Source organism: Altererythrobacter sp. BO-6, from assembly GCF_011047315.1.
In the GTDB taxonomy this organism is placed as follows: domain Bacteria; phylum Pseudomonadota; class Alphaproteobacteria; order Sphingomonadales; family Sphingomonadaceae; genus Erythrobacter.
This window is the reverse complement of record NZ_CP049259.1, coordinates 2,614,232-2,839,271: the sequence shown is the minus strand read 5'-3', so window position 1 is coordinate 2,839,271 and position 225,040 is coordinate 2,614,232. Positions and strand designations below refer to the sequence as shown.

Sequence of the window (225,040 nt, the reverse complement as noted above, 5' to 3'; positions counted from 1 at the left end):
ATGCGGCAAGCCTTGGGCTGTGGTTGTTCGCGGCGAAGTCGGTCCAGTTCTACTACCACTATTTCGTGCCGCATTTCTCCCTGCTGGGCGCGCTGGCCCTGGCGCTCGACGCAGTCTGGCAGGCCGGGCACCGACGCATCGCGCTGGCTGTGCTTGCGGCCAGTGTAGCGATCTTCGCGTGGTTCTACCCGATCCTCACCGCTGCCCCGCTGAAGGGAGCGATGAGCTTCCTCGACTACGCGTGGCTGGAGGGCTGGCGCTAATACCTGCCCCAAACAAAGCGGCTGGACAGCGCGTAATTCCAAACTGATCCTACCAGTATTCCGGCGAGCGCGGCGACGAACCAGATCAATCCCTGCATCTCCAGCAAGGTCGCCACCGCAACATTAGCGAAGCCTCCCACCGCGCAGGTGAGGCAGAAGCCGATCCAGCCCTTGAACAGGGCGCCCGCCCCTTTCAACCGCTGGTCGCGATAGGTCAGCCAGTTGTTGAGGAAGAAATTGAAGCTCATCGCGCTGAGAACGGCAGCGATTTGTCCAAGCGTAAAGGCCTCGCCGAATACAAAGAGGACGATGCTCAGCACCGCCATGTGGACCAGCACGCCCGCCGCACCCACCGTGCCGAACAAAGCAAAGCGCGTGGGGATCAGCTTGCCGAAAGTCTTGTCATAGATCCCGGCGAGAAAATCGAAGGCGATTGCCCGATCAAGCTTGCTTTCGCCTTCGCGCCGTGCAGCGAAATCGAGCGGGAATTCGCGAACCTTCAGCCTGCGATTTGAGCTGGCCAGAAGGTCGAGCAGGATCTTGAACCCGATCCCGGACAGTTTCGGCACTAGCGCCCGCGCAAGCTGAGACGAGAGCATGAAATAGCCGCTCATCGGATCGCTCAGTTCCACCCCGGTCAGCTTGCGCGCCAGGGCATTTGCTGCGCCTGACAGCTTTTCGCGCTCGGGATCCGCCCAGTTCGCGGTGCTGGCCCCTTCGGTAAATCGCGAGGCAACCGCGACGTCAGCCTCGCCCGCGCGCAAGGCGGCCAGCATCTTCGGCAGCAGCGCAGGATCGTGCTGGTGATCGGCATCCATCACCGCGACATAGGGCGCGGCGGTGGCGCAAAACCCTTCGATCGCCGCACTGGCGAGGCCGCGCCGCCCGATCCGCTGGATCACCCGCACCCGCCGATCGCTGAGCGCCAACGCGCGCGCCTCGTCAGCAGTGCCATCGGATGAATTGTCATCCACGATCAGCACTTCCCACCCGGAATTGCCGAGTGCGAACTCGATCCGCTCGATCAGCGGGGCCAGGTTGCCGCGTTCATTGAGGGTCGGCAGGATGATCGCCAGCTCCAGCGGACCATCCCCGGTCATCTTAAAGTCGCTCGCACACCGCCGAACCGATCGCCTCGCAGCCGAGCGATCCGCCCAGATCGCCGCCGCGCACCCCGTCTTTCAGCGCGCGCGCCACCGCCGTTTCGATCCGCGCGGCTTCGTCCTCCAGCCCGAAACTGTGGCGCAGCATCATCGCGGCAGACAGGATCGTCGCAATCGGATTGGCCTTGCCCTGCCCTGCTATATCCGGGGCGCTGCCATGGATCGGCTCATACAGACCAAAGGTGCCATGCGCGGTCTGCCGTTCGCCCAGCGAAGCACTGGCGAGCAGCCCGATCGAGCCGACGCACATGCTCGCCTGGTCTGACAGGATATCGCCGAACAGGTTCCCGGTCAGCACCACATCGAAAGCGCCCGGCGCCTTGACGAGCTGCATCGCGGCATTGTCGACATACATGTGCTCCAACTCAACATTGGGATATTCGGCGGCGACTTCCTCCACCACTTCGCGCCACAATCGGCTGGTTTCCAGCACATTGGCCTTGTCGATGCTGGTGACGCGATTGCCGCGCGTCTGCGCGGTGCGGAAAGCGACATGGGCGATGCGGCGCACCTCGTCTTCGGCATAGGCCATGCGGTCCCACCCCTCGCGCCGTCCGTCAGGCAGGATTTCGCGATGCTTTTCGCCGAAATAGACATCGCCGGTCAGCTCACGCACGATCACCAGGTCGATTTCGCGCGCAATTTCGGGGCGGAGCGCGCTCAGCTCTTCCAGCCCGTCAAACCCCTTGGCGGGACGCAAATTTGCAAACAGGCCCAGCTCCTTGCGCAGGCCCAGCACCGCCTGTTCGGGGCGCAGGTGCCGCTCGATATGGTCGCAGGACGGGTCGCCCACAGCACCGAACAGCACGGCATCGGCCTCGCGCGCCATCGCCAGCGTTTCCGGCGGCAGCGGGTGGCCGTGCTTGCGGTATCCGGCGGCACCGACATCGCCTTCGAACAGCGTCAGGCCGGGCAAACCGAGCGCATCGAGCACGCGCAGCGCCTCTGCACACACTTCGGGGCCGATCCCGTCGCCGGGCAGGACTGCAATCTTCACGTCAACATACGGGCAAGCCGCTCCCTCAAGAGATGTCGCGCCGACATAACATCGCCGCGCCGGTCGGCAAGCAGGTAGCGCGCAAGAGGTGCTTCGAGCCGGTCAAATGCCGCTATCAGCGCATCAATATCTTCGGGCAAATCCGGGCGCCCGCCGCCATAGCCAAGTTCGCGCAGCAGCAGTGTCTCATAGGCGATCATTGCCGGCAGCCAGCCGCGCGCCGAGGGGGCCTGGCATACCGCCGCCAGCAGCGCGTCGAGCGCGCCGAACAGCGCGGGATAGGGATTGCGTTCGGGCAGCGCGGTGGCGGTGAGCGCGCAGGCCCAGCCAATCGCTGCGGCCGGCAAGGGTTCGCTCAGCCATGGTCCGCGGCTCTGCGTCAACTCGATCTTGGCAAAGGGCAATTGCGCATCGGATTTGCTGCGCAGCTCCGCCTCGATCCGGTTGCCGGGGATCATTATCGGGCGCAGCTGGCGCCCGCGCCCCCCGCGACATAGGCGGCAACCAGGCCGAATTCCTCGGTCAGCAGCCGCGCAATGGCCGCGGTTTCGCCGTGCTGGCGGGAAGCAACGAGGATGGCGGGCGCGCGCAGGTTCATGGCGCGCAGCGGTTACTTGGCGGCGAGCTTCGCTTCCAGCGCTTCGATGCGAGCCTTCAGCGCTTCGTTTTCCTCGCGCGCTTTCTGCGCCATCAGCTTGACGGTTTCGAACTCTTCACGGCTCACGAAATCCATCCCGCCCATCGCCTCTTTCAAGCGTTCACGGGCGCTCTCACGCGCTTCGCGGGTCATGCCGGCAAAAGTGCCTGCCGCGCTGTTAGCGAGCTTCACGAAATCGGCGATCATCGGGTTCTGGCTTTGCATGAGCGCTAAATGGTCCCGCCCGGCAATGATGGCAAGTGCTTCTTACAATTCGAACCGCTGCGTGGCGCCCGATGACGTATCCTGCCGCCCCTCAGGATTGAGACGGTGGAACTCGTAATTGAGCACGGTCGCGAACAGCGCCCAGGCGAGATAGGGCAACAGCAGCAAAGCCGCCGCCCGCCTGACCCGCCAGAATGCCCAGAGCACTGCCAGCAAGGTCACATCGACCAGGCCCATCACTACCAGCCCGCCGATGATGTTCTGGTTGCCGAAAAACACCGGCGTCCAGGCGAGGTTGCACAGGAAATGCACCGCGAACAGGCCAATCGCCAGGCCCCTGCCGCGCGCGCCCCACGAACTGCACACCAACGCCAGTGACAGGCCGATCATGACGTAAAGGATCGTCCAGACGATGCCGAAGGTGGCCGGCGGGGGATAGATCGCAGGCTTCGCCAGGCTCTGGAACCAGACCGTGTTGGGTCCGCCCGCTTGCCCCGCGACAAAGCCCAGCAAGACAATCAGCGGCACGGTGAACAGCGCCCAGCGGATGAAGCTGGCACGCAATTGGCCGCGCGACGCGATGACGTTCATGCTTACCCCCGATTGATTCGCCGGTAACTCATGAATGCGCGATACACGCTGCGCAACAAGAGGCAAAATCGATGTACCACAGCGGGATGGGTCGCATTTCTCCTGCGATCAGCCGCGCCGGGCGCAAATCAGGAACTCGACATTGCCCTGCGGCCCGGTAATCGGGCTTTCGACAATGCCCTGAACCGTCCAGCCGTTCGCCTCCAGCCAGTCGCGCACTTCACCGCACACGCGCTGGTGCAGCGCCGGATCGCGGACTACCCCGCCCTTGCCCACTTCCTCGCGCCCGACTTCGAATTGCGGCTTGATCAGCGCCACCAGCGTGCAACGCGGTGCGGCGAGTTCCAATGGCCGCTCAAGCACCTTGGCCAGGCCGATGAAGCTGGCGTCGCACACCACCCAGTCGCACGGCCGGTCGATCATTTCCGGCGTCAGGATGCGCGCGCTGGTCTGCTCCAACACGGTCACTCGCGGGTCCTGCCGCAATTTCCACGCAAGCTGGTTGGTCCCGCTATCGACCGCGAACACATGCGCCGCGCCGCCTTGCAGCAGCACATCGGTGAACCCGCCGGTCGAGCTGCCGATATCCATCGCCACCGCGCCGGTCGTATCTAGCCCGAAATGCTCTATTGCATGCGCCAGTTTGATCCCGCCGCGGCTGACCCAGGGGTGGTCGCGCCCGCGCACCTCAAGCAAGGCATCCTCGGCCAGCTGTTGGCCCGGCTTGAAAATCTTCGCGTCCCCGCTGAATACCAGCCCCGCCATCACCAGCGCCTGCGCCCGGGCCCGGCTTTCCGCCAGCCCGCGCTCGACAAGCAGTTGATCGATCCGGCGTTTCGCGCTCATGGTACGGCCTTGTTCATGGACTATGAAGCCGTTAGCGCGCATTGGAGCGTCATGAAACCGATCTATTTGCAAGTCACTGCCGCCATTGCTGCCGGGCTCGGCCTCAGCGCCAGCGCCGCTTGCGCACAGCAGCCAGCAACACAGCCGCCGCAGCAAACCGCCGCGCCTGACGACATGAGCTGGAACGATGCGCCGCAAACCAAGGGCGACTGGGTCTATCGCACCGCTGGCAGCGAAAGTTTCGCCGAATTTCACTCGCCGACACGGGAAATGCTGTTCCAGATGAATTGCACGGCCGACCGGCAAATCTTCATCGCTGCAGCGAGCAGTACGCTGGCGGAAGGCGCCATAACGATCCGCACTGAGACGCAGGCACGCACACTCAGCGCCGCCGCGCGCGAAGGCTGGCGCGTGGCCGTTCTCCGCCCCTCCGATCCGCTGTTGGACGCGATGGCGATCACCAAAGGGCGTTTCGCAGTGGAAATGGCGGGTCAGCCGTCGCTTTACCTTCCGGCCTGGGCCGAAGTAACGCGGGTGATCGAGGATTGCCGGTAAAGAAAACGCGCCTCCCCGGGCGCCACGCAACAGCGCACAATTCTGACGTGGGAAAACTTTTTTTCAAGCCTTGTTTTCGCGATTCGCTTGAATCAAATTGAGCCTCGAGGAAAGCGGCGAACGCGGTTCTCGGCCCCCGGTGAAACGGTGCGGGTCTTGGCTCAAAAGCGCGAAAGGAGGTGATCCGATGTCTCATGGTTCAGCAGAGAGGTCGGCAAGTTTCCGCGCGAGGCACTATCGGTAATTACCCCTACCAATAGAGGCTTCGTGAGCGGCACTTCCCGCCGCTGACCATGAAAGGGCGATCCGCTGACGGGCTGGATCGCCCTTTTCATTTGAGCCCTTGTGGTCCGCATCGCCTCCGCGATGCGAAATCCTCGCGCCTTTGGCGCTGCGGGCGGGCAGTCGCCCTTGCGGACCTTCGGTCCGATTTGATCCTCCCATCTTCCGCTTGCTCTCCCCCCTGGCTGGCATTACCCGCGAACTATGGACTTCACACATATCCCCCACCCTGCACCCACTCCGGCCAGCCAGCGTGACGAGGCGCTGAAAGATCCCGGCTTCGGCAAGCTGTTCTCCGATCACATGGTCGTAATCGATTATGACGAGGCAAAAGGCGGTTGGCACAGCGCCACGGTCGGCCCGCGCGGCCCGCTCAGCCTCGATCCCGCAGCGGCGGTGCTCCATTACGCGCAGGAAATCTTCGAAGGGCTGAAGGCTTACAAGCAGGTTGACGGATCGACCGCGCTGTTCCGGCCGGAAGCCAATGCGCAGCGCTTCAACGCTTCGGCGGACCGGCTGGCGATGCCCAACCTGCCCGAAGAGCTGTTCCTCGAATCGATCCGCCAGCTGGTGGCGGTGGACAAGGAGTGGTTCCCCAGCGTGGAAGGCGGATCGCTCTACCTGCGCCCCTTCATGATCGCGACCGAGGCCTTCCTGGGCGTGCGCCCGGCCAAGCAGTACAAATTCATTGTGATCGCCAGCCCGGCGGGCAGCTATTTCAAGGGCGGGCCCAAGCCGGTCAGCATCTGGATTTCGGACTATACCCGCGCAGCGCCAGGCGGCACCGGTGCGGCCAAGTGCGGCGGCAATTACGCCGCCAGCCTTGTCCCCACCGGGCAAGCATTCGCGAAGGGGCATGATCAGGTGCTGTTTCTCGACGCGGTTGAACGCAAATGGGTCGAGGAACTGGGCGGCATGAACCTGTTCTTCGTGTTCGACGATGGCCGTGTGATCACCCCGCCGCTGACCGGCACGATCCTGCCCGGCATCACGCGCGACAGCCTCATCCAGTTGCTGCGCGAGGAAGGTTTGAGCGTCGAGGAAGGCATGTATTCGATCGACCAGTGGCGTGAAGACGCCGCCAGCGGCAAGCTGCTTGAGACGCTGGCCTGCGGCACCGCCGCGGTCGTCACTCCGGTCGGCAAGGTCGCCGGGCCGGATGGCGAGTTCGAAATCGGTAGCGGCGGGCCTGGGCAGATCACGATGAAAATCCGCGAGAAGCTGGTCGGCATCCAGAAGGGCGCCATTGCAGACACCCATGGCTGGGTGATGAAGCTGGACTGATTGCCATGGCGGATCATCCGTCTGTTACCGTCGCCGCGCTCTACCAGTTTACCCGGTTCGACGATCCGGCTGCACTGCGCGAACCCCTGCTCGCGCTGTGCGAGGAAGTGGGCATCAAGGGCACGCTGCTGCTCGCGCGCGAAGGCATCAACGGCACTGTCGCGGGCAGCGAGAATGCCATTGCGCAAGTGATCGCGCACATCCGCGCCCTGCCCGGCTGCGCCGGTCTTGAAGTGAAGTTTTCGCACGCCGCCGAAATGCCGTTCCACCGCATGAAGGTGCGTCTGAAGCGCGAGATCGTGACCATGGGCGAGCCCGATATCGATCCCACATTGAGCGTCGGCCATTATGTCGATGCGCAGGACTGGAACACGCTGATTTCGGACCCGGACACAATCGTGATCGACACCCGCAATGACTATGAGGTCGCTTGCGGCACATTTCGCGGCGCAATCGATCCGCACACCAGCAGTTTCCGCGAATTTCCCGAATGGTTCCGCCAGCACCGCGACGAATTGCTGGAAGGCCGCAAGAAGGTGGCCATGTTCTGCACCGGCGGGATTCGCTGCGAGAAATCGACCAGCTTCCTGCGGCAAGAGGGTGTGGAAGAGGTCTATCACCTCAAGGGTGGCATTCTTAAATACCTCGAGCAAGTCCCTGAAGAAACATCGCTTTGGGATGGCGAATGCTTCGTGTTCGACGAGCGCGTGACGGTGAAACACGGGTTGGAGGTCGGCACCCATGGCCTGTGCCGCGCCTGCCGCCGCCCGGTCAGCGAAGCCGATCGGCAATCGCCGCACTATGTCGAAGGCGTCAGTTGCCCGCACTGCATCGACGAGCGGGACGAGGAACAGCGCGCTCGCTATGCCGAACGCCAGCGGCAGGAAGAACTCGCCCGCCAGCGCGGCATGAACCATGTCGGCGCCGAGTTCCCGCACGAGGAATGACCCGGCACCCGATCCTCTATTCCTTCCGCCGTTGCCCCTATGCGATGCGCGCGCGGATGGCTCTTTGGATCGCAGGGATTACGGTGGTGCTGCGCGAGGTAAAGCTGGCCAGCAAACCGCCCGAACTCGTAGAAGCCTCGCCCAAGGCGACGGTGCCCGTACTGGTCTTGCCCGATGCAACCGTGCTTGATGAAAGCATTGAGATCATGCGCTGGGCGCTGGCGCAGAGCGACCCCGAAGGCTGGCTGGCGGGCGATGAACGCGCGCTACTCGTAACGATCGACGGACCGTTCAAGCACCATCTCGACCGCTACAAATACCCCACGCGCTATGATGATTGCGACCCGGCGCCGCACCGCGCAGCAGGGTACGAGATCCTGCGCGAGCTTGATGCGCGGCTGGCCGGCCAGTCGCAGCTGTGCGGCGAAACGCGCACCCTTGCCGATATCGCCAGCTTCCCCTTCATCCGGCAGTTCGCCAACCATGACCGCACATGGTTCGACGCGCAGCCGATCCCGCAATTGCAGCGGTGGCTGGAAGGGCACCTCGCGTCCGACCTGTTCGCGAGCGTGATGCCCAAATTCGCACCCTGGCAGGCGGGCGACGGGCCGGTGCTGTTCGGGCGCGATCAAGCGACTAGAGCGGGCTGGTAACACCCGTCTTGAAACTGTGTTCGAACAGGCCCGGCTTGCGGGTATCGAACGTCGTCTGCAAAACGCATGCCTTCTTGTTCGCCTTGCAAACCGCCTTGGCCGCGTCGCCAGCGCGCTTCGCACTGGTCTCCACGATCACCATGTCATCAGCGGTTTTCTCGCCCCGCACAGTCATCTGGAACGCTTGGATGAACCCGTTACCGGTCAGCCCGAAAGCCTCGCACTCCCGCCCCGAATTGGCCTTCTTGCAGGCCGCGATCGCCGCACTGGTTGCAGCTTCGCGCGATGGATGACCGGTGGCAAACCAGGCGCGGCGGTCATAGCCCTCGGTCCCGACAACCCATGCCCCCGCCCCGTAAAGCTTGCGCGCCGATTTCAGGTCCTTCGGCGTGATATATTTGCGGGTAAGTGCGTTGTACGTGCCAACGAGTTCGCACGGCAGCGGCTGGACGTTTGCCCTCCGATTGGTGCGGCAATTCTTGAGTGCGTCCTTGCGGGCAGCGCCCGAGCCCTGCCCCCAGCCGTAGTAGAGATCGCCATTGCCTGATTTCACGATGGCGAGATACGAATTGGAATATTCGCCGATCGAGCTGCAGCCGCCGCCGGTTTCGCGATTGCACAGCGCCAGCACCTCCGCTTCGGAGCGTCCCCTCTGCGTCCAGCCGCCGCCAAACCAGACCTCGTCATAGTCGGGATGCCAGGCGATATTGGCATAGTCGACCAAAGCCGCTTGAGGCTGCCCTTGCTGAGACGTCCCTCCCGGACACAAGGGCACGGGGACGCTGGGGTTCGAGGTATCCATCGCCACCGGCGTCTCGCCCGGACCACAAATTCGCAACTGCGCACTGGCTTTTTCCGGCAACAGCAGGCCAAGCAACAAAGCCGCGACAAGTGCAGGGAAAATTCTTGTCGGCGACCAAATCGTTTGAAAGGCCGCCATCATGACAGCGGCCATTTGAGCGAAAGGACATTGGGCTGGCGCCCCTCACCATCGTCGCTCGCGTCGATCGCCCCTTCGGTCTTGCATAGCGTGCCTCGCGGTTCGCACAGCAATTTCAACGCCAGGGACTCGCGATTGTAAAGATCGATCAGATTGCCCGATCCGCGCACCATCAATGTGAACACGCCGCGGCTGCCATCGAAACCCGAATAGGCGAAGAAGCGCGTACCAAGCCCGCGCCCGACGATCTGGCACGGCGCCTTGGCCTGGTTCTTCGCCTGGCAAGCCTGCAGCGCATAGCGATCGGCATCAGCCTGCGTTTCCATGTTCATGGCGACCCAAGCCTCCCGATCCGGACCGACTTTGCCGCCAGGTAACGCGACGGCCCCGAAATAACGCAGGTCGCTGGGCTTGTAGCGCGGGCCATAGACCCTGAGGTCACCGGCCTTGCGCGCGATCACTTTCATGCAAGGCAGGATCTGGCCTTTCGAACACTTGCCTTGCGCGTCGAGAAGGGCCGTTTCCTCTTCCGGCCCGGTGCCGAGGAACAGCTTGCCTTCGTCGTTGCGGACCCAGACCGCGAAACTGTCCCTCGCCTCGCCCGCATTCACGCAGCCGCCGCCGGTGAAGCGGTTGCACATCGCCAGCACAGCCTTTTGCGCTGTCTCCAGATCGGTGAAGCCCCCCGCTGCGAAAGGCAAGACATAGCGCGGATGGGTGGCATAGGCATCCCACTTGCCCGCAAGATCCTTCATACGGAAGGCAACCGGATCCGGGCCGCACAGCGGCACATCGCTGCCGGAAAGGCGATCGACACCAACGACCTTGTACATGGGATCGCTTGCTCCCTGCGGGCAGGCAAAGAGGCGGAACTGGGTGGGATCGCCGGCATCGCGGTGCTTGCCGTTGCGGCCCAAGCCAAAGAGCCAGGACTGGCAGCTATCCGGCGAAGGATTAGACAGATCGGCGCAATAATAGATCCGGTCGTTCAGCTCCACGCCGCGGCTGTGCTGATTGACCGCCAGGTCGAATGTCGGCTGCTCGTAAAGGCCGAACTGGCCGTTCCAGTACTGGATCAGCGAGATGAATGCGTCGCGATAGACATAGGTGTCGCTTTCGCATTTGTAATCGATGTCATAGGATTCCCAACTGCGCAGCACGCGGTCCTTGCACATCTCGGCCGCTGCAGCGCGAGCCTCAGCTTCCGTCGGGTAATTCATCGCGATCGCGTAATCATAGCGATGGCCATCGTCCGCGCGGTCTTCGTTCTCGCTGACTTTGAAGGTGACGAAACCGGTGTAGCGCGACTGCCAGCCGCGCGGCGGCGGCGGCGGTTCGTACCGGGGCGGCTCAGGCGGCGGCCCGGGATTGGCGGAAGAGGCATTGCCCTGGTTCTGGTAATACATATCCATCTGGCGATGGTGCATTTCCATTTGCGCCTGTTCCTGCGCGCGTTGGGCATTGATCTGGTTCTGGAAGGCCCAGTTGGGATCGCAGGCCGGCCCGGCGCAGCCTTGTGCCGAGGCGGGCGAAGCCATGCTTAGTGCACCAGCGAGAGTGAGGGTTACAGCGCCAAGCCAGCCAAGGCCGGTTCGCGGGCCAGCTTTATTTGCAATTCCACGCAACGTATCGGTCATCGCCATCATGCCTTGCCTTTTAACCCTTGAACTTTGGGGGACGGTTGGCGGACCCGGTATGGACCACAGAACAGTTCTTTTTCCCATGCTTTTTTTCGCATTCTTTCAATGCTTTCTTTCCGGCATCGCTCTGGCTCTTATCGGACCAGTTGCCAAACAGTTCCCCGGCCTTGGCCTTTGCCATTCCACCGAACCCGCTCTGATAGGTATAAGCCCAACAATTCGCAGTGCCGCACTGGCTCAGCGCGATCTGCTGTGCGTCGCTCCAGCGACTGGCGCTCCACGCAGCACCGCGCTTGCCGGTATCCGGGTCATAAGCGATCGAACCGAATGACCAGACCTTGCCGTTGGCGGTGCTGCTGGCGGCAACTACCGTGTAACATCGCGAACCGCGCATCGCTTCGCAGCGGAGTTCCGCATCCCTTGGGCCGCTGGTGCTGATGCCGTAGGATTGATTATCGTCAGACAGGGCGATCCAGGCAAAATCCTCACCGAAGCTGATGTAAACACATTGCGAACCGCACCGGCTGAGGACATCGTTTGCCGCAGCTTCGGGGGTCGGCTGGTTCCAACTGGCGCTGGTATTGCGCGTCACCGGGTCGATCGCTGCCGCCCCGTACACCCAGTAACACTGGTTCTGCATGACACGCCCACCGTTGGGCATCTGCCCTACCTGGACATTGTCGCAGACATAGGACGCCTTGGCCTCCTCTGGCGCGACAAGGCCGATAGTCGCCGCCATCAGTGCGGCAAGAAATGCCAGTGAAACAACAATCAAGCGGATCGACAAAGCTCTGGCCATCTCGCCCTCATTCGCCTGGCGGGTGGATGGGTACGCCCCGCATCGCCAGCAAGTCATATTCGCGGACCGCTTCGTCCTTTGTCGCATTTATTGCCAGCAATTCGCAATTTTCGCCCGCCTGGGTACATATCCGGTCGATATCGCCAATCGCTTGCTGAACGCCCAGATTAATCCGGTAACCGCCTGACGTTCCGCCAGCGTTCCGGTAGAAGACAACCACAGTCTGCCCGCTGGTGGTGGCCCAGCGGCACATGCCCGCTCCCACCGCGGCTTCGCAGGGCTCCATCGCGCGCCGCACCGCATCGTCCCAATTTGCCTGCCCCGTTGCGATCCAGGTGCGCGGATCGGCGTCGCCGTTGCCAGAAACGGCCCTGCCATCCATCGCAATCGCGGCGAATTTGCGCGGTTCGGGTTCTTGCGATTGCAACGCCAGTCGACGCGCGACGGCAAAGCTGTTTTCAACCTCGCACAGTTGCGCGAACCGCTCGATACATGCCTTGTCGAATTCGGCGCGGGCGCTTTCGGGGGTTTCGCCGATCCCGCCCATCACGCTGCCGTCAGCGCCATAGCCGATCACCGCCTCGCGCGCCGAGAAAGCGAAGGCGGGAACGCATCCACCGCCGGTTGCGATATTACATTGGGCCAGCGCGTCATCCATGGCGGATTGCTGATCCGGCAGTCCGGTGACAACCCAATAGCCAATGAACTGCGGGTGCTGCGCGACGGCGCCAGCCGGAAGCCCTTGCGGTTCGCGATCCTGGGCTTGGGCCGGGCCAGTCGCCAATGCTGCGACCAGCGCAAGTCCGACCGATCGATAGAGCGCTGTAATGTAGAGGTTATGGAATGTAATCAGATGCATTGCTGCGATAGTCTAGCGATACGTCGGCCTAGCCAGAACCCGCCAAGATGTAGCGGTACAAATTGGCTGGCGGCCCCGTCAGGCCGGGCAAAGCGCCAATTGCGCACGCAGCGCATCGATCAGCCAGCTGCTGGCTGGCCCCGGCCGGGCATCGCGCCGCCAGGTGGCACTGAGCGTATATTGCGCGCCGGGCCTTTCCGGCAGGTCCAGCTCGACTAGTCGTCCCACGGCAAGATCGTCGCGCACGGCGTGTCGCGGCATATTGCCCCAGCCAATCCCTTCCTTCAGCAGCGCATGCTTAGCGCCAAGGTCAGCCAGTCGCCATGTCAGCGGGCTGAGCACCGAGAATTCACGCCCCTGCGTCAGGCGCGAACGGTCCGACAGCACCAGCTGCAAATGCTCGCGACTTTCGCCGGGCGGGATGCCGGGCCGCGCCAACGGGTGATCGGGCGCGGCGACCGGCACCAACTCGACCTCGCCGATCGCCTGCCGTTCCAGCGCCGGGTGGTCGCCTACCACCGGCCCCGCCACCGCCAGATCGGCATCGCCATCAAGCAGGCAGGCGGCGACCGCCCCCAGCCCTTCGATATTGAGCCGCAGAGCAACGGTGGGGAACATCCGGCGAAACTCCCGCAGCACCGGCGCAATCGCCTCCCCCGGCATCATCACGTCGAGCACCAGGCTGACAGCGCTTTCGAGGCCGGCATGCAGGCTGCGCGTCTTGGCCAGCAGCGCGTCAGAAGCTTCGGTGATCGCGCGCGCCTCGGCCAGCAGGCCTCTCCCCGCTTCGGTCAGCTCCGGTTTGCGCGACCCCTCGCGCGCAAACAGCGTCACGCCCAGCTGCGCTTCCATCTGCTGCACGCCATAACTGATCGCCGAGACAGCGCGGCCCATGCGCCGCGCGGCGCCGCCGAAGCTGCCCTCCTCCTGCACGGCCAGGAAGATGCGGAGCTGGTCGAGGCTAGGCTCACCGAGCTTCATTGTTCGGATTTCCTGAACATAATGTGGGGTTTTATCGCGGTTTTCAGGACGAACGACAAGAACTATCTCGGTACCACAACGTTACTCCAGCAGGAGAATAGCCATGATCGAACTACGTCCCTTCGAAAGCCTCGGCGCCGCCAATCACGGCTGGCTCGATGCGCGCCACCATTTTTCCTTCGCCAGCTATCACGATCCCGCCCGCGTCCACTGGGGCGCGCTGCGCGTGTGGAACGATGACAGGATCGCACCCAAGAGCGGCTTTCCCACGCACCCGCACAACGACATGGAGATCATCACCTATGTCCGCACCGGCGCGATCACCCATCGCGACAGCATGGGCAACGAAGGCCGCACCGAAGCGGGCGACGTCCAGGTGATGAGCGCGGGGCGCGGCGTTGCGCATTCCGAATTCAACTTGGAAGACGAGGAAACCACGCTGTTCCAGATCTGGATCATCCCCGACGAACGCGGCGGCGATCCCGGCTGGGGCGCGCGCAAGTTCCCCAAAGGCGACCGCGCCGGGTCCTTCGTTCCGCTGGCCAGCAATGCCGCCAATGATGATGATGCAGCGCAAGGCGCACTGCCGATCCGCACCGATGCCCGCGTGCTGGGCGCGACGATCAAGGCCGGCGAAAGCGTGACTTACACGCCGCGCGATCCCTCGCGCCATCTCTACCTTGTCCCCGCAACCGGCAAGGTGAAGGTCGAGGACGTCGAGGCGAAGGCACGCGACGGCATCGCCATCACCCAGCAGGAATCGGTCACTATCACCGCGCTCGAAGACAGCGAGCTGGTGCTGGTTGATGCGGCCTAAATACTGACCCCCGCCGCTCCCCCATCCCTCCCCCTCCCTTGAAGGGGGAGCGGCACCCCTTCCGCAAGAAAAGGAACCCATCAATGTCCAAGATCCTCCACATCACCGCCAGCATCCGCGCCGATGAATCTGTCTCGCGCGACCTCAGCACGCGGCTCGTCCGGTCGCTCGCCGCGCGCGACGGCGCCGAAGTGATTACGCGCAATCTTTCGGCCAATGACCTGCCCTTCGTTTCCGCCGAGCGCTTTGGCGCAAACCTCACCCCCGCCGCCGAGCGCACCCCCGAACAGCAGCAGCTGGCCGCCATCGCCGACGAGCTGATCGCCGAACTGCAGGCCGCGGACACAATCGTGCTTGGCGTGCCGATCTACAATTTCGGCGTCCCTGCCACGGTCAAGGCCTGGGCTGACCTTGTCGCGCGTGCCGGCACCACCTTCGCCTATACCGCAGAAGGCCCCAAGGGCCTGCTGACTGGCAAGAAGGCCTATCTCGCGATCGCTTCGGGCGGCACGCCGGTCGGCAGCGATTTCGACTTCATGACGCCATGGCTGAAGTTCTTCCTCGGTTTCCTCGGCATCGAGGTCGTCGCGCATGTCGCGGCTGACGGGATCATGGGCGAAGGCGGCGAGGAAAAGATCGAAGCCGCCAAGGATGCCGCGTTCAAGCTGGCAGCTTGAGCGACAAAGCAAATTCGGAGCCGGGGCCGCATGGTCCCGGCTTCACCGTTTTAATCGATTCTCGGCTTCACCCGGTCATCATGCGGCAGCTTGGCTGCTAACGCCGCGTAATATTCGGGCCGCCGCGGGTACCGCACCGTCAGCAGCAGCAACATGCCCACCGTAGCCCCGGCTCCAACCACCAGGAATATCGAGGGTAGCCCGCCCATTCCGTCAATCCGGCTGAGCATGAAGGCCCCAAACGAGATGCCGAAATTGCTCACCGCCATGTAGATGGTGAACTGGGTCGCCGCGACTTTCGGATCGCATAGCCGCATTGAGATCGGCAGCGCTGAGACGGTCAGCAGCATGTCGAGCGAGATCCAGAGATAAACGAACACCACGAACAGCCGCACATCGCTCCATAGCGGCACCGCCATAAACATGACCGCACACATCGCGACCTGGAATGCCAGCCACCCGATCGAGGTGCGCTTGGCCCCGAACTTGTCGCCCAGCCAGCCGCCCAGCGTCAGGCAGAGGATGCCCGCGACGATGCCGGCACCGGCGGTCAAGGCAGAGATCTGGGATTCGCTCCAGCCGACATTATTCGCGCCGATCAGCGGGGTCGCACCGGTCAGGCCGCCATATAAGATCCCGCGCCCGAACAGCACCGGCAGCCATAATATGCTCGCCGCCTTGAACATCGACAGGAACGTGCTTTTCAGGATCGGCCACCAGGCTTGGGCTTGTATCTCCAGGTTGCGCGGATGCGCCGCCCCTGCATGCCACGGTAGCCTGCGCTCGCCCTCCCGCTCCGAAAAGGCCATGATGTAGAGGCACAGCGCCAGGATCAGAGTGGCAACGATCGCATAAGCGGCCGGCGCGCCATATTGCCCGATCACGGCACCGGTCAGCGCGGTGGCCGTAGCAATCCCGATCGATTGCCCGCCGAACATCATGCCGCTGCCGCGCGCGCGCTCTTCCTCTTCCATGATGTCGACCGCCAGCCCGTCCACCGCGACGTCCTGGAAGGTAGTTGCCATGTTCACGGCGAAACCGATCGCGCCCAGAACGGCGACATCGCCCACCCCGGGATTGAGAATGACCGCCACCAGCAGGCAGGCGATCATTACGCCTTGCGCGCCAAGCAGCCACACCCGCCGCCTTCCCATTGGCAGAAAAGTATAGCGGTCCATGATGAAGCCGTTGACGAATTTGAGCGACCAGGGGAGCGCGGTTAGCGCGATCACAGAGCCAACGTCTCCGGCCGGCGCGCCATTGGCCGCCATCCACGCCGGGATCGCGAACCAGAATAGCCCGATCGGCAGGCCTTGTCCGACGTAGAGAATAAACAGGGTGAACAGCCTGAGCTTTCGGCTGTTCGCCAGGATCAGCCCGCTGCTTTCCGAAACAGTCGCCATCAGCCCCTCGCCCGGCACCGAGGCCGGTCATGCAAACGACCACGGAGCGAGACTAGCGTGCCGTCGCACAAGCGCAAGCGCGCCGGCGAATATTTCTACATCCGCGCCTTCACCAGCAAGGGCTTGAAAATGTTGCGGCTTGGCCGCAGCACGATGATCGCTACGCCGACAATCGCCAGCGCGCCGCCGCCGATCAGCCGCCAGCCGATCGGGTCATTTGTGATCCATGCGCCAAATGCGATGGTGAGCAGCGGCGTCATCAGCGTCAGCGGCACCACCAGGTTCGCGTCGTTCTGTTGCAGGACGCGGTAGTAGGCGGTGTGCGCGCCCACCGACACCACGATGCTCGCGAAGAACAGCGCGGCAGCGATTTCAAGGGGAGCAGCGGCCACGGCGGCAAACTGGTCATGCTCAAGCGCAATGGACAGAGGGGCGAGCACGATGATCGAGGCGACGCCCGACCATGCCTGCATCGCCCGCGCATCGATCTCGATCCGCTTGAAGAAGACCGAACCCAGCGCGCCGATCACGGCGGCGGCAAGCAGGAAGGCGACGCCGATTCCGCCGCTCATTGCCGCTGGCGAGCCCATGGCGATGAAGACCCCGCCCAGTGTGAAAAGTATGCCCAGCCCGCGCCGCCAACGCACCCGTTCACCCAGGAAGATCATCGCGAACACCACCGTCATCGGAGCGCTCGACAGGCTGATGATGCCCGCCGCCGAGGGGGATGCGGTCTGCAGCCCGATGAACAGTAGCGCAAAGGATCCGCCGCCGATCGCCAGCCCGATCAGCAGCACCTTGCCGATGTCGCGCGGCAAAGGGCGGAGCAGATAGGCCAGCGCGAGCGCGACCAACCCCGCACGCGCGCTGGCATAGAACAACGGCGGCACCGCAAGGTCATCGACGACAATCTTGGAAACGACTACATTGAGCGCCCACACCAGATTGCAAAGCATCAGAATCAGGACGGTGCGCAGGCTCATGCCGCCTAGTCCTTCAATTGCGCAGGTCAGGCAATCCCTTGCGCAGTTCTTCCAGCCATACATCCGCCACTGCGTCGCTCGGCGCGCGCCAGTCCCCGCGCGGGGACAATGCGCCGCCCGCACTGACCTTAGGCCCGTTGGGGATCGCGCTGCGCTTGAACTGGCTGAAGGCGAAGAAGCGTTTGATGAACTTTTCGAGCCAGCCAGCAATAGTGGCCAGATCGTATTCGTTTTTCTTTGCGTCGGGGAACCCGGCCGGCCATTGCCCGGCCCGCGCATCGCGCCAGGCGTGCCAGGCGAGGAAGGCGATCTTGCTGGGGCGCTGGCCCCAGCGAATGGTGTGGTGGATGAAGAAATCGTTGAGCTCGTATGGCCCGATGATGCTTTCCGTGCTCTGGATGGCGCCGCCCTCGCCCGGTGGCACGAGCTCGGGCGAAATCTCGGTGTCCAGGATCGACAACAGCACTTCGTCGGTAGCGGGATCGAACTGCTCGGTGCTCACCGCCCAGCGGATCAGATACTGGATAAGCGTCTTGGGCACGCCCGAATTGACCGCGTAGTGGCTCATCTGGTCGCCCACGCCATAGGTGCACCAGCCGAGCGCGAGCTCGCTGAGGTCACCCGTGCCGATCACGAAGCCAGAATGATGCCCAGCCAGGCGGAACAGGTAATCGGTGCGTAGGCCCGCCTGTACATTCTCGAAGGTCACGTCATGCACCGGCTGCCCGTCCGCAAAGGGGTGCTTCATGTCTTCGAGCATGCGCGTTGCAGCGGGGCGGATGTCGATCTCTTCCGCCGTGATACCCAGCGCCTTCATCAGCTTCCAGGCGTTCGACTTGGTGTGATCCGAGGTCGCGAAGCCGGGCATGGTGTAACCGCGAATGGTGGTGCGCGGCAGGCCCAGCCGGTCACAGCATTTAGCCGCCACGATCAGCGCATGCGTGGAATCGAGCCCACCCGAAACGCCGATCACCATCGATTTCGCATGGGTCGCCTCGAGCCGCCGCATCAGGCCATCGACCTGGATGTTGAAGGCTTCGTAGCAGTCCTCATCCAGCTTGTTCTGGCGATTGGGCACGAAGGGGAAGCGGCGCACAGGTCGCACCAGCCCGCGATCGCCGCCGGTGGGCGCCAGCTTGAAAGTGACCGTGCGGAAGCTGTCTTCGGGGCGCCCGGCAGCTTCGGCCGCATCGTTGAAGGTCTGCATCCGCGCGCGTTCGGCCAGGATCCGCTCGCAGTCGATATCGGCGATGCACAGTTCGGCATCGAGGCTGAAGCGCTCGCTTTCCGCCAGCAAATCGCCCAGCTCGTAGATCATGCCCTGCCCGTCCCACGCGAGATCGGTGGTGCTTTCGCCATGGCCGCTGGCGCAATAGAGATAGGCTGCGACCGCGCGCGCGCTTTGGGCGCGAGCGAGCAGGTGCCGCTCGTCAGACTTGCCGATGGTGATGTTGCTGGCGGAAAGGTTCGCCAGCACCGTCGCTCCCGCCAGCGCACCCCGGGTCGACGGCGGCGTGGGTGACCAGTAATCCTCGCAGATTTCGACAAACAGCTTGAAGCCGGGCAGGTTCTCCGCCGCGAAGATCAGGTCCACCCCGAAGGGCACACCATGCCCCGCGACAGCGATTTCGAGCCCCTTGATCTCGCGGCCATGCGCGAACCAGCGCTTCTCGTAATATTCGCGATAATTGGGCAGGAAGCTCTTGGGGATGACCCCCAGCAGCTTCCCATGCGCCACCGCCGCCGCGCAATTGTAGACCCGGCCATTGTGCCGCAGCGGTGCGCCCACCAGCAGCACCGGATCGAATTTCGCACTTGCCGCCACAATCTCGCCCAGCCCCGCCTCGGCAGCGTCGAGCAGCGCCGATTGCAGGTGCAGATCATCGATCGCGTAGGAAGAGATGCACAGTTCGGGATAGACCACCAGGTCGACCCCAGCCTCGTGCGCGCGCTCCGCCTCGCCCAGAATGCCCGCGACGTTATAGGCGATGTCGGCGGTGCGCGTCTTGGGCGTGCTCGTGGCGGCGCGCACGAAGCCGTGGCTGCGGATGTCGAAGAAAGGATGACTGCGGGTCTCGCCCTCCAGATCATTCTTTGAGGATACGCCAACCCCGATCAAAGTATCCTCTTGTGGCGCTGGCTCGAGCCAATCCTCCGGAGCGCAAATTCCCAAATCGGCCAGTTTCTTCTGCACCGGCGCGCGCGCAATCTTGCCCTTCGCCTCCCAGCCATAGACGGTCCGACTGGGCCAGGGATCGCCAAATTTGACGCCGAATTCCTCGGCAGAAAGCGGGGGTTGCTGCGTTTCACGCCAATGGCGAATCTTGTATCCGGCTAAGTGCATGGCAATTTAGTATCCCTTTGGGATACACAATGCAAGTTCCACTTCGCGCCCGCAAAGCAATTACAATTGCTGCAACCGGCGCCGCGGCTTGCACAAGTAACCGCCATCCCCCACCTCTCGAAACATCACCAAGACTCATCCAACAGGGAACCCCGCAATGGCCGACACCTACACCCCGCCCCAGGTCTGGACTTACGACAAGGAGTCGGGTGGCCGCTTCGCCAGCATCAACCGGCCAACCGCCGGCGCGCGCGAGGAAAAGGAGCTTCCGGTCGGTGACAATCCCTTCCAGCTCTATTCGCTCGCCACGCCCAACGGGGTGAAGGTCACCATCATGCTCGAGGAATTGCTGGAGCTGGGCCACACCGGTGCGGAGTACGACGCCTGGACGATCAATATCGGCGAAGGCCAGCAGTTCGGCAGCGGCTTCGTGGCACTCAACCCCAATTCGAAGATCCCCGCGCTGGAAGACCGCAGCGGCGCGACCCCGTTCCGCATCTTCGAATCCGGCGCGATCCTGGTCCATCTGGCGGAAAAATTCGGCGAATTCCTGCCGACCGACCCGACGGCCCGTGCGGAAGTGATGAGCTGGCTGTTCTGGCAGGTCGGCACCGGCCCCTTCATTGGCGGCGGCTTCGGCCATTTCTACGCTTATGCGCCCGAAAAGTGGGAATATCCGATCAACCGCTATGCCATGGAGACCAAGCGCATCTTCGACGTTGCGGACAAGCGCCTGGCTGAAAGCCGCTTCCTGGCGGGCGACGAATACACCATCGCCGACATGGCCAATTTCCCCTGGCTTGCCCCCTTCACCACCGGCCAGATCTATAACGACGCCAAGACCTTCCTCTCGATCGACGAGTATCAGCACGTCGGCCGCTGGGTGAAGGAGATCGCCGCGCGCCCGGCGGTGCGGCGCGGGCGGATCGTCAACAAGACCTGGGGTGAGGTGAATCAGCAGCTGCGCGAACGGCACTCCGCTGCCGATTTTGAAGGCAAGGATATTTGATCCGGGATATGCGTTAGAGGCCGAAGGTCCGGCACAGGAGACATGATTGGCCACCAACGCGCCCGAACGCATCAGGTTGAAGGAAAAGCTGGGCTATGGCGTGGGTGACCTTGCCTCCGGCCTCTACCTCAATTTCTTCGGCGTTTTCCTGTTCTATTTCTTCGTCGACCTGAACGGCGTGGCGCCCGCTGCGATCGGGCTGATGCTGCTGCTGACCAAGCTGGTCGATGCGGTGACCGACCCGATGATGGGGCTGATCGCTGATCGCACGCGCACGCGCTGGGGGCGATACCGGCCCTACCTGCTGTTCGGTGCAGTCCCGTTTGGCCTGTTCGGAGTGCTGGTGTTCGCCGTGCCCGACCTTGGCCAGAGCGGAAAACTGGTGTGGGCCTATGTCACCTACACCCTCGCCATGCTGGTCTATACCGCAGTCAATGTGCCCTATGGCGGATTGCTGGGGGTCATATCGCCCAGCGCCGCACAGCGCGGCAGCGTTACGGCCTATCGCATGTTCTTCGCGGCCCTCGCAGGGATCCTGATCGGGGTGCTGGGAACCACGCTGGTGCGCGAATTTGGCCAGGGCGACGAAGCGCGCGGCATCATGCTGACCATGGCCTGCATCGCCGGCCTTTCGACCATGTGCCTGATCGCCACTTTCGCCACGACGAAAGAGCGGATTGCACCGATTCAGGAAAACGGCTCGATCGGCGGAGACGTGATGGAGCTGCTGCGGACCGGATCGTGGATCGCCGTGGCGATCGCCGCCATCCTGGGCGTTACGGCAATCGCGGCAAGGCAGGCGAGTTCGCTGTTCTTTTTCGAATATGTCGCGGGTGATGACGGCGCCCCGGTGCTGGGTTTCCTTGACCGCCCCGCCCTGTTCCTCACGGCACTGGCAATCGGCCAGGTATCGGGCGTGATCATTGCCAATTTCCTGCAACGCCGCTTTGAGAAATCGCACCTGGTGATCGCGGCAGGCCTGCTCAAAGCGAGTGCGATCATGCTGTTCTACTGGCTGCCGCTCGATGCGATGTGGCCGCAGACCTTCATCCAGTATTTCGTCGGCATCGGCTTCGGCATGCTGATGGTGCTGGCCTATGCCATGTTCACCGACATCGCCGAATTCGTCGACTGGCGCGCCAACAAGCTGATGACGGGGCTCGTCGTTTCGGCTTCGATCTTTGCGGTGAAGGCCGGCGTGGCTTTTGGCTTGGCCCTCCCCGGCTTTATCATGGGCCTGACCGGCTTTGCCCCAGGTGCCGAGCAAAGCGAGGCCGCCAAGCTGGGCATTAACCTCGCTTTCGCCATTATTCCCGCCGCGATGCTGGTTCCCGGCGGGGTTGCGATGCTGTTTTATCGCATCGATCGCAAAGTGCTGGCGCAAATCGAAGGCGAACTTGCACTAAGGCGCACAAACCCCGCGTGAAGCCTCTTCACATTGCGAACGGAGCCGCTATAGGGAGCGCCCCGCCACCGGCGCGGGCCTGCTGGGGTGTAGCCAAGCGGTAAGGCAGCGGTTTTTGGTACCGCCATGCGCAGGTTCGAATCCTGCCACCCCAGCCATTCTTGTCTCGTGAACCGGCCTTCGCCGGTTCGTCCTCCCGGCTAATCCCTCCGCTTCGCGTTGCTCCGCTATGGGGCCGGTCCGGGCGCGCGGTCGCGCTTGCGGTCGCTGCGCGACCGAACCTCGCGACAGGCTAACGGACGGGCTCTGGCTCGACACCGCAGGTGTCGCAAGGCCACGCGGCCGCCCCGCAGGTGCTCGAGCCCGCAGGGTTCGAAGCAGCACCGAGGACGCTCACCCGGATGGGTGAGCGCAAATCAAACCGTCCCCGCCACCACCAGGCATTGCCCGGTCACCCATTCGCCCGAATTGCCGACCAGGTAGAGCACGCAGGCGGCGATATCCTGCGGCGTGCCCAGCCGTCCGGCGGGCAGGTTGAGCTGCTCCAGCAGCGGCCCGAAATCCTCGTCGCGCATGTTGAGCGCCTTTTTCACCGTATCGGTCGGCACGAAGCCGGGCAGGATCGCGTTGACGCGGATCTTCTTCGGGCCAAGCTCCAGCGCCAGCGTCTTCGTCAGCATGTTCACCCCGGCTTTGGCCGCGCTGTAATGCCCGCTGCCCGGGAACGGATCACGGCCGGCCATGGACGAGGTGTTCACGATGCTGCCGCCATCCTTCATGTGCTTGGCCGCCGCGCGCACGCCCCAGAACACCGAAGTGAGGTTGACCGCCAGCGTCTTGTCCCATTCCGCCGGATCGAGCTCGGTCAAGGGCGCGGATACCAGCGAACCACCGGCATTGTTGACCCAGATATCGAGCCGCCCGAATTCATCGACCGCGCGCTGGGCGAGCGCCTCCATGTCGACTTCGCTCGAAACATCGGTGCGCTGCGCCACCGCGCGGCCGCCAAAGTTGCTGGAGTTGATGACATGGGCCGTGTGTTCGATCTGGTCGAGCGAGCGGGCCGCGCACACCACGTCAGCACCGGCATCGGCCAGCAGGGTGGCGATCCCTTCGCCAATGCCCCGTCCGGCGCCGGTCACGACGGCCACCTTGCCGGTAAGGTCGAACAGTTCCTTCATCGCCACGCTCCCTGATCTGGTTTTTCAAGGGCTAGGTCGGTGGGGAGCGAGGGTCCACTAGCCAAATCGTGGGCGAACGGCGGCGCGGGCTACCACTGCGGTTCGGGCTGGAGATCGTTCGGCACCAGGATCATCGTGTTCTGTTCGACCCGCCAAGAGGCGAGCCGCGAGAGCAGGTTCATGCCGATGACGTTGGTTTCCCCCAGCGTCGGCGCGATTACCACGTCGAGCCCGCGCGCGACGACATTGCCGAAGCGGATTTCGCTGACCGTCGCCAGTTGCGCGCCGACCGGGCCGTTGGCGGTGTTGATCGTGACGGGCAGGCCGCCGCGGCGCGGCTCCAGCGCGGCGCGATCCGCCAGCCCTTGCGACACCGCAGTCAGCGTGGCGCCGGTGTCCACGAGGAAATTGGCCTGAACGCCGTTCAATTCGGCGCGCAGCCAGAAATGCCCGTCCGGCGCCATGGGAATGCGCGTTTCGCCGCCTTCGACGACCTGTTCCGGCAGGCCGATCTGCGGCACCGCCACTTCCAGCCGCGAATCGAAGCGCGACAGCTGAAGCACCACCAGCAACAGCACGCCTGCGAGAACGACAGTGCTGCCACGCCGCACCAGCTGGCCCAGTGGCAGCTGGCGCCGCACCATCAGCGAGCCGACCATGCTGAACGCGATAGCCGCGACCACCAGCAACAGCAGGCCAGAGCGGGGCACCGCCGAAAGCGTTGTCGCCAGATAATTCCAGATGCTCTCGATCGTCATTCAGCAGATATACGAAGCGCTAGCGGAATGGTCCATTACGGCGCGCTACGCGGAATGGTCGCATCCGCCAGGATCAGCGAGAAACGCGCTTTATCGTCGAGCCAGCGCTGCACCGGGGTCCAGCCGCCCGCCAGCAGCAGCATATTGCCGGTGCGGCGGTTGAACTTGTGGCTGTTTTCGGTGTGGATGCTCTCGCCCTCAAGCATGCGGAATTGCCGGCCGGAAACGGTGAAGGCGATGTCGCTCGTCGCGACCAGATGCATCTCGATCCGCGCATAATCGTCGTTCCAGCGCGCTTCGTGGCGCAGCGCATCGAGCGGGATGTCGCCATCGAGCTCGCGGTTGATCCGCCGCGCCAGGTTGAGGTTGAATGCCGCCGTCACGCCCGCCGGATCGTCATAGGCCGCGATCAGGATTTCCGGATCCTTGATCAGATCCATCCCGATCAGCAGCTTGGAGCCCTCGCCCAGCGTCTGGCGCATGGTGCGCAACAGGTCGACCGCGGTGCGCGCGACCATGTTGCCGATGGTCGATCCCGGGAAGAACCCCAGCTTGGGCAGATCGCCGACTTCCTGAGGCAGTTCCACCCGCCGCATGAAATCCGCTTCGACCGGGTAGACCGGCAGGCCGGGAAACTTGGCGGACAGCTCAGCGGCAGATGCGCGCAGAAAATCCCCGGCAATGTCGAGCGGGACGTAAGCGGAAGGTTCGATCGCTGACAGCAGCAGCGGGGTCTTGACCGAGCTGCCCGAGCCGAATTCGACCACCGCCCGGCCCGGCCCGATCAGCTGCGCGAATTCGGCGCCGCGCGAAGCGAGGATCTCAGTTTCGGCGCGCGTGGGATAGTATTCGGGCAGGCGGGTGATGTCTTCGAACAGGCGCGATCCGGCATAGTCATAGAACCAGCGCGCAGGTATCGCCTTTTGCGCTTCGCTGAGGCCCTGCAGGACGTCCGCGCGGAAATCGCGGTCGACACCGCTCTCGTCGAGATTGACCAACGCCAGTCCCTTGCCTGTGCTCATGGGATGTCCCTCGCCAACCGCAATCCGGTGAATTGCCAGCGCTGATGCGGATAGAAGAAATTGCGATAGGACGCCCGCGAATGGCCCCGCACCGTGGCGCAGCTCGCGCCCTTGAGCACGAACTGGCCGTTCATGAACTTGCCATTGTACTCGCCCACGGCGCCCGCGGCCGGTTTGAAACGCGGATAGGGCAGATAGGCCGAGCGGGTCCACTGCCAGCCATCGCCGAACAGGCTGTCACTGCCCGATGGCTGCACCGGACCAGCCTGATCAAGCTGGTTGCCCGCCGCGGGATCGGCGCTCTGCCCGATCGCTTCCCACTCGAATTCGGTCGGCAGGCGGCACCCGGCCCAGCTGGCAAAGGCATCCGCCTCGTAATAGGAGATATGCGTTACCGGGGCGTCCGGGTCGCGCAGCTGCCAGCCTTGCAGGGTGAAATGCTCGTCCTCATGCCAATAGAGCGGCGCGCCAATGCCCTCACGCTGGACCCATGCCCAGCCATCCGACAGCCACAGCGCAGGATTGGCATAGCCGCCGTCCGCGATGAATTGGCTCCATTCGCGATTGGTGACCAGCCGCCCGGACAGCGCGTAGGGTTCCAGCAACACACGATGCTGCGGCCCTTCGTTGTCGAAGCCGAAGCCCGCGCCGTCGTGCCCGATCAGCGCGATACCGCCTGGATGCTCGATCCACTCGTCCGGCTGCGCAGCTGCACCATCCGGCGATCCGTCCCACATTGCCGGGCCGAGCGGGTTCTGGAACAGCGCGTGCTTGATATCGGTCAGCAACAATTCCTGGTGTTGCTGCTCATGCGCGATGCCCAATTCGATCAGCGGCTGCAATTCCTCGCGATCGAGCAGCGCCGCCATCGCCTCGGTCACATGCGCACGCCAGCCCAGCACCTCTGCCAGCGATGGCCGCGACAGCAGGCCCCGCGAAAAGCGCGCGATACGTGCGCCCTCTGCCTCGTAATAGGAATTGAACAGGAAGGGCCAGCGCTCGTCATGCAGGCGATAGCCGGGCAGATGATCGCGCAGCAGAAAGGTTTCCCAGAACCAGGTGGTATGCGCCAGGTGCCACTTGGCCGGCGAGGCATCTTCCATCGACTGCACGGTGGCATCTGCATCGCTGAGCGGTGCAACCAGCGCCTCGCTCAAGGCGCGGGTCGCGTGAAATCGCTCCGCCAGCAATGCGGGAGGCTGATCGACCGCGCGGACACTGGGTTCGGGCACGGAATTCTCCTGTTGCTTCCGATCCATAGTCCGGAGCATGCCCGATTGCGGTTACAATTGAAAGGCAGGCCCGTTCAGGCCGCCGCCGCCTGCTGCTCCGCCACTTGCTGGTTGAGCATCTCTGCCAGCAGGAAGGCCAGTTCGAGCGACTGCGCCGCGTTAAGGCGCGGATCGCAATGCGTGTGATAGCGATCGCCCAGCGCAGCGTCGGTGATCGCTACTGCCCCGCCAACGCATTCGGTCACGTCCTGCCCGGTCATCTCGATATGGATGCCGCCCGGATGCGTGCCCTCAGCACGGTGAACGGCGAAGAAGCCCTTCACCTCGGTCAGGATGCGGTCGAACGGGCGGGTCTTGTAACCGCTGTCGGACTTGATGACGTTGCCGTGCATCGGGTCGCAGCTCCACACCACCGGATGGCCTTCGCGCTGCACCGCGCGCACCAGCCGCGGCAGACCATCTTCCACCTTGTCATGGCCGAACCGGCTGATCAGCGTGATCCGCCCAGGCTCACGTGCGGGATTGAGTGTGTCGAGCAGCGACAGGAGCGCATCGGGCTCCAGCGACGGACCGCACTTCATGCCAAGCGGATTTCCGATGCCCCGCGCGAATTCGATATGCGCGCTGCCGGGGAAGCGGGTGCGATCGCCGATCCAAAGCATATGCGCACTGGTGGCATACCAGTCACCGGTCAATGAATCCTGCCGCGTCATGGCCTGCTCATAGGGGAGCAGCAACGCTTCATGACTGGTGTAGAAGCTGGTGCCCTTGAGCTGCGGCACAGTGGCCGGATCGATGCCGCAGGCTTCCATGAAATCGAGCGCCTCACCGATCCGGTCGGCGGTTTCCGCGAATTTCTCGGCCCAGGGGGTGCGCCCCATAAAGTCGAGCGTCCACTGGTGAACCTGGCGCAAATTGGCATAGCCCCCGCCCGCGAACGCGCGCAGCAGGTTGAGCGTGGCTGCAGCCTGCGAATAGGCCTTCACCATCCGCGCGGGATCGTTGCGCCGCGCCACCGGATCGAATTCGATGCCGTTGATATTGTCGCCAAGGTAGCTTGGCAGGGTCACATCGCCGATCGTCTCCGTCGGCGAGCTCCGCGGCTTGGCGAACTGGCCGGCCATGCGCCCCACCTTGACCACCGGCCGCTTGCTGGCGAAGGTCATTACGACCGCCATCTGCAGCAGCACGCGAAAGGTGTCGCGGATATTGTTGGGGTGGAATTCGGCAAAGCTTTCAGCGCAATCGCCGCCTTGCAGCAGGAATCCGTGACCTTGCGCAACCTGCGCCAGATCGGCCTTGAGCGCGCGCGCTTCACCCGCGAAGACCAGCGGCGGATAGGATGCCAGCGTGGTCTCGGCAGCGGCCAGCTCTGCCGCGTCTTCATAATGCGGCAAATGCCGCGCCTCATGGGCCTTCCAGCCGTCCGGTTTCCAGTTCTGCACCACAGTCATAATCTCAATTCGGTCAAACGAGCAGGCGCGGTTACACGCCCGTCCTTAGAAATGCAAAGTCCAAAGCCCGCGCATGATAACAAAATTTCACGCGCCTGCCCAAGCCTGGCTTGTCAGCGCCCCATGATGTCAGGCGCGGCAGGCTGCATCGCCGGGCGCGGATCATTGTCATTGGCGGCGCTGGCAAGCTCGCGCCCTTCGGGCAGAACCGCCAGTTCCCAGCCCGGGCGTGCCGCGAGATAGCGCCGCGCCAGGATTTGCATGATTTCAGGCGTGGTGTTGGAATAATCGCCCAGCAGGGTGCGCACCAGCTCCACCCGCTGCGGATCGGTGCTCGCGCCTTCAAGCTGCATCAGCCAGAACATGTTGCTGGTCGCCGCCCGGCTGTAAAGCTGGGCCAGCGGCTGCGTGGCCCGGGTGATCTCGTCATCGCTGGGCGGATTGCTGGCCAGATCCTGCGCGATCCGTTCGGCTTCGGCGAAGAACACCGGCACATCGTCAGGCTTGAGCTGCGCCAGCGCCAGGATCATCCCGCCTTGCGGCATGTCGCTGGGCCATTGCGAGACGGCTTGCGGCGCATAGCTCGCCCCCAGCCGTTCGCGCAGCGCGTCCATCAGGCGATTGTTGAACAGGGCCACAAGGATTTCCAGCTGGCGGGATTCGCGCAGGCGCGCGACGCCCCCGCCGGTTGGCCAGGCGATGACTGCTGCTGCCTGGTTGGCGTCACCGCGATGCGTCAGTACCTTGGGCTCGTCAGCCTGAGCCGCGGGGAAGCCAAGCGAGCGGCTCTCCACTTCAGGGCTTAGCGGCGTGCGCGGCGGCAACGCGCCAAAGGTGCGGCGCAGGGTCTCAATCACCGCCTCGCGGTCGAACTCGCCGAACACCAGCACTTCCACCGGGCCTTCTGCCAGCCGCGGCTCCCACACCTTGCGGAAACCTTCCGGCGTAACCTTGGCCATCATCGCGGGATCGGGCGTGGCAAAGCGAGGATCGGGATCGCGCAGCAGGTAATCGAGATCGCGCTCGATCACGCCGGCCGGACTGGCGGAATAGGACGCGTGGCCGATTTCCACTGCAGCCTTGGCGCGCAGTACCGGATTGGGATCCCACCGGGGCATGCCCAGCTTTGCCGCGAACAGGTAGAGCTGGTCAGCCACATCGGCCGAGCGGGTTTGCGCCGCGAAGGTGAACACCGCATCTTCGATCGCGAAGTCGAAGCCCATCTTGCGGCCGGTTGCCAGCACATCGAGGTCGTTCTCGTCGATTTCGCCGAGACCGGAGGAAACCAGCGCTAATTCGCCAAGCGCAAGGTAGGGCGCGTCGGCAGCCGAGAATGCGCGATAGCCCGCCCCGAAACGTGTCTTTACCGAAACGCGACCTGGCTCGTCGGCGTTCGACCACAGGATCGCGCGGACGCCATTGGCGAATTCCACCTGCTCGATATCGAGCAACCCGATCGGCTTGCGCTCCACAATCGTGCCAGGCTTGCCGACGGGCGGCAGCTCGTCAAACGAAATGGTCCGGTTGGCCAGCCGCACGCTGGCATCGGGCGCCACGTCGCGCGCCATCGCCAGCCGCAGCCGCGCCTGGTCTGCCTCGGCCGCATCGGGCGTGACATAGACCGCGCGGGTGACAGAACCTTCGAACAGCTTGCGGGTATGTTCGAACACTTCGCCGGGATTGAAGCGAGCCCGCATGCCGCGAAACACGCCAAGCGCGACTTCGGGCGACGCCACGGTTTCGCGGATGTCGACCGCGCGCACGAGATTGTCGGCCAGCTTGCTGCCCGCGAGAACCCTGCGCTGCTCGACCTCGCTGGCGAAGGCCGTGTCGAACTGCGCGACTTCACGATCGATTTCCTCCTGGCTGGGGGGATTGGCGAGCGCATCGGCGATCACTGCGCGAACATCGGCCAGCGCCTCTTCCCACTTGCCATCCAGCGGCGCAAAGCCGACGAAAGTGGCATCGGCCGAGCGCGAGACGTCATCCTGCTGGACCTGTGCATAAAGGAAACTGCCGCCGCCTCGGGCGCGCGATTCCAGCCGCCGGTTGATGATCGCCTGCGCTACTGCATCGAGCATCAGCCCTTCGTTATAGATGATGGTGTCGTTGACCTGGCGCCACGGGCGCATCACGGCATAGGTCATGTTGCGCGGCATATCGGGTTCGACGATCACCGCCACTTCACCCAGCGGATTGTCGCCGCTCGCCCCGGCCGGTGGCAACGGATCGCCAAAATCGGGCGCGGGGACAGCGGGGCCCCTGCCCTGCCAGTCGCCGAAATAGCGCTCGACCAGCTGCGCGAACACCAGCGGATCGGCATCGCCCGCGACCGCGATCACGGTATTTTCGGGGCGATACCAGCGATCGTGGAACGCCTTTACGCCCGCACCCTTTGCCGCGCGCAGCGCTCGGCTCGGTGCCGATCGGGCGCCGCGTCGCCAGCCGCTGCCCGGCGAAAAGCGTGCCGAGCGTCTTTTCGCTGACCCGCTGTGCCGCGCCACTTTGCTCGCGCATTTCCGCCAGCACGATCGGCACTTCGGTCGTCACATTGGCATCGTTCAGAACCGGTTCGCGGATCATGCCGGAAAGCAGCTTGAAGCTTTCCTCCAGCCCCGCAGGCGTGATCCCGGGCAGGTCGATATTATAGACCGTGTGCGTCGGGCTGGTTTCGGCATTGGTGTCATGCCCCAATGTCGCACCCAGCCGCTGCCAAGTGGGAATCGCCTCGCCCTGCCCCAGATATTTGCTTTCGCGGAACAGCAAGTGCTCCAGCAAGTGGGCATAACCCTGTTCATCATCGCGCTCGTGCAGCGAGCCGGCATCGATCCGCACCCGGATCGAGACCTGGCCCGGCGGCACGCCGTTCTGGCGCACCGCATAGCGCAGGCCATTCTTCATCTCGCCGAACAGCCACTCGTCATCAACCGGGATATTGCTGCCACGATAGAGCCACGGCACCTCGTCCCCCGTCTGCAAGGACGCAGGCGGCGTTGCTGGCACCTGCTGCGTAGCGGCGGCAGGCTCCTCCTGCGCGGCGAGCGACAGCGGGGCGGCCAGGGGTGCAATCAGCAGGGCGAGCGCGCTCAGGGCGCGGAACGGCGCAGTCATGCGACCCATATAGGGAAGCAAGAGGTGAAGGGATAGTGAATGGTGACAAAGCTTTGCTGGCTTGCCGCCGGGATGGCCTGCACCTACATGGGACAGCATGTTCATAGAAACCGAAACCACGCCCAACCCCGCCAGCCTCAAATTCCTGCCCGGGCGGCAGGTCATGGCCAGCGGAACCCGCGAATTCGCCACCCCTGAAGCAGCCGAGGCCAGCCCGCTGGCGCAGGCGATCTTCGACCTTGGCGAAGTGACCAACGTGTTTTTCGGGGCCGATTTCATCAGCGTCACTGCAGCGCCCGGCGCCAGCTGGACTGACCTGAAGCCGCAGGTGGTGGCGATCCTGCTCGACCATTTCGTGTCCGAAGCCCCGCTGTTTGCGGGTGGCGACGCGTCGGGGATCAGCGTGCCGGCTGACGCGAGTGACGAGCTGATGGTGGAGGAAGATCCGGCCGATGCAGAAATCGTCGCCCAGATCCACGAGCTGCTGGAAAGCCGCGTGCGCCCGGCCGTTGCCGGGGATGGCGGAGACATCGCCTATCGCGGTTTCAAGGACGGCGTCGTCTACCTTACATTGCAGGGCGCCTGTTCGGGCTGCCCATCAAGCACCGCCACGCTCAAGCACGGCATCGAAGGCCTGCTGAAACATTATGTGCCCGAAGTCGTTGAAGTCAGGGCAGCCTGATTTCAATCGAATTTTCAAGGACACCCATGATCAAGCAATTCCACGACCAAGTCCTGTCGGACGCGGCACTCGACCAGTTGTTCAACGAAGCGCGCAGCTATAACGGCTGGCTCGACAAACCGGTCAGCGACGAACAATTGCACGCCATCTGGGACCTGATGAAGATGGCGCCGACATCGGCCAACATGCAGCCGGTGCGGATCGTGTGGGTCAAGTCGGATGCGCAGAAGCAGGCGCTCGCCGATTGCGCGATGGAAGGCAACAAGGCTAAGATCCTGGCCGCACCGGTCACCGCGGTGATCGGCTACGATATCGATTTCCACGAGGAACTGCCCTGGCTGTTCCCGCACACCGACGCCAAGAGCTGGTTCGAAGGCGACGAGGAAGGGCGCAAGGAAGGCGCCTTCCGCAACTCATCCTTGCAAGGCGCCTATCTGATGCTGGCGGCGCGCGCGCTGGGGCTCGATTGCGGGCCGATGTCGGGCTTCGACCAGGCCAAGGTCAACGACACCTTTTTTGCCGACGAGCCACGCCACCGGGCGAATTTCATTTGCTCGATCGGTTATGGCGATCCGGAGAGCATCTTCGATCGTAGCCCGCGGCCCGAATTCGGGACCTTCAACACAATCGTCTGACTTGCAGCGCGCGGCGGCTTGAGGCATCGCGCAAGCCATGCGCACGCTCGCGATAGAAACCGCCACCGAAGCCTGTTCGATCGCGCTGTTCGAAAGCGGTGAACTGGTCGGCAGCGACCACCGCGTGCTGGGCCGTGGCCATGCCGAACAACTGGTGCCGATGATTGCCGCATTGCCTGAGAAGGGTCGCGCGGAGCGGATCCTTGTCTCGCTCGGCCCTGGCAGCTTTACCGGAGTGCGGATCGGGATCGCGACTACCCGCGCGCTGGGCCTGGCCTGGAAGGCGGATGTGCTGGGCTATCCCACACTGGCGCTGGTTGCCGCCATGGCGCAGCACAAGCATCCCGGAACCGCCGTTACGGTTTGCATGAATGGCGGCCATGGCGAATGGTTTGTGCAGGATTTTGGCCCCGGCGTTGAAGCCCAAAGCGAAGCGCGATCGCTCACGCCAGATGCTGCCAGCACAGCAGGCACCGCAAGCCTGATTGCCGGCAACCGGGCCCGGGAACTGGCGGACCGATCGGGCTGTGCACCGGTTGCGCTGGAGATTCTGCCCGATGCGCGCATGGTGCACCTGCTCTCCGATCAGCACCTTACTTCCGCGCTGACCCCGATTTACGGCCGCGGCCCCGACGCCAAGCTGCCTGATGGAAAGCAGGCGGGATGAGCGGCCCGGTCGTTTCACGTACCGATCAGGTCGATCGCATCATGGCCGTGATGGAGGGAGCCTTCGATCCGACCTGGGGCGAGGCATGGAACCGGCGGCAAGTCGGCGATGCGTTGATGTTCGCCAATACACATGCATTCGTGATCGACCCGGCAGGCGAACTGATCGAGTCGGGAACATCCTGCAATCACATCGCTGCCGGGTTTCTGCTGGCCCGCTATGCGCCCGGCGAAGTCGAACTGCTGCTGATAGCGGTCGCCCCCCAATACCGACGCGCCGGCCTGGGCGAACGCCTGATCGAGCTGCTGCGCGAGCATGCGCGCGGCGCAGGGGCAGAGAGCATCTTTCTGGAAATGCGCGAAAACAATCCTGCGGTGCAGCTCTACCGCAAGGTGGGCTTTGACCCGATCGGCAGGCGCAAGGCCTATTACTTGCTGTCTGATGGCAGCAGGATGGATGCAATTACTTACGCGCTGCCAATCTAGACAAAAGTATTACTGATTCAGGTAAATTTATCCACTTTGTCAGGTTGCAGAATCAGCAATTCGGGTCCATGCGTCTTCGTGGCGGAGGGAAAGACTCCGTGACCAAAAAATGAAAATGTGAGGAACTCATGGATACGACCGAAGTGGATATGAAAGAGACATTGATCACTCTCACGTCCGATATTGTCGCGGCGCATGTCAGCAACAATGCCGTGGCGGTTGACGACGTCCCGTCGCTGATCAGCAATGTTTTTGCAGCGCTTTCTTCGTTGGGCGGGAACGCTCCGGTGATGGAACAGCGGCCGGATCCGGCCGTGTCAGTGCGCTCATCGGTCAAGAAGGATCACATCGTCTGTCTCGACTGCGGGAAGAAGATGAAGATGCTCAAGCGTCACCTTTCGACCGAACATGGCCTGACCACCGACGAATACCGCGCTCGTTGGGACCTAGGCCCGGATTACCCGCTGGTTGCCCCAGACTATGCCGAAACCCGGCGCAAGCTGGCCAAGCAGATCGGACTGGGCAAGATCCCGGGGCAGAAGCGCGGACGGCGCAAGAAAGCCGCATAACTGCGGCTCAGTCGCTTGAGGTGAGCGCCTTGTGCCGATAGAAGTTATCGGGTTACTGGCGCTCACCAATCACAGCGGAGTGTTATTTGCCGCAGAGAATCGATCTTGAACAATTGTGTGCCGACAAGGGGCTGCGGATTACCGAGCAGCGCCGCGTGATCGCACGCGTCCTGTCGGAAAGCGAAGACCATCCCGATGTCGAGTTGCTGCATCAGCGCGCGTCGGCGATCGATCCGGGCATTTCGATCGCGACGGTATACCGCACTGTCCGTTTGTTCGAAGAAGCCGGGATCCTCGATCGCCACGATTTCGGCGATGGCCGCGCCCGTTACGAAGCCGCACCCGAAGCGCATCATGACCATTTGATCGACGTCGAAACCGGCAATGTCGTGGAATTCGTCGATCCCGAACTCGAAGCCCTGCAACGCGTGATTGCCGAGCGGCTTGGCTATCGCCTGGTTGACCACCGGATGGAATTGTATGGCGTCCGGCTCTCGCGTGACGACTGAGGCCGCGCTTCGCGCCGCTGCCGCCCGCGGCGAAATTACCCCGATCAGCCCCATGGGATGGGCGCGCCTCAGTTTTCGCGGATTGCTGCTGGTTCTCGCGCTGATCCTGCTTGTCCCGCTGCACTATCTCTACCGCACGCTGGCCTGGGGTTCGCCCTTCCCCATGTACTTCCTGCGCTTCGCCGCCTGGGTCGCCGGAGCGCGGGTCAAGGTGGTGGGCACGCCGCTGAAACGCGATGTATTCTTCATCGCCAATCACATTTCCTGGCTCGACATATTGGCACTGGCAGGCGCCAGCGGCACGGCCTTTGTCGCCAAGGCCGAGCTGGCCGATGCGCCTGTTGTGGGCTGGCTGGCCAGCCTCAATCGCACGGTTTTCGTCAAGCGCGAGAACCGCATGGGGGTCGCGGCGCAAATCAACGATCTGCGCGATGCACTGAGCGACAATTGGTCGGTCACCGTCTTCCCCGAAGGCACCGTCACCGACGGCCAATCGCTGCTGCCGTTCAAGACCAGCATGCTGCGGGTGCTCGAACCTCCGCCCGCCAATGTGCTGGTCCAGCCGGTGATGCTCTATTATGGCGCGATCGCCGAATGGATCGGCTGGGTCGGCAATGAGAGCGGCATCAACAACGCGCGGCGGGTGCTGGCGCGCAAGGGTTCCTTCCCGCTGGAACTGCATTTCCTTGAGCCGTTCAGCCCGGAAGACCACCATGGGCGCAAAGCGATTGCGTTCAAGGCGCGCGAAGAAATCGAAGCGGCGCTGGTCAACCGGCTCGGCAAGCCGCTGCGCGAATTCGAATATTCGGTCGATCCGGTGCGTTACCGCGCGCCCGAACGCGAGATGCCGATCGAATAGCGGGCGTTACAGCCCGGCGCTGACCAGCCAGTCATGGAACAGCCGCACCGGGCGGGATTCCAGCGCGGTCGGCTTGCACACGAACCAGTAGCTATACGGGCTTTCGACCTCGACACCGTAGAGATTGGTCAACCTATTGTCCGCTGCGCGCCGCAAGTGGTCATCATGCATGATCGCGATGCCCAGCCCTTGTGCCGCAGCCTCCAGCATAAGCTGGCCCGAATCGTAGTGGTCGATCGCCGCCGGATCGAAATCGGTCAGGCCCAGCGCCTGCTTCCACGCCTCGAAACTGGCCGGCAATTCGTTGTGGATCAGGAAGGTCTGCTTGGCGAGTCTGTCGGCATCGACGCCCTCGCCCAGCATCGCGGCCACCTCCTTGCTGCAGATCGCATGGACCATGTTGTGATCCAGCCGCACTGCGTGGAGGCCACGTTCCGGCCCGCGCGACAAAATGATCGCGGCGTCCAGCGTATCCCCTACCCGGTCCTCAAGGTGCGGGCCGGTATCGATGTCGATGTGCAGCAGCGGATGCCGCTTGCGAAGCTCCCCCAACTTGGGGAACAGGCGCTGGCTGCCGAACAGCGGCAAGACGCCCAGCCGCAGCCGCAAGAGCGAAATATTGTCGGACTGGCTTTCGACCGCCCGTGCCAACGCTTCCATATGCGGATTCACTGCCTCGTAAAATGCCTGTCCCTCGTCGGTCAGCTGCATTGACTGGCGCGCGCGGGTGAACAGCTTCTTGCCGACGAATTCCTCAAGGTTGCTGATCCGCCGTGACAGGGCGGACGGGCTTAGCCCGATCTCTTCAGCGGCGGCACGCGCGGAACCCAGGCGCACGGTGCGCATGAAGGCCTCCAGCGCGCGCAAGGGGGGCAATCTTCGATTCGGCATCTTTCGCATCTCCTGCCAGAGATACGCATGAGCCACCGAAAAGATGCAAAAAATCGAACCTCAGGCCCGATTTTTATTCCTCGGTTGTTGTTTCCTCATCAATTGGGGCGTGCAAGCGCAGCCGCGTGACATGGGTTTCATCGCCCGCAGTCACTTCGATCCGCCAGCCGCTGGGGTGCTCGACCACCGCGCCGACCTGCGGCACCTGCTCCGCCAGCACATAGGCGAGCCCGCCCAGCGTATCGACCGCTTCCTCGACCTCGGCCAGGCGCCGATCGCCGACCAGCTCCGCCACATCGTCCAGCTCGGCGCGGGCATCGGCATCCCACATGCCTTCGCCGATCGACACGACCATCGCCTTGGGCGCGTCATCATGCTCGTCTTCGATATCGCCGACGATTTCCTCGACAAGATCCTCGATCGTTATCAAGCCGTCAGTGCCGGAAAACTCGTCGAGCACAATTGCCAGGTGGGTGCGCCGGGAACGCATATCGGCCAGCACGTCGAGCGCGCCGCGCACCTGCGGCACATAGAGCGGCTGGCGCATCAGCGTGGTCCAGTCCTGCGGCGGTGCCTTCCGCTCCGCCAGATAGGGAAACACGTCCTTGATGTGGATCATGCCGATCACATCGTCGAGCGTGTCGCGATAGACCGGCATGCGCGAATGGCCGTGCTCGCTGAAGGCGGCGACCATCTCGTCCCAGCTGATCGTGGCTTCGACCGCGATGATCTCGCTGCGCGGCACGGCGATATCGTCGGCATCGTGCTCACTGAAATGGAGCAGATTGCGGAACATCTGCCGCTCCACCGGGGAAAGATCGCCGCTGGCGCCGTCGGGCGCGGTATCGGAACCCTGCTCGTCCTCGTGCTCGTCGATCGCTTCTTCCAGCTGCGCGCGCAGGCTGCGGTCGCCGTCACCGATCTTGAGAACCTTGCGAATGGCGGACATCAGCCCGCCGCTACTGTCCGCGTCTCCCGCGGTGGTTGGGGAATCGGGCATGGCCCTCAACTGGTTCCTTCTTGGCTGTTGTGCACCCCATATGGGTCCGCGATGCCCATTTTTGCAAGTATTGCGATCTCGAGTGCTTCCATCTTGTCCGCATCTTCGTCGCTGGTCTCGTGATCGTGGCCCGCCAGATGGAGCATTCCGTGGACGATAAGGTGCGCGGCATGGTGTTCGAGCGGGATGGATTTGTCCGCTGCCTCGCGGGCGCAGGTTTCATAGGCAAGCGCGAGATCGCCCAACATTTCGGGCGGGCCCTCCGGTGCGAGTTCGAGCAATTCCTCGCGCGTCAGCATCGGAAAGCTCAGCACATTGGTCGGCTTGTCCTTCCCCCGCCATTCGCGGTTGAGGACATGGACTTCCTCGTCCGAAGTGAACAGCAGGCTGGCGGAAAGGCGCGCGTTGGCGAGTTCGGGGGCGGCGCCTGCGCAGGCTTCAGCTGCGCGCATGGCCAGCGCCTCCCAATTGCCAGCAGGCCAGTTTTCGATCTCGATATCAAGCTGCATCAAATCACTCGACTCGTCGCATGTGGTGCACGGATGGAACACATGGAACACGGTTCAATCGAAGAAAAAGCGCTTGGTGCGGAGAGCGCGAGAAAGGCGGGACATTGCAGGCGTGGCAGGGGCTGGCTCATCCAGGCCACCTAGCGCGGATGGCAATGGTAGGAAAGGAGTGTGATCGCGGCGGGGCTATGTCCGGATATGGATGGGAAGCAGTCATTCGCTCCGGAGTTATGGCTGCCCCGTAGCTGTGTCTTGAGCTATTGCCATCAGGAATTGGCCAATCTGTTCCGCAAGCTCACCATAGGCCGGCTTCTCTAATGGCAAATGCGAACCATTGCTTAGCTCGACAAATGCCTTTGGCGCATCGATCCGCTCAAAGACTTCGAGGCTCAGTTCCGTTGGTGTCCAGAAATCTGCGCCGGGATGAACGAGCAAGAGCGGGCAATTGAGCCTGATTGAACTCGGCTTATACGCGTGGACCGTTCTGAAAAATCTCGCGGGCTTCCAGCTTTTGCCGATCATGGGATCGCTTGAGAAGTATCTCTGCATTGGCGTGTTGCTGCTCATTTCGCGAAGAGGCGTCGCAAGAGAAAGCGGTAACCAAACACGGTCGAATAACCATGGAGTCAGGGACATACCGAGCAAGCTTAGACGACCGAGCCACGGCCAACGTGCGGCCCGAACAAAATGGTCCTCATCGGAAAGATCGAGCAAAGTGGTAGCTATGACGCCCTGTATCCTGTCACACTTTTGGGCCGCGAAGACCGCAGTCATTCCGCCCATCGAGAGGCCCATCAGAACGACTGGACCTTGCTGGGCATTGGTGATCTCCGCAATGACCGCGGGCCATTCCGCATAATCCCAATCGAAGCTTACAGATGGTTTTGTGAGGCCAAAGCCGGGTAGGTCTGGCGCCAATACGCGCCATCCAAGTTCAGCTATGGGCTCGGCCAGAGGCGCAAGGATGCGTCCGTTCCCACCGCCGCCATGAACGAGAATGACGGTTCCCTTGCATACGCCGTTTGCGGGCCACTCATCCATCCGCATTAGGTGTCCTCGGACCGGAATAGCGTGCTCGACCGGATCAAACTCAAGACTGATGCCAAATTCGTCGGAAAGAACCCGACGGTAGTTTGCCCAGGAGGGTAAATCTGAGAACTTCTGCATAAGCAGATTATTGAATATTTGCTCAGATTATGAAACTCGGGTTTCGTATGGCTTCAAGATCGGCACGACCCAGACCAAGAAAGGCTGTTAGACAGGCAAGACAGGCGCGTTCGAAGAACACAGTCGAAGCCATTATCGAGGCTGCTACTCGGATTTTGGCAAATGATGGATGGGACGCTCTCAATACCAACGCGATCGCCAGAATCGCGGGTGTGTCGATTGGCTCGGTCTACGAGTATTTTCCGAACAAGGAAGCAATCGTCGATGTGATCATCGACCGACATCTCTCCAGCGGTGAAGCACGACTGGCAGAGGTCGCAGCGAACGCGCCTGATGAATTGCCGCTCGAAAAGGTAGTTAAGTTATTGGTTCGAGGCTTTGTCGACATTCATTGCGATGATCCAAAACTGCACAGGGCTCTTTCGGGAGAGGTCCCGCTTTCATCAATTCAGCGCGCCCGGGTAGATGGAATCCGAAATCAAACAATCCAGCTGGTAAAAGGGCTGATGGAAGGAAGCATTGAGAATACAGACCTCAAAGCCACGATAATGATTGATGCTGCAGACGCGCTGACCCACCGGTGGTTTGTTGACGAAATTGGGATTCCAGCTTCACCTGACGTGATGTCTCAGGAGTTAAAGCGAATGCTGCGCTCTTATCTGACGCAATCGAACTGATCCCCGAAACCGGACTTTCGACGTCACTCTTTGCTCTTAGAAAAGGCAACTAACGTCCGCACTTGGGTCGTTAGCCGACCTTTCGCCCCCCTACTCCGCTTTCCCCTCGTAAGCTTCGACGATCCGGCCCACGATCGGGTGGCGCACCACGTCTGCCGCGGTAAAGCGTGTCACCGCGATCCCTTCGACGCCTTCCAGCCGGGTGACCGCATCGGCCAGCCCGCTCATCCGGTCGCCGCCGGGAATATCGACCTGCCTGGGGTCGCCGCACACCACCATGCGGCTGTTCTGGCCGAACCGGGTGAGGAACATCTTCATCTGTTCGCGGGTGGTGTTCTGCGCTTCGTCGAGGATGATGAAGCTATCCGCCAGCGTGCGTCCGCGCATGAAGGCGATCGGCGCGATCTCGATCTCGCCCGATGCCAGCCGCCGCTCGACCTGTTCGGGCGGCATGCAATCATACAGCGCGTCATAAAGCGGGCGGAGATACGGATCGACCTTCTCCTTCATGTCGCCGGGCAGGAAGCCGAGCCGTTCGCCCGCCTCCACCGCCGGGCGGCTCAGGATCAGGCGCTGCACGCTGCCGCTGATCAGCTGCGCCACCGCCTGCGCCACCGCGAGATAGGTCTTGCCGGTGCCCGCCGGGCCGAGCGCAAAGATGATGTCATCCTTCGCCAGCTGGCGCATGTAAGGGATCTGGTTGGCGCTGCGCGGCACGATCGTCTTGCGGCGCGTGCGGATCATGATCGGCGGCGCATCGAGCTCGCCGTTGATGATCCCTTCCAGCACCGGCTCGTTCGACATGGCGATCAGCGATTCGATCGCGCCCGCGTCCAGATCCTGCCCCATTGCCAGCCGGTCATACATTGCCTGGATCGTGTCACGGGCGCGGGCCACGCTGTCTTCCGGCCCTTCGATCTGCAGTTTCTCGCCGCGTGCCGAAATGAACACACCCAGCCTGTTTTCGACCTGGACCAGGTTGGCATCGAACTGCCCGAACAGCGCGCCCAGCAGCGACTGGTCGTCAAAACTCATGTCGATCCGCGCCCGGCGCGGCTTGGCAGAGGGGAATGGCGAAACCGTAGAGCCGGTGTCGCGGGGCGAAGGATGGGCGGGTTTACGTGCCATGCGCTCCTTTGGCGTTGTAGCCGTTGGCGGTGTCGCCAGCTGCGTTGCTGAGTCGAAATTTAGGGAGGAATGCGCGGGAAGCAAGCAAGCCCCCTGCACGTGACGGTGGAAAGTAATGGACTTGAAACAGGCCGGGCAGCCCGTCATCATCCCGCCCGCTCACGCGTTTGAGGGAGAATCGCATGCACCGCCTGCTTGCCGCTTCGGCCATTGCCTTCGCCCTTTCCGCCTGTTCGCGGCCGGAAGAAGAGGCGCCGGTGACCGAAACCGCAACGGAGGTGGTGTCACCCGCACCTGCCAATGCGGAAGAGGACATTCGCCATTTCCTGCTGCAGGAATATCCCGATGCGGCTCCGTTGAAGTATGCACTGGCGTGGCACGATCTCGACGGCGATGGCGCTGACGAAGCGATCGTCCACCTGGTCACGCCCTATTTCTGCGGCTCGGGCGGCTGCAACACGCTGGTACTGACCGGCGCCGGGCCGATGTGGCGCAAGGTGGGCGAGATCAGCGTGTCGCGCACGCCGGTCAGCGTGCTGGAAACGCGCAGCAACGGCTGGAAGGACCTGACCGTGGCGATCGGCGGAGGCGGCGGCGCGTCGGGCAATGCGCTGCTGAAATTCGATGGAACCGCTTACCCGTCGAACCCAACAGTCGCACCCGCCGAGATGACTGATGCGACCGGGACAGAGCTATTGCCGGAAGAGCCCGTGCTGATCGAGCTGGCGGCAGAAGAAAAGTCAACCAGTTGAGGCGAGCGCGCGGACCTGCGGGATCCCGCGAAGCGAGTTCGGCCCGGCTTCGGCGAGTTCCACCGTCAGCAGGTCGCCGATGGCGCAATCGGCTTCGAACCAGACGCTTTGCAGCCATGGGGACTTGCCGAGCCATTGCCCCGGATGTTTGCCCTTGCGTTCGACGAGGACTTCGCACGTCTTGCCCACGCTCGCCATGTTGAAGGCGAACTGGTCGCGGCCCAGCGCGGCTTGCAGGCGCTGCAGGCGATCGTCCATCACTTCGCGCGCGATCTGGCCGTCCATCGTGGCGGCGGGGGTGCCGGGGCGCGGGCTGTATTTGAAGCTGTAGGCCTGCGCGTATTTAACCTCGTCCACCAGCGCGAGCGTGTCTTCGAATTCGGCCTCGGTCTCGCCCGGGAAACCGACGATGAAATCGCCGCTCAGCGCAATATCGGGCCGCGCCGCCCTGAACCGCTCTAGCAGCCGCAAATAGCTTTCCGCCGTGTGGCTGCGGTTCATTGCCTTGAGCACCCGGTCATTGCCGCTTTGCACCGGCAAGTGGAGATAGGGCATCAACTTGGCGACTTCGCCATGCGCGGCGATCAGTTCGTCATCCATGTCCGCGGGATGCGAGGTCGTATAGCGGATCCGCTCCAGCCCATCGATCCGGGCGAGCGCATGGATCAGGCCCGCAAGGCCCTGCTTGCGGCCCTTCTCATCCTCGCCCGACCAGGCGTTGACGTTCTGGCCCAGCAGGGTGATCTCGCGCGCGCCGGCTTCGACCAGTTTCTGCGCTTCACCCACCAGATCGCTGTAAGGGCGTGAGATTTCCGCCCCGCGCGTATAGGGCACCACGCAATAGGTGCAGAACTTGTCGCAGCCTTCCTGCACCGTCAGGAACGCCGCCGGGCCGATCTTCCTGCGTTGCGGGAGCGAATCGAACTTGGCGATCGCGGGCATGTCGGTATCGGTCGCGCGTTCGCCCGCCACTGCCTTGTCGAGCATGTCGCCCAAGCGGTGGTAGGCCTGCGGGCCGACCACCATGGAAACCGCCGGGGCACGGGCCATGATCTCCTCGCCCTCGGCCTGCGCCACGCAGCCCGCAACCGCGATCAGCGGCTTGCGACCGCGCTCCTCGCCCGCCTTCACCAGCCGGCCGATGTCCGAATAGACCTTCTCCGCCGCCTTTTCGCGGATGTGGCAGGTGTTGAGCACCACCAGATCCGCATCCTCGCCCTCAGGCGCGGGGGTGATGCCGCGCGCAGCCAGCAACTCGGCCATGCGCTCGCCATCATAGACGTTCATCTGGCAGCCGAAGCTTTTGACCCTGTAGGTCTTGGGAGTGTCAGTCGGTTTCATCGGAGGCGGCGCTTTAGCGGGAAGCTCCGCCGCTGCCAAGGACCGTGCGCTCCTGCGAAAGCGGGAGCCCGGTTGCAACTGCCCGATCTGGATTCCTGCGTTCGCAGGAAATCATTTGAGGGTTGCCGCCCGCGCGAGGTCCTTGCTCCGGCCAAACAGTTCGAGGATTGCGATCAGCTCTGCACGTGCAGGCACGAATACATCGACACCTCCGCACGGCACGCTTTCGCGCGTCTGCGGGCTCACAGCCAGCCATTGGCCGTCCTTCAGCACTTCCAGCCCGGCCATGAACTCGACCGGCATCGCTGGTGCGGGCCACAAGCCGAAGCGCTGCGAACGGAAGATCGCCTTGCCGTCATCCGGCGTGTCGGTGAGCGGCAGGCGCTGATACAAAGCGTCGAGATCGCGCAGTGACACCATCACATCGATGTCGGCAATCTTGCCGGGATCGCCCCCGTGCAGCGCGACTGCGGCGCTGCCGATGATCCACCATCGGTCCTGCGCATTCGCCATGGCCCCGGCGATTGAGGCCAGGGCCGAAGCGAGCGCCGGATCAGCCAACCGTTGCCTTCACGATCTTGCCGGGGCTGCGCGGCGGCTCGCCCTTGGGCAGCGCGTCGATATGTTCCATCCCGCTCTCGACCTGGCCCCACACGGTGTACTGCTTGTCGAGGAAGCGCGCATCGTCAAAGCAGATGAAGAATTGGCTGTTGGCGCTGTCCGGCACGGCTGTGCGCGCCATCGAGCAGGTGCCGCGCACGTGCGGCTCGGCGTTGAATTCCGCCTTGAGGTCGGGCTTGTCGCTGCCGCCCATGCCGGTGCCGGTCGGGTCGCCGCCCTGCGCCATGAAGCCGGGGATCACGCGGTGGAATACCACGCCGTCGTAAAAGCCTTCGCTCGCCAGCTCGGTGATCCGCGCGACATGGCCCGGTGCAAGGTCGGGGCGCAGCTTGATCACGACATCCTTGTGCTCGCCGTCGCCGGTGTCGAGCGTGAAAGTGAGCGTATCGGCCATTATTGAATCTCCTTCGTTTGCGGCGCCCTATAATCACTTGCGCGCCAAAGTCACCAGCAAGGTCACCCTTGCGCTTGCCTTTTCTCCCTGCCCGCCTAGACGAAGCGCATGGCCGACGATCCGCGCCTTGAAGACGACGACATCCTGCTGGCGGACGCTCCGCCAGAGGAAGGCGCGCGCCCGGATGACCGCATCGACGACGAGCGCCATGACGAGGAAAACCGGCTGAAGCCCGCCTATTTGCGCGCGGTTCGCGACGCGCTCGACCAGGGTGACAAGGGCGCGGTCTATGATCTGGTCGAGCCGCTCCACCCGGCCGACATTGCCGACCTGTTCGAACTGATCGACCGCGAGGATCGCGGGCCGCTGGCTGCCGCGATCACCGATCTGATGAGCTCCGACGTGATCGCCGAGCTCAACGATTACGTGCGCGAAGACATGATGGAAGCGCTGCCCGCCGAAGCGGTTGCGACCATCGCCGAGCAGCTGGAGACCGATGACGCGGTCCAGCTGATCGAAGACCTTGACGAGGAGGACCAGCAGGCCGTCCTCGCCGAGCTCGACGCGGAAGACCGTGCCGCGATCGAAAGCGCGCTGGCCTATCCCGAAGAGACCGCCGGCCGCCTGATGAGCCGCGACCTCGTCGCCGTGCCCGAACACATGACGGTGGGCGACGTGATCGATTACCTGCGCGGCCGGCACGATCTCGCCACCGATTTTTTCGAGATCTTCGTGGTGGATGAGCGCCACCACCCGGTCGGCACCTGCGCGCTCAGCTGGATCCTCACCACACCGCGCAATATCGCGCTGAGCGACGTGATGAAGCGCGACCAGACGCTGATCCCCGTCACCATGGACCAGGAAGAACTGGGCCTGATGTTCCAGAAATACGCGCTGGTGTCCGCCGCCGTGGTGGACGAAAGCGGGCGGCTGGTCGGCCAGATGACGGTGGACGACGTGCTCCACATCATCTCCGAAGAAGCCGGCGAAGACGTGCTGCTGCTGTCGGGCGCGGGCGAAGGCGACATCAACGAGCCGATCCGCGAAGCCTATGGCGCGCGGGTGCGCTGGCTGATCGCCAATCTCGGCACGGCGCTGGTCGGCAGCGCGATCATCGCCATGTTCGGCGCCGCGATCGAACAGCTGGTGGCGCTGGCGGTGCTGATGCCGATCGTCGCCAGCATCGGCGGCAATGCCGGTACGCAGACCATGGCAGTGGCGGTGCGCGCGATCGCCACAAATCAGCTGACCCGGGCGAACACCTGGAAGATCGTGGCGCGCGAATTGCGCGTGGCGCTGCTCAATGGCGTGACCATCGCGGTGCTGATCGGGATCGGCACTGCGGCGATCTTCACCCCGCAGCTGGGCATGGTGATCGCGCTGGCGATGGTGATCAACATCATCGTTTCGGGCATGGCGGGCGTGCTGGTGCCGGTGATTTTCGAGCGGCTGAACCAGGACCCGGCCGTGGCCTCCAGCGTGTTCGTGACGATGATCACGGATAGCATGGGCTTTTTCGCTTTCCTGGGGCTGGCAGTGGCAACCGGCTTGGCGGGATAGCCTCAAGCCCCTATGTGGCGCGCATGCCGCTCCACATGACCAAGATCGCCTATCGTTCGGGCAGCATCGACAACCTGCGCCGCTGGGTCGAAGCGGGCCCACGCGCGGAAATGACCACGCGCTATCTGCCTAAACGGCACGAGGAGATGGTCGGCGGCTCGCTCTACTGGATCATCGACCACACGATCGTGGCGCGCAGCCCGATCATGGAGTTCGAACAGCGGCCAGACGGGCGCTGGACGATCTGGCTGGAGCCGAAGCTCGTGCAGGCCCACCCGCGTCCCAAGCGCGCGCACCAGGGCTGGCGCTATCTCGCGGAGGAAGACGCGCCGCGCGACCTGGCCGAAGGCGAGGATGTGGGCGACGCCCTGCCGGGCCGGATGGCCGGGCAATTGCAGAAGCTGGGACTGATTTAGCGAATTAGTGGGAATGTCCGAGTGTGGGTGGGATGCGGACCTGCCTATTTCGTCATTCCTGCGCCTGCCGCAGCGCGTCCATCACCAGCCGCACATCGTGCTTGGCGTCCTCATCAGGCGGCAGCGCATATTCGGCATAGCTTGCGGCCAGCTCGTCCATCCGCTCGGCAATCCGCACCGTGTTGTAGCCATGGCTGACCACGAAGCGGCGCCGCGCCAGCAGCTGCGGCACGACGATCCGGGCATAGTCTTCCGCCGGCATGCCCGGCTTCATGAACTGTTCGGGGCCGATATCGGTGAACACCCAGCCGGGGATGATCGTGCCGGCGTGGACATGCGACGGCAGGTCTTCGCGCAGGCTTTCGGTCAGGCCCAGCACCGCGTGCTTGGCGGCGATATAAGCGGCCGAGCGCGGCACCGCGCAAAACAGGCTGTTCTCGCTGCCGGTGTTGTAGATCGCGCTCGGTGCCGCCTGCTCGATCAGGCGCGGCGCGAAGGCGCGGCAGCCGTGCCATACGCCCCAGAAATTCACGTCGAAATGCGCGCGGGCGGCTTCGGGACCTACTTCCCACAGTCTGCCATTGGGGCCGCCGACCCCGGCGTTGTTAAGCACCAGGTGCACTTCGCCCAGCCGCTCAAACGCGGCCTCTGCCAGCGCCTCGACCTGCGCCAGATCGCCCACGTCGCACGGCTGCGTCAGCGCGCCTTCGATCATGCCTGCCGCCCGATCGAGCCGGTCGCCCGGCAGGTCCGCCAGCATCACCGTGATGCCCTGCCCCGCCAGTTCGCGCGCAATCGCAAAGCCGATCCCGCTCGCCCCGCCGGTAATCACCGCGGTGCGAGGCGTAAATGCGCTCACGCCGCGCTTTTCTCCGCCACGCGGCGCAGCGCGTTGACATAGGTTTCGGGCGCCTGCGCGCCGGGGATCAGGAACTTGCCGTTCACGATCATCGCCGGGACGCCGGAAATGTTCATGTCCCACGCCTGCCGCTCTTCCGCGATCACCTGCGCTTCGAGCGTGTCATCCGCCAGCGCCGCCTTGGCCGCCTCGCGGTGCAGACCCACGCTGGCAGCAATATCCAGCAGCACCGCCTCGTCCGAGACATTGCGCCGCTCGTTAAAATGCGCGCGGAACAGCGCGAGCTTCAGCGCGGTCTGCACCTTCGGCCCGGCCTCTTCCAGCGCGAAGGCGAGCAGCTTATGCGCGGCGCGGGTGTTCCACATCATCGCTGGCGGCGCCTCGCCCTCGCCCTGATAGCTCAGCGATACCCCGGCGCTGTCCGCGATCGATGTCATCTGCGCGCGGATCGCGGCGCGTTCTTCGTCGCTGCGGCGGTATTTCTTGGCGAGATGGGCGTTCTGTTCCTCACCCTCTGCGGGCATGTCAGGGTTCAGCTCGAACGGGCGCCAGCGAATTTGCGCGGCGATTTCGCCGTCCAGTTCCTCCAGCGCCTTGCTCAGCTGGCCATAGCCGATCAGGCACCAGGGGCACATGACATCCGAATAGATGTCGATCGTCAGGCGATGGGGAGCGGTTTCAGTCATCGGTCGAGCCACCAGGTTACCAGATGGTGCGCAATCGCGAAACTGCGCGGAAAGATCAAATCGTCGGTGCCGCGCTCGCCCGCCGCGCGCGCCGCCTCCAGCTCCTCGCGGGTGAACCAGCGGGCATCGTCCAGCTCGGTGGTGTCGATCGTCAGTTCGGGATCGTCGGTTACCGAATAGCAGCCGATCATCAGCTGGCTGGGAAACGGCCAGGGCTGGCTGGCGACATATTGCACATCGCGCGCACGCACCCCGGCCTCTTCCCAGATCTCGCGCGCGACCGCCTCTTCGATCGTCTCGCCCGGTTCGACAAAGCCCGCCAGCGCCGAATACATGCGCGGCGGGAAACGCGGCTGGCGCCCCAGCAGCAGGCGCCCTTCGTGTTCGACCAGCATGATGGTGACCGGATCGGTGCGCGGGAAATGCTGCGCCTGGCATGCGGGGCAATTTCGCTGCCAGCCGCCCTTGGCGATCACTGTCTTGGCGCCGCAGCGCGCGCAGAATTTATGCCGCGCGTGCCAGTCAACCAGGCTGCGCGCCCCGCCATAAGTCGCAAGCTCGCCCGGCTGGAGCGCCTGCATCGCGGCCCAGATCTGCGGATTGGCATAGGCCGGGCCGGTCGCGCCCTGATCGGGCACCATGGCAAAGCAGGCCTTGCCGTCGAGCAGGCCCAGGAAGCACAGCTCGGCATCCTCTGCCACATCGGCCAGCGTGCCCCATTCGAGCGCACCGGCATCGTCGAACACCGGGTTGAGCCCGTCGAGCTTGAGCACTCGCGCGCGCCAATTCATTTGCGCGGCCAACGCCTGCTCGTCGACGCGGATCTGGTCAGCCCGCTCGATCGGCGAACCGGAAAAGGCGATCGGATGCATGGCGCGCATTTACGCTGCCGCCCGCCGCATTCCCGAGAGGTCCTTTTCCAGCGCGGAGAGGAATTCGTCGCGCACCTTGTAGGCTTCGGACGGCATGTATTGCGTGAACAGCGCGGCGCGCAGACCCAGCCCGAAATCGACCGCGCCAATCGTCCCGGCGGCCCCGCTCCAGCCATATTGCTGCCCTTTCGAGCGCCCGCCCGCGCCAAAGCCCTCTCCCGCAAGCCAGGTGCCCTTGGTGCTGACGCTTTCCGGCAAGATATTGGACGTGCCCTGCTTCACCGCCGCCTCGGTTATCACGCGTTTGCCGTCGATCACGCCATAGCCGAGCAGCATCTTGAGGAAGCGGTCGTAATCGCGCGGGCTGCACACGAGGCCCGAACCGCCCCAGATCAGCGGCGGCTTGTCGAGATAGATCGACGCGCCTGCCGGATCCATTGGCAGCGGCATGCCAGCCAGGATGCCGTAATTGTCGGTCAGCCGCTTGGTCTCACTGGCTGGGACCTGCCAATAGGTGCTGGTCATGCCACAGGGATCGAACATGCGTTGCTGCAGGAATTCCGCGAAACCCTGGCCAGAGGCGACTTCGATCACTCGGCCGAGCAAGTCGATGCTGGCCGAATAGCTCCAGCGAGTGGCCGGTTGATAGGCCAGCGGCAGCTTCGCCAGCCGGTCCGCGAAGGCTTTCAACCCCGGCGCAGATGCAACTTGTGGCAGTCCCGGGATCGGCAGGCGGCTGACCTGCCCCGACGTGATGCCGGCGCCGCGATAAGCCTCAAGCAGTGGCCCCTTGCTGGTGATATCATAGCCGAGCCCGGCCGTGTGAGTCAGCAGCTGGCGGATGGTGATCGGCCGTTCTGCGGGCACGGTATCGTCAAGCGGGCCATCGGGCCGCTTGAGCACGCGCATCTCGGCAAAGGCAGGCAGTATCTCTGCCAAAGGCTGGTCAAGCCGCAGCTTGCCGTCTTCGATCAGCATCATCACCGCCATGCCGGTGATCGGCTTGGTCATCGAGTAGATGCGATAGAGCGAATCGAGCCCAGCCTCCGCCTTGTTGTTGAAGGACAGGGTGCCGCGGCTGACCGTATGCGGATCCTGTGCCTTCCAGCCGAAGCTGACCAACATATTGGCCACCTTGCCGCTTTCGACATAGCTGCCAATCGTGCTCGCCACGTTGGGCCAGCTTTCGCTGACATCGTGCGCCAGCAACGCGCGGCCGAACGGCATGGTGGCCAGCGCACTGCCAGCGGCGAGGTATCCGCCTGCGCGAAACAGCTCGCGGCGGGACAGCTGGGGGGAATCGAAGGTGCGGAATGCCATCGATGGGTCCTTTATCGAAATGGATTGCGGGGGTTCTTGGGGGATTGGACCGCAGGGGTCAATCGGGTCTTGAAATCGGCGGGTGTTTTATACATATAAGACACATGCTCAACCTGCTTTCCTTCATCATCGGGATCGTATCGCTGGTGATCGTCATACCGGCGCAGATCCCATTCCTTGGCGCGCTCAACTGGATCGCATTGCCCGTCGTGGCGATCGGAATCGTCGTCGGGCAGCTGTCATCCAGCAACAGCGGGCGCAATTTCTGCCTGGTGGTATTGCTGATCGCAGCTGTACGGCTGATGATCGGCGGCGGAATTTTCTAGCCGCGCTGGGCCAGCGCCAGCCGCGCGGCCTTGGCATAGAGCGTGGGCAGGCCGGCCTCATCGATCCGTTCGATCGGCCACCATTCCCCCTCGCCAGCGGGCATGCCCTCAAGCCGGACGAGTTCGAGCGTGAGCGAGGCATGGGTAAACACATGCCGCACCGCGCCCAGCGGCTCGCCCTTGCCCGGCAGTGGTGCGTCGCCCGAACCGTCCGCCTGCGCGCTCCAGCCGTCATCCGGCAGCGCGCGCATCCCGCCTAGCATGCCGTTGCCAGGCCTGGTGACGAGCCACACCTGCGCATCGCGTTCGATCCAGTACGCTCGCCCATTGCGCTCGGGCTTGGGCTTTTTTGCCGCCTTGATGGGCAATCGCGCCGGATCGCCTGCCGCCCGCGCTTCGCACATGTCCGCCAGCGGGCACAGCAGGCATTTGGGATCGCGCGTGGTGCAGATCGACGAGCCGAGGTCCATCATCGCTTGTGCGAAGTCCCCCGCCCGCTCTCGCGGAGTGATCGCCTCCGCCCGTTCGCGGATCGGTTTGCGTGCACCGGGCAGCGGTTCCTCGATCGCGAACAGTCGCGCCACGACCCGTTCGACATTGGCATCGACCACCACCGCCCGTGCGCCAAAGGCAATCGCGGCGATCGCCGCCGCCGTGTAGGGCCCCAGCCCCGGCAGTTCGCGCAGTTCCGCCTCGGTTTGCGGGAAGCCGCCGCGCGCCGCCACCGCCCGGGCGCATTTCACCAGATTGCGCGCGCGCGAGTAATAGCCCAGCCCGGCCCAGGCGCTCATCACATCGGCGTCGTCTGCCATTGCGAGCGCCTCGACCGTGGGCCAGGTAGCGAGGAATCTGGCGAAATAGGGCTTCACCGCCGCTACAGTGGTCTGTTGCAGCATCACTTCGGACAGCCACACGCGAAAGGGCCAGGCCGGATCGGATGGGCGCGGAGCGCCGGGCGGATTGCGCCACGGCAGGTCGCGGGCATGCCGGTCATACCAGTGGAGCAGTGCGGCAGAGACAGGTTTGGCGCTGGCAGTCACGGCGCGGCTATGGCATTGGCGGCAGCGCAATGGAACGGGACAAGCCCTCGAAATCCGCAAAAGCGGGCAAAGCCAAGCCCTGGCAGCGCCCCCGTGGCGGCGCACCGCGCTCGATCGGCGAGTTGATGCCGCAGATCGGGCGAACCGCCTTTCGCCGTTTCGGATTCGTGCAGAGTTCGGTCGTAACCCGCTGGCCCGAAATTGTCGGTCCGGTCCACGCCCGCGTGTGCATGCCCGAAGCGATCCGTTTCCCCCGGGCGAGAAGTCCGACGGCATCTTGCAGCTGGTGGTGGTCCCCGCGCACGCTCCGCTTATCCAGCAGGTGATTCCGGAGATTATCGAGCGGGTGAACCGCTTCTTCGGCTATAAGGCCGTGGCACGGGTCAAGTTGCGGCAAGGTGAGGTTAAGCCGACGCGTGCTGAAGAGCCGGCCAAACCGCCGCCGTCGCTTAAGCCGATCCCGATGGAACTGGGTGACAGCTTGCGCGATATCGGCGATCCGGAATTGCGGGCGGTGCTGGAATCGCTGGCCCGCAGCATGGGTTACAAAGGGGAACAACCGAAGTGAAGCTATTGAAAGCAGGCTTGCTGGCGAGCGCATTGGTGCTGACCGGCGGTTTCGCCCCGAACTGGATGATCACGGTCACCAAGACCGATGCCGGGCATTTGATCGGCAATCCCAAGGCCGCGACCAAGGTGGCCGAATATATCAGCTATACCTGCGGGCATTGTGCGGACTTCGCGCGCAATGGCGATCCGGCGCTGAAGATCGCCTATGTAAAGACCGGCAAGGTCTCGGTGGAAGTCCGCCACCTGCTGCGTGATCCGATCGACCTGACCGCAGCGATGCTGACCCATTGCGGCGATCCGCAGAAATTCGCGCTCAATCACGCCGCCATCATGCTCAGCCAGGACAAGTGGCTGCCGATTGCCGCGAAATCCACGCCAGAGCAGCGGCTCCGCTGGTCCAACCCGGATCGGGCCGCGGCGCGCCGGGCGATTGCGGCTGACCTCGATTTCTACCAGCTGATGGAAGGGCGCGGATACCGCACCGTCGATCTGGACAAATGCATGGCTGACACGGCCATGGAAACCCGGCTGGTCCAGGCCTCGCGCGCCGATGCGGAGCGGCTTGGCCTGCGCGGTACGCCCAGCTTCACGATCAACGACAAACTGCTCGACGGCGTGCATGCCTGGCCCGACCTGCAAAAGGCACTTGATGCGCAGCTGACCGCCACCGCAGCCAAATAGTGCCAACACAGGACATTGGGGAAGGACTTGTGGAAAGCTGCCCCGTGCGCTTCACCCCCTTGCCCGCTTAGTATAGCCTCTTCTTCCCTCGTAAGGATTCATGACTGATGACGATTTCGCGCCGTTTCCTCGCTTCTTCGATCGCCGCCGGACTTGCGCTGGCACTGGCTGCCTGCAACGGCACCGAAGAAGGCACCGATACGCTGGCGGGCGAGCCGATCGCTGCGATCCCTGCCCCTGACGGCCAGCAGTGGACCGATATGGTCACCGTTACCCCGGAAGATGGCTATCTGATCGGCAATCCGGACGCACCGCTCAAGCTGGTCGAATACGCCAGCCATACATGCGGCGCCTGTGCCCATTTCTCGGCCAATGGCGCGCCCGCACTGAAGAAGGACTATGTTTCGACCGGTGTGGTCAGTCTGGAACTGCGCAACCTCGTGCGCGATCCGATCGACCTGACAATCGCCACGCTGGTGCGTTGCGGCCAGCCGGAGAACCATGCAGCCGCTGTCCGACCAGGCATGGGCATCGCTTGAAGCGATTTTCGAAACGGTGAACCAGAATGGCGCCGCTTTCGAAGCTGCATCCAGCCTGCCGCCCGAACAGCGCTTTGTCGCGATCGGCCAGGCCGCAGGCCTGATCGATTTCTTCGCCGCCCGCGGGCTCAGCAGCGATCAGGCCCGCACTTGCCTTGCCGATGGCGCGAAGATTCAGGCGCTTGCAGAACGCTCGCAAAAGCAAGGGCAGGAATTAGGCGTGACGGGCACTCCGACTTTCTTCCTCAATGGCAAGAAGCTGGAAGTGAACCAGTGGGAAGCGCTGGAACCGATCCTGCAACAGGCCGGCGCGCGGTAAGCCACGGATGACGGGGGGGCATTCACGCGTAATGGAGATTCACCGGCTCAAGCTCAGCGGTTTCAAGAGCTTTGTCGAGCCGGCCGAATTGCGCGTGGAGCCCGGGCTGACCGGCGTGGTCGGCCCGAATGGCTGCGGCAAGTCCAACCTGCTTGAAGCGATCCGCTGGGTCATGGGCGAAAACTCGCCCAAATCGATGCGTTCTGGCGGGATGGAAGATGTGATCTTCGCCGGGACCCAGGCCCGCCCGCCGCGCGACTTTGCCGAAGTTGTGCTGCAAGGGCGTGATGACGAAGGCGAAGAGCTTGAAGTCACCCGCCGGATCGAACGCGGCGCGGGCAGCGCCTATCGCGTCAACGGGCGTGACGTGCGCGCGAAAGACGTAGCGCTGACCTTCGCCGATGCCGCCACCGGTGCGCATTCGCCCGCGCTCGTCAGCCAGGGCAAGATCGCGCAGGTGATCGCCGCCAAGCCGACCGAACGACGCGCGATGCTGGAAGAAGCTGCGGGGATCGCGGGCCTGCATGTCCGGCGCAAGGATGCCGAGGGCAAGCTGCGCCAGACCGAAGCGAACCTGGCCCGGCTGGAAGACTTGATGGCCGGGCTCGACGCGCAGATTTCCTCGCTGCGGCGGCAGGCCAAGCAGGCCGAACGCTACACCAAGCTGTCCGCCGAGATCAAAGTGGCTGAGGCGCGGCTGCTGTTCGCCCGCTGGCGCGATGCCGCGCGCATGGCCGAGGAAGCCCGCGCCGCAGCGCAACAGGCGGATCGCAATGTCGAAGCCGCCAAGCAGGCCGCCGACCAAGCGCAGAAGGCGCAGGCTCTGGCCGCTGCCGCCGTCGCCGAGGCGCGCGACGAGCTGGCTGACCGGCGCGACGATGCCAGCGCGCATGGCCACCGCATGGCCGCGCTCACCAGCCAGCTCGAAGCCGCCGAACAGCGGCTGGCCGATCTCGACCGGCAGAAGACGCGGCTGGAAGAAGATCGCGGCGATGCCGGGCGGGTGACCCGCGACGCGGCCGAGGCCCTGGCGCGGCTCGACCGCGAGATCGAAGCTCTCGCCAAGGCGCTGGCGGAAGACGAAGCCCGCCGCCCCGAGATTTCCCGCCGCGCGGAAGAGGCCGAACGCGCCGCCCGCGCCGCCGAACTGGCGCTGGCCAATGCCACCGCCGACCATGCCGGGGTCGAAGCCGAATGGCGCGTTGCCGAGGCTGAGATTGCGCAGGCGCAATCGCGGCTTGAGCGGTTGCGCGGCGAACAGGCCCGCCAGCAACGCCAGCTCGACGAGCTTTCTGCCAGCGGCGATCCAGCGGCTGCGGTAGAGGCGGCGCGCCAAGACGCAGAGGCTGCCGCCAAGGCACTGGCCGAACTGCGGGCTGCGCTGGAAGCGGGCCAAGCGCGCAAGGCCGAATTGCAGGCGCAGCGCGACGAAAGCGGCGCCGCAACTGCCTCGGCGCGGGCCGAACTCGCCGGAGTCGAACGCGAATACCAGGCGCTGGTGCGCGATCGCGACGCGCGTGAGCGGCAGTCGCAAAATCGTGCCGGCCTGCCTGCCGCGCTCGACAAGGTTGCGGTCGCGCCGGGTTATGAACGCGCGCTCGCAGCCGTACTGGGCCGCGACGGCAAATCTCCGCTGGGCAAACCTGCGGGCGACAGCGAAGGACGGTTCTGGACCGGCGGCAGCGCCCCTGCCCCGCTGGCCGAAAGCCTGCTGGCGCATGTCACCGCTTGCCCCGAAGAGCTGAAACCGCGCCTGGCGCTGGTTCATGTCGCGGACAAGGACGACGGGCGTGCGCTCAAGCCGGGCGAGTGGCTGGTCACGCGCGCGGGGCACTTGCGGCGCTGGGACGGGTTCATCGCGCGCGGTGAAGGCGCAGCAGAAGCGGCGCGGCTCGAAGCGGCCAACCGGCTGGCTGAACTGGAACAGCAATTGCCCGCACTGCGCACCGCGCTGGCTGCGGCGGAACAGGCCGAAGCGGCAGTGCGCGACGAACTCTCCGCGCTGCAGACGGATCTCGTGGCACGCGAACGGGCGCTAGCCCAGGCAGCGGATGCAGAGCGGCAAGCACTGCGCGCGCTTGACCAGGCCGAGGCGGCACGCGAACGCCACGCGGTGCGTTCGAGGGAGCTCGACGAAGGGCTGGCACAGATTTCCGGCGAGATCGAACAGGCCGCCAGCGAAGTGGAAGCGGCCGAGGCCAAACGCAGCGCCCTGCCCTCGCCTGACAGCGGGCGAGCGAAACTGGAAGCCGCACAGGCGCGCAACGAAGCCGCGCGCACCACGGTGCAGGCCAGCGCGGCCGAGCTCGCCGCGCATGACCAGGCGCTGGCGGTTGCGCGTGAGCGGCTGGCGGCGCAGCGCAGCGAAAAGGGCAATTGGGAAGCGCGCTCGGGCGAAGCGGCGCGGCGCATGGCTGAAGTCGCCCGGCGGCTAGAGGAAATCGACGAAGAACGCACGGTCGTCGCCGCCAAGCCCGCCGGGCTGATGGCCGAGATCGAACAGGGCGATACCATGCGCGAGCGGCTGGGCAAGGAACTGGCCGAAGCGGAGCGCGTCGTCGCTGAAGCTCAGGCTGCGCTTGATACCGCCGAACGCGCCTTTGCCGAGGCCAATGAGACGCTCGCAACCCAGCGCGAAGCGCGCGCTGGCCTGACCGCGCGAGCCGAGAATGAAGAGGCGCGGCGCGGGGAGATGGCGCGTATTTCAGGCGAGCGCTTCCAGTGCCCGCCGCCGCTGCTGGCTGATCGTTTCGAGTTCGATCCGGACGCGATCACCGATGCGAGCGCGCAATCCGAAGAAATGGACCGGCTGGTCGCGAGCCGCGAGCGGATCGGGCCGGTCAACCTCGTAGCTGCCGAGGAGCTCAAGCGGATCGAGGAAGAGCATGGCGCCAGCGCCAGCGAACAGGCCGAACTGGCCGAAGCGGTCAACCGGCTGCGCGGCTCGATCGGCAATCTCAACCGCGAAGGTCGCGAGCGGCTGCGCGCCGCGTTCGAACAGGTCGATGGCCATTTCCGCACACTGTTCACGCGCCTGTTCGAAGGCGGGCAGGCGCATCTGGCGCTGGTCGACAGCGACGACCCGCTCGAGGCAGGCCTCGAAATCTACGCCCAGCCGCCGGGCAAGCGGTTGCAAAGCCTCAGCCTGCTGTCAGGCGGCGAGCAGGCACTGACCGCAACCGCGCTGATCTTTGCGCTGTTCCTGACCAATCCGGCGCCGATCTGCGTGCTCGACGAAGTCGATGCGCCGCTCGACGACGCCAATATCGAGCGCTTCTGCGATTTGCTCGATGCGATGGTGCGCGACACGGCCACGCGCTACCTGATCGTCACGCATAATGCCGTGACGATGAGCCGCATGCATCGCCTGTTCGGCGTCACCATGGCGGAAAAGGGCGTGTCACGCCTGGTCAGCGTCGACCTGAGCCAGGCCGAACTGATGGCGGCGGAATAGCTACGCGTTACGCGTCCAGCGCTGCTGCCAGCCGCGCCCGGATACCCCTCAGCTGCGCCAGCACATCATCGCCTGCAGCGCCCTGTGCCAGCGCGATCGCCACGCCGGGCGTTTCAGCCAGCGGCGGACGAGCCGCCCCTGACTTGCCTTCGCGGATCGCCGCTTTCGCGCCTTTGAGCGTGTAGCCCTCACGATTGACCAGCCGGTCGATCGCCTCGACCATTTCGACATCGCCCGGCCGGTAATAGCGGCGCCCACCGCTGCGCTTTAGCGGCTTGAGCATCGGGAATTGCTGTTCCCAATAGCGCAGCACATGCTGCTTGATGCCAAGCGCGTCGCTCACTTCACCGATCGTGCGCAGGGCCCCCTCGTCCTTGCCATCTTCAAAGGGCGCGGACACCGGATCAGCTGCCCTTGGCGATCCGCTCCTTCAGGAGCTGGCTGGCCCGGAACGTCAGCACCCGGCGCGGTGTGATCGGCACTTCGATGCCGGTTTTGGGATTGCGGCCGATCCGTTCGCGCTTGTCGCGCAGCACGAAAGTGCCGAAGCCCGAAATCTTGACGTTTTCGCCGGTTTCGAGCGCTGAGGACATTTTTTCGAGAATGGCCTCGACCATGTCGAGCGATTCAGCTCGCGAAAAACCCATCTTGCGATTGATGGTCTCTGCGAGATCCGAGCGTGTAAGCGTACCCACCGAACGCATCATGCGGCGTCTCCCTTTTCAGTCGTGCGACCCGAGTCCCTGCACGCACTGTATGGATTCGAACTATGCTTGGCAAATCACGTACTTGGACGACACGGAATTGTTCACATCCGCGCGAGACAGGCACCCCAGGTAAAGCCACCGCCCATGGCCTCGAACATCACCAGGTCGCCCGGCTTGATGCGCCCGTCCTTGCGCGCGACATCGAAGGCCAGCGGCACCGAAGCGGCCGAGGTATTGGCGTGGCGATCGACGGTCACGATCACCTTTTCCTCGGCGATGCCCAGCTTTCTTGCAGTGGCATCGAGGATCCGCTTGTTGGCCTGATGCGGCACCACCCAGTCAATATCTGCGGAGGAAAGACCAGTATCTTCAAGCACTTCGGCAAGCACATCGGCGAGATTGACGACCGCGTGGCGGAACACTTCGCGTCCCTTCATCCGCACATGGCCAACCGTTTGCGTGGTCGAAGGACCGCCATCGACATAGAGCAGATCGTGCTGCGCGCCATCGGCATGAAGCCGGGTGGAGATGATGCCGGGTGCATCGTCCGAGGCCGCTTCCTGTGCTTCCAGCACCACCGCGCCGGCGCCATCGCCGAACAGCACGCAGGTGGTGCGATCTTCCCAGTCGAGGATCCGGCTGAAGGTTTCCGCGCCGATCACCAGCGCGCGACTCGCCAGGCCCGTGCGCAGCATCGAATCGGCGGTCGCCAACGCATAGAGGAAGCCTGAGCACACCGCGGCAACATCGAAGGCAATCCCCCCATTGCAGCCGAGCGCGTCCTGCACCTTGGTGGCAGTGGCGGGAAAGGTGTTGTCGGGAGTCGCGGTCGCCACAATGATCAGGTCGATCCGGGCTGCATCGATCCCGGCATCGGCCAGCGCGGCACGGGCCGCAGCAGTGGCAAGGGTTCCCGTGGTTTCGCCCTCGCCCGCGATATGGCGCTGGCGGATGCCTGACCGCTCGACGATCCATTCGTCACTTGTATCGACACGCTCGGCCAGCTGCGCATTGGTGACCACCTGGGCCGGCAGCGCGGAGCCGCTGCCGCGGATCACGCTGCGGATCACTTGCTCGCCTCGCCGGGCTCGCCGCCATTGACCGGCGGGGGCGTGCGCAGACTGTCTTCACCCAGTTCGGCCAGGTCCTGCGCAATCCGCTCGGTCAGCCGGTTTTCCAGCAGCCGCGCTGCCACCGCAACGGCATTGGCCACGCCGCCCGATGTGGCGCTGCCATGGCTCTTCACCACCACGCCATTGAGGCCGAGGAAAACCGCGCCATTGTGATTGTTGGGGTCAAGATGATGCTTGAGCAGTTCGGTCGCCGGGCGCGACACCAGGAAACCGACCTTGGAGCGCAGCGAGCTGGTGAAGGCGGCGCGCAGTAGGTCGGTCACGAAACGGGCCGTGCCTTCGATCGCCTTGAGCGCGATATTGCCGGAAAAGCCGTCAGTCACCACCACGTCGACCTGGCCGCGGTTGATCTTGTCGCTTTCGACGAAGCCGTCGAACTGCATCGCAAGGCCGGTCGCCGCCTGCAGCTTTGCAGCGGCATCGCGCAGCGCCTCGGTGCCCTTGATTTCCTCGGTCCCGATGTTGAGCAGGCGCACCCGCGGCGCCTCGCGCCCAGTGATGATGCGCGAATAGGCGGCGCCCATGATCGCGAACTGCACCAGATTGCGCGCATCCGCCTCGGTATTGGCGCCAAGGTCCAGCATGACCACGTCAGGAATCTTCAAGCGTGGGCATGATTGCGGCGAGCGCCGGCCGGTCGATCCCCGGCATGGTGCGCAGCGCCAGCTTGCTCATAGCCATCAGCGCGCCGGTGTTGCCCGCGCTAACCGCGGCGCCAGCCTCGCCTTGCTTCACGGCATTGACGGCAAGCCCCATCGAGGTGGTCTTGGCGCGGCGCAACGCGCGGCTGGGCAGCTCGTCGCCACCCACCACATCATCGCAATGCAGGATTTCGGAGGCCCCGCGCATATTGGGGTGGTCTTCCAGCGCGGCCTTGATCCGCGCTTCGTCACCCACCAGCAGGAAGCGGAACTGGTCATGGCGGCGGCGCGCAAGGGCTGCACCCTCGATCATCACGCGAACACCTTCATCGCCGCCCATCGCATCAATGGCGATACGCGGCAGACTCATTTCCCGTTCTCCAATTCAGCGGTGCTTACAGGCCGACCGCGACAACCTCGCGACCATTGTAATAGCCGCAATGCGGGCACAGGTTGTGCGGCCGCTTAAGCTCGCCACAGTTCGAGCATTCGTGGAATGCCTCAACCTTCAGCGAATCATGCGCGCGGCGGTTACCACGGCGATGGGGCGATACTTTTCTCTTAGGGACAGCCATGGCGGCACCTGTTCCTCAATCAAATCGGTCAAATACGTGTGTTCGGGGCCGCCCTTACGGCAAGGACCGCGGGCGCACAAGTCACTCGTGCGCTACGTGGTACCCGGCCATGGCGGGAAGCCGCGCGCTATAGCGGAATTTTCTTGCGTTGCAACCCACCTGCCATCTGGGTAGCAAAACACAACCAAACCTGGAGGGGGAACCTTACATGAGCCTTATCTTGCCCGTTACACTTTCAGCCGCCGCTGCGGCAGCGATTATCAATATCTGGCTCAGCATCCGCGTGGGCCAGATGCGCGGACAGACCAAGGTGGTCCATGGCGATGACGCAGGCGGGCCCTTGACCCGCCGTATGAGGGCGCAGCTCAATTTCGTCGAGAACACCCCCTTCGTGCTGATCCTGATTGCGGCCATCGAGCTGAGCGGGCGCGGCCAGCCGTGGCTGGCCTATGTCGCGGGGCTCTATATGCTCGGCCGGATCGCGCATGGCATCGGCATGGACGGCGAGGGTTTCACGAAACCGCGCGGGATCGGCACGCTGATCACCATGCTGACGCTGCTAGGCCTGTCGATCGTGGCGGTGCTGATCCTGATGGGGGTGATGTAATTTCTCACCGTTAGGTGAGGAAATCGGCGAGCGACTAGCGAGCCGCAAGCCCGACCGGGCGCCCGCAGCGACGCGACCGTCAGGTCGTGTGAGCGAGGAAATCGCACGACGGATGTCGTGCGGAACTACGAAAGCGCGTAGTCGCTCACGAAGGCGTTGGTCTTGCGTTCCTGGCCGAAGGTGCTGACCGGGCCGTGGCCGGGGATGAACATCACGTCCTCGCCCAACGGCCACAAGCGCTGCGTGATCGAATCGATCAGGTCCTGATGGTTGCCGCGCGGGAAGTCCGTGCGCCCGATGCTGCCCTGGAACAGCACGTCGCCAACGATCGCGAAGCGGCTGGGCGCGTGGAAGAACACCACGTGGCCCGGCGTGTGGCCGGGGCAGTGGATCACGTCGAGCGTTAACTCGCCAACCGTCACCGTATCGCCATGCTTGAGCCAGCGGGTTGGCTCGAAACTCTGGGCGACCATGCCCCAGCGTGGGCCATCCTCGTCCAATTGCTCGATCCAGAACCGGTCATCCTCGTGCGGGCCTTCGATCGGCAGGCCCAGCTCGTCCGCCAGCATGCCGGTCTGGCCGCAATGGTCCAAATGGCCGTGCGTGACGAGCAGCTTTTCCAGCGTAACGCCTGCCTTGGCGACGCCCGCCTTGAGCTTGTCGAGATCGCCGCCCGGATCGACCAGCGCCCCGCGCATCGTCTTGGTGCACCAGATCAGCGAGCAGTTCTGCTGCAGCGGCGTGACGGGCAGGATCGCGGCCTTCATCGGCGGCGTAGCTTTGGGCGTCTCGTTCATGCGGGTGGAGATGGCCAAGCCGGTGCCGCATTGCAAGGCGGATAATGGCTAGAACCTGAGCGGCGCGAGATCGGGCGCTACCCAGCCACGCCGGGCATCGACGCTGAACAACAAATCCTTAGACCAGTGGCTGAGAATCCAGTCGGGCCGGCCAAATGGTCCGGCCAGCAGCGCGGCAAGTACAGCATGGAGCGCCGTGCCATGATGTTCGGCATGCACCGCGCGCGCCGCCGCGAGCGAGGCGACGGTGATCGTGTGATGATAGCCGGAACTGTCGGTGTTGGCCGTGCCATGTGCGTCGTTAAGTCGCAGGATCACGCCGCGAAAGCCCTCAGGCGTGGCAAGTTCGGGCCGGTGGCGGATGCACCACAGCGCCATCGCGAAATGCGCGGCATGGCTCCAATCGGCGTGCGGCAGGGTACAATCGAGCACGCGCGTAGCGAGATGCGCGATGGTATCGTCGGTCGGGAATTCGGTCGTTGAGGAACTCCCTCCGCGATCCGCACTCATACTCTCCCCCCTTCCAGACGACACGGCCGATAATCTCGACCTCTTCCGCGCTCACTTCGACCGGGGGATAGGCCAGGTTCTGGCTGAGCAGCGCAAGCCGCCCGCTTCCGGCGCTGGCAACCCGCTTGACCATCAGCGTATCGCCCAGCCGCACGACATGCACCCCGTCGCGAAACGGGCGCGGCGACCGGTCGACCAGGATCTCATCGCCATCGCGCAGCAGCGGCTCCATGCTGTCCCCTTCCACCGTGATCGCGGAAAGCTGCGCGCCCTCGAGCCCCTGTTCGGTGAGCCAGCGGCGCGAGAAGCGGAAGGCGTCGAACGGCACCTCCGCATCCGGCAGCGTGCCCGGCCCGGCGGAGGCACCGATATCGAGCCGCGGCACCTCCACCCAGCCGGTGAGTTTCGCGGCAGGAACGTAGGATTTTTCCCGCATATGCGTGTCAGGCGCGCCCAGTTGCGCCTCGTCTACCCCGAAGAAAGTCGCCAGCACGCGCCGGTCCTGCTCCTCCAGCTTGCGCGGCGAACCCTTGCGGATGAATTGCTGCAAGTAACTGGGATTGCGACCGATCATGTCGGACAGCGAAGCCAGGCTCACCCCACTCGCCTGCGCCAGTTCGAGCAGCCGCTCCCGCTCATTCGTGCCTAAAGCCATGCCATTTTCCTCAACTTGTATGAAAATTCCTATAGCATAGGATTTTTCCTAGACAAGTAGGATTTCACATGGAACGAATCAGGAACATTAATTCCGATTCGCCCGCTGTTGCGGGCCAGAGAGGGGACGCAACCATGCTGATACGATCCGTCGAGAAATTCCTGCGCGAGCACGATATGGCCGCCACCAAATTTGGGCGACTGGCCGCGCATGACCCGCGCTTCGTGCTGGATTTGCGCATGGGGCGCATGCCGCGCGCCGGCACCGAAGCGCGCGTGCGCCGCTGGATGGCGGAATACACGCCGCAGCGCATCCCCGCCGCCTTCGCCGACCGCGCGATCGAGACGAAGGGATTCGCCCATGCGCGCTGAATTCATCGAAACGAAGAGCCGCCCGCTTCGCCCGCGCCGAACCGTGGCCGATCGCGTGCGCGACGCGCTGCAGCACCTGGCCGCGTACCAGTCCAATTTGCTCGGCCACACCGAGACCCCCTGGGCCAGCATCACCTTTGCCGGATCGCGCCACGAGCTGCGCCTCGAATTTTGCGGTATCACGGCGTGCAAGGCGGGCGAGGAATTCATCGCCGCCCTGCCCGATCACGAGTTCGCCATCCCCGGACAGCTGGTGGCAGACGCCACGATCAGCGCGGTCGAGTCCTGCTACACGCCAGAGCCGCGCATGGTGGTAACGGCCACGCTGCTCTTGCTGGAGGATGCCTGACTAATAACCTTTGCGGGGATCGAACACCGGCGAAACCGGCTCCCCCTTGAGGTAATGGTCGAGGTTTGCGAGGAAGCGGTCGGCCGAACGCTGGAACATCTTGTCCTGCGCGCGGCCTGACAGGTGCATGGTGATATGCGCGTTGTCGAGCGTCCAGAGCTCGTGCTCGGGCGGCAGCGGCTCGGGCGTGGTCACGTCAAGGAACGCCCCGCCGATCGTCTTGCTCTTGAGCGCTTCGACCAGCGCGGGCTGGTCGATCACCGCGCCGCGCGCGATGTTGACGATCACCGCATCGCTTTTCATCGCCGCGAGTTCATCCGCGCCGATCATCCCGTCAGTTTCGGGCGTGGCGGGCACGGCCAGGATCACCCAGTCGAACCCGCCGAGCTTGTCGCGCCATTCGTCAGGCGCCAGCACGCCGTCTTCTCCCTTGGCCCCGCCGCTGCGGCGCACCACGGTCACTTCGACATCGAAGGCTTCCAGCCGCGGCTTGATGAGCTGGCCGATCGCGCCATAGCCCAGCAGCAGTGCCTTCGATCCGGCCAGCTCGCGCTTGCCGGGTGAATCGACCAGCCATTCGCGCCGGTCTTGCGCGCGAACGACATCGCGATAGCCCTTGGCGGTCGTCAGCATGCCCATCACGACATATTCGGCGATCGTCAGCGCGTTGATCCCCGCGCCATTAGTGACGGTAATTCCGCGTTCGATCAGCACGTCCATCGGCATGAAGTCGAGCCCGGCGTAGATCGAATTGAGCCATTTGAGCTTGGTCGCAGCGCGCAGGGTCTCGGCCATGGCCTGCTGGTCGTACATGTCGAACCAGCCGATCTCGGCCTCGGGCACCGCCTCCAGCGCTTCTTCCTTGGTCATGAACCAGCGCACGTCGAGCCCTTGCGGAAGGCGCGGTTCAAGCAGCGGGCGGATCAGGGCGGAAAGCGCGAGTACGGTCATTGGCAATCCTTATCCGTTCGCTTCGAGCGAAGTCGAGAGGTATTGCGAGGCGTCTCGACTTGGCTCGACGCGAACGGGAACCGGTTCAAAGTTTCCACTCCCAGCCGAGCGGGTCGCCGTCCATCACTTCGACGCCCTTGGCCGCGAGTTCGTCACGGATCGCGTCGGAGGTGGCGAAGTCCTTCTCGGCGCGGGCAGCCTTGCGGCGGGCCAGCGCGTCTTCGATTTCGGCCTCGTTGATCTGCGCGGATTTGGGACGGATGCGGAGGCCTTCGCGGGTCAGGTCGAACAGGCCGAGGCCCAAAACCGCGTCCATATGCGCGATCACCGCACGCTTGCTGCCATCATCGACCTTCTTGGTCGCGAGCGCATCCTCGAGCGCGGTCAGCGCGATTGCTGTGTTGAGATCGTCGCTGACCGCCGCATCGAACTTCTCCAGCGCTGGGGCGAACTTGGGATGATCGACTGCGCCGCCGCTTGGCGCATTGCGCAACCGCTCCACCGCCATCACCATCCGCTTCAGCCGCGTCAGCGCCGCCTGCAGCCCTTCCCAGCTGAATTCCAGTTCGCTGCGGTAATGCGCCTGCAGGCACATCAGCCGATAGGCGAGCGGGTGATAGCCCTTGTCGATCAGCAGCTGCAGCCGCAGGAATTCGCCCGCGCTCTTGCTCATCTTGCCCGATCGTTCGACCAGGAAGTTGTTGTGCATCCAGATGCGGGCGCCGGAATTCTCCGCCACGTCGAGCCCATTGGTGCAGCAGAACGCCTGGTTCTGCGCGATCTCGTTGGGGTGGTGGATCTCGCGGTGATCGATCCCGCCGGTGTGGATGTCAAACGGGAAGCCGAGCAGCTTTCCGCCCATCACCGAGCATTCGAGGTGCCAGCCCGGCGCGCCCTTGCCCCACGGGCTGTCCCATTCCATCTGCCGCGTCTCGCCCGGCGGCGTGGTGCGCCAGATTGCGAAATCCTGCGGGTGGCGCTTGCCCTCAACCTCGTCAATCCGGGCTTCGCCGTCTTCGGTAACCGCACGCGCCAGCCGCCCGTAATCGGCGACGGTCGAGACATCGAAGTAGAGCCCGCTGGCGAGCCGATAGCAATGCTTCGCCTCGATCGATTTGGCGAATGCGATCATCTCGTCGATGTAATCGGTGGCGATCGACCACTTCGCCGGCTGTCGGATGTTCAGCGCCTTCACATCGGCCCAGTATGCCTCAGTGTAATGTCGCGCGATGTCCCAGATCGATTGCGCCTTTTCAGCCGCCATCTTCTCCATCTTGTCCTCGCCCGCATCGGCATCATCGGTCAGGTGGCCGACATCGGTGATGTTGATGATGTGGGTGAGTTTGTAGCCCTTGTAGCTGAGCGTCCGCCCTAGCACGTCGGCGAAGACATAGGCGCGCATATTGCCGATATGCGGGTAATTGTAGACCGTGGGGCCGCAGGTGTAGACGCGCGCTTCGCCCGGGTGGACGGGCTGGAAGGTTTCCAGCTGGCGGGTAAGGCTGTTGAACAGCTTGAGGGGAACGGCGTCGGTCATGATGCGCGCGCTTTGCGGCGGCGCGCCCGCAAAATCAATCCCACCCTTCCCAGCGGATCGATTCCTCGATTCTCGCGCGCGGCACCGCGAACGTGTTCACCGGTGCATCCGCATCGCGATAGCCGATGGCGACGCCGCAGAAGAAGATGTGATCCTCGGGAATGCTCACCACTTCGCGGATCTGCGGGGAATAGACCGCCCAGGCCTCCTGGAAGCAGCAGTCGAGCCCTTCCTCGCGCAGCAGCAGGCCGATCGTCTGCAGCCACATGCCGATGTCCGACCATTGCGGCGGGCCCATGTATTTCGGCGTGTGCACCAGCATGAGGACGGGAGCCCCGAAGGCGCGGAAGTTTTCGGCGAACCACATCAGCCGCTTGCCCTTTTCCTCGCGGGAAATGTCGAGCGCGGCATAAAGCGCCTCGCCCACGCCGAAGCGGCGGGCCTCATATTCGCCGTCAAGCTCGGGCGGATAGATATGGTATTCGGGCTTGTGCGCCTCGCGCCCCTTGGGGAATTGCTCGGCCACCTTGGTGAACAGCGCCTGCATCGGCTCGCCCGTCAGCACTACTGCGTTCCACGGCTGGGTATTGCCGCCCGAGGGCGCGCGCTGCGCCTTTTCGAGCACGCGGGTGAGCGTGGCGCGATGAACCTTCTGATCGGTGAACTTGCGGACGGAGCGACGGCTGGCGACAGCTTCGGAGACGTTCATCTGCGCCCCCTCTCATCCTCGAACAGCTCTGCCAGCTGCTCGATGATCGTCCCGCCGAGCTGCTCGACATCCATGATCGTCACTGCGCGGCGATAATAGCGCGTCACGTCGTGGCCGATGCCGATCGCCACCAGCTGCACCGGCGAGCGCGTTTCGATCCATTCGATCACCTTGCGCAAGTGGCTCTCCAGGTATCCCGCGCTGTTGACGCTGAGCGTTGAGTCATCGACCGGCGCGCCGTCCGAAATCACCATCAATATGCGGCGATCCTCGCGCCGCGAGATCAACCGGTTATGCGCCCAGAGCAGCGCCTCGCCGTCGATATTCTCTTTCAGCAAGCCTTCGCGCATCATCAGGCCAAGGTTGCGGCGCGCACGGCGCCATGGCTCATCGGCCTGCTTGTAGACGATGTGCCTGAGATCGTTGAGGCGGCCCGGACCCGCCGGTTTGCCGTCTGCCAGCCATTGCTCGCGGCTTTGCCCGCCCTTCCACGCGCGGGTGGTGAAGCCGAGAATCTCGGTCTTGACCCCGCACCGCTCCAGCGTGCGCGCGAGGATATCGGCGCTGATCGCGGCGATGCTGATCGGGCGTCCGCGCATCGAACCCGAATTGTCGATCAGCAGCGTGACGATCGTGGTCCTTGAACTCGATGTCGCGCTCGGTCTTGTAGGTCAGCAGCGTGCCCGGGGTGATGATCACGCGGGCCAGCCGCGCGGGATCGAGCAGCCCTTCCTCCTGGTCGAAATCCCAGCTGCGGTTCTGCTGCGCCATCAGCCGGCGCTGCAGCCGGTTGGCGAGCCGCGTGACGATCCCCTGCAGGCCGGTCAGCTGGCTGTCGAGATAGGCGCGCAGCCGGTCAAGCTCTTCCGCGTCGCACAGTTCCGACGCGGGCACTTCCTCGTCAAACTGCGTGGTATAGGCGCGGTAGTCGAAGGAATCGGGGATGTCCCCCATCGGCCGGTTGGGGCGCACCGGCATCTTGCCTTCCTCGCCCTCGTCGCCCGGTTCGCCCTCGGACATTTCCTGGTCCGCGGACATCTCGCTCTGGCTTTCGCCGTCAGACTCGCCTTCGCTGGTGTCACCGGCCATTTCAGCACTCTGCTGGTCGCCCTGGCCCTCGTCCTGCTCGCCCTCGTCCTGTTCGTCCTGGCCGTCTTCGTCTTCCCCGTCCTCATTGTCGCCTTCATCGGGCGCATCGGTGGGATGGGTCAGGTCGAGATGTTCGAGCAGGTCCAGGCTCAGCGCCTGGAACGCCTTCTGGTCATCGAGCGAAGCGGCCAGCGCATCGAGATCGCCGCCGACGCGTTCCTCGATATAGCTGCGCACCAGTTCCACCCCGGCGCGGGCGCGCTCGGGCACGGGCTCGCCGGTCAGCTTCTCGCGCAGGAGCAACGACAGCGCGGTCTGCAACGGCACATCGTCGCGGCTTTGCGCGCGCGCAATCGGATCGGAGGCGACGCGCATTTCCGTTGCGCTGTCGAGGTTGGAGCGGACCCCGCCGAAGCGGTTGGCGCCCAATGCCTCATAGCGGGTACGCTCGATGGCGTCATAGCAGGCGCGCGCGGTCGGCTCGGGCGGCGCGTTGCGGGTGTGCAGGTCCGCATTGTGATGGCGCAGCTTCAGCGCGAAACTGTCGGCAAAGCCGCGCGCCTCGGCAACCTGCTCGGGCGGAAGATTGCGGCCAGGCAGCGGCACACGGAAGTTCTTGCCCGATGATGAAGGTGCGTCCGCGCTCCACGCCACTTCCACCTCGGCCTCGCGCGCGATCGCGCGGCTGGCACCGGTCAGCGCGTGCTTGAAGCGATCGAGAGGGGTTTCTTCGGCCAAGGCGTGGTCTTCGCGAATGTTTAGCGGATAATCGACTGGCCCGTCTTTGCCCAATCGGCAAGGAAACCTTCAATCCCCTTATCTGTCAGGACATGCTTGAACAGCGCCTTGATCACGGCGGGCGGCGCGGTCATCACGTCGGCGCCGATCTTCGCGGCCTCGAGCACGTGGGTGACGTGGCGCACGCTGGCGACGAGGATTTCAGTTTCGAAGGCGTAATTGTCATAGATCAGGCGGATATCTTCGATCAGTTCCATACCGTCGAAGCCGTTGTCATCATGCCGCCCGACGAAGGGCGAAATGAAAGTCGCCCCGGCCTTGGCCGCCAGCAGCGCCTGGTTGGCCGAGAAGCACAGCGTGACATTGACCATGGTGCCGTCACCGGTCAGCGCCTTGCAGGTCTTGAGGCCGTCAATGGTCAGCGGCACCTTGATGCAGACATTGTCCGCCAGCTTGCGCAGCACTTCCGCCTCTTTCATCATCGTCTCGTGGTCGAGCGCGACCACTTCGGCGGACACCGGCCCATCGACGATGGCGCAGATTTCCTTGGTCACTTCCATGAAATCGCGGCCTGACTTGGCGATCAGCGAGGGATTGGTGGTGACGCCATCGAGCAGGCCGGTCGCGGCCAGTTCCCTGATGTCGTCAATCTCGGCAGTGTCGGCAAAGAATTTCATGGATCGCTCCGGTGTCGGCTGTTCGAGATCGTGCAGGTTCCCTACCGCATAGCAGTGTTTTCGGGCGAGGCCATGCGCGCGGCTTTCCGCATCTGCATCGGCGGGCCGTTTATGGTTAACGCAATCTTAGCATTGGCTAGGTAGTTTCCCCGATAAAGCCAGAATAGCACGTTGAGGAAATGCATTATGAACCGCACCGGATATCGGCCCGCGCTGCTTGCCGTCCTGCTGCTGGGCACCCCCGGCGCTGCTTATGCCAGCGACGATGCGTTCGAGCTGTGGCTCAACCCCTCGGTCGATTTCGCGCTCGATCGCGACAACACGATCGAACTGGAAACCGCGCAGCGATTCCGCAGTGCTGGCGACGGCCGGTCAGACACCTATTTCGCGCGCCTTTGGCTGCACCACAAGATCGCCGATAACGCGACCTTGTCCGGAGCGTTCGAGCAGCGCGAAAACGATGGCGGGCTCGACGAAGTGCGCACCATGCAGCAGATCTCGACCAGCCACGGATATTTGCGCACGCGATTGCGGCTGGAACAGCGCTGGGTGGAAGACCAGAGCCGTATGGGCCTGCGCCTGCGCCCGCGGCTGGGCGTGAAAGTGCCGTTCGACGGAGCCGGGAAATTGGCGTTCAAGGCCGACACCGAACTGTTCATTACTCTGCGCAGTTCACGCGTCGGCCCGGCAGATGACAGCGGCTTGACCGGTGTGCGTTCGCAATTGGGCCTGTCCTATGCCGCATCGGACAAGCTCGAACTGAGCCTGACCTATTTGCGCCAGCAGGATATTCGCGACAATGCGCCTGACCGGGTCGGCCATGCCCCTTTGATCGGGATCGCCTACAGCTTCTGACTTCGGCCTAGTATCGCGCGCCCGCACCGAACACGCCGATCAGCACTGGATCGCGGGTCGCAAGCGGATCGGCCCGGATCGCAGATTCCTCATTGCCGATCTCGCTCCAGATCGCATCGTCGACCTTGCCCGCCAGCCGCCGTGCCACGCCGCTGACATTCACGCCGGTCATCGCGTCGATCAGCTGACCGACCAGCGGGTCGGAGGAAATCTCGATCGCCCGACCCAGCTCTGGCACCATCGCCTCAATCAACTGCCCACCCATTTCGCCGCGCAGGAAATCGGTCGCCGCGCGCGGGCCGCCGCGCACCAAGTCATTGGCGTTGCTCCAGCCGATCACCCGCACGGCATCGACCACCAGCGGGGCGGCGCGTTCGCTGCCCTCGATCGCGATATCGGCAAAGGCATCCTGCAGCCGGTCCTTGAACAATGCGGAAGTGAGGATCCGGCTCAGCACGTCACCGCGCGTGCCCAGCAGCTCGCCCAGCCCCACGCGGGCCACTTGCGCATCCCAGAACCCGCCCGGCTCGACCAGCCGCGCGAAGGCGCGCTCGCTCGACAGCAGCAGCAGGCGCCGCACCGCCTCGGTCACGCTGAAGCGCGGCATGCTGTTGCAGCCCGGCAGCACGAGCAGGGTCGCACCGGCGGCGGCCCCGCCCAGAAAGGCGCGGCGGCCCAGCGTGTTTTCCAGCGAAACGTTCATATCCCTATCCCTCGTGCTTGTGGCAGGCATGGTTGAGCGCCCATATTGCCGCGGCCAAGATGAACCGTATCCGACTCCTTGTCTTCAACGCCGCACTGGGCGCGCTCGATTATCGCGTGCCCGATGGCGTGCACGTGGAGCCGGGCTCGGTTGTGCTCGCACCGCTGGGGCCGCGCCAGATCACCGGCATCGTGTGGGAGGCAGAGCGGCTGCCAGCCAAGGAAGTGCCCGCGGAAAAGCTCCGCCCGATCCTGGAGGTACTGCCAGTGCCGCCGCTCAGCGCGCCGCTGCGCCGGCTGATCGAATGGACCGCGGAATATTATTGCGCGCCGATGAGTGCAGTGGCGCGGATGGTGATTTCCTCGGGCGGTGCGCTCAACGGCCCGGCGACGATGACCGAATATCGCCTGTCGGGCGGGATGCCAGAGCGGATGACGCCGCAGCGCGAAGCCGCGATCGAGGCTTTGGAAGGCGAACAGGCGACGATCCGCGAACTGGCGGGCATCGCCGGAGTTTCCGAAGGCGTGCTGCGCGGGCTGGTGGACCAGGGCGTGATCGAGCCGGTGACGGTGGCGATAGACCGGCCCTTCCCCTCCGCCGATCCCGATTTCGACGTGCCGGACTTGTCGGCCGACCAGCGCGAAGTCGCAGACGTTTTGGTGAACGCCGTGCGTGCAAAGAGCTTCGCCCCCTTCCTGCTCGACGGCGTGACCGGATCGGGCAAGACCGAAACCTATTTCGAACCCATTGCTGAAGCGATCCGGATGGGGCGGCAAGTGCTGGTGCTGCTGCCCGAAATCGCGCTGACGGAGAATTTCCTCAAGCGATTCGAGCAGCGCTTCGGCGCGGAGCCGGTGCTGTGGCATTCCTCGCTCAAGTCGACCGAGCGCCGGCGGGCCTGGCGCGCAATATCGGAAGGCACGGCGCAGGTGGTCGTCGGCGCACGCTCCGCCCTGTTCCTGCCCTATCGCAATCTTGGGCTGGTGGTGGTCGATGAAGCGCATGAGGTGAGCTTCAAGCAGGATGACGGGGTGCGCTACAACGCCCGTGACGTGGCGGTGATGCGCGCCCATTTCGAAGGCTTCCCCGTGGTGCTGGCGAGCGCCACTCCCGCGCTCGAAAGCCTTCATATGGCCGAAACCGGCACTTACACACGGCTCGACCTGCCGAGCCGCTTCGGCGGGGCCGAACTGCCGCATATCGACACCATCGACCTGACCGAGGAACCGCCCGAGCGGCAGCGCTGGCTCGCCCCGCGCCTCGTCGCCGCGCTGGAAGACCGGCTGGCGAAGCATGAGCAATCGCTGCTGTTCCTCAACCGGCGCGGCTATGCCCCGCTCACCCTGTGCCGCAATTGCGGCTTCCGCTTCCAATGCCCCAATTGCAGCGCCTGGCTGGTCGAGCACCGGCTGTCGGCGCGCCTCGCTTGCCACCACTGCGGGCATGAAGAGCAGCCGCCTGCGACCTGCCCGGAATGCGGCGAGCCCGATTGCCTGGTCGCCTGCGGCCCGGGGGTCGAACGGATCGCTGACGAAGTGGCCGAGCTGTTCCCCGAGGCGCGGGTGGCGGTGGCAACGTCAGACACGCTCAACTCACCCGAGCGCGCGGCGCAGTTCATCCACGAGGCGGAAAGCGGCGCGATCGACATCATAATCGGCACGCAGCTGGTGACCAAGGGCTTCCACTTCCCCGAGCTAACGCTGGTAGGAGTGATCGATGCCGACCTTGGCCTCGAAGGCGGGGATTTGCGCGCGGCCGAGCGCACTTACCAGCAGGTGGCGCAGGTCGCCGGGCGCGCGGGGCGCGGGGCCAAGCCGGGCGAAGTGCTGATCCAGACGCGCCACCCGACCGCGCCAGTGATTGCCGCTCTGGCCGAGGGCAATCGCGACGCCTTCTACGAAGCCGAGACCGAGGCGCGCCGTCACGCGGGCGCCCCGCCGTTCGGCCGCTGGGCCGCGATCATCATCTCGTCGGAGGACGATGCCGAAGCGCGCGAGGCCGCCAACCGGCTGGGTGCCACCCGCCCGCAGCTTGACGGGCTGATGGTGCTCGGCCCCGCCCCTGCCCCACTGTCGCTGCTGCGCGGGCGTTATCGCCATCGCTTCCTGGTCAACGCGCGGCGCACCGCGAATTTGCAGGCGATCCTGACCGACTGGCTGGCGACACAGGACTTTGCGCCGGGCGTGCGGGTGAGCGTGGATATCGACCCCTACAGCTTCGTGTGAGGCACCATTCACGGGCTCAGTCATTTGGACTGCATGCAAAGCCCCATCCTCGTCCCCATCCTCGGCGACCAGCTGAGCCGCAATCTCGCATCGCTACGCGGACGCGCGAAGGACGACACCGTAATCCTGATGATGGAGGTGTGGGACGAGGCGACCTATGTGAAGCATCACAAGCAGAAGATCGTGCTGATCTTCTCTGCGATGCGTCACTTTGCCGCGGAACTGCGCGATGCGGGGTGGACGGTCGATTATGTGAAGCTGACCGATCGGGACAATTCAGGCAGTTTCACCGGCGAAGTCGCCCGCGCCATTGAGCGGCACGATCCGCGCGCCGTACATGTCGTCGAAGCCAGCGAATGGCGCGTGCAGCAGGCGATCGAGGAATGGCCCGGCAAGTTTGCCTGCGAGGTCGAAATCCTGCCCGATGACCGCTTCCTTTGCAGCCACGCCGAATTCGAGGAGTGGGCGGAGGGTCGCAAGCACCTGACGATGGAGTATTTCTATCGCGAGATGCGCAAGAAGACGGGATTGCTGATGCGCGGCGACGGCAAACCGGTTGGCGGCGAATGGAATTATGACAGCGAAAACCGCGAGCCGCCGAAGGAAGAGCTGAAAGCCCCGCCACGCCCGAAATTCGCGCCTGACGAGATCACTTGCGAGGTGATCGATCTCGTCGAAGAGAAATTCGCCGATCATTTCGGCTCGCTCGATCGGTTCGAATGGCCCGTCACTCGCAACGAAGCCGAGCAAGCCGCCGACGCCTTCTTCGCCGAGCGGCTGGAGAACTTTGGTCCCTACCAGGACGCAATGGTGCACGGGCAGGACGACCTTTATCATTCGATGCTGTCGACCAGCATCAACCTCGGCCTGCTCGACCCGCTTGACCTGTGTCGCCACGCCCAGCAAGCCTATGAGGAGGACCGCGCCCCGCTCAATTCGGTCGAGGGCTTCATCCGCCAGATCATCGGCTGGCGCGAATATGTGCGCGGGTTTTACTGGCACTTCATGCCGCAGCTTGAGCGCGCGAACGAGCTTGGCGCGGACCGCCCGCTGCCCGAATTCTACTGGACGGGCGAAACCGATATGCGCTGCATGGCGGATTGCATTCGTTCAACCCGCGACAATGCCCATGCGCACCACATCCAGCGGCTGATGGTGCTGGGCAATTTCGCGCTGCTCGCAGGGATCGAGCCGCGCGCGGTGCAGGACTGGTACCTGGCGGTCTATGCCGATGCCTATGACTGGGTGGAGATGCCCAATGTGGTGGGCATGATCCTCTATGCCGACGGCGGGAAACTTGCGACCAAACCCTATGCCGCGAGCGGCAATTACATCAACAAGATGTCAGACTACTGCAAAGGGTGCCGCTACAAGGTCAGCCAGAAGACTGGTGACGGCGCCTGCCCGTTCAACCCGCTCTACTGGCACTTCATGAACCGGCACCGCGACCGGCTGGAATCTAACCACCGGATCGGGCGGATCTATGCGACGTGGGACCGGATGGGCGAGACGAAACAGCGCGAATATCTGACAAGCGCAGAGAATTTCCTCGACACGCTTGTGCCAGCGCGCGAAGACTGGGCGCGATACCAATAGGGAGAGCCGCCGCCATGCTGACCGTCCACCACCTGCGCCTGTCGCAATCCGAACGCATAGTCTGGCTGTGCGAGGAGCTGGGCATCGATTACGACTTGAAGCTCTACAACCGGCGCACGGACAACAACCTGGCGCCTGACGAATACAAGGCGCTGCACCCGATGGGCATCGCCCCGGTCATCACCGATGACGGTTTCGTGCTGGGCGAAAGCGGTGCGATCATCGACTGGATCGTCGCCAAATATGGCGACCGCGGGCTGGTGCCGGACAAGAACCATCCCGATTTTGCCGATCACCTGTTCTTCTACCACTGGGCCAACGCCACTTTCATGACCAACGGGATGATGGCGCTGGTCGCCACCCGCATGATGGGCGCGGACCAAATGCCGCCCTTCGTCGCGGACCGCATGGCCAAGAGCTGGGCGATCGTCGAGAAGCGGCTGGGCGAGGCCGACTATTTCGGCGGAGGGCAGCTGACCACGGCAGACATCATGATGGGCTTCCAGCTCACCACTAGTCGCGCGATGAGCGGGATGAGCATCGAAGGAATGCCTAACCTGCAGGCTTACCTGAAACGCATCGGCACCCGCGAGGCGTACCAGCGCGCGATGGCGAAATGCGAACCGGGAATGCCGCCCAAGCTGGATTGAGCAAGCGGCTGATCGCCAATCGTTACAGCGCCCGTCCGTACAGCCTGAGGAGTTCGGCCCAGGCGCGCTCCGCTTCGGCTTCGGCATAGGCGGGGCTGTCAGGAACGCACCAGCCATGGTCGCCTGCGAACACCTCAACCATTGCCGTACGACCCGCCGCTGCTGCAGCCTCGCGCAGCACAGTCTTTTCGCCCGGAGCCTCGGCATCGTCATCCTGTGCGATCGCGATCAGCAGCGCGGCGTCCATCTTGCCGAACAGCTTGTGCGGGCTCATGGCATAATCTTCGCGCACCAGCCCGCCGCCATGGAAGCTGGCTGCTGCCTTGACCCGTGAAGGCACCGCAGCGGCAGTCCACATTGTGAATGGCCCGCCCATGCAATAGCCCTGCGTGCCGATGCCACGCTTGCGGTCGACCTCCGGCCGGCTATCGAGAAACGCGACAGCTGCCTCGGCATCGCGCATGATCGCCGCGGCATCGAGCTTGGCACGCATCTCACGCGCACGCGGCCAGCCGCCATTCCCGGCGAAATCGGCGAAGTCCTGCCAGATCGGTGCGGGCGTATCGCGATAGTACTGGTTTACCACCAAAGCGGTGAAGCCGCGATCGGCCAGCCGCCGCGCCATCGCCTTCTTGCTGTCGCGCAGGCCCGCGATATCGGGCCAGATGATCACAGCGGGCGCCGGGCCTGAAGTGGTGGCAGCCAGCCAGCCATCCATCGTGCCGTCTGCGGTCGCAAAGCTCACCGCCTGTTCAGTGAAACTGGGGAAGCCGGGTGAGGTGACGGTTTCAGGCTCGCCGCTCATGGCACCGCTGGTCGGTGCGCAAGCGGTGACCGCCGCCGCCGCGCCCAGCACGCCGAACTGGCGGCGGGTCAGCCCTTCGCGGGCCCAACGGGTGATCTTGTCTTCATCGCACATCCATCTGCTCCCTTCGCCTGTCGCTGCCCATATCTAGCGAGGAAACGGACGAATGCAGCAAATGGTTTCAATCCCTATCAGCTCTTCCGCTCGCGCTTCAGCAGTTCGGCCTTGATCTCAAGCCCATAGGCATAGCCACCCAGCGTACCGTCCGCCGCGATCACACGGTGGCAGGGGATAAGCACAGCAATATTGTTCGCGCCATTCGCGCTGCCGACCGCACGGCTGGCCTTGGCGTTGCCGAGCATCGCCGCCTGTTCGCCATAGCTGCGCGTTTCGCCCGCCGGGATCTCGCACAGCGCCTGCCAGCAGCGTTGCTGGAACGCCGTGCCTTTGACGTCGAGCGGGATGTGCGAATTGTCGAGCGCCGGATGCTCGACCGCTTGCACAACACGGTCAAACAGCGCGCGAAATTCGCCGCTGCCCGCGACCAGTTCGGCCTTGGGGAAGCGCGCCCGCAATTCCCGCTTCGCCTTCGTTGAAGCTGAGGCAGCACACGCCCTTGTCGGTCGCCGCGACCAGCATCGGCGCGATCGTGGGTCTCGACTACGGCCCAATGGATCACGCGCCCGGCCCCGCCATTCTTCCAGTCGCTCGGCTGCATGCCCATCCTGCCCTTCACTCCTTCGTAGAAGCGGCTCGGCGCTTCATAGCCTGCATCATAAATCGCATCGGTGACCCGCCCGGCGCCGCGCAGCGCCTTGCGCGCGCGTTCCTCCTTCAAGGCGCGGGCATAGGCCGCAGGCGAGAGCCCGGTGGCGCGGGTGAACACCCGCTGGAAATGCGCCGGTGAATAGCCGGTGATTGAGGCGAGTTCGTCAAGCTTGCTGCCTTCGCCCGATTTGATCGCTTCGATCGCGGCGAGCACCGCCGCTTCGTCACGCCCCACCTCGTCCGGGCGGCAGCGCTTGCAGGCACGCAGGCCCGCCGCGCGCGCTTCTGCACTGGTGGCGAAGAAGCGCACGTTCTTGCGATCGGGATGTCGTGCAGCACAGCTTGGGCGGCAATAGATGCCGGTGGTGAGCACGCCGGTGACGAAGCGCCCGTCGTACGCACGGTCGCGCCGCTTCACGGCGGCCCAGGCGGTGTCTGCGGGGATGGTTTCCTCAGTCATGCCGCCTTTCTAGGTTAATGCTCCGGTCACTGCATCCCGAAGCTTGCGATCAAAGCAAATGCGGGTCAAACAGAAGCACTATGGGTCGCTTCCTCACGCTTTTCGCATTGCTGCTTGCGCTTGTGCTGCCCCGTCCGGCCAACGCCGATCCGGCGGACATCGACGCTGCAGCCCGCGGCGTGGTGCGCGTGGTGATCGTGGGGACGGACGGGCGCGAAATCTTCCCGGTCAGCCATGGTTCGGGCTTTGCCATTTCGCCGACACAGATCGTCACCAATGCGCATGTCATCCGCGAAGCCTTGCAGGACGACACATTGCGGATCGGCATCGTCCCGTCAGAAGGCAGCGCCGCAGCCTATGCCCGGCCGGTTTCCGTCAGCCCGCGCAACGATCTGGCACTGCTGGAGATAACCGAGGGCAATCTGCGCCTGCCCCCGCTGACACTGGCCGGCAGCCTTGCCGGGGACATGGGCGAGGTATCGGCAGTCGGTTACCCGATGAACGTCGACCAGGCGCAAGGGCTGGAAATCAGCGACATCTTCCGCGCCCAGCCGCCGGTGAAGAGCCGCGGTTTCCTGTCAGGCGCGCGCCCCAGCCGCCAGTTCGACACGATCCTGCACACAGCGCCGATCGCGCGCGGCAATTCGGGCGGGCCGCTGCTCGACGGTTGCGGGCGGGTGCTGGGCGTCAACAGCTTTGGCGCGGATTCCGGCGGATCGGACGCCGAGTTCTATTTCGCGGTTTCGATCCGCGAATTGTTGCCTTTCCTGCGCAGCAACGAGGTTGAGCCGAGCGTCAACAACCTGCCTTGCCGCAGCATCGACGAGCTGGAGGCGTCGGAACGCACGCGGCTTGAGCAGCAACGGGCCGAGGCCCGGCAGCGACTGGAGGCGCGGGCCAACGAATTGCGCGAGCGCCGCGCGCGGGCTCAGCTCGAAGCGCAGCTGGCGGTCCAGAACGAGCGCGAAAATGCCATGGCGCTGGCGCTGTTGCTGCTGCTGGTAGCAGTAGGTGCAGGCTATGTCGCGGAGCAGGCGCGCAAGCAGGAGGGCGGCGAACGGCGCGTCATGGTGGCAGCCGGGGTAGCGCTGGTTGCGCTGGCAGGTGCGGGCATCCTGTGGGTTTCGCGCCCCGGGATCGACGAGATCGACCGCCGGGTCGAAGCCGCGCTTCGCGAGCAAGAAGGCAATCGCCCGGACGAGGCGGTGTCTGCGGCGCGCGAAGGCACCATGCTGTGTACACTGGTTCCCGAACGCAGCCGCATCACTGGCGCGCGAACCGACGATGTCGAGTTCGACTGGGCGGCGGATGGTTGCGTCAACACCCGCACGCAATACGGCCTCAACGGCGGCGAATGGACCCGGGTGATGGTGCCCGATGACGAGCAGGCGGTATCGATCAACCGCTATGATCCGGAAACGCGCACCTTCCTGACCGAACGCTACCTGCTGGGCAGTGACGCGATGGCGCAGGCACGCGAGGCGCGCGCCGCCTACGAGACGCCGCAATGCCGCACCACCGATGCCGCGCAAACGCTGGGCGAACAGCAGCAAAGCGTGATTGCGCTGTTGCCGCCGCGCCCCAATGAACGGCTGGTCTATAGCTGCGAGCCGCGCGCGGCTCGCACTGCACCGCTAGCGGCGACCGGCGGAGATTAGCCAGGCCGATAAACTAGGCCGCCAAGGCTTCCCCGCTTAGCGTGATGCGATGCATCTCGCGGCGATGCCCCTGATAATCATTCAGCGCATTGTGCCAGGTGGTCCGGTTGTCCCAGATCGCAATCGTGCCCGGCTGCCACTGCAGGCGGCACTGGTTGTCACCGGTCAGCGCGGCATCATAGAGACGCTGGAGTAGCGGCAGGCTTTGCTCGCGGGTCTGGCCAACGAAATGGATCGTGAAGGCCTTGTTGACATAGAGCAGCTTGCGCCCCGTATGCGGGTGGCGGATCACCACCGGATGCACCGCGCCGGTCTTGAGATCCTGTCCGCGCAGGTTCTTGCCCATATCGGTCTGCGCGTACAGGCCATCGGCCTTGTAGATATGGTCGGCGGTGTGGAACGCCTCCAGCCCCTCGATCTCGGCTTTCACCTCGGCGGGCAGCGCATCATAGGCAGCCCCCATATGCGCCCACATGGTATCGCCCCCGCTGGGCGGCAATTCGCGCGCCACCAGGACCGATCCCATCGCCGGAATCTGGTCATACGAATGGTCAGTGTGCCAGTCCCCGCCGATATTGGTCTGCTGGTCGGCTTCTTTCTTGACCACCGCGATCTCGTGAAAGTCCTTCTGCAGCGGGAAATAGTTGTTGATGTCGATCCCGCCCCAGCGCTTGCCGAAGCGAATGTGCTCCTCGGGCGAGAACTCCTGGTCGCGGAACACCGCCACTCCGTGATTGTAGATCGCCTGTTTGATCGAATCCATTTCGGCATCGCTGCAATTCGCCAGCGACACGCCCGATATCTCCACCCCGCATTTGGGGGCCATCGGCGTCAGTTCCATCGTTCCTCTCCCAGCCTTGCTATTTGGCCTCAATCGCCGGCGTTCGCGTCCGCTCACTTGGCTATCCTCGCTCACGCGACCTGACGGTCGCATCGCTGCGGGCGGCCGGTCGGCCTTGCGGTCCGCTTGGCTGGCTGGCGATGTTACGGGCTGTGCAAGCAGCCCGCAAGCGCGACCGCGCGCCCGGAGGAGCGAAGCGACGGAGGTAGCCAAGCGGCCCGGACGGGCCGCGCCCGGCGTTTGAGGGCAAATCAAACAGACTCCGGGTTGCACTTGCGAAGAGGCGATGCTAGGCGCGCGCCAGCTTTGCCGGGGCTCCCCCTGTGTGCCCGGAACGGTTGAAGCGATGCATCGTTATTTTCGCAGATCCTAAAGGACCTCAAACGCGTGGATATTTCCGCCGGTATTCAGGCTAGCCTAGCTGGGCGTTACGCCGTGGCCTTGTTCGAGCTCGCATCCGAGGGCGGCATCGTGACCGCTGTCGAATCGGATCTCGAAACGCTGGGCGCCGCACTTGCCGAATCGGCCGAGCTGCGCAGCGTCACCACCAACCCCGAATTGAGCCGCAAGGCGCAGGCTGAAGCGATCGCCGCTGTCGCCGCGCATCTGGGGCTGTCGGACCTTACCAGGAATTTCCTCGGTGTGCTGGCCGGCAACCGCCGCCTCTCGTCGCTCGGCGACATGATCCGCGCTTTCCAGACCATCGCCGCGGCACAGCGCGGCGAGGTCACCGCCGAAGTCACCAGCGCGCACGCGCTCAGCGATGAGCAGCTGGCGCAGCTGAAGGACAAGCTCACCGCCCGCCAGGGGCGCACCGTCAAGCTCAAGCCGAGCGTCGACCCGGACTTGCTGGGCGGCCTCGTCGTCACCATCGGATCGCAGCGCATTGATGGCTCGATCCGCACCCGTTTGAATTCACTTGCGCAGGCAATGAAGGCCTAAAGGACTAAAGACATGGAAATCCGCGCCGCAGAAATCTCCAAGGTCATCAAGGACCAGATCGCCAATTTCGGCACTGAAGCCGAAGTCAGCGAAGTCGGTTCCGTGCTGTCGGTGGGTGACGGGATCGCCCGCATCCACGGCCTCGACAAGGTCCAGGCCGGTGAAATGGTCGAATTCGCCAATGGCATCCAGGGCATGGCCCTGAACCTCGAAGCCGACAATGTCGGCGTCGTGATCTTCGGCTCTGACGCCGAAATCAAGGAAGGCGACAGCGTCAAGCGTACCGGCACCATCGTGGACGTGCCGGTCGGCAAGGGCCTGCTGGGCCGCGTGGTCGATGCCCTTGGCAACCCGATTGACGGCAAGGGCCCGATCGAAGCGACCGAGCGCCGCCGCGTCGAAGTAAAGGCGCCGGGCATCATCCCGCGTGAATCCGTGTCGGAGCCGGTGCAGTCGGGCCTCAAGGCGATCGACGCGCTCGTCCCCGTGGGCCGCGGCCAGCGCGAGCTGATCATCGGTGACCGCCAGACCGGCAAGACCGCCGTCGCGATCGACACCTTCATCAACCAGAAGGGCGTCAACGCGTCGAACGACGAATCGAAGAAGCTCTATTGCATCTATGTCGCCGTCGGCCAGAAGCGCTCGACCGTGGCGCAGATCGTCCGCCAGCTCGAAGAAAACGGCGCGATGGAATACTCGATCGTCGTCGCCGCAACCGCTTCGGAGCCTGCTCCACTGCAGTATCTCGCACCCTACACCGGCTGCGCGATGGGCGAATTCTTCCGCGACAACGGCATGCACGCCGTGATCGTGTATGACGACCTTTCGAAGCAGGCCGTGGCTTACCGCCAGATGTCGCTGCTGCTGCGCCGCCCGCCGGGCCGCGAAGCTTATCCGGGCGACGTGTTCTACCTCCACAGCCGCCTGCTTGAGCGTGCGGCGAAGATGAGCAAGGCCAATGGCGGCGGCTCGCTGACCGCGCTGCCGATCATCGAAACGCAGGCAGGCGACGTGTCGGCCTATATTCCGACCAACGTGATTTCGATCACCGACGGCCAGATCTTCCTTGAAACCGGCCTGTTCTACCAGGGCATCCGTCCGGCGATCAACGTCGGCCTGTCGGTCAGCCGCGTCGGTGGCGCTGCCCAGACCAAGGCGATGAAGAAGGTGTCGGGCTCGATCAAGCTGGAGCTGGCGCAGTACCGCGAAATGGCGGCCTTCGCGCAGTTCGGTTCGGACCTCGACGCTGCGACGCAGAAGCTGCTCAACCGCGGTGCGCGCCTGACCGAGCTGCTCAAGCAGCCGCAGTTCTCGCCGCTGCCGTTCGAAGAGCAGACCGTGTCGATCTATGCCGGCACCAACGGCTATCTCGACAGCATCCCGGTTGACCGCGTGACCGAATATGAGGAACAGATGCTGGCGTTCATGCGCGCCGAGCATGCCGACGTCCTCAAGGAAATCCGCGAGACGACCAAGTTCGAAGGTGAAACCGCCGACAAGACGAAAGCTGCGCTCGACGCCTTCGCCAAGCAGTTCGCCTGAGCCTGAGAGACACGATTAGGGAGCCGACATGGCCTCGCTGAAGGAACTCAAAGGCCGGATCAACTCGGTCAAATCGACCCAGAAGATCACCAAGGCCAAGCAAATGGTCGCGGCGGCCAAGCTGCGCCGTGCGCAGGCTGCGGCTGAATCCGCACGCCCCTATGCCGAACGGCTGGCGGCGGTGATGGCGTCGCTCGCGGCCAAAGTGGGCAAGAGCGATTCCGCGCCCAAGCTGCTTGCCGGCACCGGCAGCAACCAGCGCCACCTGCTGGTGGTGGTCAACACCGACAAGGGCCTGTGCGGCGGTCTCAACGCGAATATCGTGAAAGAGGCCAAGAAACAGGCGAGGCAGCTGATCGCGGAAGGTAAGGACGTGAAGTTCTACCTGGTTGGCAAGAAAGGCCGCGCCCCGATCAAGCGCGACTTTGAAAGCCGCATCGCCAAGCTGTTCGACACGGCCAATGTAAAGACCCCGGGGTTCGAAGAAGCCGATGCGATCGCAGCCGAACTGATCGGCATGTTCGAAGCGGGCGAATTCGACGTCGCGCACCTGGTCTACCCGACCTTCAAGAGCGCGCTGGCGCAAGACCCGACCACGATCCAGCTGATCCCGGTCCCGTCCAATAACTCTGGGCCCGAGGATGCCGCGGGCGGCGATGCCGCGGGCGGCGATGCCGTGGTCGAATACGAGCCGGGCGAAGAGGAAATCCTCGAAGAACTGCTGCCGCGCTACGTCAAGACGCAGATCTTCGGCGCGCTGCTCGAACGCGAAGCGAGCGAACAGGGCGCATCGATGACTGCGATGGACAACGCCACGCGCAACGCAGGCGACCTGATCAACAAGCTGACGATCCAGTACAACCGCAGCCGCCAGGCCGCGATCACCACCGAACTGATCGAAATCATTGCCGGCGCGGAAGCGTTGTAAGCGAAGGTGACCATGATGAACCGCACCATCCTGATGCTGTTGCCGCTTGCGGCCCTCGCTGCTTGCGGCGAACAGACGCCTGCGCCCGTGCCTGAGGAAACACCCTCGGTTGAGGAGCAGATTGCCGCCATGGAAACGATCGCTGCACCCGACCAGAAGCTGTTCGCCGAAACGCTGGCAGCCGCTTGCCCGAATGCGAAGCCTGTCAACACCGCTGTGTGCAAGCGCGCCGGGCTCGGTTCGGAAGACGTCGTATGCGAATACGGCCTCGGCGATGACGAATATCTCCGCAACAAGGCGACCATGACCGTAGTCGATGACGCATGGGCAATCGCCGATCCAGAAACAGTTTGCGCCCAGGGCGCGTAAGATACCGACAAGAGCAGGACATCAAAATGGCCACCGCACCCGCATTGAACCAGACCACCAACGGCACCATCAGCCAGGTCATCGGCGCTGTCGTCGACGTACAGTTTCCGGGCGAACTGCCCGCGATCCTGACCGCGCTGGAAACCAAGAACGGCGACAACACGCTGGTTCTCGAAGTTGCCCAGCACCTTGGTGAGAACACCGTGCGCACCATCGCGATGGACGCCACCGAAGGCCTCACCCGCGGCAGCGAAGTTATCAACACCGGCAAGCAGATCTCGGTGCCGGTCGGCCCCAAGACGCTCGGCCGGATCATGAACGTCGTCGGCGAGCCGATCGACGAGCGCGGCCCGATCGGTGCGGAAATGACCGCCCCGATCCACGCCGAGGCGCCCCTGTTTGTTGACCAGTCGACCGAAGCCGCCATCCTCGTCACCGGCATCAAGGTGATCGACCTGCTCGCGCCTTACGCAAAGGGCGGCAAGATCGGCCTGTTCGGCGGCGCTGGCGTGGGCAAGACCGTGCTGATCCAGGAACTGATCAACAACATCGCCAAGGGTCACGGCGGCGTGTCGGTGTTTGCCGGCGTGGGTGAGCGTACCCGCGAAGGTAACGACCTCTATCACGAATTCCTCGACGCCGGCGTTATCGCCAAGGACGCCGATGGCAACGCCACCAGCGAAGGTTCGAAGGTGGCGCTGGTGTTCGGCCAGATGAACGAGCCTCCGGGTGCCCGCGCCCGCGTCGCTCTTTCGGGCCTGACCATGGCGGAATACTTCCGTGACCAGGAAGGCCAGGACGTGCTGTTCTTCGTCGACAACATCTTCCGCTTCACCCAGGCGGGTTCGGAAGTGTCGGCGCTGCTCGGCCGTATTCCTTCGGCGGTGGGCTACCAGCCGACCCTCGCCACTGACATGGGTAACCTCCAGGAACGCATTACCTCGACCACCAAGGGCTCGATCACCTCGGTGCAGGCAATTTACGTTCCGGCCGACGACTTGACCGACCCGGCGCCGGCGACCTCGTTCGCTCACTTGGACGCGACGACCACGCTGAGCCGCGCGATTTCGGAACTGGGCATCTACCCTGCGGTTGACCCGCTTGACTCGACCAGCCGTGTTCTCGAACCGCGCGTTGTCGGCACCGAGCACTATGAAACCGCGCGTAAGGTTCAAGAAACGCTCCAGAAGTACAAGAGCCTGCAGGACATCATCGCCATCCTCGGGATGGACGAGCTGTCCGAAGAGGACAAGCTGACCGTCGCCCGCGCGCGCAAGATCCAGCGCTTCCTGTCGCAGCCGTTCCACGTCGCCGAGGTGTTCACCAACATTCCGGGCGTGTTCGTGCAGCTAGAAGACACGATAAAGTCGTTCAAGGCGGTGGTCGAAGGCGAATATGACCACCTGCCCGAAGCGGCCTTCTACATGGTTGGCGGCATCGACCAGGCGGTCGAAAAGGCCAAGAAGCTGGCCGAGGACGCGTAAGCATCATGCCCCTTCACTTCGAACTCGTCACGCCGGAAAAGCTGGTCAGGTCCGAGGACGTCCACATGGTGGTCGTCCCCGGCACCGAGGGCGAATTCGGCGTGCTTGAAGGGCACGCGCCCTTCATGTCGACGATCCGTGACGGCGCGGTGCAGGTCTACAAGACCGACGGGGCGCAGCCCGAACTGATCGAAGTGCGCGGCGGCTTTGCCGAAGTCGGCGAAAACGGCCTGACCGTACTGGCGGAGCACGTCGAGGGCTGATTTGCTTCGACCTTTGCGAACACGAATGGGGCGGTCCGCAGGGGCCGCCCTTTTTCGTTCGACAAACCGCATCTCTGATCGGGCAAACAGCCTTGCGCGGGGCGCCCTGATTGGCAATGGTTGGGAATTCTATTGAGAAGGGTCGCTCAATCCATGAAACTTGTATCCACCGCCGCTCTCGGCGCAGCATTGGCACTTTCCATGACAACACAAGCAATTGCCCAGGACGGCGAGCCCGGCCCTGAACAGGATCCCTATATCTGGCTTGAGGAAGCGCGCAGCGACGAAGCGCTGGCTTGGGTAACCCAGGAAAACCAGCGCACCTTGGCCCATCTGGAAGCCGATCCGCGGTTCGAGCAGCTCAAGAACGAAGCGCTCGCCATCCTCGATAGCGAAGACCGCGTCCCCTATGTCAGCTTCCGGCCCGACGGGCTCTACAATTTCTGGCAGGACAAGGCGAACCCCAAGGGGCTGCTGCGCCGCACCACGCTCGAAAGCTATCGCAGCGACAGCCCGGAGTGGGAAACCATTCTTGATGTCGATGCGCTGGCTGCAGCCGAGGGCAAGGAATGGGTCTATCAAGGCTCGACCTGCCTGCCCCCGGCGCTGAACAAATGCATGATCGCGCTATCCGACGGCGGCGAGGACGCAACTGTCCTGCGCGAATTCGATACGGCGACCAAGAGCTTTGTCGAAGGCGGCTTCGTACTCGACCGGAAGAGCCAGGGCGGCATCCAGTGGATCGACGAAGACACGCTGCTGGTCGGCCGCGACTTTGGCGAAGGCACGCTGACGGAAAGCGAATATCCCTTGAGCTCGCGCGTGTGGAAGCGCGGCACGTCGATCGACGATGCGCCCGAAATTTTCCGCGGCGAGAAAAGCGATGTCTGGGCCGGCGCCACATTGCTGCGCGACAACAAGGCGGTGATCCATGCCCGCATGGCGTTCCGCGCTGTCAGCTTTCACGAGACCGAATATTATGTCGAGAAGGACGGCGAATGGCTGCGGCTCGACATCCCGCTCAAGGCCTCGCCCTATGCGATCGTGGACGGCCATTTGCTCTACTCAACCGATGTCGACTGGACCGTGGACGGGCAGACATTCCCGGCAGACAGCCTGATCGCGGTCGATCTTGAGGCGTGGAAAGCGGATCCCAACGGTGCAAAGAAGACACTGGTATGGGCCCCCGGCGAACGCCAGACCAAGCAGGGCTCCGCCACCACCGGCAGCTCGCTGTTCGTCAGCATGCTCGACAACGTCGTCGGCAAGGTCGTGAAGTTCGATTTCGTCGCCAATGAAAACGGCGGCGCATGGCAGCAAAGCCCGGTGGAACTGCCCGGCAATGCCACGATCGGCATCACGACCTCGTCTGACGAAACCGACCAGATCATGTTCACGGTCACCGATTTCCTCAATCCCACTACGCTCTACTACGCCGATGGTGGCACACCAGAGGTGATCAAGCGGGAAACCAGCCGTTTCGACAAGGCCGGGCTTGAAGTCCGGCAGCTGGAAGCGACGAGCGCCGACGGCACGAAGATTCCCTATTTCATCGTCCGCCGCGCCGGCGCGGCGATGGACGGCAGCATGGCCACGCTGATGACCGGTTACGGCGGGTTCCAGGTGCCGCGCCTGCCCAGCTACATGGGCGTAACCGGCAAGCTGTGGTTGGAAAAGGGCGGCGCATTCGTGCTCGCAAACCTGCGCGGCGGCGGCGAATTCGGGCCGATGTGGCACCAGACCGCCATCCGCGAGAACAAGCAGCGGACGTGGGACGATTTCATCGCCGTGGGCCAGGACCTGGTCGATCGCGGTTTCACCTCGCCCGAACACCTCGGGATCATGGGCGGCTCGCAAGGCGGCTTGCTGGTCGGCACCGCATTTACCCAGCGGCCCGACCTGTTCAACGCGGCAATCGTGCAGATCCCGCTGTTCGACATGCTGCGCTTCCACGTGATCGGACGCGGCGCTTCCTGGATCGGCGAATATGGCGATCCGCGCATCCCAGAGCAGCGCGCCTGGATCGAAGGCTATTCGCCCTATCAGAAGATCGTGGCGGGCGTGGATTATCCCACGCCGTTCCTGTGGGCTTCGACTGCGGATGACCGCACCCATCCCACCCACGCCCGCAAAGGCGCTGCGAAGCTCAAGGAACTGGGCCAGCCCTATTACTATTTCGAGGACATGACCGGCGGCCATTCCGGCGGCGTCGACAATGAACAGCGCGCCAAGCTGCAGGCGTTGCAATATGTCTATCTGATGCAGCAACTGATGGACCCAGTTGCCGATAAATAATCCGGCACCGATCGGAAGAATAGCAGGGGCGACTCTTCTTGGGGTCGCCCTTGTTTGTTTTGAGATGATACTTCCGCGTCGATTGAAGCCGGCCTGGCGCCAAAAATGGATCAACTCGTCCTGCAAATCCAACGGATCGGGTGCTTAACCCAATCGAAAGCATGGCTCGAAAGGCCAAATTAACTCTCGAAACCCAGAATTTTCAATCAAGGGGGGCCAAAATGCTTGGAGATGAACTATGCCCTATGCCCCGAACGAAACGGTAGCCGACGCGATCAAGCGTGCCGGATTGCCTGAATCGCATGACATCAACTGGACCGAAGCCCGCAAGGAAGAAGTGGTCCGCGCGGTCCGCGACAAGCTGATCAGCTTTGACGAGGCCCGCTGGCGTTACCTGCTCAGCCGTAGCGAGTTCCGCCAATGGGAAGAAAAGGTGGACCAGCGCCATGCGCGCAAGGTCGAACCGAAACAGCCGCTCGAACTGCGCAGGCACAAGGTACCCGTCGCCTACGAAGAGGCCTAATGGCCTGACTGAATGCAAGCCGCCCGGTTTCGCTCACCTTTTCCTGGTTGGTGCGTGAAAATCGGGCGGCTTCGTGCTGACCCATTGCACGAATTTCGCAACATCGGGATGCGCCCGGATCGCCCCAATGTCCGCGCCCATCCGTGCCAGCTGGGCATTGGTGAAATTGGCGTGGATCGCCTTGTGGCAGATTGGATGGACCGGAACGGTCTCACGCCCCTTCTTCGCCTTGGGCACAGGGTGATGCCACTGGAGCAAAGTCTCGAAGGGCCGTTCACACAGCCAGCAGGCTTCGGCGATTACCTCGCCCATTCGGGATCGCCCCTGATCGTTTCTTCGGTGAAGAGCCGATAGTTACCGGCGAACACTCGCTTGGCCGCATTGATCTTCACCGGCATCTCGGCCTGGCCGCCTTCGCATGGCCGGATTGCGACAAATTTCCCGTCGCGCAGGATCACCACGCCATCGCTGATTGCAGGGTTGTTGGGCTCGCCTTCGGTGAAATTCGTTCGCACCATGCGGCTGTAGACTATGTACTGGGTGCCCGCGTTGGCAAACCGGATCTGCGCCTCGCCGCCGCCAGAATAGGGAACATTGGCCAATACACCGCCGGTCAGGACAATTTCCGGCTCGGCACCGCCGAAGCGGTATTCAGCCTCGCCCATTTGCGGCGCACAGACCGCCAGGCGCTTGCCACCAGGCATCTCGCAAGAGAAGATCGTCTCCTCCTGCGAGGTGCACGCGACCGGATTGGCCCGGGCTGCGCGATCAACCGGCTCGGCACCGACGGCGCGATCGACCGCATCTGCAGCAGGCCCCGTGGTCGAACTTGCCCCGACGCTTGCTACAGCAGCAGGCTCGGCGGCTTGTTGCCTCTCAGGTTGCGGTTCACCGCATGCAGTCAGTGCGGCGAGTGCGCCAAGGGTTGCGAAACGCCTCATCCCTTCTTCGCTGCGGCCTTTTTCTTCTTCATCGCGTCATGGAAACGATCGGCCCAGCCGGGCTTCACGATCTGCTCGCCGCGTACCATGCGCAGGTCGCCATCGCCGACATCACGGCTGACCGCGCTGCCGGCGGCGACGATCGCATCCGCGCCGATCCGAACCGGGGCGATCAGCGCGCTGTTCGATCCGATGAAGGCCCGCGGCCCGATTTCGGTGCGGTATTTGAAATAGCCGTCGTAATTGCAGGTAATCGTACCCGCGCCGATATTGGCATGCTCGCCGATCGTGGCATCGCCGAGGTAGGTCAGGTGATTGGCCTTGGCCCCTTCGCCCAGCACCGCGTTCTTCATCTCGACGAAATTGCCGATCTTGCTGCCCTTCTCCAGCACCGCGCCAGGGCGCAGGCGCGCAAACGGGCCGACCGAACAGCCCTCGCCCACGCTGGCGCCCTCAAGGTGGCAGAAAGCGTGGATCGTCGCGCCATCGGCCACGCGCACCCCGGGGCCGAACACGACATTGGGCTCGACCGTCACATCGCGGCCCAGCTGCGTGTCGTGCGAAAAGAACACCGTTTCCGGCGCGATCAGCGTGGCGCCATCGGCCATCGCGGCTTCGCGCCGTGCAGCCTGCCAGCGGGCTTCAACTGTCGCCAGCTCTGCGCGGCTGTTGATCCCCGCTACCTCGTCCGCAGCGGTTTCGATCACAACTACGCGGTCACCCCGGGCAATCGCCCCGGTGGCGACATCGGGCAGGTAGTATTCGCCCTGTGCATTGTTATTGCCGACCGCCTCGAGCAGCGGCCACATGTCATCCGAATGCGCGGCGATCAGCCCGGGATTGCACAGGTTTACCGCGCGCTCTTGCTCGCTCGCGTCCTTGAATTCGACCATCTTGCGGACGGTGCCGTCTGCATCGGCGATGATCCGGCCGTAAGCGAGCGGATCTTCGGGCCTGAACCCCAGCACTGCCACTTTCGCGCCGCCTTCCAGCGCGCCCAGCAAGCGGCGCACGGTGGCTGCCTGCACCATCGGGCAATCGCCGAAGCACACCAGGACAAGGCCTGAGAAGCCCTTCAGCGCGTCTTTCGCCTGCAGCGCGGCATGGGCCGTACCCAGCTGAGGTTCCTGCAGCGCAACCGAGACATTGCGCCCGCCCAGCGCATCGCGCAGCTGCTCATGACGATCCCCCGCCACCACGACGGTATGCGCCGGTGACAGTTCCTCGAAACTGTCGAGCAGGTGGAACAGCATGGGCTTGCCCGCGATCGGGTGGAGCACCTTGTGCAGGTCGCTTTTCATGCGGGTGCCCTTGCCCGCGGCAAGGATGATGGCGGCGAAATCACTCATATGCGCCACATGGCACCAAACGCTTGCGGTTTGAAGCACCATCCGCCACCGCAAGCGTCATGACGGATTTTCGCTTTGACGGCATTGGCTTCGATCTCGACGGTACGTTGCTCGACACGTTCCGCGATCTCGGCACGGCGGTGAACCATGCGCTGGAGCTGGGGGGCATGAAACCGGTCTCGGTGGAAAGCTCGAAAGACTTGATCGGCGGCGGCGCAAAAATCATGCTGGCCCGCGCGGTCGAGGCACAGGGCGGCCTGCCCGATGAAGAGTTCCGTGCGCTCTACAAGGCGATGCTGGCATATTACGCCGAGCATAACGCCGTCTACACCCGCCCATATCCGCATACATTGGAGTTACTGGAAGAGCTGGGCGCGCGCGGGGTGAAGCTGGCGGTCGTCACCAACAAGTTCGAAGGATTTGCCACGAAAATCCTCACCGAAATCGGCCTGGCGCGGCATTTCGTGGCGATCATCGGCGGGGATTCGATGGGGCGCGGCCCCGATGGCTCGTTCCTCGCCAAGCCCGCACCCGAGCCCGTCATCGAAGCGCAAAAGCGCTGCAAGGCGCGGCGCTTCGCATTTGTCGGCGACTCGACCTATGATGTAAGAGCGGCAAAGGCTGCGGGCGTCCCGGTGATCGGCGCCGCCTATGGCTATTGCGACCGCGCACCGCACGAGCTGGGCGCGGATGCCGTAATCGATTCGCTGGCAGAGCTGATTCCGGCGCTGGAGCGGCTCTAGCCCGCCCGCCTGCCCCTACGGCATGGCGGGTGTCAAAAGCGACTGTTGCAACGCAGCAAGGAAAGTGCCACCCAGCGCGCGCATTTGACGTTTACGGGCACGTAAAGCCCGTTGAATTGAAGCAGGAGAGAACCCCCATGAGCATCGACTTCAAGGACAAGGTAGCCATCGTTACGGGCGCAGGCGGTGGCCTGGGCCGCGAATACGCGCTCGAACTCGCTCGTCGCGGTGCGAAGGTCGTCGTCAACGACCTTGGTGGATCGCGCGACGGCACCGGCCATTCGGACATGGCGCTGAAGGTGGTCGAGGAAATCGAGGCCATGGGCGGTGAAGCCATGTCCAATGGCGGCTCGGTCACCGAGTACGAGCAGATGGAAAAGATGGTCGCTGACGCCAAGCAGAAGTGGGGCGGCGTGCACGTGCTGATCAACAATGCCGGCGTGCTGCGCGACAAGACCTTCGCCAAGATGGAACCGGCCGATTTCGAATTCGTGCTGAAAGTGCACCTGACCGGTTCGGCCTTTGTTACCAAGGCATGCTGGGAAACCATGCGCGAGCAGGCCTATGGCCGCATCATGATGACCGCCAGCAGCACCGGCCTGTTCGGCAATTTCGGCCAGGCCAATTATGGCGCGGCCAAACTGGGCCTTGCGGGCCTGACGAAGACGCTGGCGCTCGAAGGCGCGAAGTACAACATCAAGGTCAACACGCTCAGCCCCGTAGCGGGCACGCGCATGACCGAAGACCTGTTTCCCGAAGAAGCCTTCAAGCTGTTCGATCCGGTAAACGTAGTTCCGGCCGCGCTTTTCCTCGTCAGCGAAGATGCGCCGACCAACGCCATCGTGGGCGCGGGTGCCGGTGGCTATCACAGCGCCTGGACGGTCATGAACGACGCTGTCTGGCTGCGTGAGGAAGACCGCACGGTCGAAGGCTTTGCCGCCAACTGGGACAAGATCTCGTCCTTCACCAACCTTACCGCACCGCAGAGCGGCAGCGAGCAGAGCGGCAATATCCTGAAGGCCATGCAGAAGGTGCTTGGCGCCGACGCCGCACCTTCCAGCGCACGCGGCTGATATATCAAAGCGATTTAAGAGAGTGGGCTCCCGCGCAGCGATGCGAGGGGGCCCATTCTTTTGGCCGACTGCCTGGCCATGTCATTTAGTGTATTGACACTGTAACACACTAAATTTAGTGCTTCTCAGATCATCGGGCGATGGAGTGAGAGGCACTGCCAATGACGACGCTTACCACCCGGCCCGAACCTGCGCCGCATCTGATCCAGCGCTTGATCATACTCGCGCTGGCAGGCCTGTTCATTTTTTACCACGTCACGATGTTGACCGATTTCGCGCACGGGCAGATGCTGTCCAACAGCGTCTTCTATGACGGCTTGCAGTCTGTCCTTCGTGGGGCGATCATTGCCAGCCTCATCCTTGTTGTCCTCGGTAAACGCTTTGCGCTCTGGACTATGTGGCTGAGCATCGGCAGCTTGATAGCGACCCATTACTGGGCTCATTTCGGCATGGTGGAGGCAGACTTCATAATCGGTCGCCACCCTTTATCTTACCTCAAGGGCCTGATTATGCCCTCGATCGTCACCATGGCATTCTTGTATCGTCGGCGCTGAATCGGTTTTTGCAGTCTAATCCTCCACCGCCTTGACCAGCCGCCGCTCCATCGGCGCCAGCACACCTGCCAGCTCGTGCCCGCGCTTCAGCACCTGGCCATGCTCGCCATAGAGCGTCCACATGCCTTGCCGGTTGCGCAGCGCAGGACGCTTCTCGATGCGGGCCTGGGGATTTTCGGCGGTGCGCCGGAATGCGGCGAAAACCGCAGCATCGCGCGTGAAATCCATCGCGTAGTCGCGCCATTCGCCGGCCGCGACCATCCGTCCGTAAAGATCGAGAATGCGCTGCAATTCCTCGCGGTCGAAGCCGACCTGCCCCGCCACGCGCGCGGGAAATGCTACGACCGATCCGGGCTGGCCGGGGCGCATGCCCGAATTCATCAATCGTCAGTCCCGCTGCGCTTTGCCAGCTCGGCTGGCATGGTTGCGCGTTTGAGCGCTTCGATCTCCGCCTTCAGCCCGGCGATCTCGCTCTCCAGCTTTTCGACGCAGTCACGCCCAAGTGCGCCATTTTCCCCGCAGGGATCATCGCACGGAGTACCATAGGGGATGAATTCGCGCACCCATTCCTCGGCCGGGACCAGCGTGGAACGTGCCTTCAGCCCGATCATCGTTGCGCCTTCGGGCACATCGTCGGTCACCACCGCGTTGGCGCCGACACGGGCCCGTTCACCAACTGTAATCGGTCCAATGATCTGCGCGCCGGAGCCGATGATCACATTGTCGCGTATGGTCGGATGGCGCTTGCCGCCCTTCCCATTGGTCGGATTGGTGCCCCCCAGCGTGACGCATTGATAAATAGTCACATTGTCCCCGATCTCGGCGGTTTCACCAATCACGGTAAAGCCGTGGTCGATGAAGAAATTCCGCCCGATCGTGGCGCCCGGGTGGATGTCAATCGCGGTCAGGAAGCGCGAAAAATGGTTCACCAGACGCGCGAGGAAGAACAGCTTGGCTTCGAACAGCCAGTGCGCAATCCGGTGAAAGAACAGCGCCCAAACACCTGGATATAATAGGATTTCCCAGCGCGACCGCGGCGCCGGATCACGCGCCCGGACAGAGTCCAGATAGGCTTTGAGCCGGTCGAACATAGCCAATTACTCCCACCAAACGCCGATCAAAGCAAGCGCGCCTGCTCCGGACCGCGGATGGATTCCAATGCATCTCGCCATAGCGACATGGTGGCTGGCACCTTGCGTTCAAGGCTCAAGCGGTCAATCGCGATCACCAGCCGCTCGATATCGGCAAAGCTGCGCTCCGCGCGCGGCACAAGATATTCGAGCGCACCATCGGCCAGCACGAGGCCGCGTTGCTGGGCGATCGCTTCGATCATCTGCGCGATCATCGCATCGTCAGGGGCGCCGATTTCGAGCTGGAGCGATCCCCCCAGCCGCGACCGCAGGTCCGGCAGGGCGATCTCCCACGGCTGGCTGCCAGATATCAGCAACAATGGCCTGCCGCTTTCCTGCGCACGGTTCCAGCGATGGAACAATTCGGCATCGTCGTGCCGGTCCGCATCATCGACCACATCGATGCCTTGCGCTGCCGCCCACAAGCCCAGCAGCGACTTGCCGGAGCGCGGCGGGCCGGTAAGGACGGCTGTATTGAATGGCCACCCTTGCGGATTGGCCAAGGCGTCATAGGCGGCCTGGTTGGCATTGCCGATCACAATGCGGGTCGGCTGGCCGCTACCGGGCGGAGCAAGCGGAAGCGCGATTTGCGAAGGCATGCCTGCCCCCTCGTCAGCGGCTGATGAGGAGCGCGTCAGAGCCCTGCTGCACGTTCAAACCGCGCGCGCGCAAGGCACCGGCCAGCTGGCTCAGCGTGCCAGCATAACTCACCGTCATCACCGATGTCCCGCCAAAGGCGAGGCTGGTGGTGGCGGCGCCGCGCACGCCCGGGACGCTGCGCACCATGGCGAGCGTGGCATCAATCGAGGCGGCATCGGGGCTGGCGAATTGCACGACATAGGAACTGACGACAGCGGTCGGCGCCTCGATCGGTCCGGCGTCCGGCCCCTGCTCGGCTGCGCCAGCCGCAATAGCCGCCTCGCGCGCTTCGATCGCTCGGCCAATCTGGATCAGGCGCGCGATCGCCGGGTCCATCAACGACGCGCCGTCTTCGCTCAAGGTCGGATCAGGGCGCAACTTGCCATCGGCCAGCGCCGTCTGGAAAATCGTATCCACCCGCCGCACCGCCTGATCGAGCATTTCGGGCAGAGCATCGGGGCTGTCTGCGGTCATGGTGAAACTGTCGAGGTAGCGATTGTCGGGGCCGTAACGCGCCGTAAAAACACCCTTCACCGGCCCGCCGGGATAGGAATATTCGAGCCTGGCGACCGGCACGAGCACATCGGCCGCACCAAACTGGTCAAGGATCACGCGCCACCAGGCGCGGCTGCGGCGCATCGTCTGCCCGTGGTTGAGCAGCACCGATTCGCCACCAGCGCCGGACGGCCGCACATAATTCACCCGGCTGGTCCCGGGATTGAATTCGGCCCAGGCGCGCTGCCACGGGTTGCGCACCTCATACATGGTGAAGGTGCCGGCGCTGGCGGTGACCGGCAGCAGCAGCATCGGCGCCGATGGCGGGCCGCGCTCGCCGCTGCCCAGGTACTGCGCAGCCCGGCTGCGATCGAACACCACGCCCAGCGTCGCGCGGTAGCGTTTGGGCCCGATCAGCTCGCGCTCGATCACAACCGCCGAAACCATGGATTCAATCGTCGATTGCGGCAGGTCCGGCCCGTTGATCTTTTTCCACGCCAGCGTCTGCGCTTCGCTCCAGCCCTTTTCGCGCGCGTCTTCGGCATCGTCACCGCGCACATCGACTTCAACCCCGCCAACGTCGATATCGCTGGTCGAAGCCACCGGGGCGATGCCGCGGTCTCCGGCGATTTGCGCAGCCAGCATTGCGAACCCGAACGCCAGTGCGACGAACATGGCAATCCCCAGCGCGAACCGCGCGATCGGGCGGCTGGGCAGCGTGGGCAACGGGCGCAAGGTGGGAAAGGATGCGGTCATCGGGGAAAAGCTGACGCCTTTTGCCCAAAGGCGAGTGGAATTCCAAGCGCGAATGGCTAAAGCCGTGAACATTATGGCCAGCAACAATCCGCCGCCCGAAAGTTACACCTATGAAGATGCCGGGGTCTCGATCGACGCCGGCAATGCACTGGTCCGCGCGATCGGCCCTTTGGTGAGGGCCACGCGCCGCCCGGGCGCCGATGGCGAGATCGGTGGTTTTGGCGGTTTCTTCGATCCGCGGGCTGCCGGATACAAGGATCCGCTGCTGGTTGCTGGCAATGACGGGGTGGGCACCAAGCTCAAGCTGGCGATCGACCATGACCGGCATGACACCGTCGGGATCGACCTGGTGGCGATGTGCGTCAACGATTTGATCGTACAGGGCGCGGAACCGCTGTTCTTCCTTGACTATTTCGCCACCGGAAAACTCGAAAACGGCGTGGCCGAGCGGGTGATCGCGGGGATCGCAGACGGCTGCAAACTGGCGGGCTGCGCGCTGATTGGCGGCGAAACGGCGGAAATGCCCGGCATGTATGCGCCCGGCGACTATGACCTGGCTGGCTTTTGCGTAGGCGCGGTCGAGCGCGGCGAGCAGCTGACCGGCGAGAAGGTTGCACCGGGTCACGTGCTGATCGGCCTGGCATCCTCGGGCGTGCATTCGAACGGCTATTCGCTGGTCCGCCGCCTTGCCGCTGACAAGGGCTGGAAGCTCGATCGCCCCGCCCTGTTCGATGCCGAGCAGTTGCTGATCGACGCGCTGATCGAGCCGACGCGGATCTATGTCGCCTCGCTGCTGCCGCTGATCCGCAGCGGTTTGATCGACGGGTTGGCGCATATCACCGGTGGCGGACTGCTGGAAAACATTCCACGCGTCCTGCCCGCTGGTGCGCATGCCATGGTCGATGCCAACAGCTGGGAGCAGCCGCGGCTAATGGCTTTCCTGCAGGCGCAAGGCAACATCGAGCCAGCTGAAATGGCGCGTACCTTCAATTGCGGCACCGGCATGGTGCTGGCGGTGGCGCCGGACAAGGTCGAGGCGGTGCTCGAAGGGCTGGCGGCGGCAGGCGAAACCGCCTTCCGCATCGGCGAGATCGTGGCGGGCGAGCGCGGCTGCACCGTGCGCGGCAGCCAGGGCACCTGGAGCGCCAAGGCCGACTGGGAGGCAACGCATCTTGCCTGATGCAGCCGCGGCAAAGGCAAGAATTGCCATTTTCATTTCTGGCGGCGGGACCAATATGGCCGCGCTGCTCTATGCCAGCCGCTTGTCAGACTGCCCCTATGAGATCGCACTCGTCGCCAGCAACAGGCCCGATGCCGCTGGGCTGACGCTGGCCGAAGCTGAGGGGATCGCGACCTTTTCACATCCGCATCTGGGCATGGAGCGTGCCGACCATGATGCCGTGATGGAGCACGCCGCGCGCGATGCCGGGGCGGAGTATATCGTGCTCGCCGGCTATATGCGGATCCTGTCAGAGGAATTCGTCACCCGCTGGGCCGGCCGGATAGTCAATATTCATCCCTCGCTGCTGCCCAAGTACAAGGGCCTCGATACCCATGCGCGCGCGATCGCGGCAGGGGATAGCCACGGCGGGGCAACGGTTCACCTCGTCACGCCCGAACTCGATTCAGGAGCGATCCTGCAGCAATTGAAGGTCGCGATCCTGCCGGGCGACACTGCTCACGCACTGGCCGAGCGGGTCAAACTGGCCGAACACCAGCTCTACCCCCGTGCCTTGGCCTCCTATCTGTCGCGTGGCAGCGATCCGGAATGGCTGCTCGAACAGGTGCGCCGCCGCGCCATGGCCCTGCCCGAAGTGGAGGAGCGCCCCAGTCACGGGGCACCCGGCTGGCGGGTCGGCGGGAAAAGCGGCAAATATTTCGCCTATTTCAGCGACCGCCACCATGGCGAGGAAGCAATCGCCCTGCTGGTGAAGACCAGCGGCGTCGACGAAATGACCTCGCTGGTAGAAAGCGATCCGGCCAGTTTCTATCGCCCGGCCTTCTACGGCGCGAGCGGCTGGGTCGGGCTAGTGCTCAACCGGCGGGAACTTGACTGGGCGCAAGTGGATTATTGGTTGGAACGCAGTTGGCGCGCGGTGGCGCCCAAGCGATTGACCCGACTGATCGACGTGGCGAAGGAATTTTAGCTAGACATGCCGCCGCGCACACACCCGCTCGAACGGTCTCCCCGTGTCGACCGCCTGAATGACTGGCTCACAACAGCGTGGGACAAGGGGCTGTCGTCCTATCCCTCGCTCGATCCGCAAGAGCTGCTCGCGAAGGGCTCGAGCGACTACAAGCCGAATGACCTCGCCAGTGGCCGCAGGGAGGAAGACGCAGCAGATTTCGTGCTGCGGCTTGAGCGGCTGTGCGCGGCGCTGGTCAACGAAGCCGATCTCAACCCGCTGGGCCGCACGATCGCCCACGGTCAGCTGGCCCGGGTAATCCGCCAGCGCCATGGCCTTGGCGCACTGTGGGCGCGACGGCCCGAACTGCTCGAAACCGAGCTCGCACCGCCGATCATCGTCGTGGGCCAGATGCGCGCGGGCACAACCCGGATCCATCGCTTGCTGGCAGCCGATCCGCGCCATGCCGCCACGCGCTTTTGCGACAGCTGGCATCCGGTGCCCGAAAAGCTCGACATGCGGCCGATCTGGAGCGGCATTGCACTCGCCATGGGCCGCACGATCAACCCCTGGCTCGACACGATCCACCCTTTTAGCGCCGCACATCCGGATGAAGAACTCGGCTGGCTTGCTGCCGCGCTCAACCATGCCGCCTATGAAGCGCAATGGCGGGTGCGCGGTTACAGCATGTGGAGCGAAGCGCGAGATCCAGCACCGGTTTATCATGAGTACGCGCGCATCCTGCGCACCGATGCCGCACATGCCGGCAACGCTGACCGGGTGCGGGTGATGAAAGTGCCACAGTTTTCCGAAGACCTGCCCGCCTTGCTTGCCCAGTTCCCGGATGCGCGGCTGGTGGTCGCCCGCCGCTGCAACGAAGAAGTGTGGCGCAGCGCGGTGTCGCTGGTGGCGAACCAGATGGCGATCCAGTCAGACGCGGCCGACCTTGAATGGATCGAGCAGGAATGGCGCCGCAAGCTGGCCTTGCGCGATGAGCGGCTGGACCAGGCGCTGGCCGGATTTTCCGGTCCGGTTGCAGAACTCGATTTCGATGTACTCAATGCTGATTGGGAGGGCGCGGTTGAGGCCGCCTATGCCGCGCTGGGCATTGAGCTGACCTCCGCCGCCCGCGCCGCCATGACGGCGCAGATGCGCGGCAGCGCGGATGGCGCGCATTCTGCGCACTCTGCCCAGCTCAAGGCTTTCCGCGCCGCTGCGACCGGCTGAGAGGGCTCAGGCCTTCTTGCCGATACCCGGGATAAAGGCCCCTACTCTCTTACGATAATCGGCATATTGTTCGCCGAAGACGTCGAGCAGGTCGCGCTCCTCATAGGCAATCCCGATAATGATATAGATCGTGAATCCGGCTGCCATGAAGGCATGGCTGTAGGTCATGTCGGGCGTCGCCCACAGGCCGAGGAAGAACCCGGTATAGAGCGGGTGGCGCACCAGCTTGTAAAACAGCGGCGTGCGCATCTTCGGCGGCGCAGCTTCCTTGCCCGTCAGATTGAACCATGCCTGCTGCAAGCCGAACAGCTCGAAATGGTTGAGCAGGAAGGTCGACAGCAAAAGAATGCCCCAACCGGCCCAGAATACCGTCCAGATAGCCAGGCGCGCCGCTTCGTTCTGGACCGACCAGATCGTCCCTTCGATCGGGTGCCAGAAGTGGAACAGCGCACCAAGAACCACGACAGTCGCGAGCAAGTAGAAGCTGCGTTCCACCGGTGCCGGGACGATCTTCGTCCAACCTTCCTTGAAACCAGGCCGGGCCATCATGGAATGCTGGATGCCAAACAAGGCAATCAGGCCGGAATTGACCAGCAAGGCGGTTATCAAGGGGCCGTCGCGTCCCTGGTCTACGGTTAGCGGCATGAAATCGAAGGCACCGACCCAGCCGATAAAGAAAAGAAGAGCCGCGACAGCAGCGGAGTAAAAGGTCGCTGAAACCAGCATCAGCAGCAATCTGCCCATGATTCCCTCCCCCAGAACCATCAGGCGACCCGCAAGCACAATAGCTGATTGTTGCCCCGATAGCGAATCCACGGGGCAAGCCCTTGAATCGGAAAGGCCCCGCTGCATCTCTGCAGCGAGGCCTTCAGACAAGCCGCTTGATGCGGAGTTAGCCGACGATTTCTTCGGGCTTGAAGAAGAAGTCGATCTCGATCTTCGCATTCTCGTCGCTGTCCGAGCCGTGCACGGTGTTTTCACCGATCGACAGCGCCAGCTCCTTGCGGATCGTGCCAGGAGCGGCATCGGCCGGGTTGGTCGCGCCCATGATCTCGCGGTTGCGGGCGACGGCATCTTCGCCTTCGAGCACCTGCACCACTACCGGCTCGCTCATCATGAAGTCGACGAGTTCGCCGAAGAAAGGGCGTTCCTTGTGGACCGCATAGAAGCCTTCGGCCTGTTCGCGGGTCATGCGGATGCGCTTCGAAGCGACGACGCGCAGGCCGGCTTCTTCCAGCATCTTGGTAACCGCGCCGGTGAGGTTGCGCTTGGTGGCATCGGGCTTGATGATCGAAAAGGTGCGGGTAACCGCCATTGTTCTGTTCCTTGCGAAATGGGGGTGTTTTGGAGTTGCGCGCGCCCCTAGCGCCGAGTGGCAGCAACTGCAAGCCTTTGCGGCGTCAGGCCCCTGCGCGCCAGCGGCCGCTTTCGTCCTGCTTGTGGATCTCGCGGGTTACCCCCTCCGCCCCGTCAAGCTCGCGCCACAGGGCCCGTGCCGCATCGGTTTCGGCTGCACCGAACAGCAGCAGTGCGCGTTCGAACTGCATGGCCTCAGGCCGCCACTTCCCATCCGCCAGCAACACCATGCCCGCTCCATTGGGAGCCTCGGCCTTGTCCGAGAGCAGGATCGGCTGGCTTGCTGAATGGGCGCCATCCGCCTCGCCATTGGCCAGGAAATCCTCCGGGCTGCCGCCGCGCCACAGCTCGCGCCCGATCACCGCGCGCTGCCCCGGGTCCTCGCTAACCACCAGCAGCCGCTGGCCTGCCTGCAACACCTTGCGCGCGAGCATCACTGCAACGCGCTCAACCGGATCACGGCTGAGCTGGTAGAAGTCGACGCGGGTGGTCATCTCTTCTGGCCTACCGCTTCGCTACATGAGGCCATCTCGGCGCTCCCCCTTCGACCGGCGGCATCGTTCCGAACAATAGCGGACATTATCCCAGTCGCGTTCCCACTTCTTGCGCCAGGTGAACGGCAGGCCGCAATGCGCGCAAGTCTTGGTCGGAAGATCAGACTTGCGGCGCATGCGTGGCATGAACCGGCCCCTAGCCGCCCAGAGTGTTGCGAATGAAACGGTCGAGCAGGCGCACGCCATAGCCGGTCGCGCCTTTGTCCCACGTGCGACCGGGCTTGTCGGCCCAGACCATCCCGGCAATGTCGAGGTGCGCCCAGGGCGTGTCATTCTCAATGAAGCGTTTGAGGAATTGCGCCGCGGTGATCGATCCGGCTTCGCGCGGACCGATATTCTTCATGTCCGAAATCGGCGAATCGATCAGCTTGTCATAGGCTGCGCCCAGCGGCATCCGCCACAGCTTGTCGCCCACGCTTGCGCCCGCTTCGGCCAGATCGTTGGCGAGATCGTCGTCATTGGCGAACATGCCGCCGTGCTCATGGCCGAGCGAGATGATCATCGCGCCCGTCAGCGTCGCCAGATCGACGATCAGCGAGGGCGAGAACTCGCGCTGGGTCCAGGTCAGCGCGTCACAGAGCACCAGCCGCCCTTCGGCGTCGGTGTTGAGCACTTCGATCGTCTGCCCGCTCATCGAGGTCACGATATCGCCCGGGCGCTGTGCCTTGCCATCGGGCATGTTTTCGACCAGCCCGACGACACCGATAATGTTGGCCTTGGCCTTGCGCTTGACCAACGCCAGCATCGCTCCGGCCACTGCGCCCGCGCCTCCCATGTCCCATTTCATGTCCCACATGCCGGGTCCTGGCTTCAATGAGATACCGCCCGTGTCGAAAGTCACGCCTTTGCCGACGAAGGCCACCGGCGCATCACCGGCATTGCCGCCCATCCACTTGATCGCCAGCAGGCGCGAGGGCTGCTCGCTGCCCTGCCCCACGCCCAGCAGCGCGCCCATGCCGAGCATTTCCATCGCCGGCTCGTCAAGCACGACCAGTTCCGCGCCGGTACCCTCGAAGCGCTGCTGGCAACGCTCGACGAAGCTGACCGGATAGATCTTGTTGGCCGGCTCGGCGACGAGTTCACGGGTGAATTCAACCCCTTCTGCCACGGCGGCAGCATCGGCCCAGGCCGCTTCGGCGCCCGAAGGTGAGTTGATGACCGTGACGTTGCCGAGCGTCTTCTTCTGCTCGTCTTTCATCCGCGTGCGATAGGCGTCATGCCGCCAGGCACGCAGGCGCAGGCCCAGCAGGACTGCGGCGGCTCCCTTTGCATCCACCCCGCTGCCTGAAAGATCGAGCACCAGGTCGGTCTCGCCCGAGGTGAGATATTTCGCCGCCAGCGCCGCGCCGGCCTTCTCAAGGCCTTCGGCGCGATTGTCCCCCGTCGCATCGCCATCGCCAGCCCCTGCCAGCGCGATCCGCACCACCTGCCCGTCACGCTCCACGAAACCTTCGAACAGCTGCCCGGGATTGCCCTTGAAGCGCGCCGCTGCTGCACCGTCGACAAGCGAGCGCTCAAGCCGCGGCGGCAAGTCATCCTTGTTCGCCAAATGGGCGATAAGGCGGGCGTAGGCGGGTGCGGGGTCAGTGAAAGTGATCTGCATGGTAACTCCGAAAGGGATCAATGCGCGCAGTTTCAGGACGAGCTGATCCGCGCGCGGCAAGCTCTGGCTAATGGCGATTGCGATTAGGCGCGAGCGGTGCGATAGGCAAGGCCATGTCCCCGCCGCCGCAGCTGTGCCTGCAAGCTTCACCCTATCGCTTGCCTGTGATCGCGACCGCCTGTGCGGCGCTCACTTTGGCTGGCGCACAGCCGGCACTGGCACAAGAGTCGGCGGCGATGACACCCGATGCGGTCAAGCCAGCCGAAGAGGTGGTCCACCTGTTGCAGCAGGAGGAGCAAGCACCCCGGAGTGATCGGGCAATCCGCTTCGAAGCGCGCAATCTCGATTACGATGACGAAGCTGACGTCATCACTGCCAGCGGCGATGTGTTGCTTTCCAGTGAGGATCAGTCCGTCCGCGCCGATAATGTGCGGTGGGACCGTCGCAGCGGCACGATCTACGCCAATGGCCATGTGCGGCTGGTCGATGAAAGCGGCAACCAGCTTTACACCGAATCGGTCGAACTGACCGAAACGTTCGAAACCGGGGCGATGGCCGAATTGCTGGTGGCCCTGCGTGCTGGTGGACGTCTTGCCGCGCAAGCCGGAGAGCGCGGCGATGGCGGCGATGTTGTGCTGCGCGATGCGGCCTACACCGCCTGCCCGGTCACCACCGCCGACGGCTGCGACAAGACGCCCAGCTGGCGCATCACGGCAAGACGGATCGTATTCGATCCAGCCGAAAACCGGGTCAGCTTCGATGGGGCGATGCTGGAATTGTTCGGCGCCCGCATCCTGCCGATGCCGGGACTCGCCTTTCGCACCGACGGGCGGGCGATCTCCGGCTTCCTGGTGCCCGATTTGCGCGTGTCTGAATCCAACGGCGTCGAAGTCAGCGGCAGTTATTACTGGCGTCTGGCCGACAACAAGGACCTGACAGCAGGCACATATCTCTACACCAAGGCCGCACCGATGTTCTCGGCCGAATGGCGCCACCTGACCGACAAAGGCGCCTACCAGATCACCGGCTACGGGACCCACAGCCGCCGCATCGCCACCTTTACCGACGCACCGACGACCGAGCGCGACCTGCGCGGCTATCTCTTTGCCAATGGCCGGTTCCAGCTAAGCCCTGAATGGAGCATCACGGGATCGGTCAGGCTGGCGAGCGACCGGACCTTCCTGCGCCGCTATGACATCAGCCGCGATGACCGTTTGCGCTCTACCTTCAACCTCGAGCGGATCGACGACCAGTCCTATTTCAGCCTTGCGGGATGGGCCACGCAGACGCTGCGGCTCGAGGCGCCGCAGGGGCAAGTACCGATGGCCTTGCCGGTCATCGATTACCGGCACCGGCTGGCCGATCCGCTGATTGGCGGCACGGTGGAGCTGCAAGCCAATACGCTCAGCCTGACACGGCAGGACGGCCAGGACACGCAGCGTGCCTTCGCATCCGCGCGCTGGGACCTGCGCCGGCTGACCGGGCTTGGGCAAGTGGTCACGCTGACTGGCCTGGCGCGCGGCGATGTCTACCACAGCGACGAGAACGGCTTTACCGCGACAGAGATCTACCGCGGCAATTCGGGCTGGCAGAGCCGCGCGATTGCCGTTGGTGCGATCGACGTGGAATGGCCTTTCGTGGGTGAGGCATTTGGCGGCACGCAGGTTTTCAAGCCGCGCGTCCAGCTGGTCGCCAGCCCTTCGATCCGTAATCTGCAGGTCCCCAACGAGGACGCCCGAGCGATCGACCTTGAGGATTCGAACCTGTTCGCGCTCAACCGTTTCCCGGGTTATGACCGGATCGAAGACGGCGTTCGCCTGACCTATGGCCTCGATTGGGAGCTGCAGCGCCCCGGCTGGCGGGTGAAGAGCACAATCGGTCAATCCTATCGCTTTGACACGGCGCGCACGATCCTGCCCGATGGCACGGGCCTTTCCGAACGGGTGTCGGACTTTGTCGGCCGCACCGAAATGCGCTTCCGCGACACGGTGAAGCTGACCCACCGCTTTCGCCTGGACAAGGACAATTTCCAGATCCGCCGCAATGAATTCGATGCGACGGTGGGCAATGAACGCACCTATGTCGAAGTTGGATATCTTCGGCTCAATCGCGACATCGCCAATATCGAGGATTTGCAGGACCGCGAGGAATTGCGCGCGTCGCTGCGCGTCGCTTTCGCGCGCTATTGGTCGGTGTTCGGTTCGGGCGTGGTCAATTTGACCGACCGTAACGAGGACCCGACCTTTTCCAGCGACGGTTTCGAGCCGATCCGCACGCGGTTGGGCGTCGCCTATCGCGACGAGTGCCTGGAATTCGGGCTGACCTGGCGGCGCGACTATGTGAACGCGGGCGACGCCGCCCGGGGAAACACGTTCCAGCTGACCTTTGCGCTGCGCAATCTCGGCCTGCGCTGACGGGTTAATGCGCGAAAATGACTTGCGGGGATTGCCCCAAGTTCAAGCGTTGGCAGGCACGCGCAAACCGGTTATCTGGGCGGCGACTAACCGGTGCGGGACCGGCTCAGCTATCGTTCAGCCGGGTCTTGCCAGGATTTACGGGAAACGGGCGCCTTTGCGCGCTGCAATTGGATTGATCGCGTGACACGCAAAAGCCTGAACAAAATGCTTCTTCCCCTGGCCGCAGCAGCCGGGATGATCGCTGCGCCTGCCGCGATCCTGAGCGCGCAAACCGCGCCGGCGGCGGACGATCCGCTGCGGATTCCATCCGATTTCTCGTTGCTGGGTGAACCCAACCCGAACGTTCGCACCGCCACCGCGATCGTCAACGGCCATGTGATCACCGGCACCGACGTTGACCAGCGCGTGGCGCTGGTGACCTCCGCATCGCGCAACCAGCTGGGGCCGGAAGAGCTGCAGCGACTGAGGATGCAGGTGCTGCGCAATTTGATCGACGAAACGCTCCAGATTCAGGCGGCAGAAGCCCAGGAAATAACGGTCGAGCAGTCGTCGATCGATTCGACCTATAACAATGTCGCTGCGGAAAACTTCGGCCAGGACACCAAGGCCATGGACGAGTACCTGCGTTCGATCGGATCCTCCCCCGCCTCTTTGAAGCGGCAGATCCAGGGCGAACTGGCGTGGCAGCGACTGCTCAGCCGCAATGTCTCGCCCTTCGTCAATGTGTCCGAGGAAGAGGTCAACGAACTGCTCAAGCGGCTTGAGGCCTCGCGCGGGACCGACGAGTACCGGCTTGGCGAAATCTTCCTGTCGGCAACACCGGAAAATCGTGCAACCGTGCTCCAGACCGGCCAGCAGATCATGGAACAGCTGCAACAGGGCGGCAGCTTCGTTGCCTATGCCCGGCAGTTTTCCGAAGCGTCGACAGCCGCAGTCGGGGGTGACCTCGGCTTTGTCAGGCTGGCCCAGCTTCCGGCCGAACTAGCGACGGTAGCTACTGAAATGCAGCCCGGCCAGCTGGTTGGCCCGATCGAAATTCCCGGCGGTTTCTCGATCCTCTACCTGATCGACAAGCGCCAGGTGCTGATGGCCGATCCGCGCGACGCCTTGCTGAGCCTCAAGCAGATTTCGATCGATTTCGCACCGGACACCACACAGGAAGCGGCAACGGCACGCGTTGAAGCTTTCGCTGCCGGCGTTCGTTCCATGCGCGGATGCGGGGACGCCGATACGGTAGCGGCGTCGCTGGGTGCCAATGTCGTTACAAACGACCAGATCCGCGCGCGCTCGCTGCCGGAACAGCTCCAGAATATCGTGCTGAACCTCCAGCTTGGGCAATCGACGCCTCCGTTCGGCTCGATTGCGGAAGGGGTGCGGGTACTCATGCTGTGCGGCCGCGACGATCCCAAGGTCGAAGGCGGGCCGAGCTTCGATCAGCTGCTGAACCAGCTGGAAGACGAGCGCATCAACAAGCGCGCACAGCGCTATCTGCGCGACCTGCGTAACGACGCATACATCGAGTACAATTGAGCGTTGCCCTGCCTGCGCCGATAGCCGTTTCGCTGGGCGATCCGGCGGGAATCGGGCCGGAAATCATCGCTGAGGCCTGGGCTAGGCGCGATAGCGCGCAGGTGCCTCCGTTCTTCGCAGTCGGCGGCGCGGCAATACTGCAAGCTGCAGCGCAAGGCCGTGGCCTGACGGTTCCGCTGATCGCGATAACCACGCCGGCTGAGGCGGCTTCGGCTTTCGCTACCGCTCTGCCGGTGCTGGGCGGCAAGGACGCTGCCTTCAGCCCCGGCAAGCCCGATGAAGCCGGTGCGCGGCTTGCGCTGCATTCGCTCGAGCAGGCCGCACGGCTCGTGACGGGCGGGAATGCCAGCGCGATCGTGGACCGCGCCCATTGCCAAGTCGGAACTGGCAAAGGTCGGCTTCGGCTATCCCGGACAAACCGAATTCCTAGCTCATGCCTGCGGCTTGCCAGAGCGTGATGCGGTAATGATGCTGGCCGGGCCGACTTTGCGCACAGTGCCGCTGACGGTCCATTGCGCCCTGGCCGATGTTCCCGCCCTGCTGAGCCATGACCTGATCTGCCACAAGGCACGCATCACCGCGCATGCGCTGGAGCGCGACTTCGGCATTGCCCATCCGCGGCTGGCCGTCGCGGGGCTCAACCCGCATGCAGGCGAAGGCGGCAAGTTCGGCGATGAGGAAGCGCGCATCATCGCCCCGGCCATCGCAGCATTGCAGGCGGAAGGGATCGACGCGACCGGTCCGCATCCGGCCGATGCCCTGTTCACCCCGCGTGCCCGCAGCCAGTATCATGCCGCTCTGTGCATGTACCATGACCAGGCGCTGGTGCCGCTCAAGGCGCTCGAATTCGACGAAGGGGTCAATGTGACATTGGGCCTGCCGATCGTGCGGACCTCGCCCGATCACGGCACCGCCTTCGACATCGCGGGCAAAGGCATTGCCGATCCCGGCGCGATGATTGCGGCGATCCGCATGGCAGGGGAAATGGCGCTTCGGCGGGCGAGCCATGCCTGACCTGCCTCCCCTGCGAGAGGTTATCGCGAAACACGGGCTCAGCGCATCCAAGGCGCTGGGCCAGAACTTCCTGTTCGATGCGCAATTGCTTGACCGGATTGCTGCGATCCCGGGCAATCTGTCAGGCCAAGCAGTGCTGGAAATCGGCCCTGGCCCCGGCGGGCTGACGCGCGCGCTGCTCAAGGCCGGTGCCCGTGTGACCGCGATAGAAATGGACAAGCGCTGCCTGCCCGCGCTGGCCGAGCTCGCCGAAGCCTACCCCGGCCAGCTGCGTGTGATCGAAGGCGACGCTTTGAAACTGGACCACGGCGAGCTGATGGGGGGCGAACCCTTCGCCATTGTCGCGAACCTGCCCTACAATGTCGGCACCGCGCTGTTCACCCGCTGGCTGGGCGGCGAGCAATGGCCGCCGCAATGGACCTCGCTGACACTGATGTTCCAGCTGGAGGTGGCGCAGCGCATCGTCGCCGAGCCGGGCAGCGGTGCATATGGCAGGCTGGCGGTGCTGGCGCAGTGGCGCAGCGCAGCGAAGCTGGCAATGAAGGTGCACCGCAGTGCCTTTACTCCGCCGCCCAAGGTCATGAGCGCCATCGTCCATGTGACGCCTGCGGCGATGCCCGAAGGGGTTTCCGCGCGGGTTCTGGAGCGACTGACGGAGGCCGCTTTCGGCCAGCGCCGCAAGATGCTGCGCCAAAGCCTGAAGGGCGTTCCCGGAGCGCTGGAAGCACTAGGAAAGCTCGGGATCGACGAAACGCGCCGCGCCGAAACTTTGGGCGTTGACGATTTCGTCGCTGTGGCGCGGGTTTTGTCCTAGCTGCCCTTTTTCACCCGCCGCCAATGATGCAGCAGTGGCTCGGTGTAGCCGCTCGGTTGCTCGACGCCCTTGAACACCAGGTCGCAAGCCGCGCGGAAAGCTTCGCCATCCTCATTACCCACCAGCGGAGTGTAAAGCGGATCGCCCGCGTTCTGCGCGTCGACCTTGGCGGCCATGCGGCGCAGGCTGTCCATCACCTGTTCCCTGTTCACCACGCCGTGGAGCAGCCAGTTGGCCATGTGCTGGCTGGAGATGCGCAGCGTCGCGCGGTCTTCCATCAGGCCCACGTCGTTGATGTCGGGCACCTTGGAGCAGCCGACGCCCTGGTCGATCCAGCGCACGACATAGCCGAGCAACCCCTGCGCATTGTTGTCGAGCTCTTCGCGCAGTTCGTCTTCCGACCAGTTGACGCCTTCAGCCAGCGGGATGCTCAGCAAATCGTCGAGCGGCGGGATCTCGCCCAGCCCCTTCTGCTCGGCAAAGACGTCGCACTGGTGATAATGCAGCGCGTGCAGCGTCGCGGCGGTGGGTGACGGGACCCAGGCGGTGTTCGCCCCGGCCTTCAGATGGCCGATCTTCTCGACCATCATCTGCTTCATCAGATCGGGCGCGGCCCACATGCCCTTGCCGATCTGCGCCCGGCCAGAAAGGCCATGCTTGAGGCCGATCGCGACATTGCGCTTCTCATAGGCGGTGAGCCATGTGCTGGTCTTCATCGCCCCCTTGCGGAGCATCGGCCCCGCCTGCATCGAGGTGTGGATCTCGTCCCCGGTGCGATCAAGGAAGCCGGTGTTGATGAACACGACGCGGTCCTTCACCGCGTGGATGCAGGCGGCAAGGTTCGCCGAGGTGCGACGCTCTTCGTCCATCACGCCGACCTTGATCGTCTGGCGCGGCAGGCCGAGCAGGTCTTCCACGGCATCGAACAGATCATTGGTGAAAGCGCATTCTTCCGGCCCGTGCATCTTGGGCTTCACAATGTAGATGCTGCCGGTCTTCGAATTACGGTAACGGCCATGGCCTTCGACATCGAGCGCGCCGATCGCGCTGGTGAACACAGCGTCCATGATGCCTTCGGGCACTTCACCCCCGTCCGCCAGCCGGATCGCCGGGTTGGTCATCAGGTGTCCGACATTGCGCACGAACAGCAGGCTACGCCCAGGCAGACTGTGCTCGCTGCCATCGCGATCGGTGTAGGCCTTGTCACCTGCCAGCGCGCGGGTGAGCGTGCGACCGCCCTTCTCGAAGCTTTCCTGCAGGTCGCCGCGGATCACGCCCAGCCAGTTGGAATAGGCGAGCAGCTTGTCTTCGGCATCGACCGCCGCGACCGAATCCTCGCAGTCGCAGATGGTCGTCAGCGCGGATCTGCAGATGATGTCAGCGATCCCGGCCTTGTCGGTCTTGCCCACCGGATGCGCGCGGTCGAACACAACTTCGATGTGCAAGCCGTTGTTTACGAACAGCAAACCCTTGTCGGTCTTGCCGACATACTGGCTCTCATCCTGCAGTTTGCCGTCGTGCTCGTCCTTCAGGTCAGCCCAGCTCTGATCCACCAGAGGAAGCGCCTGATCCAGGAATTCGCGCCCGCGCGCGATCACCGCTGCGCCGCGATCCTCGTCATAGCCGCCGGGCCGTGCAGGCGGCGCATCGAGCGCGTCGGTACCGTAGAATGCATCGTACAGGCTGCCCCAGCGCGCATTGGCGGCGTTGAGCAGGAAACGCGCATTCAGCACCGGCACCACCAGCTGCGGGCCGGCCATGGTGGCGATTTCAGGATCGACGTTCTGCGTGCCGATGGTGAAGTCGCCGGGCTCTGGCACGAGATAGCCGATTTCGGTCAGGAACGCCTTGTAGGCCGCCGCATCGTGTGGTCTCCCAGCGCGCTCGACATGCCACGCGTCGATCTGTGCCTGCAGTTCGTCACGCTTGGCCAGCAGCGCGCGATTACGCGGCGCAAAATCAGCCAGCAGCTCCGCAAATCCGCGCCAGAAAGCATCGACATCACGGCCCAGTGGCCCCAGCACTTCGCTTTCCAGGAAGGTCGCCAGACGCGGATCGATCCCGATCCCGGCACGATTTGCAAATTCGCTCACAGATTCCTCGCACAGCTAGGCCTGCCGACACCTGGCAAGCGGTTCGTCGATGTGTTCCTGGGGAGGAGAGGAGCGGGCTATGGCCAATGCAAAAGCCAATTGCAACCGCACTTTGGGATGAGTTGCGCAGACGGCTTGGCCTGACGCTACGGCGCGGCTAGAGCGGTTGCACATGCAACAATCGCAAGCCCTTCATACAGCGCTGATCGAGCGGATTGATGCGCCCGCCATGCTCGAACAGGTGCAGGTGTGGAGCGCGATCAACACAGGTACAGCGAATCTTTCCGGGCTGGCGACGCAGGCGGATGCGCTGGCCGAGGCCTTTGCCGCGCTGCCGGGCGAGATCGAACTGGTCGATCCGGCGCCCGTGACAGCGATCGACGCGAATGGCCGCGAGTACGAGAAGCCGCACGGCCGGCATCTTGTGCTGCGGGTGCGCCCGCAAGCGAACCGCCGGATCCTGCTGACCGGGCACATGGACACGGTGTTCCCGGCCGATCATACCTTCCAGAACCAGCAGTGGCTCGATGAGGAGACGCTCAACGGGCCGGGTGTCGCCGACATGAAGGGCGGCATCGCAGTGATGCTCCATGCGCTCGTGGCGGCGGAGGAAAGCGGCGCACTGGGCACGCTCGGCTATGACGTGATGATCAATTCGGACGAGGAAACCGGGTCGCTTGCGTCCGCGACGCTGATCGCCGAGCTGGCGCAGGGCAAGCTTGCCGCGCTGACCTATGAACCTGCCGCCCTGCCCGATGGCACGCTGGCGCATGCACGCGGCGGCACCGGCAATTACTCGATCACCTTCACCGGCAAGAGCGCGCACGCCGGGCGAAATCCGCACGAAGGGCGCAACGCGATCGTCGCAGCAGCCGATTTGATCCTGCGCCTCAAAAGCATGGAGCGCGAGGACCTGACCATCAATCCGGCCAAGCTGGAAGGCGGCGCCGCGAACAATGTCGTGCCCGACCACGCAGTGTTGCGCTTCAACATCCGGCCCAAGTCGACCGAAGCGATGGAAGGATTCGATAACGACCTCGCTGATGTGCTCGCCGCGATCGAGCGCGAGCACGAAGTCGGCGTGCATCGCCATGGCGGCGTCACCCGCCCACCCAAGCCGGTGGATGCCCGCGCGCAGGCGCTGTTCGACCTCGTCAAGGCTTGCGGCGAAGAGCTCGGCCAGCCAATCCGCTGGCAATCGAGCGGCGGCGTGTGTGATGGCAACAATATCGCCGCCTGCGGCGTCCCGGTGGTGGACACCATGGGCGTGCGCGGCGGCGCGATCCACAGCCCGCAAGAATTCCTGATCGTGCCCAGCCTGGCCGAACGCGCCGCGCTGTCAGCGCTTGTCATAACCCGCATTGCCAACGGAGAATTCCATTGACCTTCCGCCTGCGCGCCGCGCGCGCCGACGACCTTGAGCCGCTGTACGAAATGGCCAAGCTTACCGGCGGCGGCTTCACCAATCTGCCGCCTGATCGCAAGGCGCTGGGAGCCAAGCTCGAGCGGGCCAGCACCGCATTCGCCAATGACGGCGACGAGCTGGCCGATGAGCAATTCGTGCTGGTGCTTGAGAACGCCGAAACTGGCGCGATCCGCGGCACCTGCCAGCTGATGAGCAAAGTGGGACAGCGTTGGCCGTTCTATTCGTATCGCTTGAATACGCTGACGCAATATTCGCAGGAGCTTGACCGCACGGTGCGCGCCGAACTGCTCAGCCTGGTCACCGACCTCGAAGGATCGAGCGAAGTCGGCGGGTTGTTCCTCCACCCCAATGAACGTGCCGGAGGCCTTGGCTTGTTGCTGGCGCGCAGCCGCTATCTCTTCATCAAGATGCATCGCAGCCGCTTTGCCGACCGCGTTTTGGCCGAGTTGCGCGGAATCATCGACGAGCGCGGCGGATCGCCCTTCTGGAACGGCGTGGCGGGCCGCTTTTTCGGGATGAACTTCCAGGAAGCGGACTATTTCAACGCGATCAACGGCAACCAGTTTATCGCCGATTTGATGCCCAAGCACCCGGTCTATGTCGCGATGCTGGACGATGAAGCCCGCAGCGTGATCGGCGTGCCCCACCCAACCGGTCGCGCGGCGATGCGGATGCTGGAGAACGAGGGCTTCCATTACGAAGGCTATGTAGACATCTTCGATGGCGGGCCGACGATGACGGCACGCACCGACGAGGTGAAAAGCGTGGCTGAGGCAGAAGCGCGGAAGATCTCCGCGATCGATTTGAAGGAAGGCGAACGCGCGATCATCACGGCGGGCAGGCTCGCCAGCTTCCGCGCCTGCTTCGGCGCGCGCATGGTGAATGAGGATGGCACCATTGCGATCGATTCCGTCGCTGCCGATGTGCTGGATGTGAAGCCTGGTGACACGGTCTGGAGCGTGGCGCGATGAGCCTGAGGGAAATCAATTTCGACGGGATCGTCGGCCCTTCGCACAATTATGCCGGCCTCAGCCTCGGCAATATCGCCAGCGCCATGCACCAGGGTGACCCTTCCTATCCGCGCGCAGCGGCGCTGCAGGGGGTTACCAAGATGCGCGGCAATCTCGCGCGGCTTGGGGTGCAGGGCTTTTTCCTTCCACTCCCCCGCCCCAACATAGGCCTGCTGGAGCGGCTCGGCCCTGGCGCAGAGCACAACCCCGCGCTGCTCGCGGCAGCATGGTCGGCCAGCAGTATGTGGACCGCCAACGCCGCGACCGTCAGCCCCGCTCCCGACACCGCCGACGGCAAGTGCCACCTGACCCCCGCCAACCTTGTGACCATGCTGCATCGCGGGCAGGAATGGCCCGATACGCAAGCCCAGCTGAAGATCGCCTTCGGAAATAGCGAGCACTTCACCGTGCATGACGCCGTCCCACCCAGCTTCGGCGACGAAGGCGCGGCCAACCACATGCGACTGTGTGCCGGGCACGGCGAAGCAGGAGTCGAGGTGTTTGTCTATGGCCGCCCAGGTGGCAAATTTCCCGCGCGCCAACATGTCGAAGCGTGCCGCGCTGTCGCCCGTCTGCACGGGCTTGCTCCCGAACGCACCGTTTTCATCGAGCAAAACCCGGTCGCGATCGAAGCAGGCGCGTTCCACAACGATGTCGTCGCGGTCGCCAATGAAGATGTGGTGTTCGCGCACGAGCTCGCCTTTGCCGACCGGCAAGGCGCGTACGACGCGATGCGCAAGGCCTTCCCCGCGCTGCAGGTGGTTGAAGTGCCCGATAGCGCGGTGAGCCTGGCCGAAGCGATCAAGACCTACCTGTTCAATGCGCAGCTGCTGACCCTGCCCGAAGGCGGGATGGCGCTGATCGTGCCTGAGGAATGCCGCGAGAGCAAAGCGGTGTGGAACTGGTGCGAGCAAATGATGGCGTCAAACGGCCCGATCCGGCAGGTGATCCCGGTCGATGTGCGCCAGTCGATGGCCAATGGCGGCGGCCCGGCCTGCCTGCGGCTTCGCGTCGTGGCCGATCCAGCGACGGTCGACCCGCGCTTCCTGCTGGACGATGCGAAAGCCGACCTTATCGAGTCGGTCATCGCCGCCAACTGGCCCGAACAGATCGATCCCGCCGATCTCGGCAAGGAAGCGCTCAAAAACAGTGTCACAACGGCACGTTATGCCCTGCTCGAGGCCTTGGACCTCACCGAACTAGGTTAACGCGCTGGACAACCCGCGCTCGATCCATACGATAACCTTTCATTAACCAGCCGCGCGCCGCGCGGCGGAAAAGGGAAGGCTCCGCATGTTGCGCAAGATCGGCCGGCTGTTCGTGATCAAGACGCGCTTCGAAGCCTATCTGATCATCTACGCCCTGGCGCTCGGCGCGATGACCCGCGGCGTCCATTACACCGAACAATTCCCGGGTGTTGGCGGATATCTGCTGTGGGCAGCCACCGCTGGCGCAGTGTTCCTGGGCGGCGCGAAAATCCTCGACGCGATCCGCTATGAGCAGGAAGCCAAAGCGCGCGCGGCGGCGGAAGAAGCGCCCAAGGTCTGAATTTCGCTGGATATGAGGTGGGGGTTTCTGTTGCTACGTACCCCCGGACGCCCGGTTTCCGATTCTGTTACCCGGTTCGGTCCGAACCGTGCTCTAGGCTTTGTAAATTCAGGCCGTTAGGCCGTCACATTACGCAGCGAGAGCAAGTGCTTCGTTGTCGTTGGCACTTGTAGGTTTTGAGCCTTGAACGGGTTACTCAGCCCGGGCGAAAACAACGTCTTTCAACACACGTCGATCCTGGTTCGGCCCCGTCATAAACCCCGGATTTCGCCGGGCTTTGTGGTGGAGCCGCCGGGTACTGCCCCCGGGTCCGTTGCGCCTATTGCACGCCGCAGTTTATCGCCATAGCCCGCAAAAACGGGCAGGACCTATATAGGCCCCGCCCGCTTAATGTGAAGTGTATGCGTGCCAGGCGCCGTGTGACGCCGCGCGCGCCCTACTTTTTCAACGCGTCGCGAATCTCGGTCAGCAGGTCGATTTCGCTCGGGCCGGCGGTTGCTGCTGCCTCTTCTTCCTTCTTGAATTGCGCGGTCACCTTGTTGGCATAGCGCACCAGCATGAAGATGATGAACGCCAGGATCACGAAATTGATGATCGTGGTGATCAGCGCGCCGTAACCGATCATGGCCGCGCCCGCTTCCTTGAGCGCAGCGTAATCGGTGGTCGAGCCTTCATAGCCTTCTGGAGTGCTGAGCAGGATGAAATAGCTCGAGAAATCGGCGCCGCCGAACACGAAACCGACGATCGGCATGATCACGTCCTCTGTCAAAGACGTGACGATCGTGCCGAATGCGCCCGCGATGATCACAGCCACCGCCAGTTCCATCACATTGCCCTTGGCAATGAATTCCTTGAATTCCGTAAGCATGCAGACCTCCTCAACTCCCCGGAAGAAGCCGTAATCTTGCATTATGACAGGCACTTGCCAAGCCCGCAGCTCACTTGAATTTCCACAGCGGTGACCTATACTCGTAATACAGATGGCCGCGCAGGCGCGCGGTGACTTGCCGGAAGGGAATTTCGATGAATTTCGTTGCTGCTGTTCGCCGCTTTGCACTGGTCGCCGGGCTTGCCTTCGGCTTGTCCGCCTGCGGGATCAATTCGGTCCCCGCGGCCGAAGAAAACGCCAAGGCCAAATGGGCCGATGTCGAGGCGCAGTTCCAGCGCCGCGCAAACCTGATCCCCAATCTCGCTGAAGTGACGCAGGGTGCGGCCGAGAGCGAGCGTGCGATCCTGACCGAAGTGACCGAAGCGCGCGCCCGCGCAACCAGCGTCAACATCAGCGCGGATGACCTGAACGATCCAGCGAAGATGGCTGAATTCCAGGCCGCGCAGGCCCAGCTTGGCCAGGGCCTTGGCCGCTTGCTCGCGAGCTTCGAGGCCTATCCGCAGATCCAGTCGAACCAGAATTTCCTGGCGCTGCAAAGCCAGCTGGAAGGGACCGAAAACCGCATTGCCGTGGCCATCCGCGATTATAACGAAGCGGTGCGTCAGTATAACACCACGATCCGCACCTTCCCAGACACCATCGGCGCGAACATCATTCATGGTGCGGAACCGATGGTGCCCTATGAAGCGGTCAGCGCCGGTGCCGAAGTCGCTCCCGAACTCGACATGACTTCGGGCAACTGAGCCAGCCAGTGCGCGCACTGGCGCTGATCTTCGCTGCATTCGCGGCGCTGCTGGCTGCGCCTGTTGCGGCGCAGCCGGACTTTCCGGAGCTGACCGGGCGCGTGGTCGATGCGGCGGATATCATCCCCGCCGATGTCGAAGCCGAGCTGACCCAGAAGCTTGAAGCGCTGGAAACGCAATCGCAGCGCCAGCTGGTCGTGGCCACGGTGCCGGACCTGCAGGGCTATGACATCGCCGATTACGGTTATCAGCTCGGCCGCAATTGGGGCATCGGTGATGCAGAGCGCAATGACGGCGCACTGCTAATTGTCGCACCCAATGACCGCAAGGTACGGATCGAGGTGGGCTATGGCCTTGAAGGCTATCTCACCGATGCGCTGTCAGCCCTGATCATCCAGAACGCGATCCTGCCGCGCTTTCGCGATGGCGACATGCCCGGCGGGATTGTCGCGGGAACTGACGCAATCATTTCCCAGCTGGTCCTGCCTGAAGACGAAGCCCGGCAGGTCGCCGCGCAGGCCAGCGAAGCGCGCGAGCGCGACAGCGGCTTCCCGGTCGGTTTTTTCGTCTGGGGCGCGATCATTTTCTTCTTTTTCATATTGCCAATGCTGCGCGGGCGGCGGCGCAAGCGGCGCTACAGGGGCAAGGGCCGCGAATTCGGCGACACCGTGACTGACATCATCCTGTGGGAAGTGGGCAGCGCGATCGTGCGCGGCGCGCTCTCCGGTGGTGACGACTGGGGCGGCGGCGGAGGGGGTGGCTTCGGTGGCGGCGGCTTTTCCGGTGGCGGCGGCAGTTTCGGGGGCGGCGGCGCCTCCGGGGGGTGGTAAATGGGACGCTATCTGACGCCTGACCAACACAAGATCGTCAGCGATGCTGTTGCTGCGGCGGAACAGCATACTAGCGGCGAGATCGTAACCGTGCTGGCTGACCGGTCAGACGGGTATGGCGATGTCGCGCTGTTGTGGGCGGCTATAGCGGCATTCACTGCCATGAGCTTGTTCGCGCTGTTTCCGCAGCCCTTCATGGGTTTGTGGGACAGCTTGGTAGGCGGGTGGTTGCACGAATGGACCACCGGTGAACTTGCCAGCATGGTGATCGGCCTGGGATTGGCGGCTTTCGCGCTGATGTGGCTGATCCAGCTATGGGATCCGCTGAAATTCGCGCTTATCCCTGCTCCGCTCAAGCATGCCCGCGCACACGATGCCGCCATCAAGCATTTCAAGGTCGGCGCCGAGCGGCGCACCCACGGACGCACCGGGGTGCTGCTCTATCTCTCGATGAAGGAACACCGGGCCGAGATCGTCGCGGACCTCCCGATCGCCGAAAAGGTCCCTGCCGAAGTGTGGGGCGAGGCCATGGCCGACATGCTTGAACATATCCGGCGCGGCTCTATCGCCGAAGGCCTGGCAGCAGGGGTGCGCGACGTGGGCGAAGTGCTGGCCGAACATTTCCCGCGCGACGCCGATGACCAGAACGAGTTGCCCGACCGCTTGATCGAAGTCTAAGCGGCAACGCATGAGTTCTTCCGATTCCGCTCCACCGAGCGACCCCGATGCAAACCAGCCTGAAACCATCGAGTGGGAAGGCAAGTTCATCGCCGCCAAGACCCGCGGCCGGTGGGAATATGTCGGCCGCGCGCGTGGCATCAAGGCTGCGGCGATCATCGCTATTGACGACGAAGGTTACGTCATCCTCGTCGAGCAGTATCGCGTTCCGCTGGGCAAGGTTTGCCTGGAGATCCCGGCCGGCCTGATCGGCGATGACGAAGGCAAGGCAGGCGAAGCGGCAGAAGAGGCCGCGATGCGCGAGCTTGAGGAAGAGACCGGCTATCGCGCCGCGCGGATGGAAGACCTGGGCGAATTCTATTCCAGCCCGGGCATGGTCAGCGAGAGTTTCAGCCTGATGCGCGCGCGCGGCCTGACGAAGGTCAGCGAAGGCGGCGGAACCGGCAGCGAGGATATCAGGGTGCACCGGGTGAAGCTGGGCGACCTGCCGCAATTCGTTGCAGATTGGCGCGCGAAAGGCCACGGAGTGGATGTGCGCATTGCCATGCTGATGGCAGCGGGATTTATCGGAGAGGATTGAACTGATGGCAGGAAGATGTGCGGGCAAGCTGGCGCTGGTTACCGGCGCGGCGCAAGGCCTGGGCGCGGCGCATTCGCGGCGGCTGGCGGAAGAAGGCGCGCGGGTGCTGTGTACCGATATCAACGGTGCAGGCGCCGAAGCGACCGCAGCGGCGATCAATGCCGATCTGGGCGCAGGCACCGCTTTCGGGGTGCAGCACGATGTGACCGATCCTGCTGCATGGGAAGCCGCGGTCGATGCCGCGCGCGAGCATCTGGGCGGGCTCAACGTGCTGGTCAACAATGCCGGAATCGGTGTTGGTGGCAATATCGAGACCTGCACCTTCGATGACTGGAAGCGCTGCTTCTCCGTCAATGTCGATTCGATTTTTCACGGCTGCCAGAAGGCCTTGCCGCTGATGCGCGAACATGCGCCGGGTTCGATCATCAACATCAGTTCGATTGCAGGGTTGATCGCTAGCGACACCATGCCGGCCTATAACGCCTCCAAGGCGGCGGTGTGGATGCTCTCGAAGTCGATCGCGCTGCACTGCGCTAAGAACAATATGCAGATCCGTTGTAATTCGGTGCATCCGACCTTTGTCGATACGCCGATCCTCGACGGGACGGCGCGGCACCACAATCTCGACAAGCAAGTGCTGCTGGATAAGCTGGCACGGCAGATCCCGCTCAAATTCGTGGGTGAGCCCAATGATATCGCCAATGCGGTGGTCTACCTCGCCAGCGACGAAAGCCGTTTCATGACCGGAGCGGAAATCAAGCTCGACGGCGGCATCTCGGCGATGTGAAGGGGTTGAGAGGGCGGAGATCCCCCGCCCTCTCTCATTTCGCGATCAGCGCGATCGCGAGGTAGATCAGGATGAAGCTGCCGAAGCCGATCAACGTGCCGAGCACGAAGCCGAGGCGAACGATCAGCGGATCGATCCCGAAGTAATTGCCGATCCCGGCGCAGACGCCGAAAATCTTGCCATCAGCCTTGTCGAGGCGGAAGTTGCCGCTGGAACTGTTGGCGACGGGCTTGTGGTCAAACTCGCTCATGCGACGAGGCCTGTAACCGGGGTGGCGTAATCGACCACGGTGGCGAGAATGACGCCGGTGACCGCAAACGAGAAGACAGCGGCGAACAGACGGCTGCCGATATCCGAACGGTTGAACATTATACTACTCCTTGATTGAAGGTTTGGCTGATCTGCGATCAGGCAAAAAGGTTGGGGCTGGCAGGCACGATCGTGGCGGCCATCACAGCGGCCGAAAGGACCAGCGAAGCAACTGCGGCGAAGAGCTTGTTCGAAGCATCAGAATTGAAGAACATGGGGTCATACTCCTGTTTAACATTTCCCAGCGAACCATTTCGCCGGACAAAACACCCTTTGCATAGGGCGTGCCAATTTCGGAAAATGGCAGAATTCTGGGGTTTTTCGGATCCGTCTTCCTGAATGCACCGTTCATCAAACCGAAATGTTGGGATTTTTCACCAACATTCAGGATCGGTGATTTTGATCCGTCCGGAGATGGCCAATCTGCCTCGAAATGCTAAGCGCTCATGCTACCTATGGCGCTTGATCGCATTGCCCTTTCGCATTTCCGCAACCATCGCCAGACCGAGCTGGCGGGGACGCGCCAGCTCAACCTGCTGGTGGGCGAGAATGGCGCGGGCAAGACCAATATCTTGGAAGCGCTGTCGCTGCTTGCGCCAGGCCGCGGATTGCGCCGCGCCGCGCTGCCTGAACTTCCCGGGCCGCATGGCGGGGGCGGGTTCCAGATCGGCGCCAGCCTGATCGAGCAGGGGCATGAAAGCGCGCGGATCGGCACTTTCGTCGAACCCGAGCGCCCGGGCCGTCGACTGGTGCGGGTCAATGGGGCAGAAGCGAGCGCACAATCCTTGAGCGAATGGCTCGCGATCGGCTGGCTAACTCCGGCGATGGACGGGCTGTTCATGGACAGCGCAGGCGCACGGCGGCGCTACATGGACCGGCTCGCGCTGGCGATCGATCCCGCCCATGCGCGCCATGTCTCGCGCTTTGAAGCGGCGCTGCGCGAACGCAACAAATTGCTGGAGGACAGCCGCGACGCAACATGGCTCGATGCGATCGAAGCGCAAGTGGCCGAACACGGTGCGGCGGTTGCCGAAGGCCGCATGGCACTGGTCACGGCGCTGGCGGACGAGCTGACCGCCCTGCCCGACCAGCCTTTTGCCAAGCCGATCCTGACCTATTTGCCGGGCGGTCCAACCACACGGGAGGAACTGCGCTTAGAACTGGCCCGCCAACGCGGCCGTGACCGTGCAGCCGGTCGCTCGCTTACCGGACCGCAGCGCGACGAGCTGGATGTGGTGATGGCGGGAAGCGGGCAATCCGCCGCATCCTGCTCCACCGGCGAACAGAAGGCGATGCTCATCGCCCTGACGCTGGCCCATGCGGTGCTCGCTGCCGAGGGGCGCCCCGGCGTGATGCTGCTTGACGAGGTCGCCGCGCATCTCGATCCCGTGCGCCGCGCCGCGCTGTTCGAGCGCCTGCGCACTGGCCGTGCACAAGTGTGGCTGACGGGCACAGAACCTGCGCCCTTCGAGGACATCCTGGGCGAAGCGGCCGTCTGGCGGGTCAGCGCCGGGACGGTCGAGCGGCTCTAATTGCCCTCTGCCGGCAGCGCTCCGGCCACTTGCTCCACCGTTGCCGCGACGAGTTCTTCGATCCCCTCTTCGGTCGGATGGATCCGGTCGGACTGGAACAGCGTGGGGTCCTGATAGATCGATTCCAGCCAGAACGGGATCAGTGCGGCGCCATATTGCTTCGCCAGATCGGCATAGAGCGCATCGAACTGCGCCTGGTATTCCGGCCCGTAATTGGGCGGCGCACGCATCCCCATGATAAGCGCCGGTATGCCGCGGGCCTTCAATTCGTCGAGCATGGCGGCAAGATTGGCCTTGGTCTGCTCAGGCGAAATCCCGCGCAGCAGATCATTGCCGCCCAGCTCCAGGATGAACAGGTCAGGCTTCTCGTCCTGCGCGTCGAGCGTGAATTTGAGCCGCTGCAAACCCGCTGCGCTGGTATCGCCCGAAATCCCTGCGTTTGCGACCTGTGCATTCAAGCCGCGCGCACGCAGCGCGGCCTGCAATTTGGCCGGATAGCTGTCACTCTTGTCCACGCCATAACCCGCGAACAGGCTGTTGCCGAAGGCGAGAATATTGCGCTCTGGCCCCATCACGGGAACCGTCGCCATGTCTGCGGCATTGGTATCCGAACCGGTTTCCGCCGCCTGATCGGCGGGCACCTCAGCGCCACAGGCCGCGAGCAACAGTGCGGGAATGATCGACCAAACGCCTTTTGCCATCTGCAAGTCTCCTTGTGCGGCCCCCAGCCCTATGCGAATGCGAACCAGTGACAAGCCCCTCTCTTGCAATTTCCGCCCGTAACCTGACCCTTACGCTTGGTAGTGACGCCGCCCCGGTAGAGATTCTGCGCGGGATCGACCTCGATGTTACCAAGGGCGAGGTGGTAGCCCTGCTCGGCGCTTCGGGTTCGGGCAAGAGCTCGCTGATGGCGGTGCTGTCCGGCCTTGAACGCGCCAGCAGCGGCGCGCTGATGGTGGCCGGCGAAGACTTTACCGCGATGGACGAGGATGCGCTGGCGCAGGCCCGGCGCGGGCGGATCGGCATCGTCCTGCAGGCTTTCCACCTGCTGCCGACCATGACCGCTGCGGAAAACGTCGCCACACCGATGGAGCTGGCGGGCCGGGAAGGCGCGCAGCAACGGGCCGAGGCGGAACTCAAGGCGGTGGGTCTGGGCCACCGGCTGCACCATTATCCCACCCAGCTTTCGGGCGGCGAGCAGCAGCGCGTGGCGATTGCCCGCGCGATTGCGCCCCGCCCCGACCTGATCTTTGCCGATGAGCCGACCGGCAATCTCGATGCGACCACCGGACAGGAAATCATCGAACTGCTGTTCGCCCGGCGCAAGGAAACCGGCGCCACCCTGCTGATGATCACGCATGACCGGGCTCTGGCCGAACGCTGCGAGCGGATCGTGACCATGGCCGATGGCGTGATCGTGTCCGACACAGCCTCTGCCAGCGCCGCCGCATGAGCGCGAACCTTAACTGGAGCACCGCCTGGCGCATCGCCCGGCGCGATCTCAACGCGCGCTTCAAGGGGCTGCGCCTGCTGCTGGTGTGCATCTTCCTCGGCACCGCCGCACTCGCCGCCATCGGCACGCTGACTGCGGCGATCGAACGCGAACTGGCGGGCCGCGGGCAGGAACTGCTTGGTGGCGATCTGGAAATCGAAGTCTGGCAACGCGACCTCAGCACTCAGGAAAAGGACGCGCTCAGCGCATATGGTGCGATCTCCGGCGGCACGCGGATGCAGGCGATGGCCAGCACGCCCGATTCCGCCGCGCCGGTGGAACTGAAGGCGGTCGACGCGAAATGGCCGCTCTACGGCACACTGACGCTGAAGGACGGACGCAGCGTGGGCGCCCCTGTAGCGGGCGAGGCCTGGCTGGGTCAGGGCGCGCTCGACCGGCTGGGCATTGGGGTCGGCGACACATTTCGCGTCGGTACAGTTGACCTGAAAGCCGCAGGCGTGATCGCCAACGAGCCTGATCGCCTGTCGGAAGGCTTCCAGCTCGGCCCCACAGTCATCGTGGCGCAGGAATTGCCCTTTGAAGCCGGCCTGATCGCACCCGGAACGCTTTACGAAAGCAAGTACCGGGTCGCTTTCGATGGCGGGCAGGATCCCGAAGACGTGCAGGCGGCGCTGGAACAGCGTTTCCCCAATGCCGGGTTCGACTTCCGCACGCGCGACCGCGCCTCGCCGGGAGCAGACCGCTTCGTCGGCAATATGAGCGATTTCCTGACGCTGGTCGGCCTGGCCGCCCTGGTAATCGCCGGGATTGGTATCGGCGGCGGAGTGGCAAGCTATCTCGACGCGCGGCGCAATTCGATCGCCACGCTCAAGGTGCTGGGCGCATCGAGCATGGATATCGTACGGATTTACGCCCTGCAGATCGGCTCTGCGGCGCTAATCGGCAGTATCGCGGGGATCGTCACCGGCGTGCTGGTAACCCCGCTGTTGGGGCTGGCGCTGAAAGACCTTTTGCCGGTCGAAAGCGGCTTCGTGATAGAGCCTGCCCCGCTTGCGCTGGGCGCCGCCTATGGCTTGCTGGTCGCTTTCGCCTTTGCAGCAACGCCGCTGCTGCGGGCGCGCGCATTCCCGGCGATGGCGCTGATGCGTGCGCGGGTGTCGCCGCTGGCACGCGACTGGCGGGCGCTGGGCTGGACCGCGCTGGGCATCGCCGCGATCTGCGCCCTTGCCCTGCTCACGACTGCGCAACCGATGCTTTCGGGCGGCTTCCTGGTCGGTGCTGGTGGCGCGTTGATCGCGCTTGCGTTGATCGGCTTAGGCATCCGCCTGCTCGCCAAGCGCGCGCCGCGCACGTCCAACCCGCTGCTGCGCGCGGCGATCGCCAATCTCCACCGCCCCGGTGCGCCGACCGGCGCGCTGGTCACCGCACTCGGCTTTGGCCTTGCTGCCTTTGTCTTGCTGGCCGCGATCCAGAGCGCGATCGACGGCAATATCCAGCAGCGCGTGCCGCGCCAGGCGCCGGACTATTTCGTGCTCGACATTCCGCGCGATGGTGAAACGGATTTTCGTGCGCTGGTAAGCGAACTCGACCCGAAGGCCGAGATCCGCACCGTGCCCACGCTGCGCGGCGCGGTGCTGGCCTATGGCCCGAAAGACCGCATGACCCGTGTCGCCGACCTTGAGGAAATCCCCGAGGGCGCCTGGGCCCTGCGCGGCGAGCGCGGGCTGACCTATGCCGACACGCTGCCACCCGGCAATTCGCTGGTCGAAGGGGAATGGTGGAGCGAAGGTTATGATGGCGAGCCGCTGGTCTCCGTCGATGCCGATTTCGCGCGCGCGATCGACCTCAAGATCGGCGATTACCTGACCATCGGCGTGCTGGGGATCGAACGGCAAGTGCGCGTGGCGAATTTGCGTGTGATCGACTGGGAGAGCATGGGGTTCAACTATGCGCTGGTCTTCTCCAGCAACGCCATTGCCGACGCGCCGCATAACCTCGCTGCCACGATCGAGCTGACCGACGAGAGCCGCTCGGGCGAACTGCTGCGCCAGATGGTCGCGCGCTTCCCGTCAAGCAGTGTGATCGAGATCGGACAGGTGCTGGTTGAGGCCCGCACGATCCTGGAACAGGTCGGCGCGGCCACGCTGGCCGCCGCGTCCGTGGCGGTGCTGGCGGGCCTGGCGGTGCTGATGGGTGCGATTGCCGCTGCGCGCGCCTCGCGTACCTATGACACGGTGGTGCTGCGCGTGCTGGGCGCCAGCCGGCGACAAGTGCTGGGCTTGCAACTGGCCGAGTATGGCGTGCTCGCCGCGCTGCTGGCGCTGGTCGCTCTCGCGCTCGGCTCTACCCTCGCGTGGTTCGTGATCACCCAGCTGTTCGAATTCGACTGGCTGCCCGACTGGACCGAAGTGCTGAGCGTGCTTGGTATCGGGCTGGTGCTGGTGCTGGCCTTCGCACTGGGCGGCTCGCTTCCGCTGCTGAAAGCGAAGCCCGCCCAGGCGCTAAGGGAGCTTTAGAAGCTCAGTCGAATACGCGCGCGTCGACCATGCCCTCGCCGGGATTGGCCTTCTGCACCAGCGTTCCGGCGATCATGTCGTGCAGGCCTTGCTTGCGCTCGGTGAAGCCGATCATGATAAAGCCGATGAACAGGATGATCGTGGACAAGATCTTCGCGAAATAGCGTCCAACCGCGCGCATCGGACTGATCCGGCCACCGTCAAGATCGGTGACAATTAGGCCCAGGGCGCGCTTGCCAGGGGTGCCCTGCATCGTGGACGATCTCGAAGGCGACGAAATAGGCTATGCCGACAACGAAGTTGACCAGATCGGCAATTCCGAAGTCCGTTTGTGCAGCTTGATCGAACAGCGAGACCCCGGTCCCAAATGAAACGACAAGCGCCACTACCATCAATATCACGAAATCGATCAGATAGGCCGCAACCCTGATCCAGAAACCGGCGTAATTACCCATAAACCCCTCCCCTTTGGACGTTACAGCGTCAGGATTGAGGTAAATTCTTAAAAGATCAACAAAAAGGGGCCGGTTTTCACCGACCCCTTCGAATTTCATTCCGATTGGTAAGGATCAGAACTTGTAGCGCACTACGCCGCCATAGGTGCGCGGTGCGCTCGGATAACCGGACACTGTGCCTGCCTGCGCAACGCCGTCAAACACCGTGATGATATACTGGTCATCCAGCAGGTTGCGGGCCCAGGCACCGATTTCGAAGCCATTCTCAAGTGCCAATGTGATCGAGGCATTCACCAGGTTCACCTCGCGGCGGAAGATCTTGGTGTTACCGAGCGATGCATTGAACGTCGGCAAACCGTTGTTGATATCGGTGTTGCTTTCGTGGCTGTAATCGAGACGGCTGATCAGACGTGTGCCGCTGGCGCCGAATTCATGCGTGTAAGTCGCCGAAGTAGCGAGGGACCACGCCGGAATGCCACCCGGCCGCCTGCCTGAAAGGTCACCCACCGGGCTTTCGGTGAAGCTGTCGTAAATCGGATCAAGGTGGGTCGCCGCGAAGGTCAGTACCAAGCCGTCCGTCGGCTGGATCCGCGTATCGATTTCAAAACCCTTGACCGACTGCTGACCGGCATTGTTGAGCTGGAAGCCCGTGCCAGTGAACAGGAAGCTCTGGAAGCCCTTGATCGTCTGATCGAACAGCGCGAGGTTGACGCTCAAACCGTCCCACTGTCCCTTGATGCCGAATTCATAGACTTCGGCTTCTTCCGGACCGGCAAAGCGCGACCCGGTACCAAGGTTGGTGACTGCGATCCCGGCATTGGTGATCGGTGACGGCGGGGCGAGAATAATGGACCGGCTCGGCCCCGGAATATAGTCACCAAATGAGGGGCGCGAATCGCGCGACAGATTGACCGAGCTCGCCTTGAAACCTGTCGCGTAGCTGGCGTAGATATTGATTTCGTTCGAAATCTGGTACGATGCACGCAGCAGGTAGGTGAACTTGTCATCCGAGGTCTTGCCATCCTCGACCGCGTTCGGGATGGTCAGGAACGGCGGCTGGAACTGGAACGGCGAAAGCCCAACCAATGGAAGCAAAGGGTTGCAGGCGGGCGGTGGAGCGCTTGCCGAACACTGCGTAAAGGCCAAGGTTCTGAGCACAGTCTGATTGACCGCAGGCAACGCATTGAACTGCGCTGCATTGGTCACCGCTCCGCTGGTTGCCAAGGTTATGAAAGCATCGATCGCATTGATATTGGCCAGTTCATCGAACGCTTGCCCTTCAAGCGCGAAATCCTTGCTGTCATCGGTGTAGTTGAATCCGGCAGTCAGGACCAACCCATCAACCGGCTCGAAATCGACCGTTCCGAAAACCGAGTACGACTGGTTGTCCATGGCATAGTTTTCGCTAGTGAGCGGCCCGGCAGAGAAAATGCTGTTTTGTGGCAAACCCAGCCCGCCTTCGACCGCGTTGAAGCTGAAGGTCGGGTCAAGCGTGGCAGCGCGGGCTAGCAGGGTGAAGAAGTTACGCGCTGCAGTTCCAGTTGTCAGGAAGCTGTCCTGGGAAATGCTTTCGTCGAAATAGTAACCACCAAGCAGGAAGTTGATCGGACCGTCAAAGTCGGAACTGATACGCAATTCCTGCGTGAAGGTATCGACCTTCTGGTCTCGCGTTTCAGTCACGATGTCTGCGCTGGTGAAGTCGACGTCCTGATTGAGGAAATTCTTCAGCTCGCGGTATGCCGTGATCGAAGTTACTGAAAGCGGGCCGGTTTGCCAGTCAATCTGTAACGAGCCGCCATAGTTGTCGACCTTGTTGAACGGTTGCTGGTTGAGGAAGGTTTCATAACTGAAAAAGTCGGTCGTAAGTGCGCCGCCGACGCCAACAATGGCCGCCGCAGTCGGTCCCGCAATCAGAGTGCTGACCTGGCAGCACACTTCATCGATCTTCGAATAATCGGCGATCGCACGGATTTTCAGGTCTGGTGTCGGTTCAAACAGCAATTGGCCGCGGGTTGCCCAACGGTTGCGGTTCGACAGTTCCTTGTCGAGGTTGACGATATGCGCGTAGCCGTCACGCTTGTTATAGCTACCGTCGAGCGAGAAGGCGATGTTTTCGCTCAGTGGGCCAGTAACGTCTCCCTTGACGACGATCGCATTGTAATTGCCATAACTGAGTTCGGCACTGCCGCCGAATTCGAATTGCGGTTCCCGCGTAACGACCGAGATAACCCCGGCCGAGGCATTCTTGCCGAACAGGGTCGACTGCGGGCCATTTAGCACTTCGATGCGCTGAACATTGGGCAGATCGCTCAGCGCTGCGGCAGAACGCGAACGGAACACGCCATCGATGAACACGCCCACCGAAGGCTCGATCCCGAAGTTGTTGTCACCATTGCCAAAGCCGCGAATGATGAAAGTGGAGGCAGAGGCGCTCTGCAGCTGGCTGACGCGCAACGAAGGGGTGACGGTCTGCAAGTCAAGCACGTCGCGGATTTGCGCCTGCTCCAGCGTTTCGCCAGTTGTAACTGAAACCGAAATCGGGGTTTCCTGCAGCGTCTGCTCACGCTTCGTTGCGGTAACGACGATCACATTGCTGTTGAAGTCCTCTTCTTCGGCCTGGTCGGCATCTTGTGCCGAAGCGACCGAGGGAACGGACAGGGCAATGGCCGCGGCACCTGCAAACAGTGCGACGCGTGGCGAGCCGGCGCGAATGCCGGACGAAATGGAACGCATGAAATCTCCTCTCACAAACAACCGGAGTGGAGAAACGACCCCCACGGGCTCCCAACCCCGGCTCCCGCAATCACTCTAGGGTAGAGGTGGAATCAGTACAAGAATCATCGAGGTAATAGGACATCGCGTTATCCCCATGTTGCCACAGCGACACACCTTCCGTTACGTCCGCTTGCGTCTCGCGCTTGTGATGTCGGCGCGCTTCGGCTAGGGGCGCGGCCAATTGTGCGGCGCAACATGCCGCCCCCCTTTATTCTCGGAAGTTTCCTATGGCCCGTCCGCTTCGCAATATCGCGATCATCGCCCACGTTGACCACGGCAAGACCACGCTGGTCGACCAGCTGTTCCGCCAGTCCGGTACATTCCGCGAAAACCAGCGGATTGAAGAGCGTGCGATGGATTCGGGCGACCTGGAAAAGGAACGCGGGATCACCATCCTGGCCAAATGCACCAGCGTGGAATGGGAACACGCGGGCCAGAATATCCGCATCAATATCGTCGACACGCCGGGCCACGCCGACTTCGGCGCCGAAGTGGAGCGCATCCTTAGCATGGTCGACGGGGTTATCCTGCTGGTCGACGCGGCCGAAGGCGCGATGCCGCAGACCAAGTTCGTCACCGGCAAGGCGCTGGCGCTGGGCCTGCGCCCGATCGTGATCGTTAACAAGATCGACCGTCCCGATGGCCGCCCGCAGGAAGTGCTCGACGAAGTGTTCGACCTGTTCGTCAGCCTCGACGCCAATGACGAGCAGCTCGACTTCCCCGTGCTCTATGCTTCCGGCCGCGATGGCTATGCCAGCGAGGACCAGGAGGCGCGCTCAGGGTCCCTCGCCCCGCTGTTCGACAAGATCGTGGAACATGTGTCCGCGCCGCAGCTGGACGAAAATGGCCCGTTCAGCTTCCTGGCGACGCTGCTTGATCGTGACAACTTCATGGGCCGCGTGCTGACCGGCCGGGTCCAGTCGGGCAAGCTCAAGGTCAACGATCCGATCCATGCCATCGACATGGACGGCAAGGTGGTCGAAGTTGGCCGGGCGACCAAGCTGCTGAGCTTCCGCGGGCTGGAACGGGTTCCGGTGGACGAAGCGCAGGCGGGTGACATCATCGCCCTTGCCGGCCTCGAAAAGGCGACCGTTGCCAACACCATCGCCGATCCTTCGGTGAAAGAGCCGATCGCCGCGCAGCCGATCGATCCGCCGACGCTGGCGATGCGCTTTGCCGTCAACGACAGCCCGCTCGCCGGGCGCGAGGGCGACAAGGTTACGAGCCGCATGATCCGCGACCGCTTGCTGCGCGAAGCGGAAACCAATGTCGCGATCCGCGTCACTGAAAGCGCCGACAAGGACAGCTTCGAAGTTGCCGGCCGCGGCGAACTGCAGCTGGGCGTGCTGATCGAAACCATGCGCCGCGAAGGCTTCGAGCTTGGCATCTCGCGCCCCAAGGTGCTGTTCCGCGAAGAGAACGGCCAGCGCATGGAGCCCTATGAAACCGTGGTGATCGACGTCGATGACGAGCACTCGGGCACAGTCGTCGAGAAGATGCAGCGCCGCAAGGCGGACCTCACCGAAATGCGCCCCTCAGGCGTGGGCAAGACCCGCATCACCTTCTCCGCCCCGTCACGCGGGCTGATCGGCTATCACGGCGAATTCCTGTCCGATACGCGCGGCACCGGCATCATGAACCGCCTGTTCGAGAAATACGGCCCCTACAAGGGCCCGATCGAAGGCCGCATCAACGGCGTGCTTATTTCCAATGGGGACGGCGAGGCGGTGGCCTATGCCCTCAATTCGCTGGAAGAGCGCGGCGAGCTGTTCATTGCTCCGCAGGCGCGCGTGTATGAAGGCATGGTGATCGGCGAGAACGCCAAGCCGGACGACCTTGAAGTGAACCCGCTCAAGTCGAAGCAGCTCACCAACATCCGCTCAAGCGGCAAGGATGATGCGATCCGCCTCACCCCGCCGCGGCGGATGAGCCTGGAACAGGCGATCGCCTATATCGACGATGACGAGATGGTCGAAGTGACGCCGAAGTCGATCCGCCTGCGCAAGACCCTGCTGTGCCCGCACGAGCGCAAGAAGGCGAAGCGACAGAAGGACGCGGCGTAAGCGAGGCGGTAGCCATCGCGCGCGCGGCCTGATACCCGCTGGCACATGCACAGCGGCACACTCGTCACCCTCGCGCTCTATTTCATCCTCATGCTCGGCATCGGGCTGTTTGCCTGGAAGCGATCGACCGACACATCCGAAGGCTACCTGCTTGCCGGGCGCAACTTGCCGCCGGCGGTTGCCGCGCTCAGCGCGGGCGCCTCGGACATGTCGGGCTGGCTGCTGCTCGGCCTGCCCGGCGCGCTCTATGCCAGCGGACTGGTGGAGGCATGGATCGGGATCGGGCTATTCGTGGGTGCGGCCGTCAACTGGGTCGTCGTGGCCCCGCGCCTGCGTGCCCAGACCGAGGCGCTCGGCAATGCGCTGACCATCCCCGAATTCCTCGCCAACCGATTTCCCAGGCGGGCGGTTGCGCTACGGGTGGTCTCCGCCATCATCATCGTTGCCTTCTTCACCGTTTACACCGCCGCCGGCCTTGTTGGCGGGGGCAAGCTGTTCGAAACCGCCTTTGCCGGATTGCTGCCCAATGCCGGGATGAGCGATTACATGCTCGGCATCTGGATTACAGCAGGCGTGGTGCTGGCCTATACCATGGTCGGCGGATTCCTGGCTGTCAGCCTTACCGATTTCGTGCAGGGCTGCATCATGGTGGTGGCGCTGGTGCTGATGCCGCTGGTGGTGATGTTCGGTGAAGGCGGCAGTGGCGGCGGATCGATTGCGGCGATCCCGCAGGAAGGCTTCCTCAGCCTGACCCACGGCCTGACCTTCATCGGCTTTCTCAGCGCGGTGACCTGGGGCCTGGGTTATTTCGGCCAGCCGCATATCATCGTGCGCTTCATGGCGGTGCGCAGCGTCGAAGACATGCCAACCGCGCGCAACATCGGCCTAGCATGGATGGCGGTCTCGCTGATCGGCGCAATCGGCGTCGGGATTGCGGGCCGCGCCTATGCGCAGCGCAACGGGATGGTGCTGGACGATCCGGAAACGATTTTCATCGTCCTGTCGGACCTGTTGTTCCACCCGCTGATAACAGGCTTCCTGTTCGCCGCGCTGCTGGCGGCAATCATGAGCACAATCAGCTCGCAGCTGTTGGTCTCCTCAAGCTCGCTGACCGAGGATTTCTACCGCCTGTTCCTGCGCAAGCAGGCCAGCGAACGCGAGGCGGTGAATGTGGGCCGGATCTGCGTGGCGCTGGTCGCGCTCGCAGCAATTGCCACTGCCGCCGATCCCGAAAGCGAGGTGCTGGGACTCGTCTCCAACGCCTGGGCCGGTTTCGGCGCAGCGTTCGGGCCGCTGATCGTCCTCGCGCTGACCTGGGACAGGATGACCGCAAATGGCGCGCTGGCCGGGCTGGTGACTGGGGCCGTGGTCGTTATGGGATGGATCTATCTTGGCTGGAACGGCAGCTTCCTGGGCGGACCGGGTGTGTACGAGATCATACCCGGCTTCGTCGCCGCGTGGCTGGCGATCATCATCGTCAGCAGGCTGGAAGGAACTGCGGCGCCTGCGCAGGGTTGATCGGCAAAAGGACTGGAGCGCCAGATATGAAAACCCTCAAGATTGCCCTTGCAACCGCCGCATCGCTGGCCATCGCGGCGCCGCTCGCCGCTGAGGCGCCCGTTACCAGGCCAGTGGATGAGCAGATCGGCGCCGGCGGGCGCCCGGTCGGCGCGCCATGGTCGCGCAGTCCGGTCCACGCGCAACACGGCATGGCGGCGACCGCGCATCCGCTGGCAACACAGGTTGCGCTCGACATCCTGAAAAGCGGCGGCAACGCGGTTGACGCGGCGATCGCGGCCAACGCCGCGCTGGGCCTGATGGAGCCGACCGGCAATGGCATTGGCGGCGACATCTTCGTGATCGTCTACGATCCTGCGACGGACAAGCTCTATGGTCTCAACGGTTCGGGCCGCTCGCCCAGGGGCCAGACGCTCGAACAGCTAAAGGAGAAGCTCGGCGACGCAGACAGCCTGCCAGCGCTTGGCCACCTGTCCGTCACCATCCCCGGCACGGTCGATGGCTGGTTCGAACTGCACAACCGCTTTGGCCAATTGCCGATAGCCGATGTTCTGGCACCGACGATCCAATACGCCCGAGAAGGGCATCCGGTCGCACCGGTGATCGGCATGTACTTCGATCGGGCATTGCGTTCGTTCGAGCGCCGCTCTGACCAGTTCGATTTTACCAATGCCCGCGCCACATGGTTCGCCAATGGCGCGCCCAAGGCTGGCGAGATATTCAAGAACCCCGATCTTGCTGACACGCTGCAGCGGATCGCGCAGAATGGGCGCGACGAATTCTACAAGGGCCAAAGCGCGCAGGTGATGGTCGACTATCTCCAGCGCCAGGGCAGCGCCTTCACGCTGGAGGATTTCGCCGCGCATCGCAGCGAATGGGTGGAACCGGCCTGCGTCCACTATCGCAAGGGCTATGAGCTGTGCGAACTGCCGCCCAATTCGCAGGGCTTCGCCGCGCTGCAGATGGTCAACATTCTCAAGTACGTCGATCTTTCACAGTGGGAGCGCGGCAGCGCCGAAGTGATCCACTATATCACCGAAGCCAAGCGATTGGCCTATGCCGATGTGGCAAAATTCTATGCCGATCCTGATTTCGCGCCCTTCCCGCAGGAATTGCTCTCCGATGCTTACGGCTATGCTCGCTTCCAGCTGATCGATCCCGCTCGTGCCACCCCGGGATTCGCGCCAGGCGACCCCTTGCCCGAGCCCAAGCTCGAGGGGCCAGGCGATACGACCTATATGACCGTGGTCGATGGCGAGGGGCTGATGGTCAGCCTGATCCAGTCGAACTATCGCGGCATGGGCAGCGGGCTGACGCCCGACGGCCTTGGCTTCATGTTCCAGGACCGCGGCGAGCTTTACAGCCTGGATCCGGCGCATGCCAATGCCTACGCGCCGGGTAAGCGCCCGTTCCAGACCATCATTCCGGCCTTCGTGAAGAAGGACGGCAAACCCTATATGACGCTGGGGCTGATGGGCGGCGGAATGCAGCCGCAAGGCCATGTCCAGGTGCTGATCAACCTCGTCGATTACGGCATGAACCTGCAGGAAGCGGGCGATGCCGCGCGCATCAACCACGAGGGCGGACGCGAGCCGACCGAGCCCGCCAGCGGCCCCGCAAAGGACCCGCTCGGCACGCTGTTCGTCGAACCGGGCATCCCCGCCGAAACAGTCGATGCGTTGAAAGCCATGGGCCACAAGGTCGAAGTGGTCAGCAACGGCATCATGTTCGGCGGTTATCAGGCGATCGCGCGCGATCCGGAAACCGGCGTTCTGACCGGCGCCACCGAAATGCGCAAAGACGGACAGGCGCAGGGCTACTGACGCCGCGATTTCCTACTTGTCCGCATTCGCGCTAGAATGCGCGCATGGAACGCCTCGGTCCCTGCCAAAGCTCCGCGCCTGCAACACCTTCGCGCAAGGGCGCTTTTCTTCGCTTGGACTGTGTTCCATGTGTTCCATCGGGCAGGCTATGCGGGAGGGCAATATGGCCAGAGTGACCGGATTGGGCGGCGTGTTTTATGTCGTGAAAGACCCCGAAGCGACGCGCGCATGGTATCGCGAGAAGCTCGGCATTGACGGCCCCTATGGCCCGCAGCTTGCCTGGGCGGAGGAGCCCAAGGCCAACCCCTATTCGCTGATCAGCCATTTCAAGGACGATACCTATGTGAAGCCCGGCAAGGGCGGCTTCATGATCAACCTGCGCGTGGACGATCTCGACGGCTTCGTGAAACTCATCAAGAAGCGCGGGGTGAAAGTGCTCGACAGTGTCGACGAAAGCTATGGCAAGTTTGCCTGGCTGCTCGACCCCGACGGGGTGAAAATCGAGCTGTGGGAGCAGGTGGCCGACGAACTGCCGGAATGATGCGTTGAAGCCCACGGTTGCACCGCGGCGTTTACGCTTGGTTAACCATAGTTTTGCAGACTTGCGGCCATGTTCCCACGTGCGCCGACCCTTATCCTGCTTTCTGCTGCCCTCGGCGCTTGCGGCGCAGTGCCCGAACGCGCATCGCACACGCCGCAATCGGCCCCGCGCCCGGTCGCGATGAGCCAGCAAGCGCAAATGTGCCTTGCCGGACTGAACGAAACTGGCAGCCGTTTCTCGCCGCTGCCTGACCGGATCGACGGCCCCGGCTGCGCTTTCAGCGGCGCGGTGCAATTGTCCGCCGTGCGCAGCGACGAAGCCCAGCTGGGCGTGACCAATATTGGCCCACTCGCTTGCCCCACGGCGCAGATTTTCGCCGGCTGGGCGCGCTTCGGCGTCGACCGCGCAGCGCGGCAGATCCTCGGCAGCCCGCTGGCCCGGATCGAGACCATGGGCAGCTATTCCTGCCGCAATGTTGCCGGGACCAGCCGCCGCTCGGCCCATGCCAGCGCCGAAGCGATCGATGTGGCAGCCTTCGTGCTTGCGGACGGTCGCAGGATCAGCGTGCTGGACGATTGGTCAGGCGGAAGCAGCAAGGAACGCGAGTTCCTGCGCGTTGTGCATCAAAGCGCCTGCAAGCGCTTCGGTACGGTGCTGGGCCCGGAATACAACGCGGCGCACCGCGACCACTTGCATGTGGAGCTTGGCGGCGGAGGTTTCTGCCGCTGAGGCATAAAGGCTAAAGCCGCGCCTCCAGCTTCAGCCGGACCGCATCTGCTGCATGGCTTGCCCCTAGCTTTGCCATCATGTTGGCACGGTGGATTTCGACCGTGCGCGGGCTGATGTCGAGCTCACGCGCTATCGCCTTGTTGCTGCTGCCGCGCGTCAGCCAATCGAGCACTTCACGCTCACGGCCCGAAAGGCATTCGATCTTTGCGCGCGCGTCCAACATTCGTTTGCGGGCGGCCACATAGCTCTCCGCTTCCGCAGCGATCCGGTCGATCGAAGCGGCAAGGCCAGCCGGATCAAGTGGCAGCGAAAGGTAATCAAGTACGCCTGCCTTGACCGCCGCGACAATGCGACTGGCCGAAGGTTCCTGTGCCACTGCCAAAACTGGCAGGAGGATGTTCGATTTGCTCAATTGATCGAATACCACCGAAATGGTCTGCTCAGTGCCCAAATCATTCAGCACGATTATTCCGTCGCGCGGGCAGTGCGCTGTAAGTTCGGAAACGTCGCCATACACTTCCGTGTGATGGCCCAAGGCGAAACAGAGGCGGGCGAACTCGGCGCGCGCCCGGCTCGATGGATCGACAAAGTGCAAGGTCGGTTTGCTGGACATGGCATCGTCCTGCCGCGCAGCACCGCTCTCTGCACGCCAGACTGCTTCCGTAATGGAGCGAAGCCGCTGCGCTTGGCGGCGGGAATGCAGGAAAACCGCGCAATTATTTGCTTCGATCTGGATCGGGATTACGCGCTTCTCGCGTCAGGATTGGTGCCTAAGCGAGAATACCTGCCAAGCCTTGGCGTCAATGCCATTCAATTTGCCGGACGTTCAAGCTCCGCAAGAACTGTCAGGATCGCTTCATCGGTATAGGAAAAACCCATGTGCCGGCACCGCAGGGCAATCGCCCGGTCGCGTTCGCCCGGTTTCCCGCGGGCGCTGCGCGGTGCGACAATCCCGTCGCGCGGGCTCCACAGAGCCACGGTTTCAACCGGGGGCTTCATTGCTACCGGGCGATCAACCGGCGGGTTATCGACAGCATGACCGGTCACAAACTGATAGAGGCGCCAGGCGTTGTTGGCGCGCGGATCGCCGGAAAAGGGCGATCCCATGGTGATCACCTTGGCAACCAGCTCTGGCCGGCGATGCGCCAGCTCGCGTGCGAACAGCCCGCCAAGGCTCCAGCCCAGCATGACGACCGGTTGCCCATAGCGCGCATGGATTTCTTCCAGCCGCCGCTCAAGCACATCGATGTTGTTTTCCGTGGGGCCGAGATTGAAGCCCAAACCCCAGCGCTTGGTCTTGTGCCCGGCCCGCTCAAGCTGCCGCGCGAGATAGCGCATGCGCGAGGGATGCGTGGCAAAGCCCGGCAGGATCATCACAATGCGCGGCTGGCTGGCCGGCTTGACCTTCAGCCGCCGGAACGGGCGCAGCAGCGGCTCGATAAGATAGATCGTTTCGCCCAGCAGGTGCCGTTTGCGCGGCGGCTGGATCTGTGCCGCAGCAGGTTGGCGCGCCAAGGCGACGCGCCGCGCGAATTCGCTATCCGCCCATGCCGCAAGCGGCTGGCCCAGCAGGGATGCCTTGGTTGCCATAAAATTGTAACATGGCCAAAACCGCTGAATGACTGATTAAGCAATCGAAATTCAGGCCTGTCAGATCACAGTCAGACTATTGGCAATCGCCGATCCGCTCGTGATTGACCTTCATCCGGATGGTGGATTCCTGAGGACCTGCGAAATTCCCCTTCATGGTCATGTCCATTTCCGAGCCGGTCGAACTCCCGGTACCCACCATGGTCATGGTCATCTTTCCCTGTCCCGGCATTGTGCAGGCCATGCGCGCGTCAATCTTGCCGCCGGCTGCATCGAATTTCTCGACCTGGCAGTCGCTGCTTTCCTGCGACTGCCGCGCCATTTCCTCAAAGCCGCGCTCGGATTCCTCCTGCGTCAGGCAGTATTCGTTGGTCTGCGAACCCATTTGCGAGCGCATCATCTCCGCCATCTGCTCAGGCGCACCAGGAATATCGAGCTCCAGAATTTCAACCGTGCTGCGATACCGGCCCGGCTGAGGCTTGATATCGGCTGCGTCGACCCGTTCGGCAATTTCCGCGGGGCTTACGCTGTCACCACTTGCAGCTTCATCGGCCGGGTCACTGCCACAGGCTGCGAGCAGCAGTACGGCAGAAATCGCGAGAACTGGTTGATAGTGCATGGTTTCCTCCGGAAATTGGTGACGCGATGTGATAACAAGCATCGCCGCAAAGCACCACTTTGCATTTCAGGTCAGCATTCGCCCAGCCGCACCCCTTCCTGCGTTGCCAGCACGCGGATCACATGCCGTCCCGGCTGGCCGGGCAAGGTCGCGTCGCCTTTCATTTCCAGTTTCATCCGGTATTGCTCTGCCGACTGCGTGATGTCGACCGTAAAGCGCGGATTGAAGCCTGCCTCTGGCGCCACATTCGCGCAGATGCCGCTGCCGGTCACACGGGTTGGCGTCACGTCATATTGCTCGATGGTGCAATCACCGCGCACGCGCCGGTTGATATCTTCCTGCTGCCATTCGCGGTTGATGAACATCGGCTCGCCGCAGCGCTTCTCGCTGGCAGAGAGCGCCTTGAGTTCGGGTGGGACCATTTCAGGCGGGACCAGCCGCCCGTCGATATAGAGGCTGCCAAGCGTGGTGATCATCTCCCAGTCGCCGTACAGCGGCACGTTGTCGGGATTGTCGCCAGCGCATGATCCCAGCAGCGCCGCGGCCGCGATCACACCCGAATATCGAACCAGTTGCATTGGCCCCTCCAAATCTTGCCACGACAGTTCTACCAAGCTCTTCCTAAGATTGCATTTCCCGGCACGCGCGATTGCGAATCCGGTTAATGTGCTCCATATGTTCCGCTATGGCAGAACTGGTAATTCGCAGGGGCCTCGACGAGCCCGAGACAGGCGCGGAATTCGTCCCGCACCGGCCCGCCCGCCCTGAAAAGGCCGATGGCGGGAAGCGTTTCGAACTGGTCAGCGACTATGAGCCTTCGGGTGACCAGCCGACCGCGATTGCGGAGCTTGTTGGTGCGGCAAGGGAGGGCGAACAAACTCAAGTGCTGCTGGGGGTAACCGGCTCCGGCAAGACCTTCACCATGGCCAAGGTGATCGAGACGCTGCAGCGCCCTGCCCTGGTGCTCGCCCCCAACAAGATCCTCGCCGCGCAGCTCTATGGCGAGTTCAAAAGCTTCTTCCCGAACAACGCGGTCGAGTATTTCGTCAGCTATTACGACTACTATCAGCCCGAAGCCTACGTTCCGCGCTCCGACACCTATATCGAGAAGGAGTCGAGCGTGAACGAGGCGATCGACCGGATGCGCCATTCGGCCACGCGCGCGCTGCTGGAACGCGATGACGTGATCATCGTCGCCTCGGTCTCGTGCCTTTACGGCATCGGTTCGGTCGAAACCTATTCGGCGATGGTGTTCGACATCAAGGCTGGCGAGAGCGTCGACCAGCGCGAGCTCATTCGCAAGCTCGTGGCGCTGCAATACAAGCGCAACGACACGGCGTTTGCGCGGGGCAGCTTCCGCGTTCGCGGTGACAATCTCGAGCTGTTCCCCAGCCACTATGAGGACATGGCCTGGCGGTTCAGCTTCTTCGGGGACGAGATCGAAGAGATAAGCGAGTTCGACCCGCTGACCGGCAAGAAAGGTGCAAGCCTCGACAAGGTGCGGGTTTACGCGAATTCGCACTATGTCACCCCCGGCCCAACGATGAAGCAGGCGGCAGAGGCGATCAAATTCGAGTTGCAGGAGCGGCTCAAGGAATTGCACGAAGAGGGCCGCCTGCTCGAAGCGCAACGGCTGGAGCAGCGGACCAACTTCGATCTCGAGATGATCGCCGCAACGGGCTCATGCGCGGGGATCGAGAACTATTCGCGATTCCTGACCGGGCGCCTGCCCGGCGAACCGCCGCCGACCCTGTTCGAATACCTCCCGGAAAACGCACTGCTCTTCGTCGACGAAAGCCACCAGACCGTGCCGCAGATCGGCGCGATGGCGCGCGGCGACCACCGCCGCAAGCTGACGCTCGCCGAATATGGCTTCCGCCTGCCCAGTTGTATCGATAACCGCCCGCTGCGCTTCAACGAATGGGACGCGATGCGCCCGCAGACCTTCTGCGTCTCGGCTACTCCCGGCGGTTGGGAGATGGAACAAACCGGCGGCGTCTTTGCCGAACAGGTGATCCGCCCCACCGGTCTGATCGACCCCCCGGTCGAGATCCGCCCGGTCGAGGACCAGGTCCAGGACTGCATCGAGGAATGCAAGAAAACCGCGCAGCTCGGCTATCGCACGCTTGTTACCACGCTGACCAAGCGCATGGCGGAGGATTTGACCGAGTTCATGCACGAGGCGGGCGTGCGCGTGCGCTACATGCACAGTGACGTCGAGACGCTGGAGCGCATCGAGCTGATCCGCGACTTGCGCCTTGGCGTCTATGACGTGCTGGTCGGGATCAACCTGCTGCGCGAGGGCCTGGATATTCCCGAATGCGGGCTGGTGTGCATCCTCGACGCCGACAAGGAAGGCTTCCTGCGCAGTGAAACCTCGCTGATCCAGACTATCGGCCGCGCCGCGCGCAATGTCGATGGCAGGGTGATCCTCTATGCCGACCGCGTCACCGGCAGCATGGAGCGCGCCCTCGCCGAGACCGACCGTCGCCGCACCAAGCAGCAGGCCTATAACGAAGAGCACGGCATCACCCCGCAGACCATCAAGCGCAACATCCACGATATTGTCGCGCATACGGCGTCGCAGGACAGTGTGACGGTCGAGACAGGCGATGAGGAACGCAACAACCTCGTCGGGCACAATTTGCGCGCTTACATCGAGGATCTGGAGAAGCGCATGCGCGCCGCTGCCGCCGATCTGGAGTTCGAGGAAGCCGGGCGCCTGCGCGACGAAATCCGCCGACTCGAGAACGAGGAGCTGGGGCTATCGGACGGCGAGAAATTCGCACCGGTCAAAGGCAAGTCGACCGAAGGCCGCCCGGGGACGCGCAAAATGCGTTATGGCAAAACGCAGCGGAAGATGCGGTAAGTGGCGATCCCGACAACCTACTGAAAGGAAATGAATTCTCAATGGGCCACATGAAATGGGGCATGATCGGTTGCGGCAGCGTGACCGAGCGAAAAAGCGCCCCCGCCTATTCGGTTGTCGAAGATTTCTCACTCAAAGGTGTGTTTGGCAGGAATCGTAGCAAAGCCGCGGACTATGCCCGACGCCATAATGTCGCGCTGGTGTTCGACAGCGTAATGGAACTGGTGCACTCCGACGAAATCGACGCGGTCTACATCGCCACTCCGCCGGACAGCCACGAGGAATTGGCGCTTGCGGTGGCGGAAGCCCGCAAGCCATGCTGCATCGAAAAGCCCATGGCGCCGAGGTCACAGCGCGTGCGAACGCATCCTTGAGGCATTCGAGAGCCGTAACCTACCGCTGTTCGTCGCCTATTACCGTCGCTCGTTGCCGCGGTTCCGCCGCCTGCGCGAGCTGTTGGACGGCAGGACTATAGGCGATGTGCGCCATGTCCACTGGACCTTGCACCGCGCCAGCCGCCCGGCGGACCATAGCTTCGCGAACGACTGGAGGGTCGATCCCGCAGTCGCCCCCGGAGGTTATTTTGACGATCTGGCCAGTCATGGCCTCGACCTGTTCCACTGGCTGTTCGGTGAAGTGGCCGAGGCTTGTGGCACCGCCACCAACCAGCAGGGCCGATATGCCGCAGCCGATGCGGTTGCTGGTTGCTGGTTGCTGGCAGCACAAGTCCGGCGTGCTCGGTTCGGGAACCTGGAATTTTGCAGCCAGCAGCAGGCTGGATCGGGTGGAGATTACCGGAAGCGAAGGCTGGATAACCTGCTCGATCTTCGAGGAAGAACCCTTGCAAATCGATAGCGGCGGAGCAGTCTGGGAGGAATTTGTCGAAAACCCTGCGATTATCCAGCTCAACCATGTCGCTGCAATGCGCAACGCTCTGATCAGCGGTTCACCGCACCCATCGACCGGCAAGAGCGCCAGTCACACAGCCTGGATCATGGATCGCATCCGTCCTCTGGACTTCGTGGTACCTTAAGCGAGTCAGGTTCCTACCTGTTGACGAACTAATCATGCCGGGGATAGTCGCTAGCCATGAAGCATCTTCTTTGCGCCGCCGCGCTTATCGCCCTTCCCCTAGCCGCGCCTGTCCTTGCCGATGCGCCCGCCGAAAAGGCTTCGGCACCCGCCGCAAAGATCGAGCCGCAGGTCAGAACCCGCGACCTGGTAGGCACCTTCGGCGGCCAGCGGATCAATTATCGCGCGACCATCGGCGAAACGATACTGACCGGCGAAGGCGACAAGCAGGAAGCGGTGATCGTCACCACCAGCTATGTGAAGCAGCCGCGCGATCCCTCGCGTCCGGTGTTCTTCATGTACAATGGCGGGCCGGGTTCAGGCTCGGTGTGGCTGCAGATGGGCGTCTTCGGGCCCAAGCGGGTTGCGATCCCTTCCGATGCGCGCGATGACGGTGCGCCGCCCTATCCGATCCTCGACAATCCTGACAGCCTGCTGGACGTGGCGGACCTGGTGTTCATCGATCCGCCGGGTACCGGCTTCAGCTATCTGACCGAGGGCACTGACCCGAAGAAATACTACGGGCTGGAAGAAGACGCTAAAGCGGTGGCGCAGGTGATCCGCCGCTGGATCAATGATAACGGCCGCTGGAACAGCCCGAAATACCTGGGCGGGGAAAGCTATGGCACCACCCGCACCGCCATGGTGGCGCGTGAACTCGAAGGGCGGACCTTCAACGATGTCGGGCTAAATGGGCTGATCCTGATTTCGACCATACTCGATTTCGCGATGCGCGAGCCCACGCCGGGCAACGAGCTAGCCTATGTCGTGACTCTGCCCAATATGGCAGCCGCAGCATATTATCATGGCAAAGTCCAAGCGCCCTCAGTCGAAGCGATCGCGGAAGAAGCGCGGCAGTTCGCGATCGGTCCCTTCGCCAGTGCGCTGCTCAAGGGACAGGCTTTGCCCGCTGCCGAGCGCTCCGCAGTGCGCGCAGAGCTCTCCCGCCTCACCGGCCTTTCGGAAGAGTACCTGGAACAGGCCAATCTGCGCGTCACCGACCAGCGCTTTTACAAGGAGCTGCTGCGCGACCGGGGCCTCACAATCGGGCGGCTCGATGCGCGCTACACCGGCACCGATTACGACAATGCCGGGGAAACCCCTGATAATGATCCCAGCTTCTATGGCATCGATGCGGGTTACACCGCTGCGATCAACAGCTGGGCACGCGAGAGCCTGGGCTTCCAGACTGACCGTGAGTACCAGTCGATCAGCGGCATCGGCGGGCAATGGAACTGGTCGCTCGGCAGCGGCTGGGGCCGCAATGCCTATCTCAACGTGGCGCCTTTTATTGGCCAGGCGATGCGCCAAAATTCCCAGCTGCGCGTCTTCAATGCACAGGGCTGGTATGACTTCGCCACGCCTTTCTTCGGCGCGGAATATTCACTCAACCGCATGGGCATTCCGCAGGACCGGGTGACGCTGAAATATTACGATGCGGGCCACATGATGTATGTCCGCGACGAGGATCGGACCAAGCTGTCGCAGGATATCCGCGCTTTCATCCGCGCGCGATGAGCCACAGCGTGCTGCGCGCCCTGCCCTTCGCCGCTGTGCTGGCGCTTGCCGGGTGCAAGCCGCCACCGACTGACGCCGACATCGCCGGCGGCGAACCGGCTGCGCTGGAAGGCCCGTCAGAGCCGATCATGTCGCCAGACACCGAAGGCGCGATCTGGGCGCAAAGCCGCACGCCAGGGCGGTTGATCTATGGCATTCCCGGAGAGCCTTCGTTGCTCGCCATAGCCTGTGTCCTGGGCGACGGCGCTCCGGCGATCCGTCTCACCCGCTATGCCGAGGCAGATGCAGAGGCCCAGGCATTTGTCGCGCTGATCGGCAATGGCCATGTCGCGCGCATCCCGATCGACGCGACTGAGAGCGACGGCGCATGGCTATGGGAAACGACCGCACCGGCGGATTCGCCCGATTGGGAAGTGCTGACCGGCAGGCGCGACGTTGCGGTGACTATCCCGGGCGCGGGCCGTCTGGTGCTAAATCCCTCACCCCTCCCTGGCGAATTGATCGAGACCTGTCGCGCCAATGCACCCGACGCTGTAACTAGCGCGGACGCTGTGCCCGCTCCGTAAGCATATCGGCGGTGAGCACCTGCGGCAGTTGCTCGCCCTCCCCGCCCGGCTCGTACCACAGGTAAAGCGGCACGCCCGCCGCACCTTGCTGGTTGAGGAAGGTGCTGATTTCGGCGTCGCGCCGCGTCCAGTCACCCACCATGGCGATCACGCCGGCCTGGTCGAACGCGGCCCGGGTTGCCTCGCGTTCGATCGCCACGCCTTCATTGACCTTGCAGGTTACGCACCAGTCAGCCGTGAACCATACGAACACCGGCTTGCCACTGGCGCGCGCTTCGGCGAGCGCGGCTTCGCTGAAGGCTTGCGGCTTGAGCAGCGATTGCGAAGTATCCGTAACCTGCTCGGCATAGCTGGCGGGTAACGCGAAAAAGCCGAAGATCAGGAAGGGTGCAGCAATCAGCCCAAACGCAGGCCAGGCCATCTTGCCGCGCTGCTGCAAACGGCCCACCACCATCAGCGCAATGATCACGCCTGCGGTCATTACCAGCGCGAACATGGCAAAGCCCTGCCCGCCAATCCGCGCTGTCAGCCACACGAGTGCGAGTGCTGTCAGCCCCATCGGGATCGCCATCACGCGCCGGAAGGTGTTCATCCACGTACCGGGCTTGGGCAGCATGCGCCGCAGCGCAGGTACGAGGCCGATCAACAGGAACGGCAGCGCCAGCCCCAGTCCCAGCGTGGCGAACAGCACCAATGCCTGCACCGGCGGCAGCAACAGCGCTGCACCCAGCGCCACCGCCATGAACGGGCCGGTGCACGGCGTCGCTACAAACGCTGCGAGCAATCCGGTGGCAAAGGCACTGGCCGGCTCGCCGCTGCGCGTGAATGACAGAGAGGGCAGTTCGAACAACCCAGCGAAATTGGCGGTAATCGCCGCCGCCAGCAGCAACAGGAACACGACAACGCCCGGCTCCTGCAGCTGGAAGGCCCAGCCAACCTGCTCGCCAGCGGCACGTAGCGCCAGCATGACCGCACCTAGCGCGACGCAGGCCAGCACGACCCCGGCGGTGTAGGCCAGCCCTTCCTTGCGCGCTTGCGCCTCGCTTTCGCCTGCGCGCGCAAGGCTGATCGCCTTGAGGCTCAGGATCGGGAAGACGCAGGGCATGATGTTGAGCAGCAACCCGCCTGCCAGCGCACCCAAGAGCAGCAACCAGATCGGCGGTGTCTCAGTGGCGGCCTCTCCCGCGATGAGTTCACCGCCGGTCGGCACTGCGCCGGGCTCCGCTTCAAAGCGAATGCCGTTGCCGCCGCCCAGCGACAGAATGCCTTCGATCCGGTCAGGCTCTGCCCCGCCCTTCAACGGGATTTCGACCACAAGCGTGTCGCCATCACGGCGAAACATCTGCGGCGCAGCGTAGTCTGCAACGCGTTCGGTCCGCACGAACAGGTGCGGCTGATTGAGTGCCATCGATGCTGGGATCGGGATCGCCACCCGCAGCTTGCCCGCGCTGAATTCGAACTGGCCCGTACGATCGAGCGGCGGCGCAATCGCAGCACGCCATGCCGGGAAACGCTGATCTGAAACAAACGCTGCCGGGTCACTGACCAGAGTTGCGCTCATCCGGCCCTGTTCGGGCACGCAAATCGCATCGGTACAGGCGAGCCATTGGCCCTCAACCGCTATTGGGACAGGGCCTGACGCCGTGAAGCCGGCCGGCACCGTGATCGGCACCAGCACGCTATAAGGCCCCTTGTAGACATGGTTCATCAGCCCGCTGATCCGCAGCGTCTGCGGCACGGGATAAAGCGGCTCGCCCGCCTGCCAGCCATCCGGCAAGTCCCAGCTCAGCTGCATGCCCAGCCCTGCATCGCCGGGATTCGACCAGTAGCCGTGCCATTCGTCGGAGACCGGCTCAAAATGGATCGCCAATGTCAGTTCTTCACCGGGCACTACAGGTCCGGCAGCATGCAGGCTGGCAACAAGATTGTTGTCTTGCGCGCGCGCGACACCGGCGAGTGCAGCAAGGCTGAGCAACGCCAGCAGGGCCCAAATCGCCCGGAAACGGTTGAACATGCTTGCTTGGGTCACAAATCAGCCTCTAGGGATCACAGATGCAGTTCGCAAACCAATGCTGAAGGTTACAGTTCCCCATGCCTGACTCAACACCTGACAAGCGCGATCTCCTGATCATCGGCGGCGGCCTGGTTGGTATGACGCTGGCGCTGGCGGCGGCGCGCAAGGGCTTTTCCAGCCATGTGGTGGATCGCGCCGATCCCGCCGAACTGACTGCTGAGGGGTTTGACGGGCGCGCCTCGGCCATTTCAACCGCCAGCTGGAACCTGTTCACCAATATCGGCATCGCTGAAGCGCTTGAGCCCTATGGTTGCCCGATCGATTCTATCGCCGTGACCGACCAGATGAAACCTGGCCGGATCGATTTCACGCCCGCACCGCATGACGGCACGCTGGGCCGCATGTTCGCCAACCGCCAGCTGCGCCTTGCGCTGTTCGAAGCCGCCAAAGACGAGCCGCTGATTGCCTGGCACGCACCGGTCGATGTCACCGCGCGCACCCGCGGGGAATTCGGCGTTTCCGCCACGCTGGGCGATGGCACAGTGCTCGAAGCCGCGCTGATGATCGGCGCCGAAGGTCGCTTTTCGCCGAGCCGCGAGGAAGAAGGGCTCAAGATGGCGAAGTGGGACTATCACCACCGCGCCATCATCGTCGGCCTGACCCACGCCAAGCCGCATGACAATGTCGCATGGGAGATCTTCTATCCCGATGGCCCCTTCGCGCTACTTCCGATGCTCGACGGACCGGACGGCACGCATCACAGTTCGCTGGTCTGGACCGTTGACGAGAAGGACGCAGCAGGCGTGCTGAAATTGTCCGACCGGGCGTTCCTGGCCGAAGTGGTCAAGCGGATGGGCGATATTCTGGGAGAGGTGCAGCTCAACAGCCAGCGTTCGTCCTATCCGCTCAGCCTGCAGCACACCGCGCGCATTACCGGCGAGCGGCTGGTTCTGGTCGGCGATTCCGCGCACGGCATGCACCCGATCGCGGGCCAGGGGCTCAATCTGGGATTGCGCGATGTCGGCGCGCTGGTGGAAGTGCTGGAGGAAGCGCGGCGGCTTGGGATGGACCTGGGCGATGCGCAGGCGCTCAAGCGTTACGAGAATTGGCGCGCGCTCGATTCGATCATGGTGATGGGGGCAACCGACGGGCTGACCCGCCTGTTTGGCCTGCGCGGCAAGGCCGCTTCAGCGGTGCGACGCCTGGGCATGGCGGGTGTCCAGCGCATGCCCATGCTAAAGCACTGGTTCATGGACGAAGCCCGCGGAGTCTCTGGCGACGCGCCCGCCCTGCTCCGCGGTTGAACCCGGTTACTGGCCCGGTGCGCCGACCGGGCTGCGCTGCTCAACCGGATTGCCCGCCCCGTCGCGCAAGCGGCCTGGATCAAGCACTGCGGCAGTCTCGATCGTTTCCAGCGCTTCCATCGCCGCGCCATAACGTTGCGCATCGGCGATCCAGGTTTCGGCCTTTTCCGCGCCGGGCAGGTTCTGCACTTCTGCGATGGCCGCATCGACCCGCCCGCTTTCAAGAAACTGCCGCGCGCGCTCCAGCCGCCGCTCGGGCTGCGGTGACGGCGTACTTTCGCGCCGGATCACGAACAGCTGGCCCAGCTCGCGGCGGAAATCGGCCCAGGAATTGATGCCGTCATTCTCGCGCAATTCAGGCGCCAGCCCTTCGAGGCGTGCCAGCAGGACGTCGAGCGTGATCGGATCGCGCGAGAAAGTGATGATGGTCCGCACAGCATTGGGCCAGCTGTCGCCAAACCGCAGGCGCAGCTGATCGGCGAGATAGCCTAGCTCCGCGCCGCGTTCGATCGCACGCCTGGTGGCAAAGGCGATCAGCAGGCCTTCCGCCCGGGCCGCATTGCCGGCCGCCGCTTGCGCCTGCAAGTCAAGCCGTGCCAGCCGTTGTTCTGCCGCAGCCAGGCGCTGGTCGAGCCCACCTTGTTGCTCGGCCACGCGTTCGACCGCTTGTGCAGCGCCGGCGGCCACTTCAGCGGCCTGCGTTTCGGATGCGGACGGCGTGGGCGAGGGAGAAGCAGCCGGATCAACGGCGGGACCGGTACCTTCAAGCGGTGCCGCCACATCGCTTGCCAACTGTGCCGGGGCGTCACTCTCCCCACCAATCGGCCAGAGGAAGTATGCCACCGCAGCCGCGCCCAGCACAAAGGATGCCGCTGCCGCACCCAGGATCGGCCGCAGCGAAGCGCGCTTGCGGCGACTGCCAAACCGTGATTCCATAGCTGTCTGTACCAAAGCCTCTATCCAGCTCCCGACCCGTTTTGCCGCATCATTGGCACATGTCCCGCGCCAAGGCCAGCAGTGCGGGCTCAGCGGGTGTAGAGGCAGACCGCGCGTCAAGCCAGCCCTCGCCGACCGGCTCGAGTATCCGCGGGCCCAGCGCGGCCAACGCAATCGAGCCTCGATCAAGCCCCAGCCGGTCGCATTCCTGGGCAAAATGCTGCGCCGCTCCTGCAGAATGCAGCAGGATCAGCGCCCCTTTTCGCAATTCATTCTCGAATTCGGGTGATATTTCCGTGTCTTGCACCCGATAGACGACACGAAGTATCAGCTCGGTACCGGGTGGCAGCTGCAACGGGACATGATCCTCTCCCGCCAGGCGCAGCAGGCACCGGGGCCCCGGTTCGAGTGTATCGAGCAATGCTTGAAGTCCGCCCGTGCCGCTGGCCGCGACCCTGAATCCGGCCTTCTCTGCCGCTGCCGCAGTCGTCTTGCCGACCGCCAGAACCGGCAAATGATGCAGAGCCTCCAGCTTGTCCCCTCCGTGACGAAAAGCATTGGCGCTGCCGACCAGCAGGGCATCGATCCCGCCGAGTTCAGGCAGCGTCCAGCCGCACGGCGCAATGCGCGACAGCGGGAAACCGGTGATCGGCAGACCGTGTGCGGCTCCGACCGCTATGGTGGAAGACAGCCCCGGCTCGGGCCGGATCGCGAAAACCCGCATCAGGCGGGCGTTGCCCCGAAATGCGGCACCATGCCGGGGGTCAGCTGCGCCAGCAGGTCATGGCCCAGTTGGGTGACCCAGTTGTGATCGCTTGAGGAACCGCTGGCGCTGGCTTCGATCCGCTCGCTGCCGTCAGGGCTGAACAGCGCGCAGCGCAGTGTCAGGCTTTCATCCTTAGCAGTGGTCAGCACCGCAATCGGGCTGTGACAATTGCCGCCCAATGTCTTGAGCAAGGCCCGTTCTGCCATCACTGCCGCGTGGCTGGGAGCGTGGTCGATCACCGCCAAGGCAGCCGCAGTCACGCTATCGTCGGCGCGACGTTCGATACCGATCGCCCCTTGGGCCGGGGCCGGTAGCCAGACCTGCGGATCGAGCCGCGCGCCGATTGCATCCTCGCCCAGCCGGTCAAGCCCGGCAGAGGCCAGCAGCGTGCAATCAGCTTCCCCCCGCTCAAGCTTGGCGAGCCGGGTCGCGACATTGCCGCGGAACGAGACAACCTTGCAATCAGGCCGCGCATGAAGCAGCTGCGCGGGCGCGGCGCGGCGCGCTGGTCCCCACGGTCGCGCCTGCGGGGATATCGGCAATGCTGGCGGCACCGACCAAGCGGTCTGCCGTATCCGCTCGCGGAAGCACCGCGGCAATCCGGAGCGTATCCGGCCGCAAGGTCTCGACATCTTTCATCGAATGGACCGAAGCGTCGATCCGCCCTTCGTGGAGCCAGTGATCGAGCTCTTTCGTCCACAACGCCTTGCCGCCGATTTCCGCCAGCGGCCGGTCGAGCACCTTGTCACCACTGGCCAGCACCGGCACCAGTTCGACCTCGTCCTCAGCCCAGCCATGTGCCTCGCACAGGCGCCTGCGCGTTTCATAGGCCTGCGCCATGGCGAGCGGAGAATTGCGCGTGCCGAGCCGGATCTTGGGTGTCGTTTCAGTCATTGCTGCGCTTGCTCTAACCCCGCAAACCTCTAAGGGAAAGTGCCATGAGCACAAAGCCGCGGATCGTTTTGGGCATTGAATCCAGTTGCGACGAAACCGCCGTGGCATTGGTGGCGAGCGATCGGACAATACTGGCCCAGCAGGTCGCCTCGCAAGTGGCCGAACACGCACCCTATGGCGGGGTCGTGCCGGAAATCGCGGCGCGCGCGCATGCCGAAAAGCTCGCGCCGATGCTCGGCAGCGTGATGCGCGAGGCTGGCCTGACGCTGGCCGATTGCGACGCGATTGCGGCGACCGCCGGGCCGGGCCTGATCGGCGGGGTGATGGTCGGGCTGGTCACAGCTAAGGCGCTGGCGATGGCTTCGGATACGCCGTTAATGGCGATCAACCACCTCGAAGGACACGCTCTGAGCCCGCGGCTGGCCGATCCCGCGCTCGAATTTCCCTATTTGCTGCTGCTGGTTTCAGGCGGGCACTGCCAGATCCTGTTGGTCGAAGGCGTGGGCGATTATCGCCGCCTCGCCACCACCATCGACGACGCGCTGGGCGAAGCCTTTGACAAAAGCGCTAAAATTCTCGGCCTTGGCTATCCCGGCGGTCCGGCGCTGGAACGGCTCGCCAAACAGGGTGATCCGCAAGCGGTGCCCCTGCCGCGCCCGCTGGCGGGCTCAAGCGAGCCGCATTTCTCATTCGCCGGGCTAAAAAGCGCCGTTTTGCGCGCGAAAGAGAGCGGCAGGCACGCCGATGCCGATATCGCCGCAAGTTTCCAGCAGGCCGCGATCGATTGCCTGACCGACCGGCTGGAGCATGCGCTGGACCGGATTGATCCGCCGCCGCACCTGGTTGTCGCAGGCGGTGTTGCAGCAAACCAGTCTGTGCGGACCGCGCTTGAAGGGCTTGCTTCGCGCCGCGCCATGGGCTTCACCGCTCCGCCAATGGCGCTGTGTACCGATAATGCCGCGATGATCGCTTGGGCCGGCTGCGAGCGGCTGCCGCTGGGGCAGTTCGACAGGCTCGATGTGGCCGCGCGGCCGCGCTGGCCGCTCGACCCCGCAGCCGAGCCGGCGCGCGGGGCGGGGGTCAAGGCATGAGCCGCCCTGCCCCCGTAGGCGTGCTGGGCGCCGGTGCCTGGGGCACGGCGCTGGCGCAAATGCTCGCGAGCGACGGGCGCGAAGTGCTGATCTGGGCGCTTGAGCCCGAGGTCGTGAACGAGATCAACCGCGACCATCGCAACACGCCTTATCTGCCGTCAGCCACGCTCAACCCCACCATCCGGGCAACCGGCAGACTCGCCGATTTCGCTGGTATCGACATTGTGCTGGCGGTCACCCCCGCGCAACACCTTGGCAACGTGCTGGGCCAGATGACCACGGCACCGCGCGACCTGGTGCTGTGCAGCAAGGGAATCGAAGCGGGCAGCGGACGTCTGATGAACGATGTCGCTCAGGAAGCCGCGTCTTCAAGCGAAGTGGCGGTGCTTTCCGGCCCGACCTTTGCGCATGAAGTCGCCGCAGGCCTGCCGACCGCCGTGACGCTGGCATGCAGCGGCGGCGAAGCCCAGTGGGACCGGCTCGCCCCGGCGATCGCCCGCCCCACGTTCCGCCCGTATTACAGCGAAGACGTGACAGGCGCGGAGATTGGCGGATCTATCAAGAATGTGCTGGCGATTGCCTGCGGCGTGGTTGAAGGGTTAGGCCTGGGCCAGAACGCGCGCGCGGCACTGATCGCGCGCGGCTATGCAGAGATGCTGCGGTTCGGCGAGGCATTGGGCGCAGAGCGCGACACACTGGCCGGCCTGTGCGGGCTTGGGGATCTGGTGCTCACTTGCAGCAGCACGTCCAGCCGCAACTTCTCGCTCGGCAAGGCGCTGGGTGAAGGCGGCGATGCCGGGGCGCTGATGGCCGATCGGCGAACCGTGGCCGAGGGGGCCTACACAGCGCCGGTGCTGATGCAACTGGCGCAGCAACGCGACATAGCCATGCCGATCGTCGCGGCGGTCAATGCCCTGCTTGGCGGCGCCGCACCTGGACGGGTTGTGCAGGAGCTTCTGTCCCGCCCGCTTACCACTGAACGCGGCGAACCGGCGTGACTGCTCCCGCATCGCCCGGCAGCACCGCGCCCGATCACGGCGACGACATGGCAACGCTCGCCAAGGGCGGCCGCACCAACACGCTGGGTTTCCTGATCCGCCTGATCGGCGGCATCCCGTTCCTGTTCATCGGCTACCGGCTCTACGGGGTCGAGGACATGGGGCGCTTTGCCGCCGCCTTCGTGGTGATCGAAATCTTCGCGCTGATTTGCGCACTTGGCGAAAAGCGCGGGCTGGCCCAGCGCCTGACTGAAGGGGCGGACGAAGCAGGTGAAGCCAAGGTCAATTTGGTGTTCGACGGGATGCTGGCGTCGCTGGTCGTCTCAGCGCTGGTTGCAAGCATGCTCCTGATGTTTCCGGCAATCATGTTCCCGAATGGCATGAGCGGCCCGGCGGATATCTGGATGGTCGCGGCAATCCCCGCTTTCGCGTTGACTGAAATCCTGCTCGCGGCGCAAGCCTACAAATACGATATCGCCACAACCGTGCGCGCGCGCGCCGTAGTGGAGCCGTGGACAAAGTCGATCGCGGTGATCGCCTTTTTCTACATTCCAGGGATGCGCGAAAGCGGCCTTGCGCTGGCTTTTCTCGCTGCGATCTATGCCGCGATGCTGACCGCGCTGTGGTCGTTCGTACGGACATATGGCTTGCCCAAGGCATGGCGCCCGCGCCCGCGCTATCTTGGTAACATGGCACTGCGCGCGCTGCCGCTGGTGGGTGCAGACGTGATCGAACGCGGCACCCGCCTGCTCGACGTGTTCCTGCTCGGGCAGTTCACCTCCGAGAGAGCGGTGGGCATCTACTTCTTCGCCAAGGAAGTGGCGAGCCTGCCGCAGAAGCTGAAAACGAGTTTCGAGCCGATCCTCTCTCCGGTGGTCACGAAAAACCTCAAGATCGGCAATTATTCCGCCATAGCCGCGCAGGTGCGCCAAGTGGGCTTCTGGATTATCGCGGTACAGGTGGCGATTGCGCTGGCGCTGGCGATACCGGGAGAAGCGGTGATGGGCCTGGGCGGCCCCGCCATCGTCGGCGGCACCGGGGCGCTGGCCTTGCTGCTCGCAGCGGAAGTTGTCGCATCGATGGCGGTCGTATCGGAAAGCGTGCTGGTCTACATGGCGCGCAAGCGCAATCTGGCGATCTCGATCGGGATCATCGCGCTGCAAGGCGCCCTGACGGTAGGCCTGATTTTGGCCACCGAAGCGCTGATGCTGAGCGAAGGGTTCAAGGCTGCAGGCGCTGCCATGGCGCTGTTCCTGGCGCTGGGCGTGTCCAGCCTGATCAAGGCCTTGCTGCTCAAGCGGCTTCTCAAGGCGCCGGTCGGCAACTGGCGCTGGGGCTTGGTGTGGGCTACGGGACCGGCAGTCGTTGTCGGCTTCCTCGCCACCCTGCTGCCCGAATGGGCCGAGTTGGTATTTGGCATTCCGGCAATCCTGCTGACCTATGGCTATGTCATCTGGCATCGCGGGTTTGGCCCGGAAGACCGCGTGCTGTTCCGCCGCAATATCGGCGGCGATGCCGCTTGAGGGTAAGCGGCTTGGCAGACAAACGCCCGCGCTGCTAAGCGATCCGATTATTGCAGATGGAGATGACCAGCGTGACAGCCGCAGAATTCATCGACGCCTATTGGCCATATATCGCGATCGCCGTGGTCGCGGTGCTGATCGTGTTGTGGCTTGCCAACCGCAAGACTTCGGTCATCCGCGAAGGCTTGGCGAAGGACGTGCTCGACGAAGGGGCGGAACGCGCGCGGCGCAACCAGGCGCTGATCGACGCCGCTCCGGCAGAACCCCCGCCGCAGCCGGCCGCAGCTGCAGTTCGAGTCGATGGCGACGATCTGACCCGGATCAAGGGTCTTGGCCCCAAGATCGCCACCATTTTGAACGAAATGGGCATCACGCGCTTTGCGCAGATCGCCGATTGGGACGAGGCCGACATCGACCGGATCGACGCGCAACTGGGACGCTTCGAGGGCCGTATCCGGCGTGACAGCTGGGTGGAGCAGGCTAAGTTCCTCAGCCAGGGCGATGAATCCGGCTTTTCTGCCAAATTCGGCCAGAACGGATGATTCTATAGGCGCATTGACGCTAAACTGTGTTAGCCTTGCTTGACACTCACGAGTCGAGGAGGATTGACATGGCTCAGCCGTGCGTCCTGGTGGCCGAAGACGAATGGATTATCGCAGCCGATCTCTGCGCCACTGTGGCAGAGGCGGGTTTTCATGTCGAAGGCCCGCATCGTGACATTTCCTCCGCCATGCTCGCTTTCCAGAAGCACAAGCCTGACGTGGCAATTCTCGACGTTAGGCTCGATGATGGCACGGTCTTCGCGCTTGCCCGAAAACTTGCGGATGAAGACGTGCCGATCATTTTCCATTCGGGCTATTCAAGCGAGGCAGAAGTCGCTGAACTTTTCCCGGGCGCCACGACCTTGCGCAAGCCCTGCCCGCCAGCGAAAATGATCGCTGCAGTTAACGGAATGCTGGGATCAGCCTAAACCGCGGCTTTCTTGACATGCGCAGTTTCTGTATCTCCCATGGGAACAGTGGGAGAAAATGATGATCAAACGTCTATTCGTGACCGCCGCTGCTTGCACTGCAGCCGCTCTATCCGTGCCAGCCATCGCCTCATCGGAGCCGCATCTCGGCGAAATCGCCACCTTTGGCTTTGACTTTTGCCCGCGCGGATGGGCCGAAACCAATGGAGCGGTCCTGAAAATTAGCGATCACATCGCGTTGTTCTCACTTCTCGGCACACGCTTCGGCGGCGATGGTCGAACAACCTTCGCCCTACCGAAAATCAGCAGTCCGGATGTAAAGCATTGCATAGCGATGGAAGGCATTTTCCCCGCCCGCGGTTGAACCAAGCACACTTGCAGTCATTCGCCTGACCTGCGAAAGGCGACACAAATTTAGTTTCAGGAGAAACCAATTGGCCGGAATGGTTCCCTTCAACTGGGAAGACCCCTTCGATCTTGAAAGCCAGCTGACCGAAGACGAGCGGATGATCCGCGACGCAGCGCATGGCTTTGCCCAAAGCGAGTTGCAGCCGCGCGTGATCAAGGCTTTCGCCGACGAGATCGATGCACCAGAGCTCTTCCCGCTCTTCGGCCAGGCGGGCCTGCTGGGTGCGACCATACCTGAGGAATATGGCGGCGCAGGCGCAAGCTATGTCGCCTATGGCCTGATCGCGCGCGAGATCGAGCGGGTCGACAGCGGCTATCGCTCGATGGCTTCGGTCCAGTCCTCCCTCGTGATGTTCCCGATCTACGAATACGGATCGGAGGAACAGCGCCGCAAGTACCTGCCCGGCTTGGCCTCCGGCCAGCTGATCGGCTGCTTTGGCCTGACCGAGCCCGACGCCGGCTCTGACCCCGCAGGCATGAAGACCGTCGCCCGCAAGGATGGCGACGGTTACGTGCTCAACGGCTCGAAGACCTGGATCTCCAACGCGCCCTTCGCCGATGTCTTCGTCGTCTGGGCGAAAAGCGAGGAACACGGCGGCGGCATTCGCGGCTTCGTGTTGGAAAAGGGCATGAACGGGCTTTCCGCGCCCAAGATCGAAGGCAAGATCTCGCTCCGCGCCTCAACCACCGGCATGATCGTGATGGACGATGTGAAGGTCGGTGCCGATGCGCTGCTGCCCAACGTGCAAGGCCTGAAAGGGCCGTTCGGTTGCCTCAACCGCGCGCGTTACGGCATCAGCTGGGGCGCAATGGGCGCCGCCGAATTCTGCATGCACGCCGCGCGGCAATACGGGCTCGACCGCAAACAGTTCGGCCGGCCGCTCGCCGGCACGCAGCTGTTCCAGAAGAAGCTCGCCGACATGCTGACCGATATTGCGCTTGGCCTGCAAGGTTCATTGCGCGTCGGGCGCCTGATGGACGAAGGCCGTTTTGCGCCGGACATGATCAGCGTGGTGAAGCGCAACAATGTCGGCAAGGCGCTCGATATCGCACGAATGGCGCGCGACATGCACGGCGGCAATGGGATCAGCGAAGAATACCAGGTGATCCGCCACATGGTGAACCTGGAAACGGTCAATACCTACGAAGGCACGCATGATGTCCACGCGCTGATCCTGGGCCGCGGGATCACCGGGCTGGCAGCGTTCTGATGAAGCTCTTCGGATATTTCCGCAGTTCCACCACCTACCGGCTGCGCATCGCGCTGGAGCTGAAAGGGATCGACTACGAATATATTCCGGTAAACCTGCTCACCAGCGAGCAGAAGGGTGAAGCCTTCACCAGCCGCAACCCGTTTGGCAGCGTGCCGATGCTGGAGGCGGACGGACGCGACCGGGCGCAGTCGATGGCGCAGCTCGAATGGCTGGATGAGGCATATCCGGAAAAGCCGCTGCTGCCTGCCGACTTGGAAGATCGCTACACCGCACGCGAGCTGGCCTATGCCATCGCCACTGAAACCCACGCGGTGAACAATCTGCCGGTCCTGAAGTACCTCAAGGACCCGCTAGGTCATTCGCAGGAAGAGATCGAGATCTGGTACCGCCATTGGCTGCAGCGCACCTTTGCGCCGCTGGAAGCGCGGCTGGCGCAGCTGGGCGCAGGAGATTTCCTGTTCGATGCACCGGGGCTGTTCGAAGTCGTGCTGCTGCCGCAGTTCTACAATGCCGAACGCTTCCAGTTCGATTTCAGTGACAAGCCACACATCATGCGCATCGCCCGGGCCTGCCTTGCCCTGCCCGCATTCCAGCGCGCGCACCCTGACAACCAGATCGATAATCCAGAAAGAAGCTCATGAAACTTGCCAGCATCAAAGACGGCACTCGCGACGGCAAACTGGTCGTCGTCTCGAAAGACCTCACCCGTTATTGCGCGGCAGACAATATTGCCCCGACCTTGCAGGCCGCGCTCGACAATTGGGCAGAGGTCGCGCCGCAGCTGGAAGTGCTGGCAATGGATGTCGAGCATGAAGCGGTGCCGTGCGAGCGCTTCCACGAGCGCGAGGCGCTCTCGCCTTTGCCCCGCGCCTATCAGTGGGCGGATGGTTCGGCCTATATCAATCACGTCGAGCTGGTGCGAAAGGCGCGGAACTCGGAAGTTCCGGAAAGCTTTTACCACGACCCGCTGATGTACCAGGGCGGCAGCGACAGCTTCCTCAGCCCCCGCGAGGACATTCCCGCTGGGCGATGTGGCCTGGGGCTGCGACATGGAGGGCGAAGTCGCCGTCATTACGGACGATGTGCCGATGGGTGTCTCTGCCGAGGATGCCGCAGGCCACATCAAGCTCTTGATGTTGGTCAACGACGTGAGCTTGCGCGGCCTGATCCCGGGCGAGCTGGCCAAGGGGTTCGGCTTCTTCCAGTCCAAGCCCGCGAGCGCCTTCTCACCCGTGGCGGTGACGCCGGACGAGCTGGGGGATGCGTGGAAGGATTCGCTGATACACTTGCCCTTGATGGTTGATTACAATGGCGACGCCTTTGGCCGGGCAGAGGCCGGCGTCGATGCCACGTTCAACCTTGCGCAACTGGTTGCGCACGCCGCGAGGACGCGCAAGCTGTGTGCGGGCACCATCATTGGTTCGGGTACTGTCAGCAACAAGGGCGCGGATGGCGGCCCTGGCAAGCCGGTGAGCGAAGGCGGGCTCGGCTACAGCTGCATCGCAGAAATCCGCATGATCGAAACGATCTATGACGGCGCACCCAAGACCCGCTTCATGCAACCGGGCGACACCGTGCGGATCGAAATGCGCGATGCGCACAATCACTCGATCTTCGGCGCGATCGAGCAGAAGGTCGTGGCGGTCTAAAGCTCGCGCATCCAGAATTGCAGCGACTTGGGGCTTTCGGCCGCTTCGCCGTGATCGCGCCAGGCGATGTGGCAAGTGAGGCCGTTGACTTTGGCATAGCCCCGTCCAAGCCAAAAACTGTCGAGTGGGCGATAGCTTTCCGGTCGCGCGGGATGATCGTCGGGCCGGATGACTGAGGCAAACGCGGCGTAACGGGCGCCGCACGCGCGGGCGTGCGCCTCGCGCTGGTCGAAAAAGGCATGGCCGATCCCCTGCCCGCGACAATCGGGCAGCAGCACGCTCTCGCCAAAGTAGAAGACTTCGGACGTATCGAAGCCAAATGCTTCGACCGGTTCGCGAATTTCGCGCTCTTGCGCCGCCATAGGTGATCCTGTCGAGGCGCCGACGATCCGTTCGCCATCGCGCGCCAGCACCAGCACAGCATCTTCAGATGCGGCAAAGGCGCGCAAATAATCCTCTTCGTAGGCCACGTCGCCATCATAGAGATAGGGCCACTCGGCAAACACGCGGATGCGCAGCTCCGCCAGCGCCGGGATGGCGGGAAGGATCGCCGAGCCGGTCAGAGCTTCGATCTTCATGACCCGTCCTGGTGCGGGACCGCGGCTATAACCGGCTCATGACCCCAGTGCTCGAGCGCGCGCAGGATATCGGCGCCCGCAAGTCCGAACGTCCCCGTATTGCGCAGCGGGTGGACATTGACCCGCTCGGCCGCCGCCAGCCCGGCGTCGATCACCACCGTGACGCTGCCCGGTGCCGCATTGATCATCGCCAGTGGCGTGACCGAACCGGGAGATATCCCGATCAGCCGCTCCATGTCATCCGCCTTGCCGAAGCTCACCCGCTTGCACCCGATCACCTTTGGCAACGCCTTCAGGTCGACCCGCGCTTCGGCAGGCACGGTTACCAGCCAGAACACCCCGCCAGCGTCTTTCAGGAACAGGTTCTTCGTGTGCGCGCCGGGAATTTCGGCGTCTACCTGCCGGCTTTCCTCGACCGTGAACACGGCGATATGCTCATGCGCGGCGTATTCGATGCCAAGCGCGGCAAGGTCTGCATAGAGCCGCTCCTCGCTCGTCATGCGCGGATCAATACACCACCACGCTGCGGATGCTTTCACCGGCGTGCATCAGGTCAAAGCCCTTGTTGATCTCCTCTAGGCTGAGGACGTGGGTGATCATCGGATCGATCTGGATCTTGCCGTCCATGTACCAGTCGACGATCTTGGGCACATCGGTCCGGCCCTTGGCCCCGCCGAACGCGGTGCCACGCCAGTTGCGTCCCGTCACCAGCTGGAACGGGCGGGTGGCGATTTCCTTGCCCGCTTCGGCAACACCGATGATCACCGAAGTGCCCCAGCCGCGGTGGCAGCATTCGAGCGCGGTGCGCATTACCTCGGTATTGCCGGTGCAATCGAAGCTGTAATCGGCGCCGCCATCAGTCATGGCGACCACCTTGGCAACCACATCGTCGCGGCTCATGCCGCGCGTGTTGAGGAAATCGGTCATGCCGAACTTGCGGCCCCATTCCTCGCGCGCCGGGTTGATGTCGATGCCGATAATCCGGTTCGCGCCGGCCAGCTTCGCGCCCTGGATCACGTTGAGGCCGATTCCGCCAAGGCCAAACACAACGACATTGTCACCCACCTGCACCTTGGCCGTGTTGACTACCGCGCCGACTCCCGTGGTGACCCCGCAGCCAATGTAGCAGCTGGCTTGGAATGGCGCGTCTTCGCGGATCTTGGCGACGGCGATTTCAGGAAGCACGGTGAAGTTCGAGAAGGTCGAACAGCCCATGTAGTGGAAAATCGTCTGCCCCTTGTAGCTGAACCGCGATGTGCCATCCGGCATCAGCCCCTTGCCCTGGGTGGCGCGGATCGCGGTGCACAGGTTTGTCTTGCCGCTGAGGCAGCTCTTACACTGGCGGCATTCGGGCGTATAGAGCGGGATAACATGGTCGCCCGGCTTGACCGAGGTCACACCCGCGCCGACGTCGCGCACGATCCCCGCCCCTTCATGGCCGAGCACGCTGGGGAAGATGCCTTCGCTATCGAACCCGTCGAGCGTATAAGCATCGGTGTGGCAGATGCCCGTCGCCATGATCTCGACCAGCACTTCGCCCGCCTTCGGGCCTTCGAGATCGAGCTCGACAATCTCAAGCGGCTGCTTGGCTTCAAAGGCAACGGCGGCGCGGGTTTTCATCGGCGATTCTCCTGTTCCTCACCGGATTGGTACGAGTCCGCACGCGAAGCAAGTAGTACGCATTTCCTGTGGCGCGCACGGCGACTTGCGCATATTCCGATGCCGATGAACTACCTCCGCTTCCCGCGATCGATCCTCGCAGCGCTACTCGCGACACTTGGAGGCACCGCAGCCAATGCCGAGCCTGCCAAGGTAGACATTTCGCAAGACCCGAACGTGCTGCAATTCCGAGCCTGGCAAGAGGCAAACAGCCTACCGGCCGTCGCGCTGGTCGCCGATGGGGAAGCGCCGCGCACCGCGGGGGGCAGCCGAATTGGCGGGTACGTTTGGCTGCCTGATGGCGAGACATGGCCGCTGGACCGCGAAGGCAAGCCGATGGTGTTTCTGGCGCAGGTCGATTTTGGAGAGTTGCCGCCGTTGCCGGACTATCCCACTTCGGGTGCACTGCAATTCTTCATCAGCCGCACGGGCGATCTCTACGGGATGGATTTTGAAAAGCCCGAAAATGGTGATTTTCGGGTGATCTATCGCGAGTCACTGAGCGGGCAAGGACGGCTCGAAGTCGGCAGCACCAAGGGGGTCCAGAAGTTTGACGACTATACGCCGATTTTCCCGGAAACAATTGCCAAGGGCGTGCGGCTTGTTCCGTTTGCTACCAGCCACAAGCCCTCGACCGACTCATGGCTGATGGAACGCGACGTCGAGCATTTGCCGCCTTCGAACGAGCGAGAGGCATGGGACAGGATCTATGCCTATGCAGGCGAGGTTTCGTTAGAAGACGGCTTCGGGCAGAGCCGCGTGGGCGGCCACCCTGAATTTACCCAGTCCGACTGGCGCATCCGCCCTGAGTATCAGGACGTCGACCGCGTGCTCCTGCAACTCTGGACTGATGACCGGAACATGATGTGGGGAGACAGCGGTCAGGGTCAGTTCCTGATCCGGCGCGAAGACTTGCTGAAGCGCGACTTCAGCAAGGTCTTCTATCAATGGGATTGCTACTAGGCGCTTTCGTGCACGGTCTTGGTGACAAGGCACGCGGCGACGCCTTCCGCGCCATCTTCCAGCCCATAGCCTGACCATTTGACCCCGCCGAAGGGTGCATCGACGGCACTTACCGAACCGCCGTTGATCGCCACCATGCCAGCCTCAAGCTCGCTGGCTAGCCGCATCCGGCGCTTCGCGTCCTGCGTCCAGGCATAGGCGGCGAGGCCATAGGGCAGGCGGTTCGCCTCTTCCACCATGGCTTCATAGCCCTTCATCGGGTTGATCAGCGCGACCGGGCCGAACGGCTCTTCATTCATGATCGTCGCATCCAGCGGTACTTCGCTGAGCACGGTCGGCTCGTGGAAGAAGCCCTGGTTGCCGATCCGGTTGCCCCCCGCATCCAGCTTCGCGCCCTTTTCGAGCGCGTCCGCAAGCTTGGCCTGGATCCCGTCGGGGCCGCGCTGGCTTGCCATCGGGCCCATCTGGGTGTCCGCCTCCATCCCGTTGCCGACTTTGACCGCCTTGGCCCGCTCGACAAAGCCGTCACGGAAGCGCTCAAACACGTCTTCCTCGACCAGGAAACGCGTCGGGCTGACGCAGACCTGCCCGGCGTTGCGATATTTGTTGCCCGCCATCGTATCGAGCGCCTTGTCGATATCGGCATCCTTGAAAATGAGCACCGGCCCGTGCCCGCCAAGCTCCATTGTGGCGCGTTGCATATTCTCCGCTGCAAGCTTCGCCAGATGCTTGCCCACCGCGGTCGAGCCAGTGAAGGTGACCTTGCGGATCACCGGGCTCGCCAGCAGGTGTTCGCTGATGTCCGAAGGCACGCCGAACACGCATTGCAATACGTTGGCCGGTACGCCTGCATCGCGCAACGCCCGGACGATGCCGAGACCGCCCGCCGGGGTTTCCTCCGAAGGCTTGACGATTACCGAGCAGCCCGCTGCCAGCGGGCCGCCAACCTTGCGCATCACATTGAGCGCGGGGAAATTCCAGGCCGAAAAACCCGCCACCGGCCCGACCGGTTCGTGCCGCACTTCGACGCGCTGCCCATCGGGGCGCACCAGCGTCTTGCCGTAGAGCCGTTTGCATTCACCCGCGTAGAATTCGAGCAGCATGGCGCAATAGATCGTCTCGCCAATCGCTTCCTTCAGCGGCTTGCCCTGCTCGCGGGTGATCGCCGCGCCGATATCCTTTGCCCGCTCGCGGATCAGCGCCGCGCCCTTGCGCAGCACCGCTTCGCGTTCGTCGGCCGAGGTGGAGCGCCAGCGCTTGAAGCCGTCCGCAGCCGCATTAAGCGCGGCGTCGAGATCGGCGCTCGTGGCTTTCGGCAATGCGGCGATCGTTTCGCCGGTCGCGGGATCGAGCACGTCGATCGTGTCGCGCGCGGATGAACCAATCTTCTCGTCGCCAATGAGCAGCTGAAGCGGGGGGTATTCAGTCACAAGGCCTCCTTTGCGTTATCGCGCCGTCCTTAGCACCGCCTTGGGCGAGGTCTATGTCAAAGCAATCAGCGGTTCTGTCGCCCCTCGACCAGGCTGTCGACGACGCCCGGATCTGCCAATGTCGAAGTGTCGCCCAGCGAGCCAAAGTCATTCTCGGCGATCTTGCGGAGGATGCGCCGCATGATCTTGCCGCTGCGCGTCTTCGGCAGCGCGGGCGTGAAATGGAGATGGTCGGGCGTTGCGATCGGGCCGATTTCCTTGCGCACCCATTGGCGCAATTCTGCGGCTAGTTCGTCGCTTTCCGCTTCACCTTCCATCAGCGTGACATAGCAATAGATGCCCTGCCCCTTGATATCGTGCGGATAGCCGACCACCGCCGCTTCGCTGACCTTGGGATGCAGCACCAGCGCGCTCTCCACCTCGGCAGTGCCCATGCGGTGGCCGGAGACATTGATCACGTCATCGACCCGGCCGGTGATCCAGTAGTATCCGTCTTCGTCGCGCCGGCAGCCATCGCCGGTAAAATACTTGCCTTTGTAAGTGCTGAAATAGGTCTGCACGAAACGCTCGTGATCGCCGTAAACGGTGCGCGCCTGCCCCGGCCAGCTGTGCGTGAGGCACAAGTTCCCGCTGGTTGCGCCTTCAAGCACGGCGCCCTCATTATCGACCAGTTGCGGGCGAACGCCGAAGAACGGCTTGCCTGCACTGCCCGGCTTCATGTCATGCGCCGCCGGCAGGGTCGTGATCATGCAGCCGCCGGTTTCGGTCTGCCACCAGGTGTCGACGATCGGGCAACGACCGTCACCCACCACATCGTGATACCAGCGCCAGGCCTCCGGATTGATCGGCTCACCCACCGTGCCGAGCAAGCGCAGCGAGGCGCGGCTGCGGCGCGTCACATGGTCATCGCCCTCGCGCATCAATGCGCGGATCGCCGTCGGCGCGGTGTAGATGATGTTGACCTTGTGCTTGTCGACAACGTCCCAGAACCGCCCGTGATCGGGATAGTTCGGCACGCCTTCGAACACGACTTCAGTGGCGCCGTTGATCAGCGGGCCGTAGACGACATAGCTGTGGCCGGTGACCCAGCCGATATCGGCGGTGCACCAGAACACTTCGCCCGGCTGGTAATCGAACACATAGTGGAAGGTTGTGGTCGCCCACACGCCATAGCCGCCGGTGGTGTGGAGCACGCCCTTGGGCTTGCCCGTCGAGCCCGAGGTATAGAGAATGAACAGCGGATCTTCCGCATGCATCGGCTCACAGGGGCAATCGGCATCGGAGGCGAGCTCGCCAAACCAGTGGTCGCGCCCATCCTTCATGGCGATATCGGCGCCTGTGTGCCTCACCACCAGCACGCCATCCACCTCGACCCCATTTAGCGCCAGGGCGGCGTCGACATTGGCCTTGAGCGGCACGGACTTGCCGCCACGCAGTCCGCTGTCGGCAGTCACCACGAAGCGACTGCCGCAATCGGTGATCCGCCCTGCCAGCGCTTCGGGCGAAAATCCTCCGAACACGACCGAGTGGATCGCGCCGATCCGCGCGCAGGCGAGCATGGCGGTCACGCCTTCGACCACCATCGGCATGTAGATCGTAACCCGGTCACCCTTGCGCACGCCCAGTGCCTTGAGCGCATTGGCCATCCTCACGACCTCTGCGTGCAGTTCGCGATAGGTCAGGCTGCGGCCGGGGCTTGCCGGATCGTCAGGCTCGAAAATCAGCGCGGTTGCATCGCCGCGCTCTGCCAGGTGGCGGTCAACCGCATTGTGGCACAGGTTCAGCGTGCCATCCGCAAACCATTTGATCTCGACCGGGTCATACGACCATTCGCCACCCTTGCTTGGCGCTTTCATCCAGTCGAGCCGCTGCGCCTGTTCCAGCCAGAATGTGTCCGGCTCCTCAATCGAACGGCGGTACATCGCATCATATTGTTCCGCGGTGCAGTGGGTATCGCGCACCTGCTGCGGACGGCTCACGAATTCGCTGTTCGATGCTGGCATGCTTTGCTCCTGCGCTCATGTGCTGCCCCGGAGTAAGAGCAGCGAAGCCCGGCGTCCAGATTGGAAGAGCATCTTTCTTCGCGCGAAAATCCCGGCCCGCAGAACCGTCTTTTAACGGAAATCGGTAGGCTTCAGATTGTAGCGGGCAAGCTTGTCATAAAGCGTCTTGCGCGGCGTTTGCAGCATTGCCTGAAGCCGGGCGACATTGCCGCTGCAACGGCGCAAGGCATCTTCAAGCAGCGACCGCTCGAAATCGGCCAGGGTCTCTTGCAATGAACGCTCGCCTGCAATCAGCTCCGGCTGCACGTCGAACGATGACAGCCCGAGCACGAAGGCGCGCGCGTAGCCGCTCAGTTCGCGCAGGTTTCCGGGCCAGTCGTGCGTCTGGATATGACGCCATTCGGCTGGCCCTATATCGCGCGCTTCAAGTCGCAATTCGCGTTCATGCAGGCGCACGAAGTGGCGAAAGATTTCGGCCACATCGGAACGTCGCTCGGCCAGTGACGGCATGGTAATCCGCACCGCTCCGAGACGCTGCTCAAGTGGGACGCGCTGGGGCGCAGCCTCGGTCTGCGCGGCGGGATTGCGGGCGAGGATGACCCTGACATTGATCTTGCGTGCCCGATCAGCCCCGATCGGCAAGACGGACCTGCTGTCGAGCACCGCGAGCAGGCGCGAATGGATGTGATCGGAATGGAAAAGGAGTTCGTCAAGGAACAGCGTCCCACCATTGGCACGTTCCAGCAAGCCGGTGCGCGACAGGCCGGCCGAAGGCTCGCGACCGAACAACAAGATTTCGGCGTCCTCATGCGCGATGATACCTGCATCGAGGGTCACGAATGGCCTGCCGGAACGAGGACTGAGATCGTGGATCAGCCGGGCGGCATAGCTCTTGCCGGAGCCAACCGGCCCTTCAACGATCACGTCAATCTCGGAACGCGCGACAGCATCGACCACGTTGCGCAGCTTGAGCGCTGCGTCAGACGAACCCAGGGTGCCGACTTCGCTCCTTTGGCTCAATTCACCGCGCAAGCGCCGGTTTTCGAGCACCAGCGCCCGCTTTTCAGCTGCCAGCCTGATAGAGCGCATCAGCTCGACCGAGGAATAGGGCTTGGCCAGGAAATCGGCCGCGCCCGCCTTCATTGCCTCGACCGCCATTTCGACGTCGCCATGTCCGGTCGTCAGGATGACCGGCAATTCGGCGTCCATTTCGCGCAGGCGGGCGAAGAATTGCAGGCCGTCCATGCCTGGCATGCGAATGTCGCTGACGACCACCCCTGCAAACTCGCTGGATAAGGATTTGAGCGCGGTTTCGGCATCCTCGAACGCGCGCGCCTCGACGCCTTCCAGCTTAAGCGCCTGCAATGTCGCTTCGCTCAGCGACCGGTCATCTTCAACCAGGATGACTTCGATGGGCGATGCCTCATTCATGCGCGCGGGATCGCCATGGTGAAACGGGCGCCGTCAGGGCCGCTCTCGGCAATCAGGTCGCCGCCAAGGCTGCGCATGATGTCGAGCGAGATTACCAGGCCGAGGCCAAGCCCCTCCTCCTTGGTCGTGGTAAAAGGCTGGAACAGCGTCGCCTGAACCGCAGGATCGATCCCGCCTCCGTTATCGGCAACCGTCAGGAAGCAGCGATCCGCATCAAGCGCGATGTCGATTGCGATTGCGCCGCCCGGTGCGGTGGCGTCGAGCGCATTCTGGAGCAGGTTCACCAAGACCTGTTCCAACCGCACGTGCTCAGCGCGAACCATGGTTTGCGCCAGCTGGGGATCGGGCCGGACCACTGCGGCGCCATGCCGTTCGATCCGGTCACGCAACAGCAGCAAGGCTCCGTCTATCACTCGCGCCAGCGGTATTTCGCGCGGCTCGCGCGCGCCGCGTCGGCTGAACCGGAGCAGCTCCTCGGTGATCTGTCCGATTTTGGCAGTTAGCGCTACGATCTTCGCAAAATTCTCTGAAGCTGCGGAGCTTTCGCCTTTGGCCAGCAGCCGCTCGCCATTCTCCGCGAAGACCCGCATGGCCGCCACCGGCTGCCTGATCTCATGTCCGATCCCGGCGGTAACCTGTCCCAGCGTGGCCAGCCGGTTGGCTTGCAGCAGCTGATCGCGCAGCATCGATGTCTGCTCAGCCAAAAGCAATTCCGATTGCACTTCGCGCCGTCTGAGCCACCAGATCAGGCCGCCCAGCAAGAGCGCCGCCAGGATCAGGCCGGACAACACCATCAACCGGCCACTGGCCACAGCTGCCGCCATCCGCGGCTCTGGGTTGACGAGCAGATGCAATTCCCATCCTTCAGGCGAAATGGGCTGGATCTTCTCAATCAGGGCATCGGCGGCAGGTGCCTTTCCATCCGATCCCTGGAACAGCGTGGGGAGCGAGGTCCTGCCAAATCGCAAGCCGTCCTGCGCCGGATCGCGAGCCTCTGCGCTATCCGGGCGCGTTGTATGGAAGCGCCATTCGGGATTGCTGGTGATCAGCACCACACCGTCCGCATCCGTCACGAACACCCCTTCCTGGGCCTCGCGCCAGCTTTCTTCGATAGCATCGAATTCAACCTTGAGCGCAATCACGCCAAGCGTGGTTGTTCCCGACTGGACCCGCTGCGCGATGTAGAGACCCGGTCGGCGGCTGACCGTACCAAGGGCAAATTCGCTGGATGATCCGCGCGCCACGGCTTCTGAGAAATAGCTCCGGAAGCCGTAATTCGAGCCAACAAATGTGGTGGGCAAGTTCCAGTTGCTGGCTGCCAGCGTGAGACCGCTGCTATCCATCAGATAGATGGCCGAAGCTCCGGTTTGCGCAGCAAGATCGGCCAGCCGCCGATTCAGCACAGGCTGTTGCCGGGCTTCACCTTGCAACAGCGCCCGCACTTCCGGGTCTGCAGCCAGAACCCTTGGCACAAGGCTGAACTTGTCGAGCTCGCTCTCAAGCCCTGCCGCCAGGATCGCCAGGTCACCCGCCGCGGTTGTCTGCACCTCATCCAGGGCGGCAGCACGCGTGGCGCGATCGACGGCCAACATCGCCAGCAAGCCGATCAATAGCATTGCCAGGCCGGCAATTCCCGGCAGGTACCAATTTCCCATGCGGTTGCCCAAAGCCGCCCTCCTTCGAATCGACCTTGTGCGGATTTTCGCAAATTGATCAAGAAATCTGTGCGATTATCCGGACAAGTTGCACCGTCACAATTATCAAACTACTGATTCAAAGTGAGTAATTAGATTTCAGTGCATTCCTTGCCCTGACCGAACTTGCGCCTAATCTGAGGTCAGAAGGCAGTTGAAACTGCAGCACAGGGGAAGAGGGTAATGGGGCGGCAAGAGGGAATGGCGCAAGCGCCTGGAGCGTCCGCGCAGGAACAGCCGCAGAAGAACCCGTTGTACCGCCAGCTTTATGTGCAGGTGCTGACCGCAATCGTCCTTGGCGCGATTGTCGGCCATCTTTTCCCTGAATTCGGTGCTTCGCTGAAGCCCCTTGGCGACGGCTTCATCAAGCTGGTCAAGATGATCATCGCCCCGGTGATCTTCTTGACCGTTGCCACCGGCATCGCCGGGATGAGCGACATGAGCAAGGTCGGCAGCGTCGCCGGCAAAGCCTTCGCCTATTTCCTGTTCTTTTCGACCCTGGCGCTGATCATTGGCCTGATCGTCGGCAATGTGGTGCGCCCAGGCGCTGGCCTGAACATCGATCCGGCATCGCTCGATGCGGCAGCTGTCGCTAATTATACCCAGACGGCCCATGAGCAAAGCATCGCCGGCTTCCTGCTCGATATAATTCCCGAGACCCTTTTCAGCGCCATGACGGAAGGAAAAATCCTCCAGGTGCTGCTGGTCGCAATACTGGCGGGCGTGGCCATGGCAATGACCCGCCCGCACAGTGATCTTGTGCTGGATGTCATGGGCTCGCTCAGCGAGATCGTGTTCAAGCTGGTCCATATGCTGATGAAACTTGCGCCGATCGGTGCCTTCGGCGCGATCGCTTTCACCATCGGCGAGTTTGGCATTGGATCACTGGCCAATCTCGCTGCATTGATTGCCACCTTCTACCTCACCTCGCTGCTATTCGTGCTCGTTGTGCTCGGGCTAGTGGGTTATTTCGCCGGCTTCTCGATCTTCTCGCTGATCCGCTATCTGCGCGAAGAACTGCTGCTGGTGCTCGGCACATCATCTTCCGAGGCGGCACTACCCAGCCTGATGGAGAAGATGGAGATCGCTGGTTGTCGCAAGACCGTGGTCGGGCTGGTGGTGCCGACCGGCTATTCGTTCAATCTCGACGGCACGAATATCTACATGACGCTGGCCGCGCTGTTCATCGCGCAGGCGGTCGGGATTGATCTGAGCTGGGGCGAGCAGTTCGCATTGGTGCTGGTCGCCATGATCAGTTCCAAGGGTGCGGCGGGAGTCACCGGCGCGGGATTCGTGATCCTTGCGGCCACGCTCTCGGTCGTACCATCCGTGCCGGTTGCGGGCATGGCGCTGATCCTGGGGATCGACCGCTTCATGAGCGAATGCCGCGCGCTCACCAATTTCATCGGCAATGCGGTGGCCACCATCGTGGTGGCGCGCTGGGAAGGCGCGCTCGACCACTCACGGCTTGCAGCCGCCATGGCTGGCAATCCGCTGCCGCTGCCCGAAATAGACATCGAGCACCACGAGCGCACCGGCCCGCACAGTGAAGCGCTGGCGGCAGAATTGGCGGGACATTCCACGTGATTGCACGTCGCTCCCTGCTCTCGACCGCGACCTTGCTCGGCGCTTGCGCTGGGCTAGGAGCATGGGCGCCGCTGGCTGCCGCCGAGCATGAGGAAATCCTGCTCTGGCCCGGCCGGGCTCCGGGCCAGGGCGGCCCTACCGGATCGGAGAAGATCGGCGGGCCCGGGTCAGGGTATGGCGCCGTATCCAACATTTCCACGCCGCGCATGCGCGTTTACCGCCCCGCACAGCCGAATGGGGCAGCAGTGATAGTGTGTGGCGGCGGTGGCTATTTCAGGATCCAGCTGTGGAAGGAAAGCACGCCCGCAGCACGCTGGCTGCAGGAACGCGGCTTTACCGTGTTCGAGCTGATCTATCGGCTGCCGAATGATGGGTGGGATGCCGGGGCGCCGTTCGCTGATGCCCAGCGCGCCATGAAGATCGTGCGCACGCGCGCCAGCGAATTCGGCCTGCGCACCGACCGGATCGGGATCATGGGCTTCTCGGCTGGCGGTCACCTCGCCGGGTTTACCGCGCTCCAGCCCAGGCGAGCTCTTTACGAGGGTCGCGACCGCTATGAGGGGGCGAGCGCCCGGCCCGATTTCTCAGTCCTGCTTTTCCCGGTGGTGACGCTGCGCAAGCCCTATGACACCACGCGCACCCGCCGCGAGATCATCGGCACGGATCCCAGCCTTGCCGCGCAAGAGGAATGGTCGCTAGATACCCACGCCAGCGCAGATGCGCCGCCGACGATCATCTTTTCCGCAGCTGACGACCAGATCACACCGCCGGCACACGGCATCACCCTGTTCCAGGCATTGCGGGCGAAGGGCGCTTCTGCTGAACTGCACATTTTCAACGAGGGTGGCCATGGCTGGGGCCTGGGCGAGCCAGGCCAGGTGATCAGCCAATGGCCTGCAATTTTCGCCAAATGGTTCGATACGATTTTCAAAGAAAGCATTCGGGAGGAATGACAATGCAACAGGGAACGATTCGCAAGTTGATACTGCTGTCGGGCACAAGCCTGGCCGCGACCGCGACGGCTGCAACCGCTCAGGACGTCCAGGGTCCGCCGCCACCGCCGCAGGAACGGGAGATCGTCGTCATCGGCACCCAGATCCAGGGTGCGCAAATCAATGACGTTTTGCCGGTAACTGTGCTGGATGAGGAAGCGATCGAGAATACCGGCGCTGCGTCGGGCGACGAATTGTTCCGCGCGATTCCGCAAGCGGGCACGGTGGCTTTCAACGAACAGAACGCGACAACTCAGAACAGCGCGCGCGGCGATGTCGGCTCGATCAACCTGCGCGACCTCGGCACCGGCAATACGCTGCTGCTGATCAACGGCAGGCGGATGACGTTGCACCCCGGTTTCCAGACTGAATTGCTGGTACCTGTGGTTAGCTCTGACACCAATGAAATCGCCCCCGGCAGTATTCGCCGGATCGAAGTCCTGCGCGATGGCGCGTCGGCAATCTATGGCGCCGACGCGGTCGCTGGCGTGATCAACACCGTGCTCAGGGGCAATCGCAAGGGCGGATTCCTTGAAGCCGACTGGCGCGCCTCTGACGGAACCAGCCTGTACAGCTACAACATCAGCGGCGGCTATGGCTTCGATTTTGCGGGCGGGCGCGGCAATTTGACCGTCTACGGCGGTTATTTCCATGAGAACGGCCTGCCCACTTCGGAACGGCGCTATGCGGCTGACGAAAACCGCCTGCCGCTGGTAGAAGGTACCGATTTCGAAGGTGATGCTTCGTTCAACAACCGCAACACCTTTGGCCCGTTTGGCCAGTTCGATATCCAGGCACCATCAAGCCGCACGCCAATCGGTGACGACGACTTCTACCTTCAGCCGAGCACGTTTCCGGGCTGTGCTCCGCTCAATTTCGGCGGCGGGATCTGTGCCCGTGCCGGAACGACCCCGACTACGGCAGTGCGCTACAACCAGAACTTTGATGGCACGCTGATCAGCGAAAAGAGCCGTTACAATGCAATGGCTTTGCTGAGCTATGAATTGAGCAACAGTCTCGAATTCTACTTTGAAGGCAGCTTCTATCGCTCCGAAAGCCGCCGTAACAACGAGGCTTCAGCCATTCTGGGCGCAACGCCGATCGGCATTTCGCGCAATGCCTATTGGAATCCGTTCGGACCGACTGGCAGCCCGAACCGGCTCCCCGGAACCACGATCGCTGCCGGTGGCGCTGATGTGATCATGGAGCGTTATCGCTTCGTCGATGTCGGCAGCCGCGATGTGAGCGTAGACAAGGACACTTACCGGCTGGTTGGCGGCCTGCGCGGCAATTTCGGCAACTGGGACTTCGATACCGGTTTCCTCTATTCCGAAGCGAAGCTGACCGACCTTGCGCGCAACCGCGTCTCCATGACGCTGGCACAGGAAGCCATCAACCGGACAACCCCGGATGCGTACAACCCGTTCAACGGGGGCTGCCTGAACGATCCGGGCGAAGGCGACTGCACACCCAATCCCGAAGCCGTGCTGGATTCGATGCGGATCGATGTGTTCCGCAAGGGCGGGACCAGCCTCGCTCTGGCCGATTTCAAGGTCAGCCGGGACGATCTGATCTCATTGCCCGGCGGAAACCTGGGCATCGCCGCCGGTGTCGAATGGCGTCGCGAAACCTTCTTCGATGATCGCGATCCCCGGCTCGATGGGACGATTACGTTCACTGACAGCATCACCGGCGAATTTGTCGGCAGTGACGTTGTCGGCACCAGCCCAACGCCTGATACAAGCGGCAATCGCGAGGTTTACTCGGCGCACGCAGAAGTTTTCGTTCCGCTTGTAAGCCCGGACATGAACATCCCACTGGTCGAGGAATTCAATGTCCAGCTGGCCGGCCGGATCGAACGCTTCAATGATATCAAGGAAACCGCCATGGTGCCGCGCGTGGCTGCGTCGTGGACCACAATCCCGGGCGTAACCTTCCGCGGCGCATGGTCCGAAGGTTTCCGCGCACCGAACCTTGTGCAAGTGAACGACCAGGGCACGACACGGGTTAACACCCGGGATGACTTCGTCGTCTGCCAGGCACGGGTCGAAAAGGGCACGCTGGCAAATCTTGGCGCGTGCCCCGGTGAGAGTACGGTCAGCTTCCGTTCGGGGAGCGAAAATCTCAAGCCTGAGGATAGCGAGAGCATCAATCTGGGTGTCGTGCTTGAACCGACCTTTATCCCTGGCCTGACGCTGACGGCAGACTATTGGCGCGTCAAGCAGACCGGACTGGTCGGCACCTTCGGGGATGACAATGCGATTGCATTGGACCTGCTGCGTCGGCTCAACGGCAGCAGCAATCCTAACGTAATCCGCGCCGATCCCGATGCCGATGCCATCGCCCTGTTTACCGGCACCAGCCTGTCGCCTGCGGGTGAGATCATTCGCGTGATCGATCCATATCTCAACCTCGATAGCCGCGTATCCAAGGGTTGGGACTTCGGCCTGTTCTATCGCGTGCCCGATTTCGGCGCAGGCGATTTCCGCCTTCGCTTCAATGCGGCCCGTCTTAAGAGCTTCGTCCAGTCCGCCGGCCCTGACAGCCAGGAACTGCTCGAAGGGATCGCCGACGGTCTTCTACCGGCTGATGTGACGGTCGGCGGCCTTGGCGAGCTGCTCGAGATCGAGGGGCGTCCGAAATGGCGCTTTAGCGGCTCGGTAAACTGGGAAAGCGGCCCGGTCGAAGTCGGCATGTTCGGACAGTATGTCGGCAAGGTCTGGGATACCAGTGTGACGCGGGACGTGCTGATCGATACGGATGATCCAAACGGAAACTTCTATCGCGTCGACGATATGTTCACAGTGAACTTCTCGATCGCCTATTCGATCGAGAACGACACACCGCTGGATGGCACCCGGCTACGCTTCGCTATCAACAACCTGTTCGACAAGGATCCTCCGCTGGCGGACGAGCAGTTCGGCTACTTCAGCGATTTGCACTCGGCTCGCGGACGTGTCTTCCATATCGAATTGCGCAAGGAGTTCTGATGCGCAAGAAGTCAGGGGATGAATAAGGGACATCTCCTGATCGGACTGGCATTGGCCACGGGGGCATGCTCATCGAGCATGCCCCCCTCGCCGATTTCGAGCACCGCAGCGGTCGAAACTGCCTGCTCGACAACGGCCGCAAGGATCAGTTTCGATTTCGAGGCCGCCTCTTCTTCTCGATGCGTCATCGAAGGCGAGCGCGAGTTCAGCATTCTGGTAACGCCCGAACACCAGCCGCCGATCAATCCCAGCCCCTGGTATGCTTTTCGCTATAAGGCTGATGGTCCGGACGATCTGACCGTAAATCTGCGTTACCTCGGCGCACGCCACCGTTACGCGCCCAAATGGCATGACGGTACAACCAGCGCTGAGCTGTCAGCAGAGGTAAACGAAGACCGATCGGTTGCGACACTGCGCCTGCCGCCTGGCGAGGCCATAGTCAGCGCGCAGGAAGTGTTCGACACGGGGGACCATGATGAGGCATTGACCCGCTGGGCCAGTATCCCCCGTGCGCAGCGTGTTACACTCGGCCACTCGCATTCCGACAGGCCAATTGAAGCACTCCGCCTCGGGCAGCCCGACGCAGCCAGGCTGGTAGTGCTGATTGGACGCCAGCATCCACCCGAAGTGACGGGCGCCATCGCGATGGAGGCCTTTGTCGATCGCATTGCCGAATTGGCCGCGACCGACCCAGCACTGGACCAGCGCTACCAGTTCCTTGTCATTCCGCTGCTCAATCCCGACGGGGTGGCACATGGCAACTGGCGCGCAAATCTTGGCGGCAAGGACCTCAACCGTGACTGGGGCGAATTCTCGCAGCCTGAGACACAAGCGGTCAAGCGCTGGCTCGATGCATTGGCTCCCGACATCCGGCCTGTCCTGATGCTGGATTTCCATTCGACCTACGCAAACCTGTTTTACGTGCAGGGCGATGAGGCGACACCACGCCAGGTGGAATTCCTCAATGCGTGGCTGACGGCAAAGGAGAACGCGTTTGCGGATTACCCGTTTACGGTCGAACGCCGCAACGCCAACCCCGGCAGCGGGACGACCAAGAACTGGTTCCACGAAACCTATGGCATTCCCGCCTACACCTATGAGGTGGCAGATAGCGCCGATCGGGAAGCCTTGCGCGCGGCTGCCGCGGAATTGGCCGGCTCGCTACCGGCGGCTCTGGAACTGCTCGAACCATAGCTGGCGAGGTCGGACAACCCGCAAAGCGTTAGAATAGCGTCTGGAGCAAAGGGTTTGGGAACTTTCGCTCCACGGTTACCCCGTAAAAGCTTTCGACGAACCCCGGCAATTCCGCGCATTCGACCAGTTCGCCGCTTGCCAGCTCGTCGCGCACCACAATCGGCGGGATCGCGGCAAGGCCCACACCCTCACGGGCAAGCAGGCGCATCATCGCCATATCGTCCACTTCCGCAGCGATCTGGGGCCTTAGGCCCAGCCTGTCTGCCATGGCATCGAAGCCCATGCGCAGCGCCGATCCGGGAGTGGCGAGAATCATCGGCGTTTCCGCAATCAACTGCGCGATCGGCCGGGCGCCCGCCAACAACGCGGGTGTGGCGATCAAACTTACACCCTGTTCGTCCAGGCGACGCACGATGAAACTGTTCAGCGTGTCCGGCGGTGGAGGCTGGTTGGTCAGCACCACGTCAAGGTGCAAGTCGGCCAGAGCGTTAAACAATTCGCCCGCGCTGCCGGAACGCAGGATGACCTCGACATCGCTTCGCCCCAGCAGCGGCCGCAGGAACTGCAGCTGGAAGTTGCGCGAAAGTGTCGCGAGCGAGCCGACTCTGAGGGCCTGGCGCTGATGCCCGCTGGCTTGCAAGGTCGCGACGAGTTCGTCGCCGCTGGCAAAGATCGAATTGGCATAATCGAGCGCAATCCTGCCAGCCTCGGTCAACAGCAATGCACGGCCGCGGCGCTCGAACAACTGCTGGCCAAGCCGGTCTTCAAGCAAGCGAATCTGTGTCGAGACCGCGGATTGCGAAACATTGAGGATTTCGGCCGCGCGGGTCAGATTGCCTTCGATCGCGACAGCCTGGAAATAGCGCAAATGGTGATAGTTGAGTTCCATGTAGGTTCTTTTAAACAGAATGACATGGAGCAAACAGTAGGTTCTATTGATTTATCGATGCAAATACCTTGCCGCAGGATCGCTCATATCACGGTAACGGAGCCGCGGCGGCTATCCCCTTGCCAAGACTTGCCGCCTGCCGCTGCCGGTTAAGGTGGATCCCTACGGGAATACAGATGGCAACAAGGCCCAACATCAACAATCCGCTGACTGGTTCCGAGTAAACGAAGCTGCCGACCAACGCACAATTGATTATCAGGATCAACGCCGGCAGGACCGGATGGCCGCGCGCGCAGAACGGCCGCGCTAGGTCGGGCTGGCGTATACGCAGCGCGAAATAGGACAGGACATAGAGGCAAGCAGCCAGCAACGTCAGTGCCCCCATCAAGCGGAAAACAAACACATATCCACCCGAAAAAACCAGCGGGATCGAGATAAGCGTGCCGGCAGCCAGGGCCAACGTTGGCGTACCCCCGCGATTGACCCGCAGAGCAGCTTTGAGGAAGAGGCCGTCTTGTGCCATGCCGTAGAGTATGCGCGGCGTCGCCATAACCGAGCCATTCAAGGTAACGAGCGCCATGAGCGTTGCCAGCAGCGCCACGAAAACATTCCCCCACTGCCCCGATGCCGCCTCGATCACAGGTGCCATGGGAAGTGTTGACGAACGCAGCACGTCAAAATCCAGCGCGCGTATCAGGCTGTAGTTTACTGCCAGATAGATGACAGTCACGATGATGGCCGAACGGAACAGCGATCTCGGGATGTTGCGGCCAGGATCCCTGTCCTCCTCGGCAAAATAGATTGTGCTGTACCACCCGTCATAGACGGCAACGATAAACTGCAGGCCCAGCAGGATGGAAAGAATACCAATGGGCTCAGGCATTGCGGACGCAGCATCGGTTGGCGCCACCGCTGCGGCAGAACCTGCAGGCATTGCCAGCGCGACTGCCACCACGGCAATGAGAAGGCCGATCTTTATCGCCGTTCCCACGATCTGCACCCAGCGACCTTCTTCCACGCCGGGCCAGTTAAGCGCAGTGACAGCGAGGAGGATCAACATTGCCGAAAGCGACACGTTTTCGCCGATCCACGGTATGATCGATCCCAGAAAGTCCGCTGCAGCAATCGCTATCGCGGCGTTCACCGCCACAAAGGCGACCCACATCGTCCAGCCGACCAGCAATCCCATGGCATCGCCAAGCCCTTCTCGTACGGGGACGTAATGACCGCCGGCCTTGGGCAGCGCAGACGAAATCTCCGCCGCGACATTGCATGATAAGAGCACGTACACCCCGCCTGCCAGCCACAATAGCATCACGATCACCGGATCCGGCACCATCTGAGCGATCTCTCCGGGAGCCCGCATTATGCCGGTGCCGATGACAGTGCCCACGCAGACGGCGATGGCAAACGGCATTCCCAGCCGCTTTTGCAGATGTCCGGGGGTAGCGTTTTCGCTCATACCGCCGCTGCCCCGCCTTTCTTGCCGATTTTCGCCAGCAGGCAAAGCGCGAGGCCAATCAGTGTCACCGCGGCAACGGCGTAATAGGTCAGCGCATATCCGCCATTTTCTGCCAGCCAGCCGGAATAGCCCGAGAAGATCGAGCGCGAAAAGTTCGGCACGGCCATGAACAACGCAAACTGGCTTGCGGCCACGGCAGGATTGCAGACCCGCATAGCCCAAACGATCAGCAGGATGTTGAGGAGCAACCCTGCACCATATTGGAGGCTGTACAAGGCGAGGAAGATCCGGTCATTCTGCCAGGTCGGGAAAGTCACCCCACCGATCACGGCCAGTGCCGCGATCAAGACGAACAGACCGGCAATGGCATTTCTCAGCCCGACCAGGCGTACCACCAGCGGCGTCAATATCGCTGCGGCAATGGCGCTAAGCAGACTGGCCATGGCGGAAAAGCTGGAGAACTGGTCGCTCCCCCAGCCGAGCTCCTGCACCGCCAGAGGCGGACTCACGGCGTCAATGAACGACCAGCTGCCCTGTGAGAAAGCCACTCCCAACAGGTACAGGAGGATCAGGGGCGAAGCGAGGGACTGGAACACCCCTTTGATGATCGGCCACCACGCCCCCTGCTGGCGCTCCTCGCATTCCTGCGACGCGCGCCCCTCGCTCCAGGGCAGCAATCGCTCGCCCGGGCGTTCCCTAAAAATCGCCACGAATGTCGAAACAACAGCGACGAAGCCGGCAAGCACCAGCGCCATGGTTGCTATGTTACCTGTCACCAGCAACTGACCGGCGACGAAACTCGTCGCCGAAACCCCGAGTGCCTGTGACGCGAACATGAAGCCATTCACGGTAGTGCGCTCTTCATCGGGCACAAGGTCCACGGCCATCCCGTCAACCGCCACATCGTTAAAGGTCGCACAAATGTTGAGAGTGAAGCAGAACCAAGCGAGCAGCCCGACTTGCGCTGCAGACGGCGCGGCAACCGCCAAGGCAACCAAGGTCGTCGCCATCATCGCTTGAGCGACGAGGATCCAGGCCCTGCGGCGGCCCATCGGTTTGAAGGTAAACCGATCCATCAACAGCCCGTTGATCAGTTTCAGCGACCAGGGCAACATCGCTGTGCCAACGAATACGCCGATCGCTGTGGGTGAAGCGCCGCTCGCTGCCAGCCAGGCCGGTATGGCAACCAGCGTCAGACCCAAAGGCACGCCCTGCATGAAATAGAGGATCACGATGGCGGAAAAGCGCGCCAATTTGTGCTCAGCGAGCGAAGGAAGAACTGGTTGTGCAACAGCCGGTACAGTCAGTGTGGAAGACGATGATTGCACGGCGCAACTCCTGCTCTACGGTTCGCGCGCCCAGGTATTTTTCCAATGACCGTCCCTACGCTTGCTGCTGACGCGCAAACGGGACCGTCTTGGAACATTCTGAGTTGGAAATCCGGCGGATGGCCGGGTCGCAGAAGCCATCCGCCGGAATCAGACCCTGGCCTATTTCAGGACCAGCTCCTGATATTGTGTCGAGCCCGTCGGCTCGCGCATTCCTTCATCCTTCGCCTCGGCATCGCTGCACCGCTCGACGCAGACGCAGACGCATGCTGCAAAAAATCCTTCTCAACTCGCCAAGGCATCGACCGGCATGACTTCGTCCGGGCTCCACCCATCCAAGATGATGTGCCAGCTACCGCCCTCCCCTTGCCGGTAGATCGCAACGCCCTTGCCATGCTCGGTAATCACTTCTCCGTCTTCCCGGCCGACAAAGCGCGCCGAATAGACATATCGGTCTATCGCCAGCATGCCGGATTTCTCGAAAGCGAGCTGCGCCTTCTCGTAATGGGCATCGAAAGCCTCGAAGAAGCTCGCGCCCCACTCCCTGACGGCTGACTTTCCGATCAGCTCAGGCTCGCCGGCAACCTGAAAAACGACGTCATCCGACAGGAGCGCCATGACCTGATCGATATCGTTCGAATTGATCGCATCGACATAGTCGGCGTGAAGCTCTGGGCCTTGTTTCGAAAAGTTGTCCATGTCCCAGCCCTCCGCATTCCTGTCAGGCAAAGCTTCGCCGTAAGTGGCAGAGCCGAACTCTACCTTTGAGCAAATACCTGAATTGTCGTGCGAACCCCGGCCGCAGTTTATGCCCACGCCGATGCTGGCGGGTCAACTGGGCGAGCCGTCAAAAAAGCGTCAATTCTTGCGCGGATCCGCCGGCAACAAATCCGGCCAGCCGTGCCGGTTCCAGGCCTCGACCAGTCCGATGTCCTCGGCGAACTGCATGAAGTCGGGATGCAGACGGGTCTGGCGAATGGGATCGACGTCTGCCCACAGGCTCATCAGGCCGAACATATTGGCCGGATGGATGCGCTCGCGGTAAATTTTCATGGCCAGCGTTGAATGGCCCATCCATATTGCAGGAAAGGCGATTGTGGGATCGTAGGGGTCGGGCATGGTCGCATGGAGCCCGGCCAGCATTTGGCAATAGAGCGCGCGATCTTCTTCCTTGCCGCCGCAAATACCCTTTGCCGCGAGCCGCCAATAGGCATCGCGCGCTTCATCGCTCATCGGCGCTGTGCCGGCCGGTGGCAGGATCACGGAGTTCATCAACAGCCGGGTGCGATAATAGGTCTCGACTGCTTTTTCGTGTTCACCGATTGCCGACTGGACGACTGCAAGCCACATTCCCGGCATGCCCAGGTCGACCATGCGCTGCCCGGCCGCAAGCGCAGCATCCATATTGCCCTGGTTGAAGTGCGCGGTGCACAACAGCACATAGTTGCGGCCATAGACCGGATCCAGCTCGACAGCCGCTTCGATAAACGGCAAGGCTTCACGGGTCCGCCCAAGATAGAGCAGGAACGATCCAAGGCGCACCGTTACATCGGCATTGTTCGGTTCGAGCCGATAGGCTTCCAGTGCAAAATCGAGCGCCTTGGCGGGATTGCCGAGCGTCCATTCGTGGATGCCGCGCATCGCCAGCGCGTGGCCCTGACCGGGATCGAGTGAAATCGCCCGATCGGCGCAGGCCGCCGCCTGCCCCGAACGTTCAACCCGCTCAAGGCATGGTGTGTAAACCGCCGTATGCACATGTGCTTCCGCCATCGCTGTCCAGCATTCGGCAAATTCGGGGTCAATCGCCAGGCTTCTTTCGAGGAGCTCAATCGCGGTAGCGACCGCGCCCTCGGTCATTGACCTTTGCACCAGCGAGCGGCCTTGCAGGTACAGCGCATAGGCTTCGCGGTTCGCAGTCATCCGGCGATGCGGCGCCGCTGCTCCCTCCACTCCCAGGGCTTTGCACAGGCCGGCAATCAACTGGCTGCCGATAACCTTTCGCGCCCCGACAAAGCCATCAACCGTGTCCTGCCAGCGTTCCGACCAGATTTCCCTGCCACTTTTGCCGTCGATCAGGCGGATCGTCAGGCTGGTCAGGTCAGGACTTCTTAGCACGGTGCCTTCGACGAGGTGCGACACACCCAGCTTGGCCGCAATCTCTGGCAGCGTGCCACCATGCGCCGTCATGGCATTTACGGAAGTCCGCCCGGCAAGCGAAAGCTCGGCAATTGCCCCCAGCCGCGATTGCAACTCGTCGACGACGCCTTCAGCAAGGAACAATCCCCCGCCCAGTTCGTCATGTTGTTCAAACGGCAGCACGGCAACGCCGATCCTTCTGCGGCGCCCGTGCATTGCTTCGCGCCCTGCCCATGCCGCAGCAAGGCGGTCATGGGCCTCGACCCGGGATGTCTCCTTGAGCACATCCAGCAGGCGCTGCACTGCCAACCGAAGCTGGCTTTCGACATGCAGCCTTTTGGCGGCCAGCCATTCGGCAAATTGTTGGCCGAAATCGATATGTTCGATCAGGGGGCGACCGGCGATCTCGGCAAGGATGCGAGTCGCCTCCGTGTCATCGCCACTGGCCAGCGCGGCCTCAAGATCATGCAGATCGGAGCGCATCGACAATGGATCGATCGCAATGCGAGAACTGCCAGCTTCAAGAATATCGCAGCCAGCAGCCTGCAGCTGCCGGTTCAGGTCATGCAGGCATTGGCGAAGGCTTGCGCGCGCCTGTGCCCTGAACCGTCCGGGCCACAAGAGCTTGCTGAGTTGTTCGCGCTCGATTGCTTCTCCGGGAGCGATACAAAGCATGGCCAGGATCGCCCGGGCCCGGCGATTGGAAATGCCGATCTCCCGGCCGTCAGCAGCAAATAGCTTGAATTCGCCAAACAGCACGGCACGCACTCGTGCGTGCTCTCTTGGCGCTTCGATCAGCGCCATGCCATGCCCCATTTGCCCCACAATGGAGAAGACTATAGCCCGAAGCCACGTAAAGCAAATATTCGCTTCCTAAGCGGCCCGTTCCCTCATCAGCAATATGACCGACGAATTGAGCGAATGGAGCGGAAAAGCGGCACCGGAGCGGGCGCCCCGGTGCCTGCCTCCCCTCCCCCTTAGAACTTCGCTTCGGCGAGGATCGTGAATGAACGCCCGCGCGGGTCGGCGACGCGCGGCTCCCACGAGCTCCCCGCGCCGGTGTTGCTGTCATAGGTAATCGCAAACGGCGGATCGGTGTTGAACAGGTTTTTCACCCCTGCCGTGATGCGGAACCGCTCTTCGATATCGACCGAAGCCGAAAGGTTGTAGATCACATAGGCCTTAACCCGCGGATTGAAATCCGGCCGGGTGATTGTCCCGCTGGCGATGCCGGGTAAGGCCTGATTTTCGTATCCGTTGCGATAAATCTGCGAGAAGTTGATCGAGACGTTATCCTTGCGGAAATTGACCCAGGCATTGTGCTTCCATTTCAGGCCCAGGTCGCCAGCGTAGGTGAACACGCCACGCTGGTCGACATAAGCCGCCGTTGGCGCCTGCTTTTCCTCTTTCTTCAGCAGGTAGCTGCCATCCATACCCAGATTGAGCTCGCCGCCGAAAGCATCAAGGCCGCCCCGCAACGATACTTCGAGGCCCTCGGTCCTACGCGATCCGATATTGTCTGCGCGCAAGTCAATAAGAGTCAGAATACCGTTGGTTCGCTGGAAGCGGTCTGGATCGAGGAACTGGATATTCTGCAATGCCTCGCGAAGCGAAAGGGCCCCGATCACATCGTCAACCGCGATCGACCAGAAATCGACCGAAGCGCTCCAGCGCGGAGCGGGCCGCAAGACCACACCAACAGAAAATTGCTCGGACGTTTCAGGTCCGAGGTTGAGATTGCCCCCGGTCAAAGTGTCGGGCGTGATCGCCGCACAGCCCGGCAAGGAACTGACTGCACCGGTCGGGCAGGTCGTCGGATCGACCAGCGTAATACCCGGATTGGGAGACTGGGTGACGCCGTTGAAAATCTGGTTGAAAGTGGGCACCCGGAATCCGGTGTTGTAGGAGCCGCGGAACATCAGCCATTCGGCAGGCTGGAACTTGGCGCTGAACTTCGGATTGAAAGTAGTCCCAAACCCGCTGTAATCGTCAAGACGCGCTGCTGCGGTGACTTCGAGCATGTCGAACACCGGCAGCAAGACTTCGCCATAGACAGCCTTCACGGTGCGCTTCTTGCCATCGAGAGCATTGGCGTTATCAAAGGCGACGTTGAAGATTTCCGGCCTGTTCAGTTCAGCCTCGGGCGAACCGTTGAAGCTATAACCCTCACGCCGATAGTCTACGCCCACCGCCATCTGCACGGCGCCGCCCGGCAGATCGAACAGCGAGCCTGAGATCGACGCGTCGAACTGCCATACGTCATATTTGCCGCCGTAGAGCAGAACACCTTCGGCCGAGACTGCCTCAAGCGCAGCCAGCGCTTCAGGCGTCTGCTCGATCGAGAACGGGTTGATGATGCCGCTGTTCAGCAGGCCAATAATGCCCGGTGCGGTTGCCCCCGGCGCGATTGGCGCGCGGGTATCGAGCCCGCCCCTTACTGCACCCGGGATGCCCGATTGTAGCGCCCTATCTGTCGAGGAGAAAATGCCGCGATAGGCATATCCTGTTCCCAAGACTGATACCGCCTCACTCTGCGCGTAGGAACCGCCCGCCTGGTAATCCCAGCCGCCGCCCAACGGGCCGTCGATGAACAGCCCGGCGCGGAAGGTCTTGGTATTGGTTTCATATTCGCGCGGGCCGCAAACCACACAGCGCCAGCGATAAGCGATCGGTTTGCCATAATTGCCTGTGGCATCGACCGTTCGGTCACCCACGGCGCCAATGGCCGGGAATGCTGCGGCAAGCTGGTCGTAAATACTGTTGTAGGTGCTCGCCGTCAGGGCATTGAGCGGATAATAAAGCGGCGTGGTGCTGGTGTTGCCGGCATACTGGTTCGATGAGAACTGCTTGGAGGAATCTGCTTCCGAACCGGTGACTTCAGCAGAAATCTTGTGATCGCCGAGCGCCAGTGTAGCACGCCCGTAATAGGTCAGCGTATCGATCGGTTGCTGCAGGATTGCCGCGCGGCCAGTGTCCCACGCGCAAGCATAAAAAGCCGGATTGTTGGCCCACAACGCGTGGTCATAAGCCATACCTCCATCGAAGGTTTCGCATCCTGCCCCACCGGGCAAATCGAGCACGTTGATACCACCTGTCGCCTGGAAGGTCTGGCCAGGAACAGGCAGCGCCACGCCGCTGATCAAGCTGCCATTCGGAGCGAACAACGCGTTGGTACCATTGGGAAAAATGGTCGCAATCGGCGTGCCGCGTGTGTCGATCGACAGGCCGCGTTCGGGCTGGTTGCCGTTCACGAAGTCGCGATCCGAACCGCGCAGGATTGAGTGCCAGCTCTTGCTGACCGAGGCCATGATATTGAAGCCCTGTTCATCAAGGTCGCCGTATCCAACGGTTCCCGACAGGCGGTAGATGGGGCTGTCGCCTTCCTGCGTGATGTCAGTGAAACCGGAGACCGCTACGCCCTGGAAATCGGTCTTGGTGATGAAGTTGATCACACCGCCGATGGCGTCGGTGCCATAGATAGCCGATGCGCCGTCCTTGAGCACTTCGACCCGCTCGATCGCCGCGATCGGGATCTGGTTTACGTCAACCGCCGAGCCGGTAAGGCCGTGCGCGGCAACGCGCCGCCCGTTGAGCAGTACCAGCGTGGCTGCCGAACCCTGCCCGCGCAGGTTGGCGGCGGATAGCCCGTTTGTGCCGCGCTGCGCGCCGCTGGTCACGTCGCTGTTCGATGCCAGATTGTCGGCGCCATTGCCGTTGGTCGAAAGATAGGAGATCAATTGTTCAGGACTGTTGATCCCCTCGCGCTGCAGTACCTCGGTGGTGATAACCTCCAGCGGCAAGGCGCTCTGCGTGGGATCACGCTTGATGCGCGAGCCGGTAACAAGGATGGCATTCGCATCGGCTTCCACATTGCTAGCCCCATCGTCTGCGATCTGTGCGCCTGACTGGAGAGCAATATCCGCGGTCGACTGCGCATGCGCCGCCCCCGACGCGCCCAATGCCAAAGCCGCAAACGCGCTTGTGCTCACCAGACCGATCCGAATTGAAGGAATTGTACGCATAGATACCCCCTGAAAGCCCTGAAATTGCTGTGTGCATCAATTAACCGCATTTTTGCAAGCGGATATGAGTTTGTTCAAATGTGGAAAAGAGCGACCGGGAATTCTTACTACGCGGCAAGCGAAATTTGCGAACGGCCAATGCCTGTGCCAATCGTCAGGCGAAATCGGCTCGGCTCAAGCAATAAGGGATGCGAAATGCGCGGACGCATAAGCCAGGTTGCCTTACTCTCCATGCTGCTTGCCACACCGATGAATATTGCCTTGGCTGAGGAACCGGCAGCACCCGAACGGCAAGCCCCGTTGGCACAAGTCAGGGTACAATTCACGGCATCCGAGATCGCCCAGGTCGAGGCAGCCGGCATTGCCGACCTGCAATCGGGGCGCGCCGTCACTGCCGATGATCCCGTGCGGGTCGCGTCAATCTCGAAGCTCGTGGTCGCCATCGCGGTCATGCGACTGGTAGAAGAAGGCAAGCTGGCGCTTGATGACGATGTGTCCGCAAAGCTGGGTTGGCAGTTACGAAATCCGGCTTTCCCGGATGTGCCGATTACGCTGCGCATGTTGCTTTCCCACCAGTCGAGCCTGACCGACAATATCGACTATGTGCTGCCGCTTGATGCAGACATGGCGCAGGTGCTGGCCGATGCCCGCGCGTGGGACGGGCAACACGCGCCAGGGACTTTCTTCCGTTACACCAATTTCAACTTCCCGGTGATCGCGGCGGTAATGGAAAAAACAACCGGCGAGCGGTTTGACCGGTTGGTTGGTGATATTGTGCTGGAGCCCCTGCAAATTGAGGCCTGTTTTAACTGGGCCGATTGCGACGAAGACCATGCCGCCCGCGCGGTGGCACTCTATCGCGAGCGGAAGCCGGTAAAGGACGAGCATCGCGGTGGGATGCCCGATTGCCCGGTCACCCCCCGCCCGCGACGGGTCGTGCGATATTGCCGCACACTGGGTGCCGGGCCAAAACGGCGCGATCTTTTCACCCCAGGGCGGATTGCGCATTTCGATGGTCGGTCTCGCCAAAATCGGCCAACTCCTGCTGGGCCAGGGCGAGGTCGACGGGGTCCGATTGCTCGAATCCGAATCCGTCAGGACCCTGCTGACCCCTTTATGGGCCTTCAATGGCCAAAATGGCGAGACAGACGAAGATGACGGCAACGGCCACAGCCAGTCGGGCTTCATGTGCCAATATGGCCTTGCCAGCCAGACACTCGCGACCGGCACTGACGGTTGTCATGACGATCCGTTCGGTGACGGGCGCCCGCGCGTTGGCCATGCCGGAAGCGCCTATGGGCTGAAATCGGGCCTGTGGATCGACCTGCAGCGCGGCGAAGGGGTGGCCTATTTCGCCACCGATGTGCTCGATGCTGACACGGGCAGCCATTCGGCATTCACCCGCATCGAAGAACAGCTCGCGAGCGGCGCGCCGCTGACTGCGGCGACTGCAGCCGCCAACTAGTTGAGCCGGCGGGCAGACTAGCGGGCGATGGCTTCCTCTATCGCCGCCAGCGCATCCTCGCTATCCCAGTGATATCCTCCAGCAACGCGGAAAAGTTCTTGGCCCTCTGCATCGTAGAGCACTGTCAGTGGCATCACCCCGCCCCCGCCATATGCCGCCGCGAGGTCGTTTGCCGGATCAAGCCACGGTTCGAGCCGCGCAAACTTGCGATCGGCAAAGAACGGCACAACCGCCTCCGCGCCGCGCATGTCCTGGCTCACGGTAACCACCCGTAGCTCGCCGTCCTTCACCGCCGCAAGTTCGTCGAGCATCGGCATCTCGACCACGCAGGGTGCGCACCAGGTCGCCCACAGATTCAGCAGCACCGGCTGGCCTTTCAGAGCGGCGAGGTTCAGCTCCTTCCCGTCCGGGTCTTTGACCGTGATCGCGGGCATCAGCTCGCCAGCAAAGCTGCGATCGATCTCGCCAGTCAATTCTGGCTTGGCCTTGCCCAATTGCTCCTGCTGTTGCGCGTCGCCCTCCGCGCCACTATCGCAGGCGGCCAGAAACAGCGCCGAGGCGAGGACAGTGAGCGATAGCCGTAAGGACATGTCGGGCTCCAATCAGATGTGGGGCGGAAGGTTCGCTGAAGGACCTAGCGCGATCATGCGCGAAATCAACGCCTCGATTCCTTTCGACAAGGCGCTGTGGCGGCAGGATATCGCTGCGTCGAAGGCGCATGTTGCGATGCTGGGCGCGCAGGGGATCGTTTCCGCCGAAGATGCCCGGGCGATTTCAGATGGCCTTGATAAGGTCGCAGCCGAGTATGAGCGTGACGGGGTGCCTGAGAACTGGGACCTTGAAGACATCCATATGACCACCGAAGCGCGGCTCGGCGAACTGATCGGGCCAGTTGCCGGACGCCTCCACACCGCGCGCAGCCGCAACGACCAGGTTGCGACCGATTTCAAACTGTGGGTGCGTGACGCGATCGACGAGACCGATGCCGCGCTGGGCCGCTTGCAGCTCGCCCTGCTGGACCAGGCAGAGGCCCACGCGGCCAGCATCATGCCCGGCTTCACCCATTTGCAGACTGCGCAGCCAGTGACGCTGGGCCATCACCTGATGGCCTATTTCGAGATGATCGAGCGCGACCGCGACCGCTTCAATGACGCGCGCACGCGGCTGTCGATGTGCCCGCTGGGCAGCGCGGCGCTGGCCGGCACGGGCTTTCCGATCGACCGCCAGATGACTGCCAAAGCACTGGGATTTGCCGCGCCGACGCGCAACAGCCTGGATGCGGTGTCCGATCGCGACTTTGCGCTCGATTTCCTGATGGCGGCGAGCCAGTGCGCGCTGCACCTGTCGCGCTTGGCAGAGGAGTTCATCATCTGGGCCAGCCAGCCGTTCGGCTTTGTGCGGCTGCCCGACGCGCTCAGCACCGGCAGCTCGATCATGCCGCAAAAGAAAAACCCCGACGCCGCCGAGCTTGTGCGTGGCCATGCCGGGCGGATCATCGGCTGTGCAACATCGCTGATGATCACCATGAAGGGCCTGCCGCTCGCCTATTCGAAGGACATGCAGGATGACAAGCCGCCGGTGTTCGAAGCTGCAGGGCTGCTTGCACTCAGCATCGCTGCAATGACCGGCATGGTGGCAGACAGCACGTTCAACACCGCGCGCATGCGGCAGGCGGCAGAGCTGGGTTATGCCACGGCGACCGACCTTGCCGATTGGCTTGTGCGCGAGGCGGACGTGCCTTTCCGCGAGGCGCACCACATCACCGGCGCGGCTGTGAAGCGGGCCGAAGCCGATGGCGTCGCGCTTGACCAGCTGCCGCTTGACGTATTGCAGGGCATCGACCCGCGTATCGACGAGCGGGTCTACGAGGCGCTTTCGGTCGATGCTTCGGTCGCCTCGCGCGCCTCCTATGGCGGCACCGCGCCCGATCAGGTAAGGCACCAGATCGAACTGGCCAAAGCGCGGATGGGATTGACAAGATGAGACTATGGCACCTTGCTACGCCCGCACTGCTGGGCCTTGCCGCGCTAGCTGCCGCATGCGGACAGCGCTCGGACATCGAGCCTCTGGCGAACCAGGCCTTGCCGCCCGCACCCTATGGTAGCGAGACGCAGCCGAGTGCCGAAGAGCTGCTGGAGATGGAAACTCTCGCTGCTCCCCAGCGTAGTGTGGAATTGCGGCGCCGTTCGGAAGAGCGGGCGGACGATCCCTTCGACCTGCCGCCAGAATAGACCGAAACCAGGGAAAAGATGGACCATTTCGCTTTTAAGAATGGCGTGCTCTACGCCGAAGATGTGCCGCTGCCGCGCATTGCCGAGGAAGTCGGCACACCCGTTTACGTCTATTCGCGGGCCACGCTGGAACGGCATGCGCGCGTCATGCGCGAGGGGCTCGACGGTGTGCCGAACAAGCTGATTGCCTTTGCGGTCAAGGCCAACCCCAACCTCGCCGTGCTGAAGGTCCTGCAAAAGCAGGGCTTCGGCGCAGATGTGGTCTCCAGCGGCGAGCTCGTCCGTGCCCTCGCAGCCGGAATGTCGCCGGAGATGATTGTGTTCTCGGGCGTGGGCAAGACCCGCGCCGAGCTGGAGCTGGGGCTCGACAAGGGCATCGGCCAGTTCAACATCGAATCCCGCGAAGAAGGCCGCGAACTGGCAGAACTGGCTGCGGCGCGCGGCGAGCGGGCCCCCGCCTGCCTGCGCATCAACCCCGATGTCGACGCCAAAACGCATGAGAAGATCTCTACGGGCAAGGCCGAGAACAAGTTCGGTATCCCGCTGATGCATGCCCGCGAAGTGTTTGCGGAACTGGCTGCGCTGGATGGGTTGAACCTGCGCGGCGTGGCGGTGCATATCGGCAGCCAGCTGCTCGATCTGGAGCCGCTTGAAACTGCTTTCGGCAAGGTCGCTGAACTTGTGGCAGACCTGCGCGCGGCGGGTCACACGATCACCCATGTCGATCTGGGCGGTGGGCTTGGCGTGCGCTATCGGGCTGGCGAAAACCCGCCCACCCCGGCCGATTATGGCGCAATGGTCGCACGTGTGACGAAAGACTGGGGAGTACACCTGACCTTCGAGCCGGGTCGCGTGATCGCAGGCAATGCCGGCGTCCTCTTGACTCGCGTGATCCGGGTAAAGCGGGGCGGCAACGGCCCACCCTTCGTGATCGTCGATGCCGCGATGAATGACCTCGCTCGCCCTTCACTCTATGGCGCATGGCACGATTTCGATGCAGTCCAGCCCAGCGGCGAACGCATGACCGCCAATATCGTCGGCCCGATCTGCGAAACCGGCGATACCTTTGCGCGCGATCGCGAATGCGACGCACTGGTGGCGGGTGACCTTGCAGTGTTCCGCACTGCCGGCGCCTATGGCGCTACCATGGCCAGTTCCTACAACTCGCGCGGCTTCGTGCCGGAAGTGCTGGTTGACGGGGATCGCTATGCGGTGGTGGCGGACCGCCTGCACCCGGCGGCCATCATGGATGCTGAGCGCGTCCCCGATTGGCTTTAGGCCCGACAGGTTGGCATGATCAACTCGCTGCCGCTGTTCCATCGCATCCAGGGCCAGAAAGTCCTGGTGCTGGGCGATGGCGACGCGGCAGAGCCGAAGAAGCGGCTGGTCGAACGCGCCGGAGGTGTAATCGAATACGATATGCAACGCGCGATCGACGAGGGCGTGCGGCTCGCCTTCGTCGCTTATGACGATCCGCGCGCCTGCGAAAACGCAGCCATAAACCTGCGCTGCGCAGGGATGCTGGTGAACGTGGTCGACATGCCCGATCTGTGCGATTTCACCACGCCCAGCATTCTGGAGCGCGAACCGTTGCTGATCGCGATCGGAACCGGTGGTGCCTCGGCCGGCCTTGCCAAGCATGTCCGGCTGCGGCTCGAGCGGTTGCTGCCGCAATCACTGGGCGAACTTGCGCAGGCGCTGTTCGCCGGGCGCGACGCGTTGCGGCGCAAATTTCCCGATGGCGCTGACCGCCGCCGCGCGCTGGACGATAGTTTACGCGAAGGCGGGGCACTCGATCCGTTCGATCCGGTTGCGCATGCGCGCGTTGCGCAATGGCTCGCGGACGCGGACCGGCCAGAACCTGCGCGGATCGAGACTATCGCACTAAGCTCGTTGGACCCCGAAGACCTAACCTTGCGGCAAGCCCGCTTGCTCGGAGAAGCGGATACGCTGCTGCTCGATGGCGAAATTCCTGCCGCGATTTTGGCCCGCGCGCGCGCGGATGCGGCGCGGGAACAACTGGATGGAACCGCGCCGAACGCAGCGCCGGGACTGACAGTGGTGCTCAAAGCCCCCGATCAGGCCGCATAGGCGGCGGCGCCGGCCTCGATCTCCGCGAAATAGCGCGCCATCGCGTCGCAAGCCTTTTCGCTTAGCGAGATAAACACCCGGCGCTTGTCAGACGAATCCGCCACTCGCTCGAACAGGCCGTCGTCGGTCATCTGCTGGATCCAGCGCAGCGCAGTGGTGGCCGGCACGCCGGCAGCAAGGCATAGCGAGGTTACCGACACGCGCCGGTGTTCGGCATGTGCCGCGGTGAGATCGAGCAGCATGTCCCAGGCCGGATCGGCAAACAGCGCAGCCTCGAAATATTTTGTGCGCGCGTGCCGCTGGCGGATGATCCGGCGCACCAGTCGCGGATCGGGGAGGCTGCGCCGCACCAGTGGCTCGTCCCGGTCAGCTTCGCCAAACCCGCGAAACACGGGCCGATTGTCGCGCAGACCGGATTCCGCGCCCGCCGTTTCGTCAACACCCGCTTGCTGCGCGAAATTCTCGAGCCGCCGCGATATTGCTTCGACCTGCTCGGTCAGGTTGAGCAATACGGCGCGATCCTGGGCAGAAAGTTCGCGAACATGCCCCCGGTTGGTGCCCGCAAGGCTGCGCCCGACAGCAAGCAAACGCTCAGGCGGAGAGGGATCAACCAGGATTTCCGGCTGCGACTGATCGAAGCACGCAAAGACATCGTCCAGCGCCGCGATCGAAGTCGAAACCACCAAGCGCGCACCTGACGCGGCGATGCGCATATCGAGCAGGCACAGCGCTGCCATTGCGGAGGCATCCACGCAGGGCACATCAAGCAGCACGGCATCGCCAAGCAAGGCGATGCTACCGTCAAGAAGCTGGTCAACGGGTCCCTGGTAAAGAATGCTGAAGTCAGCCCCGGCCAGTTCATCCGCCGCCTGATGCCGCCAGAAAGCCCGATCTGAAAATATCGCGACACTCCCGCGTTGATACGGAGAGTCGTCAGCTGCGCGATATTCAATCTCGCTCGACTGTTTCATGCCGATTCTTCCCCATTCGCACCCAATTAAGAACAGGGTAAGAACAAAAAAGGATCAGGTCAAGAATTGATGCGAAAAATCAATCAAGGAATGGATCGCGCACCAGGATCGTATCGTCGCGTTCGGGGCTGGTCGAAACCAGCGCCACCGGCGTTTCGATCAATTCCTGCACGCGCTGGATATACTTGATCGCATTGGCGGGCAGGTCAGCCCAGCTGCGCGCACCGGCGGTTGATTCCTGCCAGCCTTCGAGCTCTTCATAAATCGGCTCGACCGCCGCCTGGTCAGCCGCGTGGCTGGGATAGTAGTCGAGGATCTTGCCCTTCAGGCGATAGCCGGTGCAAATCTTCACCTTCTCCAGCCCGTCGAGTACGTCGACCTTGGTCAGCGCGATGCCGGTTACACCGCTGATCGCGCAGCTTTGCCGCACCAGCACTGCATCGAACCAGCCGCAGCGCCGCTGCCGCCCGGTGACGGTGCCGAATTCGTGCCCGCGCTCGCCAAGGCGCTGGCCGACTTCGTCCTGCAATTCAGTGGGGAACGGCCCGCTGCCAACTCGGGTCGTGTAGGCCTTGACGATCCCCAGTACGAAACCGGTGGCGTTGGGGCCCAGCCCGCTGCCGCTGGCCGCGGTACCGCTGACGGTATTGGAACTAGTGACGAAGGGATAGGTGCCGTGGTCGATATCAAGCAGCACGCCCTGCGCACCTTCAAACAGGATGCGCGCGCCCGCCTTGCGCACCTTCTTAAGACGCTTCCACACAGGCTGGGCATATTGCAGCACGAAAGGCGCGATCTCTCGCAAGTCAGCCAGCAGCCGCTCACGGTCAACTGGCGGCTGGTCGAACCCGGCGCGCAGTGCATCGTGGTGCGCACACAGCCGATCGAGTTGCGGCTCCAGGTCGTCGAGATGCGCGAGGTCGCACACACGGATCGCGCGGCGACCGACCTTGTCCTCATAGGCCGGGCCGATCCCGCGCCCGGTTGTGCCGATCTTGCCGCTGCCGGCGGCCGTTTCGCGCAAGCCATCAAGATCGCGGTGGATCGGCAGGATCAGCGGGCAATTGTCAGCGATGGCGAAATTGTCATCGGTGATGCTGACGCCCTGGCTTTCCAGTTTTTCGATCTCTGTCTTGAGGTGCCACGGATCGAGCACCACGCCATTGCCGATGATGCTGAGGGTGCCGGTCACGATGCCGGAGGGCAGCAGCGAAAGCTTGTAAGTGGTGCCGCCCACCACCAGCGTGTGCCCGGCATTGTGCCCGCCCTGGAAGCGGACGACAGCATCGGCGCGGCTGGCCAGCCAGTCGACAATCTTGCCCTTGCCCTCATCGCCCCATTGGGCGCCGATCACGGTAACATTGGCCATGCGGAAACTCTCATCTGGCAGACAAACCGCGCGGGCCTAGGCGTTGGCGTGGCCGAGGGCAAGCACCAAGGCGCGATTGTCCAGACCTGCCATGGGAGGCATGAACTCATGCATAGCACTAATCGCGAAATTCGCGACCAGTCGTTGCAATTGCTCGCTGGCCGGAACGGTTATCCCTTCGCCAACGACAGCCCGCTGGGATAGTTAATTTCAAGCTAAGTCTGAGCGGTAAGAACTCGCGCAAGACATTCAGCTATGGGGGCTTTTGCAGGTCAGCGCCAATGGGAGGCGATGACCGGGACAGGAAGCAGGAGCCGGGTCGCTTGAGGGAAGATGTGCTTGAAGCGGCCGAGCCTGCCGCGCCAACCGACAACTCCACAACCCGGAGCGAACGTGGTGTACAAGCTCGTAGCGCAGCAATAGCCGGCCTGGCCTTGGCCACCGCGGCTTGCGGCGGTGGCGGTGGTTCAGGCGGCGGGGCAATCGGCGGAGGCAGTTCCGGCCCTACAGTCGTCAAACCGCAGACCGACGCGGAGGCCGCGCGGTTTATCCTTCATGCTTCGCTTGCCGCTTCAACGGCTTCAATCGCAGATGTGCGCGCAAACGGATATGAGCCCTGGCTTGATGCGCAGATGTCGCTCGCCAACGACCAAACCGCCGAGCAATTCTTCTCCTCGCGTGGTTACGACAATATCGACAGCAACCAGTATTACTTCAACTCCGGTATCGCCGACCGGATGATCTGGAGCGAGCTGATGGCTGGCAACAGCGGGGTGCGCAAACGTGCGGCGCTGGCACTGTCCGAATTCTTCGTCGTCTCGCTCAACTCGGTCGATATCACCTGGCGCAGCCAGGCGATGGGCTATTACTGGGACACGCTGAACCGTCACGCCTTCGGCAATTTCCGCGATCTGCTGGAAGCGATCACGCTCAACCCCGCATTGGGCGTGTTCCTGAACACCCTGGGCAACCGCAAGGCAGACCCGAACACCGGCCGCGTACCTGACGAGAATTTCGGGCGCGAGGTGATGCAGCTGTTCTCGATCGGGCTCTACGAACTCAATCTCGACGGAACGCCGAAGACAAACGCCAGCGGCAATCCGATCGAGACCTATGACAATGACGATGTGACGGAGATCGCCAAGGCGTTCACCGGATATGATTACGACTATACCGGCGTTACCTTCACACCCGCCTCGCCCGGTTCGACCACCCAGATCCAGAACCCGCTCTACGTCCGCCAGCCGATGACGGCCGATCCGGCCAAATGGCGCAGGCCGCGCACGACCGGCTATCACTCGGACGAAGCCAAGAGCTTCCTCGGGACTACTATCCCCGCCGGAACGGGCGCGGTCGAAACGCTGCGACAAACGCTCGACGCGCTGTTCAATCATCCCAATGTCGGGCCATTCTTCGCTCAGCAGATGATCCAGCGGCTGGTGACCAGCAACCCCTCGCCCGCTTACGTCCAACGGGTTGCAGGCGTGTTCAACAACAATGGCAGCGGGCGGCGCGGTGACATGCGCGCCGTGTTCAAGGCGATACTGCTCGATGACGAAGCGCTCTCATCCGCAGGCCTCACCAACCCGCAGTACGGCAAGCTGCGCGAACCGATGGTGCGCTTTTCCCAATGGGGCCGCACTTTCGGGGCACAATCCGCATCAGGCAATTGGGCGATCCCGGACCTGAGCGACAGCGCCAGCCGGCTCGGCCAGTCGCCGCTGCGTTCCCCCTCGGTATTCAACTATTTCCGGCCCGGCTTCGTACCGCTCAATTCGCAGGCCGCGACCCGCAACATGGTGGCGCCCGAATTCCAGATCGTCAACGAGAACACCGTCGCCTCCTATGTCAATTTCATGGAGCGATCGGTCGACGGCTCGGGCGGCTGGGTCTCCGACGTCAAGGCCACCTACACGGAGGAACTGGCAATCGCGCATGACGCACCCGCCCTGCTCGAACGGCTCGATCTGCTGCTGACCGGCAAGCAGCTGTCGCAATCGACCCGCGACACGATCCTGACCGCGATGCAGGCGGAAACGGTCACGCAAACCTCCGATGACGCGACCAAGCGGCGGCGCATCCACATCGCCGTTCTGCTGGTGATGGTTTCCAACGACTACCTGGTCCAGCGGTAAGGGAGCGCAGACGATGTTCATCGGCAAAGATACCGAGATTTCGCGCCGCGCTTTCATGCAGCGCACAGGGCAATTGGCCGTCGCCGGATCAGCTGCGAGCTATGCGCTGGGCCTCGCCGGTATCGGCGAAGCCGCGGCGTTCAGTTCGGGCGGGGGGTACAAGGCGCTGGTTTGCGTCTTCCTCTATGGCGGTAATGACTATGGCAACACGCTGATCCCGTTCGACCAGCCCAATTATGACCGTTACGCAGCGATCCGTGGCGGCGGCGGCACTGGCGGTATCGCGCTTTCACAAGCAAGCCTTGCCAACACGGTCTTGACCCAGCCGACATCGCAAGTGCTGACCGACGATATCCGCTATGCGCTGGCGCCGACCATGCCCCGGCTCAAGGCGCTGTTCGACCAAGGAGCAATGGCACCCTTGCTCAATGTCGGGCCGCTGATCGTGCCGCTGACCAAGGCACAATACGAAAGCCAGAATAACGTCAGCTTTCCCAAGCCGCCGAAGCTGTTTTCGCACAATGACCAGCAATCGACCTGGCAAAGTTCTGCCCCGGAAGGTTCGGTCACCGGCTGGGGCGGGCGGATGGGCGATCTGGCGCTTTCGTCAAACACCAATTCGATGTTCACCGCGATCAATGCGACCGGCAACGCCGTTTTCCTGTCAGGTCAGAACGCCCTGCCCTATCAGGTTTCGAGCAGCGGCGCGGTAACGATCGGCGGACTCGGCCGGAGGGTCTATTCATCCAACGCCGCCCGCGATGCACTGACTGCATTGCTCCGCACGCACAACGGCCATGTGCTCGAAGCCGACTACGCGCAGACCATGGCGCGATCGATCGAATATGGCGGTTTCGTCAACAACGCGCTCGCGACCAGTTCGCTGACGACCGACTTCGGCACCGGCAACCGGCTCGCCGCGCAATTGTCGGTGGTGGCACGGCTGATTGCCGCACGCGCCAGCCTGGGAGTCGCGCGCCAGGTGTTCCTGGTCAGCATCGGCGGGTTCGACCACCACGATGGCCTGCTGGGATCGCACGATGCATTGCTGGGGCAGGTCGATTTCGCATTGGACGCCTTTTACCGTGCTACCGTGGAAATGGGCGTTGCCAACCAGGTGACCACCTTCACCGCGTCCGATTTCGGCCGCACGCTTACTTCGAACGGGGACGGCAGCGATCACGGCTGGGGTGGACATCATTTCATCCTCGGCGGCGCGGTCAACGGAGGCCGCTTCTACGGCACAGCCCCGCAAGTCTCGGTCGATTCAGACGACCAGGTTGGCCGGGGCCGCTTGCTGCCCAGTACATCGGTGGACGAATATTCGGCCACGCTCGCCAAATGGTTTGGTGTGTCGGCCAGCGAGCTGCCCAGCATCGCGCCCAATATCGGCCGGTTTGCGCGCCCCGATCTGGGCTTCATGCAACCGTAAAGGGTTGCGACAGCTTGCGACAATCCGCGACTGGAGTTCCCGCACGTAGCGCGTAACATCTCCGCGATTACAGGGAGATATGTAATGCGTGCTGCCCACTGGATCATCGCCGGCCTCGCTGCCTCCGTCACCTTCACCGCCTTTGCGCAGGACCGCGCGCGCCTGCCCGCACAATGCCGCCAGGAGATCGTGCAGTTGTGCGGCTCGGACCGGTCACAAATCCGCAGCTGCATGGCGGAAAAGCGCGGCCAATTGAGCGAAACTTGCCAACAGAGCCTGCGCGAACGGATGCAGGCGCGGCGCGGCGAAACCGGCACGGCACCACGCACCGCGGGCGGCAGCGCGGCAAGCGAACTCACCTATGGCACCGATCAGCTTCAGAAGCTCGATTTCTATCCGGCGACAGTCTCAAAACCCGCCCCGCTGGTGATCTTCGTCCATGGCGGTGGGTGGAAGCGCGGCGACAAGGGCAATGCCACCGGCCAGTTCAAGGCCCCGCATTACAACGAGCAAGGATACCACTTTGCCTCGATCAATTACCGGCTGGTGCCCGATGCCGCGGTCGAACAGCAGGCGGCCGATGTTGCCAGCGCGGTCGCCAAATTGCTGGCCGAGGCAGAGCGGCTCAAGATCGACCGCCGCAAGGTGGTGTTGATGGGCCATAGCGCGGGCGCGCACCTGGTCGCGCTGGTCGGCACAGATCCGCAATATCTCCGCGCTGCGGGCCTTTCCTATGCCGATATCAAGGGTGTGATCCCGCTCGATGGGGCGGCTTACAACGTACCCGAGCAGATGGACGAGAACGCCCTGTTGATGGGGGACACTTATAAGCAGGCATTCGGCACCGATCCCGAGCGGCAAAAGGCGCTATCGCCGACGCTGCACGCGGCTGCCCCCAACGCCCCATCCTTCCTCATCCTGCACGTCCAGCGGCGCGACGGTACCGCGCAGAGCAACGGCCTAGGCGAAGCGCTGCGCCGCGCAGGTACCGATGCGAAGGTGCAGGGGTTCGAAGGGCGCGGCCTCAAGGGCCATGCGGAAATCAACCGCTTGCTGGGCGATCCCGATTACCCGGCAACGCCAGTGGTCGATGCGTTCCTAAAGCGGGTGTTCGGCTAGGCGCGGGATTGTGCAGGCCGAAGCATAGCCCAGCCCCCGCTTGATGGCAGGGAACAGGCGGCCACTCGCCGCCGCCAGCGTCAGTTCGGTGCGTATCTTGCGGTCATGGAGCGCCTCGATCCGGTCACCCAATACTGCGGCAACTGGCGCATCCCCGCTGGCGATGGCAGCGCCGAATTCATAGGCTAGCGCATCGCTATCGCTTTCGGGCTTTCCGACCAGTGCGTTTTGCAGGCGCGCGGCATCCATCCCGTCCGCGAGCGCAATCCCCCGCACGATCTCGACGCAGGGGCCGCAATCCTCCGCCCTGGTCGATCCCAGCCGCGCCATGTGGATCAAGTCCTTCGGCGCGTGGAAATAATGGCCTGAGAGCACCATGGCGTGCTGGAATTTCTCGACCGCGAAACCGCCCGCCTTGGACAGGTCCCCGTAATAGGGCTCCGCATCGCCCACCATGCACTGCATCACGCTGACGAATAGCGGCTTGGGCAAGGGCACCGGCGAGACGCGCTTGCGCGCCAGCTGGATGCCGATCGCGCTCCACACGGCAATTGCCGGCCCAAGGACGCCGGGCGCATCGCGCCAGAAGATGTCCGGGCTGCAAATGCCCACCAGGACTTCATAAATATGTAGGACCCCGTGCAAAGTCGGGAACAGGTTGCCCACCACCGCGCTGCCCCAGCGCAGCGCCGGATTGAGCGCGGCATAGACCAGCAGCAGGCCGGAAATCGCAAAGGCGATCCCGATGTCGCGGATAAAGTGCGCGTTGGGCGGCCCGGATGCTTTGACGGTGCCGACGAAGTCATACCAGCCGAAGGGGTCGATCAGCATGAAAGCGCCATTCGCAAGCGCCATCAGCGCGGCCAATCCGATCAATGCTTGCGCCAACCGATCGAGACCATCAAACTTGCCGTACATTATGCGACTCCCCTATATTCGGATATCACATATCCATATTAATCGGAGCGAACAAGAGGCTTTGGGCTGATGCGGATCAACAAGGGTGTCGAATGGGCTGCGCATGCCTGCGCCGTGCTGGCCCCGCTGTGGCCGGAACGCGGACTGTCGCTGGCGGCGCTGGCCGAATTCCATGACGTGCCCGAACCCTATATGGCCAAGCAGATGCAGGCACTTTCGCGGGCCGGCCTGGTCGATGGCGGGCGCGGACGCAGCGGATTTTATCGCCTGGCCAAGGCCCCGGCAGAGATCACGCTGCTCGACATCTTACTGGCGGTGGATGGCGACGAGCCGATGTTCCGGTGCACGGAGATTCGCCAGCAGGGCCCATGCGGCTCAAGGCCCGAGGATTGCATCGTCCCTTGCAACATCGCGGCCGGCTTTGCGCGGGCCGAGCAGGCCTATCGTGCCAGCCTCGCCCAGATCGATCTGGTCACCCTCAGCCGCAGCGTGGCAGCGCAGATCGGCATGGAAAAGGTCATGCTCGCGGGCCAATGGATCGGAGAGCGCGTGCGAACGCGCGGGTAAGACAGCCTAAATCGTCGCGATCACGTCGATTTCGACCATCAATTCGGGAAGCGCTAGCGAGCGCACCTCGACGATGGTATCGGCCGGATAGGGCGGCGTGAAATACTGGCGCCGCGCGTCCACGATCTTCGGAAAATTGCCCATGTCGGTGAGATAGATCGTGACCTTCACGATCCTGGACAGGTCGCTGCCCGCCGCCGCCAGGACGGATTCGATGTTGGCGAATGTCTGCGCCAGCTGGGCGTCAAAGTCATCGGCCCCCACAATCGCGCCTTCGGGCGAAATTGCCGCCTGCCCTGACAGGAAAATGAGGTCGCCGACCTTCCAGCCCGGGCAGATCGCATAGGGTGCCAGCGGATCGGGATCGATTTTGATCGGTATCGCCTTGTCCGCCATGACTTACCTCCTTGCTACAGTCTGACTGGCCCGGAGGCTTCCAGCCGGTATGTGCAGCCCAGCGCGACCGGGTCTTCCCCCTCGTCGATCTGCGCCACAGTACGCCAACCCTCGCCGCGCAAGCGCTCCGCCGCATGAGCATCGTGACCAAGCGGCAGATACAGCGTGTCGCGCACGGCGGGCTCGGCCAAGGCGCCCAGCAACTGGTCGATATAGAGCGAAAAGCCGGTGGCTGCTTCGTCGCTGCCCTTGATGAGGTACGTACCTCCGCGGCCCAGCGCGCCGCGCACGCCCTCGGCATAGAGTGTGAAGCCGAACCAGCTCTGGTATTCGAAGCCATGCCGTTCGGTCGGGTCGAGCGTGATCCGTGCGCTGTCACCCACACGTGCCGCGATTTCCATGAGCCCGGCAATCCGGCTGGCCAGGGCACCACCTGCGTCAATCGCACGAAGTTGTTCAACGGCGTCGGCAAATGGCCCGGTCGCGTAAAGCAGCGGCAGATAGGCTTCGCCGCCTGCCGCCTTCAGCCCGCCAGCATCCTTGGCATCGAGCTCGCGCCGCACGGCATCGCGCGCTTCAGGCGGCAGCGGCATGGCCTGCTCAGCCAGTGTATCGACAAGGTCTGGCAGGGTGAAATCCACCGAGATTCCGGTCAGCCCCGCCGCACTGAGCGCCTCGACCGCAAGCGCAACGATCTCGCTCGCCGCTGCAACCGTATCCGCCCCGATCAGTTCGGCCCCCAATTGCAGGCGCTCGCGCGCAGGATCGAGCTGGTCGGCCTTGATCACCGCCGTCTCACCGCAATAGGCGAGCCGCAATGGGCGCGGTGCAGCGGCCAGGCTGGTCGCCGCGATCCGGCCAATCTGCGGGGTGATGTCGCTGCGCAGGGCAAGCGTGCGGAGGCTAGCCGGATCGACGAAGCGGAACATCCGGCGCGGCTGAACACCGTCCATCCGCCCGGCGAGCGACTTCTCGAATTCCACCAATGGCGGGCGCACCCGGTCATAGCCATGCGCATCAAGCACATCGAGCGCGGCGCGCATCGCCCGGGTGATCGCCGCCGCTTCGCGCGGCAGGCGATCTTCGAGCCCCTCAGGCAGCAGGTCGTCAGCTTCCATCATTGCAAGCGAGCGCTTGCCCGATCCCGCATCAGAATTCCAGCGCCTTGACCATCTTCACGCCTTCAACCGCGCAGGCCTGCTTGATGATGTCGGCGCCGATCGGTTGGTCAACGCTCAGCAGCAGCACCGCTTCTCCACCCGCTTCACGGCGGCCAAGGTGGAAGGTGCCGATGTTGATCCCGGCCTGGCCAAGCAAGGTGCCGATCCGGCCGATGAAGCCAGGAGCGTCTGCATTGACGATATAGAGCATGTGGCCCGCCAGTTCAGCCTCGATGCCGATACCGAAGATGTCCACCAGCCGCGGATTCTCGTTGCCGAACAGGGTGCCGGCAACCGAACGATCGCCTGCCGCCGTACCAACCGTAACGCGCAGGAGCGTGTTGTACGCCCCTTCGCGCTCGTGGCGGACCGAACGCACGTCGAGCCCGCGTTCCTTGGCGAGGAACGGCGCGTTGACCATGTTCACTGTGTCCGAATAGCACTTCATGAAGCCGGCGAGCACGGCAGCCTCGATCGGCTTGCCCGACAGTTCGGCTGCGGCGCCTTCGCGCTCGATGCTGATCTTGGTGAGGTTGTCATGCGCCAGCTGGCCGACCAGGCTGCCCAGGCTTTCCGCCAGCGCCATATAGGGGCGCAGCTTGGGGGCTTCTTCGGCGCTGAGCGAAGGCACGTTGAGCGCATTAGTCACCCCGCCATTGACCAAGTAATCGCTCAACTGCTCAGCCACCTGCAGCGCCACATTGACCTGTGCCTCGGTGGTCGAGGCGCCCAGGTGCGGAGTGCAGATGAAATTCGGCGCGCCGAACAGCGGATGATCCTTGGCCGGAGGTTCGGTCTCGAACACATCGAAGGCAGCGCCCGCTACCTGGCCGCTTTCGAGCATGTCCTTGAGCGCAACCTCGTCGATCAGGCCACCACGCGCACAATTGACGATTCGGATGCCGGGCTTCGCATTTTCAAGCCGTTCACGGCTGAGGATGTTGCGGGTCTGGTCGGTCAACGGGGTGTGCAGGCTGACGAAATCGGCCCGGCTCAGCAGCGTGTCGAGATCGACCTTTTCTACGCCCAGTTCGATCGCGCGCTCCTCGGTCAGGAAGGGATCGTAGGAGATCACCTTCATCTTCAGGCCCAGCGCGCGACTGGCAACGATCGAACCGATATTGCCGGCGCCGATCAGGCCCAGTGTCTTGCCGGTCACTTCGATGCCCATGAAGTCGTTCTTGGGCCATTCGCCGGCCTGCGTGCGGCGATCGGCCGCCGGGATCTGGCGAGCCAGTGCCATGATCATCGCGATCGCGTGTTCGGCTGTGGTTATGGAATTGCCGAAGGGGGTGTTCATCACCACCACGCCCTTCGAGCTGGCATAGGGGATATCGACATTGTCGACGCCGATCCCGGCGCGACCGATAACCTTGAGGTTAGTCGCGGCGTCGAGGATTTCCCTGGTCACCTTGGTGGCCGAACGGATCGCCAGGCCATCGTACTGGCCGATGATCGCTTTCAGTTCTTCGGGCGTCTTGCCAGTGATGACGTCGACGTCACAGCCGCGCTCTTCAAAGATGCGTGCGGCATTGGGGTCCATCTTGTCGGAAATAAGGACTTTGGGTTTGGTCATGAGTCTCAACCTCTTAAACAGAGAACCGTTCGGGCTGAGCCTGTCGAAGCCCTGCACTTGCCTTGAATCTGCCGGTCCTGAAGAAAAACAGCCCTTCGACATGCTCAGGGCGAACGGGAAATTTCTAGGCCGTCAGCGATGCCCAGGCCCAGTCGAGCCAGGGGCCAAGCGCTTCGATATCGGCGGTCTCGACAGTTGCTCCGCACCAGATGCGCAGGCCCGCAGGGGCGTCGCGATAACCGGCGATGTCATAGGCGGCATCTTCCGCTTCGAGCAGTCCGGCGAATTTCTTGATGAAATCCGCATCGGCGCCCTCGACCGTAAGGCAGACGCTGGTGTTGGAGCGGCTGGCCGGATCGGACGCGAGATGGCCGAGCCAGTCCCGCTCCTGGACGATCTTGTCGAGCGAAGCGGCATTGGCATTGGCGCGGGCCTTCATGCCCTCAAGCCCGCCGACCGATTTCGCCCATTCAAGCGCGAAGATCGCATCCTCGACGGCCAGCATCGACGGTGTGTTGATCGTTTCGCCCTTGAAGATTCCTTCGGCGAGCGCGCCTTTGCTCATCAGGCGGAACACCTTGGGCAGCGGCCATGCGGGGGTGTAGGTTTCGAGCCGCTCGACCGCGCGGGGACCAAGGATCAGCACACCATGTGCGCCTTCGCCGCCCAGCACTTTCTGCCAGCTGAAGGTCAGCACATCGATCTTGTCCCATGGGATATCCTGCGCGAACACCGCACTGGTGGCGTCGGCAATGCACAGGCCCTCGCGGTCGGCAGCGATCCAGTCGCCATTCGGCACGCGCACGCCCGAAGTGGTGCCGTTCCAGGTAAAGATGACGTCATTCGACCAGTCGACCTGGCTCAGGTCGGGCAACTGGCCATAATCGGCGCGGATAACGGTCGGGTCGATCTTCAACTGCTTGACCGCGTCGGTCACCCAGCCCTCGCCGAAGCTCTCCCACGCCAGCGTGGTGACCGGGCGCGCGCCCAGCATGGTCCACATCGCCATTTCCACTGCGCCGGTGTCAGACCCGGGCACGATGCCGATGCGGTGCGTGTCAGGCACCTGCAGCACTTCGCGCATCAGGTCGATGGCAAGCCCAAGGCGCGCCTTGCCGATCTTCGCGCGATGCGAGCGGCCGAGCGATTCGAGGCTGAGTTTTTCGGGGGACCAGCCCGGCGGCTTCGCGCAGGGACCGGAAGAAAAGAAAGGACGCGCAGGTTTACGCGCGGGTACTTGGTGTTCAGTCATTTAAGACTCTCCTTGCAGAGAGCTCGCGCGGCGTTGGGACCGCGTGGCCCGCTGGCCGCAATAGTGGCGCGCGGGCCCAAGTCAACTCGGAAAGTGGATTCCCCGACAGTCGACCCTCGTGGCGCGCAAAAAGGCAAACGCTCTCGCCAATCGCGAGAGGCTTCTTTATGGCAAGGCCGATTATGCAAACCAGCGACCTTCGCATTGCCCTGTTCAGCGGCAATTACAATTATACGCGCGACGGGGCGAACCAGGCCCTGAACCGACTGGTGGAGTACCTGCTGCGCCAGGGGTCGGCAGTGCGCATCTATGCCCCAAAGGTTGCCAATCCCGACTTTCCGCCGACCGGCGACCTGGTGGGAGTGCCCAATGTCCGCATGCCGGTAAAGGGGCGTGGCGAATATCGCCTGCCAACCGGGCTCGACCGCAAGGTGAAGCAGGACTTGCTGCGCTTCGAGCCCAACATCGTCCATATCTCCTCGCCCGATCCTGCGGGGCACGCCGCACTACGCTGGGCGCAGGATTATGACCTGCCGGTGCTGGCATCCGTGCATACAAGGTTCGAAACCTACCCCCGTTATTACGGGCTAGGTTTCATGGAACCCGCGATCGAATGGATCCTGCGGCGGCTTTACAATCGCTGCGATGCATTGGTTGCGCCGTCCCAGAGCATGGTCGATACCCTGCTCGAGCAGGACATGCATGACGACATCACGATCTGGTCGCGCGGGGTCGACCGGACGATCTTCTCGCCCGCCAAGCGCGACCTGGAATGGCGCCGCGCACACGGGCTGGATGATGACGATGTTGCTGTGGTTTTCCTTGGTCGGCTGGTAATGGAAAAGGGCCTCGACATCTTCGCTGATACAATCATCGAACTGCGCAAGCGGCAAGTGCCGCACAAGGTGCTGGTGATCGGCGACGGCCCCGCCCGCGGCTGGTTCGAGCAGGCGCTGCCGGGCGGTATTTTCGCCGGCTTCAAGACCGGCGCCGACCTGGGCCTGGCACTCGCGAGCGGCGACGTGTTCTTCAACCCGTCGATCACCGAGACCTTCGGCAACGTAACACTTGAGGCGATGGCCAGCGGGCTGCCGGTCGTGGCGGCAGGCGCGACCGGAGCATCTTCGCTGGTCGATCCGGGTGAGACCGGCCAGCTGGTGCCGCCGGGCGATGCCGCCGCCTATGCCGAGGCGATCGCGCCCTATTGCACCGACCATGCATTACGGCGCGCGCATGGCGAAGCGGGCGAGCGCAAGGCCAGCGGCTATAGCTGGGACGCGATCAACCAGGTCGTTGCGGACACCTATATCCGGCTGGTCGAGCAGCGCGAGGCAGAGCGCGCGGCCGATGAAGCCAGGATCAAGACTGCGCTTGAATCAGCGTAGCACCCCGGTTCCCGCCATCCGGCGCGCATAGAGCAGCAAGGCGATCGCAATGCCGATGATGACCAGGCTCATGATCGTCGCGACCGATGATTGCATGATTTCCGGCGGCTCGCTGATGAACGGATAGAGATTGGACAGGATCGCGCCGGCCAGCGAAAGCGCGAAGGCAATTACGGCAAAGCGGCTGCGCAGCAGCAGCAGGATCGAGCCTGCTACCGCACCCCAGACTCCAAAGGCCCATGCGACATCGGCCCAGATCGGGAAGCTGTCGATATAGGCTAGAGCTTCGTCGGTGAAACCCATGCTGCCGAGATAATCCATATTGCGCGTGCGCGTCTGAAAGTAATCGTTCGCGCCCACCGCGTTCCACAGCAGGCTGACAACGCCGATCACCCACAGGTGCCACGGCGCCTTGCTAGCTTCGTTCATAGCTTGTCTCCCCTCCCCGCCGGCCAATGTCCGGCGCTGAAGGGGAGAGGTTAAGCCTTCAGGTTTGCCAGTGCAAACCGATTGGGGATCACAGCCGTTCAATCCGCTTGGCGACTTCGTCGATAATGTCGACGATCTGGTCGATCGTCGCCTGGTCGAGTTTCCCCGCTTTCGCCCGGTTCTTGAGCACGCTGGCGAGGTTGCCCATCGCGCGGAACAGGTCCGGCGATTTCTCGCGCACCTTCTCGGCACGTTCACCGTGAGCGCCAAGGCGCTCCATCAGCTCGTCGACCTCATCAGCGCGATCCTCAAGCTCTGCGGCACCCGACTTGGTTGCTTCAAACGGCTTCTTGCCGCTTTCATCACCATCCTTGTCCTTGCTCTTGGCCGGTTTGATCTGGCCTTCTTCTTCGAGCATCTGCAGCGTCGGATAGACTGCGCCCGGGCTGGGCGCATAGGCACCACCGGTCATTTCCTCGATCGCCTTGATCAGCTCATAGCCGTGCCGCGGCTCTTCGTTGATCAGGGCTAGCAAGGCCAAACGCAACTCGCCCGAGCCGAACATCCGCCCGCGGCGGGTCCGGCGGCGAGCGCCTTCTTGCCATTCGCGACGTTTGCGGCGGCGGGCCTCGCCGAATTCTTCGTCCCAGTCGCTAGCCGCCGAAGCCGCCATCATTGCGATCATCGGGCCGAGGTTGTTCCAACCGCGCCCATATCTGTTCCATGTCATTGCGAAGTTCACTCCTGACTATCTTCGATAGCTCTAAGATATATCTTGGATACAGCTTCGCAAGAGCCGTATGGATTCAAGCGACGAACGGCCTATGAAGATCGACCAATGGCCGACTTGTTTGCTGACGATCCCGCTTCAACCGATTGTGCACCGGAAGCGCCGAGCGCTGACGCGCCGTTGGCAGACCGCTTGCGCCCGCGAAATTTGGCAGAAGTCATCGGCCAGGAACACCTGACCGGGCCGGAGGGCGCGATCGGGCGGATGGTCGCGGCGGGCCGTCTATCCAGCATGATCCTGTGGGGCCCACCTGGTACCGGCAAGACCAGCATCGCCCGTCTGCTGGCCGATGCCGTTGGTATCCGTTTCGTGGCCGTGAGCGCTGTATTCTCAGGCGTGGCCGACCTCAAGAAGGCGTTCGCCGAAGCTGATAAATTCGCCGCTGCCGGCCAGAAGACATTGCTGTTCGTGGACGAGATCCACCGCTTCAACCGCGCGCAGCAGGACGGCTTCCTCCCCTTCGTGGAGCGCGGCACGGTGACGCTGGTCGGTGCAACGACAGAGAACCCCAGCTTCGAACTCAACGCCGCACTGCTCTCCAGAGCACAAGTGCTGATCCTCCACCGGCTGGACAGCGAAGCGCTGGGCAAACTGCTTGATCGCGCCGAAGAGCTCGAAGGCCCGCTGCCGCTGACGCCCGAGGCGCGCGAAGCGCTGGTCGCCAGCGCGGATGGCGACGGACGTTTCCTGCTCAACCAGGCCGAAACGCTCTACAACGCCAAGATCGAAACTCCGCTCGATCCAGCCGCACTGGGCAAGTTCCTGCAGCGCCGCGTCGCGGTTTACGACAAGGACCGCGAAGGGCACTATAACCTCATCAGCGCGCTGCATAAGAGCCTACGCGGTTCAGATCCGCAGGCTGCACTCTATTACCTCGCGCGAATGCTGGTGGCTGGCGAAGAGCCGCTCTATGTGCTGCGGCGCCTGGTGCGGTTCGCCAGCGAGGATATCGGGCTCGCCGATCCGCAAGCACTGGTCCAGTGCCTTGCCGCGAAGGACGCGTATGACTTCCTCGGCAGCCCGGAAGGCGAATTGGCGATCGTGCAGGCCTGCCTCTATTGCGCCACCGCGCCGAAATCGAATGCGGCCTATGCCGCGCAAAAGGCGGCGTGGAAAAGCGCGAAGGAAACGGGCAGCCTGATGCCACCGCAAAATATCCTCAACGCGCCCACCAAACTGATGAAGGACATCGGCTATGGTGCCAGCTACGCCTATGACCATGATGCGGAAGGCGGCTTTTCCGGCGCGGACTACTGGCCGGAAGGAATGCAGCCGCAGGCCTATTATGCCCCGGTCGAACGCGGTTTCGAGCGAGAGATCGCCAAGCGGCTCGACTATTGGGACAAGCTGCGGCGGGAGCGGCGCAATCCGTAGCTTCACACATTTCCTGGCGATCGACTGGTCCGGCGCCAAAGGCGAACGGCACAAAGGCATAGCACTTGCGCTCGCCGATGCCTCTGGGGGCCCGCCCGTACTCGTCAGCCCACCGGCGCGCGGCTGGGCGCGCGAGGATGTGCTGGCGCTGCTGCGCGAAGACTTGCCGCATGACACGCTGGTGGGCATGGACCTGGGCATTTCGCTGCCCTTTGCCGATGCGGAGTCGTTCTTTCCGGGCTGGAGTGCAAGTCCATCGGATGCGAGGGAACTGTGGGCACTGATTGACGATATCTGCCGCGGCGATCCGCATCTCGAATGCGGGAGCTTTGTCGCCCACCCCGAAGCCTCGCGCTATTTCCGTCATGCAAAGGATCACGTGGGTGACCGGTTTCACTTGCCCGATGCTGCAACCCGCGAAGGGCGCTTCCGCGTGGCCGAGCAGGCCCAGCGCGCACAAGGTGTGCGCCCGGTCAGCAATTTCAACCTGGTCGGCGCGGCGCAGGTCGGCAAAAGCTCGCTCACCGGCATGCGGATGCTACACAGGTTACAGGGCCACGTCTCGGTCTGGCCGATAGATGCACTACCGCAAGAAGGACCGGTTGTAGTCGAAATGTACACCAGCATAGCGGCGCGTGGCGGCGGTGTGGGCGGCGCGAAAACCAAGCTGCGAACCTATGAAGATTTGAATGCGGCACTGAGCCAGCTCGATTCACCAGGCGTGCGAGGCGAAGGTCCGATAGACGATCATTCATCCGATGCGCTGGTCACCGCCGCCTGGCTGCGCAAGATCGGCCATGAACCGGCCTATTGGCGCCCGGAAGACCTTTCACCAGACATTGCACGCACAGAAGGCTGGACTTTCGGCGCGGTTTAGGGCTAGCGGGCGCTCGCGCTTCAGGCTTCAAAGCGGTAGGTCGAAAAGAAAGTGCCGGTTTAGCTCAGTTGGTAGAGCAGTTGATTTGTAATCATCAGGCCAGGGGTTCGAATCCTCTAACCGGCACCATCGCTTCTGCAGGATCTCACACCACCGCCATGAGGCTGGCGTTGCCGCCCGCAGCGGTTGTGTCGACCGACACGGCGAGTTCTTCGAACATCCAGTCGGTGCGATAAGGGCGCGCGTCGCCGCCGAGCTGCACGATCGGGATCGGGCCGTCCTTCGCCGCAATTGCCTGCAGGACGGTGCAGATATCCTGGCCGCCCTCTTCGATCAGCACATGTGCGTAGGGCGGCTCGGTGATCCAGTCTGTCACCCACTCGACCGCAACGGCAGGGCCAAGTCCTTCGTAAAGCGCCCGCGCCGCTTCCGGCAAGACGGCGCTGTTCCCGGTCGCCGCGACCGCTTGCAGCTGTGCCTGCAACCCCTGCTCCGAGGTAGGGAGCAGCAGGACCCGCCCGCGCGGATGGACGCTATAGAGATTGCGTTCGCCCACGGGGCCGGGCAGCCCGGTCATGTGGCCGAGCATCGGCGTGCCCGCCTCGTCGCGCAGCACAGCAGCGCTGGGCTCGGCACGCTTGACCAGCCGCGAAAGATAGAGCGGCCCGCCCGCTTTGGGTCCGGTGCCCGACAGGCCCTTGCCGCCGAAGGGCTGCACCCCCACGATCGCGCCGATGACATTGCGATTGACGTAGATATTGCCGACCTCAACCTGGCCGATGATTTCAGCGATGGTCTCGTCGATACGGCTGTGCACCCCAAATGTGAGGCCATAGCCGGTCGCGCGGATCTGGCGCAGCACTTCGGCCAGGTCGCGCCGACGATAGCGCAGCACGTGGAGCACGGGGCCGAAAACTTCGCGGCTGAGCTGACCGATATCGTCGATTTCGATAATTGTCGGCGCCACAAAGGTGCCGCGCGCGGCTCCGGCGTCCAGCTCGAGTTGCTCGACCCGCTGCCCGGCGACACGCATCCGCGCGATATGCGCATTGATCGTGCCCTGCGCTTCGGCGGTGATCACCGGCCCAACGTCGACACTCAGTCGATCCGTTGATCCGACGCGCAATTCCTTCAGCGCACCGCGCAGCATCTCCATCAACTCGTCGGCAATATCCTGCTGCACGCACAGGATCCGCAGAGCCGAACAGCGCTGGCCCGCGCTGTCAAAGGCGCTGGCGATCACGTCGCGCACCACCTGTTCTGGCAGTGCCGAACTGTCGACCACCATCGCGTTCTGCCCGCCGGTCTCCGCGATCAGCGGGATCGGCGCGCCATCGGGCAACGTGCGCTTGGCCAGCTGCCGCTGGATCAGCTTGGCCACCTCGGTCGAACCGGTGAAGATCACCCCGCAGGTCTCAGGCGCAGCAACCAGAGCGCCGCCGATCTCGCCCGCGCCCGGCACCAGCTGCACCACATCGTGCGGCACGCCCGCTTCATGCAGGATGGCCACCGCCTGCGCCGCGATCAGCGGAGTTTCCTCGGCCGGCTTGGCCAGCACCGTGTTGCCCGCAATCAGTGCGGCGGCGACCTGCCCGGTGAAGATTGCCAGCGGGAAGTTCCACGGGCTGATGCACACCATCGGGCCGATCGCTTCCGCGCCCTGTAGCCCATCGCGCGCCTGCTGCGCATAATAACGCAGGAAGTCGACTGCCTCTCGCACTTCCGCGATGACGTTGGGTGCGGACTTACCCGCCTCGCGCATGATCAGGCCGAGCAGCGGCTCCATCCGCGCGTCGAGCAAATCGGCCGCGCGTTCGAGCGAGGCCGCGCGTTCAGCAACCGGCGTGGCCGCCCAACCGGGGAAAGCCGCTGCAGCGCGCTGTGCGGCATTTGCCGCGCCTTCTGCGCAGGCCCAGATCGCTTCGCCCACAACGTCTGCATGATCGGCCGGGTTGGTGACGGGCCGAGCGTGAGCCTCTGCATCGTCGGCAAAACTCGGTTCGGCGCGCCATTCCTGTGCCACGCTGGCCGTCAGCGCGTCCGAAAGCTGCGCCAGCACCCCTTCGTCGCTCAGGTCCAGCCCGCGCGAATTGGCACGATCGGGATAGAGCTCTGACGGCAGCTTGATTACCGGATGCGGCGAGCCAACCGGTTCGATCGCTTCCGCTTCGGTCACGGGATCGGCGGCGAGCTCCTCGACCGAGACATTTTCGTCCCAGATACGGTTGACGAATGACGAGTTTGCGCCGTTTTCCAGCAAGCGCCGGACGAGATAGGCGAGCAGCGTCTCATGCGTGCCGACCGGCGCATAGATGCGACATGGCCGGTCGAGCTTACCCTTGCCGACCACCTCCTCATACAGCGCCTCGCCCATGCCGTGGAGGCACTGGAACTCGTAATCGCCGATGCTGAAGTCGTCACCCGCGAGGTGATAGATCGCGGCCAGCGTCTGGGCATTGTGCGTCGCGAATTGGGGAAAGACATCTGTGCGCGCCGCAAGCAGCTTCCTGGCGCAGGCAAGATAGCTGACGTCGGTATGCACCTTGCGGGTGAACACCGGAAAGTCAGGCAAGCCATCGACCTGAGCGCGCTTGACCTCACTGTCCCAATAGGCGCCCTTGACCAGCCGCACCATGATCCGGTGGCCCGAGCGCTGGGCCAGGTCGATAATCAAGTCGATCACGAAGGGGCAGCGCTTGCCATAGGCCTGGACTACGAAGCCGAGCCCGTCCCAGCCCACGAGCTCCGGATCGAGCGCCAGCGCCTCAAGGATATCGAGCGACAATTCGAGCCGGTCGGCCTCTTCGGCATCGATGTTGAGACCGATATCATAGCTCTTGGCCATTAGCGCCAGCGTGCGCACACGCGGCAACAGTTCGCCCATCACGCGATCGACTTGCGAGCGCTGGTAACGCGGATGCAGCGCCGACAGCTTGATCGAGATGCCGGGCCCGGAATAGACACCGCGCCCCGCCGCCGCCTTGCCAATGGCGTGGATCGCGCGCTCGTAATCCGCGTAGTATCGATCCGCGTCGCGCATGGTCATCGCCGCTTCGCCCAGCATGTCATAGCTATAGGTAAAGCCGATCTCTTCCTGCTTGCGCGCGCGCTTGAGCGCTTCGCCGATGGTTTCGCCGGTGACGAACTGTTCGCCCATCATCTCCATCGCCAGGTTCACCCCGCCGCGGATCACCGGCTCCCCCGCGCGCTTGATCAGGCCGGTCAATGCCGAGGACAGCCCGCCTTCCTGTACCGGGCTGACCAGCTTGCCTGAAACCACCAGCCCCCAGGTCGCCGCGTTGACGAAGATCGAGCGGCCATCGCCCAGATGCGCGCGCCAGTTGCCGGCCGCGATCTTGTCACGGATCAGTGCGTCGCGCGTGGCACTATCGGGCACGCGCAAGAGCGCTTCGGCGAGGCACATCAGCGCTACGCCTTCCTGTGTCGACAGCGAGTATTCCTTGACCAGCCCTTCAACTCCGCCACGCTGGCCCTTTTCACGCAGCCGCGTGACCAGCCCCCGGGCGACGGTCGCAATCGCTTCGCTTTGCTCAGGCGATACCCGGGCCGCTTCGATCAGCCGCGCAACCGCTTCAGGCTCAGACAAGCGATAGGCAGCGGTGATTGCGCGCCGCAGCGGTGTGGGCTCGCTGATCGGCGGGGCGAAACGGGCAAAGCGCGCAGCGTCGGGGGAAGCAACCACGGCGATTCCTTTGGATGTGATGGCGGCGCCATTAGCGCCAAATGTTCGCGCGATCTATCGGATCGCGTGCTGCGCCTGCTCAGCCGCGGCCGCGATAGCTCGCCACGCCCTGATCCGGCACCCACAGTCCTTGCGGGGCGGGGCCGGTCTGCCAGAAGACGTCGATCGGGATCCCGCCGCGCGGATACCAGTAGCCGCCGATCCGCAACCATTGTGGCTTCATTTCAGCGGCGAGGCGCTGGCCGATGCCGACCGTCACATCCTCGTGAAAGCCGCTGTGATTACGAAAGCTGCCCAGGAACAGCTTCAGGCTCTTCGATTCGACGATCGTCTTGCCCGGCGCATAATCGATCACGAGATGCGCGAAATCGGGCTGACCCGTCACCGGGCACAGCGAAGTGAATTCAGGCGCGGCAAAACGCACCAGATACAGCGCGCCTTCACGCGGATTGGGCACGTAATCGAGCTGTGCCTGCTCAGGCGAAGCGGGCAATTCGCTCTGCTTGCCGAGGAATTGGGGGGGTGGGTGTGTCGCTCATGCAGCGCTGTTGCCGCGAAGTGACGCGCAGCGCAAGAGATTGGCTGGCACTGCGCGGGTTAAGTGCCTATTCAGCGCGCCTCCCGCTTGACCCTGCTACGCAGCCATGATGATCCGCCCTGCCCCCTATCCGACTGCAATTGCACTTGCCCTGATGGCCGCGCCATTGGCGGCCCAACAGCAGCGCGCGCAGGACTTCACTCTGCCGCCCGGCCCCACGCCGACGCCGACAGTGGAAGGCCCGGTGGACGACACCGGCCCGGTGCCAGTGCGCCCGCGCGTCATTCCGACGTCTACACCCACTCCAACGCCCGTTCCGACAACCCCGCCGGAAGTGACGCCCACGCCCGCACCCTCGCCGAGTGCGGAATCAACCAGACCACAAGCAGCACAGCGCCAAGCGCCTGCCGCTTCGCCCAATCAGTCGGCAGCACAGCCACCAGCACCCGTTCCATCGCCCTCACCCAGCCCGTCCGCGCTTGAGGAGCTGCCCAGTTTTACACCTGAGCCGATCGCTCCGGCGAGCCCGGAAGTTCCGGAAGTGGGCCTGCCATCGACTGAAGCATCCGCCACTCTCCCGCAATGGTGGCCGTGGGCAGCGGGCCTGCTGGGTGCCCTGCTGGCCGGGCTAGCCGGCGGCTGGTGGATCGCGCGGCGGCGCGCACCAGTGCAAGCGCCGACTATCGAACGACCGGTGGTTGCGTCTCCACCTGCGCATTCTCCGGATGCCGTTGCACCAGCGCGGATCGCCGCAACGCTCGAAGTCGAGCAGCTTACCCGCAGCTTCATGGCGCTGACGCTGAAATACCGGCTTACCCTTGCCAACCGATCCGACCGGACCTTGCGCGATCTTGCCGTTTCAGCCGATCTTGCCAGCGCCCGGCGCAACCTGCCGGTGGAGCAACAAATTGCCACCGCTGAGACAAACCTGCCGACAAACGCTGCGCTCGATCGGCTCGGGCCGCATCAGAGTGCAACCGTAAGCGGCGAATTGCGCTTGCCGATCAGCGCAGTGGAACTGTTCCAGCAGGGGCAAGTGCCGCTGTGCGTGCCGATGGCCCGCCTGCGGATCGAAGGCGAAGGAATGGAACCCCACCTCGCCACCTATCTCGTCGGGATTGGATCAGGCGTAGCGGGTGGCAGGGTGCATCCGCTGCCTCTGAACGGCCCGCCGGGCAGCTACGACGGGGTGCAAGTTCGCCCGCTCGACTGAAACGGGTGCGCCAACCCTCTCGACGCGGCGCCTATGCAGCGCTAGTCCCGAGGGCGATGGATAGTCTCGTTTCCACGGGATGGCTTGCCGAGCGGCTGGGCGACGCCGATCTGGTTGTGCTCGATGCATCGCGTCACCTGCCCGCCGCCGGGCGCGACGCGAAGGCCGAATATGCCACCGCCCATATTCCAGGCGCGCGTTTCTTCGACCTGGCAACTCTGGTCGATGACACTTCCGACGTGCCACAGGCGCTGCCCCGCCCCGAGCAGTTGGCGATGGAGCTGACGAAATGCGGTGCCAGCCCCGCCAGCCGGATCGTGTTCTATGACGATTCCGCGGTGAAGACGGCGGCACGCGCCTGGTTCCTGTGCCGCGCGCATGGCCTGGCAAATGTCGCAATCCTCGATGGCGGTCTCGCCAAGTGGAAGGCAGAGGGTCGCCCGCTCGACAGCGACGAGCCGACAGTTGCGCGGGCATCTTCGTTCTCGCTCCCGGCGCCCGCGCGCATCCGCTTCAAGGCGGATATGCTCGCCAATCTCGACAGCTGCGCGGAGCAGGTGCTCGACGCGCGCGACAAGGGGCGTTTCAGCGGCACAACCGTGGACACCGTACACGGCCAACCGACCGGGCATATTCCCGGTTCGTGCAACCTCCCCTTCGGCCAGCTCTACCGGGACGATGGCACCTTCAAATCCCCGGCCGAATTGCGCAAGGCCTTTTCCGACGCCGGGATCGACCTCGGCCAGCCGGTGGTGACCACTTGCGGCAGCGGCGTAACCGCCTGCGTCTTGCTGTTTGCCATGCACCTCGCCGGCCATGACGACACCGCGCTATATGACGGCAGCTGGCTCGACTGGGGCAGCGATCCGCGCACGCCCAAGGCCACGGTCTCGCTGTGAGCAAGGATCGCAAGGAGCACGGACCGGCTACGAAGCTGGTCGAAGCCGGGCGCAAGCGGGAATGGACCGGGCCGGTCGTCAATCCACCGGTGTGGCGCGCCAGCACGCATCTTTATGCCAGCGAGGCTGACCGCAAGGCGGCCGTGGGCGGCAACGAAGACGGCACTTTCTATTACGGGCGGCGCGGCGCCCCAACGCAATGGGCGCTGGCCGAAGCACTGACCGAGCTGGAGCCGGGCGCCCAAGGCACGGTGCTCTATCCCAGCGGGGTCGCCGCCATCGCCGGTGCGCTGATGGCGGTGCTGCGGCCGGGCGACGTGCTGCTGTTGAGCGACAATTCCTATGAACCGAGCCGCCTGATGGCGCAGGGCCTGCTCAAGAAGTGGGGAGTCGAACATCGCTTCTTCGATCCGCTGAACATCGATGCCTACCGCGCAGCCTTTTGCGACCGCACCCGCGCAGTGTGGCTCGAATGCCCGGGCAGCCTGACCATGGAGGTGTCCGATGTGCCTGCTATGGCGGCAATCGCCCGCGCACATGGTGCGATAAGCCTGATCGACAACACTTGGGCTACGCCGCTCGGTTTCCCTGCACTGCAACATGGCTGCGACATCAGCGTGATGAGCCTGACCAAGCACGTCGGCGGCCACTCTGACCTGATGATGGGTTCGGCCAGTGCCGGCGAGCGCTGGTACCGCGCCCTGCGCATCACGAGCCAGCAGCTTGGCCAGGTGGTTTCGCCCGACGATGCGGCGCTGGCGCTGCGCGGCCTGCGTACCATGGGCGTGCGGCTCCAGAAATCGACCGCGAGTGCGGTCGAAATCGCCTCCTGGCTCGCACAGCGGCCCGAAGTCGCGCATGTTTTATGCCCGATGCTACCTGCGGACGCAGGCTGTCAGCTGTGGAACCGCGATTTCAGCGGCGGCTGCGGGCTGTTCAGCTTCGTGCTGAAGGGTAGCGATGAAGCGGCGCGCGCGCGGCTGGTCGACGCGCTCGAACTGTTCGGTATCGGCTACAGCTGGGGCGGCTTCGAGAGCTTGGCCCTCCCGTTTGATCCGGCATCGATCCGAACCGCGAGCAATTGGCCCCGCACTGGATGGGACCCGCAAGACCGGTTAGGCGTTGAGACTCTCGATAGGTTTGGAAGACCCGCAGGATCTGATCGCAGATCTCGCGCAAGGCTTCGCTGCAATGAAAGCATAATGACAACAACTGCCCCGCCCACCCCCGCCGCAACCGAAACTCCGCCCCCGCCGGGCCAGGCATGGAGTGTCGCAGAGACCGCCCCACCCGAAGCGCAGGACGCCGTCGTCGCTTCGCAAGGATTGAAGGAAGCGGTTGCGTCCAAGAGCGAGACGGCCGGCAGCGTTCTGGAGTCGCTCGATTCCTGGGCATTGACCTTGGGCGATACGCGGATCTCCGTTTTGGACGCGCTGGTTGTGATCAGCGTGATCGCGCTGGTGATCATCGGGGCATGGTTGCTAACTCGGATCAGTGGCCGAATTGTCCGCCGCGCAACCCGCCTTGATGATACCCAGCGACTGCTGGCGCAGAAAATCTCCACTATCGTCATCTGGGCCGCCGCATTCTTCGTCGGTATCGACATGCTGGGGATCGACCTGACCGCGCTGGCGGTGTTTTCCGGCGCTTTCGGCCTCGCGATCGGTTTCGGTCTGCAGAAGACTTTCGGCAACCTTATCGCGGGGATCATCCTGCTGATGGACAAGTCGATCAAGCCTGGTGACGTGATCGCCGTGGCCGATACCGCAGGTAACGAAACTTTCGGCCAGATCCGCCGGATCGGCATTCGCGCGGTTTCCATCGTTACGCGGGACCAGAAGGAATATCTGATCCCGAACGAGAACCTGATGATCAACCAGGTCGAAAACTGGTCCTATTCCTCGCGCAATGTGCGAGTGCAGGTACCGGTCGGTGTCGGTTATGCCTGCGATCTGGACCTGGCGGAGAAGCTGATGCTCGAGGCTGCCAAGCAAAGCAGCCGCGTGCTCAAGTCCCCGGCACCAACCGCGTGGCTGCGCAACTATGGCGAGAGCTCGGTCGATTTCATCATCCAGATCTGGATTAATGACCCGGAAGAAGGCGTGGGCAATATCCGCTCCGAAGTGCTGAAAAACCTGTGGCGGCTGTTCAAAGAGAACAATGTCGAGATCCCCTTTCCGCAGCGCGACATCAACCTGCGCAATAACGAGCAGTTCGAACGGCTGATCGATGCACTGGCGAAGCGCGAGGAATCGCGTTCCAAATCATAAATTTAAGCCCGGTTACAATTGACCTGCATAGCTTTGCTACGCGTCCCGAAATCCATTCTCGCTGGCGGCGAAGCGGCCAATCGCTCATTTCGCCGCCATGGCACAAACCGGAACTATCTATCTTGTCGGCGCAGGGCCGGGCGATCCCGACCTGCTGACCTTGCGCGCCGCGCGGCTGATCAACCGCGCCGAGCTCATCGTTCATGACGGGCTGGTAGAGCCCGCGATCCTGGCGCTGGCCGGTCGCAATGCGCGCTTTGTGAACGTAGCAAAGCGCCGCTCGCACCACACCCTGCCGCAGGAAGAGATCAATGCGCTGCTGGTACGCGAAGCACTCGCCGGGCGCGATGTCGTGCGGCTGAAGGGCGGCGATCCACTGATTTTCGGGCGCGGCGGCGAGGAAGCCGAAGCCGCCCGTGCGGCTGGCGTTCGGGTCGAAATCGTGCCGGGCGTAAGCGCTGCCAATGGCGCGGCAGCCGCAGCGCAAATCGCGCTGACCCATCGCGAAGCTTCCAGCATCGTCAGCTTCGTCGCTGGCCAGTGCAAAGGGCTGAGCGAGCAGGATTGGAGCGGGCTGGCCGGCAAGGGCCGCACGCTGGTGATATATATGGGGGTCAAGACCGCTCCGCAGATCGCCGAGAAACTGATGGCTGACGGCCTTGCGCCCGACATGCCGGTCGCCGTGATCGAGAATGCCGCCCGTCCGCAGATGCGGGTATTGCGCGGCTTGCTGGCTGGCCTGCCGGACCTGGTCACGCTCCACCGCGTCAAGAGCCCCGCCCTGATCGTGATCGGGGAAGTGACCGCGCGTGAAGATGCCACGCTTGCGGCACTGGCTCAGGAGGCTGCGCAATGAAGATCCTGACCGGGAATGACCTGAAATCGGGCGCGGTGGTGTGGTGGGACGGCACCGGCTGGTCGTTGCATGTCGACCACGCGGTCGATGTCGGCGATCGGGCCGATGAGATCCTCGCGCGCGAGCAATCCGCCCGGCGCGTCAATGCGGCCTATGCGATTGACGCAAGCCGCGATGAAAGTGGCGTGCGCCCTGCGCACATCAAGGAGCGCGTCCGCGCCCTGGGCCCCACCGTGCGCCCCGACCTGACCCTTAAACCCGCCGATCCCGATATCGGCAATTGGGTGATCTGACATGTACCGTTACGATTCTTACGACCAGGCCATGGTCGATACCCGTGTCGAGGAATTCCGCGACCAGACGCGCCGCCGCCTGGAAGGCAAGCTGAGCGAAGACCAGTTCAAGCCGCTGCGCCTGATGAACGGCCTCTACCTGCAATTGCATGCCTATATGCTGCGCGTCGCGATCCCTTATGGCACGCTGAGCTCGGCACAGATGCATGCGCTGGCCGACATCGCCGAGAAATATGACCGCGGCTATGGGCATTTCACCACGCGGCAGAACATCCAGTACAACTGGATCAAGTTGGAGGAAGCGCCCGACCTGCTGGCAGACCTTGCCAAGGTCGAAATGCACGCGATCCAGACCAGTGGCAATTGCATCCGCAACATCAGTTCGGATCATTTCGCCGGTGCAGCGGCTGATGAGCTGGTCGACCCGCGCCCCTATGCCGAGCTGCTGCGGCAATGGTCGAGCTTCCACCCTGAATTCAGTTTCCTGCCGCGCAAGTTCAAGATCGCGGTGATAGCCAGCGATACCGATCGCGCGGCGATGAAGCTGCACGATATCGGCATCCAGATCGTCGAGCAGAACGGCGAACTGGGCGCGGCATTCTATGTCGGTGGCGGCATGGGGCGCACTCCGATGATCGCGCCCTGCATCCGCGAATTCGTGCCGCTTGACCAGCTGGTGACCTATGCCGAGGCCTGCCTGCGCGTCTACAACCGCTATGGCCGGCGCGACAACAAGTACAAGGCGCGCATCAAGATCCTGGTTCACGAGCTGGGCAAGGACGAATACGCGCGGCAGGTTGAAGAGGAATTCGCGCACCTGTTGGCGCAGGGGATCGAACCGCCACTCGCAGAGCTGGAGCGGATCAAGCCCTATTTCGCAGACCCGGCTTTCGAAACCGGCCTGCCGACCGAGATCGACCGTTCGGACCCGGACTTTGCGCTTTGGGTCGATCGCAACACCCATCCGCACAAGGCGCCGGGCTATGTCAGCGCAGTCATCAGCCTGAAGCCCGTGGGCGGGATTCCCGGCGATGCCTCGACCGCGCAGATGCATCTGATGGCGGAGCTTTCGAAGGAATTCAGTTTCGATGAAAGCCGCGTCACGCACACGCAGAACATCGTGTTGCCGCATGTGAAAATCGCAGACCTGCGCGCTGTGTGGACCAGGCTTGATGCTGCGGGGCTGGCCAATCCAAACCTCGACACGATCGAGGACATCATTGCCTGCCCAGGCCTCGATTACTGCAGCCTGGCCAATGCGCGTTCAATCCCGATCGCCCAGAAGATTTCGGAACGATTTGCGGCGAAGGGCCGGACCGGCGAACTGGGTGAGCTCAAGCTCAAGATCTCGGGCTGTATCAATGCCTGCGGGCATCACCATGCCGGGCACATCGGTATCCTCGGCGTCGACAAGAAGGGTGTCGAGAACTACCAACTGCTGCTCGGCGGCAGCGAGGCGCAGGATACGTCGCTCGCCAAGATCACCGGCCCCGGCTTTGACGAAGCCGGCATCGTCGATGCGGTCGAAACCGCGACCGAAGTCTACTTGTCCCACCGCATCGAAGGCGAGCGGTTTCTCGATACCTATCGTCGCATCGGCATGGAGCCGTTCAAGGAGGCGCTTTATGGCTAAGCTTGGCCTCAGGACCGCTGCGCGCGCAGCGACGCCAGTTCCTTTCGACAATGCGATTGCGGGCGGCGATGCCCTAAACGGAGGCCTGGATGGCTGATACTCTCGGCACGTCACCTGACGAAGTGCAATTCCGCTTCCGCGACGATGAAGTGGTCGATCACGGCACCGTCACCGTCGACAGCTTCCTCGACCAGTCCAACGCATCGGCGGTGCGGATCGAGCCAGGTGATGACGCACGCGCGCTGATCCCGCATCTTGACCGGATTGCGCTGGTTGAAGTCAATTTCCCGGTGTTCGGCGATGGCCGTGGCTATTCCTCGGCACGGGTCCTGCGCGAGGCCGGATACACCGGCGAGCTGCGCGCGGTGGGCGACGTGCTGATCGACCAGCTGGCCTATATGCGGCGCTGCGGGTTTGATGCCTTTGCCCCCGATGTGCCGCTCGATCCTGTCGATGCCGAGGCGGCTTTCGCCCGGTGGGACAATGTATACCAGCACGCCGCCGATCGGCGCAGCCCGATCCCGGACCTGCGCCATGGCTGATTCAACAACAGGCGCGCGTGCAGTCGACCGGATCGACACTGGCCCTCGTTTTACGGAGGACCAGGCCTATCGCCTCAACCGAATGTTCCGCGGTTCATCGACCGAGGAAATGCTCGAGGCCGTGATCAAGGACGGCCTGGCGGGCGATGTCGCTGCGGTTTCCAGCTTCGGCGCGGAAAGCGCTGTGCTGCTGCACCTGATCGCCAGCATCGATCGCAACGTGCCCGTGCTGTTTCTTGAAACCGGCAAGCATTTCCCGGAAACGCTGTCCTATCGCGATATGCTGGTCGAGCGGCTGGGCCTGACCAATCTGATCAACCTCTACCCCGATCTCGACGAGTTGCAGGCGAAGGACGAAACCGGGCTGCGCTGGTCATACGATCCGGATGGCTGCTGCGAAATCCGCAAGGTGAAGCCGCTGGCCAAGGCGCTCAGTGAATTCGACGCCAGCTTTACCGGGCGCAAAGCCTTCCAGTCCTCCACCCGGGCGAATTTGCCACGCTTCGAAATCGATAGCTCCGATGCGCAGGGACGGCTCAAGATCAATCCGCTGATCGATTGGGATGCAAGCCACATCGCCGCCTATTTCGTGATGCACGATCTACCGCCGAACCCGCTGGTGGCGCAGGGCTTCCCTTCGATCGGCTGTAGCCCCTGCACGCACAAGGTCGCGCCGGGTGAAGACCCGCGCTCGGGCCGGTGGAAGGGTTGGGACAAGACCGAATGCGGCATTCACACCCCGCTGACCGAGGATGGCGAGCTGCCGCCGGGCTACGAACCGTTCCTCTAATGCGAAAAAGGAAGGGCACCGCATCGGCCATCTTGCCGGCGGTGCCCTTCGCTAGATTTGGGACTGATCAGGCCGCTGGGCGGGTGATCGTTGCGGTTTCACCTGTTTCCCGGTTGGTCGACAGATAGACCCCGTCTTCCATCCGCTCGTCAAAGCAGCGTTCGGTCGCACCTTCGGCGTCAGGTGTTTCGCACCAGACAGCTTGCGACTCCTGCCTCCAAGTACCTGTTTCGACGACGTTGCCATCGGCATCGGTGGTTGCGTAGGTGCCGTCTTCCTTGGCTTCAAAGGTAATCGTGCTCCCGTCGGCGAGGGTTACATTGTAGACGCCGACCGAAGGCAGGCCGTCTGCGGCGAGGCTGACTTCGGCCGCCGCTTCTTCAGTGGCTTCAGGTTCTGGAGCAGGTGCCGGTTGCGAGCACGCGACAACGGTAGCCAGAGCGGCTACGGCAATGATCTTTTTCATGAATTTTCCCTCTTCGTGACTTGTCTATCGACCGTTGCCGATAACACGACTCGCGACCCCGAGCGGAACTTAGGCCTGCCCAGTCACAATCGCCAAATGCTATCTGTTACAACCAGCCTTCGCGCTTGTACCAGGCAGCGGTGGCCTTAAGGCCAACGTCGCCAGGGATACGCGGCTGCCAGATCGTTTCAGGCACCTTGCGGTCTGATCGCGACACCCAGTTGGGATGGCACATATAGCCCACACGGTCCTGCGTCAGCCGAGCCTTGGGCCCGCGCAGCAGCCGGTCAATCCCTGCCGCCCCTTGCAGCACCGCGCGCGGCAAGTGCGGCGCAAACACACGCCGCCCCACCGCCTCGCCGATTGCGTCAGCCAATTCCTTGTGGCTCCAGCCGCCTTCGCGGGCGTCGTCCGGCTCGAACATGCGCTTGCTCACCAGCGCCGGCTGGGCATCGACCAGGTCGACCAGCAGGCGGGCCAGATCATGGACATGGATGATCGAACTTGCCCCGCCTGGCGGCAGCGGCACAAAGCCGAGCTTCGCAGTGCGGAACATTTCGAAATAGTCGACATCGCGCGGGCCATAGACACCCGGTGGGCGCACGATGGTCCAGTCCAGTCCGCTCTGTTCGACCAGCTTCTCTGCCTCGGCCTTGGATGCTCCATAGGCGGACAACTGCGGCTCGCGCGCCGATAGCGAGGAAACGAACACAAAGCGCTTCACCCCGGCCTGCCGTGCAGCCGACAGGACATTGGCAGTGCCAGCGACATTGGCCTCGGCAAAATCACGCGGGTCGGGGGTATTGGTGAGGCCGGCGATATGGATCACCGCGCGGGTGCCAGCGACAAGGTGGCCCAATGCACGCGTATCATGCAAGTCGCCCATGACCCATTCGACCCGCGCATGCTGATGATCGGTCGCGCGCCGCACCAGCGCTTCGGCTGGCAGATTGCGCTCAGCCAGGATGTCGAGCACCGCCTGGCCCACGAAACCGGACCCGCCGGTAAGGGCCAGCGGCATTTCGCCGCTCAAAGCAGCACCATGTGATCGCGATGAACCACCGCCGCACGCGGCGCATAGCCGAGCCGGTCATGCTGGTCCTCAGCGCGCTTGCCGGCAATCGCCTGCACTTCATGCGCGTCGTACTCGGCGAGCCCCTGTGCCAGCTCTTCGCCGCGAATGGTCACGATCTTGACGAGGTCTCCGCGGCGGAAATTGCCCGAAACCCCAACCACGCCTGGGGCAAGCAGGCTGGCCCCCTTGCGCAGCGCATCGGCGCAGCCGCCATCGACCCGCAGGGTGCCTGCCGGGGCCAGCCGCCCGCCCAGCCATGCCTTGCGCGCGGTGTCGGCGCGCTGCGGGACGAAGATCGTGCCGCGCCCTGCGCCAGCAGCCTTTGTTATCGGTGCGTCATGCGTGCCGTTGATGATCGCCAGCACGATCCCCGCCCGCTCGGCGATCTGTGCGGCCTGCAGCTTTGAGGTCATCCCGCCCGAACCCATGCCCGAGGAGGATGCGCTGCTGGCCATGGCCAGGACTTGCGGCGTAATGCCTTCCACCCGCGCGATCAGTTGTGCCTCGGCTGCACGTGGATCGCGGTCATAGAGGCCATCGACATCGCTCAGCAGCAACACCGCATCCGCGCCCGCCGCCTGCGCCACCCGGGCGGCCAGCCGGTCATTGTCGCCAAAGCGGATTTCCTCGGTCGCGACGCTGTCATTCTCGTTGATCACCGGCACCGCCCCAGCCTCAAGCAGGCGCGCGAGTGTAGCCGAAGCATTGAGATAGCGTCGCCGATCCTCGAGATCGCCCAAGGAGAGCAGGATCTGCGCGGCGGTGAGGCCATGCGCGCCCAGCTTTTCAGCCCAGAGCCCGGCGAGCGCAATTTGGCCGACCGAGGCTGATGCCTGGGCATCGGCCAGGCTGCCCCGGCCCCCGCCTGCCAGCCCCAGCCGCGCCGCGCCCAGCGCGATCGCGCCCGAGCTGACTACGATCACTTCCGTGCCGCGCTGGCGCAGCCCTGCCAGATCGCCGGCCAGCGCCGCCAGCCAGTCAGCCCGCGGCTCGCCCGCCTTGACCAGCAGCGCGCTGCCCACCTTCACCACCACTCGGCGGCAAGCAGCCAGATCGCCGATCGACGCAAAGTTCATCGGATCAGATTGGCGACCATTCGTCGCCCTCCTCTCCGTCGACCTCCTCGACTTCCTGCCCCTTGGTCTCGGTCGCGGTCCGGTCAGGCAGGTAGCCCAGCACGGCGTCCATCAGCGCGTCGATCCCCTCACCGGTCGCGCCCGACACGGCAAACACATCGTCCGCCCCGGCGGCCTTCAGTTCCTTGACGAATTCTGCCGCCAGTTCGGCATCGGCGAGATCGATCTTGTTAAGCGCCACCAGGCGCGGCTTGTCATCCAAACCTCCGCCATAAGCGGCGAGCTCTTCCTCGACGATCCGCATCGCTTCAACCGGGTCCTGGTCACCGGCGCCGGTGATATCGATCAGGTGAATCAGCACGCGGCAGCGTTCGATATGGCCCAGGAAGCGGTCGCCAATCCCGGCCCCGTCCGCTGCCCCCTCTATCAGGCCCGGAATGTCCGCCAGCACGAATTCGCGGCCCCGGTGACGGACAACGCCCAGCTTGGGCACCAGCGTGGTGAAGGCGTAATCGCCAACCTTGGCTTTGGCGTTCGACACAGCATTGATGAAGGTCGACTTGCCGGCATTGGGCAGGCCGACCAATCCGACATCGGCCAGCAGCTTCAAACGCAGCCACACCCACATCTCTTCACCCGGCATGCCCGGCTGGTGCTGGCGCGGGGCGCGGTTGGTGGCAGTCTTGTAACTGGCATTGCCGCGCCCGCCGATCCCGCCATGCAGGAACACCTCGCGCTGACCGACCTCGGTAAAGTCAGCCAGCACCTCTTCGCGGTCTTCGGAAAGGATTTGCGTGCCGACCGGCACCTTGATCACCAGATCGAGCGCAGAGGCGCCGGTGCGGTCCTTGCCCATGCCATGGGCACCGCGCGATGCCTTGAAGTGCTGGGTGTAGCGGAAATCGATCAGCGTATTGAGGCCAGCCACAGCTTCGAACACGATGTCTCCGCCCTTGCCGCCATTGCCGCCATCGGGGCCACCGTATTCGATATATTTCTCGCGCCGGAAACTGACGGCGCCGGGGCCGCCGGCACCCGATTTGAGATAGATCTTGGCCTGGTCAAGGAAATGCATGGGCCTCCCCTATGCATTTCCACGCCAGAATGCGAGCGATTTGGCGTCTAACTAAAGCGTGATCCGCAAACCGGCGATTGCCGTGCGGCCCGGACTGACAAAGCTGAACACCTGCTCGTAAGTCTCGTCAAACAGGTTCTCGACCCGGCCGAAGGCGCTGATCCGGTCAGTAAGCTTCGCTTCGGCGGCGAAATTGACCAGAGTATAGCCCCCCAAACGCTCGATCACCGGAATGAAGCTGGGATCGGTGAAGGCCACATCGTCCGTCGCGCCATTATGCCGCACGATCAGCGTGGCCGAACCAGTGTCACCGGGCGCGCGCCAGGTCAGTACAGCTGAGGCAATATTGCCGGGGCGGCGCACTTCCTCCACGCCGTTTTCCTTGGCGTCAAGGTAGGTGTAGGCCGCGTCCAATGTGACTTGCGGGCCAAGTTGCGCGCTGGCGCTCAGTTCGACGCCTTTTTGCTTCGACAGCGTGTCGCGATTGGCCGGGGTGGCGATGAAATCGGGCGCCGGGAAAGTGGTGAAGATCTCGTCTTTCAAGCGGCTGTCGAAATAGGTGGCGGAAAGCTTGAGCGCGCCGCCGGCCAGCGACTGGTCGATTCCCACCTCCCAGCTTTCGGACTTCTCCGGCGAAAGGTCTTCATTGCCGATAAAACGCCCGTCGAAAAAGCCGAACAGCTCGAAAAAGCCGGGGTTCTTGATGCCGGTGCCGTAGAATGCGCGCAGACGGGTGCTTCCCCCACATCATAGCCTGCGCCAAGGCGGAAGGTCGTCGCATCGGCGAAACGGTCATTGATATCGCGGCGGATCGCCGCCGAGAGATCGACACCGGGACCGGAATAGCGATACTCGGCGGACAGCCCGACATTCTCGATCGTTCGGCGCCCGGTGAACGCGAAATCGAACGGATCGTCATTGCGGGATCGTTCGCGCTCCCAATCGGCTGCGAAGGTGAGGTAGTGAAGCTCTTCCAGCTTCGCCGCGCTGACATAGGACGCCTTGAGCCGGTCGCCATCGCTGCCGGATGTGCGGCCGAACGGACCGAAAGTGTCGCGGGCAATATCGGCGATTTGGCCGGAGAGATCGTGCGTCCAGGAACCATTAAGGGTTGCAAGGCGCGCACCGACCAGGGCGTAGATGGCATCGTTCGTGAATCGTGTGTCCGGGCTATCGATGACGAAGCCGAACGTTGGTCTGGTCGGATCAAAATCACTATCGTTGAAATCGCCCTCGGTCCTCACAAAGCGCCCGACGGCACGCAATTCAAAATCCGGGGCGACCTCCGCCGAGCCTTTGCCTGACAGCGTGTAGCTGTCGCGCCCGATATCGCGCGATCCGCCCCGCGCATTGGGTTCGCCATCGGTGCTGACGACCACGCCGGAGAGCGAAGCCTGCCAGCCCTCGCCACTTGTCCCGAGCCGCGCTGCGGCGTTGATGGTATCGTTTGTGCCGCCCTCCAGCCGTGTGGAAAATCCATCAATGCACCTGCTGTCATAAGCGATCATGCCGCCGATCGCGTCCGAGCCATAGAGCGCGGATTGCGGCCCGCGCAGCACTTCGATCCGCGATCCGATTTCGGCCTGCAGCGTGCCGATGTCGAATTCGCCCGCGAAGGGATCGGACACTTCGATCCCGTCGACTAGCACCAGGACATGATTGGCTTCGCTGCCACGCAGGCGCAGCTGCGTTTGCCCTGCAACACTGCTGACCGCCACACCCGGCACATCGCGCAGCACATCGGCAACGTCGCGTACCTGGCGAGCGTCCATGTCATCATCGGTGATGATTGAAAGCGATACGGCGTAATCGTCGAGTCTGACCCACTCGCCCCGGCTGGCCGACACGATGATCGGCGAAATGCGCATCCCCACCAGCACAACCTGGTCCTCGATGTACTCCTCTTCGCTGGCGTCCTGCGCCATCACTGGCGCGCTCCAAGCCACAGCGGCAACCGCTGCGCCGCAAATCCAACTTCGCATATTCACAATAACTCCCGTCCAAAGCGACACAGCCCCACGGAAAACATCCGCAAGGCCCAACCCTGTCGCTCAAAACGAAAGTTTTTTCCGCGCCGGGCCAATCCCTGAGCCAGGCAAAGAGCGACGCGCCCCGGTCGGTCTCCTGGCTCGCGGGTCAGCGCGGCTTGTTCCCCCTTCCCAGGCCGACCCGGCCCAGTGGGCGCACCTTTCGACAGGCGCATGAGCAAGCTGCTCGCCGCTTACAGTTGCAGGGACAGCCGCGGGATTGGAGGAACATCCCCCGCACCGCGTTCCCGTTACCGAAACGCAGATCCCATTTACGCAGCAGCGCCTGAATGATCAAGGAGTTGGATAGGGATACCTGGTGGAGCCGAGCGGGATCGAACCGCTGACCTCGTCATTGCGAACGACGCGCTCTCCCAACTGAGCTACGGCCCCGTTCAGGTTTGTGCAGCGAAAACGGGCTTCGCTGAGGGCGCGCAAATAGCGAATGCGCGCGGCGGCTGTAAAGCAAAACCATGCGCTCACCTCCAACGCAAAACAGGCGGCATCCCCGAAGGAATACCGCCTGCCTGC

At 63.3% G+C, this 225,040-nt stretch carries 211 protein-coding genes, 3 tRNA genes, 1 other RNA gene, 11 pseudogenes and 1 riboswitch (1 of these 227 only partly in view); of the genes and pseudogenes, 113 read left to right on the top strand and 113 right to left on the bottom strand.

Features of this window, described 5'->3' with window-relative positions; translation table 11 throughout:
* Nucleotides 1–263, top strand: the end of a protein-coding gene (locus G6N82_RS13860; RefSeq protein WP_165197416.1) for a phospholipid carrier-dependent glycosyltransferase. Its footprint begins 1,012 nt before the window's first position; 263 of the gene's 1,275 nt are visible here — the last part of the coding sequence; the start codon falls outside the window, past its left edge; the stop codon is at nucleotides 261–263.
* Here G6N82_RS13860 and G6N82_RS13855 read toward each other — a convergent pair.
* From G6N82_RS13855 to G6N82_RS13830, 6 genes and pseudogenes are all read right to left on the bottom strand, one after another.
* Nucleotides 260–1,363 carry a glycosyltransferase family 2 protein gene (locus tag G6N82_RS13855; protein ID WP_165197406.1) on the bottom strand — a complete coding sequence of 368 codons (1,104 nt, stop codon included), beginning with the start codon at nucleotides 1,361–1,363 and terminating at the stop codon, nucleotides 260–262. The genes G6N82_RS13860 and G6N82_RS13855 overlap by 4 nt on opposite strands.
* Nucleotide 1,364: 1 nt before the next feature.
* Entirely contained in the window at nucleotides 1,365–2,423 is a 1,059-nt protein-coding gene (gene leuB, locus G6N82_RS13850; RefSeq protein WP_165197404.1) for a 3-isopropylmalate dehydrogenase, read from the bottom strand.
* Nucleotides 2,420–3,021, bottom strand: a pseudogene (locus G6N82_RS13845) (recombination protein O N-terminal domain-containing protein). Before G6N82_RS13845 ends, leuB begins: the two are co-directional and overlap by 4 nt.
* Before the next feature lie 12 nt (nucleotides 3,022–3,033).
* Entirely contained in the window at nucleotides 3,034–3,285 is a 252-nt protein-coding gene (locus G6N82_RS13840; RefSeq protein WP_165197402.1) for an accessory factor UbiK family protein, read from the bottom strand.
* Between the two features lie 42 nt (nucleotides 3,286–3,327).
* A complete protein-coding gene (locus tag G6N82_RS13835) occupies nucleotides 3,328–3,876 on the bottom strand; it encodes a TspO/MBR family protein (RefSeq protein WP_165197400.1) in 549 nt (182 codons plus the stop codon).
* 108 nt (nucleotides 3,877–3,984) lie between these two features.
* The gene (locus G6N82_RS13830) at nucleotides 3,985–4,722 is read right to left on the bottom strand and encodes a TlyA family RNA methyltransferase (protein ID WP_241255117.1); all 738 of its coding nucleotides are present in this window, start codon (nucleotides 4,720–4,722) and stop codon (nucleotides 3,985–3,987) included.
* A 51-nt stretch (nucleotides 4,723–4,773) separates the two neighbouring features.
* Here G6N82_RS13830 and G6N82_RS13825 point away from each other — a divergent pair, with 51 nt between their 5' ends.
* The 4 genes from G6N82_RS13825 (at nucleotide 4,774) to G6N82_RS13810 (ending at nucleotide 8,443) form a co-directional block, all read left to right on the top strand.
* Nucleotides 4,774–5,277, top strand: coding sequence for a hypothetical protein (locus G6N82_RS13825; protein ID WP_165197396.1), 504 nt, complete (start codon nucleotides 4,774–4,776; stop codon nucleotides 5,275–5,277).
* A 486-nt stretch (nucleotides 5,278–5,763) separates the two neighbouring features.
* Nucleotides 5,764–6,843, top strand: a complete 1,080-nt coding sequence (locus tag G6N82_RS13820; RefSeq protein ID WP_165197394.1) for a branched-chain amino acid aminotransferase — start codon at nucleotides 5,764–5,766, stop codon at nucleotides 6,841–6,843.
* Between the two features lie 5 nt (nucleotides 6,844–6,848).
* Nucleotides 6,849–7,790: a rhodanese-related sulfurtransferase gene (locus tag G6N82_RS13815; protein ID WP_165197392.1), complete on the top strand. Its 942-nt coding sequence runs from the start codon at nucleotides 6,849–6,851 to the stop codon at nucleotides 7,788–7,790.
* Nucleotides 7,787–8,443: a glutathione S-transferase gene (locus G6N82_RS13810; RefSeq protein ID WP_165197390.1), complete on the top strand. Its 657-nt coding sequence runs from the start codon at nucleotides 7,787–7,789 to the stop codon at nucleotides 8,441–8,443. The genes G6N82_RS13815 and G6N82_RS13810 overlap by 4 nt, the downstream gene beginning before the upstream one ends.
* On the opposite strand, the gene G6N82_RS13805 is transcribed toward G6N82_RS13810, so the two are convergent.
* From G6N82_RS13805 to G6N82_RS13785, 5 genes are all read right to left on the bottom strand, one after another.
* Nucleotides 8,427–9,245, bottom strand: a complete 819-nt coding sequence (locus G6N82_RS13805; RefSeq protein WP_165197388.1) for a DUF4189 domain-containing protein — start codon at nucleotides 9,243–9,245, stop codon at nucleotides 8,427–8,429. The genes G6N82_RS13810 and G6N82_RS13805 overlap by 17 nt on opposite strands.
* 137 nt (nucleotides 9,246–9,382) lie before the next feature.
* A complete protein-coding gene (locus G6N82_RS13800; RefSeq protein WP_165197386.1) occupies nucleotides 9,383–10,921 on the bottom strand; it encodes a hypothetical protein in 1,539 nt (512 codons plus the stop codon).
* Between the two features lie 118 nt (nucleotides 10,922–11,039).
* Nucleotides 11,040–11,822 (bottom strand): DUF4189 domain-containing protein, encoded by a 783-nt coding sequence (locus G6N82_RS13795; protein WP_165197384.1) that lies wholly within the window; start codon nucleotides 11,820–11,822, stop codon nucleotides 11,040–11,042.
* Nucleotides 11,823–11,829: 7 nt separating this feature from the next.
* Nucleotides 11,830–12,681, bottom strand: a complete 852-nt coding sequence (locus G6N82_RS13790) for a DUF4189 domain-containing protein (RefSeq protein ID WP_165197382.1) — start codon at nucleotides 12,679–12,681, stop codon at nucleotides 11,830–11,832.
* 78 nt (nucleotides 12,682–12,759) lie between these two features.
* A complete protein-coding gene (locus G6N82_RS13785) occupies nucleotides 12,760–13,662 on the bottom strand; it encodes a LysR family transcriptional regulator (RefSeq protein ID WP_165197380.1) in 903 nt (300 codons plus the stop codon).
* A 103-nt stretch (nucleotides 13,663–13,765) separates the two neighbouring features.
* Here G6N82_RS13785 and G6N82_RS13780 point away from each other — a divergent pair, with 103 nt between their 5' ends.
* Nucleotides 13,766–14,479 (top strand): pirin family protein, encoded by a 714-nt coding sequence (locus tag G6N82_RS13780; protein ID WP_165197378.1) that lies wholly within the window; start codon nucleotides 13,766–13,768, stop codon nucleotides 14,477–14,479.
* A gap of 83 nt (nucleotides 14,480–14,562) precedes the next feature.
* Nucleotides 14,563–15,156 (top strand): NAD(P)H-dependent oxidoreductase, encoded by a 594-nt coding sequence (locus G6N82_RS13775; protein ID WP_165197376.1) that lies wholly within the window; start codon nucleotides 14,563–14,565, stop codon nucleotides 15,154–15,156.
* Between the two features lie 50 nt (nucleotides 15,157–15,206).
* Here the strand turns inward: G6N82_RS13775 and G6N82_RS13770 are convergent, their stop codons facing one another.
* The 3 genes from G6N82_RS13770 to G6N82_RS13760 form a co-directional block, all read right to left on the bottom strand.
* Nucleotides 15,207–16,559 carry an MFS transporter gene (locus tag G6N82_RS13770; protein WP_165197374.1) on the bottom strand — a complete coding sequence of 451 codons (1,353 nt, stop codon included), beginning with the start codon at nucleotides 16,557–16,559 and terminating at the stop codon, nucleotides 15,207–15,209.
* A gap of 95 nt (nucleotides 16,560–16,654) precedes the next feature.
* Nucleotides 16,655–17,542 carry a DMT family transporter gene (locus G6N82_RS13765; RefSeq protein ID WP_165197372.1) on the bottom strand — a complete coding sequence of 296 codons (888 nt, stop codon included), beginning with the start codon at nucleotides 17,540–17,542 and terminating at the stop codon, nucleotides 16,655–16,657.
* Nucleotides 17,543–17,555: 13 nt separating this feature from the next.
* The gene (locus tag G6N82_RS13760; protein WP_165197370.1) at nucleotides 17,556–19,886 is read right to left on the bottom strand and encodes an NAD(+) synthase; all 2,331 of its coding nucleotides are present in this window, start codon (nucleotides 19,884–19,886) and stop codon (nucleotides 17,556–17,558) included.
* A 157-nt stretch (nucleotides 19,887–20,043) separates the two neighbouring features.
* Between G6N82_RS13760 and yghU the strand changes: the two genes are divergently transcribed.
* The 3 genes from yghU to G6N82_RS13745 all read left to right on the top strand — a co-directional run bounded on the left by yghU (nucleotide 20,044) and on the right by G6N82_RS13745 (nucleotide 22,458).
* A complete protein-coding gene (yghU, locus tag G6N82_RS13755; protein ID WP_165197368.1) occupies nucleotides 20,044–20,895 on the top strand; it encodes a glutathione-dependent disulfide-bond oxidoreductase in 852 nt (283 codons plus the stop codon).
* Between the two features lie 46 nt (nucleotides 20,896–20,941).
* Nucleotides 20,942–22,321, top strand: coding sequence for a glycoside-pentoside-hexuronide (GPH):cation symporter (locus G6N82_RS13750; protein ID WP_165197366.1), 1,380 nt, complete (start codon nucleotides 20,942–20,944; stop codon nucleotides 22,319–22,321).
* A 62-nt stretch (nucleotides 22,322–22,383) separates the two neighbouring features.
* Nucleotides 22,384–22,458 (top strand) — tRNA-Gln (locus G6N82_RS13745).
* Nucleotides 22,459–22,716: 258 nt separating this feature from the next.
* Here G6N82_RS13745 and G6N82_RS13740 read toward each other — a convergent pair.
* From G6N82_RS13740 to G6N82_RS15330, 7 genes and pseudogenes are all read right to left on the bottom strand, one after another.
* Nucleotides 22,717–23,481: an SDR family oxidoreductase gene (locus tag G6N82_RS13740; RefSeq protein WP_165197364.1), complete on the bottom strand. Its 765-nt coding sequence runs from the start codon at nucleotides 23,479–23,481 to the stop codon at nucleotides 22,717–22,719.
* An 89-nt stretch (nucleotides 23,482–23,570) separates the two neighbouring features.
* A complete protein-coding gene (locus tag G6N82_RS13735) occupies nucleotides 23,571–24,239 on the bottom strand; it encodes a TIGR02281 family clan AA aspartic protease (RefSeq protein ID WP_165197362.1) in 669 nt (222 codons plus the stop codon).
* 35 nt (nucleotides 24,240–24,274) lie between these two features.
* A complete protein-coding gene (gene egtD, locus G6N82_RS13730) occupies nucleotides 24,275–25,261 on the bottom strand; it encodes an L-histidine N(alpha)-methyltransferase (RefSeq protein ID WP_165197360.1) in 987 nt (328 codons plus the stop codon).
* The gene (gene egtB / locus G6N82_RS13725) at nucleotides 25,258–26,451 is read right to left on the bottom strand and encodes an ergothioneine biosynthesis protein EgtB (RefSeq protein WP_241255273.1); all 1,194 of its coding nucleotides are present in this window, start codon (nucleotides 26,449–26,451) and stop codon (nucleotides 25,258–25,260) included. The genes egtD and egtB overlap by 4 nt, the downstream gene beginning before the upstream one ends.
* 116 nt (nucleotides 26,452–26,567) lie before the next feature.
* Entirely contained in the window at nucleotides 26,568–27,941 is a 1,374-nt protein-coding gene (locus tag G6N82_RS13720; RefSeq protein WP_165198281.1) for a 3-deoxy-7-phosphoheptulonate synthase class II, read from the bottom strand.
* A 119-nt stretch (nucleotides 27,942–28,060) separates the two neighbouring features.
* Nucleotides 28,061–30,289 carry an insulinase family protein gene (locus G6N82_RS13715; protein ID WP_346773738.1) on the bottom strand — a complete coding sequence of 743 codons (2,229 nt, stop codon included), beginning with the start codon at nucleotides 30,287–30,289 and terminating at the stop codon, nucleotides 28,061–28,063.
* A gap of 169 nt (nucleotides 30,290–30,458) precedes the next feature.
* A pseudogene (locus G6N82_RS15330) lies at nucleotides 30,459–30,848 on the bottom strand (insulinase family protein); the annotation flags it as partial.
* A 307-nt stretch (nucleotides 30,849–31,155) separates the two neighbouring features.
* Between G6N82_RS15330 and G6N82_RS13710 the strand changes: the two are divergent.
* The 7 genes from G6N82_RS13710 to G6N82_RS13680 all read left to right on the top strand — a co-directional run bounded on the left by G6N82_RS13710 (nucleotide 31,156) and on the right by G6N82_RS13680 (nucleotide 35,464).
* On the top strand, nucleotides 31,156–31,740 hold the full coding sequence (locus tag G6N82_RS13710; RefSeq protein WP_165197356.1) for a NifU family protein: 585 nt from the start codon (nucleotides 31,156–31,158) through the stop codon (nucleotides 31,738–31,740).
* A 26-nt stretch (nucleotides 31,741–31,766) separates the two neighbouring features.
* Nucleotides 31,767–32,375 carry a malonic semialdehyde reductase gene (locus G6N82_RS13705; protein WP_165197354.1) on the top strand — a complete coding sequence of 203 codons (609 nt, stop codon included), beginning with the start codon at nucleotides 31,767–31,769 and terminating at the stop codon, nucleotides 32,373–32,375.
* A 37-nt stretch (nucleotides 32,376–32,412) separates the two neighbouring features.
* Complete coding sequence (tsaB, locus tag G6N82_RS13700) at nucleotides 32,413–33,042, top strand: tRNA (adenosine(37)-N6)-threonylcarbamoyltransferase complex dimerization subunit type 1 TsaB (RefSeq protein WP_165197352.1); 630 nt, start codon at nucleotides 32,413–32,415, stop codon at nucleotides 33,040–33,042.
* Nucleotides 33,039–33,527, top strand: a complete 489-nt coding sequence (locus tag G6N82_RS13695; RefSeq protein WP_241255116.1) for a GNAT family N-acetyltransferase — start codon at nucleotides 33,039–33,041, stop codon at nucleotides 33,525–33,527. The genes tsaB and G6N82_RS13695 overlap by 4 nt, the downstream gene beginning before the upstream one ends.
* A 128-nt stretch (nucleotides 33,528–33,655) precedes the next feature.
* Nucleotides 33,656–34,096, top strand: coding sequence for a MucR family transcriptional regulator (locus G6N82_RS13690; RefSeq protein WP_165197342.1), 441 nt, complete (start codon nucleotides 33,656–33,658; stop codon nucleotides 34,094–34,096).
* Nucleotides 34,097–34,182: 86 nt separating this feature from the next.
* The gene (locus tag G6N82_RS13685; RefSeq protein ID WP_165197340.1) at nucleotides 34,183–34,605 is read left to right on the top strand and encodes a Fur family transcriptional regulator; all 423 of its coding nucleotides are present in this window, start codon (nucleotides 34,183–34,185) and stop codon (nucleotides 34,603–34,605) included.
* Nucleotides 34,577–35,464 (top strand): lysophospholipid acyltransferase family protein, encoded by an 888-nt coding sequence (locus tag G6N82_RS13680; protein WP_165197338.1) that lies wholly within the window; start codon nucleotides 34,577–34,579, stop codon nucleotides 35,462–35,464. Before G6N82_RS13685 ends, G6N82_RS13680 begins: the two co-directional genes overlap by 29 nt.
* Nucleotides 35,465–35,470: 6 nt before the next feature.
* Here G6N82_RS13680 and G6N82_RS13675 read toward each other — a convergent pair whose 3' ends face one another.
* From G6N82_RS13675 to G6N82_RS13660, 4 genes are all read right to left on the bottom strand, one after another.
* The gene (locus G6N82_RS13675) at nucleotides 35,471–36,355 is read right to left on the bottom strand and encodes a LysR substrate-binding domain-containing protein (RefSeq protein WP_165197336.1); all 885 of its coding nucleotides are present in this window, start codon (nucleotides 36,353–36,355) and stop codon (nucleotides 35,471–35,473) included.
* 73 nt (nucleotides 36,356–36,428) lie between these two features.
* Nucleotides 36,429–37,355: a hemolysin family protein gene (locus G6N82_RS13670; protein WP_241255114.1), complete on the bottom strand. Its 927-nt coding sequence runs from the start codon at nucleotides 37,353–37,355 to the stop codon at nucleotides 36,429–36,431.
* Between the two features lie 5 nt (nucleotides 37,356–37,360).
* Entirely contained in the window at nucleotides 37,361–37,864 is a 504-nt protein-coding gene (gene ybeY / locus G6N82_RS13665; protein ID WP_165197334.1) for an rRNA maturation RNase YbeY, read from the bottom strand.
* Between the two features lie 228 nt (nucleotides 37,865–38,092).
* On the bottom strand, nucleotides 38,093–39,031 hold the full coding sequence (locus tag G6N82_RS13660) for an alpha/beta hydrolase (RefSeq protein ID WP_165197325.1): 939 nt from the start codon (nucleotides 39,029–39,031) through the stop codon (nucleotides 38,093–38,095).
* A 29-nt stretch (nucleotides 39,032–39,060) separates the two neighbouring features.
* Between G6N82_RS13660 and G6N82_RS13655 the strand changes: the two genes are divergently transcribed.
* Entirely contained in the window at nucleotides 39,061–39,708 is a 648-nt protein-coding gene (locus tag G6N82_RS13655) for a TetR/AcrR family transcriptional regulator (RefSeq protein ID WP_165197323.1), read from the top strand.
* A gap of 90 nt (nucleotides 39,709–39,798) precedes the next feature.
* Here the strand turns inward: G6N82_RS13655 and G6N82_RS13650 are convergent, their stop codons facing one another.
* The gene (locus G6N82_RS13650) at nucleotides 39,799–40,743 is read right to left on the bottom strand and encodes a PhoH family protein (protein WP_241255272.1); all 945 of its coding nucleotides are present in this window, start codon (nucleotides 40,741–40,743) and stop codon (nucleotides 39,799–39,801) included.
* A gap of 275 nt (nucleotides 40,744–41,018) precedes the next feature.
* Between G6N82_RS13650 and G6N82_RS13645 the strand changes: the two genes are divergently transcribed.
* Nucleotides 41,019–41,588 (top strand): hypothetical protein, encoded by a 570-nt coding sequence (locus G6N82_RS13645; RefSeq protein ID WP_165197319.1) that lies wholly within the window; start codon nucleotides 41,019–41,021, stop codon nucleotides 41,586–41,588.
* On the opposite strand, the gene miaB is transcribed toward G6N82_RS13645, so the two are convergent.
* The 3 genes from miaB to G6N82_RS13630 form a co-directional block, all read right to left on the bottom strand.
* Nucleotides 41,577–42,929, bottom strand: coding sequence for a tRNA (N6-isopentenyl adenosine(37)-C2)-methylthiotransferase MiaB (gene miaB, locus G6N82_RS13640; RefSeq protein WP_165197317.1), 1,353 nt, complete (start codon nucleotides 42,927–42,929; stop codon nucleotides 41,577–41,579). The genes G6N82_RS13645 and miaB overlap by 12 nt on opposite strands.
* A 111-nt stretch (nucleotides 42,930–43,040) precedes the next feature.
* Nucleotides 43,041–43,490, bottom strand: coding sequence for a hypothetical protein (locus G6N82_RS13635; protein WP_206520228.1), 450 nt, complete (start codon nucleotides 43,488–43,490; stop codon nucleotides 43,041–43,043).
* Nucleotides 43,483–43,944, bottom strand: coding sequence for a peptidylprolyl isomerase (locus G6N82_RS13630; RefSeq protein ID WP_165197313.1), 462 nt, complete (start codon nucleotides 43,942–43,944; stop codon nucleotides 43,483–43,485). The genes G6N82_RS13635 and G6N82_RS13630 overlap by 8 nt, the downstream gene beginning before the upstream one ends.
* A 108-nt stretch (nucleotides 43,945–44,052) precedes the next feature.
* Between G6N82_RS13630 and mgtE the strand changes: the two genes are divergently transcribed.
* A complete protein-coding gene (gene mgtE / locus G6N82_RS13625; protein WP_165197311.1) occupies nucleotides 44,053–45,504 on the top strand; it encodes a magnesium transporter in 1,452 nt (483 codons plus the stop codon).
* Nucleotides 45,505–45,527: 23 nt separating this feature from the next.
* Nucleotides 45,528–45,920 carry a DUF1489 domain-containing protein gene (locus G6N82_RS13620; protein WP_165197309.1) on the top strand — a complete coding sequence of 131 codons (393 nt, stop codon included), beginning with the start codon at nucleotides 45,528–45,530 and terminating at the stop codon, nucleotides 45,918–45,920.
* Between the two features lie 52 nt (nucleotides 45,921–45,972).
* On the opposite strand, the gene G6N82_RS13615 is transcribed toward G6N82_RS13620, so the two are convergent.
* Genes G6N82_RS13615 through G6N82_RS13600 form a run of 4 tightly spaced genes read right to left on the bottom strand, consistent with a single transcriptional unit; the run spans nucleotide 45,973 to nucleotide 49,657 of the window.
* On the bottom strand, nucleotides 45,973–46,779 hold the full coding sequence (locus tag G6N82_RS13615) for an SDR family NAD(P)-dependent oxidoreductase (RefSeq protein WP_165197307.1): 807 nt from the start codon (nucleotides 46,777–46,779) through the stop codon (nucleotides 45,973–45,975).
* A complete protein-coding gene (locus G6N82_RS13610) occupies nucleotides 46,776–47,465 on the bottom strand; it encodes a DsbA family oxidoreductase (RefSeq protein WP_206520226.1) in 690 nt (229 codons plus the stop codon). Before G6N82_RS13610 ends, G6N82_RS13615 begins: the two co-directional genes overlap by 4 nt.
* Nucleotides 47,462–48,346: an NAD(+) diphosphatase gene (gene nudC, locus G6N82_RS13605; RefSeq protein WP_165197303.1), complete on the bottom strand. Its 885-nt coding sequence runs from the start codon at nucleotides 48,344–48,346 to the stop codon at nucleotides 47,462–47,464. Before nudC ends, G6N82_RS13610 begins: the two co-directional genes overlap by 4 nt.
* Entirely contained in the window at nucleotides 48,347–49,657 is a 1,311-nt protein-coding gene (locus G6N82_RS13600) for a serine hydrolase domain-containing protein (protein WP_165197301.1), read from the bottom strand. It abuts the gene before it with no gap.
* 104 nt (nucleotides 49,658–49,761) lie between these two features.
* Between G6N82_RS13600 and G6N82_RS13595 the strand changes: the two genes are divergently transcribed.
* On the top strand, nucleotides 49,762–49,983 hold the full coding sequence (locus tag G6N82_RS13595; protein WP_165197291.1) for a hypothetical protein: 222 nt from the start codon (nucleotides 49,762–49,764) through the stop codon (nucleotides 49,981–49,983).
* Here G6N82_RS13595 and G6N82_RS13590 read toward each other — a convergent pair.
* Nucleotides 49,980–51,023, bottom strand: a complete 1,044-nt coding sequence (locus G6N82_RS13590) for an A/G-specific adenine glycosylase (protein ID WP_165197289.1) — start codon at nucleotides 51,021–51,023, stop codon at nucleotides 49,980–49,982. The genes G6N82_RS13595 and G6N82_RS13590 overlap by 4 nt on opposite strands.
* Nucleotides 51,024–51,052: 29 nt before the next feature.
* Here G6N82_RS13590 and G6N82_RS13585 point away from each other — a divergent pair.
* The 5 genes and pseudogenes from G6N82_RS13585 to G6N82_RS13570 all read left to right on the top strand — a co-directional run bounded on the left by G6N82_RS13585 (nucleotide 51,053) and on the right by G6N82_RS13570 (nucleotide 56,586).
* Nucleotides 51,053–51,591: pseudogene (locus G6N82_RS13585) on the top strand (DUF721 domain-containing protein).
* Complete coding sequence (locus G6N82_RS13580) at nucleotides 51,588–52,274, top strand: thioredoxin domain-containing protein (protein WP_165197287.1); 687 nt, start codon at nucleotides 51,588–51,590, stop codon at nucleotides 52,272–52,274. Before G6N82_RS13585 ends, G6N82_RS13580 begins: the two are co-directional and overlap by 4 nt.
* A 107-nt stretch (nucleotides 52,275–52,381) precedes the next feature.
* A complete protein-coding gene (locus G6N82_RS15100) occupies nucleotides 52,382–52,813 on the top strand; it encodes a thioredoxin domain-containing protein (protein ID WP_241255113.1) in 432 nt (143 codons plus the stop codon).
* Nucleotides 52,776–53,132 (top strand): DsbA family protein, encoded by a 357-nt coding sequence (locus tag G6N82_RS15095; protein ID WP_241255112.1) that lies wholly within the window; start codon nucleotides 52,776–52,778, stop codon nucleotides 53,130–53,132. The genes G6N82_RS15100 and G6N82_RS15095 overlap by 38 nt, the downstream gene beginning before the upstream one ends.
* A 31-nt stretch (nucleotides 53,133–53,163) precedes the next feature.
* Nucleotides 53,164–56,586: an AAA family ATPase gene (locus G6N82_RS13570; protein ID WP_165197285.1), complete on the top strand. Its 3,423-nt coding sequence runs from the start codon at nucleotides 53,164–53,166 to the stop codon at nucleotides 56,584–56,586.
* A 7-nt stretch (nucleotides 56,587–56,593) separates the two neighbouring features.
* On the opposite strand, the gene G6N82_RS13565 is transcribed toward G6N82_RS13570, so the two are convergent.
* The 5 genes and pseudogenes from G6N82_RS13565 to rpmF form a co-directional block, all read right to left on the bottom strand.
* Complete coding sequence (locus tag G6N82_RS13565) at nucleotides 56,594–56,986, bottom strand: MerR family transcriptional regulator (RefSeq protein ID WP_165197283.1); 393 nt, start codon at nucleotides 56,984–56,986, stop codon at nucleotides 56,594–56,596.
* Between the two features lie 4 nt (nucleotides 56,987–56,990).
* Complete coding sequence (locus G6N82_RS13560) at nucleotides 56,991–57,293, bottom strand: integration host factor subunit alpha (protein ID WP_206520225.1); 303 nt, start codon at nucleotides 57,291–57,293, stop codon at nucleotides 56,991–56,993.
* A gap of 101 nt (nucleotides 57,294–57,394) precedes the next feature.
* Complete coding sequence (locus G6N82_RS13555) at nucleotides 57,395–58,363, bottom strand: beta-ketoacyl-ACP synthase III (protein ID WP_277601947.1); 969 nt, start codon at nucleotides 58,361–58,363, stop codon at nucleotides 57,395–57,397.
* A pseudogene (gene plsX / locus G6N82_RS13550) lies at nucleotides 58,360–59,437 on the bottom strand (phosphate acyltransferase PlsX). The gene G6N82_RS13555 and the pseudogene plsX overlap by 4 nt, the downstream one beginning before the upstream one ends.
* A gap of 25 nt (nucleotides 59,438–59,462) precedes the next feature.
* Nucleotides 59,463–59,642 (bottom strand): 50S ribosomal protein L32, encoded by a 180-nt coding sequence (gene rpmF, locus G6N82_RS13545; RefSeq protein ID WP_165197281.1) that lies wholly within the window; start codon nucleotides 59,640–59,642, stop codon nucleotides 59,463–59,465.
* Nucleotides 59,643–59,850: 208 nt separating this feature from the next.
* Between rpmF and G6N82_RS13540 the strand changes: the two genes are divergently transcribed.
* Entirely contained in the window at nucleotides 59,851–60,249 is a 399-nt protein-coding gene (locus tag G6N82_RS13540; protein WP_165197278.1) for an MAPEG family protein, read from the top strand.
* Nucleotides 60,250–60,374: 125 nt separating this feature from the next.
* Here the strand turns inward: G6N82_RS13540 and G6N82_RS13535 are convergent, their stop codons facing one another.
* From G6N82_RS13535 to G6N82_RS13525, 3 genes are all read right to left on the bottom strand, one after another.
* Nucleotides 60,375–61,016, bottom strand: coding sequence for an MBL fold metallo-hydrolase (locus tag G6N82_RS13535; protein WP_165198271.1), 642 nt, complete (start codon nucleotides 61,014–61,016; stop codon nucleotides 60,375–60,377).
* A 78-nt stretch (nucleotides 61,017–61,094) separates the two neighbouring features.
* A complete protein-coding gene (locus G6N82_RS13530; protein WP_241255111.1) occupies nucleotides 61,095–61,424 on the bottom strand; it encodes a hypothetical protein in 330 nt (109 codons plus the stop codon).
* Nucleotides 61,378–62,211: a S24 family peptidase gene (locus G6N82_RS13525; RefSeq protein WP_346773737.1), complete on the bottom strand. Its 834-nt coding sequence runs from the start codon at nucleotides 62,209–62,211 to the stop codon at nucleotides 61,378–61,380. The genes G6N82_RS13530 and G6N82_RS13525 overlap by 47 nt, the downstream gene beginning before the upstream one ends.
* A 134-nt stretch (nucleotides 62,212–62,345) precedes the next feature.
* Here G6N82_RS13525 and G6N82_RS13520 point away from each other — a divergent pair, with 134 nt between their 5' ends.
* Nucleotides 62,346–62,582, top strand: a complete 237-nt coding sequence (locus tag G6N82_RS13520) for a hypothetical protein (protein ID WP_165192554.1) — start codon at nucleotides 62,346–62,348, stop codon at nucleotides 62,580–62,582.
* A complete protein-coding gene (locus G6N82_RS13515; RefSeq protein ID WP_165197276.1) occupies nucleotides 62,572–62,931 on the top strand; it encodes a hypothetical protein in 360 nt (119 codons plus the stop codon). Before G6N82_RS13520 ends, G6N82_RS13515 begins: the two co-directional genes overlap by 11 nt.
* Here G6N82_RS13515 and G6N82_RS13510 read toward each other — a convergent pair whose 3' ends face one another.
* From G6N82_RS13510 to fsa, 5 genes and pseudogenes are all read right to left on the bottom strand, one after another.
* The gene (locus G6N82_RS13510) at nucleotides 62,932–63,882 is read right to left on the bottom strand and encodes a D-2-hydroxyacid dehydrogenase (RefSeq protein ID WP_165197274.1); all 951 of its coding nucleotides are present in this window, start codon (nucleotides 63,880–63,882) and stop codon (nucleotides 62,932–62,934) included.
* An 85-nt stretch (nucleotides 63,883–63,967) separates the two neighbouring features.
* Nucleotides 63,968–65,419, bottom strand: a complete 1,452-nt coding sequence (gene cysS, locus G6N82_RS13505) for a cysteine--tRNA ligase (protein ID WP_165197272.1) — start codon at nucleotides 65,417–65,419, stop codon at nucleotides 63,968–63,970.
* Between the two features lie 34 nt (nucleotides 65,420–65,453).
* Complete coding sequence (locus G6N82_RS13500) at nucleotides 65,454–66,128, bottom strand: nitroreductase (RefSeq protein WP_165197270.1); 675 nt, start codon at nucleotides 66,126–66,128, stop codon at nucleotides 65,454–65,456.
* Nucleotides 66,125–67,955 (bottom strand): annotated as a pseudogene (cobT, locus tag G6N82_RS13495) (cobaltochelatase subunit CobT). Before cobT ends, G6N82_RS13500 begins: the two are co-directional and overlap by 4 nt.
* 20 nt (nucleotides 67,956–67,975) lie before the next feature.
* Nucleotides 67,976–68,632: a fructose-6-phosphate aldolase gene (fsa, locus tag G6N82_RS13490; RefSeq protein WP_165197268.1), complete on the bottom strand. Its 657-nt coding sequence runs from the start codon at nucleotides 68,630–68,632 to the stop codon at nucleotides 67,976–67,978.
* 186 nt (nucleotides 68,633–68,818) lie between these two features.
* On the opposite strand from fsa, the gene G6N82_RS13485 reads away from it, so the two are divergent.
* Nucleotides 68,819–69,487 carry a DUF2490 domain-containing protein gene (locus tag G6N82_RS13485; RefSeq protein WP_165197266.1) on the top strand — a complete coding sequence of 223 codons (669 nt, stop codon included), beginning with the start codon at nucleotides 68,819–68,821 and terminating at the stop codon, nucleotides 69,485–69,487.
* A 7-nt stretch (nucleotides 69,488–69,494) separates the two neighbouring features.
* On the opposite strand, the gene G6N82_RS13480 is transcribed toward G6N82_RS13485, so the two are convergent.
* Nucleotides 69,495–70,190, bottom strand: a complete 696-nt coding sequence (locus G6N82_RS13480) for a DUF4197 domain-containing protein (protein ID WP_165197264.1) — start codon at nucleotides 70,188–70,190, stop codon at nucleotides 69,495–69,497.
* A 59-nt stretch (nucleotides 70,191–70,249) separates the two neighbouring features.
* Here G6N82_RS13480 and G6N82_RS13475 point away from each other — a divergent pair, with 59 nt between their 5' ends.
* The 3 genes from G6N82_RS13475 to G6N82_RS13465 are packed head-to-tail and all read left to right on the top strand — an operon-like array spanning nucleotide 70,250 to nucleotide 74,661.
* On the top strand, nucleotides 70,250–72,415 hold the full coding sequence (locus G6N82_RS13475; protein WP_165197262.1) for a primosomal protein N': 2,166 nt from the start codon (nucleotides 70,250–70,252) through the stop codon (nucleotides 72,413–72,415).
* A gap of 33 nt (nucleotides 72,416–72,448) precedes the next feature.
* The gene (locus G6N82_RS13470; protein WP_165197260.1) at nucleotides 72,449–74,011 is read left to right on the top strand and encodes a cryptochrome/photolyase family protein; all 1,563 of its coding nucleotides are present in this window, start codon (nucleotides 72,449–72,451) and stop codon (nucleotides 74,009–74,011) included.
* Between the two features lie 14 nt (nucleotides 74,012–74,025).
* A complete protein-coding gene (locus G6N82_RS13465) occupies nucleotides 74,026–74,661 on the top strand; it encodes a glutathione S-transferase (protein ID WP_165197258.1) in 636 nt (211 codons plus the stop codon).
* A 22-nt stretch (nucleotides 74,662–74,683) separates the two neighbouring features.
* Here the strand turns inward: G6N82_RS13465 and G6N82_RS13460 are convergent, their stop codons facing one another.
* Both G6N82_RS13460 and G6N82_RS13455 read right to left on the bottom strand, forming a co-directional pair.
* On the bottom strand, nucleotides 74,684–75,580 hold the full coding sequence (locus G6N82_RS13460) for a dienelactone hydrolase family protein (protein ID WP_165197256.1): 897 nt from the start codon (nucleotides 75,578–75,580) through the stop codon (nucleotides 74,684–74,686).
* Nucleotides 75,581–75,657: 77 nt separating this feature from the next.
* Nucleotides 75,658–76,694: pseudogene (locus G6N82_RS13455) on the bottom strand (methylated-DNA--[protein]-cysteine S-methyltransferase).
* Nucleotides 76,695–76,774: 80 nt separating this feature from the next.
* Between G6N82_RS13455 and G6N82_RS13450 the strand changes: the two are divergent.
* Entirely contained in the window at nucleotides 76,775–78,352 is a 1,578-nt protein-coding gene (locus tag G6N82_RS13450) for a serine protease (RefSeq protein ID WP_165197254.1), read from the top strand.
* Nucleotides 78,353–78,365: 13 nt separating this feature from the next.
* Here G6N82_RS13450 and G6N82_RS13445 read toward each other — a convergent pair whose 3' ends face one another.
* On the bottom strand, nucleotides 78,366–79,193 hold the full coding sequence (locus G6N82_RS13445; protein ID WP_165197252.1) for a TauD/TfdA family dioxygenase: 828 nt from the start codon (nucleotides 79,191–79,193) through the stop codon (nucleotides 78,366–78,368).
* 387 nt (nucleotides 79,194–79,580) lie between these two features.
* On the opposite strand from G6N82_RS13445, the gene G6N82_RS13440 reads away from it, so the two are divergent.
* The 8 genes from G6N82_RS13440 to G6N82_RS13405 all read left to right on the top strand — a co-directional run bounded on the left by G6N82_RS13440 (nucleotide 79,581) and on the right by G6N82_RS13405 (nucleotide 87,539).
* The gene (locus tag G6N82_RS13440) at nucleotides 79,581–80,135 is read left to right on the top strand and encodes a F0F1 ATP synthase subunit delta (protein WP_165197250.1); all 555 of its coding nucleotides are present in this window, start codon (nucleotides 79,581–79,583) and stop codon (nucleotides 80,133–80,135) included.
* Between the two features lie 12 nt (nucleotides 80,136–80,147).
* A complete protein-coding gene (gene atpA, locus G6N82_RS13435; protein WP_165197248.1) occupies nucleotides 80,148–81,677 on the top strand; it encodes a F0F1 ATP synthase subunit alpha in 1,530 nt (509 codons plus the stop codon).
* 28 nt (nucleotides 81,678–81,705) lie between these two features.
* Nucleotides 81,706–82,605, top strand: coding sequence for a F0F1 ATP synthase subunit gamma (locus tag G6N82_RS13430; RefSeq protein ID WP_165197246.1), 900 nt, complete (start codon nucleotides 81,706–81,708; stop codon nucleotides 82,603–82,605).
* 12 nt (nucleotides 82,606–82,617) lie between these two features.
* Nucleotides 82,618–82,974 carry a hypothetical protein gene (locus tag G6N82_RS13425; protein WP_165197244.1) on the top strand — a complete coding sequence of 119 codons (357 nt, stop codon included), beginning with the start codon at nucleotides 82,618–82,620 and terminating at the stop codon, nucleotides 82,972–82,974.
* A gap of 26 nt (nucleotides 82,975–83,000) precedes the next feature.
* Nucleotides 83,001–84,458 carry a F0F1 ATP synthase subunit beta gene (gene atpD, locus G6N82_RS13420; RefSeq protein WP_165197242.1) on the top strand — a complete coding sequence of 486 codons (1,458 nt, stop codon included), beginning with the start codon at nucleotides 83,001–83,003 and terminating at the stop codon, nucleotides 84,456–84,458.
* A 5-nt stretch (nucleotides 84,459–84,463) separates the two neighbouring features.
* On the top strand, nucleotides 84,464–84,721 hold the full coding sequence (locus G6N82_RS13415; protein WP_165197240.1) for an ATP synthase F1 subunit epsilon: 258 nt from the start codon (nucleotides 84,464–84,466) through the stop codon (nucleotides 84,719–84,721).
* Nucleotides 84,722–84,922: 201 nt separating this feature from the next.
* The gene (locus G6N82_RS13410) at nucleotides 84,923–87,016 is read left to right on the top strand and encodes a prolyl oligopeptidase family serine peptidase (protein WP_346773736.1); all 2,094 of its coding nucleotides are present in this window, start codon (nucleotides 84,923–84,925) and stop codon (nucleotides 87,014–87,016) included.
* A gap of 238 nt (nucleotides 87,017–87,254) precedes the next feature.
* Nucleotides 87,255–87,539, top strand: coding sequence for a DUF1153 domain-containing protein (locus G6N82_RS13405; RefSeq protein WP_165197236.1), 285 nt, complete (start codon nucleotides 87,255–87,257; stop codon nucleotides 87,537–87,539).
* A 33-nt stretch (nucleotides 87,540–87,572) separates the two neighbouring features.
* On the opposite strand, the gene G6N82_RS13400 is transcribed toward G6N82_RS13405, so the two are convergent.
* The 3 genes from G6N82_RS13400 to glmU are packed head-to-tail and all read right to left on the bottom strand — an operon-like array spanning nucleotide 87,573 to nucleotide 89,829.
* Nucleotides 87,573–87,851: an HNH endonuclease gene (locus G6N82_RS13400; protein WP_165197234.1), complete on the bottom strand. Its 279-nt coding sequence runs from the start codon at nucleotides 87,849–87,851 to the stop codon at nucleotides 87,573–87,575.
* Nucleotides 87,839–88,480, bottom strand: coding sequence for a hypothetical protein (locus G6N82_RS13395; RefSeq protein WP_165197232.1), 642 nt, complete (start codon nucleotides 88,478–88,480; stop codon nucleotides 87,839–87,841). Before G6N82_RS13395 ends, G6N82_RS13400 begins: the two co-directional genes overlap by 13 nt.
* Nucleotides 88,477–89,829: a bifunctional UDP-N-acetylglucosamine diphosphorylase/glucosamine-1-phosphate N-acetyltransferase GlmU gene (gene glmU, locus G6N82_RS13390; RefSeq protein WP_165197230.1), complete on the bottom strand. Its 1,353-nt coding sequence runs from the start codon at nucleotides 89,827–89,829 to the stop codon at nucleotides 88,477–88,479. Before glmU ends, G6N82_RS13395 begins: the two co-directional genes overlap by 4 nt.
* A 59-nt stretch (nucleotides 89,830–89,888) precedes the next feature.
* Between glmU and G6N82_RS13385 the strand changes: the two genes are divergently transcribed.
* The 3 genes from G6N82_RS13385 (at nucleotide 89,889) to G6N82_RS13375 (ending at nucleotide 92,199) form a co-directional block, all read left to right on the top strand.
* Nucleotides 89,889–90,572, top strand: a complete 684-nt coding sequence (locus G6N82_RS13385; RefSeq protein WP_165197228.1) for an HAD-IA family hydrolase — start codon at nucleotides 89,889–89,891, stop codon at nucleotides 90,570–90,572.
* Nucleotides 90,573–90,709: 137 nt separating this feature from the next.
* Nucleotides 90,710–91,645: an SDR family NAD(P)-dependent oxidoreductase gene (locus G6N82_RS13380; protein ID WP_165197226.1), complete on the top strand. Its 936-nt coding sequence runs from the start codon at nucleotides 90,710–90,712 to the stop codon at nucleotides 91,643–91,645.
* A 161-nt stretch (nucleotides 91,646–91,806) separates the two neighbouring features.
* Nucleotides 91,807–92,199: a hypothetical protein gene (locus G6N82_RS13375; RefSeq protein WP_165197224.1), complete on the top strand. Its 393-nt coding sequence runs from the start codon at nucleotides 91,807–91,809 to the stop codon at nucleotides 92,197–92,199.
* A 15-nt stretch (nucleotides 92,200–92,214) separates the two neighbouring features.
* Here the strand turns inward: G6N82_RS13375 and G6N82_RS13370 are convergent, their stop codons facing one another.
* The 4 genes from G6N82_RS13370 to G6N82_RS13355 are packed head-to-tail and all read right to left on the bottom strand — an operon-like array spanning nucleotide 92,215 to nucleotide 95,219.
* A complete protein-coding gene (locus tag G6N82_RS13370; RefSeq protein WP_165197222.1) occupies nucleotides 92,215–92,580 on the bottom strand; it encodes a DUF2794 domain-containing protein in 366 nt (121 codons plus the stop codon).
* Complete coding sequence (gene epsC, locus G6N82_RS13365) at nucleotides 92,580–93,290, bottom strand: serine O-acetyltransferase EpsC (protein WP_165197220.1); 711 nt, start codon at nucleotides 93,288–93,290, stop codon at nucleotides 92,580–92,582. The genes G6N82_RS13370 and epsC overlap by 1 nt, the downstream gene beginning before the upstream one ends.
* Nucleotides 93,291–93,316: 26 nt before the next feature.
* Nucleotides 93,317–93,928 (bottom strand): DnaA/Hda family protein, encoded by a 612-nt coding sequence (locus G6N82_RS13360; protein WP_165197218.1) that lies wholly within the window; start codon nucleotides 93,926–93,928, stop codon nucleotides 93,317–93,319.
* A 13-nt stretch (nucleotides 93,929–93,941) separates the two neighbouring features.
* Nucleotides 93,942–95,219, bottom strand: a complete 1,278-nt coding sequence (locus G6N82_RS13355) for a heavy-metal-associated domain-containing protein (protein ID WP_165197199.1) — start codon at nucleotides 95,217–95,219, stop codon at nucleotides 93,942–93,944.
* 73 nt (nucleotides 95,220–95,292) lie between these two features.
* Between G6N82_RS13355 and purM the strand changes: the two genes are divergently transcribed.
* From purM to G6N82_RS13340, 3 genes are read left to right on the top strand one after another with little or no spacing between them, the layout of a single operon-like run.
* Complete coding sequence (gene purM / locus G6N82_RS13350; RefSeq protein ID WP_165198265.1) at nucleotides 95,293–96,399, top strand: phosphoribosylformylglycinamidine cyclo-ligase; 1,107 nt, start codon at nucleotides 95,293–95,295, stop codon at nucleotides 96,397–96,399.
* Complete coding sequence (gene purN / locus G6N82_RS13345) at nucleotides 96,389–97,366, top strand: phosphoribosylglycinamide formyltransferase (protein WP_165198267.1); 978 nt, start codon at nucleotides 96,389–96,391, stop codon at nucleotides 97,364–97,366. Before purM ends, purN begins: the two co-directional genes overlap by 11 nt.
* Nucleotides 97,367–97,372: 6 nt before the next feature.
* Nucleotides 97,373–98,572 (top strand): sulfotransferase, encoded by a 1,200-nt coding sequence (locus G6N82_RS13340; protein ID WP_165197197.1) that lies wholly within the window; start codon nucleotides 97,373–97,375, stop codon nucleotides 98,570–98,572.
* A gap of 6 nt (nucleotides 98,573–98,578) precedes the next feature.
* On the opposite strand, the gene mddA is transcribed toward G6N82_RS13340, so the two are convergent.
* From mddA to G6N82_RS13315, 5 genes are all read right to left on the bottom strand, one after another.
* On the bottom strand, nucleotides 98,579–99,316 hold the full coding sequence (gene mddA / locus G6N82_RS13335; RefSeq protein ID WP_206520222.1) for a methanethiol S-methyltransferase: 738 nt from the start codon (nucleotides 99,314–99,316) through the stop codon (nucleotides 98,579–98,581).
* A 148-nt stretch (nucleotides 99,317–99,464) separates the two neighbouring features.
* Complete coding sequence (gene ndk, locus G6N82_RS13330; protein WP_165197195.1) at nucleotides 99,465–99,887, bottom strand: nucleoside-diphosphate kinase; 423 nt, start codon at nucleotides 99,885–99,887, stop codon at nucleotides 99,465–99,467.
* A gap of 85 nt (nucleotides 99,888–99,972) precedes the next feature.
* Nucleotides 99,973–100,422: a DNA polymerase III subunit chi gene (locus G6N82_RS13325; RefSeq protein WP_165197193.1), complete on the bottom strand. Its 450-nt coding sequence runs from the start codon at nucleotides 100,420–100,422 to the stop codon at nucleotides 99,973–99,975.
* Nucleotides 100,423–100,443: 21 nt separating this feature from the next.
* Nucleotides 100,444–100,608, bottom strand: a complete 165-nt coding sequence (locus G6N82_RS13320) for a DUF2256 domain-containing protein (RefSeq protein WP_165197191.1) — start codon at nucleotides 100,606–100,608, stop codon at nucleotides 100,444–100,446.
* A 10-nt stretch (nucleotides 100,609–100,618) separates the two neighbouring features.
* On the bottom strand, nucleotides 100,619–102,085 hold the full coding sequence (locus G6N82_RS13315; RefSeq protein WP_165197189.1) for a leucyl aminopeptidase: 1,467 nt from the start codon (nucleotides 102,083–102,085) through the stop codon (nucleotides 100,619–100,621).
* Between the two features lie 113 nt (nucleotides 102,086–102,198).
* On the opposite strand from G6N82_RS13315, the gene lptD reads away from it, so the two are divergent.
* From lptD to rsmA, 4 genes and pseudogenes are all read left to right on the top strand, one after another.
* Nucleotides 102,199–104,499: an LPS assembly protein LptD gene (lptD, locus tag G6N82_RS13310; RefSeq protein ID WP_165197187.1), complete on the top strand. Its 2,301-nt coding sequence runs from the start codon at nucleotides 102,199–102,201 to the stop codon at nucleotides 104,497–104,499.
* A gap of 207 nt (nucleotides 104,500–104,706) precedes the next feature.
* Complete coding sequence (locus G6N82_RS13305; RefSeq protein ID WP_165197185.1) at nucleotides 104,707–106,032, top strand: peptidylprolyl isomerase; 1,326 nt, start codon at nucleotides 104,707–104,709, stop codon at nucleotides 106,030–106,032.
* Between the two features lie 8 nt (nucleotides 106,033–106,040).
* Nucleotides 106,041–107,046 (top strand): annotated as a pseudogene (gene pdxA, locus G6N82_RS13300) (4-hydroxythreonine-4-phosphate dehydrogenase PdxA).
* Nucleotides 107,039–107,860 (top strand): 16S rRNA (adenine(1518)-N(6)/adenine(1519)-N(6))-dimethyltransferase RsmA, encoded by an 822-nt coding sequence (gene rsmA / locus G6N82_RS13295; RefSeq protein WP_165197183.1) that lies wholly within the window; start codon nucleotides 107,039–107,041, stop codon nucleotides 107,858–107,860. Before pdxA ends, rsmA begins: the two are co-directional and overlap by 8 nt.
* Here the strand turns inward: rsmA and G6N82_RS13290 are convergent.
* Nucleotides 107,857–109,953 (bottom strand): malate synthase G, encoded by a 2,097-nt coding sequence (locus G6N82_RS13290; RefSeq protein ID WP_165197181.1) that lies wholly within the window; start codon nucleotides 109,951–109,953, stop codon nucleotides 107,857–107,859. The two genes, rsmA and G6N82_RS13290, sit on opposite strands and share 4 nt — an antisense overlap.
* Before the next feature lie 172 nt (nucleotides 109,954–110,125).
* On the opposite strand from G6N82_RS13290, the gene G6N82_RS13285 reads away from it, so the two are divergent.
* The 4 genes from G6N82_RS13285 (at nucleotide 110,126) to G6N82_RS13270 (ending at nucleotide 113,937) form a co-directional block, all read left to right on the top strand.
* A complete protein-coding gene (locus G6N82_RS13285; protein WP_165197179.1) occupies nucleotides 110,126–111,337 on the top strand; it encodes a hydrolase in 1,212 nt (403 codons plus the stop codon).
* Complete coding sequence (locus tag G6N82_RS13280; protein WP_165197177.1) at nucleotides 111,334–112,350, top strand: arginine N-succinyltransferase; 1,017 nt, start codon at nucleotides 111,334–111,336, stop codon at nucleotides 112,348–112,350. The genes G6N82_RS13285 and G6N82_RS13280 overlap by 4 nt, the downstream gene beginning before the upstream one ends.
* Nucleotides 112,347–113,597, top strand: a complete 1,251-nt coding sequence (locus G6N82_RS13275) for an N-succinylarginine dihydrolase (protein WP_165197175.1) — start codon at nucleotides 112,347–112,349, stop codon at nucleotides 113,595–113,597. Before G6N82_RS13280 ends, G6N82_RS13275 begins: the two co-directional genes overlap by 4 nt.
* 85 nt (nucleotides 113,598–113,682) lie before the next feature.
* The gene (locus G6N82_RS13270; RefSeq protein WP_165197173.1) at nucleotides 113,683–113,937 is read left to right on the top strand and encodes a hypothetical protein; all 255 of its coding nucleotides are present in this window, start codon (nucleotides 113,683–113,685) and stop codon (nucleotides 113,935–113,937) included.
* A gap of 53 nt (nucleotides 113,938–113,990) precedes the next feature.
* Here G6N82_RS13270 and ssrA read toward each other — a convergent pair.
* Nucleotides 113,991–114,338, bottom strand: a transfer-messenger RNA (tmRNA) gene (gene ssrA, locus G6N82_RS13265).
* A 35-nt stretch (nucleotides 114,339–114,373) separates the two neighbouring features.
* Nucleotides 114,374–114,805, bottom strand: coding sequence for a large conductance mechanosensitive channel protein MscL (mscL, locus tag G6N82_RS13260; RefSeq protein ID WP_165197171.1), 432 nt, complete (start codon nucleotides 114,803–114,805; stop codon nucleotides 114,374–114,376).
* 155 nt (nucleotides 114,806–114,960) lie between these two features.
* Here mscL and G6N82_RS13255 point away from each other — a divergent pair, with 155 nt between their 5' ends.
* From G6N82_RS13255 to G6N82_RS13235, 5 genes are read left to right on the top strand one after another with little or no spacing between them, the layout of a single operon-like run.
* Entirely contained in the window at nucleotides 114,961–115,569 is a 609-nt protein-coding gene (locus tag G6N82_RS13255) for a LemA family protein (RefSeq protein ID WP_165197169.1), read from the top strand.
* Nucleotides 115,570–115,592: 23 nt separating this feature from the next.
* Nucleotides 115,593–116,399: a TPM domain-containing protein gene (locus G6N82_RS13250; RefSeq protein WP_241255269.1), complete on the top strand. Its 807-nt coding sequence runs from the start codon at nucleotides 115,593–115,595 to the stop codon at nucleotides 116,397–116,399.
* Nucleotides 116,400–117,077: a hypothetical protein gene (locus G6N82_RS13245; RefSeq protein ID WP_165197167.1), complete on the top strand. Its 678-nt coding sequence runs from the start codon at nucleotides 116,400–116,402 to the stop codon at nucleotides 117,075–117,077. It begins immediately after the preceding gene.
* 10 nt (nucleotides 117,078–117,087) lie between these two features.
* Nucleotides 117,088–117,657 carry an NUDIX hydrolase gene (locus G6N82_RS13240; RefSeq protein ID WP_165197165.1) on the top strand — a complete coding sequence of 190 codons (570 nt, stop codon included), beginning with the start codon at nucleotides 117,088–117,090 and terminating at the stop codon, nucleotides 117,655–117,657.
* 4 nt (nucleotides 117,658–117,661) lie between these two features.
* Nucleotides 117,662–118,444 (top strand): SDR family oxidoreductase, encoded by a 783-nt coding sequence (locus G6N82_RS13235; RefSeq protein WP_165197163.1) that lies wholly within the window; start codon nucleotides 117,662–117,664, stop codon nucleotides 118,442–118,444.
* A 34-nt stretch (nucleotides 118,445–118,478) separates the two neighbouring features.
* Here the strand turns inward: G6N82_RS13235 and G6N82_RS13230 are convergent, their stop codons facing one another.
* The 3 genes from G6N82_RS13230 to G6N82_RS13225 are packed head-to-tail and all read right to left on the bottom strand — an operon-like array spanning nucleotide 118,479 to nucleotide 118,968.
* A complete protein-coding gene (locus G6N82_RS13230) occupies nucleotides 118,479–118,694 on the bottom strand; it encodes a PspC domain-containing protein (protein WP_165197161.1) in 216 nt (71 codons plus the stop codon).
* Nucleotides 118,691–118,813: a hypothetical protein gene (locus G6N82_RS15230; protein ID WP_277601946.1), complete on the bottom strand. Its 123-nt coding sequence runs from the start codon at nucleotides 118,811–118,813 to the stop codon at nucleotides 118,691–118,693. The genes G6N82_RS13230 and G6N82_RS15230 overlap by 4 nt, the downstream gene beginning before the upstream one ends.
* A gap of 38 nt (nucleotides 118,814–118,851) precedes the next feature.
* A complete protein-coding gene (locus G6N82_RS13225) occupies nucleotides 118,852–118,968 on the bottom strand; it encodes an enoyl-CoA hydratase (RefSeq protein WP_165197159.1) in 117 nt (38 codons plus the stop codon).
* A 240-nt stretch (nucleotides 118,969–119,208) separates the two neighbouring features.
* Here G6N82_RS13225 and recF point away from each other — a divergent pair, with 240 nt between their 5' ends.
* Nucleotides 119,209–120,285, top strand: a complete 1,077-nt coding sequence (recF, locus tag G6N82_RS13220; RefSeq protein WP_165197157.1) for a DNA replication/repair protein RecF — start codon at nucleotides 119,209–119,211, stop codon at nucleotides 120,283–120,285.
* On the opposite strand, the gene G6N82_RS13215 is transcribed toward recF, so the two are convergent.
* Complete coding sequence (locus G6N82_RS13215) at nucleotides 120,282–120,986, bottom strand: arylesterase (RefSeq protein WP_165197155.1); 705 nt, start codon at nucleotides 120,984–120,986, stop codon at nucleotides 120,282–120,284. The two genes, recF and G6N82_RS13215, sit on opposite strands and share 4 nt — an antisense overlap.
* 47 nt (nucleotides 120,987–121,033) lie before the next feature.
* Between G6N82_RS13215 and G6N82_RS13210 the strand changes: the two genes are divergently transcribed.
* Nucleotides 121,034–121,738: an ABC transporter ATP-binding protein gene (locus tag G6N82_RS13210; protein ID WP_165197153.1), complete on the top strand. Its 705-nt coding sequence runs from the start codon at nucleotides 121,034–121,036 to the stop codon at nucleotides 121,736–121,738.
* Nucleotides 121,735–124,254: an FtsX-like permease family protein gene (locus G6N82_RS13205; protein WP_165197151.1), complete on the top strand. Its 2,520-nt coding sequence runs from the start codon at nucleotides 121,735–121,737 to the stop codon at nucleotides 124,252–124,254. The genes G6N82_RS13210 and G6N82_RS13205 overlap by 4 nt, the downstream gene beginning before the upstream one ends.
* A 4-nt stretch (nucleotides 124,255–124,258) precedes the next feature.
* On the opposite strand, the gene G6N82_RS15225 is transcribed toward G6N82_RS13205, so the two are convergent.
* Genes G6N82_RS15225 through G6N82_RS13190 form a run of 3 tightly spaced genes read right to left on the bottom strand, consistent with a single transcriptional unit; the run spans nucleotide 124,259 to nucleotide 127,442 of the window.
* The gene (locus G6N82_RS15225; RefSeq protein WP_165197149.1) at nucleotides 124,259–124,507 is read right to left on the bottom strand and encodes an RDD family protein; all 249 of its coding nucleotides are present in this window, start codon (nucleotides 124,505–124,507) and stop codon (nucleotides 124,259–124,261) included.
* Complete coding sequence (locus G6N82_RS15220) at nucleotides 124,455–124,808, bottom strand: RDD family protein (protein ID WP_165197147.1); 354 nt, start codon at nucleotides 124,806–124,808, stop codon at nucleotides 124,455–124,457. The genes G6N82_RS15225 and G6N82_RS15220 overlap by 53 nt, the downstream gene beginning before the upstream one ends.
* A 15-nt stretch (nucleotides 124,809–124,823) precedes the next feature.
* On the bottom strand, nucleotides 124,824–127,442 hold the full coding sequence (locus G6N82_RS13190; RefSeq protein WP_165197145.1) for a TonB-dependent receptor: 2,619 nt from the start codon (nucleotides 127,440–127,442) through the stop codon (nucleotides 124,824–124,826).
* A gap of 269 nt (nucleotides 127,443–127,711) precedes the next feature.
* Between G6N82_RS13190 and typA the strand changes: the two genes are divergently transcribed.
* From typA to G6N82_RS13165, 5 genes are all read left to right on the top strand, one after another.
* Nucleotides 127,712–129,547, top strand: coding sequence for a translational GTPase TypA (gene typA / locus G6N82_RS13185; protein ID WP_165197143.1), 1,836 nt, complete (start codon nucleotides 127,712–127,714; stop codon nucleotides 129,545–129,547).
* 45 nt (nucleotides 129,548–129,592) lie between these two features.
* Entirely contained in the window at nucleotides 129,593–131,065 is a 1,473-nt protein-coding gene (gene putP / locus G6N82_RS13180; protein WP_165197141.1) for a sodium/proline symporter PutP, read from the top strand.
* A gap of 26 nt (nucleotides 131,066–131,091) precedes the next feature.
* On the top strand, nucleotides 131,092–132,888 hold the full coding sequence (ggt, locus tag G6N82_RS13175; RefSeq protein ID WP_165197139.1) for a gamma-glutamyltransferase: 1,797 nt from the start codon (nucleotides 131,092–131,094) through the stop codon (nucleotides 132,886–132,888).
* Nucleotides 132,889–133,051: 163 nt separating this feature from the next.
* Nucleotides 133,052–133,429, top strand: coding sequence for a VOC family protein (locus G6N82_RS13170; protein ID WP_165197137.1), 378 nt, complete (start codon nucleotides 133,052–133,054; stop codon nucleotides 133,427–133,429).
* A 180-nt stretch (nucleotides 133,430–133,609) separates the two neighbouring features.
* Nucleotides 133,610–134,158 (top strand): extensin family protein, encoded by a 549-nt coding sequence (locus tag G6N82_RS13165; RefSeq protein ID WP_241255268.1) that lies wholly within the window; start codon nucleotides 133,610–133,612, stop codon nucleotides 134,156–134,158.
* Between the two features lie 10 nt (nucleotides 134,159–134,168).
* On the opposite strand, the gene G6N82_RS13160 is transcribed toward G6N82_RS13165, so the two are convergent.
* From G6N82_RS13160 to G6N82_RS13145, 4 genes are all read right to left on the bottom strand, one after another.
* Nucleotides 134,169–134,771: a LuxR C-terminal-related transcriptional regulator gene (locus tag G6N82_RS13160; protein ID WP_165197133.1), complete on the bottom strand. Its 603-nt coding sequence runs from the start codon at nucleotides 134,769–134,771 to the stop codon at nucleotides 134,169–134,171.
* Nucleotides 134,772–134,968: 197 nt separating this feature from the next.
* Nucleotides 134,969–135,748 (bottom strand): alpha/beta fold hydrolase, encoded by a 780-nt coding sequence (locus G6N82_RS13155; protein WP_165197131.1) that lies wholly within the window; start codon nucleotides 135,746–135,748, stop codon nucleotides 134,969–134,971.
* Between the two features lie 76 nt (nucleotides 135,749–135,824).
* Complete coding sequence (locus G6N82_RS13150) at nucleotides 135,825–136,367, bottom strand: DUF3617 domain-containing protein (RefSeq protein ID WP_165197129.1); 543 nt, start codon at nucleotides 136,365–136,367, stop codon at nucleotides 135,825–135,827.
* A gap of 71 nt (nucleotides 136,368–136,438) precedes the next feature.
* Entirely contained in the window at nucleotides 136,439–136,945 is a 507-nt protein-coding gene (locus G6N82_RS13145; protein WP_165197127.1) for a DUF3617 family protein, read from the bottom strand.
* A 107-nt stretch (nucleotides 136,946–137,052) separates the two neighbouring features.
* Here G6N82_RS13145 and uvrB point away from each other — a divergent pair, with 107 nt between their 5' ends.
* The 5 genes from uvrB to G6N82_RS13125 all read left to right on the top strand — a co-directional run bounded on the left by uvrB (nucleotide 137,053) and on the right by G6N82_RS13125 (nucleotide 142,391).
* A complete protein-coding gene (gene uvrB / locus G6N82_RS13140) occupies nucleotides 137,053–139,236 on the top strand; it encodes an excinuclease ABC subunit UvrB (RefSeq protein ID WP_165197125.1) in 2,184 nt (727 codons plus the stop codon).
* Nucleotides 139,237–139,277: 41 nt separating this feature from the next.
* Nucleotides 139,278–139,610, top strand: a complete 333-nt coding sequence (locus G6N82_RS14895) for a Gfo/Idh/MocA family oxidoreductase (protein WP_206520220.1) — start codon at nucleotides 139,278–139,280, stop codon at nucleotides 139,608–139,610.
* Nucleotides 139,611–139,915: 305 nt separating this feature from the next.
* Nucleotides 139,916–140,269 carry a hypothetical protein gene (locus G6N82_RS15085; RefSeq protein ID WP_241255110.1) on the top strand — a complete coding sequence of 118 codons (354 nt, stop codon included), beginning with the start codon at nucleotides 139,916–139,918 and terminating at the stop codon, nucleotides 140,267–140,269.
* A 56-nt stretch (nucleotides 140,270–140,325) separates the two neighbouring features.
* The gene (locus G6N82_RS13130; protein WP_165197123.1) at nucleotides 140,326–141,825 is read left to right on the top strand and encodes a peptidase S10; all 1,500 of its coding nucleotides are present in this window, start codon (nucleotides 140,326–140,328) and stop codon (nucleotides 141,823–141,825) included.
* Complete coding sequence (locus G6N82_RS13125; protein WP_165197121.1) at nucleotides 141,822–142,391, top strand: hypothetical protein; 570 nt, start codon at nucleotides 141,822–141,824, stop codon at nucleotides 142,389–142,391. Before G6N82_RS13130 ends, G6N82_RS13125 begins: the two co-directional genes overlap by 4 nt.
* Here G6N82_RS13125 and G6N82_RS13120 read toward each other — a convergent pair.
* Nucleotides 142,363–144,420, bottom strand: a complete 2,058-nt coding sequence (locus tag G6N82_RS13120) for a thioredoxin family protein (RefSeq protein ID WP_346773735.1) — start codon at nucleotides 144,418–144,420, stop codon at nucleotides 142,363–142,365. The two genes, G6N82_RS13125 and G6N82_RS13120, sit on opposite strands and share 29 nt — an antisense overlap.
* 62 nt (nucleotides 144,421–144,482) lie before the next feature.
* On the opposite strand from G6N82_RS13120, the gene G6N82_RS13115 reads away from it, so the two are divergent.
* A complete protein-coding gene (locus tag G6N82_RS13115; RefSeq protein WP_165197119.1) occupies nucleotides 144,483–145,709 on the top strand; it encodes a UbiH/UbiF/VisC/COQ6 family ubiquinone biosynthesis hydroxylase in 1,227 nt (408 codons plus the stop codon).
* 6 nt (nucleotides 145,710–145,715) lie between these two features.
* Here G6N82_RS13115 and G6N82_RS13110 read toward each other — a convergent pair whose 3' ends face one another.
* From G6N82_RS13110 to hemC, 3 genes and pseudogenes are all read right to left on the bottom strand, one after another.
* On the bottom strand, nucleotides 145,716–146,645 hold the full coding sequence (locus G6N82_RS13110; RefSeq protein WP_165197117.1) for a hypothetical protein: 930 nt from the start codon (nucleotides 146,643–146,645) through the stop codon (nucleotides 145,716–145,718).
* Between the two features lie 49 nt (nucleotides 146,646–146,694).
* On the bottom strand, nucleotides 146,695–147,369 hold the full coding sequence (locus tag G6N82_RS13105) for a uroporphyrinogen-III synthase (RefSeq protein WP_165197115.1): 675 nt from the start codon (nucleotides 147,367–147,369) through the stop codon (nucleotides 146,695–146,697).
* Nucleotides 147,369–148,251: pseudogene (gene hemC, locus G6N82_RS13100) on the bottom strand (hydroxymethylbilane synthase). The gene G6N82_RS13105 and the pseudogene hemC overlap by 1 nt, the downstream one beginning before the upstream one ends.
* Before the next feature lie 98 nt (nucleotides 148,252–148,349).
* On the opposite strand from hemC, the gene tsaD reads away from it, so the two are divergent.
* From tsaD to G6N82_RS13055, 9 genes and pseudogenes are all read left to right on the top strand, one after another.
* Nucleotides 148,350–149,396 (top strand): tRNA (adenosine(37)-N6)-threonylcarbamoyltransferase complex transferase subunit TsaD, encoded by a 1,047-nt coding sequence (gene tsaD / locus G6N82_RS13095; RefSeq protein WP_165197113.1) that lies wholly within the window; start codon nucleotides 148,350–148,352, stop codon nucleotides 149,394–149,396.
* Nucleotides 149,393–150,394 (top strand): NAD(P)H-dependent glycerol-3-phosphate dehydrogenase, encoded by a 1,002-nt coding sequence (locus tag G6N82_RS13090; protein WP_165197111.1) that lies wholly within the window; start codon nucleotides 149,393–149,395, stop codon nucleotides 150,392–150,394. Before tsaD ends, G6N82_RS13090 begins: the two co-directional genes overlap by 4 nt.
* 47 nt (nucleotides 150,395–150,441) lie before the next feature.
* Nucleotides 150,442–151,917, top strand: a complete 1,476-nt coding sequence (locus tag G6N82_RS13085; RefSeq protein ID WP_165198257.1) for a lipopolysaccharide biosynthesis protein — start codon at nucleotides 150,442–150,444, stop codon at nucleotides 151,915–151,917.
* Nucleotides 151,918–151,979: 62 nt separating this feature from the next.
* On the top strand, nucleotides 151,980–152,459 hold the full coding sequence (locus G6N82_RS13080; protein ID WP_165197109.1) for a hypothetical protein: 480 nt from the start codon (nucleotides 151,980–151,982) through the stop codon (nucleotides 152,457–152,459).
* A gap of 68 nt (nucleotides 152,460–152,527) precedes the next feature.
* Nucleotides 152,528–152,887 carry a response regulator gene (locus G6N82_RS13075; protein WP_165197107.1) on the top strand — a complete coding sequence of 120 codons (360 nt, stop codon included), beginning with the start codon at nucleotides 152,528–152,530 and terminating at the stop codon, nucleotides 152,885–152,887.
* Between the two features lie 58 nt (nucleotides 152,888–152,945).
* Nucleotides 152,946–153,251, top strand: coding sequence for a phage tail protein (locus G6N82_RS13070; RefSeq protein ID WP_206520215.1), 306 nt, complete (start codon nucleotides 152,946–152,948; stop codon nucleotides 153,249–153,251).
* A 79-nt stretch (nucleotides 153,252–153,330) separates the two neighbouring features.
* A complete protein-coding gene (locus G6N82_RS13065) occupies nucleotides 153,331–154,506 on the top strand; it encodes an acyl-CoA dehydrogenase (protein WP_165198255.1) in 1,176 nt (391 codons plus the stop codon).
* Complete coding sequence (maiA, locus tag G6N82_RS13060) at nucleotides 154,506–155,150, top strand: maleylacetoacetate isomerase (protein WP_165197103.1); 645 nt, start codon at nucleotides 154,506–154,508, stop codon at nucleotides 155,148–155,150. Before G6N82_RS13065 ends, maiA begins: the two co-directional genes overlap by 1 nt.
* Nucleotides 155,147–156,158, top strand: a pseudogene (locus tag G6N82_RS13055) (fumarylacetoacetate hydrolase family protein). Before maiA ends, G6N82_RS13055 begins: the two are co-directional and overlap by 4 nt.
* Here the strand turns inward: G6N82_RS13055 and G6N82_RS13050 are convergent.
* Genes G6N82_RS13050 through G6N82_RS13040 form a run of 3 tightly spaced genes read right to left on the bottom strand, consistent with a single transcriptional unit; the run spans nucleotide 156,155 to nucleotide 158,356 of the window.
* Nucleotides 156,155–156,736, bottom strand: coding sequence for a GNAT family N-acetyltransferase (locus G6N82_RS13050; RefSeq protein WP_165197101.1), 582 nt, complete (start codon nucleotides 156,734–156,736; stop codon nucleotides 156,155–156,157). The pseudogene G6N82_RS13055 and the gene G6N82_RS13050 overlap by 4 nt on opposite strands.
* Nucleotides 156,733–157,236: a prolyl-tRNA synthetase associated domain-containing protein gene (locus G6N82_RS13045; RefSeq protein ID WP_165197099.1), complete on the bottom strand. Its 504-nt coding sequence runs from the start codon at nucleotides 157,234–157,236 to the stop codon at nucleotides 156,733–156,735. Before G6N82_RS13045 ends, G6N82_RS13050 begins: the two co-directional genes overlap by 4 nt.
* Before the next feature lie 7 nt (nucleotides 157,237–157,243).
* Entirely contained in the window at nucleotides 157,244–158,356 is a 1,113-nt protein-coding gene (locus G6N82_RS13040; RefSeq protein WP_165197097.1) for an S-(hydroxymethyl)glutathione dehydrogenase/class III alcohol dehydrogenase, read from the bottom strand.
* Between the two features lie 105 nt (nucleotides 158,357–158,461).
* Here G6N82_RS13040 and G6N82_RS13035 point away from each other — a divergent pair, with 105 nt between their 5' ends.
* On the top strand, nucleotides 158,462–159,358 hold the full coding sequence (locus tag G6N82_RS13035; RefSeq protein WP_165197095.1) for a DUF1963 domain-containing protein: 897 nt from the start codon (nucleotides 158,462–158,464) through the stop codon (nucleotides 159,356–159,358).
* Here the strand turns inward: G6N82_RS13035 and G6N82_RS13030 are convergent.
* The 4 genes from G6N82_RS13030 to G6N82_RS13015 form a co-directional block, all read right to left on the bottom strand.
* Nucleotides 159,355–160,788 (bottom strand): NAD-dependent succinate-semialdehyde dehydrogenase, encoded by a 1,434-nt coding sequence (locus tag G6N82_RS13030; RefSeq protein ID WP_165197093.1) that lies wholly within the window; start codon nucleotides 160,786–160,788, stop codon nucleotides 159,355–159,357. The genes G6N82_RS13035 and G6N82_RS13030 overlap by 4 nt on opposite strands.
* 65 nt (nucleotides 160,789–160,853) lie before the next feature.
* Nucleotides 160,854–162,791 carry an acetate--CoA ligase gene (gene acs, locus G6N82_RS13025; RefSeq protein WP_165197091.1) on the bottom strand — a complete coding sequence of 646 codons (1,938 nt, stop codon included), beginning with the start codon at nucleotides 162,789–162,791 and terminating at the stop codon, nucleotides 160,854–160,856.
* 111 nt (nucleotides 162,792–162,902) lie between these two features.
* Complete coding sequence (locus tag G6N82_RS13020) at nucleotides 162,903–164,222, bottom strand: sigma-54 dependent transcriptional regulator (RefSeq protein WP_165197089.1); 1,320 nt, start codon at nucleotides 164,220–164,222, stop codon at nucleotides 162,903–162,905.
* Entirely contained in the window at nucleotides 164,219–165,877 is a 1,659-nt protein-coding gene (locus G6N82_RS13015) for an ATP-binding protein (protein ID WP_206520208.1), read from the bottom strand. The genes G6N82_RS13020 and G6N82_RS13015 overlap by 4 nt, the downstream gene beginning before the upstream one ends.
* 240 nt (nucleotides 165,878–166,117) lie before the next feature.
* Between G6N82_RS13015 and G6N82_RS13010 the strand changes: the two genes are divergently transcribed.
* Genes G6N82_RS13010 through G6N82_RS12995 form a run of 4 tightly spaced genes read left to right on the top strand, consistent with a single transcriptional unit; the run spans nucleotide 166,118 to nucleotide 172,679 of the window.
* A complete protein-coding gene (locus G6N82_RS13010) occupies nucleotides 166,118–167,503 on the top strand; it encodes a dicarboxylate/amino acid:cation symporter (RefSeq protein WP_165197085.1) in 1,386 nt (461 codons plus the stop codon).
* Nucleotides 167,500–168,456 (top strand): alpha/beta hydrolase, encoded by a 957-nt coding sequence (locus tag G6N82_RS13005; RefSeq protein ID WP_165197083.1) that lies wholly within the window; start codon nucleotides 167,500–167,502, stop codon nucleotides 168,454–168,456. The genes G6N82_RS13010 and G6N82_RS13005 overlap by 4 nt, the downstream gene beginning before the upstream one ends.
* Nucleotides 168,453–171,485, top strand: coding sequence for a TonB-dependent receptor (locus G6N82_RS13000; protein WP_241255109.1), 3,033 nt, complete (start codon nucleotides 168,453–168,455; stop codon nucleotides 171,483–171,485). The genes G6N82_RS13005 and G6N82_RS13000 overlap by 4 nt, the downstream gene beginning before the upstream one ends.
* A gap of 18 nt (nucleotides 171,486–171,503) precedes the next feature.
* Complete coding sequence (locus G6N82_RS12995; protein ID WP_165197079.1) at nucleotides 171,504–172,679, top strand: M14 family metallopeptidase; 1,176 nt, start codon at nucleotides 171,504–171,506, stop codon at nucleotides 172,677–172,679.
* 28 nt (nucleotides 172,680–172,707) lie between these two features.
* Here the strand turns inward: G6N82_RS12995 and G6N82_RS12990 are convergent, their stop codons facing one another.
* From G6N82_RS12990 to G6N82_RS12965, 6 genes are all read right to left on the bottom strand, one after another.
* Entirely contained in the window at nucleotides 172,708–173,568 is an 861-nt protein-coding gene (locus G6N82_RS12990) for a LysR family transcriptional regulator (protein ID WP_165197077.1), read from the bottom strand.
* An 88-nt stretch (nucleotides 173,569–173,656) separates the two neighbouring features.
* Nucleotides 173,657–174,985, bottom strand: a complete 1,329-nt coding sequence (locus tag G6N82_RS12985; RefSeq protein ID WP_165197075.1) for an APC family permease — start codon at nucleotides 174,983–174,985, stop codon at nucleotides 173,657–173,659.
* Between the two features lie 41 nt (nucleotides 174,986–175,026).
* Nucleotides 175,027–176,283, bottom strand: coding sequence for an MFS transporter (locus G6N82_RS12980; protein WP_165197073.1), 1,257 nt, complete (start codon nucleotides 176,281–176,283; stop codon nucleotides 175,027–175,029).
* Between the two features lie 360 nt (nucleotides 176,284–176,643).
* A complete protein-coding gene (locus tag G6N82_RS12975; protein ID WP_165197071.1) occupies nucleotides 176,644–177,057 on the bottom strand; it encodes a nuclear transport factor 2 family protein in 414 nt (137 codons plus the stop codon).
* A 159-nt stretch (nucleotides 177,058–177,216) separates the two neighbouring features.
* Nucleotides 177,217–179,298 carry a tetratricopeptide repeat protein gene (locus G6N82_RS12970; protein WP_165197069.1) on the bottom strand — a complete coding sequence of 694 codons (2,082 nt, stop codon included), beginning with the start codon at nucleotides 179,296–179,298 and terminating at the stop codon, nucleotides 177,217–177,219.
* A gap of 173 nt (nucleotides 179,299–179,471) precedes the next feature.
* On the bottom strand, nucleotides 179,472–182,483 hold the full coding sequence (locus G6N82_RS12965) for a TonB-dependent receptor (protein WP_165197067.1): 3,012 nt from the start codon (nucleotides 182,481–182,483) through the stop codon (nucleotides 179,472–179,474).
* A 57-nt stretch (nucleotides 182,484–182,540) separates the two neighbouring features.
* Between G6N82_RS12965 and G6N82_RS12960 the strand changes: the two genes are divergently transcribed.
* Together G6N82_RS12960 and G6N82_RS12955 are read left to right on the top strand one after the other, a co-directional pair.
* On the top strand, nucleotides 182,541–183,674 hold the full coding sequence (locus G6N82_RS12960; RefSeq protein WP_165197065.1) for a serine hydrolase: 1,134 nt from the start codon (nucleotides 182,541–182,543) through the stop codon (nucleotides 183,672–183,674).
* Nucleotides 183,675–183,702: 28 nt separating this feature from the next.
* The gene (locus G6N82_RS12955) at nucleotides 183,703–183,981 is read left to right on the top strand and encodes a hypothetical protein (RefSeq protein ID WP_165197063.1); all 279 of its coding nucleotides are present in this window, start codon (nucleotides 183,703–183,705) and stop codon (nucleotides 183,979–183,981) included.
* Between the two features lie 17 nt (nucleotides 183,982–183,998).
* On the opposite strand, the gene G6N82_RS12950 is transcribed toward G6N82_RS12955, so the two are convergent.
* Nucleotides 183,999–184,571 carry a TlpA disulfide reductase family protein gene (locus G6N82_RS12950; protein WP_165197061.1) on the bottom strand — a complete coding sequence of 191 codons (573 nt, stop codon included), beginning with the start codon at nucleotides 184,569–184,571 and terminating at the stop codon, nucleotides 183,999–184,001.
* A 16-nt stretch (nucleotides 184,572–184,587) separates the two neighbouring features.
* Between G6N82_RS12950 and argH the strand changes: the two genes are divergently transcribed.
* Genes argH through G6N82_RS12930 form a run of 4 tightly spaced genes read left to right on the top strand, consistent with a single transcriptional unit; the run spans nucleotide 184,588 to nucleotide 188,303 of the window.
* Entirely contained in the window at nucleotides 184,588–185,964 is a 1,377-nt protein-coding gene (gene argH, locus G6N82_RS12945; protein ID WP_165198253.1) for an argininosuccinate lyase, read from the top strand.
* Entirely contained in the window at nucleotides 185,961–186,212 is a 252-nt protein-coding gene (locus tag G6N82_RS12940; protein ID WP_165197059.1) for a hypothetical protein, read from the top strand. Before argH ends, G6N82_RS12940 begins: the two co-directional genes overlap by 4 nt.
* An 18-nt stretch (nucleotides 186,213–186,230) precedes the next feature.
* Nucleotides 186,231–187,490: a diaminopimelate decarboxylase gene (lysA, locus tag G6N82_RS12935; RefSeq protein ID WP_165197057.1), complete on the top strand. Its 1,260-nt coding sequence runs from the start codon at nucleotides 186,231–186,233 to the stop codon at nucleotides 187,488–187,490.
* A gap of 15 nt (nucleotides 187,491–187,505) precedes the next feature.
* On the top strand, nucleotides 187,506–188,303 hold the full coding sequence (locus G6N82_RS12930) for a bifunctional precorrin-2 dehydrogenase/sirohydrochlorin ferrochelatase (protein ID WP_165197055.1): 798 nt from the start codon (nucleotides 187,506–187,508) through the stop codon (nucleotides 188,301–188,303).
* Here G6N82_RS12930 and G6N82_RS12925 read toward each other — a convergent pair.
* Together G6N82_RS12925 and G6N82_RS12920 are read right to left on the bottom strand one after the other, a co-directional pair.
* A complete protein-coding gene (locus tag G6N82_RS12925; RefSeq protein WP_165197053.1) occupies nucleotides 188,291–189,274 on the bottom strand; it encodes a winged helix DNA-binding protein in 984 nt (327 codons plus the stop codon). The two genes, G6N82_RS12930 and G6N82_RS12925, sit on opposite strands and share 13 nt — an antisense overlap.
* Before the next feature lie 79 nt (nucleotides 189,275–189,353).
* Nucleotides 189,354–190,643, bottom strand: coding sequence for an adenylosuccinate synthase (locus G6N82_RS12920; protein WP_165197051.1), 1,290 nt, complete (start codon nucleotides 190,641–190,643; stop codon nucleotides 189,354–189,356).
* A 434-nt stretch (nucleotides 190,644–191,077) separates the two neighbouring features.
* Between G6N82_RS12920 and G6N82_RS12915 the strand changes: the two genes are divergently transcribed.
* From G6N82_RS12915 to G6N82_RS12905, 3 genes are all read left to right on the top strand, one after another.
* Nucleotides 191,078–192,778, top strand: a complete 1,701-nt coding sequence (locus tag G6N82_RS12915) for a DUF1800 family protein (protein ID WP_241255108.1) — start codon at nucleotides 191,078–191,080, stop codon at nucleotides 192,776–192,778.
* A gap of 13 nt (nucleotides 192,779–192,791) precedes the next feature.
* Nucleotides 192,792–194,210 (top strand): DUF1501 domain-containing protein, encoded by a 1,419-nt coding sequence (locus tag G6N82_RS12910; protein ID WP_165197047.1) that lies wholly within the window; start codon nucleotides 192,792–192,794, stop codon nucleotides 194,208–194,210.
* 84 nt (nucleotides 194,211–194,294) lie between these two features.
* Nucleotides 194,295–195,329, top strand: coding sequence for an alpha/beta hydrolase (locus tag G6N82_RS12905; protein ID WP_241255107.1), 1,035 nt, complete (start codon nucleotides 194,295–194,297; stop codon nucleotides 195,327–195,329).
* On the opposite strand, the gene G6N82_RS12900 is transcribed toward G6N82_RS12905, so the two are convergent.
* Entirely contained in the window at nucleotides 195,309–196,247 is a 939-nt protein-coding gene (locus G6N82_RS12900) for a hypothetical protein (RefSeq protein WP_165197045.1), read from the bottom strand. The two genes, G6N82_RS12905 and G6N82_RS12900, sit on opposite strands and share 21 nt — an antisense overlap.
* A gap of 69 nt (nucleotides 196,248–196,316) precedes the next feature.
* Between G6N82_RS12900 and G6N82_RS12895 the strand changes: the two genes are divergently transcribed.
* The gene (locus tag G6N82_RS12895; protein ID WP_165197043.1) at nucleotides 196,317–196,814 is read left to right on the top strand and encodes an Rrf2 family transcriptional regulator; all 498 of its coding nucleotides are present in this window, start codon (nucleotides 196,317–196,319) and stop codon (nucleotides 196,812–196,814) included.
* A 6-nt stretch (nucleotides 196,815–196,820) separates the two neighbouring features.
* Here the strand turns inward: G6N82_RS12895 and G6N82_RS12890 are convergent, their stop codons facing one another.
* From G6N82_RS12890 to G6N82_RS12875, 4 genes are all read right to left on the bottom strand, one after another.
* Nucleotides 196,821–197,210 carry a RidA family protein gene (locus tag G6N82_RS12890; RefSeq protein ID WP_165197041.1) on the bottom strand — a complete coding sequence of 130 codons (390 nt, stop codon included), beginning with the start codon at nucleotides 197,208–197,210 and terminating at the stop codon, nucleotides 196,821–196,823.
* Nucleotides 197,211–197,224: 14 nt separating this feature from the next.
* The gene (locus G6N82_RS12885; RefSeq protein WP_165197039.1) at nucleotides 197,225–198,331 is read right to left on the bottom strand and encodes an ATP phosphoribosyltransferase regulatory subunit; all 1,107 of its coding nucleotides are present in this window, start codon (nucleotides 198,329–198,331) and stop codon (nucleotides 197,225–197,227) included.
* 28 nt (nucleotides 198,332–198,359) lie between these two features.
* Entirely contained in the window at nucleotides 198,360–199,946 is a 1,587-nt protein-coding gene (gene serA / locus G6N82_RS12880; protein ID WP_165197037.1) for a phosphoglycerate dehydrogenase, read from the bottom strand.
* Nucleotides 199,947–200,070: 124 nt separating this feature from the next.
* Complete coding sequence (locus G6N82_RS12875; RefSeq protein ID WP_165197035.1) at nucleotides 200,071–201,198, bottom strand: phosphoserine transaminase; 1,128 nt, start codon at nucleotides 201,196–201,198, stop codon at nucleotides 200,071–200,073.
* Nucleotides 201,199–201,380: 182 nt separating this feature from the next.
* On the opposite strand from G6N82_RS12875, the gene G6N82_RS12870 reads away from it, so the two are divergent.
* Nucleotides 201,381–202,583: a glycosyltransferase family 1 protein gene (locus tag G6N82_RS12870; RefSeq protein WP_165198249.1), complete on the top strand. Its 1,203-nt coding sequence runs from the start codon at nucleotides 201,381–201,383 to the stop codon at nucleotides 202,581–202,583.
* Here the strand turns inward: G6N82_RS12870 and G6N82_RS12865 are convergent.
* Together G6N82_RS12865 and G6N82_RS12860 are read right to left on the bottom strand one after the other, a co-directional pair.
* On the bottom strand, nucleotides 202,575–203,012 hold the full coding sequence (locus tag G6N82_RS12865; RefSeq protein WP_165197033.1) for a hypothetical protein: 438 nt from the start codon (nucleotides 203,010–203,012) through the stop codon (nucleotides 202,575–202,577). The two genes, G6N82_RS12870 and G6N82_RS12865, sit on opposite strands and share 9 nt — an antisense overlap.
* An 88-nt stretch (nucleotides 203,013–203,100) precedes the next feature.
* Complete coding sequence (locus tag G6N82_RS12860; RefSeq protein WP_241255106.1) at nucleotides 203,101–203,742, bottom strand: PadR family transcriptional regulator; 642 nt, start codon at nucleotides 203,740–203,742, stop codon at nucleotides 203,101–203,103.
* 108 nt (nucleotides 203,743–203,850) lie between these two features.
* Here G6N82_RS12860 and G6N82_RS12855 point away from each other — a divergent pair, with 108 nt between their 5' ends.
* From G6N82_RS12855 to G6N82_RS12845, 3 genes are all read left to right on the top strand, one after another.
* Entirely contained in the window at nucleotides 203,851–205,176 is a 1,326-nt protein-coding gene (locus G6N82_RS12855; RefSeq protein ID WP_165197031.1) for a replication-associated recombination protein A, read from the top strand.
* Nucleotides 205,169–206,053, top strand: a complete 885-nt coding sequence (locus G6N82_RS12850; RefSeq protein WP_165198245.1) for a hypothetical protein — start codon at nucleotides 205,169–205,171, stop codon at nucleotides 206,051–206,053. Before G6N82_RS12855 ends, G6N82_RS12850 begins: the two co-directional genes overlap by 8 nt.
* Before the next feature lie 53 nt (nucleotides 206,054–206,106).
* A tRNA-Thr gene (locus tag G6N82_RS12845) sits at nucleotides 206,107–206,182 on the top strand.
* 16 nt (nucleotides 206,183–206,198) lie between these two features.
* Here the strand turns inward: G6N82_RS12845 and putA are convergent.
* A complete protein-coding gene (gene putA, locus G6N82_RS12840; RefSeq protein WP_206520206.1) occupies nucleotides 206,199–209,756 on the bottom strand; it encodes a bifunctional proline dehydrogenase/L-glutamate gamma-semialdehyde dehydrogenase PutA in 3,558 nt (1,185 codons plus the stop codon).
* A gap of 79 nt (nucleotides 209,757–209,835) precedes the next feature.
* Nucleotides 209,836–210,249 (bottom strand): preQ(1) synthase, encoded by a 414-nt coding sequence (queF, locus tag G6N82_RS12835; RefSeq protein ID WP_165197029.1) that lies wholly within the window; start codon nucleotides 210,247–210,249, stop codon nucleotides 209,836–209,838.
* A 199-nt stretch (nucleotides 210,250–210,448) separates the two neighbouring features.
* On the opposite strand from queF, the gene G6N82_RS12830 reads away from it, so the two are divergent.
* The 9 genes and pseudogenes from G6N82_RS12830 to G6N82_RS12790 all read left to right on the top strand — a co-directional run bounded on the left by G6N82_RS12830 (nucleotide 210,449) and on the right by G6N82_RS12790 (nucleotide 218,790).
* A complete protein-coding gene (locus G6N82_RS12830) occupies nucleotides 210,449–211,507 on the top strand; it encodes a hypothetical protein (protein WP_206520205.1) in 1,059 nt (352 codons plus the stop codon).
* Nucleotides 211,508–211,563: 56 nt separating this feature from the next.
* Nucleotides 211,564–212,406, top strand: coding sequence for a sulfurtransferase (locus G6N82_RS12825; protein ID WP_165197025.1), 843 nt, complete (start codon nucleotides 211,564–211,566; stop codon nucleotides 212,404–212,406).
* Nucleotides 212,403–213,609, top strand: a pseudogene (gene metC, locus G6N82_RS12820) (cystathionine beta-lyase). The gene G6N82_RS12825 and the pseudogene metC overlap by 4 nt, the downstream one beginning before the upstream one ends.
* Nucleotides 213,609–214,676: a mechanosensitive ion channel domain-containing protein gene (locus G6N82_RS12815; RefSeq protein WP_165197023.1), complete on the top strand. Its 1,068-nt coding sequence runs from the start codon at nucleotides 213,609–213,611 to the stop codon at nucleotides 214,674–214,676. The pseudogene metC and the gene G6N82_RS12815 overlap by 1 nt, the downstream one beginning before the upstream one ends.
* A 97-nt stretch (nucleotides 214,677–214,773) precedes the next feature.
* The gene (gene cobA, locus G6N82_RS12810; protein ID WP_165197021.1) at nucleotides 214,774–215,532 is read left to right on the top strand and encodes a uroporphyrinogen-III C-methyltransferase; all 759 of its coding nucleotides are present in this window, start codon (nucleotides 214,774–214,776) and stop codon (nucleotides 215,530–215,532) included.
* Nucleotides 215,529–215,825: a DUF2849 domain-containing protein gene (locus G6N82_RS12805; protein WP_165197019.1), complete on the top strand. Its 297-nt coding sequence runs from the start codon at nucleotides 215,529–215,531 to the stop codon at nucleotides 215,823–215,825. Before cobA ends, G6N82_RS12805 begins: the two co-directional genes overlap by 4 nt.
* A 1-nt stretch (nucleotide 215,826) precedes the next feature.
* Nucleotides 215,827–217,458, top strand: coding sequence for a nitrite/sulfite reductase (locus G6N82_RS12800; protein ID WP_165197017.1), 1,632 nt, complete (start codon nucleotides 215,827–215,829; stop codon nucleotides 217,456–217,458).
* Nucleotides 217,459–217,547: 89 nt separating this feature from the next.
* Nucleotides 217,548–218,000: a DUF934 domain-containing protein gene (locus tag G6N82_RS12795; RefSeq protein ID WP_165197015.1), complete on the top strand. Its 453-nt coding sequence runs from the start codon at nucleotides 217,548–217,550 to the stop codon at nucleotides 217,998–218,000.
* Nucleotides 217,993–218,790: a phosphoadenylyl-sulfate reductase gene (locus G6N82_RS12790; RefSeq protein WP_165197013.1), complete on the top strand. Its 798-nt coding sequence runs from the start codon at nucleotides 217,993–217,995 to the stop codon at nucleotides 218,788–218,790. The genes G6N82_RS12795 and G6N82_RS12790 overlap by 8 nt, the downstream gene beginning before the upstream one ends.
* Nucleotides 218,791–218,857: 67 nt before the next feature.
* Here G6N82_RS12790 and G6N82_RS12785 read toward each other — a convergent pair whose 3' ends face one another.
* The 7 genes and pseudogenes from G6N82_RS12785 to G6N82_RS12760 form a co-directional block, all read right to left on the bottom strand.
* On the bottom strand, nucleotides 218,858–219,256 hold the full coding sequence (locus G6N82_RS12785) for an NADP-dependent isocitrate dehydrogenase (RefSeq protein WP_165197011.1): 399 nt from the start codon (nucleotides 219,254–219,256) through the stop codon (nucleotides 218,858–218,860).
* A 106-nt stretch (nucleotides 219,257–219,362) separates the two neighbouring features.
* Nucleotides 219,363–220,277, bottom strand: coding sequence for an NAD(P)H-binding protein (locus G6N82_RS12780; protein WP_165198241.1), 915 nt, complete (start codon nucleotides 220,275–220,277; stop codon nucleotides 219,363–219,365).
* Nucleotides 220,278–220,285: 8 nt separating this feature from the next.
* Nucleotides 220,286–221,407: a glutamate 5-kinase gene (proB, locus tag G6N82_RS12775; protein ID WP_165197009.1), complete on the bottom strand. Its 1,122-nt coding sequence runs from the start codon at nucleotides 221,405–221,407 to the stop codon at nucleotides 220,286–220,288.
* Nucleotides 221,408–221,411: 4 nt separating this feature from the next.
* Nucleotides 221,412–222,482 carry an Obg family GTPase CgtA gene (cgtA, locus tag G6N82_RS12770; protein WP_165197007.1) on the bottom strand — a complete coding sequence of 357 codons (1,071 nt, stop codon included), beginning with the start codon at nucleotides 222,480–222,482 and terminating at the stop codon, nucleotides 221,412–221,414.
* Nucleotides 222,483–222,533: 51 nt separating this feature from the next.
* Nucleotides 222,534–223,163 (bottom strand): TonB-dependent receptor, encoded by a 630-nt coding sequence (locus G6N82_RS15080; protein WP_241255267.1) that lies wholly within the window; start codon nucleotides 223,161–223,163, stop codon nucleotides 222,534–222,536.
* Between the two features lie 887 nt (nucleotides 223,164–224,050).
* Nucleotides 224,051–224,254, bottom strand: a pseudogene (locus G6N82_RS15075) (TonB-dependent receptor plug domain-containing protein); the annotation flags it as partial.
* 324 nt (nucleotides 224,255–224,578) lie between these two features.
* A riboswitch (cobalamin riboswitch) is annotated at nucleotides 224,579–224,814 on the bottom strand.
* 12 nt (nucleotides 224,815–224,826) lie between these two features.
* A tRNA-Ala gene (locus G6N82_RS12760) sits at nucleotides 224,827–224,902 on the bottom strand.
* Between the last annotated feature and the right edge of the window lie 138 nt (nucleotides 224,903–225,040).

Bases quoted from the DNA above. Each gene is read 5' to 3' on its own strand.
- G6N82_RS13855 (WP_165197406.1), bottom strand. From the start codon at position 1,363: ATGACCGGGGATGGTCCGCTGGAGCTGGCGATCATCCTGCCGACCCTC.
- G6N82_RS13840 (WP_165197402.1), bottom strand. From the start codon at position 3,285: ATGCAAAGCCAGAACCCGATGATCGCCGATTTCGTGAAGCTCGCTAAC.
- G6N82_RS13835 (WP_165197400.1), bottom strand. From the start codon at position 3,876: ATGAACGTCATCGCGTCGCGCGGCCAATTGCGTGCCAGCTTCATCCGC.
- G6N82_RS13830 (WP_241255117.1), bottom strand. From the start codon at position 4,722: ATGAGCGCGAAACGCCGGATCGATCAACTGCTTGTCGAGCGCGGGCTG.
- G6N82_RS13825 (WP_165197396.1), top strand. From the start codon at position 4,774: ATGAAACCGATCTATTTGCAAGTCACTGCCGCCATTGCTGCCGGGCTC.
- G6N82_RS13820 (WP_165197394.1), top strand. From the start codon at position 5,764: ATGGACTTCACACATATCCCCCACCCTGCACCCACTCCGGCCAGCCAG.
- G6N82_RS13815 (WP_165197392.1), top strand. From the start codon at position 6,849: ATGGCGGATCATCCGTCTGTTACCGTCGCCGCGCTCTACCAGTTTACC.
- G6N82_RS13810 (WP_165197390.1), top strand. From the start codon at position 7,787: ATGACCCGGCACCCGATCCTCTATTCCTTCCGCCGTTGCCCCTATGCG.
- G6N82_RS13805 (WP_165197388.1), bottom strand. From the start codon at position 9,245: ATGGATACCTCGAACCCCAGCGTCCCCGTGCCCTTGTGTCCGGGAGGG.
- G6N82_RS13800 (WP_165197386.1), bottom strand. From the start codon at position 10,921: ATGGCTTCGCCCGCCTCGGCACAAGGCTGCGCCGGGCCGGCCTGCGAT.
- G6N82_RS13795 (WP_165197384.1), bottom strand. From the start codon at position 11,822: ATGGCCAGAGCTTTGTCGATCCGCTTGATTGTTGTTTCACTGGCATTT.
- G6N82_RS13790 (WP_165197382.1), bottom strand. From the start codon at position 12,681: ATGCATCTGATTACATTCCATAACCTCTACATTACAGCGCTCTATCGA.
- G6N82_RS13785 (WP_165197380.1), bottom strand. From the start codon at position 13,662: ATGAAGCTCGGTGAGCCTAGCCTCGACCAGCTCCGCATCTTCCTGGCC.
- G6N82_RS13780 (WP_165197378.1), top strand. From the start codon at position 13,766: ATGATCGAACTACGTCCCTTCGAAAGCCTCGGCGCCGCCAATCACGGC.
- G6N82_RS13775 (WP_165197376.1), top strand. From the start codon at position 14,563: ATGTCCAAGATCCTCCACATCACCGCCAGCATCCGCGCCGATGAATCT.
- G6N82_RS13770 (WP_165197374.1), bottom strand. From the start codon at position 16,559: ATGGCGACTGTTTCGGAAAGCAGCGGGCTGATCCTGGCGAACAGCCGA.
- G6N82_RS13765 (WP_165197372.1), bottom strand. From the start codon at position 17,542: ATGAGCCTGCGCACCGTCCTGATTCTGATGCTTTGCAATCTGGTGTGG.
- G6N82_RS13760 (WP_165197370.1), bottom strand. From the start codon at position 19,886: ATGCACTTAGCCGGATACAAGATTCGCCATTGGCGTGAAACGCAGCAA.
- yghU (WP_165197368.1), top strand. From the start codon at position 20,044: ATGGCCGACACCTACACCCCGCCCCAGGTCTGGACTTACGACAAGGAG.
- G6N82_RS13740 (WP_165197364.1), bottom strand. From the start codon at position 23,481: ATGAAGGAACTGTTCGACCTTACCGGCAAGGTGGCCGTCGTGACCGGC.
- G6N82_RS13735 (WP_165197362.1), bottom strand. From the start codon at position 24,239: ATGACGATCGAGAGCATCTGGAATTATCTGGCGACAACGCTTTCGGCG.
- egtD (WP_165197360.1), bottom strand. From the start codon at position 25,261: ATGAGCACAGGCAAGGGACTGGCGTTGGTCAATCTCGACGAGAGCGGT.
- G6N82_RS13710 (WP_165197356.1), top strand. From the start codon at position 31,156: ATGTTCATAGAAACCGAAACCACGCCCAACCCCGCCAGCCTCAAATTC.
- G6N82_RS13705 (WP_165197354.1), top strand. From the start codon at position 31,767: ATGATCAAGCAATTCCACGACCAAGTCCTGTCGGACGCGGCACTCGAC.
- tsaB (WP_165197352.1), top strand. From the start codon at position 32,413: ATGCGCACGCTCGCGATAGAAACCGCCACCGAAGCCTGTTCGATCGCG.
- G6N82_RS13695 (WP_241255116.1), top strand. From the start codon at position 33,039: ATGAGCGGCCCGGTCGTTTCACGTACCGATCAGGTCGATCGCATCATG.
- G6N82_RS13690 (WP_165197342.1), top strand. From the start codon at position 33,656: ATGGATACGACCGAAGTGGATATGAAAGAGACATTGATCACTCTCACG.
- G6N82_RS13680 (WP_165197338.1), top strand. From the start codon at position 34,577: ATGGCGTCCGGCTCTCGCGTGACGACTGAGGCCGCGCTTCGCGCCGCT.
- G6N82_RS13675 (WP_165197336.1), bottom strand. From the start codon at position 36,355: ATGCCGAATCGAAGATTGCCCCCCTTGCGCGCGCTGGAGGCCTTCATG.
- G6N82_RS13670 (WP_241255114.1), bottom strand. From the start codon at position 37,355: ATGCCCGATTCCCCAACCACCGCGGGAGACGCGGACAGTAGCGGCGGG.
- ybeY (WP_165197334.1), bottom strand. From the start codon at position 37,864: ATGCAGCTTGATATCGAGATCGAAAACTGGCCTGCTGGCAATTGGGAG.
- G6N82_RS13660 (WP_165197325.1), bottom strand. From the start codon at position 39,031: ATGCAGAAGTTCTCAGATTTACCCTCCTGGGCAAACTACCGTCGGGTT.
- G6N82_RS13655 (WP_165197323.1), top strand. From the start codon at position 39,061: ATGAAACTCGGGTTTCGTATGGCTTCAAGATCGGCACGACCCAGACCA.
- G6N82_RS13650 (WP_241255272.1), bottom strand. From the start codon at position 40,743: ATGAGTTTTGACGACCAGTCGCTGCTGGGCGCGCTGTTCGGGCAGTTC.
- G6N82_RS13645 (WP_165197319.1), top strand. From the start codon at position 41,019: ATGCACCGCCTGCTTGCCGCTTCGGCCATTGCCTTCGCCCTTTCCGCC.
- miaB (WP_165197317.1), bottom strand. From the start codon at position 42,929: ATGAAACCGACTGACACTCCCAAGACCTACAGGGTCAAAAGCTTCGGC.
- G6N82_RS13630 (WP_165197313.1), bottom strand. From the start codon at position 43,944: ATGGCCGATACGCTCACTTTCACGCTCGACACCGGCGACGGCGAGCAC.
- mgtE (WP_165197311.1), top strand. From the start codon at position 44,053: ATGGCCGACGATCCGCGCCTTGAAGACGACGACATCCTGCTGGCGGAC.
- G6N82_RS13620 (WP_165197309.1), top strand. From the start codon at position 45,528: ATGCCGCTCCACATGACCAAGATCGCCTATCGTTCGGGCAGCATCGAC.
- G6N82_RS13610 (WP_206520226.1), bottom strand. From the start codon at position 47,465: ATGACTGAAACCGCTCCCCATCGCCTGACGATCGACATCTATTCGGAT.
- nudC (WP_165197303.1), bottom strand. From the start codon at position 48,346: ATGCGCGCCATGCATCCGATCGCCTTTTCCGGTTCGCCGATCGAGCGG.
- G6N82_RS13600 (WP_165197301.1), bottom strand. From the start codon at position 49,657: ATGGCATTCCGCACCTTCGATTCCCCCCAGCTGTCCCGCCGCGAGCTG.
- G6N82_RS13595 (WP_165197291.1), top strand. From the start codon at position 49,762: ATGCTCAACCTGCTTTCCTTCATCATCGGGATCGTATCGCTGGTGATC.
- G6N82_RS15100 (WP_241255113.1), top strand. From the start codon at position 52,382: ATGACGATTTCGCGCCGTTTCCTCGCTTCTTCGATCGCCGCCGGACTT.
- G6N82_RS15095 (WP_241255112.1), top strand. From the start codon at position 52,776: ATGCAGCCGCTGTCCGACCAGGCATGGGCATCGCTTGAAGCGATTTTC.
- G6N82_RS13570 (WP_165197285.1), top strand. From the start codon at position 53,164: ATGGAGATTCACCGGCTCAAGCTCAGCGGTTTCAAGAGCTTTGTCGAG.
- G6N82_RS13560 (WP_206520225.1), bottom strand. From the start codon at position 57,293: ATGATGCGTTCGGTGGGTACGCTTACACGCTCGGATCTCGCAGAGACC.
- rpmF (WP_165197281.1), bottom strand. From the start codon at position 59,642: ATGGCTGTCCCTAAGAGAAAAGTATCGCCCCATCGCCGTGGTAACCGC.
- G6N82_RS13540 (WP_165197278.1), top strand. From the start codon at position 59,851: ATGAGCCTTATCTTGCCCGTTACACTTTCAGCCGCCGCTGCGGCAGCG.
- G6N82_RS13535 (WP_165198271.1), bottom strand. From the start codon at position 61,016: ATGAAGGCCGCGATCCTGCCCGTCACGCCGCTGCAGCAGAACTGCTCG.
- G6N82_RS13530 (WP_241255111.1), bottom strand. From the start codon at position 61,424: ATGGCGCTGTGGTGCATCCGCCACCGGCCCGAACTTGCCACGCCTGAG.
- G6N82_RS13525 (WP_346773737.1), bottom strand. From the start codon at position 62,211: ATGGCTTTAGGCACGAATGAGCGGGAGCGGCTGCTCGAACTGGCGCAG.
- G6N82_RS13520 (WP_165192554.1), top strand. From the start codon at position 62,346: ATGCTGATACGATCCGTCGAGAAATTCCTGCGCGAGCACGATATGGCC.
- G6N82_RS13515 (WP_165197276.1), top strand. From the start codon at position 62,572: ATGCGCGCTGAATTCATCGAAACGAAGAGCCGCCCGCTTCGCCCGCGC.
- G6N82_RS13510 (WP_165197274.1), bottom strand. From the start codon at position 63,882: ATGACCGTACTCGCGCTTTCCGCCCTGATCCGCCCGCTGCTTGAACCG.
- cysS (WP_165197272.1), bottom strand. From the start codon at position 65,419: ATGACCGACGCCGTTCCCCTCAAGCTGTTCAACAGCCTTACCCGCCAG.
- G6N82_RS13500 (WP_165197270.1), bottom strand. From the start codon at position 66,128: ATGAACGTCTCCGAAGCTGTCGCCAGCCGTCGCTCCGTCCGCAAGTTC.
- fsa (WP_165197268.1), bottom strand. From the start codon at position 68,632: ATGAAATTCTTTGCCGACACTGCCGAGATTGACGACATCAGGGAACTG.
- G6N82_RS13485 (WP_165197266.1), top strand. From the start codon at position 68,819: ATGAACCGCACCGGATATCGGCCCGCGCTGCTTGCCGTCCTGCTGCTG.
- G6N82_RS13480 (WP_165197264.1), bottom strand. From the start codon at position 70,190: ATGAACGTTTCGCTGGAAAACACGCTGGGCCGCCGCGCCTTTCTGGGC.
- G6N82_RS13475 (WP_165197262.1), top strand. From the start codon at position 70,250: ATGAACCGTATCCGACTCCTTGTCTTCAACGCCGCACTGGGCGCGCTC.
- G6N82_RS13470 (WP_165197260.1), top strand. From the start codon at position 72,449: ATGCAAAGCCCCATCCTCGTCCCCATCCTCGGCGACCAGCTGAGCCGC.
- G6N82_RS13465 (WP_165197258.1), top strand. From the start codon at position 74,026: ATGCTGACCGTCCACCACCTGCGCCTGTCGCAATCCGAACGCATAGTC.
- G6N82_RS13460 (WP_165197256.1), bottom strand. From the start codon at position 75,580: ATGTGCGATGAAGACAAGATCACCCGTTGGGCCCGCGAAGGGCTGACC.
- G6N82_RS13450 (WP_165197254.1), top strand. From the start codon at position 76,775: ATGGGTCGCTTCCTCACGCTTTTCGCATTGCTGCTTGCGCTTGTGCTG.
- G6N82_RS13445 (WP_165197252.1), bottom strand. From the start codon at position 79,193: ATGGAACTGACGCCGATGGCCCCCAAATGCGGGGTGGAGATATCGGGC.
- atpA (WP_165197248.1), top strand. From the start codon at position 80,148: ATGGAAATCCGCGCCGCAGAAATCTCCAAGGTCATCAAGGACCAGATC.
- G6N82_RS13430 (WP_165197246.1), top strand. From the start codon at position 81,706: ATGGCCTCGCTGAAGGAACTCAAAGGCCGGATCAACTCGGTCAAATCG.
- G6N82_RS13425 (WP_165197244.1), top strand. From the start codon at position 82,618: ATGATGAACCGCACCATCCTGATGCTGTTGCCGCTTGCGGCCCTCGCT.
- atpD (WP_165197242.1), top strand. From the start codon at position 83,001: ATGGCCACCGCACCCGCATTGAACCAGACCACCAACGGCACCATCAGC.
- G6N82_RS13415 (WP_165197240.1), top strand. From the start codon at position 84,464: ATGCCCCTTCACTTCGAACTCGTCACGCCGGAAAAGCTGGTCAGGTCC.
- G6N82_RS13410 (WP_346773736.1), top strand. From the start codon at position 84,923: ATGACAACACAAGCAATTGCCCAGGACGGCGAGCCCGGCCCTGAACAG.
- G6N82_RS13405 (WP_165197236.1), top strand. From the start codon at position 87,255: ATGCCCTATGCCCCGAACGAAACGGTAGCCGACGCGATCAAGCGTGCC.
- G6N82_RS13400 (WP_165197234.1), bottom strand. From the start codon at position 87,851: ATGGGCGAGGTAATCGCCGAAGCCTGCTGGCTGTGTGAACGGCCCTTC.
- G6N82_RS13395 (WP_165197232.1), bottom strand. From the start codon at position 88,480: ATGAGGCGTTTCGCAACCCTTGGCGCACTCGCCGCACTGACTGCATGC.
- glmU (WP_165197230.1), bottom strand. From the start codon at position 89,829: ATGAGTGATTTCGCCGCCATCATCCTTGCCGCGGGCAAGGGCACCCGC.
- G6N82_RS13385 (WP_165197228.1), top strand. From the start codon at position 89,889: ATGACGGATTTTCGCTTTGACGGCATTGGCTTCGATCTCGACGGTACG.
- G6N82_RS13380 (WP_165197226.1), top strand. From the start codon at position 90,710: ATGAGCATCGACTTCAAGGACAAGGTAGCCATCGTTACGGGCGCAGGC.
- G6N82_RS13375 (WP_165197224.1), top strand. From the start codon at position 91,807: ATGACGACGCTTACCACCCGGCCCGAACCTGCGCCGCATCTGATCCAG.
- G6N82_RS13370 (WP_165197222.1), bottom strand. From the start codon at position 92,580: ATGAATTCGGGCATGCGCCCCGGCCAGCCCGGATCGGTCGTAGCATTT.
- epsC (WP_165197220.1), bottom strand. From the start codon at position 93,290: ATGTTCGACCGGCTCAAAGCCTATCTGGACTCTGTCCGGGCGCGTGAT.
- G6N82_RS13360 (WP_165197218.1), bottom strand. From the start codon at position 93,928: ATGCCTTCGCAAATCGCGCTTCCGCTTGCTCCGCCCGGTAGCGGCCAG.
- G6N82_RS13355 (WP_165197199.1), bottom strand. From the start codon at position 95,219: ATGACCGCATCCTTTCCCACCTTGCGCCCGTTGCCCACGCTGCCCAGC.
- purM (WP_165198265.1), top strand. From the start codon at position 95,293: ATGGCCAGCAACAATCCGCCGCCCGAAAGTTACACCTATGAAGATGCC.
- G6N82_RS13340 (WP_165197197.1), top strand. From the start codon at position 97,373: ATGCCGCCGCGCACACACCCGCTCGAACGGTCTCCCCGTGTCGACCGC.
- mddA (WP_206520222.1), bottom strand. From the start codon at position 99,316: ATGGGCAGATTGCTGCTGATGCTGGTTTCAGCGACCTTTTACTCCGCT.
- ndk (WP_165197195.1), bottom strand. From the start codon at position 99,887: ATGGCGGTTACCCGCACCTTTTCGATCATCAAGCCCGATGCCACCAAG.
- G6N82_RS13325 (WP_165197193.1), bottom strand. From the start codon at position 100,422: ATGACCACCCGCGTCGACTTCTACCAGCTCAGCCGTGATCCGGTTGAG.
- G6N82_RS13320 (WP_165197191.1), bottom strand. From the start codon at position 100,608: ATGCCACGCATGCGCCGCAAGTCTGATCTTCCGACCAAGACTTGCGCG.
- G6N82_RS13315 (WP_165197189.1), bottom strand. From the start codon at position 102,085: ATGCAGATCACTTTCACTGACCCCGCACCCGCCTACGCCCGCCTTATC.
- lptD (WP_165197187.1), top strand. From the start codon at position 102,199: ATGTCCCCGCCGCCGCAGCTGTGCCTGCAAGCTTCACCCTATCGCTTG.
- G6N82_RS13305 (WP_165197185.1), top strand. From the start codon at position 104,707: ATGCTTCTTCCCCTGGCCGCAGCAGCCGGGATGATCGCTGCGCCTGCC.
- rsmA (WP_165197183.1), top strand. From the start codon at position 107,039: ATGCCTGACCTGCCTCCCCTGCGAGAGGTTATCGCGAAACACGGGCTC.
- G6N82_RS13285 (WP_165197179.1), top strand. From the start codon at position 110,126: ATGCAACAATCGCAAGCCCTTCATACAGCGCTGATCGAGCGGATTGAT.
- G6N82_RS13275 (WP_165197175.1), top strand. From the start codon at position 112,347: ATGAGCCTGAGGGAAATCAATTTCGACGGGATCGTCGGCCCTTCGCAC.
- G6N82_RS13270 (WP_165197173.1), top strand. From the start codon at position 113,683: ATGTTGCGCAAGATCGGCCGGCTGTTCGTGATCAAGACGCGCTTCGAA.
- mscL (WP_165197171.1), bottom strand. From the start codon at position 114,805: ATGCTTACGGAATTCAAGGAATTCATTGCCAAGGGCAATGTGATGGAA.
- G6N82_RS13255 (WP_165197169.1), top strand. From the start codon at position 114,961: ATGAATTTCGTTGCTGCTGTTCGCCGCTTTGCACTGGTCGCCGGGCTT.
- G6N82_RS13245 (WP_165197167.1), top strand. From the start codon at position 116,400: ATGGGACGCTATCTGACGCCTGACCAACACAAGATCGTCAGCGATGCT.
- G6N82_RS13240 (WP_165197165.1), top strand. From the start codon at position 117,088: ATGAGTTCTTCCGATTCCGCTCCACCGAGCGACCCCGATGCAAACCAG.
- G6N82_RS13235 (WP_165197163.1), top strand. From the start codon at position 117,662: ATGGCAGGAAGATGTGCGGGCAAGCTGGCGCTGGTTACCGGCGCGGCG.
- G6N82_RS13230 (WP_165197161.1), bottom strand. From the start codon at position 118,694: ATGAGCGAGTTTGACCACAAGCCCGTCGCCAACAGTTCCAGCGGCAAC.
- G6N82_RS15230 (WP_277601946.1), bottom strand. From the start codon at position 118,813: ATGTTCAACCGTTCGGATATCGGCAGCCGTCTGTTCGCCGCTGTCTTC.
- G6N82_RS13225 (WP_165197159.1), bottom strand. From the start codon at position 118,968: ATGTTCTTCAATTCTGATGCTTCGAACAAGCTCTTCGCCGCAGTTGCT.
- recF (WP_165197157.1), top strand. From the start codon at position 119,209: ATGGCGCTTGATCGCATTGCCCTTTCGCATTTCCGCAACCATCGCCAG.
- G6N82_RS13215 (WP_165197155.1), bottom strand. From the start codon at position 120,986: ATGGCAAAAGGCGTTTGGTCGATCATTCCCGCACTGTTGCTCGCGGCC.
- G6N82_RS13205 (WP_165197151.1), top strand. From the start codon at position 121,735: ATGAGCGCGAACCTTAACTGGAGCACCGCCTGGCGCATCGCCCGGCGC.
- G6N82_RS15225 (WP_165197149.1), bottom strand. From the start codon at position 124,507: ATGCAGGGCACCCCTGGCAAGCGCGCCCTGGGCCTAATTGTCACCGAT.
- G6N82_RS15220 (WP_165197147.1), bottom strand. From the start codon at position 124,808: ATGAAATTCGAAGGGGTCGGTGAAAACCGGCCCCTTTTTGTTGATCTT.
- G6N82_RS13190 (WP_165197145.1), bottom strand. From the start codon at position 127,442: ATGCGTTCCATTTCGTCCGGCATTCGCGCCGGCTCGCCACGCGTCGCA.
- typA (WP_165197143.1), top strand. From the start codon at position 127,712: ATGGCCCGTCCGCTTCGCAATATCGCGATCATCGCCCACGTTGACCAC.
- putP (WP_165197141.1), top strand. From the start codon at position 129,593: ATGCACAGCGGCACACTCGTCACCCTCGCGCTCTATTTCATCCTCATG.
- ggt (WP_165197139.1), top strand. From the start codon at position 131,092: ATGAAAACCCTCAAGATTGCCCTTGCAACCGCCGCATCGCTGGCCATC.
- G6N82_RS13170 (WP_165197137.1), top strand. From the start codon at position 133,052: ATGGCCAGAGTGACCGGATTGGGCGGCGTGTTTTATGTCGTGAAAGAC.
- G6N82_RS13165 (WP_241255268.1), top strand. From the start codon at position 133,610: ATGAGCCAGCAAGCGCAAATGTGCCTTGCCGGACTGAACGAAACTGGC.
- G6N82_RS13160 (WP_165197133.1), bottom strand. From the start codon at position 134,771: ATGTCCAGCAAACCGACCTTGCACTTTGTCGATCCATCGAGCCGGGCG.
- G6N82_RS13155 (WP_165197131.1), bottom strand. From the start codon at position 135,748: ATGGCAACCAAGGCATCCCTGCTGGGCCAGCCGCTTGCGGCATGGGCG.
- G6N82_RS13150 (WP_165197129.1), bottom strand. From the start codon at position 136,367: ATGCACTATCAACCAGTTCTCGCGATTTCTGCCGTACTGCTGCTCGCA.
- G6N82_RS13145 (WP_165197127.1), bottom strand. From the start codon at position 136,945: ATGCAACTGGTTCGATATTCGGGTGTGATCGCGGCCGCGGCGCTGCTG.
- uvrB (WP_165197125.1), top strand. From the start codon at position 137,053: ATGGCAGAACTGGTAATTCGCAGGGGCCTCGACGAGCCCGAGACAGGC.
- G6N82_RS14895 (WP_206520220.1), top strand. From the start codon at position 139,278: ATGGGCCACATGAAATGGGGCATGATCGGTTGCGGCAGCGTGACCGAG.
- G6N82_RS15085 (WP_241255110.1), top strand. From the start codon at position 139,916: ATGCCGCAGCCGATGCGGTTGCTGGTTGCTGGTTGCTGGCAGCACAAG.
- G6N82_RS13130 (WP_165197123.1), top strand. From the start codon at position 140,326: ATGAAGCATCTTCTTTGCGCCGCCGCGCTTATCGCCCTTCCCCTAGCC.
- G6N82_RS13125 (WP_165197121.1), top strand. From the start codon at position 141,822: ATGAGCCACAGCGTGCTGCGCGCCCTGCCCTTCGCCGCTGTGCTGGCG.
- G6N82_RS13115 (WP_165197119.1), top strand. From the start codon at position 144,483: ATGCCTGACTCAACACCTGACAAGCGCGATCTCCTGATCATCGGCGGC.
- G6N82_RS13110 (WP_165197117.1), bottom strand. From the start codon at position 146,645: ATGGAATCACGGTTTGGCAGTCGCCGCAAGCGCGCTTCGCTGCGGCCG.
- G6N82_RS13105 (WP_165197115.1), bottom strand. From the start codon at position 147,369: ATGCGGGTTTTCGCGATCCGGCCCGAGCCGGGGCTGTCTTCCACCATA.
- tsaD (WP_165197113.1), top strand. From the start codon at position 148,350: ATGAGCACAAAGCCGCGGATCGTTTTGGGCATTGAATCCAGTTGCGAC.
- G6N82_RS13090 (WP_165197111.1), top strand. From the start codon at position 149,393: ATGAGCCGCCCTGCCCCCGTAGGCGTGCTGGGCGCCGGTGCCTGGGGC.
- G6N82_RS13085 (WP_165198257.1), top strand. From the start codon at position 150,442: ATGGCAACGCTCGCCAAGGGCGGCCGCACCAACACGCTGGGTTTCCTG.
- G6N82_RS13080 (WP_165197109.1), top strand. From the start codon at position 151,980: ATGACCAGCGTGACAGCCGCAGAATTCATCGACGCCTATTGGCCATAT.
- G6N82_RS13075 (WP_165197107.1), top strand. From the start codon at position 152,528: ATGGCTCAGCCGTGCGTCCTGGTGGCCGAAGACGAATGGATTATCGCA.
- G6N82_RS13070 (WP_206520215.1), top strand. From the start codon at position 152,946: ATGATGATCAAACGTCTATTCGTGACCGCCGCTGCTTGCACTGCAGCC.
- G6N82_RS13065 (WP_165198255.1), top strand. From the start codon at position 153,331: ATGGTTCCCTTCAACTGGGAAGACCCCTTCGATCTTGAAAGCCAGCTG.
- maiA (WP_165197103.1), top strand. From the start codon at position 154,506: ATGAAGCTCTTCGGATATTTCCGCAGTTCCACCACCTACCGGCTGCGC.
- G6N82_RS13050 (WP_165197101.1), bottom strand. From the start codon at position 156,736: ATGAAGATCGAAGCTCTGACCGGCTCGGCGATCCTTCCCGCCATCCCG.
- G6N82_RS13045 (WP_165197099.1), bottom strand. From the start codon at position 157,236: ATGACGAGCGAGGAGCGGCTCTATGCAGACCTTGCCGCGCTTGGCATC.
- G6N82_RS13040 (WP_165197097.1), bottom strand. From the start codon at position 158,356: ATGAAAACCCGCGCCGCCGTTGCCTTTGAAGCCAAGCAGCCGCTTGAG.
- G6N82_RS13035 (WP_165197095.1), top strand. From the start codon at position 158,462: ATGAACTACCTCCGCTTCCCGCGATCGATCCTCGCAGCGCTACTCGCG.
- acs (WP_165197091.1), bottom strand. From the start codon at position 162,791: ATGCCAGCATCGAACAGCGAATTCGTGAGCCGTCCGCAGCAGGTGCGC.
- G6N82_RS13020 (WP_165197089.1), bottom strand. From the start codon at position 164,222: ATGAATGAGGCATCGCCCATCGAAGTCATCCTGGTTGAAGATGACCGG.
- G6N82_RS13015 (WP_206520208.1), bottom strand. From the start codon at position 165,877: ATGGGAAATTGGTACCTGCCGGGAATTGCCGGCCTGGCAATGCTATTG.
- G6N82_RS13010 (WP_165197085.1), top strand. From the start codon at position 166,118: ATGGCGCAAGCGCCTGGAGCGTCCGCGCAGGAACAGCCGCAGAAGAAC.
- G6N82_RS13000 (WP_241255109.1), top strand. From the start codon at position 168,453: ATGACAATGCAACAGGGAACGATTCGCAAGTTGATACTGCTGTCGGGC.
- G6N82_RS12995 (WP_165197079.1), top strand. From the start codon at position 171,504: ATGAATAAGGGACATCTCCTGATCGGACTGGCATTGGCCACGGGGGCA.
- G6N82_RS12990 (WP_165197077.1), bottom strand. From the start codon at position 173,568: ATGGAACTCAACTATCACCATTTGCGCTATTTCCAGGCTGTCGCGATC.
- G6N82_RS12985 (WP_165197075.1), bottom strand. From the start codon at position 174,985: ATGCCGTTTGCCATCGCCGTCTGCGTGGGCACTGTCATCGGCACCGGC.
- G6N82_RS12975 (WP_165197071.1), bottom strand. From the start codon at position 177,057: ATGGACAACTTTTCGAAACAAGGCCCAGAGCTTCACGCCGACTATGTC.
- G6N82_RS12970 (WP_165197069.1), bottom strand. From the start codon at position 179,298: ATGGCGCTGATCGAAGCGCCAAGAGAGCACGCACGAGTGCGTGCCGTG.
- G6N82_RS12955 (WP_165197063.1), top strand. From the start codon at position 183,703: ATGTGCCAATATGGCCTTGCCAGCCAGACACTCGCGACCGGCACTGAC.
- G6N82_RS12950 (WP_165197061.1), bottom strand. From the start codon at position 184,571: ATGTCCTTACGGCTATCGCTCACTGTCCTCGCCTCGGCGCTGTTTCTG.
- argH (WP_165198253.1), top strand. From the start codon at position 184,588: ATGTGGGGCGGAAGGTTCGCTGAAGGACCTAGCGCGATCATGCGCGAA.
- G6N82_RS12940 (WP_165197059.1), top strand. From the start codon at position 185,961: ATGAGACTATGGCACCTTGCTACGCCCGCACTGCTGGGCCTTGCCGCG.
- lysA (WP_165197057.1), top strand. From the start codon at position 186,231: ATGGACCATTTCGCTTTTAAGAATGGCGTGCTCTACGCCGAAGATGTG.
- G6N82_RS12930 (WP_165197055.1), top strand. From the start codon at position 187,506: ATGATCAACTCGCTGCCGCTGTTCCATCGCATCCAGGGCCAGAAAGTC.
- G6N82_RS12925 (WP_165197053.1), bottom strand. From the start codon at position 189,274: ATGAAACAGTCGAGCGAGATTGAATATCGCGCAGCTGACGACTCTCCG.
- G6N82_RS12920 (WP_165197051.1), bottom strand. From the start codon at position 190,643: ATGGCCAATGTTACCGTGATCGGCGCCCAATGGGGCGATGAGGGCAAG.
- G6N82_RS12910 (WP_165197047.1), top strand. From the start codon at position 192,792: ATGTTCATCGGCAAAGATACCGAGATTTCGCGCCGCGCTTTCATGCAG.
- G6N82_RS12905 (WP_241255107.1), top strand. From the start codon at position 194,295: ATGCGTGCTGCCCACTGGATCATCGCCGGCCTCGCTGCCTCCGTCACC.
- G6N82_RS12900 (WP_165197045.1), bottom strand. From the start codon at position 196,247: ATGTACGGCAAGTTTGATGGTCTCGATCGGTTGGCGCAAGCATTGATC.
- G6N82_RS12895 (WP_165197043.1), top strand. From the start codon at position 196,317: ATGCGGATCAACAAGGGTGTCGAATGGGCTGCGCATGCCTGCGCCGTG.
- G6N82_RS12890 (WP_165197041.1), bottom strand. From the start codon at position 197,210: ATGGCGGACAAGGCGATACCGATCAAAATCGATCCCGATCCGCTGGCA.
- G6N82_RS12885 (WP_165197039.1), bottom strand. From the start codon at position 198,331: ATGATGGAAGCTGACGACCTGCTGCCTGAGGGGCTCGAAGATCGCCTG.
- serA (WP_165197037.1), bottom strand. From the start codon at position 199,946: ATGACCAAACCCAAAGTCCTTATTTCCGACAAGATGGACCCCAATGCC.
- G6N82_RS12875 (WP_165197035.1), bottom strand. From the start codon at position 201,198: ATGACTGAACACCAAGTACCCGCGCGTAAACCTGCGCGTCCTTTCTTT.
- G6N82_RS12870 (WP_165198249.1), top strand. From the start codon at position 201,381: ATGCAAACCAGCGACCTTCGCATTGCCCTGTTCAGCGGCAATTACAAT.
- G6N82_RS12865 (WP_165197033.1), bottom strand. From the start codon at position 203,012: ATGAACGAAGCTAGCAAGGCGCCGTGGCACCTGTGGGTGATCGGCGTT.
- G6N82_RS12860 (WP_241255106.1), bottom strand. From the start codon at position 203,742: ATGACATGGAACAGATATGGGCGCGGTTGGAACAACCTCGGCCCGATG.
- G6N82_RS12855 (WP_165197031.1), top strand. From the start codon at position 203,851: ATGGCCGACTTGTTTGCTGACGATCCCGCTTCAACCGATTGTGCACCG.
- G6N82_RS12830 (WP_206520205.1), top strand. From the start codon at position 210,449: ATGGCCGCGCCATTGGCGGCCCAACAGCAGCGCGCGCAGGACTTCACT.
- G6N82_RS12825 (WP_165197025.1), top strand. From the start codon at position 211,564: ATGGATAGTCTCGTTTCCACGGGATGGCTTGCCGAGCGGCTGGGCGAC.
- G6N82_RS12815 (WP_165197023.1), top strand. From the start codon at position 213,609: ATGACAACAACTGCCCCGCCCACCCCCGCCGCAACCGAAACTCCGCCC.
- cobA (WP_165197021.1), top strand. From the start codon at position 214,774: ATGGCACAAACCGGAACTATCTATCTTGTCGGCGCAGGGCCGGGCGAT.
- G6N82_RS12805 (WP_165197019.1), top strand. From the start codon at position 215,529: ATGAAGATCCTGACCGGGAATGACCTGAAATCGGGCGCGGTGGTGTGG.
- G6N82_RS12800 (WP_165197017.1), top strand. From the start codon at position 215,827: ATGTACCGTTACGATTCTTACGACCAGGCCATGGTCGATACCCGTGTC.
- G6N82_RS12795 (WP_165197015.1), top strand. From the start codon at position 217,548: ATGGCTGATACTCTCGGCACGTCACCTGACGAAGTGCAATTCCGCTTC.
- G6N82_RS12790 (WP_165197013.1), top strand. From the start codon at position 217,993: ATGGCTGATTCAACAACAGGCGCGCGTGCAGTCGACCGGATCGACACT.
- G6N82_RS12785 (WP_165197011.1), bottom strand. From the start codon at position 219,256: ATGAAAAAGATCATTGCCGTAGCCGCTCTGGCTACCGTTGTCGCGTGC.
- G6N82_RS12780 (WP_165198241.1), bottom strand. From the start codon at position 220,277: ATGCCGCTGGCCCTTACCGGCGGGTCCGGTTTCGTGGGCCAGGCGGTG.
- proB (WP_165197009.1), bottom strand. From the start codon at position 221,407: ATGAACTTTGCGTCGATCGGCGATCTGGCTGCTTGCCGCCGAGTGGTG.
- cgtA (WP_165197007.1), bottom strand. From the start codon at position 222,482: ATGCATTTCCTTGACCAGGCCAAGATCTATCTCAAATCGGGTGCCGGC.